215 protein-coding genes, 1 tRNA gene, 3 other RNA genes, 12 pseudogenes, 1 CRISPR repeat array, 2 riboswitches and 2 other annotated features (1 of these 236 cut by a window edge) are annotated in these 230,686 nt (G+C 42.4%); of the genes and pseudogenes, 187 read left to right on the forward strand and 44 right to left on the reverse strand.

What is annotated here, in order from left to right:
• Nucleotides 1-345, forward strand: a pseudogene (gene tnpA / locus CS898_RS05355) (IS200/IS605 family transposase); the annotation flags it as partial.
• A 274-nt stretch (nt 346-619) separates the two neighbouring features.
• Here the strand turns inward: tnpA (CS898_RS05355) and CS898_RS05360 are convergent.
• The gene (locus CS898_RS05360; protein ID WP_099208387.1) at nt 620-1,234 is read right to left on the reverse strand and encodes an endolytic transglycosylase MltG; all 615 of its coding nucleotides are present in this window, start codon (nt 1,232-1,234) and stop codon (nt 620-622) included.
• A gap of 82 nt (nt 1,235-1,316) precedes the next feature.
• Between CS898_RS05360 and CS898_RS05365 the strand changes: the two genes are divergently transcribed.
• From CS898_RS05365 to yihA, 10 genes are all read left to right on the forward strand, one after another.
• Nucleotides 1,317-2,249 (forward strand): pseudouridine synthase, encoded by a 933-nt coding sequence (locus CS898_RS05365; protein ID WP_099208388.1) that lies wholly within the window; start codon nt 1,317-1,319, stop codon nt 2,247-2,249.
• Nucleotides 2,250-2,314: 65 nt separating this feature from the next.
• Nucleotides 2,315-4,822: a heavy metal translocating P-type ATPase gene (locus tag CS898_RS05370; protein ID WP_099208389.1), complete on the forward strand. Its 2,508-nt coding sequence runs from the start codon at nt 2,315-2,317 to the stop codon at nt 4,820-4,822.
• On the forward strand, nt 4,819-5,094 hold the full coding sequence (locus tag CS898_RS05375; RefSeq protein ID WP_099208390.1) for a metal-sensing transcriptional repressor: 276 nt from the start codon (nt 4,819-4,821) through the stop codon (nt 5,092-5,094). Before CS898_RS05370 ends, CS898_RS05375 begins: the two co-directional genes overlap by 4 nt.
• A gap of 99 nt (nt 5,095-5,193) precedes the next feature.
• Nucleotides 5,194-5,415, forward strand: coding sequence for a YdbC family protein (locus CS898_RS05380; RefSeq protein ID WP_099208391.1), 222 nt, complete (start codon nt 5,194-5,196; stop codon nt 5,413-5,415).
• 8 nt (nt 5,416-5,423) lie between these two features.
• Nucleotides 5,424-5,825, forward strand: a complete 402-nt coding sequence (locus tag CS898_RS05385) for a hypothetical protein (protein WP_099208392.1) — start codon at nt 5,424-5,426, stop codon at nt 5,823-5,825.
• A gap of 68 nt (nt 5,826-5,893) precedes the next feature.
• Nucleotides 5,894-7,231 (forward strand): trigger factor, encoded by a 1,338-nt coding sequence (gene tig, locus CS898_RS05390; protein WP_099208393.1) that lies wholly within the window; start codon nt 5,894-5,896, stop codon nt 7,229-7,231.
• A 44-nt stretch (nt 7,232-7,275) separates the two neighbouring features.
• Entirely contained in the window at nt 7,276-7,860 is a 585-nt protein-coding gene (gene clpP / locus CS898_RS05395; RefSeq protein WP_009431515.1) for an ATP-dependent Clp endopeptidase proteolytic subunit ClpP, read from the forward strand.
• Between the two features lie 9 nt (nt 7,861-7,869).
• A complete protein-coding gene (gene clpX / locus CS898_RS05400; protein WP_099208394.1) occupies nt 7,870-9,129 on the forward strand; it encodes an ATP-dependent Clp protease ATP-binding subunit ClpX in 1,260 nt (419 codons plus the stop codon).
• A 15-nt stretch (nt 9,130-9,144) separates the two neighbouring features.
• Nucleotides 9,145-11,493 carry an endopeptidase La gene (gene lon, locus CS898_RS05405; RefSeq protein ID WP_099208395.1) on the forward strand — a complete coding sequence of 783 codons (2,349 nt, stop codon included), beginning with the start codon at nt 9,145-9,147 and terminating at the stop codon, nt 11,491-11,493.
• Complete coding sequence (gene yihA, locus CS898_RS05410) at nt 11,480-12,079, forward strand: ribosome biogenesis GTP-binding protein YihA/YsxC (protein ID WP_009430725.1); 600 nt, start codon at nt 11,480-11,482, stop codon at nt 12,077-12,079. Before lon ends, yihA begins: the two co-directional genes overlap by 14 nt.
• Before the next feature lie 71 nt (nt 12,080-12,150).
• On the opposite strand, the gene rd is transcribed toward yihA, so the two are convergent.
• Nucleotides 12,151-12,312: a rubredoxin gene (gene rd / locus CS898_RS05415; RefSeq protein WP_009430350.1), complete on the reverse strand. Its 162-nt coding sequence runs from the start codon at nt 12,310-12,312 to the stop codon at nt 12,151-12,153.
• Nucleotides 12,313-12,519: 207 nt separating this feature from the next.
• Here rd and CS898_RS05420 point away from each other — a divergent pair, with 207 nt between their 5' ends.
• Nucleotides 12,520-12,900: an ATP-binding protein gene (locus tag CS898_RS05420; RefSeq protein ID WP_039880833.1), complete on the forward strand. Its 381-nt coding sequence runs from the start codon at nt 12,520-12,522 to the stop codon at nt 12,898-12,900.
• 63 nt (nt 12,901-12,963) lie between these two features.
• Here the strand turns inward: CS898_RS05420 and CS898_RS05425 are convergent, their stop codons facing one another.
• Together CS898_RS05425 and CS898_RS05430 are read right to left on the reverse strand one after the other, a co-directional pair.
• Complete coding sequence (locus tag CS898_RS05425; protein ID WP_009431594.1) at nt 12,964-14,013, reverse strand: DUF2871 family protein; 1,050 nt, start codon at nt 14,011-14,013, stop codon at nt 12,964-12,966.
• The gene (locus CS898_RS05430; protein ID WP_099208396.1) at nt 14,000-14,557 is read right to left on the reverse strand and encodes a TetR/AcrR family transcriptional regulator; all 558 of its coding nucleotides are present in this window, start codon (nt 14,555-14,557) and stop codon (nt 14,000-14,002) included. Before CS898_RS05430 ends, CS898_RS05425 begins: the two co-directional genes overlap by 14 nt.
• 192 nt (nt 14,558-14,749) lie before the next feature.
• Here CS898_RS05430 and typA point away from each other — a divergent pair, with 192 nt between their 5' ends.
• The 13 genes from typA to CS898_RS05495 all read left to right on the forward strand — a co-directional run bounded on the left by typA (nt 14,750) and on the right by CS898_RS05495 (nt 33,043).
• Nucleotides 14,750-16,567, forward strand: coding sequence for a translational GTPase TypA (gene typA / locus CS898_RS05435; protein ID WP_009430355.1), 1,818 nt, complete (start codon nt 14,750-14,752; stop codon nt 16,565-16,567).
• Nucleotides 16,568-16,590: 23 nt separating this feature from the next.
• On the forward strand, nt 16,591-18,069 hold the full coding sequence (gene cls, locus CS898_RS05440) for a cardiolipin synthase (protein ID WP_009431350.1): 1,479 nt from the start codon (nt 16,591-16,593) through the stop codon (nt 18,067-18,069).
• Between the two features lie 161 nt (nt 18,070-18,230).
• Nucleotides 18,231-20,984, forward strand: a complete 2,754-nt coding sequence (locus CS898_RS05445) for a CRISPR-associated helicase/endonuclease Cas3 (RefSeq protein WP_099208397.1) — start codon at nt 18,231-18,233, stop codon at nt 20,982-20,984.
• Nucleotides 20,977-22,665 carry a type I-E CRISPR-associated protein Cse1/CasA gene (locus CS898_RS05450; RefSeq protein WP_099208398.1) on the forward strand — a complete coding sequence of 563 codons (1,689 nt, stop codon included), beginning with the start codon at nt 20,977-20,979 and terminating at the stop codon, nt 22,663-22,665. Before CS898_RS05445 ends, CS898_RS05450 begins: the two co-directional genes overlap by 8 nt.
• A 13-nt stretch (nt 22,666-22,678) precedes the next feature.
• Nucleotides 22,679-23,287, forward strand: a complete 609-nt coding sequence (gene casB, locus CS898_RS05455; RefSeq protein ID WP_099208399.1) for a type I-E CRISPR-associated protein Cse2/CasB — start codon at nt 22,679-22,681, stop codon at nt 23,285-23,287.
• Complete coding sequence (cas7e, locus tag CS898_RS05460) at nt 23,277-24,344, forward strand: type I-E CRISPR-associated protein Cas7/Cse4/CasC (protein ID WP_099208400.1); 1,068 nt, start codon at nt 23,277-23,279, stop codon at nt 24,342-24,344. Before casB ends, cas7e begins: the two co-directional genes overlap by 11 nt.
• Nucleotides 24,345-24,352: 8 nt before the next feature.
• Entirely contained in the window at nt 24,353-25,051 is a 699-nt protein-coding gene (gene cas5e / locus CS898_RS05465; RefSeq protein WP_099208401.1) for a type I-E CRISPR-associated protein Cas5/CasD, read from the forward strand.
• A gap of 10 nt (nt 25,052-25,061) precedes the next feature.
• Complete coding sequence (gene cas6e, locus CS898_RS05470; protein ID WP_099208402.1) at nt 25,062-25,715, forward strand: type I-E CRISPR-associated protein Cas6/Cse3/CasE; 654 nt, start codon at nt 25,062-25,064, stop codon at nt 25,713-25,715.
• A complete protein-coding gene (gene cas1e, locus CS898_RS05475; protein WP_099208403.1) occupies nt 25,708-26,646 on the forward strand; it encodes a type I-E CRISPR-associated endonuclease Cas1e in 939 nt (312 codons plus the stop codon). The genes cas6e and cas1e overlap by 8 nt, the downstream gene beginning before the upstream one ends.
• A 1-nt stretch (nt 26,647) precedes the next feature.
• Nucleotides 26,648-27,529 (forward strand): type I-E CRISPR-associated endoribonuclease Cas2e, encoded by an 882-nt coding sequence (gene cas2e, locus CS898_RS05480; RefSeq protein ID WP_099208404.1) that lies wholly within the window; start codon nt 26,648-26,650, stop codon nt 27,527-27,529.
• A gap of 29 nt (nt 27,530-27,558) precedes the next feature.
• Nucleotides 27,559-30,210: a CRISPR direct-repeat array (repeat unit 29 nt; unit sequence GTACTACCCGCACACGCGGGGATGATCCC).
• A gap of 667 nt (nt 30,211-30,877) precedes the next feature.
• A complete protein-coding gene (gene pgeF / locus CS898_RS05485; protein ID WP_099208405.1) occupies nt 30,878-31,606 on the forward strand; it encodes a peptidoglycan editing factor PgeF in 729 nt (242 codons plus the stop codon).
• 9 nt (nt 31,607-31,615) lie between these two features.
• Nucleotides 31,616-32,155 carry an isochorismatase family protein gene (locus CS898_RS05490; protein WP_099208406.1) on the forward strand — a complete coding sequence of 180 codons (540 nt, stop codon included), beginning with the start codon at nt 31,616-31,618 and terminating at the stop codon, nt 32,153-32,155.
• A gap of 72 nt (nt 32,156-32,227) precedes the next feature.
• Nucleotides 32,228-33,043: a C39 family peptidase gene (locus CS898_RS05495; RefSeq protein WP_009431511.1), complete on the forward strand. Its 816-nt coding sequence runs from the start codon at nt 32,228-32,230 to the stop codon at nt 33,041-33,043.
• A gap of 32 nt (nt 33,044-33,075) precedes the next feature.
• On the opposite strand, the gene CS898_RS05500 is transcribed toward CS898_RS05495, so the two are convergent.
• Complete coding sequence (locus CS898_RS05500) at nt 33,076-33,978, reverse strand: ROK family protein (RefSeq protein WP_099208407.1); 903 nt, start codon at nt 33,976-33,978, stop codon at nt 33,076-33,078.
• A gap of 173 nt (nt 33,979-34,151) precedes the next feature.
• Here CS898_RS05500 and CS898_RS05505 point away from each other — a divergent pair, with 173 nt between their 5' ends.
• The 12 genes from CS898_RS05505 to CS898_RS05560 all read left to right on the forward strand — a co-directional run bounded on the left by CS898_RS05505 (nt 34,152) and on the right by CS898_RS05560 (nt 45,890).
• Entirely contained in the window at nt 34,152-34,916 is a 765-nt protein-coding gene (locus CS898_RS05505; protein ID WP_009431487.1) for a TMEM164-related integral membrane acyltransferase, read from the forward strand.
• Between the two features lie 92 nt (nt 34,917-35,008).
• Nucleotides 35,009-35,593, forward strand: a complete 585-nt coding sequence (locus CS898_RS10025) for a helix-turn-helix domain-containing protein (RefSeq protein ID WP_234975998.1) — start codon at nt 35,009-35,011, stop codon at nt 35,591-35,593.
• Nucleotides 35,506-36,435 carry an IS3 family transposase gene (locus CS898_RS05510; protein ID WP_234976017.1) on the forward strand — a complete coding sequence of 310 codons (930 nt, stop codon included), beginning with the start codon at nt 35,506-35,508 and terminating at the stop codon, nt 36,433-36,435. The genes CS898_RS10025 and CS898_RS05510 overlap by 88 nt, the downstream gene beginning before the upstream one ends.
• Before the next feature lie 277 nt (nt 36,436-36,712).
• Nucleotides 36,713-37,171, forward strand: a complete 459-nt coding sequence (gene tnpA, locus CS898_RS05515; protein ID WP_099208408.1) for an IS200/IS605 family transposase — start codon at nt 36,713-36,715, stop codon at nt 37,169-37,171.
• Between the two features lie 286 nt (nt 37,172-37,457).
• Nucleotides 37,458-38,450, forward strand: coding sequence for a PLP-dependent cysteine synthase family protein (locus CS898_RS05525; protein WP_099208409.1), 993 nt, complete (start codon nt 37,458-37,460; stop codon nt 38,448-38,450).
• A 93-nt stretch (nt 38,451-38,543) separates the two neighbouring features.
• Nucleotides 38,544-39,476, forward strand: coding sequence for a thioredoxin-disulfide reductase (gene trxB, locus CS898_RS05530; protein WP_009430052.1), 933 nt, complete (start codon nt 38,544-38,546; stop codon nt 39,474-39,476).
• A 231-nt stretch (nt 39,477-39,707) separates the two neighbouring features.
• On the forward strand, nt 39,708-41,210 hold the full coding sequence (gene scpC, locus CS898_RS05535; RefSeq protein ID WP_234976032.1) for a succinyl-CoA:acetate CoA-transferase ScpC: 1,503 nt from the start codon (nt 39,708-39,710) through the stop codon (nt 41,208-41,210).
• A 62-nt stretch (nt 41,211-41,272) separates the two neighbouring features.
• Nucleotides 41,273-41,677, forward strand: a complete 405-nt coding sequence (locus tag CS898_RS05540) for a cobalamin B12-binding domain-containing protein (protein ID WP_099208411.1) — start codon at nt 41,273-41,275, stop codon at nt 41,675-41,677.
• Nucleotides 41,678-41,680: 3 nt separating this feature from the next.
• Complete coding sequence (locus CS898_RS05545; RefSeq protein WP_099208412.1) at nt 41,681-42,595, forward strand: P-loop NTPase family protein; 915 nt, start codon at nt 41,681-41,683, stop codon at nt 42,593-42,595.
• 58 nt (nt 42,596-42,653) lie between these two features.
• Nucleotides 42,654-42,985: RNase P RNA component class A (gene rnpB / locus CS898_RS05550), an RNA gene on the forward strand.
• 188 nt (nt 42,986-43,173) lie between these two features.
• A complete protein-coding gene (locus tag CS898_RS10030) occupies nt 43,174-44,253 on the forward strand; it encodes a C40 family peptidase (protein ID WP_234976033.1) in 1,080 nt (359 codons plus the stop codon).
• Nucleotides 44,254-44,426: 173 nt separating this feature from the next.
• Nucleotides 44,427-45,890: a carbon starvation CstA family protein gene (locus CS898_RS05560; RefSeq protein ID WP_009431261.1), complete on the forward strand. Its 1,464-nt coding sequence runs from the start codon at nt 44,427-44,429 to the stop codon at nt 45,888-45,890.
• Between the two features lie 108 nt (nt 45,891-45,998).
• Here the strand turns inward: CS898_RS05560 and CS898_RS09880 are convergent.
• Nucleotides 45,999-46,709, reverse strand: a pseudogene (locus CS898_RS09880) (FtsX-like permease family protein); the annotation flags it as partial.
• Entirely contained in the window at nt 46,700-46,978 is a 279-nt protein-coding gene (locus tag CS898_RS05575) for a hypothetical protein (RefSeq protein WP_234976034.1), read from the reverse strand. The gene CS898_RS05575 and the pseudogene CS898_RS09880, both read right to left, overlap by 10 nt.
• 357 nt (nt 46,979-47,335) lie before the next feature.
• On the opposite strand from CS898_RS05575, the gene CS898_RS10225 reads away from it, so the two are divergent.
• The gene (locus tag CS898_RS10225) at nt 47,336-47,704 is read left to right on the forward strand and encodes a helix-turn-helix domain-containing protein (protein WP_306345821.1); all 369 of its coding nucleotides are present in this window, start codon (nt 47,336-47,338) and stop codon (nt 47,702-47,704) included.
• On the forward strand, nt 47,668-48,522 hold the full coding sequence (locus CS898_RS05585) for an IS3 family transposase (RefSeq protein WP_141558234.1): 855 nt from the start codon (nt 47,668-47,670) through the stop codon (nt 48,520-48,522). The genes CS898_RS10225 and CS898_RS05585 overlap by 37 nt, the downstream gene beginning before the upstream one ends.
• 31 nt (nt 48,523-48,553) lie before the next feature.
• Here CS898_RS05585 and CS898_RS05590 read toward each other — a convergent pair.
• Nucleotides 48,554-48,793 (reverse strand): annotated as a pseudogene (locus tag CS898_RS05590) (hypothetical protein); the annotation flags it as partial.
• Nucleotides 48,794-48,921: 128 nt separating this feature from the next.
• On the opposite strand from CS898_RS05590, the gene CS898_RS05595 reads away from it, so the two are divergent.
• The 4 genes from CS898_RS05595 to CS898_RS05615 all read left to right on the forward strand — a co-directional run bounded on the left by CS898_RS05595 (nt 48,922) and on the right by CS898_RS05615 (nt 53,676).
• On the forward strand, nt 48,922-50,169 hold the full coding sequence (locus CS898_RS05595) for a hypothetical protein (protein ID WP_099208413.1): 1,248 nt from the start codon (nt 48,922-48,924) through the stop codon (nt 50,167-50,169).
• Between the two features lie 411 nt (nt 50,170-50,580).
• Nucleotides 50,581-51,237, forward strand: a complete 657-nt coding sequence (locus CS898_RS05600) for a DUF6198 family protein (RefSeq protein ID WP_099208414.1) — start codon at nt 50,581-50,583, stop codon at nt 51,235-51,237.
• Between the two features lie 243 nt (nt 51,238-51,480).
• Nucleotides 51,481-52,668, forward strand: coding sequence for a copper amine oxidase N-terminal domain-containing protein (locus CS898_RS05605; RefSeq protein ID WP_099208415.1), 1,188 nt, complete (start codon nt 51,481-51,483; stop codon nt 52,666-52,668).
• 189 nt (nt 52,669-52,857) lie between these two features.
• Entirely contained in the window at nt 52,858-53,676 is an 819-nt protein-coding gene (locus CS898_RS05615) for a bifunctional 5,10-methylenetetrahydrofolate dehydrogenase/5,10-methenyltetrahydrofolate cyclohydrolase (protein WP_099208417.1), read from the forward strand.
• Between the two features lie 37 nt (nt 53,677-53,713).
• On the opposite strand, the gene CS898_RS09825 is transcribed toward CS898_RS05615, so the two are convergent.
• Both CS898_RS09825 and CS898_RS05620 read right to left on the reverse strand, forming a co-directional pair.
• Nucleotides 53,714-53,866, reverse strand: coding sequence for a hypothetical protein (locus CS898_RS09825; RefSeq protein ID WP_159459132.1), 153 nt, complete (start codon nt 53,864-53,866; stop codon nt 53,714-53,716).
• Entirely contained in the window at nt 53,823-56,696 is a 2,874-nt protein-coding gene (locus CS898_RS05620; RefSeq protein WP_099208418.1) for a transglycosylase domain-containing protein, read from the reverse strand. The genes CS898_RS09825 and CS898_RS05620 overlap by 44 nt, the downstream gene beginning before the upstream one ends.
• Before the next feature lie 166 nt (nt 56,697-56,862).
• On the opposite strand from CS898_RS05620, the gene CS898_RS05625 reads away from it, so the two are divergent.
• The 70 genes from CS898_RS05625 to CS898_RS05975 all read left to right on the forward strand — a co-directional run bounded on the left by CS898_RS05625 (nt 56,863) and on the right by CS898_RS05975 (nt 126,230).
• Nucleotides 56,863-57,618, forward strand: a complete 756-nt coding sequence (locus CS898_RS05625) for a YfjL-like protein (protein ID WP_099208419.1) — start codon at nt 56,863-56,865, stop codon at nt 57,616-57,618.
• A 116-nt stretch (nt 57,619-57,734) separates the two neighbouring features.
• Complete coding sequence (gene hflX, locus CS898_RS05630) at nt 57,735-58,961, forward strand: GTPase HflX (RefSeq protein WP_099208420.1); 1,227 nt, start codon at nt 57,735-57,737, stop codon at nt 58,959-58,961.
• Complete coding sequence (locus CS898_RS05635; RefSeq protein ID WP_159459133.1) at nt 58,958-59,608, forward strand: YigZ family protein; 651 nt, start codon at nt 58,958-58,960, stop codon at nt 59,606-59,608. The genes hflX and CS898_RS05635 overlap by 4 nt, the downstream gene beginning before the upstream one ends.
• Complete coding sequence (gene nadE, locus CS898_RS05640; RefSeq protein WP_009430917.1) at nt 59,609-60,325, forward strand: NAD(+) synthase; 717 nt, start codon at nt 59,609-59,611, stop codon at nt 60,323-60,325.
• Between the two features lie 45 nt (nt 60,326-60,370).
• Nucleotides 60,371-60,486: riboswitch (FMN riboswitch) on the forward strand.
• 61 nt (nt 60,487-60,547) lie between these two features.
• On the forward strand, nt 60,548-61,633 hold the full coding sequence (gene ribD / locus CS898_RS05645; RefSeq protein WP_009430919.1) for a bifunctional diaminohydroxyphosphoribosylaminopyrimidine deaminase/5-amino-6-(5-phosphoribosylamino)uracil reductase RibD: 1,086 nt from the start codon (nt 60,548-60,550) through the stop codon (nt 61,631-61,633).
• A complete protein-coding gene (locus tag CS898_RS05650; RefSeq protein WP_099208422.1) occupies nt 61,615-62,244 on the forward strand; it encodes a riboflavin synthase in 630 nt (209 codons plus the stop codon). The genes ribD and CS898_RS05650 overlap by 19 nt, the downstream gene beginning before the upstream one ends.
• 9 nt (nt 62,245-62,253) lie before the next feature.
• Nucleotides 62,254-63,465: a bifunctional 3,4-dihydroxy-2-butanone-4-phosphate synthase/GTP cyclohydrolase II gene (locus CS898_RS05655; protein WP_099208423.1), complete on the forward strand. Its 1,212-nt coding sequence runs from the start codon at nt 62,254-62,256 to the stop codon at nt 63,463-63,465.
• Nucleotides 63,462-63,926 carry a 6,7-dimethyl-8-ribityllumazine synthase gene (ribH, locus tag CS898_RS05660; protein ID WP_099208424.1) on the forward strand — a complete coding sequence of 155 codons (465 nt, stop codon included), beginning with the start codon at nt 63,462-63,464 and terminating at the stop codon, nt 63,924-63,926. The genes CS898_RS05655 and ribH overlap by 4 nt, the downstream gene beginning before the upstream one ends.
• Nucleotides 63,927-63,977: 51 nt before the next feature.
• Nucleotides 63,978-64,289, forward strand: a complete 312-nt coding sequence (locus CS898_RS05665; protein ID WP_099208425.1) for a hypothetical protein — start codon at nt 63,978-63,980, stop codon at nt 64,287-64,289.
• Nucleotides 64,290-64,362: 73 nt separating this feature from the next.
• Nucleotides 64,363-65,100 (forward strand): YebC/PmpR family DNA-binding transcriptional regulator, encoded by a 738-nt coding sequence (locus tag CS898_RS05670; RefSeq protein WP_009430788.1) that lies wholly within the window; start codon nt 64,363-64,365, stop codon nt 65,098-65,100.
• The gene (locus CS898_RS05675; protein ID WP_159459134.1) at nt 65,090-65,713 is read left to right on the forward strand and encodes a TIGR01906 family membrane protein; all 624 of its coding nucleotides are present in this window, start codon (nt 65,090-65,092) and stop codon (nt 65,711-65,713) included. Before CS898_RS05670 ends, CS898_RS05675 begins: the two co-directional genes overlap by 11 nt.
• A complete protein-coding gene (locus tag CS898_RS05680; protein WP_099208427.1) occupies nt 65,689-66,270 on the forward strand; it encodes a flavodoxin family protein in 582 nt (193 codons plus the stop codon). The genes CS898_RS05675 and CS898_RS05680 overlap by 25 nt, the downstream gene beginning before the upstream one ends.
• Nucleotides 66,252-66,920, forward strand: coding sequence for a deoxyribose-phosphate aldolase (gene deoC, locus CS898_RS05685; protein WP_009431428.1), 669 nt, complete (start codon nt 66,252-66,254; stop codon nt 66,918-66,920). Before CS898_RS05680 ends, deoC begins: the two co-directional genes overlap by 19 nt.
• Complete coding sequence (gene lgt / locus CS898_RS05690; RefSeq protein WP_009430935.1) at nt 66,898-67,638, forward strand: prolipoprotein diacylglyceryl transferase; 741 nt, start codon at nt 66,898-66,900, stop codon at nt 67,636-67,638. Before deoC ends, lgt begins: the two co-directional genes overlap by 23 nt.
• A 308-nt stretch (nt 67,639-67,946) precedes the next feature.
• Nucleotides 67,947-68,378: a division/cell wall cluster transcriptional repressor MraZ gene (gene mraZ, locus CS898_RS05695; RefSeq protein ID WP_039880825.1), complete on the forward strand. Its 432-nt coding sequence runs from the start codon at nt 67,947-67,949 to the stop codon at nt 68,376-68,378.
• Nucleotides 68,379-68,395: 17 nt separating this feature from the next.
• Nucleotides 68,396-69,325 carry a 16S rRNA (cytosine(1402)-N(4))-methyltransferase RsmH gene (rsmH, locus tag CS898_RS05700; RefSeq protein ID WP_009430313.1) on the forward strand — a complete coding sequence of 310 codons (930 nt, stop codon included), beginning with the start codon at nt 68,396-68,398 and terminating at the stop codon, nt 69,323-69,325.
• A gap of 16 nt (nt 69,326-69,341) precedes the next feature.
• Complete coding sequence (locus CS898_RS05705; protein ID WP_099208428.1) at nt 69,342-69,758, forward strand: FtsB family cell division protein; 417 nt, start codon at nt 69,342-69,344, stop codon at nt 69,756-69,758.
• Nucleotides 69,755-72,109 carry a penicillin-binding transpeptidase domain-containing protein gene (locus CS898_RS05710; RefSeq protein WP_099208429.1) on the forward strand — a complete coding sequence of 785 codons (2,355 nt, stop codon included), beginning with the start codon at nt 69,755-69,757 and terminating at the stop codon, nt 72,107-72,109. Before CS898_RS05705 ends, CS898_RS05710 begins: the two co-directional genes overlap by 4 nt.
• Nucleotides 72,106-73,089: a phospho-N-acetylmuramoyl-pentapeptide-transferase gene (gene mraY / locus CS898_RS05715; RefSeq protein ID WP_009430267.1), complete on the forward strand. Its 984-nt coding sequence runs from the start codon at nt 72,106-72,108 to the stop codon at nt 73,087-73,089. The genes CS898_RS05710 and mraY overlap by 4 nt, the downstream gene beginning before the upstream one ends.
• Complete coding sequence (gene murD / locus CS898_RS05720; RefSeq protein WP_009430594.1) at nt 73,086-74,369, forward strand: UDP-N-acetylmuramoyl-L-alanine--D-glutamate ligase; 1,284 nt, start codon at nt 73,086-73,088, stop codon at nt 74,367-74,369. The genes mraY and murD overlap by 4 nt, the downstream gene beginning before the upstream one ends.
• A gap of 1 nt (nt 74,370) precedes the next feature.
• A complete protein-coding gene (locus CS898_RS05725; protein ID WP_009431485.1) occupies nt 74,371-75,456 on the forward strand; it encodes an FtsW/RodA/SpoVE family cell cycle protein in 1,086 nt (361 codons plus the stop codon).
• 8 nt (nt 75,457-75,464) lie between these two features.
• On the forward strand, nt 75,465-76,568 hold the full coding sequence (murG, locus tag CS898_RS05730; RefSeq protein WP_099208430.1) for an undecaprenyldiphospho-muramoylpentapeptide beta-N-acetylglucosaminyltransferase: 1,104 nt from the start codon (nt 75,465-75,467) through the stop codon (nt 76,566-76,568).
• Nucleotides 76,531-77,370, forward strand: coding sequence for a cell division protein FtsQ/DivIB (locus CS898_RS05735; RefSeq protein ID WP_009430297.1), 840 nt, complete (start codon nt 76,531-76,533; stop codon nt 77,368-77,370). The genes murG and CS898_RS05735 overlap by 38 nt, the downstream gene beginning before the upstream one ends.
• 94 nt (nt 77,371-77,464) lie before the next feature.
• Nucleotides 77,465-78,547 (forward strand): cell division protein FtsZ, encoded by a 1,083-nt coding sequence (ftsZ, locus tag CS898_RS05740; protein WP_009430892.1) that lies wholly within the window; start codon nt 77,465-77,467, stop codon nt 78,545-78,547.
• A 62-nt stretch (nt 78,548-78,609) separates the two neighbouring features.
• Nucleotides 78,610-79,074, forward strand: coding sequence for a transcriptional regulator NrdR (gene nrdR, locus CS898_RS05745; RefSeq protein WP_009431582.1), 465 nt, complete (start codon nt 78,610-78,612; stop codon nt 79,072-79,074).
• Entirely contained in the window at nt 79,071-80,135 is a 1,065-nt protein-coding gene (locus CS898_RS05750; RefSeq protein ID WP_099208431.1) for an alanine/ornithine racemase family PLP-dependent enzyme, read from the forward strand. The genes nrdR and CS898_RS05750 overlap by 4 nt, the downstream gene beginning before the upstream one ends.
• Before the next feature lie 74 nt (nt 80,136-80,209).
• On the forward strand, nt 80,210-80,428 hold the full coding sequence (locus CS898_RS05755; RefSeq protein WP_099208432.1) for a hypothetical protein: 219 nt from the start codon (nt 80,210-80,212) through the stop codon (nt 80,426-80,428).
• A 46-nt stretch (nt 80,429-80,474) separates the two neighbouring features.
• Nucleotides 80,475-81,803: a replication-associated recombination protein A gene (locus tag CS898_RS05760; protein WP_099208433.1), complete on the forward strand. Its 1,329-nt coding sequence runs from the start codon at nt 80,475-80,477 to the stop codon at nt 81,801-81,803.
• A gap of 67 nt (nt 81,804-81,870) precedes the next feature.
• Nucleotides 81,871-82,052, forward strand: a binding site (T-box leader).
• Nucleotides 82,053-82,082: 30 nt separating this feature from the next.
• On the forward strand, nt 82,083-83,462 hold the full coding sequence (gene asnS / locus CS898_RS05765) for an asparagine--tRNA ligase (RefSeq protein WP_099208434.1): 1,380 nt from the start codon (nt 82,083-82,085) through the stop codon (nt 83,460-83,462).
• Nucleotides 83,463-83,471: 9 nt separating this feature from the next.
• On the forward strand, nt 83,472-85,880 hold the full coding sequence (gene leuS / locus CS898_RS05770) for a leucine--tRNA ligase (protein ID WP_099208435.1): 2,409 nt from the start codon (nt 83,472-83,474) through the stop codon (nt 85,878-85,880).
• A 1,143-nt stretch (nt 85,881-87,023) separates the two neighbouring features.
• Nucleotides 87,024-87,746 carry a response regulator transcription factor gene (locus CS898_RS05775; RefSeq protein WP_099208436.1) on the forward strand — a complete coding sequence of 241 codons (723 nt, stop codon included), beginning with the start codon at nt 87,024-87,026 and terminating at the stop codon, nt 87,744-87,746.
• Nucleotides 87,730-89,937 carry a sensor histidine kinase gene (locus CS898_RS05780; RefSeq protein WP_099208437.1) on the forward strand — a complete coding sequence of 736 codons (2,208 nt, stop codon included), beginning with the start codon at nt 87,730-87,732 and terminating at the stop codon, nt 89,935-89,937. The genes CS898_RS05775 and CS898_RS05780 overlap by 17 nt, the downstream gene beginning before the upstream one ends.
• A gap of 61 nt (nt 89,938-89,998) precedes the next feature.
• The gene (locus CS898_RS05785; RefSeq protein WP_099208438.1) at nt 89,999-90,484 is read left to right on the forward strand and encodes a hypothetical protein; all 486 of its coding nucleotides are present in this window, start codon (nt 89,999-90,001) and stop codon (nt 90,482-90,484) included.
• A 175-nt stretch (nt 90,485-90,659) separates the two neighbouring features.
• The gene (locus CS898_RS05790) at nt 90,660-91,883 is read left to right on the forward strand and encodes an AI-2E family transporter (RefSeq protein ID WP_099208439.1); all 1,224 of its coding nucleotides are present in this window, start codon (nt 90,660-90,662) and stop codon (nt 91,881-91,883) included.
• A gap of 81 nt (nt 91,884-91,964) precedes the next feature.
• The gene (gene alaS, locus CS898_RS05795; protein ID WP_099208440.1) at nt 91,965-94,586 is read left to right on the forward strand and encodes an alanine--tRNA ligase; all 2,622 of its coding nucleotides are present in this window, start codon (nt 91,965-91,967) and stop codon (nt 94,584-94,586) included.
• Between the two features lie 136 nt (nt 94,587-94,722).
• Nucleotides 94,723-94,797: transfer RNA gene (locus CS898_RS05800), tRNA-Trp, on the forward strand.
• A 121-nt stretch (nt 94,798-94,918) separates the two neighbouring features.
• The gene (locus tag CS898_RS05805) at nt 94,919-95,308 is read left to right on the forward strand and encodes an Asp23/Gls24 family envelope stress response protein (RefSeq protein WP_099208441.1); all 390 of its coding nucleotides are present in this window, start codon (nt 94,919-94,921) and stop codon (nt 95,306-95,308) included.
• 2 nt (nt 95,309-95,310) lie between these two features.
• On the forward strand, nt 95,311-95,736 hold the full coding sequence (gene nusB / locus CS898_RS05810) for a transcription antitermination factor NusB (RefSeq protein WP_099208442.1): 426 nt from the start codon (nt 95,311-95,313) through the stop codon (nt 95,734-95,736).
• A 39-nt stretch (nt 95,737-95,775) separates the two neighbouring features.
• Complete coding sequence (xseA, locus tag CS898_RS05815) at nt 95,776-97,101, forward strand: exodeoxyribonuclease VII large subunit (RefSeq protein WP_099208443.1); 1,326 nt, start codon at nt 95,776-95,778, stop codon at nt 97,099-97,101.
• Complete coding sequence (gene xseB / locus CS898_RS05820; RefSeq protein ID WP_009431096.1) at nt 97,094-97,321, forward strand: exodeoxyribonuclease VII small subunit; 228 nt, start codon at nt 97,094-97,096, stop codon at nt 97,319-97,321. Before xseA ends, xseB begins: the two co-directional genes overlap by 8 nt.
• Nucleotides 97,318-98,082, forward strand: coding sequence for a polyprenyl synthetase family protein (locus tag CS898_RS05825; protein ID WP_099208444.1), 765 nt, complete (start codon nt 97,318-97,320; stop codon nt 98,080-98,082). The genes xseB and CS898_RS05825 overlap by 4 nt, the downstream gene beginning before the upstream one ends.
• Nucleotides 98,075-98,884, forward strand: a complete 810-nt coding sequence (locus CS898_RS05830) for a TlyA family RNA methyltransferase (RefSeq protein ID WP_099208445.1) — start codon at nt 98,075-98,077, stop codon at nt 98,882-98,884. Before CS898_RS05825 ends, CS898_RS05830 begins: the two co-directional genes overlap by 8 nt.
• Entirely contained in the window at nt 98,874-100,550 is a 1,677-nt protein-coding gene (recN, locus tag CS898_RS05835) for a DNA repair protein RecN (RefSeq protein WP_159459135.1), read from the forward strand. The genes CS898_RS05830 and recN overlap by 11 nt, the downstream gene beginning before the upstream one ends.
• Nucleotides 100,547-101,089 carry an NUDIX hydrolase gene (locus CS898_RS05840; RefSeq protein WP_099208447.1) on the forward strand — a complete coding sequence of 181 codons (543 nt, stop codon included), beginning with the start codon at nt 100,547-100,549 and terminating at the stop codon, nt 101,087-101,089. The genes recN and CS898_RS05840 overlap by 4 nt, the downstream gene beginning before the upstream one ends.
• On the forward strand, nt 101,086-101,883 hold the full coding sequence (locus CS898_RS05845) for a purine-nucleoside phosphorylase (protein ID WP_099208448.1): 798 nt from the start codon (nt 101,086-101,088) through the stop codon (nt 101,881-101,883). The genes CS898_RS05840 and CS898_RS05845 overlap by 4 nt, the downstream gene beginning before the upstream one ends.
• On the forward strand, nt 101,883-103,184 hold the full coding sequence (locus CS898_RS05850; RefSeq protein WP_099208449.1) for a thymidine phosphorylase: 1,302 nt from the start codon (nt 101,883-101,885) through the stop codon (nt 103,182-103,184). Before CS898_RS05845 ends, CS898_RS05850 begins: the two co-directional genes overlap by 1 nt.
• Nucleotides 103,184-103,810 (forward strand): site-2 protease family protein, encoded by a 627-nt coding sequence (locus tag CS898_RS05855; RefSeq protein WP_009431824.1) that lies wholly within the window; start codon nt 103,184-103,186, stop codon nt 103,808-103,810. Before CS898_RS05850 ends, CS898_RS05855 begins: the two co-directional genes overlap by 1 nt.
• Nucleotides 103,803-104,519, forward strand: a complete 717-nt coding sequence (locus CS898_RS05860; RefSeq protein WP_099208450.1) for a segregation and condensation protein A — start codon at nt 103,803-103,805, stop codon at nt 104,517-104,519. Before CS898_RS05855 ends, CS898_RS05860 begins: the two co-directional genes overlap by 8 nt.
• A 1-nt stretch (nt 104,520) precedes the next feature.
• A complete protein-coding gene (gene scpB, locus CS898_RS05865) occupies nt 104,521-105,060 on the forward strand; it encodes an SMC-Scp complex subunit ScpB (RefSeq protein ID WP_099208451.1) in 540 nt (179 codons plus the stop codon).
• The gene (locus CS898_RS05870; RefSeq protein WP_234976035.1) at nt 105,060-105,767 is read left to right on the forward strand and encodes a pseudouridine synthase; all 708 of its coding nucleotides are present in this window, start codon (nt 105,060-105,062) and stop codon (nt 105,765-105,767) included. The genes scpB and CS898_RS05870 overlap by 1 nt, the downstream gene beginning before the upstream one ends.
• Complete coding sequence (mnmM, locus tag CS898_RS05875) at nt 105,760-106,317, forward strand: tRNA 5-(aminomethyl)-2-thiouridylate-methyltransferase MnmM (protein ID WP_099208453.1); 558 nt, start codon at nt 105,760-105,762, stop codon at nt 106,315-106,317. Before CS898_RS05870 ends, mnmM begins: the two co-directional genes overlap by 8 nt.
• Nucleotides 106,314-107,522, forward strand: a complete 1,209-nt coding sequence (locus CS898_RS05880) for a BaiN/RdsA family NAD(P)/FAD-dependent oxidoreductase (RefSeq protein ID WP_099208454.1) — start codon at nt 106,314-106,316, stop codon at nt 107,520-107,522. The genes mnmM and CS898_RS05880 overlap by 4 nt, the downstream gene beginning before the upstream one ends.
• A gap of 92 nt (nt 107,523-107,614) precedes the next feature.
• Nucleotides 107,615-108,259 (forward strand): (d)CMP kinase, encoded by a 645-nt coding sequence (cmk, locus tag CS898_RS05885; protein WP_200807615.1) that lies wholly within the window; start codon nt 107,615-107,617, stop codon nt 108,257-108,259.
• Nucleotides 108,246-108,821, forward strand: coding sequence for a lysophospholipid acyltransferase family protein (locus CS898_RS05890; protein WP_099208455.1), 576 nt, complete (start codon nt 108,246-108,248; stop codon nt 108,819-108,821). Before cmk ends, CS898_RS05890 begins: the two co-directional genes overlap by 14 nt.
• A gap of 21 nt (nt 108,822-108,842) precedes the next feature.
• Nucleotides 108,843-110,990: a bifunctional 4-hydroxy-3-methylbut-2-enyl diphosphate reductase/30S ribosomal protein S1 gene (locus tag CS898_RS05895; RefSeq protein WP_306345825.1), complete on the forward strand. Its 2,148-nt coding sequence runs from the start codon at nt 108,843-108,845 to the stop codon at nt 110,988-110,990.
• Nucleotides 110,991-111,057: 67 nt separating this feature from the next.
• Nucleotides 111,058-111,597 carry a DUF5317 domain-containing protein gene (locus CS898_RS05900; RefSeq protein WP_099208457.1) on the forward strand — a complete coding sequence of 180 codons (540 nt, stop codon included), beginning with the start codon at nt 111,058-111,060 and terminating at the stop codon, nt 111,595-111,597.
• A complete protein-coding gene (cdaA, locus tag CS898_RS05905) occupies nt 111,590-112,426 on the forward strand; it encodes a diadenylate cyclase CdaA (protein ID WP_099208458.1) in 837 nt (278 codons plus the stop codon). Before CS898_RS05900 ends, cdaA begins: the two co-directional genes overlap by 8 nt.
• Nucleotides 112,410-113,639 (forward strand): CdaR family protein, encoded by a 1,230-nt coding sequence (locus tag CS898_RS05910; RefSeq protein WP_099208459.1) that lies wholly within the window; start codon nt 112,410-112,412, stop codon nt 113,637-113,639. Before cdaA ends, CS898_RS05910 begins: the two co-directional genes overlap by 17 nt.
• Before the next feature lie 8 nt (nt 113,640-113,647).
• On the forward strand, nt 113,648-115,108 hold the full coding sequence (gene guaB, locus CS898_RS05915; RefSeq protein WP_099208460.1) for an IMP dehydrogenase: 1,461 nt from the start codon (nt 113,648-113,650) through the stop codon (nt 115,106-115,108).
• A 102-nt stretch (nt 115,109-115,210) separates the two neighbouring features.
• The gene (locus tag CS898_RS10035; RefSeq protein WP_009430289.1) at nt 115,211-115,795 is read left to right on the forward strand and encodes a helix-turn-helix domain-containing protein; all 585 of its coding nucleotides are present in this window, start codon (nt 115,211-115,213) and stop codon (nt 115,793-115,795) included.
• On the forward strand, nt 115,708-116,637 hold the full coding sequence (locus tag CS898_RS05920) for an IS3 family transposase (RefSeq protein WP_234976017.1): 930 nt from the start codon (nt 115,708-115,710) through the stop codon (nt 116,635-116,637). The genes CS898_RS10035 and CS898_RS05920 overlap by 88 nt, the downstream gene beginning before the upstream one ends.
• Nucleotides 116,638-116,914: 277 nt before the next feature.
• Nucleotides 116,915-117,373 (forward strand): IS200/IS605 family transposase, encoded by a 459-nt coding sequence (gene tnpA / locus CS898_RS05925; RefSeq protein WP_099208461.1) that lies wholly within the window; start codon nt 116,915-116,917, stop codon nt 117,371-117,373.
• A 424-nt stretch (nt 117,374-117,797) separates the two neighbouring features.
• On the forward strand, nt 117,798-118,790 hold the full coding sequence (locus CS898_RS05940) for a PLP-dependent cysteine synthase family protein (RefSeq protein ID WP_099208462.1): 993 nt from the start codon (nt 117,798-117,800) through the stop codon (nt 118,788-118,790).
• Between the two features lie 93 nt (nt 118,791-118,883).
• Complete coding sequence (gene trxB, locus CS898_RS05945; protein ID WP_009430052.1) at nt 118,884-119,816, forward strand: thioredoxin-disulfide reductase; 933 nt, start codon at nt 118,884-118,886, stop codon at nt 119,814-119,816.
• A 231-nt stretch (nt 119,817-120,047) separates the two neighbouring features.
• Nucleotides 120,048-121,550 carry a succinyl-CoA:acetate CoA-transferase ScpC gene (scpC, locus tag CS898_RS05950; protein WP_234976032.1) on the forward strand — a complete coding sequence of 501 codons (1,503 nt, stop codon included), beginning with the start codon at nt 120,048-120,050 and terminating at the stop codon, nt 121,548-121,550.
• Between the two features lie 62 nt (nt 121,551-121,612).
• Nucleotides 121,613-122,017 carry a cobalamin B12-binding domain-containing protein gene (locus CS898_RS05955; protein WP_099208411.1) on the forward strand — a complete coding sequence of 135 codons (405 nt, stop codon included), beginning with the start codon at nt 121,613-121,615 and terminating at the stop codon, nt 122,015-122,017.
• Nucleotides 122,018-122,020: 3 nt separating this feature from the next.
• On the forward strand, nt 122,021-122,935 hold the full coding sequence (locus CS898_RS05960) for a P-loop NTPase family protein (RefSeq protein ID WP_099208412.1): 915 nt from the start codon (nt 122,021-122,023) through the stop codon (nt 122,933-122,935).
• 58 nt (nt 122,936-122,993) lie between these two features.
• Nucleotides 122,994-123,325, forward strand: an RNA gene (gene rnpB / locus CS898_RS05965) — RNase P RNA component class A.
• A 188-nt stretch (nt 123,326-123,513) separates the two neighbouring features.
• A complete protein-coding gene (locus CS898_RS10040; RefSeq protein WP_234976033.1) occupies nt 123,514-124,593 on the forward strand; it encodes a C40 family peptidase in 1,080 nt (359 codons plus the stop codon).
• A gap of 173 nt (nt 124,594-124,766) precedes the next feature.
• Nucleotides 124,767-126,230 carry a carbon starvation CstA family protein gene (locus CS898_RS05975; protein ID WP_009431261.1) on the forward strand — a complete coding sequence of 488 codons (1,464 nt, stop codon included), beginning with the start codon at nt 124,767-124,769 and terminating at the stop codon, nt 126,228-126,230.
• Between the two features lie 108 nt (nt 126,231-126,338).
• Here the strand turns inward: CS898_RS05975 and CS898_RS09885 are convergent.
• Both CS898_RS09885 and CS898_RS05990 read right to left on the reverse strand, forming a co-directional pair.
• Nucleotides 126,339-127,049 (reverse strand): annotated as a pseudogene (locus tag CS898_RS09885) (FtsX-like permease family protein); the annotation flags it as partial.
• The gene (locus CS898_RS05990) at nt 127,040-127,318 is read right to left on the reverse strand and encodes a hypothetical protein (RefSeq protein WP_234976034.1); all 279 of its coding nucleotides are present in this window, start codon (nt 127,316-127,318) and stop codon (nt 127,040-127,042) included. The gene CS898_RS05990 and the pseudogene CS898_RS09885, both read right to left, overlap by 10 nt.
• A 21-nt stretch (nt 127,319-127,339) precedes the next feature.
• Here CS898_RS05990 and CS898_RS05995 point away from each other — a divergent pair, with 21 nt between their 5' ends.
• Nucleotides 127,340-127,906, forward strand: coding sequence for a helix-turn-helix domain-containing protein (locus tag CS898_RS05995; protein WP_009430694.1), 567 nt, complete (start codon nt 127,340-127,342; stop codon nt 127,904-127,906).
• A complete protein-coding gene (locus CS898_RS06000; RefSeq protein WP_143614588.1) occupies nt 127,870-128,724 on the forward strand; it encodes an IS3 family transposase in 855 nt (284 codons plus the stop codon). Before CS898_RS05995 ends, CS898_RS06000 begins: the two co-directional genes overlap by 37 nt.
• A 59-nt stretch (nt 128,725-128,783) precedes the next feature.
• Here the strand turns inward: CS898_RS06000 and CS898_RS09890 are convergent, their stop codons facing one another.
• The 16 genes from CS898_RS09890 to tnpA (CS898_RS06085) form a co-directional block, all read right to left on the reverse strand.
• Nucleotides 128,784-128,954, reverse strand: a complete 171-nt coding sequence (locus tag CS898_RS09890; RefSeq protein ID WP_200807616.1) for a hypothetical protein — start codon at nt 128,952-128,954, stop codon at nt 128,784-128,786.
• Nucleotides 128,955-129,399: 445 nt separating this feature from the next.
• Nucleotides 129,400-129,996 carry a response regulator transcription factor gene (locus CS898_RS06010; RefSeq protein ID WP_099208465.1) on the reverse strand — a complete coding sequence of 199 codons (597 nt, stop codon included), beginning with the start codon at nt 129,994-129,996 and terminating at the stop codon, nt 129,400-129,402.
• A complete protein-coding gene (locus CS898_RS10045; RefSeq protein ID WP_234976036.1) occupies nt 129,974-130,723 on the reverse strand; it encodes a sensor histidine kinase in 750 nt (249 codons plus the stop codon). The genes CS898_RS06010 and CS898_RS10045 overlap by 23 nt, the downstream gene beginning before the upstream one ends.
• 413 nt (nt 130,724-131,136) lie before the next feature.
• A complete protein-coding gene (locus tag CS898_RS06020) occupies nt 131,137-131,775 on the reverse strand; it encodes a hypothetical protein (protein WP_099208467.1) in 639 nt (212 codons plus the stop codon).
• On the reverse strand, nt 131,772-132,485 hold the full coding sequence (locus tag CS898_RS06025; RefSeq protein ID WP_099208468.1) for a beta-carotene 15,15'-monooxygenase: 714 nt from the start codon (nt 132,483-132,485) through the stop codon (nt 131,772-131,774). The genes CS898_RS06020 and CS898_RS06025 overlap by 4 nt, the downstream gene beginning before the upstream one ends.
• Nucleotides 132,482-133,144, reverse strand: coding sequence for an ABC transporter ATP-binding protein (locus tag CS898_RS06030; RefSeq protein ID WP_099208469.1), 663 nt, complete (start codon nt 133,142-133,144; stop codon nt 132,482-132,484). Before CS898_RS06030 ends, CS898_RS06025 begins: the two co-directional genes overlap by 4 nt.
• 264 nt (nt 133,145-133,408) lie before the next feature.
• Nucleotides 133,409-133,831 carry an arsenate reductase ArsC gene (locus CS898_RS06035; RefSeq protein WP_099208470.1) on the reverse strand — a complete coding sequence of 141 codons (423 nt, stop codon included), beginning with the start codon at nt 133,829-133,831 and terminating at the stop codon, nt 133,409-133,411.
• Nucleotide 133,832: 1 nt separating this feature from the next.
• The gene (locus CS898_RS06040) at nt 133,833-134,306 is read right to left on the reverse strand and encodes a thioredoxin family protein (protein WP_234976038.1); all 474 of its coding nucleotides are present in this window, start codon (nt 134,304-134,306) and stop codon (nt 133,833-133,835) included.
• Nucleotides 134,307-134,320: 14 nt separating this feature from the next.
• Nucleotides 134,321-135,316, reverse strand: coding sequence for a permease (locus CS898_RS06045; RefSeq protein ID WP_099208471.1), 996 nt, complete (start codon nt 135,314-135,316; stop codon nt 134,321-134,323).
• 2 nt (nt 135,317-135,318) lie between these two features.
• Nucleotides 135,319-136,392 carry an ACR3 family arsenite efflux transporter gene (gene arsB / locus CS898_RS06050; RefSeq protein WP_099208472.1) on the reverse strand — a complete coding sequence of 358 codons (1,074 nt, stop codon included), beginning with the start codon at nt 136,390-136,392 and terminating at the stop codon, nt 135,319-135,321.
• A 62-nt stretch (nt 136,393-136,454) separates the two neighbouring features.
• Nucleotides 136,455-136,766 (reverse strand): ArsR/SmtB family transcription factor, encoded by a 312-nt coding sequence (locus CS898_RS06055; RefSeq protein WP_072469096.1) that lies wholly within the window; start codon nt 136,764-136,766, stop codon nt 136,455-136,457.
• Between the two features lie 572 nt (nt 136,767-137,338).
• Nucleotides 137,339-137,710 carry an SdpI family protein gene (locus tag CS898_RS06060; protein WP_099208473.1) on the reverse strand — a complete coding sequence of 124 codons (372 nt, stop codon included), beginning with the start codon at nt 137,708-137,710 and terminating at the stop codon, nt 137,339-137,341.
• Nucleotides 137,711-138,125: 415 nt separating this feature from the next.
• Nucleotides 138,126-138,569: a DUF5301 domain-containing protein gene (locus tag CS898_RS06070; RefSeq protein ID WP_099208474.1), complete on the reverse strand. Its 444-nt coding sequence runs from the start codon at nt 138,567-138,569 to the stop codon at nt 138,126-138,128.
• A gap of 317 nt (nt 138,570-138,886) precedes the next feature.
• Nucleotides 138,887-141,385 carry an FtsX-like permease family protein gene (locus CS898_RS06075; protein WP_099208475.1) on the reverse strand — a complete coding sequence of 833 codons (2,499 nt, stop codon included), beginning with the start codon at nt 141,383-141,385 and terminating at the stop codon, nt 138,887-138,889.
• A complete protein-coding gene (locus CS898_RS06080) occupies nt 141,372-142,061 on the reverse strand; it encodes an ABC transporter ATP-binding protein (RefSeq protein ID WP_099208476.1) in 690 nt (229 codons plus the stop codon). Before CS898_RS06080 ends, CS898_RS06075 begins: the two co-directional genes overlap by 14 nt.
• A 171-nt stretch (nt 142,062-142,232) precedes the next feature.
• The gene (gene tnpA / locus CS898_RS06085) at nt 142,233-142,688 is read right to left on the reverse strand and encodes an IS200/IS605 family transposase (protein WP_099208477.1); all 456 of its coding nucleotides are present in this window, start codon (nt 142,686-142,688) and stop codon (nt 142,233-142,235) included.
• A gap of 154 nt (nt 142,689-142,842) precedes the next feature.
• Between tnpA (CS898_RS06085) and CS898_RS10055 the strand changes: the two genes are divergently transcribed.
• The 3 genes from CS898_RS10055 to tnpA (CS898_RS06095) all read left to right on the forward strand — a co-directional run bounded on the left by CS898_RS10055 (nt 142,843) and on the right by tnpA (CS898_RS06095) (nt 145,005).
• Nucleotides 142,843-143,427, forward strand: a complete 585-nt coding sequence (locus tag CS898_RS10055) for a helix-turn-helix domain-containing protein (protein ID WP_009431028.1) — start codon at nt 142,843-142,845, stop codon at nt 143,425-143,427.
• Nucleotides 143,340-144,269: an IS3 family transposase gene (locus tag CS898_RS06090; RefSeq protein WP_234976042.1), complete on the forward strand. Its 930-nt coding sequence runs from the start codon at nt 143,340-143,342 to the stop codon at nt 144,267-144,269. Before CS898_RS10055 ends, CS898_RS06090 begins: the two co-directional genes overlap by 88 nt.
• Before the next feature lie 277 nt (nt 144,270-144,546).
• Nucleotides 144,547-145,005 (forward strand): IS200/IS605 family transposase, encoded by a 459-nt coding sequence (gene tnpA, locus CS898_RS06095; protein WP_009430075.1) that lies wholly within the window; start codon nt 144,547-144,549, stop codon nt 145,003-145,005.
• A 231-nt stretch (nt 145,006-145,236) separates the two neighbouring features.
• Here the strand turns inward: tnpA (CS898_RS06095) and CS898_RS06105 are convergent, their stop codons facing one another.
• Entirely contained in the window at nt 145,237-145,977 is a 741-nt protein-coding gene (locus tag CS898_RS06105) for a GTP pyrophosphokinase (RefSeq protein WP_099208478.1), read from the reverse strand.
• A gap of 289 nt (nt 145,978-146,266) precedes the next feature.
• Between CS898_RS06105 and CS898_RS06110 the strand changes: the two genes are divergently transcribed.
• The 10 genes from CS898_RS06110 (at nt 146,267) to CS898_RS06155 (ending at nt 156,089) form a co-directional block, all read left to right on the forward strand.
• Nucleotides 146,267-146,773, forward strand: a complete 507-nt coding sequence (locus tag CS898_RS06110; protein ID WP_099208479.1) for a hypothetical protein — start codon at nt 146,267-146,269, stop codon at nt 146,771-146,773.
• A gap of 29 nt (nt 146,774-146,802) precedes the next feature.
• Nucleotides 146,803-147,030 carry a hypothetical protein gene (locus tag CS898_RS09830; protein WP_099208480.1) on the forward strand — a complete coding sequence of 76 codons (228 nt, stop codon included), beginning with the start codon at nt 146,803-146,805 and terminating at the stop codon, nt 147,028-147,030.
• A gap of 69 nt (nt 147,031-147,099) precedes the next feature.
• On the forward strand, nt 147,100-147,321 hold the full coding sequence (locus tag CS898_RS06120; protein WP_099208481.1) for a helix-turn-helix domain-containing protein: 222 nt from the start codon (nt 147,100-147,102) through the stop codon (nt 147,319-147,321).
• Nucleotides 147,311-149,818: a DNA cytosine methyltransferase gene (locus tag CS898_RS06125; protein WP_099208482.1), complete on the forward strand. Its 2,508-nt coding sequence runs from the start codon at nt 147,311-147,313 to the stop codon at nt 149,816-149,818. Before CS898_RS06120 ends, CS898_RS06125 begins: the two co-directional genes overlap by 11 nt.
• A gap of 18 nt (nt 149,819-149,836) precedes the next feature.
• Nucleotides 149,837-150,139: a hypothetical protein gene (locus CS898_RS06130; RefSeq protein ID WP_099208483.1), complete on the forward strand. Its 303-nt coding sequence runs from the start codon at nt 149,837-149,839 to the stop codon at nt 150,137-150,139.
• A gap of 12 nt (nt 150,140-150,151) precedes the next feature.
• Nucleotides 150,152-151,477: a restriction endonuclease gene (locus CS898_RS06135; RefSeq protein WP_099208484.1), complete on the forward strand. Its 1,326-nt coding sequence runs from the start codon at nt 150,152-150,154 to the stop codon at nt 151,475-151,477.
• 38 nt (nt 151,478-151,515) lie between these two features.
• Entirely contained in the window at nt 151,516-153,327 is a 1,812-nt protein-coding gene (locus tag CS898_RS06140; RefSeq protein WP_099208485.1) for a KAP family P-loop NTPase fold protein, read from the forward strand.
• Nucleotides 153,328-153,342: 15 nt separating this feature from the next.
• On the forward strand, nt 153,343-154,086 hold the full coding sequence (locus tag CS898_RS06145; protein ID WP_099208486.1) for a Qat anti-phage system associated protein QatB: 744 nt from the start codon (nt 153,343-153,345) through the stop codon (nt 154,084-154,086).
• Between the two features lies 1 nt (nt 154,087).
• Nucleotides 154,088-155,383 carry a Qat anti-phage system QueC-like protein QatC gene (gene qatC / locus CS898_RS06150; RefSeq protein WP_099208487.1) on the forward strand — a complete coding sequence of 432 codons (1,296 nt, stop codon included), beginning with the start codon at nt 154,088-154,090 and terminating at the stop codon, nt 155,381-155,383.
• A complete protein-coding gene (locus CS898_RS06155) occupies nt 155,370-156,089 on the forward strand; it encodes a TatD family hydrolase (RefSeq protein WP_099208488.1) in 720 nt (239 codons plus the stop codon). The genes qatC and CS898_RS06155 overlap by 14 nt, the downstream gene beginning before the upstream one ends.
• On the opposite strand, the pseudogene CS898_RS06160 reads toward CS898_RS06155, so the two are convergent.
• Both CS898_RS06160 and CS898_RS06165 read right to left on the reverse strand, forming a co-directional pair.
• Nucleotides 156,064-156,322, reverse strand: a pseudogene (locus CS898_RS06160) (hypothetical protein); the annotation flags it as partial. The gene CS898_RS06155 and the pseudogene CS898_RS06160 sit on opposite strands and share 26 nt — an antisense overlap.
• Nucleotides 156,323-156,529: 207 nt before the next feature.
• The gene (locus CS898_RS06165) at nt 156,530-157,570 is read right to left on the reverse strand and encodes a virulence RhuM family protein (protein ID WP_099208489.1); all 1,041 of its coding nucleotides are present in this window, start codon (nt 157,568-157,570) and stop codon (nt 156,530-156,532) included.
• A gap of 470 nt (nt 157,571-158,040) precedes the next feature.
• On the opposite strand from CS898_RS06165, the gene CS898_RS06170 reads away from it, so the two are divergent.
• The 14 genes and pseudogenes from CS898_RS06170 to CS898_RS09835 all read left to right on the forward strand — a co-directional run bounded on the left by CS898_RS06170 (nt 158,041) and on the right by CS898_RS09835 (nt 175,640).
• Nucleotides 158,041-159,822 carry a hypothetical protein gene (locus CS898_RS06170; RefSeq protein ID WP_099208490.1) on the forward strand — a complete coding sequence of 594 codons (1,782 nt, stop codon included), beginning with the start codon at nt 158,041-158,043 and terminating at the stop codon, nt 159,820-159,822.
• Nucleotides 159,812-160,912 carry a hypothetical protein gene (locus tag CS898_RS06175; RefSeq protein ID WP_099208491.1) on the forward strand — a complete coding sequence of 367 codons (1,101 nt, stop codon included), beginning with the start codon at nt 159,812-159,814 and terminating at the stop codon, nt 160,910-160,912. Before CS898_RS06170 ends, CS898_RS06175 begins: the two co-directional genes overlap by 11 nt.
• The gene (locus CS898_RS06180) at nt 160,903-162,783 is read left to right on the forward strand and encodes a vWA domain-containing protein (RefSeq protein WP_099208492.1); all 1,881 of its coding nucleotides are present in this window, start codon (nt 160,903-160,905) and stop codon (nt 162,781-162,783) included. Before CS898_RS06175 ends, CS898_RS06180 begins: the two co-directional genes overlap by 10 nt.
• A 59-nt stretch (nt 162,784-162,842) precedes the next feature.
• On the forward strand, nt 162,843-164,099 hold the full coding sequence (locus CS898_RS06185) for an adenylosuccinate synthase (RefSeq protein ID WP_099208493.1): 1,257 nt from the start codon (nt 162,843-162,845) through the stop codon (nt 164,097-164,099).
• Nucleotides 164,100-164,116: 17 nt separating this feature from the next.
• Complete coding sequence (locus CS898_RS06190) at nt 164,117-165,904, forward strand: TRAP transporter permease (protein WP_099208494.1); 1,788 nt, start codon at nt 164,117-164,119, stop codon at nt 165,902-165,904.
• Nucleotides 165,891-166,859, forward strand: a complete 969-nt coding sequence (locus tag CS898_RS06195) for a TAXI family TRAP transporter solute-binding subunit (protein ID WP_099208495.1) — start codon at nt 165,891-165,893, stop codon at nt 166,857-166,859. The genes CS898_RS06190 and CS898_RS06195 overlap by 14 nt, the downstream gene beginning before the upstream one ends.
• A gap of 1 nt (nt 166,860) precedes the next feature.
• Complete coding sequence (locus CS898_RS06200) at nt 166,861-167,994, forward strand: GNAT family N-acetyltransferase (protein WP_099208496.1); 1,134 nt, start codon at nt 166,861-166,863, stop codon at nt 167,992-167,994.
• A 299-nt stretch (nt 167,995-168,293) separates the two neighbouring features.
• On the forward strand, nt 168,294-170,234 hold the full coding sequence (locus tag CS898_RS06205; RefSeq protein WP_099208497.1) for an acyl-CoA dehydrogenase family protein: 1,941 nt from the start codon (nt 168,294-168,296) through the stop codon (nt 170,232-170,234).
• Nucleotides 170,235-170,248: 14 nt separating this feature from the next.
• Nucleotides 170,249-171,487 carry an FprA family A-type flavoprotein gene (locus CS898_RS06210; RefSeq protein ID WP_099208498.1) on the forward strand — a complete coding sequence of 413 codons (1,239 nt, stop codon included), beginning with the start codon at nt 170,249-170,251 and terminating at the stop codon, nt 171,485-171,487.
• Between the two features lie 219 nt (nt 171,488-171,706).
• Nucleotides 171,707-172,732 carry a type 2 isopentenyl-diphosphate Delta-isomerase gene (gene fni, locus CS898_RS06215; RefSeq protein WP_099208499.1) on the forward strand — a complete coding sequence of 342 codons (1,026 nt, stop codon included), beginning with the start codon at nt 171,707-171,709 and terminating at the stop codon, nt 172,730-172,732.
• 245 nt (nt 172,733-172,977) lie between these two features.
• Nucleotides 172,978-173,148 carry a hypothetical protein gene (locus CS898_RS09895; protein WP_176605805.1) on the forward strand — a complete coding sequence of 57 codons (171 nt, stop codon included), beginning with the start codon at nt 172,978-172,980 and terminating at the stop codon, nt 173,146-173,148.
• Nucleotides 173,149-173,335: 187 nt separating this feature from the next.
• Nucleotides 173,336-173,785 (forward strand): annotated as a pseudogene (gene tnpA, locus CS898_RS06220) (IS200/IS605 family transposase); the annotation flags it as partial.
• A 6-nt stretch (nt 173,786-173,791) separates the two neighbouring features.
• A pseudogene (locus tag CS898_RS10230) lies at nt 173,792-173,932 on the forward strand (IS200/IS605 family transposase); the annotation flags it as partial.
• 280 nt (nt 173,933-174,212) lie between these two features.
• Nucleotides 174,213-175,640 (forward strand): S-layer homology domain-containing protein, encoded by a 1,428-nt coding sequence (locus tag CS898_RS09835; protein ID WP_159459136.1) that lies wholly within the window; start codon nt 174,213-174,215, stop codon nt 175,638-175,640.
• Between the two features lie 85 nt (nt 175,641-175,725).
• Here the strand turns inward: CS898_RS09835 and CS898_RS06235 are convergent, their stop codons facing one another.
• Nucleotides 175,726-178,098, reverse strand: coding sequence for a transglycosylase domain-containing protein (locus CS898_RS06235; protein WP_099208500.1), 2,373 nt, complete (start codon nt 178,096-178,098; stop codon nt 175,726-175,728).
• A 241-nt stretch (nt 178,099-178,339) separates the two neighbouring features.
• On the opposite strand from CS898_RS06235, the gene CS898_RS06240 reads away from it, so the two are divergent.
• The 8 genes from CS898_RS06240 (at nt 178,340) to CS898_RS06275 (ending at nt 185,737) form a co-directional block, all read left to right on the forward strand.
• Nucleotides 178,340-179,290: a P1 family peptidase gene (locus CS898_RS06240; protein WP_200807617.1), complete on the forward strand. Its 951-nt coding sequence runs from the start codon at nt 178,340-178,342 to the stop codon at nt 179,288-179,290.
• Nucleotides 179,291-179,326: 36 nt separating this feature from the next.
• Nucleotides 179,327-180,103, forward strand: a complete 777-nt coding sequence (locus tag CS898_RS06245) for an ECF transporter S component (RefSeq protein ID WP_009430334.1) — start codon at nt 179,327-179,329, stop codon at nt 180,101-180,103.
• The gene (locus CS898_RS06250) at nt 180,104-180,877 is read left to right on the forward strand and encodes a type III pantothenate kinase (protein ID WP_099208502.1); all 774 of its coding nucleotides are present in this window, start codon (nt 180,104-180,106) and stop codon (nt 180,875-180,877) included.
• A gap of 43 nt (nt 180,878-180,920) precedes the next feature.
• Nucleotides 180,921-181,832, forward strand: a complete 912-nt coding sequence (locus CS898_RS06255) for a tRNA dihydrouridine synthase (RefSeq protein ID WP_099208503.1) — start codon at nt 180,921-180,923, stop codon at nt 181,830-181,832.
• A gap of 77 nt (nt 181,833-181,909) precedes the next feature.
• Complete coding sequence (gene greA, locus CS898_RS06260) at nt 181,910-182,383, forward strand: transcription elongation factor GreA (RefSeq protein ID WP_009430161.1); 474 nt, start codon at nt 181,910-181,912, stop codon at nt 182,381-182,383.
• 35 nt (nt 182,384-182,418) lie between these two features.
• Complete coding sequence (lysS, locus tag CS898_RS06265; RefSeq protein WP_200807619.1) at nt 182,419-184,302, forward strand: lysine--tRNA ligase; 1,884 nt, start codon at nt 182,419-182,421, stop codon at nt 184,300-184,302.
• A 292-nt stretch (nt 184,303-184,594) separates the two neighbouring features.
• Complete coding sequence (locus CS898_RS06270) at nt 184,595-184,762, forward strand: helix-turn-helix domain-containing protein (RefSeq protein WP_099208505.1); 168 nt, start codon at nt 184,595-184,597, stop codon at nt 184,760-184,762.
• A gap of 480 nt (nt 184,763-185,242) precedes the next feature.
• Nucleotides 185,243-185,737 carry a hypothetical protein gene (locus CS898_RS06275; RefSeq protein WP_099208506.1) on the forward strand — a complete coding sequence of 165 codons (495 nt, stop codon included), beginning with the start codon at nt 185,243-185,245 and terminating at the stop codon, nt 185,735-185,737.
• A gap of 259 nt (nt 185,738-185,996) precedes the next feature.
• On the opposite strand, the pseudogene CS898_RS06280 reads toward CS898_RS06275, so the two are convergent.
• Nucleotides 185,997-186,749: pseudogene (locus CS898_RS06280) on the reverse strand (helix-turn-helix domain-containing protein); the annotation flags it as partial.
• A gap of 470 nt (nt 186,750-187,219) precedes the next feature.
• Here CS898_RS06280 and CS898_RS10235 point away from each other — a divergent pair.
• The 6 genes and pseudogenes from CS898_RS10235 to CS898_RS06310 form a co-directional block, all read left to right on the forward strand.
• Nucleotides 187,220-187,354, forward strand: a pseudogene (locus CS898_RS10235) (DUF3847 domain-containing protein); the annotation flags it as partial.
• A gap of 421 nt (nt 187,355-187,775) precedes the next feature.
• Nucleotides 187,776-187,917, forward strand: a pseudogene (locus tag CS898_RS06290) (toprim domain-containing protein); the annotation flags it as partial.
• Between the two features lie 165 nt (nt 187,918-188,082).
• Nucleotides 188,083-188,433, forward strand: coding sequence for a DUF3784 domain-containing protein (locus tag CS898_RS06295; RefSeq protein ID WP_099208558.1), 351 nt, complete (start codon nt 188,083-188,085; stop codon nt 188,431-188,433).
• 190 nt (nt 188,434-188,623) lie between these two features.
• Nucleotides 188,624-188,827 (forward strand): helix-turn-helix transcriptional regulator, encoded by a 204-nt coding sequence (locus tag CS898_RS06300; protein ID WP_034440423.1) that lies wholly within the window; start codon nt 188,624-188,626, stop codon nt 188,825-188,827.
• A 9-nt stretch (nt 188,828-188,836) separates the two neighbouring features.
• Entirely contained in the window at nt 188,837-189,256 is a 420-nt protein-coding gene (locus tag CS898_RS06305) for a histidine kinase (RefSeq protein WP_099208507.1), read from the forward strand.
• A 98-nt stretch (nt 189,257-189,354) separates the two neighbouring features.
• Nucleotides 189,355-190,101, forward strand: coding sequence for a DNA/RNA non-specific endonuclease (locus tag CS898_RS06310; RefSeq protein WP_099208559.1), 747 nt, complete (start codon nt 189,355-189,357; stop codon nt 190,099-190,101).
• A gap of 54 nt (nt 190,102-190,155) precedes the next feature.
• Here the strand turns inward: CS898_RS06310 and CS898_RS06315 are convergent, their stop codons facing one another.
• Nucleotides 190,156-191,505 (reverse strand): sodium-dependent transporter, encoded by a 1,350-nt coding sequence (locus CS898_RS06315; protein WP_099208508.1) that lies wholly within the window; start codon nt 191,503-191,505, stop codon nt 190,156-190,158.
• Nucleotides 191,506-191,742: 237 nt separating this feature from the next.
• Nucleotides 191,743-191,834, forward strand: a riboswitch (SAM riboswitch).
• A 54-nt stretch (nt 191,835-191,888) separates the two neighbouring features.
• Between CS898_RS06315 and metK the strand changes: the two genes are divergently transcribed.
• The 3 genes from metK (at nt 191,889) to CS898_RS06330 (ending at nt 195,959) form a co-directional block, all read left to right on the forward strand.
• Complete coding sequence (gene metK, locus CS898_RS06320) at nt 191,889-193,055, forward strand: methionine adenosyltransferase (protein WP_009431388.1); 1,167 nt, start codon at nt 191,889-191,891, stop codon at nt 193,053-193,055.
• An 82-nt stretch (nt 193,056-193,137) separates the two neighbouring features.
• Nucleotides 193,138-195,348 (forward strand): SF1B family DNA helicase RecD2, encoded by a 2,211-nt coding sequence (gene recD2 / locus CS898_RS06325; protein ID WP_159459138.1) that lies wholly within the window; start codon nt 193,138-193,140, stop codon nt 195,346-195,348.
• Nucleotides 195,345-195,959, forward strand: coding sequence for a ComF family protein (locus tag CS898_RS06330; protein ID WP_099208510.1), 615 nt, complete (start codon nt 195,345-195,347; stop codon nt 195,957-195,959). Before recD2 ends, CS898_RS06330 begins: the two co-directional genes overlap by 4 nt.
• On the opposite strand, the gene CS898_RS06335 is transcribed toward CS898_RS06330, so the two are convergent.
• Nucleotides 195,943-196,878 (reverse strand): YihY/virulence factor BrkB family protein, encoded by a 936-nt coding sequence (locus CS898_RS06335; RefSeq protein WP_159459139.1) that lies wholly within the window; start codon nt 196,876-196,878, stop codon nt 195,943-195,945. The two genes, CS898_RS06330 and CS898_RS06335, sit on opposite strands and share 17 nt — an antisense overlap.
• Nucleotides 196,879-197,008: 130 nt before the next feature.
• On the opposite strand from CS898_RS06335, the gene CS898_RS06340 reads away from it, so the two are divergent.
• Together CS898_RS06340 and CS898_RS06345 are read left to right on the forward strand one after the other, a co-directional pair.
• Entirely contained in the window at nt 197,009-197,698 is a 690-nt protein-coding gene (locus tag CS898_RS06340) for a response regulator transcription factor (protein WP_099208512.1), read from the forward strand.
• A gap of 2 nt (nt 197,699-197,700) precedes the next feature.
• Nucleotides 197,701-198,921: a sensor histidine kinase gene (locus CS898_RS06345; RefSeq protein ID WP_099208513.1), complete on the forward strand. Its 1,221-nt coding sequence runs from the start codon at nt 197,701-197,703 to the stop codon at nt 198,919-198,921.
• Nucleotides 198,922-199,090: 169 nt separating this feature from the next.
• Here CS898_RS06345 and CS898_RS06350 read toward each other — a convergent pair whose 3' ends face one another.
• A complete protein-coding gene (locus CS898_RS06350; protein WP_099208514.1) occupies nt 199,091-200,002 on the reverse strand; it encodes an FUSC family protein in 912 nt (303 codons plus the stop codon).
• A 128-nt stretch (nt 200,003-200,130) separates the two neighbouring features.
• On the opposite strand from CS898_RS06350, the gene hpf reads away from it, so the two are divergent.
• The 3 genes and pseudogenes from hpf (at nt 200,131) to CS898_RS06365 (ending at nt 201,976) form a co-directional block, all read left to right on the forward strand.
• Nucleotides 200,131-200,673, forward strand: a complete 543-nt coding sequence (hpf, locus tag CS898_RS06355; RefSeq protein ID WP_099208515.1) for a ribosome hibernation-promoting factor, HPF/YfiA family — start codon at nt 200,131-200,133, stop codon at nt 200,671-200,673.
• Between the two features lie 191 nt (nt 200,674-200,864).
• Nucleotides 200,865-201,164 (forward strand): annotated as a pseudogene (gene tnpA, locus CS898_RS06360) (IS200/IS605 family transposase); the annotation flags it as partial.
• A 119-nt stretch (nt 201,165-201,283) separates the two neighbouring features.
• Complete coding sequence (locus CS898_RS06365) at nt 201,284-201,976, forward strand: FtsX-like permease family protein (protein ID WP_234976039.1); 693 nt, start codon at nt 201,284-201,286, stop codon at nt 201,974-201,976.
• A 163-nt stretch (nt 201,977-202,139) separates the two neighbouring features.
• Here CS898_RS06365 and CS898_RS06370 read toward each other — a convergent pair whose 3' ends face one another.
• Both CS898_RS06370 and CS898_RS06375 read right to left on the reverse strand, forming a co-directional pair.
• Nucleotides 202,140-202,649, reverse strand: coding sequence for a phosphatase PAP2 family protein (locus tag CS898_RS06370; RefSeq protein WP_099208516.1), 510 nt, complete (start codon nt 202,647-202,649; stop codon nt 202,140-202,142).
• Nucleotides 202,650-202,784: 135 nt separating this feature from the next.
• Nucleotides 202,785-203,147 (reverse strand): NlpC/P60 family protein, encoded by a 363-nt coding sequence (locus CS898_RS06375; RefSeq protein WP_234976040.1) that lies wholly within the window; start codon nt 203,145-203,147, stop codon nt 202,785-202,787.
• A gap of 109 nt (nt 203,148-203,256) precedes the next feature.
• Nucleotides 203,257-203,491, forward strand: a binding site (T-box leader).
• A gap of 68 nt (nt 203,492-203,559) precedes the next feature.
• On the opposite strand from CS898_RS06375, the gene brnQ reads away from it, so the two are divergent.
• From brnQ to CS898_RS06420, 9 genes are all read left to right on the forward strand, one after another.
• Entirely contained in the window at nt 203,560-204,903 is a 1,344-nt protein-coding gene (brnQ, locus tag CS898_RS06380; protein ID WP_099208517.1) for a branched-chain amino acid transport system II carrier protein, read from the forward strand.
• Nucleotides 204,904-205,157: 254 nt separating this feature from the next.
• Entirely contained in the window at nt 205,158-206,423 is a 1,266-nt protein-coding gene (gene obgE / locus CS898_RS06385; protein ID WP_099208518.1) for a GTPase ObgE, read from the forward strand.
• An 8-nt stretch (nt 206,424-206,431) separates the two neighbouring features.
• The gene (locus CS898_RS06390) at nt 206,432-206,719 is read left to right on the forward strand and encodes a YhbY family RNA-binding protein (protein ID WP_009430172.1); all 288 of its coding nucleotides are present in this window, start codon (nt 206,432-206,434) and stop codon (nt 206,717-206,719) included.
• A complete protein-coding gene (gene nadD, locus CS898_RS06395) occupies nt 206,716-207,330 on the forward strand; it encodes a nicotinate-nucleotide adenylyltransferase (protein ID WP_099208519.1) in 615 nt (204 codons plus the stop codon). The genes CS898_RS06390 and nadD overlap by 4 nt, the downstream gene beginning before the upstream one ends.
• On the forward strand, nt 207,311-207,892 hold the full coding sequence (yqeK, locus tag CS898_RS06400) for a bis(5'-nucleosyl)-tetraphosphatase (symmetrical) YqeK (RefSeq protein ID WP_099208520.1): 582 nt from the start codon (nt 207,311-207,313) through the stop codon (nt 207,890-207,892). The genes nadD and yqeK overlap by 20 nt, the downstream gene beginning before the upstream one ends.
• The gene (locus tag CS898_RS06405; RefSeq protein ID WP_099208521.1) at nt 207,876-208,769 is read left to right on the forward strand and encodes an LCP family protein; all 894 of its coding nucleotides are present in this window, start codon (nt 207,876-207,878) and stop codon (nt 208,767-208,769) included. The genes yqeK and CS898_RS06405 overlap by 17 nt, the downstream gene beginning before the upstream one ends.
• A 71-nt stretch (nt 208,770-208,840) precedes the next feature.
• A complete protein-coding gene (rsfS, locus tag CS898_RS06410) occupies nt 208,841-209,191 on the forward strand; it encodes a ribosome silencing factor (RefSeq protein ID WP_009432079.1) in 351 nt (116 codons plus the stop codon).
• On the forward strand, nt 209,178-209,549 hold the full coding sequence (locus CS898_RS06415; RefSeq protein ID WP_099208522.1) for a RidA family protein: 372 nt from the start codon (nt 209,178-209,180) through the stop codon (nt 209,547-209,549). Before rsfS ends, CS898_RS06415 begins: the two co-directional genes overlap by 14 nt.
• Before the next feature lie 2 nt (nt 209,550-209,551).
• Nucleotides 209,552-210,151, forward strand: a complete 600-nt coding sequence (locus tag CS898_RS06420) for a ComEA family DNA-binding protein (RefSeq protein WP_099208523.1) — start codon at nt 209,552-209,554, stop codon at nt 210,149-210,151.
• A 77-nt stretch (nt 210,152-210,228) separates the two neighbouring features.
• Here the strand turns inward: CS898_RS06420 and ssrS are convergent.
• A non-coding RNA gene (gene ssrS, locus CS898_RS06425) (6S RNA) lies at nt 210,229-210,409 on the reverse strand.
• A 172-nt stretch (nt 210,410-210,581) separates the two neighbouring features.
• On the opposite strand from ssrS, the gene pyrB reads away from it, so the two are divergent.
• Genes pyrB through CS898_RS06460 form a run of 7 tightly spaced genes read left to right on the forward strand, consistent with a single transcriptional unit; the run spans nt 210,582 to nt 218,804 of the window.
• A complete protein-coding gene (gene pyrB / locus CS898_RS06430) occupies nt 210,582-211,505 on the forward strand; it encodes an aspartate carbamoyltransferase (protein WP_099208524.1) in 924 nt (307 codons plus the stop codon).
• Nucleotides 211,498-211,926 carry an aspartate carbamoyltransferase regulatory subunit gene (locus tag CS898_RS06435; protein ID WP_009430279.1) on the forward strand — a complete coding sequence of 143 codons (429 nt, stop codon included), beginning with the start codon at nt 211,498-211,500 and terminating at the stop codon, nt 211,924-211,926. Before pyrB ends, CS898_RS06435 begins: the two co-directional genes overlap by 8 nt.
• Entirely contained in the window at nt 211,919-212,611 is a 693-nt protein-coding gene (locus CS898_RS06440) for an iron-sulfur cluster-binding protein (RefSeq protein WP_099208525.1), read from the forward strand. Before CS898_RS06435 ends, CS898_RS06440 begins: the two co-directional genes overlap by 8 nt.
• A complete protein-coding gene (locus tag CS898_RS06445) occupies nt 212,604-213,503 on the forward strand; it encodes a dihydroorotate dehydrogenase (RefSeq protein WP_099208526.1) in 900 nt (299 codons plus the stop codon). The genes CS898_RS06440 and CS898_RS06445 overlap by 8 nt, the downstream gene beginning before the upstream one ends.
• A gap of 8 nt (nt 213,504-213,511) precedes the next feature.
• Nucleotides 213,512-214,549: a carbamoyl phosphate synthase small subunit gene (locus CS898_RS06450; RefSeq protein WP_099208527.1), complete on the forward strand. Its 1,038-nt coding sequence runs from the start codon at nt 213,512-213,514 to the stop codon at nt 214,547-214,549.
• Between the two features lie 4 nt (nt 214,550-214,553).
• Nucleotides 214,554-217,784, forward strand: a complete 3,231-nt coding sequence (gene carB / locus CS898_RS06455) for a carbamoyl-phosphate synthase large subunit (protein ID WP_099208528.1) — start codon at nt 214,554-214,556, stop codon at nt 217,782-217,784.
• A gap of 9 nt (nt 217,785-217,793) precedes the next feature.
• Nucleotides 217,794-218,804: a M42 family metallopeptidase gene (locus CS898_RS06460; protein ID WP_099208529.1), complete on the forward strand. Its 1,011-nt coding sequence runs from the start codon at nt 217,794-217,796 to the stop codon at nt 218,802-218,804.
• A gap of 308 nt (nt 218,805-219,112) precedes the next feature.
• On the opposite strand, the gene CS898_RS06470 is transcribed toward CS898_RS06460, so the two are convergent.
• Nucleotides 219,113-219,964: a CPBP family intramembrane glutamic endopeptidase gene (locus tag CS898_RS06470; RefSeq protein WP_099208531.1), complete on the reverse strand. Its 852-nt coding sequence runs from the start codon at nt 219,962-219,964 to the stop codon at nt 219,113-219,115.
• A gap of 55 nt (nt 219,965-220,019) precedes the next feature.
• Nucleotides 220,020-220,225: pseudogene (locus tag CS898_RS10170) on the reverse strand (helix-turn-helix domain-containing protein).
• Between the two features lie 314 nt (nt 220,226-220,539).
• Between CS898_RS10170 and CS898_RS06480 the strand changes: the two are divergent.
• On the forward strand, nt 220,540-221,355 hold the full coding sequence (locus CS898_RS06480; protein ID WP_159459140.1) for a metallophosphoesterase: 816 nt from the start codon (nt 220,540-220,542) through the stop codon (nt 221,353-221,355).
• A 15-nt stretch (nt 221,356-221,370) separates the two neighbouring features.
• Here CS898_RS06480 and CS898_RS06485 read toward each other — a convergent pair whose 3' ends face one another.
• The 3 genes from CS898_RS06485 to CS898_RS06495 are packed head-to-tail and all read right to left on the reverse strand — an operon-like array spanning nt 221,371 to nt 223,908.
• Nucleotides 221,371-222,186, reverse strand: a complete 816-nt coding sequence (locus CS898_RS06485; protein ID WP_306345824.1) for a metal ABC transporter permease — start codon at nt 222,184-222,186, stop codon at nt 221,371-221,373.
• Nucleotides 222,179-222,841: a metal ABC transporter ATP-binding protein gene (locus CS898_RS06490; protein ID WP_099208533.1), complete on the reverse strand. Its 663-nt coding sequence runs from the start codon at nt 222,839-222,841 to the stop codon at nt 222,179-222,181. The genes CS898_RS06485 and CS898_RS06490 overlap by 8 nt, the downstream gene beginning before the upstream one ends.
• Nucleotides 222,838-223,908, reverse strand: a complete 1,071-nt coding sequence (locus CS898_RS06495; protein WP_099208534.1) for a metal ABC transporter substrate-binding protein — start codon at nt 223,906-223,908, stop codon at nt 222,838-222,840. Before CS898_RS06495 ends, CS898_RS06490 begins: the two co-directional genes overlap by 4 nt.
• A 269-nt stretch (nt 223,909-224,177) precedes the next feature.
• Here CS898_RS06495 and CS898_RS06500 point away from each other — a divergent pair, with 269 nt between their 5' ends.
• The 6 genes from CS898_RS06500 to CS898_RS06525 all read left to right on the forward strand — a co-directional run.
• Complete coding sequence (locus CS898_RS06500) at nt 224,178-224,972, forward strand: sugar phosphate isomerase/epimerase family protein (RefSeq protein WP_099208535.1); 795 nt, start codon at nt 224,178-224,180, stop codon at nt 224,970-224,972.
• Nucleotides 224,962-225,654, forward strand: a complete 693-nt coding sequence (gene sfsA / locus CS898_RS06505) for a DNA/RNA nuclease SfsA (RefSeq protein WP_099208536.1) — start codon at nt 224,962-224,964, stop codon at nt 225,652-225,654. The genes CS898_RS06500 and sfsA overlap by 11 nt, the downstream gene beginning before the upstream one ends.
• A complete protein-coding gene (locus tag CS898_RS06510; protein WP_099208537.1) occupies nt 225,647-226,141 on the forward strand; it encodes a GNAT family N-acetyltransferase in 495 nt (164 codons plus the stop codon). Before sfsA ends, CS898_RS06510 begins: the two co-directional genes overlap by 8 nt.
• A 2-nt stretch (nt 226,142-226,143) precedes the next feature.
• Complete coding sequence (locus CS898_RS06515) at nt 226,144-227,487, forward strand: cobyrinic acid a,c-diamide synthase CobB (RefSeq protein ID WP_099208538.1); 1,344 nt, start codon at nt 226,144-226,146, stop codon at nt 227,485-227,487.
• On the forward strand, nt 227,484-228,965 hold the full coding sequence (locus tag CS898_RS06520; protein WP_099208539.1) for a cobyric acid synthase: 1,482 nt from the start codon (nt 227,484-227,486) through the stop codon (nt 228,963-228,965). Before CS898_RS06515 ends, CS898_RS06520 begins: the two co-directional genes overlap by 4 nt.
• A gap of 143 nt (nt 228,966-229,108) precedes the next feature.
• Nucleotides 229,109-230,686 carry the 5' portion of a peptide ABC transporter substrate-binding protein gene (locus tag CS898_RS06525; RefSeq protein WP_099208540.1) on the forward strand. Its footprint extends 90 nt past the window's final position, so the window shows 1,578 of its 1,668 coding nt (coding positions 1-1,578); the start codon lies at nt 229,109-229,111; the stop codon falls past the right edge of the window.

Consider the following 230,686-nt stretch of genomic DNA (forward strand, 5'->3'; position numbering starts at 1 on the left):
GAGATAGGAGCAATCTTAAGAGAATTGTGTAGTTGGAAAGAAGTAAATATAATAGAAGCCGAAGTCTGCCCAGACCATGTGCATATGCTCTTAGAGATACCACCCAAATTAAGCGTCTCAAGCTTTAAGGGATTTTTAAAAGGAAAAAGTAGCATCATGATTTACGAACGATGGGGAAGCTTAAAATATAAATATAGAGGGCGACAATTTTGGTGTTGAGGATATTATGTAGATACAGCCGGTAAAAACACAAAAGCAATCCAAGAATATATAAAAAGTCAACTTAAAGAAGATGAATTAAGTGGACAAGTAACAATGGACAACTTAGACCCCTTTAAGGGGTAGCAAGTAAAAATTGCGTGTGGTAAACCACAGGCGCCCTTGAGACGTAGCTAGTAAAAAAGGCCCTTTGGGCCGCAAGAGAAAAACCACCGACTACGCCGGTGGATTCTTATTGCAAGGGGGGAACATGTTGATATGGGGGAATCATGGTTATTGTTTTTGTTCTATATATTATATCTTCTGATTATCAATAAGGGCCGGACAAGCCGGCCCCTACAATTGTTTTTATTCATCCAAACCATACAAAAAACCAGTCGGTTTTCCCGACTGGCTATTTTTATTGTTCCACTTCTTGGCAGAGGGTTTTAATTAAATCATCGACTTTAATGGGGCAGGAAACTTTATGGGTGCCAGGCTTGAATTGGCCTTGGACTCCCAGGGCCTTGACTCTTTGGACGAAGGCGGGTTTACTGGCAATGAGGTCTTGGGCCAAAAGGATGTCGGCCACTTGTTCATTGGTGACATTACTGGGTAGGGTTACGCTGATATCTTGTAGGCTAGCCAGCTTGTCCTTGGTTAAGATATGGATCATTTCCTTGACGGTGGCATCTTGGGGGATGGTAAAATCTCCAGGGACGAAGTAGTTATAGACGCCCATTTCTGTAGCGACTTGGATGAAACTGGCCTTGTCTTTAATGATGCCTTGAGCCAAGAGGGTGTCGGCAACGGTTTTTACATTGACATCGCCTTCCAGGCTAATTTCTTTCCCCTTGGGGGCTTCAATTTCTTCTTCTACTATGTCAGGAGTGGCGGCCTTGGATAGGTGGGCCCGGCTGGTGAGGTTTCCGATTCCCAGGTAGACAATGCCTAAGAAGATGGATAGGATCAGGAGGGTAATCAGGATCCGGCCTATGTGGACCAGGGCCTGGGACATCCATTGACTAAATTTCATAATATTCCTCTTTTCTATATTTTGTCTGTTATAATAATTAATTATAGGTCTATTATAACAAAAAATTCACTAAGGGGAAACAATGAAGGAATTTAGGATTGATCGAAATGATGCCGACCAAAGGTTGGACCGCTACCTGGCTAAACTTTTGCCGGGAGCAGGCAAGGGGCTTTTACAAAAGTCCCTACGAAAAAAGAATATTACAGTGAATGGGAAAAAGGCCTCTCCCCAGGATATGGTCCAAGAAGGGGACTTGGTTAAGGTTTTTTTCTCTGATGAAACTTTGGATAAGTTTATGAGGGATAGAAAAAAATTTGTAGGCCAAGGGGTCAAGGTCTTGTATGAAGATGACAATTTGATCTTGCTGGACAAGCCCCTAGGCCGGTTGACCCATTCTTCCAAGGATTGCCGGGAGGGTAATATGGTGGATGACCTGGTGGCTTATTTGATCCAAAAGGGGGACTACAACCCCAGGCTGGAAAGGACCTTTACTCCGGCTTTTTGTAACCGGCTGGACCGGAATACTTCGGGGATTTTAATTGGGGCCAAAAATGCCCAGGCCTTGAGACTTTTGAACCAGGCCATGCAGGACAGGGAGATTGAAAAACACTACTATGCCCTGGTTCGGGGGACCTTTAAGGACCAAACCCGGGTGACCAAGTCTGGAAGGAAGATCCAGGAAAAAAATAAGATGGTGGCTGGGGATGACTTGGCCATGGAGACGATTTTTAGTCCGGTGATTTCCGGGGACTATTCCTTGGTGGATGCCAACCTCTTGACGGGCAAGACCCATCAAATCCGCTACCACCTCCAAAGTTTGGGCTTCCCCATCTTGGGGGACAAGAAGTACGGGGACGGGGGCCAGGGTCAATGGCTCCATAACTACCAGGTCATCTTCCACACCAAGGGAGATCTGGCTTATTTAAAGGACCGGGTTTTTACCAGCCCTATTCCAGAAAAATTGGACCGGATTGCCCGGGACTATCTGGGTCAAGACTACAAGGAAAAATTATAAGATTAGAAAAAGTTTGCAAAAGTGGACTTTTTCCCTTATAATAATACCCAGAGGGGGTGTAGGTATTGAAAGAAAAATTTATTGTAACAGGCATGACCTGCTCAGCCTGTCAAAATGCAGTGGAAAAAAGTGTCCAGGCCCTGGAGGGGGTTGAATCGGTTTCGGTCAACCTTCTGACAGGGGACATGCTGGTGGAGAGCCAAGGGGATCTAAGACAAGAGGTGGTCCGGGCTGTCCAATCAGCAGGCTATGGGGTAAGGGACCAAGAAGGGGAAGGAGCTAGTCCGACGAAAGAAGACCCAGCAGCAGACTTAAAGAGGTCTTTTCTCTCTTCTTTGATTTTTTTAATTCCCTTATTCTATATAGCCATGGGACCCATGATGGGGCTGCCGACTTTTCCTTTTTTCCAAGGAATGAAAAACAGTTTGATTTTGGCCCTGAGTCAATGTCTTTTGACTTTGCCGATTTTAATCCTCAACCGGAGGTATTTTATTTCAGGCTTTAAGGCTTTGGCCCACAGACGACCCACTATGGATTCTCTAGTGGCTGTGGGATCTGGGGCGGCCTTTTTATATGGACTTTTTGTCATCTACCAATTGGCCTATGGTTTTTCCTACCAGGATATGGACAGGATCGCCCGCTACCACCACGACCTTTATTTCGAATCGGCGGGGATGATTTTAACCTTGATAACCATGGGTAAGTGGTTGGAAGCCCGGGCCAAGTCCAAGACTACCGGGGCCATTGACCAGCTCATGGACTTAACGCCAGACCTGGCTACGGTTCGACGGGATGGCGTGGAAGAAACCATTCCCCTGGACCAGGTCAGGTTGGGGGACTTGGTTTTAATCAAGCCTGGCCAATCTATCCCTGTAGACGGGGTGATTGTTAAGGGTCAGACCACGGTGGACCAATCTTCCCTAACGGGAGAAAGTCTCCCAGTGGACAAGGGGGTCAAAGACCAAGTTTTGGCCGCTACCATCAACCTGGAGAGCTATATTGAAGTCCAGGTGGACCGGGTAGGGGAAGAAACCACCATCAATAAGATTATTGCCCTGGTAAAGGATGCCAATGCTAGTAAGGCTCCTATTGCCAAGTTGGCGGACCAGATTTCTTCGATTTTTGTGCCGGCTGTTATGGCCATTAGCCTGCTGACTTTTCTAGTTTGGATGCTTTTGGGCTATGGCTTGGAATTTGCCCTGGGCAAGATGATTGCCGTTTTGGTCATCTCCTGTCCCTGTGCCTTGGGCCTGGCTACGCCTGTGGCCATTATGGTGGGAACAGGTATGGGGGCCAAGAAGGGAATCTTGTTTAAAAACGCTGAGGCCCTGGAGGAACTCCACAAGGTCAAGGAAGTTTTTTTAGACAAGACCGGAACCATTACCCAGGGTCAACCCCAGGTAGTGGATTGGATTGACTATGGGGGCTTGGACCAGGAGAAGGAAAGGATTGCTCTTTTAGAGGGCCAGTCGGAACACCCCCTGGCCAAGGCCCTGGTGGACTATTTGCCTGAAGTCCAGGGAGAAAAAGAAGATTTTGACTTTCAAAACATCCTGGGCCAAGGTCTGGTGGGGGATTTTGCCTCTGGCCAGCTCCTTTTAGGAAATAAAAAGCTAATGGATGCTTTTTCCATAGAAATTCAGGACCTGGATGACCTGGAAGGTCGATCTAAAGAGGGGAAAACTCTCTTGTATGTGGCCAAGGAAGGGAAGTTTCTTGGAGCAGTGGCCCTAGCTGACCAGATCAAGGAAGGGTCCAAGGAGGCCATTGACCAATTAAGGGCCCGAGGCTTGAAAACTGTCATGTTAACGGGAGACCATGCCCTGACAGCCCAAGCCATTGCCAAGGACCTGGCCCTGGATGAAATTGTAGCCGGGATCTTCCCGGACCAAAAGGAAGGCCAGGTTCGCCAAGGACAAAAATCTGGCAAGGTGGCCATGGTGGGAGATGGAATCAATGATGCTCCGGCCTTGGCTCGGGCAGAAGTTGGAGTGGCCATTGGGGCTGGAACAGATATTGCCATTGACTCGGCCGATGTGGTTTTAATGCATTCTGACCTGGGAGACTTTGTCTATGCCTGGGACCTGAGTGCCGCTACGGTGAAAAATATCAAGGAAAATTTATTCTGGGCCTTTTTCTACAATGTCATTGGGATTCCCATTGCTGCGGGAGTCTTTTACCCCAGCTTTTCCCTGAGTTTAAGCCCCATGATTGCGGCCTTTGCCATGAGTATGTCCAGTCTTTTTGTGGTGACCAATGCCCTGAGACTCAATGCCTTTAAGGCCAAGACCCTGCCAGTGGACCAAGAGTCCAAGAAAGAAAGTATTGTTCGAGAAAGTTTTGATGAAAAAATAGAAAGGAAGGATTCTATGAATCAAATTGTATTAAAGGTTGAAGGAATGACTTGTGGCCATTGCAAAAAGAGAGTAGAAGAGGCTTTGGAAGCTCTTGAAGGAGTCAAGGGGGAAGTGTCCTTGGAAGAAAAACAAGTAACTATTTCCTATCCAGATGAAGTTTCCATCAAGGACCTAAAGGATGCCATCCAAGCAGCTGGCTATGAAGTGGTTTCATGAAAAGTGATCCCATCCAGGCCAGTCGCCTGATTAAAACTGCTCGGGGCCAGCTAGACGGTCTTTTAAAGATGATTGAAGAGGACCGCTACTGTATTGACATTGCCCACCAAATTTCAGCAACCCAAAGTATTTTGAACCGGGTCAAGGTGGACCTATTAACGGCCCACATTGACCATTGTGTCAAGGAGTCCATCCAGGTCCAGGACCAAGAGGACCTGGATGTCAAGTTGAAGGAAATCAAGACCATTATTAAACAATTGGCCAAGAATTAGTCTTTGGTCAAGTATTTCTTGACCTGGAGACAAATAAAGAGTAAAGTTAAGATAAGAAGAAAGAGCCTACGGGCTCTTTTGGTTTAGATGGAGGGAAAAATGGCTTTTAAATACGAATTGTTAGAATCCTTAGGTGTCCTATCGGAGTCAGCCAGTGGCTGGACCAAGGAGTTAAATATTGTTTCTTACAATGACCAAGAAGGCAAGTATGACTTAAGACAATGGGCCCCAGACCATGAAAAAATGGCCAAGGGGATTACCCTATCCAAGGAGGAAGTTCGCGCCTTGAGAGACTTGCTCAACTCCTTAGACCTTGATTAGGAGGACCCATGGATCGATTTAAAAAATTTATCAGAAGTCGCTATGGCATGGACTCTTTAAACAAATTTCTTATCTTGGCTTCTCTAGTCATATCCATCTTACAGGGATTGGCAGCAAGTTACGACAAGGTCAAGCTGGCTGGATTTTTATCTACCTTTGCCATTGCTTTTTTTGTCTTTTTTGTCTACAGGGCCCTGTCAGGGAATGTGGCCTTGAGAAGGCTGGAAAATGAAAAGTTTCGTAAGATGTCCTTGCCTCTTAGAAAAAATTTAAGGAAAAAACAAAAGGATAAGAATTATGCCTATTTTACCTGTCCAAATTGCCATAAATCCTTGCGTGCACCTAAGAATTTAGGTAAGATAAGAGTAACGTGTAAGTCTTGTCATGAGGAGTTTGAGGTTCGAACCTAGGTCTTTCTTGTTGTTAAAATGGGCTTATGGTATAATTAGTTAGTTAATATGCAAAATGGAGGATGAAAATGGATAAAAGTTACGAAAAGGAAAATAATACGGTACGGTTTAGCTTGTACCTACCAGCAGAAGAAGTAAAAAAAGCAGAAGATGCAGTTTACAAAAAGAATAAACAATATTTTAATATTCCAGGTTTTCGGAAGGGAAAGGCTCCCAAAAAATTAATCGAAAACATGTATGGCAAGGACTTCTTTGTAGAAGATGCCATTAATGAAGTGCTTCCAAAGGTCTATGAAGAAAAGATTGAAGAATTAGAGCTTGATGTTATTGACCAACCAAAAGTTACGATTGATGAATACAATGCTGGTCAAGACGTGGAAGTAAAAATTGAAGTTGAAGTAAGCCCTGATGTAGAAATTGGCGACTATAAAAAGTTAGAAATTGAAAAGGTCTCTGAAGAAGTAACTGAAGACCAAATCAATACTCGTTTAGAACAAGAACGTCAAAAGAATGCAAGACGGGTCAACATTGATGACCGGAAGGCAGAAGACGGAGATATTGTATCTATCGACTATATCGGTCGTGTAGACGGGGAAGAATTTGAAGGCGGATCTGCCCAAGACCAAGAATTAGAATTAGGATCTGGTACCTTTATTCCAGGATTTGAAGAACAAATTATGGGAAAAGAAATTGGCGAAACTTTTGATGTCAATGTAACCTTCCCTGAAAAATACCAAGCCAAGGAACTAGAAGGCAAGGATGCTGTGTTTGAAGTAACCCTAAAGGCTATTTCCAAGGAAGAACTTCCTGAAATCAACGATGACTTCATCATGGACATCAGTGAATTTGACACAGTAGATGAATATAAAAACCACATTAAGGAACACCTGGCAGAATCCAACAAGTCCTATGCTCGTCAAAAACGAGAAGAAGAATTGATGGAAGAATTGGTAAAAATTACCAAGGTTGACCTACCCCAAGTTATGGTGGAAAGAGTCATTGATGACCGGGTAGCCAGCTATTCACAAAACTTCCAACAACAAGGTATCTCCATGGACCAATACCTGGCCATGCTCAACACCAATATGGAAGACTTTAGAGATTCTTTAAAAGAAGATGCAGAAAAAGTAGTCATTACCCGTCTAGCCATGGATGAAATTGTCCGCCAAGAAGGCTTTGAAGTGACTGAAGAAGAAATCAAACAAGAAGCTCAAGAAATTGCAGACAAGTATTTCGGCGAAGACGAAAAACAAAAAGAAGAAATGGTTAAATTTATGCTCAACAGCAATGATGACCGGATGAAGCAAGACTTAACCTACCGTAAGGCAGTAGACTTCTTGCTTGAACATGCAAAAGAAGTAGAAAAGAAAGAAGACGACAAAGAAGAAGCAGATGACCAAGAATAAGGTGGTTTGCGGATTCTTTGCAGATCATAGATGAGGTGATAAATTTGGCATTAGTACCAATGGTTGTAGAACAAACAAATCGTGGAGAAAGGTCTTATGACATTTATTCAAGACTTTTGAAGGAAAGAATTATCTTCTTAAGTGGAGAAGTCAATGATGTCATGGCCGATTTAATCGTGGCACAACTGTTATTTTTAGAATCAGAAGATCCCGACAAGGACATTCAAATTTATATCAACAGTCCTGGAGGATCTGTCAGTGCAGGTTTTGCTATTTATGACACCATGCAATATATCAAGCCCGATGTCTCCACAATTTGTATCGGAATGGCAGCTTCCATGGGGGCCTTTTTATTGGCAGCAGGGACCATCGGCAAGAGATATGCCCTGCCAAATGCGGACATTATGATTCACCAACCTCTTGGAGGAGCCCAAGGTCAAGCCTCGGATATTAAAATCCATGCGGAAAAAATCTTAAAGACCAGGGAACGACTAAATAGGATCCTGTCAGACCGGACAGGAAAGTCCTATGAACAAATTGACTTGGATACAGACCGTGACTTCTATATGACTGCCGATGAAGCTGTAGATTATGGCCTAATCGACAAGGTCGTTAGTTCACGGGTTTGAGGTGTCTAGATGTCAGATGAAAATATGAAGGACCAGGAAAGAACAAAAGAAGCTTTTTGTTCTTTTTGTGGTAAAAGCAATAAAGAAGTTGACCAATTATTTGCCGGAGACGGGGTCAATATTTGTAATGAATGTGTAGAAGTTTGCCAAGAACTCATGGACAACCACCTGGAGGACTTGGACCAAGAAGAGGGAGTGACTTCTTTTTCTGAAGTCCAAGACCTTCCAACCCCCAAGGCCATTAAGAAGATCTTAGACGAATATGTCATCCAACAAGAAAGGGCTAAAAAATCTCTAGCTGTAGCCGTTTACAATCATTTTAAACGGATGACAGCAGAGGTAGGGGATGTGGAATTGCAAAAGAGTAACATCCTCATGATTGGGCCCACAGGATCTGGTAAGACCTTACTGGCCCAAACTCTGGCCAAGATTTTAGATGTTCCCTTTGCTATTGCTGATGCAACCAGTTTGACAGAAGCCGGCTATGTAGGGGAAGATGTTGAAAATATTGTCCTAAAGCTAATCCAAGCGGCAGACTATGATATTGAAAAGGCTGAACATGGGATTATCTATATTGATGAAATTGATAAGATTGCCCGGAAGTCTGAAAATGTGTCCATTACCCGAGATGTCAGTGGGGAAGGGGTCCAACAGGCCCTCTTAAAGATTATAGAGGGAACTGTGGCCAATGTACCGCCTCAAGGTGGTCGTAAGCACCCCAACCAAGAATTTATTGAGGTGGACACCACCAATATCTTGTTTATCCTGGGAGGGTCTTTTGACTCTCTTGAAAAGATCATTGAGTCCAGGATGGGTAAAAGTGGCATTGGTTTTGGATCGGATATTAAAAAGTCTGACAAGAACCTGGGCGAACTTTTAGCCAAGGTTCAAACAGAAGACCTGGTTAAATATGGCTTAATTCCTGAATTTATAGGCCGGCTTCCTGTGGTAGTGACCCTGGAAGAATTAGACGAAAAGGCCCTAATGGACATCTTGGTAAAACCCAAGAATGCCCTGGTTAAGCAATATCAAAAGCTCATTGAAATGGACGATGTGGACTTGGAATTTTCCCAAGACGCCCTAGAGGAAATTGCCCGTTTGGCCATTCAAAAGAAATCAGGAGCCCGGGGACTTCGGGGAATTATTGAAGAATCCATGATGGACTTGATGTACGAGCTTCCCTCGGAAGAAGACGTGGAAAAAGTCATTATCACCAAGGAAAGTATCTTAGGACAAGACAAGCCTAAAAAAATATATAAAGAAAAATAAGATTTAGGAGAGTGTATGGAAAAAGAAAAGTTAGGGGCAGACCTGGACCAGGAAATGGAAAGGCTGCCAATCATCGCCCTAAGAGGGCAGGTTATTTTTCCAAAAACAATATCTAATTTTGATGCAGGGCGACCCATGAGCATCAAGGCAGTGGAAGAAGCCCAAAAGAAAGATGGTAAAGTTTTTCTCCTAGCCCAAAGACAAATTGATATAGAGCACCCCAACCAGGAAGACCTATATGAAATAGGGACCCTTGCCCGAATTAAGCAGGTAATCAAGCTGCCGGGAGGGCTTTTAAGGGTCCTGGTAGAGGGTGAGGAAAGAGGCCAATTAATGGAATTAGAAGAATCGAATCCCTTAAGTGGCCTTATTAAAACTTTACCGGTAAAGGGGATTTCAGACCCCTTGAAAAAAGAAGCCTATCAAAGGTTAATTGAAGAAGACCTAAACCAATATATAACTTTAAGTCCAAGACTCCTTGCAGGGATTTTGGACCCCTCTCTGATTTTGGGGAACCTGGATGATTTCGTCGAGATGGCAGCCAGCTACCTGGACTTGTCCACAGAGGACAATATGACCCTCTTGGTGGAACAGGACCTGGAAAAGAAGTTACAGGCCTTTCATAAAATTCTGGTTAAGGAAATTCAATTGGCCAAGATCCAACAATCCATTGACTACCAAGTCAAGGAAAATATGGACAAGGTCCAAAGAGAATACTTTTTAAACGAGCAAATTAAGGTTATCCGGAAGGAACTCAATGGGGACGAAGATGGAGGAGACCTGGTTGATGAATATAGGACCAGGCTCAAGGAAAAGGACCTGCCCCAAGAAGTAAGGGACAAGGGCCTTAAGGAATTGAAAAAGCTCCAACAAATTAACCCAGCTTCTCCGGAATATACAGTACTTTTAAATTACCTGGATTGGATTTTAGACCTGCCCTGGCAGGAAACAAGCCAAGACAATACAGACTTGACCCTGGCCCGGGAAATTTTAAACCAGGACCACTATGGCCTAAAGGACGTCAAGGAAAGAATTTTAGAATTTATCGCCTTGCAACTGGCTAATCCTTCAGCCAAGGGGCCCATCCTATGTCTGGTGGGACCACCTGGAGTGGGTAAGACCAGTATTGCATCAAGTATTGCCAGGGCCCTAAATAAAGAATACGTTCGGATGAGCCTAGGAGGCGTTCGGGATGAAGCCGCCATTCGGGGCCATCGCAGAACCTATGTAGGGGCCCTGCCGGGGCAAATCATCAGCTTGCTTAAAAAGGCTGGGACGGATAATCCTGTATTCTTATTGGATGAAATTGACAAGCTTTCTTCCAGCTACCAAGGAGACCCGGCTAGTGCCTTGCTGGAAGTTTTGGATCCGGAGCAAAACAATAGTTTTAGTGACCACTATCTAGAACTTCCCTTTGACCTATCCAAGGTATTTTTCATTACGACAGCCAATAGTGTGTCAACCATTCCGGGTCCCCTGAAAGACCGGATGGAGATCTTACACTTATCGGGTTATACTCCCTATGAGAAAAAAGAAATTGCCAAGAGATACCTGGTTCCCAAGCTCTTAAAGAATGCAGGCTTGGAGGAAAAATCCTTTAAGATAACCGACGCAGTGATTGACTCCTTAATTGAATTTTATACCAGGGAGGCAGGAGTCCGGGCCTTGGAAAAGGAACTGGCAAAGATTATTCGCCGGGGTCTTTTAAAGATGAATGAAGAGGGGCTGGAAAAAATTTCTGTAAGCCAGAGGAACTTAAGTGACTTTGCTGGACAAAAGAAGTTTCTTAAGAACCCACTCTCTCAAAAGAATGAAGTGGGCTTGGTTACAGGTCTTGCTTGGACCCCAGTAGGGGGAGTGACCCTGGATGTGGAAGTAACCATTAGTCAGGGCAAGGGCAAGGTTCTCTTAACCGGAAAGCTGGGGGATGTCATGAAGGAATCAGCCATGACGGCCTTGACCTATCTCATGACCAGCTTGGACCAAGACCTTAAGGACTTCCGCTACAGCCATGATTTTCACATCCACGTACCAGAAGGGGCCGTTCCCAAGGATGGACCTTCTGCAGGAGTGACTATTACTACGGCTCTATACTCGGCGATTTTAAACAAGCCCGTCTACCGGGATATTGCCATGACAGGAGAAGTGACCCTAAGAGGGCAAGTCCTGGCCATTGGTGGCTTAAAGGAAAAACTTCTGGCCGCCCAAAGGGCAGGCATTAAGAGGGTCTTTATCCCCAAGGAAAATGAAAAAGACCTCTTAGAATTTGATGAAGAAGTCACCAAGCCTCTAGAAATTATTGGGGTTAAGAATGTTCGAGAAATTTTGGACCTAGCTGTGGAGGACGCCCATGAAAATAAATGATGCAAGCCTAGAGCAAATGGCTGTAGGTCCTAAACAGTATCCCAAAACCGACCTGAAAGAAATTGCCTTTGCAGGTCGGAGCAATGTTGGTAAGTCCAGTTTTATCAATGCCTTGACCCAGAGGAAGAAGCTGGCCTATACTTCTTCAAAACCCGGCAAGACCAGGACCATTAACTTTTATCGGATTGACAATTGTTTCCGCCTGGTAGACCTGCCGGGCTATGGATATGCCAAGGTATCCAAGGCCATGCGAGATGATTGGGCCCAGATGATTGAAGGCTACCTGGCCAACCGGTCCAATATCATTGAAATTATTCTTTTGGTGGATTCTAGGATTGAACCTACCAGCCAAGACCGGGAGATGTACCAATGGATCGTAGATAATGGTTTTTCTGGCATTGTCATTGCCACCAAGGCCGACAAGTTGTCCAAAAACCAATTAAACCGACAATTGAAAAAAATCCACACCAGCTTAGGATGTCCGGAAGAACAGGAAATCTTGCCCTTTAGTACAGAGGACCAGGACCTGATCCAAGAAACAGGGGAGATTTTAGAAGACCTTTTGGCCTTTTATGGTGTCATCTAGACCCAGCTTGTGGAAAAATAGAACCAATAAAAAAAGCAGCCAGACTTATAAGCCTGACTGCTTTAATTTTTTTATTCAACTGGTTCGAATTCGTCTTTGGAAGCTCCACATAGTGGGCATTCCCAATCTTCTGGAAGATTTTCGAATGCAGTACCTGGTTTAACACCGTTGTCTTCGTCACCTACTTGTGGGTCATAAATATAACCGCATGCTTGACATTCATATTTTTGCATGTTCATTTCTCCTTTCATCTGATGAAATACTTTCTATTGATATATTTATCATACCTAAAAGACAGGACTTTGTAAATAGCTTATTAAAAAATAGCAGATAATTTATTGAAATTAAGAGGAAAAGTTTAATTCTTGCTTTATTGGGTAGAATATAAAGGAAATTAGTTCTATATGTTCTAATAATACGATTGAATAGGGGTGAGGGGGATGAACTATATTTTCGCAGGTTCAGTCCCAAGTGACATCCATTGTGCCAAAGAGTTTGTAAACTTAGCAACTCGGTCACTTCATAGTTTAATTTATGATGAAGAGGTGTCTTTCGATATTAAATTAATCATACAAGAGCTGTTGATGAATGGTGTTGTTCACGGAAATGGACTCAACAGAGATAAGTATGTCTCCTTGGGGATTGATTATTCCAGTCATTGCCTTAGGATCCAGGTTCAAGATGAGGGACCTGGCATTGATGTGGAAGAAGACTGTGGGACAAATATGAAGTGTAATGGACGGGGCCTACAAATTGTCCGGGCCTTAAGTGATGGTGTCCAATTAAATGGAAATGAAATTATTGTTATAAAAACAATTTAAAAAATGTGGGCCAAATCTTTTTAACTTATCTAGGGGAGGTTTGGCTTTTTCTTGTAAAAGGCCTTAAGCAGGTCTTTCTCTTTCTTCCAAGGCCCTCAAGGCCTTTAAGGAAAGGAGGACAGCTCCCAAAGTCAAGAGGATGTGCCCCAGTCCACTGGTTACGGCTAGACAGGTCTTTACAAGAGGGGCTGGATCATAGGGGTCTACAAGCCCATGGAGGAAGAAGGAGGAAAAACTCAGGTAAATGCCAAAATTAAAAATTCTTACAAGCTTTCCCAAAGAGCCCTTGTCTAGACCCTTATCTCTAAGTAAGAGGTAAAAAATTGACAGGACTAAAAAGCCCAAAACAATCAGGTGGGTATGGAGTCGGGCAAAATAGAGACTAAGAGGATAAATCTTTCCCAACTCCCGATAGAGGGCTCCGGCGAAAATTCCCAAGAATAAATAGGCAACAGCAAAGTCCACCATGTCCTTTTCCACAAAGTCTTTTTTGATGTTTCTATAGAGCTTAATGACCACTAGGACATACATAATGGTTTTTGGCATCATGAGCATGCCAATAAGGGGGTAGGTATTTTTAAAAAGAACAACGGGAATGTAGAATAAGAAGCTAAAGAAAACATAAATGGCCAGGTGGCTAAAGGAAGACCGGTCCCTTTCTTTCCAAAGTAGGATAAAGTCTACCAGGCCCATAAGGACAAAGGGAATGTTTGAAATAAGGTCCATGGTCTGGGATTGTTTAAAAGATAAGAAGACGGTTACCACCCGGACTAAAAAGCATCCGTAAACCAGGATATTTAGAGACCGCCAATCTTTTTTTGTATGGTCCCCCTCTTTACGAATATAGATGTAGAGGAGGAGGTAAAAAACAGACATAGTCAGGGCTGAAATCCGGGTTCCAAAGAAAAGGGCTCCTTGGTTTAGGTCAAAGCCGTCTAGCATAGCATGGGAAATAATTCTTGGAATTAAGTGAAAGGAGTCTCCCAGGCCTAAAAGTAGGGTCATAGACCCCAAAAGTGGGCTGGACTTGTCCTTGATTAAGAGCATCCGGATGCCTATAAAGAGGACAAAACTAAGATAAAGGCTATCAAAAAACAATTCAAATGCTTGCATGAGAAAGACCTCCTAGTAACCATAAAATATATAAGTTGCAAGTGCTGGTAAATCGATTTTTATCATAATTTTCTGTAATACTTTCTTTGATCAGTTGATGGAAAACGGCCATGAGAAAGAGCATCCTCTGGTAGTCTTCTTCTTTTAAAGATTTTTTTAAAGAAGCCTTGCCATGGGAGATAAAGCTGCCTTCGAAAAGAAAAAACTTGGCCCGGTAGAGATTTTTTAAATTTTGCTCATAAAGTTGGTCCACCAGGTAGTCCCTGTAGGCATAGAGGGTTTCCTCCAAGTTCTGGTTATTTTTTTGAAGAAGCTGGATAAATTCATGGTGGATTTGGCCACTTGCTTTTTGTAAAACAGTAAAATAACAGTCTGCCAAGTCTTCAAAATATTGGTAAAAAGACCCTCGGGCAATACCGAGTTTTTTGACGATGGCAGAAACGTTGATATCTTCTAAGTCTGATTCTTCAAAAAACTCCTTTAAAAGGACATAAATTTGCCCTTGTTTTTCCTGGTCTAGGTGGTGAAAAGTAGATTTTGCCATAAAAGCCTCCTAAAAGTGACACTGTGTCATTACCCTTTAAGAGTAATACTTTTTAGGTCTTTTGTCAATTGAGAAAAAATTAAAAAAAATGGATAAAAGGCAAGAAAAGCCCTTATCCATGGGCCCCACACCTTTTTCTTTTGGGCAAGTTCTGCTATAATGGGTGAAGATATAAAAGAAAAGAGGAGTTCGATGACGAAAAATATACGAAATATAGCAATCGTAGCCCATGTTGACCATGGGAAAACAACCTTGGTAGATCAACTACTAAAACAATCAGGAGTCTTTCACCAACACCAACAAGTGCGTGAAAGAGTCATGGATAGCGGGGATATTGAACAAGAAAGAGGGATTACCATTCTTTCTAAAAATACAGCTGTCCACTACAAGGATACGAAGATTAATATTATAGATACACCTGGCCATGCCGATTTCGGTGGAGAAGTGGAACGGGTTTTAAAAATGGTGAGTGGGGTTGTTCTCTTGGTGGATGCCTATGAAGGCCCCATGCCCCAAACAAAGTTTGTCTTAAAGCAGGCTTTTGATTTAAAACTACCTGTTTTGGTCTGCATGAACAAGATTGACCGCCCCGAGGCTAGACCCAGTGAAGTAGAAGCGGAAATTTTGGACCTATTTATTGAACTAGGGGCAGATGACCATGCCTTGGATTTCCCCTTCATCTATGCATCGGCTAAAAATGGCTATGCAAGTTTGGATCCCCAAGACCGGGAAGGAAGTATGGAGCCCTTGTTTGAGGCCATCTTAAAATATATTCCTGGACCGGAAGACAAGGATGACGAGCCCTTAGCCCTTTTGATTTCCACCATTGACTACAATGACTATGTGGGACGAATTGGGATTGGTTGCATCAGCCAAGGGACCATCCATGCAAATGACCAGGCCTTGATTGTCAACCACCAAGATCCGGACAAAAAGGAAAAGGTGAAGATTGCAGGGATTTTTGAATTTGAAGGTTTGGAAAGAGTCCCGGCGGAAGTAGGGACAAGTGGAAACATTGTGGCTATTGCGGGAATTGAAGACATCTCCATAGGGGATACCATTACAGATCTTGAAAACCCCCAAGCCATTGCCTTTAATAAAATTTCTGAACCAACCATCAGCATGACCTTCCGGGTCAACGATTCTCCTTTTGCTGGCCAAGAAGGAAAGTTTGTCACATCTAGACAACTTCGGTCCAGGCTCTTTAAGGAACTGCAAACCGATGTCAGCTTGCGGGTAGAAGATGGAGATAGCACAGACTCCTTTAAGGTTTCTGGCCGGGGAGAACTCCACCTGTCTGTCCTAATTGAAAACATGCGCAGGGAGGGCTATGAATTTTCCGTATCCAAGCCCCAGGTCCTCTTTAAGGAAGTTGATGGAACTCGTTTTGAACCCATTGAGCTTGTAACCATTGATGTGGGACAAGAGTTTGTAGGAAGTGTCATTGAAAAGCTTGGCCGCCGAAAGGGAGAAATGATTTCCATGTCAGAACCCTCCGGAGGATATGCTCGTTTGACCTTTGAAATACCTGCCCGGGGTCTTATTGGTTACCGGCAAGAATTTATGACCGATACCAAGGGCAGTGGGATTTTAAACTCTGTCTTTAAGGACTATGAAAAATATAAGGGAGACATTCCAACCCGGAAAACTGGGTCCATTATTTCTTACGATACCGGGGTTTCCAGTGCCTATGGCTTAAACAATGCCCAAGAACGGGGTAGCTTATTCATCGGACCTGGTAAGGAAGTCTACGAAGGAATGGTTGTGGGGGAAAGTCCCAAGGGAATTGACCTGGAAGTCAGTGTTACCAAAACCAAAAAGCAAACTAATGTCCGGGCTTCTGGTAGTGATGATGCCTTGAAGCTATCTCCACCAGTCCTTATGTCCTTGGAACAAGCCATTGAATTTATTGAAGATGATGAAATGATTGAAGTGACACCTACGGACTTTAGAATCCGAAAAATGATTTTAGATACAGGTAGACGCTACAAGGCATCAAAAAGAAAATAAAATTAAGATAGGTAGGTGGCAATATGCTTTCCAGTTTTTTAACGGGGCCCTATGCGATAATTAAAGGCTATGCCTTAGCTTTTTCTAATTTATTTATTTTAAACTTGCTCCTAAGTGCAGCGATTATCTTCCTGGAAAGGAAGAAGCCTACATCCACCTTACTTTGGGTTATGACAGTGAACTTCCTACCGGTTTTTGGCTTTATCCTTTACCTACTTTTGGGACAAGACATGAGCCGGAGAAAGATTTTTACAGAAAAGCAATCTGTGGATGCCAATTTAAGAAGGCAGGCAAAAAGGCAACTCAGAAAGATTAAATGGGGGACCATGACCTACCACAATGAACGTATTGCCGACTATGAGGGCATGCTTCAAATGTTCATCCGGGGTGAAAGAGAAATGCTGACCCAGGATAATGATATAGATATTTTTACAGATGGGCCCGATAAGTTTAACCAACTGCTCAAGGACATCCGGGAGGCCAAAGAATGTATTTGCTTCCAATACTATATCTTTAAGTCCGACGAATTGGGAAGGCAAATCCAGGATCTTTTGATCCAAAAGGCCCAAGAAGGCGTGAAAATCTTTATGCTCATTGATGGCATGGGAGGACGAAACTTCCCCTTAAAAGACCGCCGTCGCTTGAGAGAGTATGGGATTAAGATTGCTATTTTCTTTCCGGGAATCTTACCCAGGCTCAACACCCATATGAACTATCGCAACCACCGAAAGATTGTGGTTATTGACTATGAGATTGGCTATGTAGGGGGCTTTAATGTTGGTGATGAGTACATCAACAAGGATCCCTCCTTTGGCTATTGGCGAGACACCCATTTTCGTATCATTGGACCGGCCGTGAGAGACCTCCAATGGCGGTTTTTCTTGGACTATCGCTTTGCTGGAGATGAAGATGATTTTGTTGGTTTTACCAAGCTCTCCTATCCAGTTAAGGGGGACAAAGAACTAGTTATTGTCTCTTCGGGACCAGATAGCCATGCCGATTCCATCCGAAACGGCTATGACCGGATGATTACTCGGGCCAAGCAGGACATCTACATCCAAACACCCTACTTTATTCCCGATGAAGGACTTTTTAACTCCTTGAAGATAGCCCTTATGGCAGGAAAGAACGTCCATATCATGATTCCGGAAAAAAGAGACCACCCCTTTGTTCATTGGGCCAGCCGGTCCTTTATTGGAGACCTTCTCCCCCTAGGAGCCGATGTCTACCTCTACCAGGATGGCTTTATCCATTCCAAGGTGGTCTTGATGGATGACTTTATTTCCTCTGTGGGAACAGCAAATTTTGATATTCGGTCCTTTATTCTCAACTTTGAAGTCAATGCCTTTGTCTTTGATGAAAACATCAATGGAGAACTTGTAAAAAAATTCTGGATGGACGTCTACCATTCCAAGCAATTGACCTTGGGAGACTATCAAAAACGATCCAATTGGACCAAGATTCGGGAAGACCTATCCCGACTTCTATCGCCTATATTATAAAAACAGCTCCTTATGGGGCTGTTTTTTTGTAATATAAAGAAGAGCACGAATGAACATAGAAAAGGTTCAGTAAATAATATATAGGGTGAAAATAGCGTTAAAATGTATTATACTAGATTACAGTGATAAATGATTTTTGTAGAAAATTTTAAGGAGAGACTATGGAGCAAGTAAATCAATGGCTCTGGGCCAAGAAATCTGATAAAAATGGAGAATTGCAATGGTTGCCCTTAAAAAATCATCTAGAAGATACACGGTGTGTCATGGCTTTACTTTGGGAGCATTGGCTTTCAGATGGAGTAAAAGAGTATTTGTCAAGGTCTATTGAGGGAAGTAATGATGATTCGCTGGAAGAGGCAAAAAAACTTTGTATGTTTTTGGGAGCAGCTCATGATCTTGGCAAGGCGACACCAATTTTTCAGGTGAAAAAATCTTTTCGTCCTCAAGATGACCTGGACTATTTCATGATTAGCCAACTGGAAAAAGCTGGATTTACAGGAATTGAAAAATTTGCTGCAAGCAAGAAGGAAAATATTTGGCATAATGAAAGTGGCCAATATTTACTGGGAAAGTATGGGGTGAATTTTTGTCTGGCAAATATTGTTGGGTCCCACCATGGGCGACCAATTTCTAGACACACAGCTGACCATAACAGCTCCTATACATCTAGCTACTACCAAGAAGAGGATCCAAGCAAGGAAATACATAAATATTGGGAGAAGACTCAGGAAGATATCATTCAGTGGGCCTTAAAAGAATCTGGATACCCAAGTCCTCAAGACCTTCCCTTGGTGTCCCAACCTGGACAGGCTCTTTTGGCAGGGCTACTGATTATGGCCGATTGGATAACTAGTAATGAAGCTTACTTCCCCCTGATTAATATCTACCAGGGAAGGGTGAGTCAAACGCGCCTACAAGATGGATTTACAAAATGGCAGTACAATAAAAGACAGGCTTGGCAACCCAGAGATTACTTTCAAGGAATCTACCATGAACGCTTTGATTTTATAGACTATCCCAAAGAAGAGCAAGAAAAAATTTCAAGAGCAATTGACTTAATTGAAAAACCGGGAATTGTTATTTTGGAAGCCCCTATGGGCATGGGGAAAACAGAAACGGCCTTGGTTGCCGTAGAACAATTAGCCAAAAAGACTGGTAGAACGGGGATGTTTTTTGCCCTTCCAACCCAAGCAACCTCTAATGGAATTTTTAGCCGAGTTAAAAAATGGCTTAGTCAAGCAGAAGATTCAAAATCAGTAAGGCTAATGCATGGTAAGGCAGCCTTAAACGAAGAATTTGCTAACCTGCCCAAGAGCAGTAATATTCATGAAGATGATGAAATCAGTGTGAATGAATGGTTTACTGGAAGAAAATTAAGAATTCTAGATGATTTTATTGTGGGGACAGTGGACCAAGTTTTATTGGCTGCCTTAAAACAAAAGCATTTAATGCTGAGACACCTGGGTCTAGCCAATAAGGTCTTGGTTATTGATGAAGTCCATGCATATGATGCGTATATGAATACCTATCTCTACCAAGCCTTAAAGTGGATGGGGGCTTATGGGGTTCCAGTAGTTATTTTGTCTGCAACCTTGCCAATACAAAAACGAAATGAGCTTTTAAAATCCTATATGGTAGGGGCTGGATATAAGTTCCGACACTTGGAAAAACCAAAAAATTTTCAATCCAATGAAGCCTACCCTCTTTTAACCTACCATGATGGGAAGCAAATCAAACAACTGGATGACTTCAATCAAGTAGCAGGAAAAAATTTCGAAATTATTAAGAAGAGTAAAGAGGAAAGTCAGGATTTAGTGGGATTGATTCAAGATTTAGGTTCAGATGGAGGAATTATTGGAGTTGTCGTAAATACTGTCAAGAAGGCTCAAAAATTTGCTAAAGATTGTATGGAAGCTTTTGGAGAAGAAAATGTAGACCTCTTACACTCTTCTTTTATAGCAACAGACCGATATGCCAAGGAAAAAAACTTATTGGACACAATCGGTAAAGAGGGGGATCGGCCAAAGTTTAAGGTGGTTATTGGAACCCAGGTTATTGAACAATCTCTTGATATTGATTTTGACCTGCTGGTTTCAGACCTAGCCCCCATGGACCTTATCTTGCAGCGGATGGGTCGTCTTCACAGGCATCTTCGCCAAGACCGTCCGGAAAAGCTAAAAGAGCCAAAAGTATATATTTTAAATTGTGGGGGCTTTGACTTTGATATGCCCAGCACCTATGTCTATGACCCCTATCTTCTTTTCAGAACAGAATATTTTTTAAAGGATCAAATTAACTTACCCAATGATATTTCTCATCTGGTTCAAGAGGTTTACGGGGACAAGGACTTGGAAATTCAAGGAGAAGACTATACTCGTTATTTAAATTATCAAGAAAAGAGTCTGACCAATAGAAAGAAAAAAGAACTTAAGGCAAAAGCCTATCGCATTGACAGTCCTAAAACCAATAAAATTTCTGAAGACAAAAACCTGTCAGAATGGATAGAAAATTCAAATAAGGAATCGGAAAAATCAGAGATAAAAGCTTATGCTCAGGTTCGGGACAGCCAAGATACAGTAGAAGTTATTGCTCTTAAAAAGGGAGAAAATGGGTATGAATTCTTTGACAAGAAGATGAAGTTGGATCCCAGGGACAACAAGATGGCTATGGAGATGGCAAAAAGAACCATCAGACTTCCAGCTGCCAGCTATTATGGCCATGGAGTGGACCAGTTAATCCAATTTCTAGAAGATTATTATCAAGAAAATTTGAGGGACTGGGACCAACAAGACTGGTTGAAGGGGTCTTTAGGCCTGGTTTTTGATGAAAACAATGAGTTCAAACTTTTTGATAAGATCTTAAAGTATGACAGAAAGTATGGGCTAACAATAGAAAAGGAGGAGGAAGATGAGTGACTTTAACCTAATTGATGAAGGCTGGATTTCAGTGGTTACAGACTACAAAGGGACAACAAGGCTTGTAGGATTAAAAGAATTTTTTGAAAACGCCCACAATTATATTGGCCTAGCTGGGGATATGCCTACGCAAGATTTTGCCCTTATGCGGTTTTTATTGGCCATTCTTCATACGGTATTTTCAAGGTATGATGCAAAAGGTGAGCCTTATGAGATGGTTGAACTTGACCAAAGGATGAGGCAGGTTGAAGAAGTCGACGATGAAGATGCAGAAGAATATGAAGATGCCTTGTTGGAAACCTGGCAAGACTTATGGAAGGCGGGAAAATTTCCTCAAATTGTTTGCGACTACCTAGAGGCTTGGCGAGACCGTTTTTATCTTTTTGATGACCAATATCCTTTTTATCAGTTAACAAAAGAACAGGTGACTCCTGATAAAATTAGCAAAACACAACCTAGTGAAATATTGGGGAAAAATATGAACCGGACGATTTCAGAAAGTGGAAATAAAGTAGCGATTTTTTCTCCAAGGTATGCATCTAGAGGAAATAAGGATCAATTGACTCTGCAAGAGGCTGTAAGATGGCTAATCACCTACCAATCATATACAGGATTATCTGATAAGGTTATTTTTGGAAAGGAAAAATATAAGTCATCAAAGGGTTGGCTTTTTGATCTGGGGGGTGTTTACTTATCTAGTAGTAATTTATACAAAACTTTGCTATTAAATCTCCAACTTATAAATTATTCCAATCCAGAATTTAATCAAACCATAGAAAAACCTTGTTGGGAATACAGTCCCTCAGAGCTTTTAGAAAAGTATCTGGCCTCAGAAACCTTGGATAATATTGCTGAGCTATATACAGCTTGGAGTCGAGGAATTTGTATTGATAAGGTGAATCCAGAGGAAGCTTTTTCTATGGACATTGTTAAAATACCAGAAATCAGGCATACAGATCAATTTTTGGAAGCAATGACTATTTGGAGATTTAATGATAGCGGGGAAAATAAGGGTAAATTTACTCCTAGAAAACATCAATTAAATAAAGCGATGTGGCGTTCTTTTGGATTGATTACAAAAAATGAAAGTATGGATGAGAGTAAGGACAAGATTCCCAAAAGAAAACCTGGAATTATTGACTGGTTAAACCATATAGAAGATTTCATTCAAGGGGAAAGGGTACAAGTCAATGCCATAAGCATGGAAGATGATGGAAATGCAACTTCTTGGGTTCCAACCAATGAGATTACTGATGAAATTCGTATGGAAGAGTCTGTTCTTAATGACACAAAAGACCTAGGCTGGGTTAACCGTATCAATGATGTTGTAGAGGAGACAAAAGAAGTTGTCGATAAAATTTATAGGGGGTTTATCAATGACATTAAAAAAATAAGAAACATTGAATCTAAAGACTTTACATCGAAGTATATTGAAGAAATGTATTACCAGTTAGATAAACCTTTTAGAGATTGGCTTGAAAATATTAACTACCAAGACAATAAAGATGAAAAGATACAGGAATGGTTAAAAACTTTAAAGAAGCTTGTAGTTTATGAGGCGGAAAAAATGCTTAAAAATTCTGGGACAAGAGACTATATTGGGATTACAGAAAAGGAATCTGTTAAAAACATCGCCACTGCCTTTAATCATTTTATGTTTAGGCTGAATAAAAAATTATAAGAGGAGGGAAAGCATGCATGATTCAGAAATGACCGTGTACAAGGTCACAGCCAAGATACTAAGAAAGCTTGACAATACTAGAGACACCCCTGGGACCAGGGCAATCTTAGCAAATATCCGCAACTCTATTGGTAAGGACTATTCTAAAAGTATAGATTCTTTATCCTATGTTTTTTCCAACCTGCCAGAAGAATACATAGGCCATGGCAGGGTATTGAATGCCTATGAAAAATCCATTTTAACAGCCATACAAATGTATGCCTTGCACCAACAGGCAAAGGCGGAATCGGTTTTAAAACTGGATTATCAAGAAAAAGAACGAAGACAGAATGTTGGAGAAGCATTAAGTTCTTTACGAAGTGAAGAAAGCAAGTCCATGGATAGGCGGTTTAATGCCATGGTTACTTCATCAACTTTTTCAGAACTGCAAAATCATCTAAGACAGCTAGTAAAGCTATTAAAGGCAAAATCCAATGCAAGAGTAGACTATGCAAAACTTGCAGAAGACCTCTATTGGTTCTTAATAGGTCAAAAAAATGAAGTTAGTTTACAATGGGCAAGAGCCTATTATCAATTTAGAAAAAAAGAAAATTTGGAAGGAGACCATCAAAATGACAAGTAAACTATTTTTAGACATTCATGCAATTCAAACCCTGCCACCGGCAAATATCAATCGGGACGATACAGGAAGTCCTAAAACTGCCCAATATGGTGGAGTTACTCGGGCTAGAGTCAGCTCACAAAGCTGGAAAAGAGCCATGAGGACCTATTTTAATGAAAATGGAGACATTAAAAATGTAGGCATTCGGTCTCTAGAAATTGTAAGCTATGTTGCCAAAAAGATTGTAGAAAAAGATTCTTCTTTATCTATGGAAGAAGCTATGAAGATGGCAGAAGAAACCTTAAATAAGGCAAAAATTTCCACTAAAGATCAAAAAGCCAAGGCCTTATTCTTCCTAAGTGATAGGCAAGCCGAAAAACTAGCCCAAGCCAGTATCGAGAAAAATACTGATAAAAATTACTTACAAGGGCTCTTAAAAGAAGACCAAGCTATTGACATCGCCCTATTTGGAAGGATGGTAGCTGATGATCCTTCCTTAAATGTCGATGCTGCTTCCCAAGTAGCCCATGCTATTTCAACCCATGCCATTGAAAGTGAATTTGACTTCTTTACAGCAGTGGATGACCTAGCTCCGGAAGATAATGCAGGAGCTGGAATGCTAGGAACCATCGAGTACAACTCCTCTACCTTATATCGTTATGCAAATATTGCCCTTCATGAATTTTCTAAACAATTAAAAAATCCTCAAGCTACTGTCAATGCAACAAAACTTTTTGTTGAAGCCTTTATAAAATCTATGCCAACAGGTAAAATCAACACTTTTGCCAACCAAACACTTCCCCAAGCTGTAGTAATGTCTCTTAGATCAGACCGTCCCTTAAATATGGTAAGTGCCTTTGAAAAACCCATAAAGTCTTCTGAAGGATATGTAGGAAAATCAGTGGAAAAACTCTTTGACGAGTATGAAAAATACGACAAAATTTTAGAAAAGCCTGAGTTTACTGCTTATCTATTATTGAATGACTTCAACAAAAAAGAAATTGGTAAGGAAGAAGCTAATTTAAATGACATATTAAAGGATTTAGAAGTAGAATTAAAAAAATTAATTGAAGACTAGGTGATCTTGTGAAAACAGTATTGTTAAAATTAACAGGCCCCATGCAGTCCTGGGGAACATCCTCACACTTTGAAACGAGAACAACAGACTACTATCCTTCAAAATCAGCCGTTTTAGGTATAGTCGCTGCAAGCCTAGGATATAGACGAGACAATGATGAAGCCATTAGAAAATTAAATGATTTAGACTTTGCTGTACGCGTCGATCAAGAAGGGATCCTATCAAGAGACTTTCACATAGCCAGAAAATTAAAAGCCAATGGAAGTCTAGATAGAAATTATGTAACCAATCGTTACTATTTAGAGGATGCTGTTTTTGTTGTAGCCCTGGGCCATGAAGATGATGCATGGATGGATGAAATTATTAAGGCTTTAGAAAATCCATACTTTCAACCCTTTATGGGTAGAAGATCTTGCCCTCTTCCGGGAGACTTTATCCTTGAGGTAAAAGACCTAGGAGCTATTGATGCTTTAGAACAATTACCCTGGCAGGCTGCAGACTGGTATCGGAATAAACATAAGAACTATCGTGGAGAAATTTATGCAGATAAGGACTTATTCGATGCAAAGACATGGATTATGAGAAAGGACCAAGTCATTTCTTTTTCCCAAAAAGAGAGAAAGTTTGGGCCTCGCTTTGAGTCGCGGAAGAGTCAAATTTTATCCCAAGAAGAAACAGAAGACCTGGATTTTTTTGAAGAAATATAGGAGCAAATACATGTATATTTCAAGAGTAAAATTAGACCTGGACAACAGAAAAAACCTTCGTGACCTAAGTCACTTGGGCTGTTACCATGGCTGGATTGAGGATTCATTTCCGGATGAAAGAGGCAAGGGAAATAGAAGCCGAAAACTTTGGCGGATTGATTCAATTCATAATGAATATTACTTGTTAGTTTTGAGTGAGGAAAAACCCGAAGAATCCATCCTGGAAAAGTATGCTGTAAAGGGGAGTTTAGAAATTAAAGACTATGATCCTTTTATAGAAAAACTAAGAGAGGGCATGCAGGCAAAGTTTCGGATTAAATTAAATACAGTCAAGTCCCTAGCAGATCGGTCTCAAGGGCGTAGGCGTGGTCGATTAGTCCCCGTCCCCCTAGATGAACTCATTCCTTATTTCCTTAGTCGAGCCGAAAAAAATGGCTTTCATGTCGATGAAGGTGACTTAAAAATCGTTGCAAGATCTAAGGAATTGTTTGAAAAACAAGACCAAGAAGATACAAGAATAAAACTTGACCTAGTAAGTACAAGCTATGAAGGACTTTTGACCATAACAGACTTGGAAAAGTTTAAAAAAGCCCTAACCCAGGGGATTGGTAAGAAAAAAGCCTATGGCTTTGGTCTACTGACCATTATTCCCTACCATGGATAAAAAAAGTGGAGCAAAAAAGACAGACCTAAAAGAACTGCCTAAAATTTCAGATCGTGTCAGTTTTATCTATGTAGAGCGAGCAAAAATAAACCGACAAGAGAGTGCTATTACCGTAAGTGATTATCGAGGAATCGTCCATATTCCAATAGCCATGCTTGGTCTTTTAATGTTAGGTCCTGGAACAGACATTAGCCACAGAGCTGTAGAGCTGATAGGAGATACGGGAACATCCTTAGTCTGGGTAGGAGAAAGAGGAGTTCGTTATTATGCGCATGGACGAAGTCTTGCTCATTCAACTCGCTTTCTAGAAAAGCAGGCAAAACTTGTGTCTAATAATCGGTCTAGACTGGGAGTTGCCCGGAAAATGTACCAAATGAGATTTGTCAATGAAGACGTCAGCCATTTAACAATGCAACAACTCAGAGGTAGAGAAGGAGCCCGCATTCGAAAAGTTTATCGGGAAGAATCTAAAAAACACCATGTAGAATGGACCAAAAGAGAATACGATATAGACGATTTTCAAGCTGGAAGTCCAGTTAACCAAGCCCTGTCGGCAGCCAATGTGGCCCTTTATGGCTTGTGCCACAGCATCATTGTAGCCTTGGGCATGAGTCCGGGTCTAGGTTTCGTTCATACAGGTCATGACAAATCTTTCGTCTATGATATTGCAGACCTTTATAAGGCAGAAATTACTATTCCCTTAGCCTTTACACTTGCAGAGACAATAGAAGAAGGAGAGGACATCGAAAGACTGGCCAGGTTGGGTTTAAGAGATAAAATAGTAGAGACGAAATTATCCCAAAGAATTGTCCGAGACTTGCAATACTTAATGGAAATTCCAGAGGATGATCAAATCTATCTGGATCATATTGAATTATGGGATGATAAAACATCTAATGTTCAATATGGAATTAGCTATACAGAGGTTTAAAATGCCTTTTACTGTCATAACATTAAAAAGTTCCCCACCCTCATTAAGAGGAGACCTGACAAAATGGATGCAGGAAATAGCAACAGGTGTTTATGTAGGGAACTTTAATAAAAAAGTAAGGGAAGAATTGTGGGAGCGAGTGGTTGAAAGCTTGGGTCCAGGAGAGGCCACCATGACCTATGCCTTTAGAAATGAAATTGGCTATAAATTTGAGACCCATAACTCAGGTAAGCTAACAATAGATTCCGATGGAATTCCCCTGGTTCTAATCCCAAATAAAATTGAAAAAACCCAAGAGCAAGATAAACATGGGTTTAGTAAGGAAGCTAAATTTAGAAAAGCCAAAAAATATACCAGGGTCAGAGAAAAGAAGAAAGAAGAATATATTGTATTAGATCTTGAGACAACAGGGCTAAACCCGCTGGAAGATTCCATTTTAGAAATCGGAGCCATAAAAAAAGCAAAAAATATTGAAGAATTTCACACTATGATACAATATAAGGGAGAGTTGAAAAGAGAAATCCAGGAACTCACAGGAATTAGGGCGGAAGAGCTAGAAAAAGGAGAAGAAGAAAAAATTGCCATAGAGGAACTATTAGACTTTATTGAAGATAGACCAATCCTGGGCTATAACATTGATTTTGATATAAAATTTATCAATGAAGCCTTAAAAAAACAAGGTTTAGATAAAATACGCAATAAAACATATGATATTATGAAATATGTGAAGCGAGAAAAACTTTTTCTAAAAAACTACCAGCTTCAGACCGTGATAAAAGAATATGGAATGGAAGAAAAAGTGCCTCATCGGGCCCTAGAAGATGCAAAAATAATACAAGCCCTAGCAGAAAAAGTAAAGGGATTGATGGAAAAGTTAAAATGAAAATGGCTTAGAATAGGGGATCTTTTACTGTACTACCCGCACACGCGGGGATGATCCTAGGCTTTGCGATTCACTGTTTTTGGATATTGCGTACTACCCGCACACGCGGGGATGATCCTCGCAGGATTGGACATGGCCGAAGCACAAAAAAGTACTACCCGCACACGCGGGGATGATCCCAACTTTATCCCAAAGTCGTCAGAAAAAAAAGAGTACTACCCGCACACGCGGGGATGATCCCGTAAATCTTTTTCCAACGTGAATTTGAAGGTTGTACTACCCGCACACGCGGGGATGATCCCATGTGATTTTAAGGTACTTTTTAAGTGGTGTAGTACTACCCGCACACGCGGGGATGATCCCCATACACGAGAAGCAGGGAAGTAGGTAACACCGTACTACCCGCACACGCGGGGATGATCCCGCGAAAGCATTGCAAGATATTTTTTTTCGCGTGTACTACCCGCACACGCGGGGATGATCCTAAACTCTTAAGGGTTTCCCCTCTTAAGGGTTCGTACTACCCGCACACGCGGGGATGATCCCTTTTACGAGCGGTTAATGGACTACCTGCCATGGTACTACCCGCACACGCGGGGATGATCCTAACCGTGTCTTGGTACCATTGAGACAAGCAGTGTACTACCCGCACACGCGGGGATGATCCTCACATGTTTAGTTTTCCTTGGGACCAGCCTTTGTACTACCCGCACACGCGGGGATGATCCTCAACTAAAAACAACATAATCTATATTTCGTAAGTACTACCCGCACACGCGGGGATGATCCTGAAAAAGTATTTTTTAGAAAAATTAGAAGCTAGTACTACCCGCACACGCGGGGATGATCCTCTCTTCTGCCGTCTTAATGGATTGACCCTCAAGTACTACCCGCACACGCGGGGATGATCCCGGCTGTCCCCATGTCAATAAAGGCATTTTTTAGTACTACCCGCACACGCGGGGATGATCCCTGTATTGGCTGCGTAAAGGGTGGCAAGGGTTAGTACTACCCGCACACGCGGGGATGATCCCCAAGGTTGTCATTGGGGAGAAAAACAAGAATGGTACTACCCGCACACGCGGGGATGATCCCGTTGAAAGAAAAGGGCAAGACCCTTTTGATTTGTACTACCCGCACACGCGGGGATGATCCCATTGTTAACTGTGTTCTTAATTTCTGTTAAATGTACTACCCGCACACGCGGGGATGATCCTTTGAGTACAAGTGGGAAAATGAAAATCTACTTGTACTACCCGCACACGCGGGGATGATCCTCGTCAAACCTCAACTTTGCAAGTATGCAGACCGTACTACCCGCACACGCGGGGGTGATCCCATTTATAAACTACCTAGAAGTTTTGATTTTAGGTACTACCCGCACACGCGGGGGTGATCCTATCAATACCTTAAGCCTAGAGCTTTGTATCAAGTACTACCCGCACACGCGGGGGTGATCCTCTCGAGCAAACCCCCCCTTTTTGAGACTTTCAGTACTACCCGCACACGCGGGGGTGATCCTACGGGTTCATCTACTTCGCACCATGTGATGAAGTACTACCCGCACACGCGGGGGTGATCCTCCCGGAGCCGGGGCTGGAGCTATGGCCCACTAGTACTACCCGCACACGCGGGGGTGATCCCACATCCTCACTTAGGTTGTCATAGTTGGCCACGTACTACCCGCACACGCGGGGGTAATCCTAAAGCCCTTGATACCGCCAACTACGTGGTTAAGTACTACCCGCACACGCGGGGGTGATCCCACGACTTGGCCCGACTGACCAAGGCCCTGGACGTACTACCCGCACACGCGGGGGTGATCCTGACAACGGAGTCTGGTGGTGGCGACTGGACCTGTACTACCCGCACACGCGGGGGTGATCCCAAGGTCTGGGAGGGGGCTCCCGAAGTGGTCAAGTACTACCCGCACATGCGGGGGTGATCCCCTACCTCCTTATGCTGCTTGAGTAGTTTCGGGGTACTACCCGCACATGCGGGGGTGATCCTGCCGTGACGGCCAAGGTGGTGGAAAACAACACGTACTACCCGCACATGCGGGGGTGATCCTACAGATGACTAGACTGGACCTGGCCTTGGATAGTACTACCCGCACATGCGGGGGTGATCCCAGATGGACAGATAAAAGCCTTTAGAATTGCTGGTATTACCCGCACACGCGGGGGTGATCCTGACTATAGTATAAAACCAGGAGAGACCTTAAAGTATTACCCGCACACGCGGGGGTGATTCCGTCGCCGGATATTAACCAATTTAAAAAGGCTAGTATTACCCGCACACGCGGGGGTGATTCTATCTGTTTTTAATTCAAGATCGTTTGTGTTTAGTATTACCCGCACACGCGGGGGTGATTCTTACTGGACCCGGGGCATGGTGGAGGTCCTGGGGTATTACCCGCACACGCGGGGGTGATTCCCTAAACAGCTTGAACGACGCTAGAATAGAAATGTATTACCCGCACACGCGGGGGTGATCCTGGAACCAAGAAGCCCAACAGGCCCTAGTTACCGTATTACCCGCACACGCGGGGGTGATCCTGGTCTTGCCTTTACGCTTGCTTATCTTCTCATGTACTACCCGCACATGCGGGGGTGATCCCAGGACAAGCGATATTGTCTTTAACATCGTTTTGTACTACCCGCACACGCGGGGGTGATCCCAATTAGAAACAATTAAAAAATCAATTATTAACGTACTATCCGCACACGCGAGGACGATTTATATTTCAAGTTATTAAAAAGCCTTGGTGAAAGATGACTGGACTAGAGTCTTAAAAAAGAGAAAAGACATGATTTAAATATTAATTTTTAAACTTTTAACTAGCTGTTCAACGAATAAGGAGTTAATTGAGGTTTGGAGCTTTTTCATTCAAAAAAAGAAAGCAATGAAAACATGGGAACTGAAAGATGTTTTGATAGGGTCCCTTAAAGAGAAAGAAGAATTAAGGGCTATTATAATGAGAGAGTTCATACGTATGGGGATTTTACATCCTAGTCTAAAAATCAAACTATCGATTTAAAAGAGCATTGGAGATGGGGAGCTGCTTTGCTAGGATAAAGTAAAGAGACGAGGAGACAAGTCTCATAGCTACTTTGGCTCTTATCATCGATATCTGCTGCGTCCTGGGTTGGATTCTATTTTTTATTCCAATAGGTCTACTGAGTATTTTTACTAGAAAAAAGTAAAAAATAGATTTTTTAATGGGACAGGCCCAGGTTTAGGGGTCTGTCTCTTTATTTTATTAAACAAGAAGCTTTTAAGCTCCTGTTATAGGTTGGCTTTTTCGGGTATCATTATAGGGAATGAGGAAAGAAAGGATCGAAAGCAATGCGTTCAAAACTTTTGGAAAGCCAGGGGCTTTTAACTTATATTAGTGGGAAAAAATTTTCTATGTCTTATAAAAAGGAGGGGAATAAGGTCAAACACTATGTTTTGGATATGTGTAATGACCTAGGTTCTGTTCCTAAGATGATTTATACAGGCTACCAAGAGCATTCTCTCAATATCCAATATTGTGATGGGGAGAATGGTGAGGACTTTGTCTATGGGAAAATTTTTTACAATACAGATGGTTTAATTACAGATAAGAAGCAAGTTGCCTTATTGGTGAAGTTTGCAGACTGTTCACCGGTGGTTCTCTATGATCCCAAGAAGGGGGTTCTGGCCCTGGTCCATTCTGGATGGAGGGGAACAGCAGGGAAAATTGCTGCTCTGGCCCTGGACCGGATGATGGTCAAGGACTTTTCCTCTTCACCGGAAGATGTCTATGCCTATATCGGCCCTAGCATTGACCAGGAAAGTTATGAGGTTGGTCCTGAAGTCTACCAGGCTTTTGAGGGTTTTGCCAAGCGGGATGACTTTTTTTACACGAAGGGGGACAAGTACCACTTGGACCTTTTGGAAGCCAATGAGGCCATTCTTTTAGAAGGAGGACTCAAAAAGGAGAAAATTGAAATTTGCCCGGTGTCGACCTACCGGTCTAAAGACTTCCATTCAGCCCGTCGAGATGGGGCGGACTATGGATTAAATTCCATGATTGTTATGATGAAAGACTAGGAGGATGTTATGAATTTAGTAATTATAGATTGTCAAAATGACTTTGTGCATGGTGCCTTGGCAGCAGTCAATGGGGAAGAAACTGTGGATGCCATTGTGGATTTTTTAAAAGACCATGATGATTTAAAGGTTTTTTATAGCCTGGATTTCCACCCCACAGACCACTGTAGTTTTAAAGACCAAGGAGGGTCCTGGCCAGCTCACTGCGTGGCTGACACTGATGGGGCCAAGGTTCATGAAAAGTTTAGTCAAACAAAATATCCGGCGGATATCAACCGCTCCTACTACAAGGGCAGGGACAAGGACCGGGAAGAGTATTCTGCCTTTGATGCGGAAAATGACCTGGGCCATCTCTTACGGGATGACCTGGAAGGGCCCATTTACCTGGCGGGGATTGCCAGTGAATATTGCGTTAGAGAAACAGCCTTGGATTTTAAAAAGGCCGGCCGGGAGGTTATCGTCTTAAAAGACCTCTTGGGCTATATTGACCAAGAAGACCATGAAAGAAATTTAAAAGACTTGGCAGACCAAGGAATCCAGGTCCAATAATTTAAGGAGTCCTTTAGAGGTCTGTAAGCTTTTCTTAAGAATTCTTTGCTATAGTTTTCTTAGGTGATGAATATGAAAAAACTTTTAAAGGGAATCTTCCTAGTGGTCTTTTTCTTATTCTGTGGTCGAGTCTTACTGGCTAGCTACCAGGAATATAGGCCGGGGAAGAAAGATTTAACTCTCTCATCTAGTCCTAGTTTGGGAGATTTAGACCAGAGGGAGACCTATGTAAATCTTTTGCAAGAAGAGGCATCCCAAGACCCAGATGCAGAAAAAATTTACCAGCAAAAGGAAGTCTTACCGGACAAGCTCTTAAAGCTTGCAGCTTGTGAAAAGGAAGCTAGGCCCTTTGTTTTGGGCTTTTTAGAGGACAATCCTTCTCTAGCCCTGAAGTCCCAGGATTTTTCTGTGGAGTCTCCCTTGCCCTATTATGCCCAATGGGATCGGAGATGGGGCTACCGGGCCTTTAGTGGGGGGATTATGGCTACTCATGGTTGTGGCCCCAGCTCTATAGCCATGGTTTTGGAGGGCCTTGGCATCCAGGTGGATCCTGGGGATATGGCCAGCTATATCGAGAAAAATGGCTACTTACAAGATGGCTATACGTCTTGGAAGGTCTTTGATGGTTTGGTTCAAGACTATTCCGTCCAAGTGACTTCTATTCCTGTAGACCAAATCCCAGACCAGCTAAACCAGGAGGCCTATGTTGTAGCCAGCCTGCGGAGGGGAAATTTTACCTCTACTTCCCACATGGTGGCCATAGCAGGTTTAGATGACCAGGGACGGTTGATTATCAACGACCCAAATAGTGTTCGAAATTCTAAGCTCCATTGGCAATTACCCAGGATTCAAAGTCAGATAAAAAATGCCTGGGCCATAAGAAAATAAAAAGCAGCTTACCAGAACCGGCCTAGAGAGGATTAATTTCCTCTCTCCAGGTTGGCATCCAGGATAAGCTGCTTTTTTGTTTTTTCATCCAAGACTAAAAGGAGGGCACCGGAAATGCCTGACCGATCTTTTAACTTGGGGGTTTTGATGTAATCATCCAGGGGAGGAAGAGGCAGGTAGTCATGAAAGTAGGCTTGAAAGTTTTCCTTGACCTTGTCCAAAAGTCCGGGGCTGTGCATGACTCCACCACCTAAAGTAATCTGATCTGGCCGTAAAATCACGGTATAGGATACCAGGGCCTGAGCCAAATAATGGGCCAGGAAGGTCCAAACTTCGTGGTGGGGACCTAAATTTTGTCCCAGTTCCTGGTAGCGGGCATAGATGCTGGGGCCAGCAGCCATTCCTTCCAGGCAATAGTCATGATAGGGACAGGTGCCTGAAAAAGAGTCTTTGGGATGGGGCCTTAGAAGGATGTGACCCATTTCAGGGTGGGACAATCCTTGGAGGGGGTGGCCCTTGTAGATATAGCTTCCTCCAATACCTGTTCCCACAGTTAAGTATAGGAGAGATTTTTTGCCAAGACCATTGCCCAGGTAATATTCTCCAAGACCAGCTACATTGACATCTGTCTCTAGGACCAAATTGGTCTGGGGAAGAGCCTGGTTTAATTCTTGATAAAAAGGATAATTTCTCCAGCCCTCCTTGGGGGTATTTAAGAGATGACCAAAATTTTTATTTTTTGGGTCTAGCTCCACAGGGCCGAAAAGCCCCAAGCCCAAGGCTTTGACTGGATGATCTTGATAAAAAGAAATGATTTGGGCCAAGACTTCTTGAGGACTTTTCGTAGGAAGGGTCTTTTCCTTGATAATTTTGCCCTGGTCATTGGCCAGGGCCAGGTTAAATTTTGTTCCACCAGCTTCAATTGCTCCGTACATGCTAACCTCCTTGCTTTTCTTTTATCCTAGCATAGATGGTGAAAAAAGAAAAAAATTTTAAAGAAATAATAGAGAAAGTTTAGATAAATTTTTAAAATTCAGCGAAAAAGAAGCTAGATTTTAAGCCTTATTCTGTGTAAAATATGAATGAAAGAAAATCGAAAGGAGTTTTTATGCAGCTACTTGAAGAATTATTTCGTGTCCAGGAGGATGGATTTCATTTTCAAGCCTTCAGCCGACTACATATTGTCCTAATCTTGGTCATGTTTTTAGGAGCTTATTGGATCTACCGCAAAAGAGAAGACATTCGAAAGAATCAGGACCTGGATACCTGGGTTCGGGGAGTTTTAATTACAATGATTGTCTTCCACCAAGTGACCTTTCTTTATTTTTCCTTTTTCATTCGGACCGACGGTTTAGCTTCAGGCCTCCCTCTTTACACCTGTCGCATGGCTCTTTGGACGGCCTTGTTGGCCCTTATCAGTAAGAAGGAAGCTTTTAAGGGGATTACGATTTACTGGGGCTTGATAGGGGGGATTCTTCCCATGATTCTTCCTGACCTTATGGCCTATTCCTGGCCCCATATAACTAATTTCAATTATTTTTTAACCCATTATTCGATTTTTTGGGCATCTATTTATTTTTTAGGGGTGGACCAATACCAGTTTAGCCAACATGATTTAAATTTTAGCCTGGCCTTTGTGAATTTATTTTTAGTTCTTTGCCTTTTTGCTAATAAATTTTTCTACACAAACTATGCCTATTTGTCTGCCAGTCCCGTCCTAACCACTAGCTTGGAAAGCATGCCCCGGATTTTTTATTATGCCGTGGTCTTTTTGGCCTACAACCTATTTATTGTCTTGGTCCATTGGATTTTCATCAACAAGGAAGAACTTGTTGTCAAATTCTCTCAGTGGAAGGAGAAAAAAGCTGCCTAGGCGGCTTTTTTTTATTGTAATTAGAAAACCCCCGGTTAGTGCACTGACCCCCAAAAGTTGGACCAAGAAATCCAACCTTTGGGGGTCTTTTAATGGCAAAATACAGTTACGAATTGAAGAAGAAAATCGTCGAGGAGTACTTGTGTGGTAAAACAAGTTATCAAGCCTTAGTAATGAAATACCAAATCGAGAAGTCCGTTCTCAGGCTATGGATTAGCAATTACAAAAATTATGGCGATGAAGGCTTAATGCGCTCTAGAAATAATCGTGCGTATAGTGTAGAGTTTAAGTTAGAAGCTATTACACGCTATGAAACGAGCGAATGCAGCTACCGACAACTTGCCCTCGAACTCGGTTTGACGAATCCGTCCATGATTGTCAATTGGCGAAGACAGTACCGAGAGAAGGGCATCGAGGGGCTGCTCCCGCATAAGCGAGGGAGACCTGTGACAAAGAAAAATAACCACAACCAACCACCAAAAACTGTAAAGAAAAGCGAATCCATCGACGCCTCCACACGCGAAGCATTGGAAAATCGTATCAAAGAATTAGAGGCAGAAAATCGGAAACTTACCATTCAAAAGATGTTCTGGGAACAGCTCAGGAGTTTGGAGAAAGAAGAAGCAATGAACAAAAGGCGAAGATTGTCTCCAAACTCCGAGAACAATTCCAACTAATAGAGATTCTTGCCGCCATCCATTTCCCAAAGTCCACCTTTATGTATTGGCAGAAAAAATGGTCCGAAGAAGACAAGGATCAATCCTTAAAAGACGAAATCCTTGTCATTCGGAGCCAACACAAAGACTATGGTTATCGCCGCATTCATCTGGAATTAAAGAACCGGGGCCAGGTGGTGAACAAAAAGAAAGTGCAACGATTGGTCCAAGACATGGGTCTTCAAGTCCACTCCTATGGTAAGAAATACAAGAAGTACAATTCCTACAAAGGCGTCGTGGGGAAAATCAAGAAAAACCGAATCAACCGCCGGTTCAATACCAGCATCCCCTTGCAAAAAATTACCACAGACACCACAGAATTTAAATACTATGAAGAAGATAAGACCGGGAAACTTCAAACAAAGAAACTCTATCTCGACCCCTACATGGACATGTACAACCTGGAAATCATCAGTTACGTCCTATCCGATCAGCCCAATGGAGTCACCATGCTGCAAGGTTTAGAAGTAGCCATTGAGCGAACAAAGGCCTGTCCTTATCGACGGACCTTTCACTCCGATCGTGGTTGGGGTTATCAAATGACCGCATACCAAGCCATGTTAGAAAAACATCATATTTTCCAAAGTATGTCAAGAAAAGGCAACTGCTATGACAATGCACCTATGGAAAACTTCTTTAGCCTATTGAAAAGAGAAATCTACTATGGCCACAATTACCGTAGTCGTGAAGAACTGGTGCAGGCAATTGAGCAATATATCCGTTACTACAACGAAGATCGAATCAAAGAAAAGTTAGGAGGTCTAAGTCCAAAGCAATACCGTGAACGCATGCAATCCGCATAGAACGAATGTTATGTAAAAACAAAATCGAGTAAGCGAAATGCTTACTCGATTAGGTCCAACTTTATGGGGTCACTCTAATATGCTGAGGGTTTAAACACAAAAAAGTCGGACTCTCGTCCGACTTTTCTTTATTGATGACTTTAGTCAGTTGAGCACGCAACGCGTGCGAAACAAAAAACTACCCGCTATGCGGGTAGGCAATAAAGGTTATACCAAAAAATCACCTCAGTATTATAATAGAGTTGTTCAGACCTAAAATAATGAAGAGGTGATTTAAATGGTTCAAAAGGCAAATTCATTATCACACACAAAATGGATGTGTAAATATCATATTGTCTTTACACCAAAGTATAGACGAAAAATTGTTTTTAATCAATACCGAGACAGTTTGGGAGAAATATTTAGAACATTATGCAAATATAAAGGAGTCGAAATAATAGAAGGACATTTAATGCCAGACCATGTGCATATGCTAGTTAGTATTCCCCCAAAAATATCAGTGTCAAGTTTCATGGGATACTTGAAAGGAAAAAGTGCACTAATGATGTTTGACAAGCATGCAAACCTAAAATACAAATTTGGAAACAGACATTTTTGGGCAGAGGGATATTATGTAAGTACGGTAGGATTGAATGAACAAACAATAGCAAAGTATATAAGAGATCAAGAGCAACACGACATAGCAATGGATAAATTAAGTGTAAAAGAATACGAAGATCCATTCAAGAGAAGATGAAGTAAAGCCCTTTAAGGGCAGGCTAAAGAGGCAAAAACAATAAGGTTTGAACAAAGTGAAAACCAGCGCCTTGAGACGCTGGTTGGTAATACTTGGGCTTATAGCCCGTGATCAAACCACCCGTTTTACGGGTGGTTATGATTGGAAAAGTTGAAGATAGGATTTTTCATTTTGGGGAATTTCCACAAGACTTGGCTTCGATTTGACAAAAGACTTTAGAGGGGCTTCTTTAGTCTTTCAATTGGTCCAAGATATTGTATAATAGGACTAAAGGAGATGGATTGGAATGAAAAATTTAGAAAAAATAGATAGATTAATAGGCAAAACCCCCCTAGTAAAGATTGACTACTCTTATCAAGGACGGAAGGGGGCCCTCTATGCCAAGGTGGAATACTACAATCTTTCAGGGTCTGTAAAGGATCGGATGGCCTGGTATATCTTGAAAAAATCCTATGAACAAGGCCTGATCAAGGAAGGGGACGCAATTGTTGAGGCAACTTCTGGTAATACAGGGATTGCTTTTTGTGCCCTGGGGGCCTATACGGGGAATCCTGTGATTATCTTTATGCCAGACTGGATGAGTCAAGAAAGAAAGAAGTTGGTTTCTTCCTTTGGGGCAAAGATTATTGATGTTTCCAAGGAAGAAGGGGGCTTTTTAGGCTCCATTGACCTGGCTGATAACTATCAAAAAGACCACGACCATGTCTTTTTACCCCATCAATTTTCCAATGACCTCAATACCCAAGGTCAATATGAGTCCTTGGGTAGGGAGCTAGTGGCAGACCTTGAAAGAAATGGCCTGGTATGTGATGGTTTTGTGGCCGGAGTTGGCACCGGTGGTGTCATTACAGGGGTGGCCAAGGCCATCAAGGAAGTCAACAAGGAGGCCAAGGGCTTTCCCTTGGAACCCAAGGAATCGCCTACTCTCTCCACCGGCTACAAGGTGGGGTCCCATAAGATTGCCGGAATTAGTGATGAATTTATCCCGGACCTGGTAAAGGAAAAAGACCTGGATGACATCGTCTCTGTCTATTCTGATGATGCCATTATCATGGCTCAAAAGCTGGCTAGAAAGGGCTTGGGAGTTGGAATTTCATCTGGAGCCAACTTTTTAGGGGCTATTTTGGCTTCAGAAATCCTGGGCCAGGACAAGGTCGTAGCCACAGTCTTTTCTGATGACAATAAAAAATATCTTTCCACGGATTTGATGAAGGAAATTCCCCAGCAAGAGGACTTTCTTTCAAAAGATATAGAAATTTTGGATATCCAGGCCATTTAACTTGGGCCCTTCCAGGAATTCTAGGAAGAGAATAGATAAAAGTGGAAAAGTAGGGTATAGATACTATATAGTAATTTTTTATGAGGTGAAAATATGTATGATTTAATTATAATCGGGGGAGGTCCTGCAGGACTCAGTGCGGGCCTTTATGGTGCCCGAGCTCGGATAAAGACCTTAATTATAGAAAAGGAAATGGCCGGAGGGCAAATGAACAAGACCCTGGATGTGGAAAACTATCCTGGAATCCCCAACGGCCATACAGGAATGCAACTGGCCATGCGGATGGAAGAACAGGCCAAGTCTTTTGGGGCGGAAGTGAAGCATGAAACAGTGGAGTCTGTGGATTTAAGGTCCAATCCCAAAAAGATTAAAACGGACCAAGGGGAATACCAGGCAGCCAGCATCATCATTACCACTGGAGCCAATCCCAGAAAGCTAAATGTTCCCGGAGAGGAAGAATTTGCCAGCCGGGGAGTTAGCTATTGCGCCACTTGTGACGGGGCCTTTTATGAAGGGGCCGATGTCTTTGTCATTGGCGGTGGGGATGCGGCAGTGGAAGAAGCCCACTTCCTAACCAAGTTTGCCAACAAGGTCTACCTGGTCCACCGCAGAGACCAATTAAGGGCTGCCAAGTCCTTGCAAGAAAAGATCCTCAACAATGAAAAGGTTGAAATCCTATGGGACAGTGTTCTCAAGGAAATCAAGGGAGAGGGTACGGCCCAAGAAGTCTTGATTGAAAATGTCAAGACCAAGGAAGTCAAAAGCTTCCGGTCCTCTACAGACTACAAGGGAGTCGGGATCTTTATCTATGTGGGCTACACTCCTTTAACGGACTTTTTAAAGGGCCAATTGGACCTGGTAGATGGCTATATCCCAACAGATGAAAAGATGCAAACGGAAATTCCCGGAGTCTACGCAGCTGGAGATATCCGCTATGAAGGCTTTAAGCAAGTGGTGACAGCAGTAGGGGAAGGAGCCACAGCAGCCATGGTGGCAGAAAAATATTTAGATGACTTGGAGCCTTGATTTTAGGGGGCTTGGGGCTATTGAAAATATTTTTTATTTGTGATAGTATCTAATTAGGAAAGACGAGACTAGCGCGTCTTAGGCATTGCCCGATTATTTACGGTAGTGACTGAACCTTTTATAGGGGAGGTTCCAGGTCATTACCGTATTTTTGGGTTAAAATAAGACTGCACCAGACTCTAAATTCATAGAGCTGGTTTATTAGCTTGTACATATAGGGGGTAGATAATGATGGAAAACAGATTACGCTGTGAAAAATTAAAAAGTAAATTAATGACTGCCAAAGAAGCAGCTGAATTCATTCAAAAGGATATGACCATTGCTACAAGTGGTTTTACACCAGCTGGTTATCCCAAGGCTATTCCCTTGGAATTGGCCCGGAGGGGAGAAGCTGGAGAGAAATTAAATTTAACCGTCATTACAGGAGCTTCTGTTGGACCCGAAATTGACGAAAAAATGACAAACGCTGGAGTGGTTGCCTATCGTTTCCCCTATCAAACAGACCGGACCCTCCGCAAGGCCATTAATGATGGCAAGGTCAAATACCAAGATATGCACCTATCCCATGTGCCCCAACAATTAAAGGCGGGCTTTTTAGGCCATATTGATGTAGCCATTGTGGAAGTGGTGGCCATTACAGAAGAGGGCCACTTGATTCCCTCCACCTCTGTGGGTCAAACCAACATCTGTGTGGAAATGGCAGACAAGGTCTTGGTTGAAATCAACACCAGCCAACCCATGGAATTGGAAGGCATGCATGATATTGCTGAATTACCCCTTCCACCCTACCGTAAGCCCATTAACTTAACCCGGCCAGAAGAGAGAATTGGCAAGCCCTATATCGAGTGTGATCCAGACAAGATTGTAGGGATTGTAGGATGTGATATTCCCGACTCTACGGCTCCCATTGTGGAACCCGACCAAGTCAGTATTGATATCTCCAAAAACATCATTCGCTTTTTAAAGGAAGAAGTTAAGGCAGGAAGGTTACCTAAAAACCTCCTTCCCCTCCAATCTGGAGTGGGCAATGTAGCCAATGCCGTCTTAAAGGGAATTACCGATTCAGACTTTGAGCACTTGACGGTTTATTCTGAAGTTTTACAAGATGGAATTATTGACCTCTTAATTGCCGGCAAGGTGGACTATGCTTCTGGAACTAGCTTTACCTTGAGTCCTGAAATGAATGCAAGACTGGGAGAAGAACTGCCCAAAATCAAGGACAAGGTGGTTTTAAGACCTGTTGAGATATCCAACAATCCTGGCTTAATCCGCCGCTTGGGAGTAATCGCCATCAATACTGCCCTGGAATTTGATATCTATGGCAATGTCAACTCCTCCCATGTTTCTGGGACCAATATGATGAATGGTTTGGGAGGGTCCGGGGACTTTACCCGGGGTGGCTACCTGTCCATCTTTACAACCCAATCCACAGCCAAAAAGGGCCTGATTTCTGCAATAGTTCCCTTTGTCCCCCATGTAGACCATACAGAACATGATGTCATGGTGGTGGTCACGGAACAAGGCTATGCAGACCTACGAGGCCTAGACCCAGTGGAAAGGGCTAGAAAAATTATTGAAAATTGTGCCCATCCGGACTACAAGGCCCAATTGGAAGACTATCTAAACCGAGCCATCAAGGAAAGTCCAGGACAACACACACCTCATATTTTATCGGAAGCTTTTTCCTGGTATGACCGGTTAAAAGAAACCGGCACCATGAAGATAGACCAATAGGAAAAGGTCCAGGCCCTAGGGCCTGGCTAAAAGGAGAATCTGTTAAGAATTAAGGAGAGATTATGGTTCCCATTCGTATACTCGTAGCGAAGCCGGGCATGGATGAACATGACCGAGGTGCACGAATCCTGTCCTATCGTTTTAGGGAGGCAGGAATGGAAGTAATTTATACCGGCCTTAAGCAAAGTCCCCAGCAGATTGTATCGGCCGTCCTCCAAGAGGATGTGGATGCCCTAGGGATTAGTATCCTATCCGGAGACTATAAAAAGCTTTTAAGCGAAACCCTATCCTTATTAAAGGAAAAGGACTTGTTTGAAGACCTACTGGTCTTTGCTGGTGGAATCATCGATGCAGCAGACATTCCAGACCTGAAAAACCAGGGCTTGGCTCAGGCTTTTCCTCCAGGGACAGACCTAAAAGATGTCATTTGTTTTGTAAACCAGCATATAAAAATAGACAAGGAGTAGGCTATGGATCTTGTAGAAAAATTAATAGCAGGCAATGAAAAAGCCTGTGCAAGATGTATATCCCTTGTAGAAAATCAAAGAGAGGGCTATGTAGACCTCTTGAAGTCTATCTACCCCCATGACAAGGGGGCCTACCGGGTGGGCTTTACCGGTCAAGAGGACCTGGCCAAGTCCAAGCTACTGGTAGACTTGATAGAAGGATATTTAGAAGAGGGGAAAAAAGTCGGCCTTTTACTTATGGGCCCCTCCAGCCCCCAAACCGGTGGAGCCTTCTTAGGAGGTCGGGAAAGATTCGCTCAACTTTCAGGCAAGGAGGGAGTTTTTATCCGGTCAGTGGCTTCTCGGGGCCACCAGGGAGGGATTTCCTATGCGGTCCCTGGCATGATGAGGATTTTGGATGCCTATGGATGTGACTTGATTTTGCTGGAAAGTTTTGGAGGCCCTCTGGATACAGACCTTAGTCAGGTGGTGGACTGCCTGGTTAATGTCATTTCTCCAGACCTAAGCCAAGACATGGAATTGCTTAATGCAGGGAGCCTGGAATTGACCCAGATCTTTTTTGTCAACCAAGGAAGGGGGCGGCAGGAGGAAAAGACCAAGCTGGACATTGAAATGATGTTGGACCTCCAAGAGGACCGGGAGGAAAGACCCCTGGTTTTAAGCTTCCAAGACCAAGGAGTTTCGGGTTTGAAGGAAGTCATTGACGACTTTAAAGACTATCTCTTGGATATGGGACACTGGAAACAAGACCGTCTAAAACAAGAAGTCATGGAAGTTGAAAGCAGGATGAGAGGCTTTTTAAAAGATGACCTAGAGGCGGTGATTCGTTTTGAAGAAGAGGCCATTAAAAGAGCTCTAGAGGAAGGAAGTAATCCCTATCTCCTTGCAGAAGAACTTTTGGATCGCTATTTTAAATAGACCTATAGGGCAGAAGTTTTTCTAGCTTCTTAAAAAAAGATATGATATAATTTTTACTTGAGTAAGTCATTCAATCGCATGTGCAAACATGAGGAAAGTCCGTGCTCCATAGAGCGAGGATGCCGGATAACGTCCGGTGGAGGCGACTCCAAGGCTAGTGCAACAGAAAGATACCGCCACATTGTGGTAAGGGTGGAAAGGTAAGGTAAGAGCTTACCAGCAATTTGGAGACAAATTGGCTCTGTAAACCCCATCCGGAGCAAGACCAAAAAGGATCAAAAGGTGGCTGCTCGTCACCGCCAAGAGGTAGGTCGCTGGAGGTATTTGGCAACAAATATCCTAGATAGATGATTGATAAAACAGAACACGGCTTATAGACTTGCTCTTACATACAAGTCCATATTTTGTAAGAAAATCGGAGTTTCTTTGATATTTCTTAGGAAAAACAAAAAAGTTAGAAAAGTCGTTACTTTTTTGTAACTTTTTGTTGTAATTTTGAAACCTTTTTGTTATACTTTTATATGAAAGTTGACCAAAAGGTTTTAAGTTTTTTATAGAGATATTAAAGGAGTTTAATTGTGAAAAAACCTCAGTTGAAAAAGACCCTAGGGCTAGCGGCTCTATGTGCTGTAGCACTAGTAGGCCTAAAGGATACTGGTATCTTACTTAGCGACCACACTACAACTTTGAATAGTGGTAAGACTTTAAGCTTTGCAGCAGAAGAAGAAGTCAATATCATTGGAGAAAAAGAAGGCATCTTTACCGTGAAAAAAGGAGATGCACAAGTTTCCATTCCAAAAAATAAACTGATAAAAACAGAGGTAAGTGAAAAAATTTTCATTACCAAAAAAAATACACCTATTAAATCCAATGGCAAGGTTCTGAGAAACCTCTTCTTAGGAGAACAGGTTACTTTAACCCAAGACCGCAACGACGGTTATGTGGTAAAGACAAAAGACGGCCTAAACGGATTGGTTTCCAAGGATGCTTTAGAAGCAGCCGGAATGAATAGTTACATAACCAAGGGGACTTCCAAGGTAAACAAGACCTTAAAGAACAACAACAAGACCCTAGTGGTGAAGAAGAACCAAGAAATTTCCATTGTTTCTTTTGAAAAAGGAAACTTTGTTCTAATTAATGAAAGTGGGGATGCTTTTTATCTTCCCATGGCAGACGTTCAATTGGATGGAAAAGACATTGCGCCAGCAAGTCCTGCACCAGCCAAGCCAGTAGCCAAAGCAGTTTTACCAGAAGCTAAGGAAGAAGTTGCTCCTGCAGATGGATCAAAATCCTCTAGAGTTCTTGCTTCTCTTACAAACAAGTTAGGTTCAACCTATGTTTATGGAGATACAGGTAACGCCGGATATGATTGTTCTGGTCTAGTTTATGCCATTTACAAAAATGAGCTAAACATCAACGTTCCAAGAACTTCCAGTGCCCAATCCCAATTTGGTAAACAAGTTTCTAAAGACCAACTCCAAAGAGGGGACCTAGTTTTCTTTGCCACTACTGGCACAGGAAATGTCAGCCACGTAGGTGTCTATATTGGAAATGATGAATTCATCCATGCAGCCAGTGGCCAAGGTAAGGTTGTTAAAAACAAATTAACTGAAAAATACTATACACAAAACTTTGTCAATGCAACCAGAGTTTTATAAGTAGATTCTTTTATTCCCGATCTAGTTTACAAGGTCGGGAATTTTTTGTGTTCAAAAAGAGGGTAAATTTGGGAAAAGAAAGTCCTAGATTTTTGGAAACCTGATTGATTTTGTGTAAAATAACCTGCTATACTAGACTTAGGAATTATAATAATTATTAAGGAGGAATATCCATGGTCTTATTTTTAATTGGACTTGCTATTTTGCTGGTTGGAGGCCTTGCTTACGGGAAGTACTGTGAACGGGTTTTTGGACCAGATGACCGGGAAACGCCTGCTGTAAAATTGGCAGACGGCCTGGACTATGTTGGTATGAAAAAATGGAAAAACCAACTTATTGAACTTTTGAACATAGCTGGGACAGGCCCCATCTTAGGCCCCATCCAAGGGATTTTATTTGGTCCCATTGCTTTTTTAACTATCCCCATTGGCTGTGTCTTGGCAGGATCACTGCATGACTACTTTGTCGGGATGATTTCCATGCGTAATGACGGGGCCCAAGTGCCCAAGCTGGTAACTCGCTATTTGGGAAATGGCACCAACAAGGTCTACAATATCATTATTTGGATCCTAATGCTTCTAACAGGGGTTGTCTTTATCTATACGCCAGGAGACTTGATTGTCAATGACGTCTTGGGAATGGATATACAAAGTAATGTTATTTGGATTGTCTATGCCTGTATTTTGGGCTACTACATCCTGGCCACCCTTTTTCCCATTGACGCCATCATTGGTCGGGTTTACCCAATTTTTGGAGGATTTTTAATTCTTTCTGCCCTGGGAGTTTTAGTTGGGGTTTTAATGGATGGAGGAGCTAGCCTTCACCCCATTACAGAAGGAAGCTTGCTTTCAGTCCATCCCACGGGCCAATCCTTTATCCCGGTCTTTTTCATTACGGTAGCTTGTGGGATTATGTCTGGTTTCCACGGGTCCCAAGCAACCTTGATCTCAAGAACAGTCATGGACGAAAGAGAAGGGCGACAAACCTTCTACAACATGATGTTAGCCGAAGGTTTTATTGCTATGGTCTGGGCAGCTGGCGCCATGGTTCTCTTTAACCGGTCTGCAGCAGTGGATACTTCTGCAACCTTGATGGTAGGTCTGATATCCAAGGAATTTATGGGTAAAATTGGGGGCTTGATTGCCATTATCGGGGTTATTGTTCTCCCCATTACCAGTGGAGATACAGCTTTTCGGTCTCTACGCCTCATGATTGCAGAACAGTTCAACATTGACCAAGGGAAAAAGATCAAACGGGTTCTCTTATCCATCCTTATCTTTATTCCTGCTGTGGCCATTCTCTACTATGCCAAGACCAATAGCGAAGGCTTTGCCACTCTTTGGCGGTATTTTGGCTTTGCCAACCAATTGGTTGCAGTTTTTGCCCTCTTGATGGTATCCACCTATCTCAAGGGCAATGGAAAGAACTATTTCATCTCCCTCCTACCAGGGATGTTTTACACCTTTATCGTTTCCAGCTATATCTTCCATGATCCTAAATTGGGCTTGAACTTTGATGGCCGTCTGGGCCTAGAAGGCTATACCGGGTCTTACTTGGTAGGGTTAGTCTTTGCCATTCTTTTTGCCTGGTTTGTGGCTTATTCGAGTAAAAAGAGAAAAGATATTATTTTAGACTAAGAAAAGGGCCCTAAGACTCATTGAATTAGGGATTTTAGAAAAACTGATTTAAAGAGTCTTTAGGTGGCAAGAGAAAAGGCTATGAGTTTAATGCTCATAGCCTTTTTCTTATATACTCTTGAAAGTATTATCTGAGTTCTCATTTTTTGTTTTAAGACCACTTTTTATTGCAAGTAAGACACCTGCAATTATAAATACAAATACTATTAATATAGGAGTATAATTAATATTTATTATCAGCTCTTTTATTCCAAAGCCTAATTCATAGTTGCTCCTATAGGCTCTTAACACAATGCCTATAGAAAACATAAAGATATATGCTAAGAAAATATTTTTAAATAATATTTTTACTTCAGAAAATACCATCTTTTCAACCTGTTTTTTTGTCATTCCAGTAGTTTATAGAAGTTTAAAATCATTTGCTCTCGCTTTAAGGTTGCCTTTAAAACTATTATAGGCATTAGAAAAAGCGATGGTTATAAGAATAATTTGTATGCCAAGATTTAAAAGTTTTTCATTTCTTGTCTGTTCTTTATTCATAGCAGCTCTTATAATTTCTGTAGAAGTACCATGATCTGATTTTGGAAAATAGGTTGAAATCACTTTTTCGGCATCTTCAAATACTTTCTCTTTATTTTTATCGGCTTTGATTTTTACAAAATAATAATATACAGGATTAGCTTCATCAATTCCGTACTCATCTATAAAATTTCTTAGACTACTTTCACTTGTGTAAATAGCTATTTCATTTGACTTATATGCCTCTAATTCATAAGGCATCTCTTCTATAGATTCGTCAATTCTTATTTTCATAGCCTTTGCCTTTTCATTTCGTAAACACCAACGATAGTATATGTCTTTTTATTTTCAATAATCTTAGAACCTAAATCGTACTCCTTATTTTTTATTAAAAATCTCTCTGGTACTAAAAGTTCATTTGAATTTTCCAGTTTTCTGCCATTTTTGATTTCGTAGCCGAGAAGACTTTCAGAATCTCCATGTTCATATATAACTGCATTGAAGTCTGTATTAATAATTTTATTAAAAGAAACTTTTTCTATATGATATGTACCCTCTTTACTGGACAAACCAGTAAGGAGGGTATTTTTGTGAAATATAGCTATGAATTCAAAAAAGAGTGCATACAGTTGTATAGGCAAGGGAAATGGCCTGATACACCTGATGGGACCAAAGAAGAAAACCTTCATGCTTCCATTAGAAAATGGTTTAGATTAGAAGAACTTCATGGCCCAGAAATTTTAANATTCAAAAAAGAGTGCATACAGTTGTATAGGCAAGGGAAATGGCCTGATACACCTGATGGGACCAAAGAAGAAAACCTTCATGCTTCCATTAGAAAATGGTTTAGATTAGAAGAACTTCATGGCCCAGAAATTTTAAACCATGGAAATAATATCCACTGGACACCAGATGAAAAATTAGAAATGGTGTCGAAAGTGCTGGCTGGAAATTCAATAAAGGCAACTGCAATCGAAAATGGAATAAATGAAGGACAACTTTATTCATGGCTTAACAAGTATAAAAAGGATGGATATAATGGTCTTGTGAATAAAAAGAAAGGCCGTAAATCTAAAAATACAACCATGAAAAAGAAAAATATCCATAAACCAAAAGAACTGAATGAATCCGAAAGAGAAGAACTCATAAGACTTAGAGCAGAAAATGAATATATGAAGGCTGAGAATGAAATAATAAAAAAAGAGATCGCCTTGAGAGAAGAACGTTACGCTGCGCAACTCAAGGCGAAAAAGCAGCGATTGTCAAAGAACTCAAAGAAAAAGGATACAGACTAAAGGATCTTTTAAGAGCCATTGATTTGCCGAGGTCAACATACTACTTTGAACTAAATAAAGTGGATAAAATAAAAGTTAAGAATCGTCCGATTGCAGATAAAATAGCCCAAATCTTTCACCTACACAAAGGAAGATATGGAGTGCGAAGAGTCTATATGGAGTTAATAAATCAAGGCTATGTCATAAACCATAAAAAAGTACAAAGGATTATGCACGAACGAAAACTTTTTGGAAAGGGCTCTAAAGAAAAATACCACTCCTATCAGGGGAAAATAGGTAAAGTAGCAGATAATCTAATCAATAGAGACTTCAAAGCAGATAGACCTTTACAAAAATGGACCACGGATGTCTCTGAATTTAAATTTTCTTGGGGTAAATGCTACATCTCTCCAATACTTGATATGTATACCAATGAGATTATCTCCTACGACTTATCCTTAAGTCCTAATTTAAAACAAATATCTACTATGTTAAGAAGAGCATTTAGAAAATTTCCAAAACTAAAGAACTTAATACTACATTCAGATCAAGGTTGGCAATACCAACATAAATATTATGTCAATGAGCTTAAAAAACATGGGATAAAGCAATCCATGTCAAGAAAAGGGAATTGCTATGATAACTCCATTATGGAGACATTCTTTGGAAGGCTAAAAAATGAAATGTATTATGGTTATGAAAAGAGCTATCGCTCTTTTGACGAATTTTCGAGAGCAATAGAGGAGTATATAGATTATTACAATAACGAAAGAATTCAATCAAAAACAAAATGGATGCCACCTACAAAGTATAGGTTAGCATCCACTACAACGAATTAATTAAATATTGTGTCCAGTTTTATGGGTACACATCAATATCTGTATCATTTTTTAATTTATCATAAAAACTTTCGTCAATTTCAGCTATATCTACATGATAATCTTCAATAGTTTTCTTTACATATTCATACTGTTCAATGTTCATTGAGTCGAAAATAAAAATAACAGTTCCTAGTAAAATTACTACTAAAAGTATGGAAATTTTAATGGCTAGTGCGTCTTTTTTATTATTTTTAACATCTCCACTGGCAAGATCATTAATAATTTTCATATTTAAAATATATATTTTTAAAACTAGATAAATATTACGTTTAGATTAAATAAAAACACCTTTAAACACTGTTGCCGGGTGATGTGATAAAATTAAGGAAAGAATAAGTTGAAGGGGAGGTTTTAGATATGAAAAAGATGCAAAAGATTTTATTATTTATATTTGCGTTTTTAATCGTTTTGGGAGCGGGCAGTGACTCTTACGCATTTTCTGCAAAGCTAGAAAAAAAGGTAAAGCTTAACAAAAGTTCATTTCTTTCAGATATGGCAGTACATAAAGGCAAGCTATACTATACAGATGTGAAGATAACCAACCAGGAAAAAGATAGTAACGGTAACCTTTATGGAGGAAACTGCTATGTCAAAGTATATGAAAAGGATTTAAAAACGGGCAAAACTACTTTGATAAACTCCTATGACTCTTATAATTTATCAGCAAAAGACATTTCATTTAAAGTATTAAGTGATGGGAACCTATACATGATCTACCATCTAGGTGGAGGTTTTATGGGAAGTGATTTTGTCTACGGTCTAACTGGACCTAGTAGGGGCAAAAATATTTTGACCTACAACTATGGAAACTTTCAATTCGATAAGGATAATAAATCTATAATTATAACTCCTACAGGGGCATATAGTGGAGATATTGTTAGAGAGATGAATGGAAAAAAATATTCTCAAACTAAGGTGGAATCCTACAGTGGCGTATATTTCCTTGAATCTTTAAAGGGAAAAGGCCAAGCATTTAGCTATGCTGATAAATATTCTGCCCTTAGAGGAGACACTCTCTATCTAAAAAAAGATTTAGACACAAAAGATAATTTTAATGCATATGATTTGATAACTTTTGATCTTGAAACAGAAGCTGAAGCTTGTCTAGCTGAGGGTATCCATTCTATGTTTATGGGAAAAGATGAGATCTACTTCTTAAAGGATATACCTACTACCAAAGATATGGCTGAGCCTCAAAAGATGCTTTATAAATATGATTTAGCTTCAAAGAAAACGACTCTTTTAAGCAAGGGGAATAATCCTTACTATGATATTCTACCAATCGATGGAAATGTATTCTTTGTAGATTCTGGAGGATATTTTACGGATGGTAAAAATCCAAATCTATTTATGGCTAAGGGTGATGGAAGTGGAACGAAGAAATTATACTCAAATGTAAATGAGGTTGTATCTGATGGCGAAAAATTAGCTGTGGTCATCAGCAATAAAAAGGGAACAAATATAGATTTTATAGATGGTCATGGAAAGAAAATTGGTAAAGTCAGTGTCCCACAAACTCACGTCAGTGTGCATTTGTCAGGAGATGAATGTATAGTATGGTCTTGGCAAAACCGCTGTGTAAATTATTATAAATTAAATAAATAATTGATTTATTCTAAAAGATTATATTTTAGCTTATAAATAATAATCTTTAGAGTTTTATTTAGAGTATAGAATATCAAAAAAATGGCGGCATATGTCGCCATTTTTATGGGCTAGGGAAATCTTGCAAAAAATAGGAAAATATGCTATAATAGCCCAGTAAGAACTGTTATTTAACGGTGGTTACCGATTTTATTGGTAGTTTTTATCTGATGCAGGAAGTGTGATTGTGCCCTAGAAGTGCCTGATGTGGGATTTTTTGTGGCCTTAAAATGCTTCTGTTGGCTCAGAGTTTTTACAAGAAAAAATCATCTAAACAAAAAAGCATCAACACCATCCGAAGATTGCGCGATTAGGAAAGCCTAAGACAGCAGTCTTTTTTGCTTTTCTAGTCGTAAGATTAGGAGTGAAATTATGCTCAGTGGGATACTGAGACGCTTAGAAATTACGAAAGATGATTTGTTGAAAATTTCGATTGGATGTGCCATTATGGCTTTTGGAGTCATAAACATCCACGAGCCTTCCCAGATTACAGAGGGCGGAGTCCTGGGCCTGGGCCTCTTTTTAAAGAAGGTCTTTGGCCTTAACCTGGCCTATACCTCTATTATCTTGGATGGTCTATGCTATGCCCTGGGATTTTCCATCTTAGGCAGGCCCTTCTTAAAGAGGTCGGCTGTGGCAACACTGATGTTCTCGATTTTTTATGGGATCTTTAACCAAGTGGGGCCGGTCTTACCGGACCTGTCCCAGCTGCCACTTTTGGCCGCCATTGCCGGTGGAATTTTTATCGGCTGTGGTTGTGGGATTGCCATTACTGCTGGGGGTTGTGCTGGAGGCGATGATGCCTTGGCCATGGTGATTTCTAAAAAAGCCAAGTGGCCCATTGCTCGGGCCTATTTATTGACGGACTTTGTGGTTTTGGCCCTGTCCCTGACCTATATCAGTCCAGGTCGCCTGGTTTTTTCCTTTCTAACCACCCTGGTTTCTTCTTATTTAATAGGCCAATTTGAAATTAAAATGAAGGTACCAGCCTGGCAGGTTAGCCAAGGAGGCCTAGAAAAAAGTGCATAGGATAAAATCCACCCCTAGGGGTGGATTTTTCTCTTTTTGAGATGAAATCTATGTCCGGGGTGGAAATTAGGAAACTTATCAAGGACTTAAAGTATTTAGTTAAAAGCTTTGCCATCATTAGAAATGACCTAGATTAAATTTAGAAGATGGCCAATCGGATATCTAGGCTAAAGGGAAAAGCTGCATAAAGAGGCTAAAAAGGGGGTATAAACAATAAATAAAGAAGGTGGAAGGAGGAAAAATATGAAAAAATTTTTAAGCTACCTTCAAGGATTTAGCCTCGTGAGTCTCAGTCTTATCCTGGTGGGAAGTCCCATCTATGGCCAAGATGACCCCATTAACTTAATTGTCAAGGGCAAGCAGACGCCTACAGATGTGGAGCCCTTTGTAGAAAATTCCAGGACCCTGGTGCCTGTTCGAGCCCTGTCTGAAGCCCTGGGTTTTCAAGTAGACTGGAAGGCGGACAAAAACCAAGTCAACCTGACCAAGGGGGATAAAAAATTGATTTTCACCCTGGGGGATAAAAGGTTGAAGGTCCAAGAAGGAAAGACGACGAAAGAAATCACCATGGATGTACCTGCAAAGGCTGTAAAAAATCGAACCTTTATTCCTGCCCGGACCGTGGCAGAAGCCTATGGGGAAAAGGTGGACTGGAATGGCCCTATGAGAACTGTTTTTATTGGAGAAAAGAGTTTTCCAACTCTAGACAAGGAAAAGCTGGCCAAGATGACCAAGAGAGACTATCCGGAAATTGGCTTAAGCTTGTACTTACCGGAAGGCTTTGATGAGGCCATCTCTACTCGCTTTAATATTGAAAACAATGCCTATGAATTTTTCACCAAGGATCGAAATGAATTGATTGCATCCATTGGAAGAACCCACAATTATAGTTTTTCTACCATTGTCCTGACAGAGGTCCTCAAGTATGACCAGGGATATTTCACAGAAGTCAACTATGCTTCAGACTTGCCCTATGGTCCAGAGTCGGAAAAAGCCTACAAGGAAAAGGAAAAGCTCTTTCAAGAAGCCCTGGCCACCGTCCAATTTGTGGATAATCTAAAGGAAGAGGAAAAATACGTAGCCTATATCAACTCCCTGGACAAGGAAGCGGGGAAAATTAACCTGAATCCCGGGGAATTTATCTCTATTAATAATGTGAAAAGACGGACCGACCTCATGCTAGGGCCTCCAGCCTTGGGTCCCAATGTCTATGATGATAAGGAAGAAGAAGTTTCCTTTGACTTAGCCAAGGACTGCAAGTTTTACCTCCGGGAAGAAAAGGGCATGGTTACAGCTGCCCATGAAGTTTCTTATGAGGCCTTTGAAAAGGAAATGGCTGGCCGGAAGTTAAAACCACCATTTTGGGTTCAATTTGATGGAGAAAAAGTTGTGGAATTAGTAGAAATTTACATCAATCCCAATGCAAAATAAGAGAAGACAAGGAGGGGGGAAACCCCCTCTTTTCTTTTGGAAAAAGCCTGAAAGAGACCTCTCGCTTCTTATAAATAGCGAGGTTTTTTATGGGCACTATAGTGGAGGACGGTTTTCGTTGGCTTTTCCCAAGGTCTTGTGTATAATACTTAGTAAACAAAAAACTTATTTTAGACAAGGGAGGCTTGCATGGAATTAAGAAGTGACCAAATAAAAAAGGACCTACTGGACCAAATTAAAAAACAAATAGAAGATGGGATCTTGGATGGAACCAAAGAATGCTGTATCTTCCGTTTTGGAGAGGATTCAGGAGCCAAGTCCTATGAGAGGGGATTGGTTAAGACGGCCCAAAGTCTGGGTATTAAGCTTCGGACCTACCATTATGACCAGATGACCGACAAGATCTTGGAAGACTTTGCCAGGGAAAACAAAGACCACCGGGTAGGGGGGATTCTTTTGTTGGAACCTATTTTTAAGGAAGTGGAAGACCAGCTCAAGAGGGAACTAGACCCCAAAAAGGACCTGGACGGGGTGACCCTCTACAACCGGGGGGCCCTTTACAGTGGCCTGACTCCCTACCATATTCCAGCCACCCCCAGGGCGGCCCTTATGCTCTGTAAGTCCCACTGCCAGGACTTAACCGGCAAGGAAGTGGTGGTCATTAACCGGACGACTGTGGTGGGAAAACCCCTCCTCCACCTCCTCTTAAAAGAAAATGCCACTGTCACTCTTTGCCATTCCAAGACGAAAAATTTAAAAGACCACCTAAAAAGGGCTGACCTTGTCTTTACGGCCACAGGTAGGGCCCATAGTATCCAGTCAGAAGATGTAGGAGACCATGCCCTGGTTATCGACATTGGCTTGGATATGAAGGATGGCAAACTCGTAGGAGATGTGGACTACCAAGGCTTTAAGGACAGTCAAGTAGTGACTCCAGTGCCAGGAGGTGTTGGGGCCTTAACCAATACCCTTTTATTGGAGTCTTGCCTGAAAAAACATAGGGATTAAAAAAAGAATTGACGACTTTTGGTCGTCAATTCTTTTTTTATCTTTGGTATTTAGGTTTTAGGAAGTCATCCAAGCCAGCCTTTAAAAGCTTGGTGCCCTTATAGGCTGTGTGGAGTCTTAAGCCCTTGTGGCAAATTTTGGCCAGGCTAATTCCTCTTTTTACGCGTTTGATTTTTTTTCTTACTTTCATGGGAGCCTCCTTGTTTCTTTTTCTGGTCTTTTCTTTGGTCTTGTTTTTCTTCTTCCTCTAGCTGGTCCTCAAACCATTCCCGGGTATGGATGTCGCAATAGTCTTGGTCGATGTTTTCCATATCCATGGGTAACTTGTCAGGTCTCTTTTTCCCCTGGTAGGGGTCTGACCTTTGGTAAAAGCTCTTTAAGATAATTGTATCATAGGGACAGAATTTTGTAATTCTCTTTCCTGAAAGACGACAGACCTTGTAGGTTCTGTGCTTGGTGTCGTAGTCGGTGGGCTCTTGACCCTCTTCGAAAAATTCATCGTAGTTTGCCCGAGCCCTCTCAGTTTGGGCCGAGGCCAAAAGGCCACTTTTTTCACTGATGTTGACATAGTGGATTTGGTCGGGGATGGGGAATTTTTCAATGGACTCCAGGGGCTTATGGGCCATGTAGGCAACTTGGTTCCAAAGGTCTATCATAAAGTCCTTGTTGGAATTCAAGGAGACCTTGGGCTGGTCACAGCCCATCCAAGTTCCGATGGTATAGTAGGGGGTGTAGCCAAAGAGCCATTGGTCACTGGCAAATTTATTTGTCCCATAGATGGCAGCCAGGGCATTGCTCTTCACACTGACTCCGGCGGCTTGGCCCTGGATAGCGTTGGTCCGCAAGAAGTCTGTCAGGATGGCAGCATTTTTTCTGGAGCAAAGTTCCCTGTATTTTCGGTCCTTACTTTGGTAGATTAGGCTGCCGGAAGGATCCTTGATGGACTTGATAATGGTGGGTTCCTTGTAGCTACCTCCAGCTGCCAGGCCGTAGTAGCCCGTGGCCAGGTCGTAGCAGGTGGTTCCCTTGCGCATATTGCCCAGACCTAGGGAGTCCAGGGTCAAGTCGTTGTAGGGGTCTTCTTCCGGGTGGACGAAAAAGTCTTCTTGGGGCCTGTGGGGCTTATAAATCCCCAGCTTGGAAAGGGTGGTCAGAACCTTTTTAAAGCCTAGGTCCTTGACAATTTTTACAGGGACTGTATAGGAGTCGTGTTCTAAGTTCTTTCGCATGGTTTCTAGGCCATAGTACTTGCCCGAGGGGTTTTCCGGCCAAAAGACTCCTTCGTTTTCTTCCAGGGCATCGTCGTAAACCGTAGCAGGTTTTTTTCCATTTTCCAAGGCTGTCAGATAGGCATTAAAGGGCAGGATGGCCGTTCCAGGAACCCGGGGGCTCATGGTGGCCCGGTTCAGGAGTTTGGACCCCCTGGATTGGATGTCCAATCCACCGATAATGGCCCGGACATAGCCGGTTTGGTTGTCGATCAGGATGGTGGAAAGCTGAGGCTGGATGGTTTCTTGGCCCAGACTATAGTAGTTGGGGTTAAAGAAATAGCCCTGGGGGGTGGTTTCCACAAAGTCCGGGGACTTGTCCAAGAAGTCTCTGGAAATCAGGACCCGGTCTCCCTGGTGCTTGGCCCCATCATCCAATCTCCATTGGCCCAGGTCATAGGTCTTTAAGACATGGCTGGCGTCAATGGAATAGAGGGGCTTAAAGTAGATGTGTCGGGCTTGGAAGGAAAAATAGGAAGCCGGTAAAGAGAGCTGGCCTTGATCGTAAAAAACCTGGTCGCTAGGAATAAAAAACCGGAGGCTGGGGTCCAGGACCTGGTCTCTAGCCAGGTAGAGGATTTGACCATTGGCATCCACTATATGGCCCTGGTCATTACTTTGGAAGCTCAAGGCCCGGGCTCCTTCTCGATAGGAGGATTGGACCAGGTAGTTTTCCAAAAAGTTCTTGTAAAAATTTTCAATCTTGCCCTGGAGGTCCAGGTTGAGGCTGGTTTCAATATGGTAGCCTCCGGTAAAGAGCTTGTGTTCCGCTTCGTCCAGAGAGATATGGTAGGTTTTGGCCAATTCTTGGGAGGCCTGGGCCTTGATGAGGTCCATGGCATAGGAGCTCATGCTGTGGTGTTTCTTTTGCAGGGGGACAATAGAGGCCAAGACATCTTCTTTCTTAGCGGCTTCATAGTCCTCTTTAGAAATTTTTCCTTGGCGGTAGAGTTCAGCCAGGACAATTTTTTGCCGGTCCAGGCTCTTGGGATTTAAGTAAAGGTTGTAGTCCACACCGGAAATTTCTTGCTGGCCAATGGCCGGCCGGTCGACTTTTTCCGTCACAGGCACCCTTAAGAGGGGGGAGTAGTCCCGGGGACTTTTGACAATGCCAGCCAAGAGGGCCGATTGGGCCAGGGTCAAGTCCTGGGCATTTTTTGAAAAATAGGTTTGGCTGGCCCCTTGGACCCCATAGGCCCCTTGGCCCAGGTTGATCCGGTTTAAGTAGGCTTCTAGGATTTGATCCTTGGACAATTGGGATTCCAGTCTCAGGGAAAGATAGGCCTCCTTGATTTTTCGGTCCAGGGATTTTTCCTGGCTCAAGAAGACATTCCGGGCCAATTGCTGGGTAATGGTAGACCCTCCCCGGACCATGGATCCAGCCCGTAAATTATCTAGGAGACTGGAGGCGATTCCTCTGGGGTCCAGACCCCGGTGCTGGTAAAATCTTTTGTCCTCAATGGCAATAAAGGACTTTTGTAAATTTTCCGGCATATCCTTCAGGGGGATGATGGTACGGAATTCTTCGGATTCAATATTCTCCAAGAGGTTGCCTGACTCATCATAGATGCTGGATGTTTGATAGTAGCTGGTGGACAAGTTTTTCAAGTCCGTATCGGGAATGGAAAACAAGATCCCCACAAAGAGGCTGGAAAAAAGCCCTACAAGGGCAACTAAGATAAAGGCCAGGCCCAGGAGAATAAGAAGTAGGCGGTTTTTATTTAAATGAAAGCGAGGGATTCTTTTTTTCATGATTTACTCCTTTCGTTCATTATAACACAAGAAAAGCCAGACTCTATAGAAAAATAAATAAGACCACGGAAGGAAAAAGAAAAGCCTTGAAAAAAGAAGGGCTTTAAGAGAAAATAGAAGAGAAAAGACGGAGATAAAGGGGCCCCAAGGGGCAGGGAGGAAAAAGATGAAAAAGAAAAGTATAGTCAAGGGGATTGTATTGGCCCTCTTGGTCCTTTTGGCCATCCTGGCCCTTTGGGTCCTGCTAGGATTTTATGGAAACCCCTTATCAAAATATTTGGCCAACCGGGCTGCGGACAGTTATCTTGAGACCCACTACCAAGACCTGGACTTGGACAGGTCCGAGACCTACTATAATTTTAAAGATGGGGCCTACATGGTCTGGCTCCAGGATAAAAATAGTATCGACTCCAAGTTTAGCCTTGCCTTTGACTGGCGGGGGCGGCTAAAGTATGACTCTTATCCCAACAGGATTTTTAACACCTATATCCGCTTTACAGACCAGCTCCGCCAGTATGGGAAAAAATTGGGAAAAGACCATGGCTTTCCCTATGAGATTAACCTAAGACCCCTGGACCAAGACAAGCTGGAAGACCAGCTGACCCTGGACCAGGAAGTGGACTTTAACCACTTCCCCAGCCGGGTCCAAGCCCAGGCCTATGGCTATTCTAAAGAACCCCAAATCCAGGAGGCCTTAAAAATTCTCCAAGACCTGCAAAAAATCATGGACACCAGCCCCTTGAGGGTGGAGACCTATTCCATTATCTTGGTCCCGGAAAAAGACCGGGGACCAGATGGAGAGGCCGAAAGCTGGGACCATGCCTTGACGATTTTTGACATTCCCCAAGACCTGGTTCGCCAAGGGGACCTGGCAGGCCTTGAAAGGATCCTTAAAGAGGGAGAAACCCAAACAAAGGACTAGGATTATTAAAGAGAAAAGTGGCCCCAGGGTCACTTTTTTCTTTTTTGGAAGTCAAGAAGGACAAGTGGATTGTCCGAGAAAAGTTTCTTTAGTATAATGAAAGAAAGGAGGGTGTCATGGACCAAAAAGAGGGTGTCATTTTACTTACAACAAATTTAAGTCCCAGTAGTCCGGAGGAAACCCGGGCCCTGATCCAGGCAGATAATGGTCGTGTCTTGGCAGAACTATCGCAAAATCTAAAGGAGCCGGGACCCTATTATATTGGCAAGGGGAAACTAGAGGAATTAAAGGCCCTAATCCAGTCTCTAGACCCGGACCTGGTTTTGGTCAATGATGACCTCAAGGGCTTCCAGCTCAGGAACCTGGAAAGAGAGCTGGACATTCAAGTCATGGACAGGACCCACCTAATCCTGGACATCTTTGCCAGCCGGGCCAGGACCAAGCAGGCCAAGCTCCAGGTTCTCTTGGCCCAGCTGACCTATGGCAAGAGTCGCCTAATTGGGTCCTACTCCCTGTCCAAGGCCGGGGGCGGCATTGGTACCCGGGGGCCGGGAGAGCAAAAATTGGAGCTGGACCGGCGAAAGATTGACCGGCAAATCCACCAAATCCAAAGCCGGCTGGATGAAATCAAGAACCAAAGACAGGAACAATTAAAGCAGAGGAAAAAAAGCCAGGTCCCCCTGGTGAGTTTTGTAGGTTATACCAATGCCGGCAAGTCCACCATGATGAATGCCCTTTTAGGGCAGGAGTCGGACAAGCAAGTCTTTGTCAAAGACATGGTTTTTGCCACCTTGGACACCAGCCTAAGGTCGGTGAAGCTTCTGGACAAGCGGCCGGTGATCCTGGCAGATACGGTGGGCTTTATCAGCGACCTACCAGAAACTTTAATGGAAGCCTTCCAATCTACCCTGGATGAGTTGAAAAATTCTTCAACCCTGGTCCATGTCCTGGATGGCCAATCTGAAAGCCTGCAAAAAGACTACATGGAGACCCTGAAGATTTTAAAGGACCTGGACCTGATGGACATTCCCAGGTTGACAGTTTTTAACAAGATTGACCGACCCGACATGAGGCCCCAGGTCATCCAGCCCAGGCCAGACAAGCTCTTGTTTTACTCGGCCCTAAATGACCCGGTGGAAAAGTTGGAAGAGGCCCTGGTGGACCTCTTGGGAGACCAATGGGTCCAAGGGGAAATCTTCTTTAGCTTTCAAGACCAAGGACTTTTGAACCAGGCCCTTAAGGACTATCCCCAGGCCCAGGTTTCCTACAATGAAAAGGGGAGCCTTTTAAGGGGAGAATTTTTAAAGGAAGATATGGAAAGATGGACAGGAGGGAAGCAGTGAAATCTCTTGCCTATGAAGGGATTGCAGAACACACCATGAAAAAGTCACGCTTTATTGGCTATGCAATCCATATAAAAAATGAAGAAGAGGCCCTGGCCTATATTGACAAGATCAAAAAGCTCCACCCCCAGGCCCGCCACCATGTGTCGGCCTACCGGATCAGCCAAGAAATTCTGGAGCGCTATGACGATGACAATGAGCCCAAGTCTACAGCAGGTCTGCCAATTTTAACCAGCATCCAGCAGGGGGGAGTTGACTGTGTCTGTATTGTGGTGGTCCGATATTTTGGAGGTATCCTCTTGGGAAAGGGGGGCCTGGTTAAGGCTTATACCCTGGCCGCCCAGTTGGCCTTGAACCAAGGGAAGTTGGTGGATTGGGAGTCTGTGGACCTCTTGGAGGTGGAATTTGACTATAGCCAGCAAGGGACCCTGGACTTTCAACTGGACCAGGCCAAGTTCCAAGTGGAGGAAAGGACCTACCTGGAAAAAGTCGCCTACAAGGTCCTGGTGGAGGAAAAAAGAAGACCGGCCCTGGAAGATTTACTCCAAAACTTCACCAGTGGCCAGGTGGATATAAGGACCATAAGCCAGGGCAGGGCCCCAATTTTAGGAGAAAAAATTTTATTGGACAAGATGGAGGAAAGATAAATGGACGCAAAAAAAGAAATTCAGGGAATTGTAGCCTGGATGCAAGAAAGAGTTGCCTCAGCCAAGGCCAAGGGCCTGGTAGTGGGCCTAAGTGGCGGCGTGGATTCAGCCGTTGTAGCTGCCCTGATGAAGAGGGCCTTTGGGGACAATGCTCTGGGGATTATGATTCCCATAGACAGCCAAGCTCAGGATGAAGAGGATGCCAAACTTTTAGCCCAAGCCATTGACTTGGAAGTGGAAAGGGTGGACTTGACTTCTTGCTATGATACTTTTATCCAGGCCAGTTTCCATAGTGATAATCAAATGGCCCGGTCTAATATCAAGCCAAGACTTCGGATGATGACCCTCTATTATTATGGTCAAGACCGGGGCTACCTGGTTTGTGGTTGTTCTAATGCAAGTGAATTTTATACAGGCTACTATACAAAATATGGGGATTCTGGAGCCGATCTTTTACCCTTGGCCTCCTATTTAAAGGATGAGGTCTATGAACTGGCCAAGGAATTGGGCGTGCCGGAAGAAATTATCCAAAAGAAACCCACAGCCGGCCTCTTCCAAGGCCAAACCGATGAATCAGAAATGGGCTTTTCCTATGAAGAGTTAAATGCCTATATCCGGACAGGCCAGCCTTCAGCCAATAGCGAAAAAATTAGGCGGATGCACGAAAATAGCCAACACAAGAGAGAATTTCCGCCCATCTACCAAAGGAAGGCTTGACAAAATTTAAATAAGCAGTTATCATGAAGTTAATCAAATAAAAAATTTGTTTTTCAGGGCGAGGTGCAATTCCTCACCGGTGGTGATAGTCCACAAGTCGCAAGATTGAATTGGTGAAATTCCAATACCGACGGTTAAAGTCCGGATGGAAGAAAAACATGTACTTTCGATTGTACAGAGCCCTGGGTAAGGGCTCTTTTTTTATGGGCCCAAGGAGGCAAGATGGATCAACACAAGATGGATCAAGAATTTATGAAAGAAGCCATCCAGGAGGCCCTAAAGGGCCAGGGGCAGACCCTGACCAACCCCCTGGTAGGGGCAGTCCTGGTAAGGGATGGAAAAATCATCAGTCGGGGCTACCATGAAAAATTTGGCTCCAGCCATGCAGAGGTCAACTGTCTAAGGGACATGGACGCCCAAGGGGCCACCCTCTATGTGACCTTGGAACCCTGTTCCCACTATGGCAAGACACCCCCCTGTGTAGACCTGGTTATTGAGAAGAAGGTCAAGAGGGTTGTAGTAGGAGAGTTGGACTCCAACCCCCAAGTTAGGGGACGAGGAATTCAAAAGTTAAAAGAGGCGGGGATCCAAGTGACCTGTGGTGTCTTAGAAGAGGAATGCCATGCTATGAATAGGCTCTTCCACTTCACCATCCGTCAGCAAAGGCCCTATGTCATCTTGAAGATGGCCCAAAGCCTGGATGGAAAAATCGCCACCAAGACAGGAGACAGCCAGTGGATTACCGGGGAAGAAGCCAGAAGAGATGGCCATAGGCTCCGGGGGATCTGCGATGCTATCCTGGTGGGACGGGGAACTGCCCTCCAAGACAACCCCCAATTGACCTGTCGGACAGGAGGGAAAACCCCCCTAAGGGTGGTTTTGGACCGGACCTTAAAAACTCCCAGAACCTACCAACTCTTCCAGGGAGAAAAAACTATTTTTTATGTAGGACCCGACCAGGAAACAAGGGCCTTGACTCCTACAGCCCAGGCCATTTCCATTGGTCAAGGCCAAGATGGCCTGGTCCTGGAAGAATGTCTTGAGGACCTCTACAAGAACCAGCAGGTTTCCAGCCTCCTAGTAGAAGGGGGAAGCCAGGTTCTTAGCAGCTTTATCAAGCAAGGCCTAGTGGACCAGTGGGTCATCTACCAAGCCCCCTTATTCATTGGCGGCGATGGGAAATCTACCATTGCCAGCCTGGGAGTTGAAAAGTTAAGCCAGGCCCTAGAAAGCCAAATTTATAAAGTGGACCGACTGGGCAAGGACCTTCGGATTCAAGGAGGGAAAGATTGTTTACTGGAATTATAGAAGAAATAGGACAAGTCACCAGCCTCCAAACTACAAGTAATGGGAAAAGATTTACAGTGACCTGCCAAAGGGTCCTGGAGGGGACCCAGCTGGGGGACTCCATTGCAGTAAATGGTGTCTGCATTACAGTGGTGGCCCTAACTCCCACAAGCTTCCAAGGAGATGTCATGGAGGTCACCCTGAGAAAGTCTAATTTAAAAAATTTACAAGTGGGGACCAAGGTCCACCTGGAAAGGGCCTTGAACCTACAAACCCGTTTAGGGGGTCATATGGTTTCTGGCCATATCGATACAGTAATCCAGGTCAGCCGGATTCAAGAGCGCCAGGGGCAATTTTTCATGACCCTTTTGATTCCCCTGGGTTACCGCAAGTACATGATTCCCCAAGGGAGTATTTGCTTGGATGGAGTCAGCTTGACCATAGCAGACTTGACAGAAAGTCATGTGACGGTGAGCTTGATTCCAGAAAGTAAGAAGAGGACAAATTTTACCCACTTAAGGGTTGGAGACTTTATCAACCTGGAGTGCGATTTAATAGGCAAGTATGTGGAAAATATGGTCAAGGGCCAGGAGGACAGTTCTCTGGCAGACTATATCAAGTATGGATTTTAGGAGGTAGACATGAGCCAAGTAGAAAAGGCATTAGATGCCCTAAGAAGAGGAGAAATGATTGTCGTTACAGATGATCCCCAAAGGGAAAATGAAGGGGACTTGATTCTAGCGGCTGAATTTGCAGACATTGATAATATAAATTTTATGGCTTCCAAGGCCAAGGGCTTAATCTGTATGCCCATGAGTCAAAAAGAAGCGGACCGTCTCCAATTAGACCCCATGGTCTTTCACAATACAGACAACCATGAAACCGCCTTTACCGTCTCCATTGACCATGTGGAAACCACAACGGGAATTTCTGCAGAAGAAAGGGCCCTGACTGCTCGGAAGGCAGCAGACCCCAATTCCAAACCTCTAGACTTTAGACGGCCAGGTCACATGTTTCCCTTAATTGCCAAGGCCCCGGGGGTTTTGGAAAGAGAGGGTCACACTGAGGCTACAGTGGACCTACTCCGCTTGGCCGGTTTGACAGAAGTGGGAATTTGCTGTGAAATCATGGCAGATAACGGACAAATGCTCCGGGGCCAAGAGGTCATTGACTTTGCCCAAGAAAATGACCTGGTCTACCTGACCATCGAGGACTTAAAGACCTACCGTAAGATCAACGACAAATTAGTTGAGGCCATAGACCCGGTGGATATGCCAACGAAATATGGTCACTTTACAGCTATAGGTTATGAGGAAAAGTTTACAGGCCAAGAGCATGTGGCCCTGGTTAAGGGAGACATTGGGGATGGAAAAGACCTCCTGGTCCGGGTCCATTCAGAGTGTCTAACAGGAGATGGCTTTGGGTCTTTGCGGTGTGATTGTGGTGACCAATTGGCCCAATCCATGCGGCAGGTAGAAAAAGAAGGCCGGGGCATTGTCCTCTATATGCGCCAGGAAGGTCGGGGCATTGGGCTCATTAACAAACTCAAGGCCTACAACCTCCAAGACCATGGCTACGACACTGTAGAAGCCAATGTCATGTTGGGGCTACCGGAAGATGCCCGGGACTACTATATAGGAGCCCAAATTTTAAAGGACCTGGGAGTGAAGGAAATTCGTCTCTTAACCAATAACCCCCATAAGATTTACAACCTAAGCCAGTACGATATGAAGATCGTCTCTCGGGAACCCATTGAGATTCAAGCCCAAGAGCATGACCAAAGATACTTGCATACCAAGGCGGAAAAAATGAACCATATCTTAGAACAATTTAACCTGGAGGAAGAAAAATGAAAAAATTTGAAGGAAAGCTCATTGCTAAGGATAAGAAATTTGCCATTGTGGCCTCAAGATTTAACGAATTTATCGTGACAAAATTAATTGAAGGGGCCCAAGATGCCCTTTTAAGACACGGGGTCAAGGATGAAGACATTGATCTGATTTGGGTTCCGGGAGCCTTTGAAATTCCCATGTTTGCCAAATTAGCCTCTCAAAGTGAAAAATATGATGGGGTTATTTGCCTGGGCGCCGTGATTCGTGGCGAAACCAGCCACTATGAATTGGTGACAGCAGAAGTGGCCAAGGGGGTTGCCCAAGTATCCATGCACACAGAAAGACCCATTATTTTTGGCATCGTAACCACCGACACCATCGACCAAGCAGTCCAAAGAGCAGGAACCAAGGCTGGCAACAAGGGCTTTGATGCCGCTGTTTCCGCCATTGAATGTGTAAATTTAAAAGATCAACTATCTTAAAAAAGAGCCGTCTTAGTGGAAACATTAAGGCGGCTTTTCCCTGGAGGATTTATGCTGAAAAAAATACTAATTTTAATCAATAGTCTTTATTTAATTTGCCTAACAGGTCCCATGGTCCTAAACTACCTACCCCATTACGACCAATTGGCCAGGGTCTATGCCTATAAAAGGAGCCTGGAAGGCCTGCTGGCCGGGAACTATGCCCTGGTCTTTAGCCTGGGCTACCTGGTTTGTCTTATCTCTTTGGGCCTTTCCCTGGGAAAAAAGACCAAGAGGAGCGTGACCTTGACTAGCCTGGCCTTGGTCAACCTGGCCCTCTGTCTTCCCCTTCTTTATGAAGCTGCCCAGGTCTTGATTTTTTAGGCCTTGTAAGTAAAACTACCATACAAGTCCATCTTATGGTAAAATAAACAGGTGAAATAAAGGAGGAATAAGAATGTCAGGACATTCAAAATGGAATAATATAAAAAATAAAAAAGGAAAAGAAGACGCAAAAAAGGGCCGTGTATTTACGAAAATGGCCCGTTATATCATGGTAGCTGCCCGAGAAGGTGGCGGAGACCCGGACTATAACCCCTCTTTAAAGATGGCCATTGACAAGGCAAAATCTTACAATATGCCCAATGACAATATTGAACGGGCCATTAAAAAGGGAACCGGGGAAGATGACGATACCCACTACGAAGAAGTGACCTATGAAGGGTACGGCCCTTCCGGAATTGCTGTTATGGTTAAGACCTTGACAGATAACCGGAACAGGACAGCACCAGAAATGCGCCATGCCTTTGACCGTAACGGGGGCAACCTGGGAACATCTGGTTGCGTATCCTTTATGTTTGACAAGTTGGGAGTCCTCTATCTGGAAAAAGAAGAGGGAGTGGACCTGGACGAAGTCATGATGGTGGCCATAGACAGTGGAGCCGGAGATGTGGATGCAGATGAAGATGGTTTAGAAATTACCACCAACCCAGAAGACTTTGCTGCTGTCCGGGATGCCTTGGAAGAAGCAGGCTACCAACCCAAGATGGCTGAAATCACCTATATTCCACAAAATGAAGTGGAATTGACCTCAGAAGAAGATGTGGAAAAGATGGAAAAACTCATTGATGCCCTAGAGGACAATGATGATGTTCAAGACATCTACCACAACTGGAAGGAGCCGGATGAAGACTAAGCTTCTGGGCCTTTTGGCTGGAGTGGCCTATCTTCTTTTGGTTCTGGGTCTAGGAATTAGTCTGGTGAGCCAGTGGCAGGGTTTTTATGACTTCCAGTTTAAGAAAAATGCCACTGTCCAAGAAACAGGCCTATCCATAAAAGACCTCCACAAGCGGGGCCAGGCCCTGAGGATTTATTTGGAAAAGGGGGATGATGATTTAATTTCTCCCTACTTTAACCAAAGGGAGGTTAGCCACATGGAGGATGTCCATGGGCTTTTTGTCTTAAAAAATCGGATTATGGTTCTGGCGGGTCTGGCTTTTTTGGCCCTCTTTATCTATGGCCATAAAAAGAATTTTTTAAGAGACTATTTTACAGGGAACTGGATTTTACTCCTAGCCCTAATCGGATTTTTTACCTATATTGGAATGAATTTTGACCAAAGCTTTATCCGTTTTCATGAGCTTTTTTTCGACAATGACCTCTGGCTTTTAGATCCTAAAACAGATGTTATGATTCAAATGCTACCCCAGGTCTTTTTTGAACAAATGGCTGGATTAATTGGCCTTTTTGTCCTGGGAATGGAAGGAGTTTATTTCTTTAGCCTATGGAAAATCAAGACAAGGTCCTAGCCCTTATTGGCTACACAAGAAAAAATGGGAATACTCAAGCCCTCTTGGAGGATTACTTGAAAGAATTCGCCCAAGACAAAGAAGTAGACCTGGTGGACTTAAATGCTTTGGATTTTAAGGGCTGCATTCATTGTGATGGATGCCTAAAAGAGCCTTTTTGTCGCCTAAGGGATGACTTTAGTCCCATCTATCAAAAGATAGAAGAGGCCAACCACTTGGTTTTTGCAAGTCCGGTCTACTTTAATGGAGTGACTTGGCTTTTGAAAAAGTCCATAGACCGGATGCAGGTTTACTTTTCCAACCCCAGGGACTGGCAGGGGAAAAAGTCGGCTTGTCTTTTGCTGACAGCCGGAGCCAAACCCTACCCAGACCAGTTTACTACCAGCTACCTAGAGGGGCAAATCACCCTTAAGACCCTGGGCTATAGCACTTTTACCTGCATACAAGTGGGGGATACAGATCGAAGACCCTATGAGGCTGGATTTTTAAGAAAAGAAGCGATTAAAATAGATGGAATAAATAGAAGAAAGGGAAATCAATGGGAATTAATCGAATGATAGACCATACCTTATTAAAGGCTGAGTCTAGTCAAGATCAAATCAAACAACTTTGCCAGGAAGCCAAGGCCCACGACTTTTTTTCAGTCTGTGTCCAACCTACTTGGATTAGCCTGTGCAAGGAAGAATTGGCCGGATCAGGGGTAAAAATTGCCACGGTTATTGGCTTTCCTCTGGGGGCCAACACCACGGAGACCAAGGTCTTTGAAGCCAAGGACGCTATAGAAAAGGGAGCCGATGAAATTGACATGGTCATCAATATTGGTGCCTTAAAAAGTGGCCAAGACCAATTGGTAGAAGATGAAATCCGGGCCATCAAAGAGGCCATTGGAGACCATATTTTAAAGGTCATTATTGAAACCTGCCTCTTGACAGAGGATGAAAAAATAAGGGCCTGTCAATTGACTCTTAAGGCCGAAGGAGACTATGTCAAGACCTCCACTGGTTTCTCCACAGGAGGGGCCAAGCTGGAAGATGTAAAATTGATGAAGGACCAAGTCAAAGACCAGGCCAAGGTCAAGGCTTCTGGTGGAATTCGAGATTTTGCTACAGCCCAAAAGATGGTAGAAGCCGGAGCGGACCGCCTGGGGGTTAGTGCAGGAATTGCCATTGTAGAAGGAGAAAAAAATGCCGAATCCAGTGGCCTTTAACTTATTTGGTCTAGAGGTTCGTTGGTATGGAATCCTTATAGGAATTGGGGTCATCCTGGCCTATGAAATTGCCAAATACCTGGCAAAAAGAATGGGCACCTTGCCGGAAGTTGCCCTGGATGACTTTTTGATTTTAGCTGTTCCCCTAGGAGTCCTGGGAGCCAGGGTCTGGTATGTCCTTTTTGAGTGGGACTACTATTCCCAGCACATGTCTGAAATTATCAATATTCGCCAGGGAGGTTTGGCCATCCATGGTGGAATCATGGCAGGGATTTTAGTGGGTCTGGTATACTGTAAGAGAAAGGGCCACCACTTTTTTGACCTGGCTGACTGTATTGCCCCGGGTTTGGTTTTGGCCCAAGGCATTGGTCGCTGGGGAAACTACATGAATGGTGAAGCCCATGGAGGGCCAACAGACCTACCCTGGGCCATCCTAGTGGATGGAGTTCGGGTCCACCCCACCTTCCTCTACGAATCTATTTTAGACCTTTGTATTTTTGCCCTTTTATTCTTCTATGTCTTTAAGCGAAGAAAGTTTCGGGGCCAGGTCTTTGCCCTCTATGGGATCCTCTATAGCATTGGCCGCTATTTCATAGAAGGCTTAAGAACCGATAGTTTGATGATAGGTCCCTTTAGGACGGCTCAACTTACCAGTATTGCCTTGATTATTGCTTGTCTTGTGATTTATGTGGTCTGTGGGAAAAAGGAAAAATTATAGAAGATCCTCACTAGAGGATGGAAAAATTGGTAGCCAGGAGGCTGCCAATTTTTTATGGAGATTTTCAAAAGAATTTACTCCTAGATAAAATTAGATAAAATAAAGAAAGGGTTTGGGAAGTCAAATAAAGTTTAATAAGAAGAAAAGAGAAAGTGGGAGAAAAAATCTCCAAAAAGAGAGGGACAAGATGCCCTTTCTTTTTTTATTGGCTAAAAAAGAGGAAAAGGTGTGGCCTTATTCCATAATTTCATGTAAAATATAGGTGAAGTGGTGAGAAGTGGGTTTAAGTGGTAAAAGATGGTGTAAAAATGTTTATTGGGGAATATCATCATACGATGGACACAAAGGGACGCTTGATTGTCCCGACAAAATTTAGAGAGGAACTGGGGCAGTCCTTTGTCATAACCAAGGGCCTTGACCACAGTCTTTTCGTGTACCCAAATGACGAATGGAAACGCATCGAAGAAAAACTCAAACTCCTCCCACTAACAAATCGTGATGCCAGAGCCTTTGTTCGTTTTTTCTTTGCAGGAGCGGCGGAGACGTCCTTGGACAACCAGGGTCGAATCCTAATTCCGGCAAACCTAAGAGACCACGCCAAACTTGAAAAAGAGTCAGTGGTCATTGGGGTATCCACCCGGGTGGAAATTTGGAACAAGGATCTTTGGGAAAGATATACAGATGATGATGCCTTGGGCATTGACTTAATTGCAGAAAAGATGAGTGAATTAGGCATATAGATGAATGGAGAAAAACAATGGAATTTCACCATGTTCCAGTTCTTTATAAAGAAGTAATAGATGGACTAAAAATTAAAGAAGACGGGACCTACCTGGATGGGACAGTAGGGGGTGGCAACCACTCCTTGGGCATCCTGGAGCATTTAAAAACAGGTCGTCTGATTTGCCTAGACCAAGACACCAATGCCTTGGAAGCCAGCAGGGACAAGTTAAAGGGTTTTTCCAATGTATCTTTCTACCATTTAAACTATAAAGACTTTACTAGGGCCCTAGAGGAAGAAGGTGTCCAAGGTCTGGATGGAATTCTCCTAGACCTGGGGGTTAGTAGCCACCAGTTCGACCAAAAAGACCGGGGCTTTTCCTACCGCTTTAATGCGGCATTAGATATGCGGATGGACCAAAGTAAAAGCTTTTCCGCCAAGGACATTGTTAATACTTATTCCTTGGAAGACCTCAACCGGATTTTTCAAGATTACGGGGAAGAAAGGTGGTCCAAGCGGATTGCTGAATTTATTGTAGAAGCAAGAAAAAAGGCCCCTATTGGAACCACCTTCGACTTGGTGGAAATTATCAAAGCGGCCATTCCAAAAGAAGTGCGTAGAAAGGGTGGACACCCGGCCAAGCGAATCTTCCAAGCTCTGAGAATTGAAGTGAATGACGAACTGAATGTTTTAAAAGACACCCTCTACCAGATGATTCAAAGTCTTAATCCTGGGGGCCGCTTGGTGGTAATTTCCTTTCATTCTCTGGAAGACAGGATTGTGAAAGAAATCTTTAAGTACGCCTTTTTAGACTGCATTTGTCCTCCCCAGCAGCCTGTATGTACTTGCGATAAGAGAAGAGAAATCAAGATTATTACAAGAAAACCTATCACGGCCAGCCCTGAGGAATTAGAAGTAAATCCCAGATCCAGCTCAGCAAAGTGTCGGATCGCCGAAAAGCTTTAGGCTAAAGGAGCGAATTATGAATAAGAAGCCTAGAAATAAAAAAATAAATCGACCTGCCAAGACGAATTTATTCTCTTTGAGTCTCTATATCATTTGGGGTCTTTGTGCTTTAATGTTGCTCTTACTTATGGTAAACTATCTAGAGTTGGAAAAACTGAAAAACAACATTGAGCGTCAAAATGTAGAAATAAGTGAATTAAAAAAGACCAAGGACTCTATTAGTGGGCAATTAGCTGGGATTAAAAGTTCTGATGAAGTGGCAAATGTCGCAAGATACAAACTGGGTATGGTCTATCCCGACGATGAACAAGTTGTCTATATCCAAGTAGACGAAAAGGTTGCCGAAACAGATGTAAAAGAAAATGTCTTTTTAAGCCCGGTTATCTCTATTTTAAAAATATTTGGCGCAAATAAAGGGGAGGGATCTCTTTGAAATCACGCCATAGATATCAACACGTTGCAAAAAAGGGTGGAAGAAAATCAAATGGCGCAAAACGGCGCGGGAAAATTTTCTTTTTACTTTTTCTAGCAACGTGTTTATTTTGTGCTTTAATTATCCGTCTATACCAATTACAAATCCTAGACTCCAATGATATTGCTAAAAAAGCCCTGACCCAGATGTCTAGAAATGAGGTCCTGCAACCAGACCGGGGCTATATTTTAGACCGGAATGGTAAGAAGCTAGCAGTAAATGTTTCTGCCTCTACAGTGACCTTGAATAAAAATGCCTTTATGAAAAATGGGAGCCTGGACCAAGAGGCCTTGGACCAGGTTTTAAATAAACTAGCCAACCTCCTCTACCTACCCAAGGAAGAAGTCTATGAAAAATATAAGGAAGGGAAAAAGGCTGAAGTTGTCTTGGCCAAGGATATTGACCGGGCGACTTCTTTGACTATCCAAAATGCAGACTTAAGAGGGGTCTATATCCAGGACCAACAAAAGCGGTTTTACCCAGCCAACAACCTGGCCTCCCACCTAATTGGTTTTATGGACCAAGATGGCTATGGAATTTATGGGGTGGAAAAATATTATAATGACCAACTGGCTGGAATGCTGGGGAAAAGAGTGGGCTTAAGAGATGCCAAAAACCAAGCCTTGACCATGGAAGAGGACCAAAGCAACCTGCCCACCCAGGGCTTAAATGTCCGCCTGACCCTAGATGAATCTATCCAGGGGATTGTGGAAAATATTGCCAAAAAGGCTAAAGAAGAGGTCCAAGCCAAGGCGGTCAATGTCATCGTTCAAGAGGTGGACACTGGGGCCATTGTGGCCATGACCAACCAGGATGACTACAACTTAAACTTCCCCAAAAAGCCTCAAAACAATAAGCAACAAAAGGATTGGGAAGATTTGACAGGAGAAGAAAAAGCCAAGGTTTGGTTTGACAATTGGCGAAATTTTTGCATCAACGACATGTATGAGCCAGGGTCAACCTTTAAAACCATTACTGCAGCAGCAGCCCTAGAAGAACACACAACGACCAAAGACAAGCACTACTATTGCTCGGGCTATGTTCGGGATGTTCCGGGAGGGCCCATTCGTTGTGCCTCCTTGCCTAACCCCCATGGAGACCTTACCATGGAAGAGGGCTATGCCAAGAGCTGTAATGTGACCTTTGTCCGGATCGGCCGAGAATTGGGCTTAGACCGGATGAATCGCTATATCCACGCCTTTGGCTTCGGTCAAAAAACGGGCATCGACCTGCCAGGAGAGGTGGAAGGTCTCGTGCCAGACGACCTTCATAATGTATCCAAACTCCAACAAGATACTGTGAGCTTTGGTCATGGGATTGCCACCACTCCCATCCAATTAATCAATGCAGTAAGTGCTGTTGTCAATGGGGGAAACCTCATGGTGCCCCATGTCCTAAAAGACATTGAGACCATAGACAATAAACCGGTACAAACCTATAAACCCCGGGTTAAAAGACAGGTTATCTCCAAGCAAACCTCCAAGACCATGGTGGAACTCATGGAAAAAGTGGTTAGCCAGGGGGGAGGAAGTCGGGCTGCTGTTCCAGGCTACCGGATTGGTGGTAAGACAGGAACGGCCAACAAGGTTTCCAAAGATGGTGGCTATGAAGAAAACAAGTACATCTCCTCTTGTGTAGGAGTGGCGCCCATTGAAAAACCCAAGTATACCCTCTTACTCATTGTCCAAGAGCCGAAAAATGGCTATTATGGTGGAGCTGTTGCAGCCCCCTATGCTGGACAAATGCTGGGAGAAATCCTCTCCTATGAGGGCTATGAAAAAAGTGACCGAGTCAATGACTCCCAAAAGAAAATTGATGTGGAAGTACCAGATGTAAGGAATATGTTAATTGAAGATGCTGGCCGAATCCTGTCGGAAAAGGGCTTGAAATTCAATACTGAATATACTGGAATGAATGACTTTACCATGGTGACCGACCAATCTCCAGCACCGGGAACCACCGTAAATACAGGAACTATTGTGGATTTATATTTGAATCCCAACAATAGCAATGCCTTAACCATGCCTATTTTGATGGGTAAGAGTTTGGAAGAAGTCAAGGAAATCTTAGAACCCTTGGAAGTAGAATACACTGTCCATGGCAGTGGGCAGCTAGTGAAGCAGGTTCCCCAACCGGGAGCTGTAATCTCTTGGAAAAAGCCCATGGAACTTTATTTTGAACCGGCCTTAAACAAGGACCAAACAAAAGAAGAAAATGAAAATAGGTCTAAGTCGGAAGAAAAGAAGAAAAGTAAGACCAAGAAGGGTCAAAAGAAAGCAAAAGAAAACAATAGAAATGAGGAAGGACAATGATAGAGATTTTTAATCTAAAAAATATCATGATTCTTTTAGGGGCCTTTATTTGCTCCACCCTGGTTGGACGGTTTGTTCTACCACAACTAAAAAGATTAAATGCAGGACAGAGCATCCGGGATGATGGCCCCAGTTCCCATCTGGTTAAGGAGGGGACTCCCACCATGGGAGGAATCATCTTCCTCCTGACTCTTTGCCTGGGGATTCTAGTCTTTCGTCTCTTTGACATTGAAGGCCTTCTCCTGATTTTTTCTACCCTGGCCTTTGGTTTGGTAGGTTTTTTTGACGACTACATCAAGGTAGTGAAAAAGAGAAACCTGGGTTTTACGGCCCTGCAAAAGCTTCTTTGTCAGATCCTTATTGCCTTTATCTTGGTCTTTGTTCAATCCAAGAACCAAGGTCTATCAACAGAAATTATCATCCCCTTTGTCCAATCTCCTTGGGACATGGGAGCCTTTTACATTCCCTTTATTATTTTTGTAGTGGTGGGAACAGTGAATTCAGTTAACCTGACAGATGGCCTAGATGGCCTGTCCAGTTCCATTACCATAACTGTGTCTATCTTTTTTGCCCTGGCGGCCAATGCCTTGAACCATCCCACCATTGAAAGTTTTGCTCTTTTATTGGTTGGATCCTTGGCAGGCTTTTTGGTCTACAACAAGTATCCGGCAAAAGTTTTTATGGGAGACACAGGGTCCTTGGCCCTGGGAGGAGCCGTGGCAGCCATGGCTGTTTTATTGCAACTGCCTATTTTACTACCCCTGGCAGGAGGGATTTATTTTGTGGAGACCCTGTCTGTTATCCTCCAAGTGATTTCCTTTAAATTGACGGGAAAGAGGATTTTTCTTATGAGTCCCCTCCACCACCACTATGAACAAAAGGGATGGCATGAAAAGAAAGTCGTCAAGGTCTTTGTTCTAAGCTCAATCCTTCTCTGCCTTTTGGCCTACCTATTATTGCTATATGGGGTGGTTCGATGAAAAGAAGGATTGCCATTCTTGGCTTCGGAACCACGGGAAAGGCCTGCTACCAGGCCTTAAAAGACCGCTACCAAGTCTATATTTATGATGAAAATGCAGAAATTTCAGAGAACCTAAGATTGACCCAGGACCGGTATGGGGAAGTGGACTATTGTATCAAGAGTCCTGGAATCCATCCTGACCAGGAAATCATCCGCCAATTAGAGGACCGGAAGATTCCAATCTATTCAGACCTAGAGGTCTTTCAAAAACTTCTGGATAAAAAGATTTATACCATTGCAGTGACAGGGACCAATGGCAAGACCACAACTAGCCTGGCCATCCACCACATCTTAAAGGAAGCTGGCAAGAGGGTTTTTTTAGCTGGCAATATCGGCCGAGGGGTCTTTGACCTTATGGGCCTTCTACAGGATGGGGACTATTTGGTCTTGGAATGCAGTTCCTTTCAATTAAAATACATCCAAGACTTTCATCCCAACATCGCCATTATAACCAATATCAGCCAGGACCACCTGGACTGGCACCACACAGTGGAGGACTACCAGGCCAGTAAGAAGAAAATTACAAAGAACCAAAATCCAGAGGACCTTTGTCTGGTTAACAGGGATGACCCTGTATCCTATCAAACCCCTAGCCTGGCCAGGAGAGAAAGTGTCTCTAGCTGCCAGGAGGCAGATGCCTATCTAAAGGATGGTCAAATGATTATCCATGGCCAGGTCCTGGGACCCACCAGCAACTTTCAATTGGTGGGAGACCACAACATGACCAACTTGGCCTTTGCTCTTTTGGCGGCGGAGGAAGTGGGTCTTCCCATTCAAGATGCCTTTCGATATGGGGCCAGCTTTAAGGCTGTTGACCACCGGCTACAATTTGTGGCCAAGATTGACGGGGTGGCCTATTACAACGACTCCAAGGGAACCAATCCCGATTCAACAGATGTAGCCCTAGCAAGTTTTCCGGGTCATATTACCCTAATTGCAGGGGGATATGACAAGGGGAGCAGCTTTTTACCCCTTCTGGAAAAGCACAAGGGAAAAATTTCCCAGCTTATTGTCATGGGGCAAACAAAAGACCGTTGGATCCAGGAAGCCCAGGAGGTGGGCCTAGAATCCATCCATCCTGTGTCCTCCATGGAAGAGGCTGTGAAGAAGGCCAAAGACCTGACCAAAGAAGGGGTTGTCCTTCTGTCTCCAGCCTGTGCTTCTTGGGGAGCCTATAGGAATTATGAGGAAAGAGGCAGGGATTTTATGGACCAAGTGAAGAAGTTGGAGGAGGAGTAAGATGAAAAAAAGGCCTTTCCACCTGGGACTTTTACTTTCCATTGTCCTACTTTTAATTGTCGGTGTTTTATTTGTAGCCAGTGCTTCTTCCTATGAGGGTCTGGCCAAAATGGGAAATAACCTTCATTTCATCAAAAGGCACCTGGTCTTTTTACTAACGGGCTTATGCTTTTTTGTTTTGGCCTCCAGGATGTCTATTGACTTTATCCGGCGGATGAGCCTGCCCTTTTTCGTCCTGAGTGTCTTTCTCTGTGCCCTACTCTACACCCCCCTGGGAGTCAGCCACTATAATAGTGTTCGCTGGTTAAAGATTCCCCTGGTGGGCTTTGAATTTATGCCCTCAGACCTCTTAAAGTATGCGTCTATTTTTTACTTAAGTGATTATTTGGTTAAAAACCGAGGGACTACTAGAAAATTTAAGACATTTGCAGTGATTATTGGTATAATTGGACTATCGACAGGTTTAGTTATTTTAAGAGACTTTTCCACAGGCATGGTTATCGGCCTAAGCCTCCTTTCCCTCTTTTTTGTCTTGGGAATGGAGCCCTACCAATATGCACTATCGGGGCTGGGTGGGGGAGCCTTGGCCTTTCTTATGATTCGGATGATGCCCTACCGGATGGAAAGAATGATGAGTTTTATAGACCCCTTTGACGACATCCAGGATACGGATTGGCAGTTGGCCAACTCCCTATTTGCCCATGGAATTGGGGGTTTTTGGGGCGTAGGTTATTTAAATAGCCGGCTAAAACAAGGCTATTTGCCCATGAGCTACAATGACTTTATCTTTCCAATTATTGGGGAAGAATGGGGATTTTTAGGAACGACCTTTGTGGTCCTTCTCTACTTTATCTTTACTCTTTCGGGCTTACAGGTGGCCAGTCGGTGTAAAAATCTTTATGAGCAATTAATCGCAACGGGAATTACCGTATGTATTTCCATTCAGGCGTTTTTTAATATGGGAGTTACCATTGGAATCCTGCCAGTTACAGGCTTGACCCTCCCCTTTATATCCTATGGGGGAACTTCTTTGTGGGTTTGTCTAGTGGCTGCTGGAATCCTATTAGGACGGTCGAAAAACCACTAGGAGGTTTTATGCGGATTATTTTATCAGGTGGTGGTACTGGGGGGCATATCATGCCGGCCCTGGCCATTGCAGAGGAATTAAAAAAAACAGAGGGTGTTGAGGTATTTTATGTAGGCAAGGAGGGTTCCTTGGAAGAGGAACTGGTTCAAAGGGAGGGGATTAAGTTTTACCCCATCCCCGTAGAGGGCCTACCTAGAAAAAAAGTGTCCACCAAGACTATCCACACCATGTGGTCCTTGTTTCAAGGCATGCAGGCCTGTGGAAAGATCCTCAAGGATATTAAGCCAGATGTTGTCATTGGAACCGGGGGTTATGTTTGTGCTCCTGTGGTCTTAAAGGCCCAACAGTTTGGCATTCCTACAGTTTTGCAGGAACAAAATGCTTTTCCTGGCAAGGCCAACCGCTTTTTGGCCAAAAAGGCCTCCTTTGTGGCCTTGAACTTTAAGGAAGCCAAGGTCTATTTCAAGAGGAAGGACAATTTAATTTACACAGGCAACCCTGTCCGTCAAGCTTTTTTGGACCAGGTTTCAGAGGATAAGTCCCGGGAAGAAAAAGTGGTCCTATCCTTTGGTGGGTCAGGGGGACAAGAGTCAACCAATGAGGCCATTAAGGAAATTTTGGCCCAACATGACCAGCTACCCTTCCACCTTATCCATATTACAGGTCGGGACTACTATGATGAATTTATGGAGGGCTTGGAGGAAAGGGAGGATACGGAAATCCTATCTTTTTCCATGGAAATTCCCAAGTTGATGCAGGGGGCAGACCTGGTTATTGCCAGTTCTTCAGCCATGACCCTGGCAGAAATCAGCGCCCTATCCAAGGCCAGTATCTTAATTCCCAAGGCCTATACAGCTGGAAACCACCAAGTCTTTAATGGCAAGAGCTACGAGTCCCAAGGAGCCTCCATCCTACTTTATGAAGAGGACCTGACAGGGGAAAAACTCTATGCCAGCATTGAAAAACTATTGGAAAATGACCAAATGCGACAAGACATGGGCCGGAGTGCAAACCGCATGTGTAACGAAGATGCAGTAAAGGAAATTGCAAATCGAGTATTGGAGTTGGGAAGAGATGGCAAAAAAAAGAAGAAGAAAAAGGCTAACAGCTAAACAAAGAAACCGTCGTCGGGCTCTCTTTAGTATTCTCTTTATAGGCATCATAACCCTAGGAGTCCACTTGATAAAAAGCAACCTGGTGACCATTAAAGATATAAGGGTCCAGGGAAATAAGAAGGTTTCCCGGGAGGAAATCTTAAAAACCAGCAAGCTAGACCTAGGGGGAAAACTCTACAAGCAAGACAACCAGGCTATTGAAGCAAAAATTGAAAGAATCCCCTATATTAAGGATGCCCAGGTTAAAAAGAGTATCCGAGGAATCTTATCCATCCAGGTTGAAGAAAGAAGTCCTGTGGCCCAGCTTAACTTCCGGGACCACTATGTCAATGTAGACCAGGACCTGCGGATTTTGGAAAAGACCATGCAGTTTCAACCAGACTATATCAAGATCAACGGACTTACCATTAAAAACCTGCAAATGGGGTCCTATCTCTTTTTAAATGACAAGCAAAAGGACCTTCGAAAGATGGTTACGGGAATCCTACAAAGTGACCTCAAGGACAAGATCCAGGCCATTGATATCAAGGCCCAGGGCTTGGACCTCCTAACCAAGGACGACATCCAAGTGGTCTTTGACTCCACCAAGGATAGCGAATATAAGTGCAAGCAACTCTTGGTGGTCTTGGAAAAAATCCAGTCCATGGATAAAAACATTAGCATGATTTTAATGGACAAGGGCAAGGACCCTGTGGCCGTTACAGAAAGTAACAAGGCCCAGGCCAGGGAGGACTCCAATAATATGACTTCTTCAAAGGGGTCCCAAGGAAAAGAAAAAGAGAAAGATTCCCAGGAATAAAGGGATAATAGTTGACTATTTTGTCATTTATTACTAGAATAGAAGTATATAACTCTACTTAAAGAATCACTGTCAAAAATATAGGAGGATTAAGATGTTGGATTTTGATATGGATCATGAAGACTTTGCCAGAATTAAAGTAGCTGGTGTTGGTGGCGGTGGAAACAACGCTGTAAACCGGATGATTAATAATGGAGTAAAGGGTGTTGGTTTTATTGCCTTTAATACAGACCGTCAAGCCCTGAAAAATTCCTTTGCTGAAACTAAGATTCAAATTGGTGAAAAGACTACCAAGGGTCTTGGTGCTGGAGCAAGCCCATCTGTAGGGGAACAATCTGCAGAAGAAAGTCTTGACGAAATTCGTGAAGCCTTAGAAGGAGCAGACATGGTGTTCATCACAGCAGGTATGGGTGGTGGAACTGGTACTGGTGCTGCACCTGTTATTGCTGAAGTAGCCAAGGAAATGGGCGCCTTAACTGTTGGTGTTGTTACCCGTCCCTTTACCTTTGAAGGAATCAAGAGAAAGAAACAAGCTGAAGCAGGAATCAAGGCCTTAAAAGACAAGGTAGATACCCTGGTAATCATTCCAAATGACCGTCTACTTCAAATCAGTGACAAGAAAACAAGCTTTGCAGAAGCTTTTGAAATGGCTGATGAGGTCCTGAAACAAGGGATCCAAGGCATTAGTGATCTAATCAGTGTTCCCAGCATGATTAACCTTGACTTTGCCGATGTTAAAACTGTTATGTACGACAAGGGAATTGCCCACATGGGTATTGGCTTTGCATCTGGAGATGAAAGAGCCAAGGAAGCAGCTAAGATGGCGATCCAATCACCCCTTTTAGAAACTTCTATTGAAGGAGCACGGTCTGTTCTCTTAAACATTACCGGTGGTGGAGACCTAGGTATTTTTGAAGTAACTGAAGCAGCAGACTTGATTCGGGATGCAGTAGACGAAGATGCAAACATCATCTTTGGTGCAGGAATTGACGAAAGCCTAAAAGACCAAGTAAAGGTTACTGTTATTGCAACAGATTTTGACATTTACAATGAAGACAAGGCTTCATCTACTAATCCATTGGATGCAGCTAGAAATAAGATGAAGGAAGACTTAGAAAATAAAGAAGATAAAAAGAATACAGGAGAACTACAAATTCCTGACTTTTTACGTAGATAACAAGGATACGTATCCTCAGGGATACGTATTTTTTTGTTTATTTTTATCTATTTGGAGGATCTATGAAGTGTCCATATTGCAATTACCCAGATTCTAAAGTTATAGACTCCAGACCTTCGGATGAAGCCATTCGAAGAAGACGGGAGTGCGTAAAGTGTGGAGGTCGCTTTACCACCTATGAGCGGATTGAAAAAACCCCCTTGATGGTGGTAAAAAAAGATAAGACTGTGGAATCTTTTGACCCAGACAAGCTCTTAAATGGCATGATCCGCTCTTGCGAAAAAAGGCCTGTGAAAATGGCGACTTTAGAGGCAATTGTAGGAGATATTGAAAAAAGCATACGGAATGAATTTAAAAAGGAAGTCAGCTCAGCAGAGTTGGGACGGCGAGTCATGGAAGCCCTGAAAGAGGTCGATGAGGTGGCCTATGTCCGCTTTGCTTCTGTCTATCGACAATTTAAGGATGTATCTTCGTTTATGGATGAGTTGAGCCAGTTTATTGACGACAGAAAGGGAGAGAAAAAATGACCTATCCGAAACTATTGGTGAAAAGAGACATTGTACTGAAAAATGTGAAAGCCTTGAAAAAACTAACTTCTGAAAATGAAGTGGGAATCTTGTATGGCGTCACCAAGGTTTTTTGTGCAGACCCAGAACTTGCTAAAATTTACATTGAAGGTGGCGTAGATGGCCTGGCAGATTCCAGGATTCAAAATTTGAAAAAATTGCAAAATTTTGATATTGATAAAATCCTCTTAAGACTACCCCAACATTCAGAAGTGGACGAGGTGGTCCGCTATGCAGACATCAGCCTAAACTCCGAAATCTCTACCCTAAGAAAGTTAAATGAAGCTGCTGCTAAGGCAGGCTGCCGCCACAAGGCCATCTTGATGGTGGACCTCGGAGACCTAAGAGAAGGTTTCTTCCAGGAAGAAGACTTCTACCAAGCTGTAGAAGAAGTCCTCAAGATGGACCACTTGATCTTGGAAGGAATCGGAACCAACCTAACCTGCTATGGAGCTGTTATTCCAAAGCCCCATATCCTAAAGCGTCTGGATGACTATAAACAAGGAGTAAAGGATCGCTTTGACTATGATCTCAAGGTTGTCAGTGGGGGGAACTCATCCTCTGTCTATCTTTTGGGCAAGGAAAAACTTCCCAGTATCAACAACCTCCGCCTAGGAGAAACCCTTATCCGGGGAACCGAGTCCTCCTATGGGAAACAACTGCCAGGGACCAATTCCAAGGGCTGGGTCCTTCAAGCCCAAATTATTGAAATCAAGGAAAAACCCTCTGTCCCTGTGGAAGAAACTGGTCTGGATGCCTTTGGTCATGAACCGGTTTTCGTAGACCGGGGAGTTCGCAAGAGGGCCCTTATTGCTATAGGCAAGCAAGACATTGTCAATGAGTCTCTCTATCCCGTGGACAAGGACATGATTGTCCTGGGTGGGTCCAGTGACCATACCATTTTGGATATTTCAGATTGCCAAAAAGACTATCAAGTTGGGGATATTGTAGAGTTTAACCTGGACTATGTAGGCGTTTTGATGACTTGTACATCTGAATATGTGGATGTTGAGATTATCTAAAAAATTTTTCAACTAGAAAATTAGGGGACCTATTCAGAAAACTGAACTAGGTCCCTTGTTAAAGGAGAAGGAGAATGAAGAAGACAGGACTTTGCCCAAAGTGTGGCTCAAAGGATCTTTTATTGGTGCCTGGAAAGGCAGGTGCCTATGGAAGCGGAAATAATATTATGATAGGGCATAGTATTTTTTCGGCAGTTTTAGTCAACCGCTATGTTTGTTGTACTTGTGGCTTTACAGAAGAATGGGTGGACCTAGAGGACATTCCCAAGTTAAAGGGAAAATACGACCAATAGAAAGAAGCCTTGGAAAAGGTCTTTAAGAATGGGATAAGGAGAAGGAATGGATTTATTTACCCTGCAAATGGAAAACAAGTTAAAAACCACGGCTCCCTTGCCGGAGAGGATGCGACCCAAGAGTCTTGAAGACTTTGTAGGCCAAGAGCACTTCATTGGAGAAAATCAATTTGTCAACCGGATGGTAAAAAGTGGCCGGCTAAGGTCCATGCTCTTTTATGGGCCTCCGGGAGTGGGAAAAACCACCCTGGCCTATATCATAGCCCAGGCCATGGACCACAACTTCATAGAATTATCGGCTGTAACTAGTGGGGTCAAAGAGCTGAGAGAGGCCTTGAAAAAGGCGGAAGAAGACCTGAAAATTAGAGGCAGACAAACCATCCTCTTTATCGATGAAATCCACCGTTTTAACAAGGCCCAACAAGATGCTCTCTTGCCCTATGTTGAACAGGGAAAGATTCTTTTTATTGGCGCTACAACGGAAAACCCCTATTTCGAAGTCAACAAGGCCCTGGTGAGTCGCTGTCAAATTTTAAACTTCCATGAGCTGGATGAGGAGGACTTGAAAAAATTGGCCCTTAGGGCCCTGGAAAAAGACCAGGTCTTAAAAGACTTCCAAGCCAGCCTGGACCCCCAGGCCCTGGATTTTTTAGTCAGCCATTCCAACAAGGATGCCCGGGTCATGTTGGCGGCCTTGGAAATGGCCGTTTTAACTACGACCAAAAAAGGAGACCAGCTGGTCTTGACCAAGGAAGACATTGGTCAAAGTATGATGGAAAAACCCATCCTCTATGACAAGGGGAGCACCGACCACTATGATACGATTTCGGCCTTTATCAAAAGCCTTCGGGGGTCTGACCCCGATGCTGCCCTTTATTGGATGGCCAAGATGTTGGTGGCGGGAGAAGACCCCAAGTTCATTGCCCGGCGGATGGTGATTTTTGCATCAGAGGACATAGGCAATGCCGACCCCATGGCCCTGGTCTTGGCTACATCCACCTTTAAGGCTGTGGAAGTCATTGGCCTGCCAGAATGCCGGATCAATTTGGGCCAATGTGCCAGCTATTTAGCCTGTGCTGAAAAATCCAACCGGGCCTACCAGGGCATCAATGCGGCCATGGACTTTGTCAAAAGCCATCCCACAGCCGGTATTCCCATGTATTTAAGAGATCCACATAACCCCAGGGTCCAAGGGGAAAAGGAAGAGGCCTACAAGTACCCCCACCAATACCAAGACGCTTTTGTCCAACAGGACTACCTGCCAGAGGGCTTTCAAGACTTGGTCTTTTACAAGCCATCCAACCGGGGCTATGAAAAGAGAATCCAAGAAAGACAGGCCAAACGCTGGGACGGTAAGAAGGATTGGAGGGAATAGGGAGAAAAGTCTTGTCATTCAGGGCTTTATCGTCTATAATTGTTACATTAGTAGCTAAAAATAAAAATTTCTTGCTATGAAGAGAAGAGTATAGTAAATCAGCCTACAGAGAGCCCTTGCTTGCTGGAAAAGGGTGGTGGGATTTACTAGAAAAACAACTCGGAGCATCGAAAGACGTAATCTTGGCGATAACAAGAATAAAAGTGGCTTGAGCAAGATAGGTGGCACCGCGATGTATTCGTCCTATGCAGAAGGCTGCTTTTTTTATAAGGAGGTTCTATGAAACTAAGAGAAATTTATCAAGACAAAGAAAAGTATTTAAACCAGGATATTAGCCTGGAAGGCTGGATTAAGACAGCCAGAACAGGAAAGAATATCAGCTTTATCAGCCTAACAGACGGGTCAAGCTTTAAACCCCTTCAAGTGGTTTTGGACCAAGACACAAAAATGGACGACCAAGTCAAGCTAAATATTTCCTCTTCTCTTAAGGTTCAAGGAAGACTTGTGGAAAGTCAAGGAAAGGGACAAGATGTTGAATTAAAGGCAGAGTCCCTTGAAATCTTGGGAGAATCCGACCCTTCCTACCCCCTACAAAAGAAACGCCACTCGGCAGAATACCTAAGGACTATTGCCCACTTAAGACCTCGAGCAAACTTATTCCAAGCTGTTTTCCGGGTCCGGTCCCTTTTGGCCTTTGCCGTCCATAAATTCTTCCAAGAAAGAGGTTTCGTCTATGCCCAAACCCCTTTAATTACCGGGTCTGACGCAGAAGGTGCAGGAGAAATGTTTCGGGTAACCACCCTGGACTTGAAGGATGTTCCCAAAAACGAAGATGGGTCCATTGACTATTCCAAGGACTTTTTCAACAAGGAAACCCACCTAACCGTTTCTGGGCAGTTACAGGCAGAAGTTTTTGCCCTGGCCTTTCGGGATGTCTATACCTTTGGTCCTACCTTCCGGGCAGAAAACTCCAACACCCAAAGACATGCAGCGGAATTTTGGATGATTGAACCAGAAATGGCCTTTGCAGACTTGGATGTCAACATGGACGTGGCCGAAGCCATGGTTAAGTACATTATTTCCTATGTCCTGGACCATGCTCCAGATGAAATGGCCTTCTTTAATGAGTTTGTGGACAAGGGCCTTTTGGACCGCCTCCACAATGTGGTTGACAATGACTTTGAACGCATTAGCTATACAGAAGCTGTAGACCTCTTGAAGAAGTCCGGACAAAAGTTCGACTATCCTGTGGAATGGGGGATTGACCTTCAAACCGAACACGAACGTTATTTAACAGAAAAAATCTTCAAACGCCCGGTATTTGTTACAGACTACCCCAAGGAAATCAAGGCCTTCTATATGCGGGAAAATGACGATAAAAAAACTGTTGCAGCCATGGACCTCTTGGTTCCTGGCGTAGGGGAAATCATTGGCGGATCCCAAAGGGAAGAACGCTATGACATTCTAAAGAAAAAGATTGAGGACAACGGACTCAACATGAAGGACTATGAATGGTATTTAGACCTGAGAAAATATGGAACAGCCGTCCATTCAGGTTATGGTCTTGGCTTTGAACGGGCTGTCATGTATGTGACAGGAGTTTCCAACATCCGGGATGTAACAGCCTTTCCAAGAACCGTTGGACATGCAGAATTTTAAGGAGGACCCATGAAAGAATATAATCCAAAAGAGATTGAAGGAAAATGGCAAAAGCATTGGGAAGAAAAAGAAGTCTACCATTGCAAGATGGACCCCAACAAGGAAAAATTTTATGCCCTGGTAGAATTTCCCTATCCCTCAGGCCAAGGCCTCCACGTAGGTCATCCAAGACCCTATACTGCCTTGGATATTGTGGCTAGAAAGAGACGCTACCAAGGCCAGGAAGTTTTATTTCCCATGGGCTTTGATGCCTTTGGCCTGCCAACAGAAAACTATGCCATCAAAAACCACATCCATCCGGCCCTAGTTACCAAAAATAATGTAGACCACTTTAAGGACCAACTCAAGGCCCTGGGCTTTTCTTTTGACTGGTCTCGGGAAGTCAATACCACCGATCCCGACTACTACAAGTGGACCCAATGGATCTTCCTCCAAATGTTTAAAAAGGGCCTGGCCTATAAGTCAGAAATTCCCATTAACTGGTGTACTTCCTGTAAGGTTGGCTTGTCCAATGAAGAAGTGGTAAATGGGTCTTGTGAACGCTGTGGAAGCCCTGTAGTCCACAAGGTCAAGAGCCAATGGATGTTAAAGATTACAGCCTATGCCGACCGCTTGATTGATGATTTGGAAGATGTAGACTACCTGGACCGGATCAAGGCCCAACAAATCAACTGGATTGGTCGGTCTTACGGGGCCCAAGTGGACTTTAGGGTTGAAGACAGTGACAAGAAGCTGAAAATCTTTACCACCCGTCCCGACACCCTCTTTGGTGTAAGCTACATGGTTTTGGCTCCGGAACATCCCTATATCGAAGAATTTAAGGACCGGATTGAAAACTTGGAAGAAATCCAAAAATACCGGGAAGAAGTTTCGAAGAAAAGTGAATTTGAACGGACAGAACTTTCCAAGGAAAAGACAGGAGTTGCCATTAAGGGCCTCTATGCCATTAATCCCGTCAACCAAAAGAAGATCCCCATCTGGGTCAGTGACTATGTCCTCATGAGTTACGGAACCGGGGCCATTATGGCCGTACCGGGCCACGACAGCCGGGACTATGAATTTGCCAAGAAATTTGACCTCCCCATCCTTTCTGTTATCAAGGGAGGGGACCTGTCCAAGGAAGCCTATACAGACATTGAAGATGGAATCTTGGAAAATTCCGACTTCTTAAACGGCCTGTCTGTAAAAGAAGCCAAGGAAAAAATGTATGAATGGTTGGAAAAAGAAGGTATCGGAGAAAGGCACACCAACTATAAGTTAAGAGACTGGGTTTTCTCCAGACAAAGATATTGGGGAGAACCAATACCTCTTATCTATTGCGACGACTGTGGTTGGGTTCCTGTGGATGAAAAAGACCTTCCCTTGACCCTGCCAGAAGTAGAAAATTATGAACCAACAGACAATGGAGAATCTCCTCTGGCTAAAATTGACTCCTTTGTCCATACCACCTGTCCAAAATGTGGTAAGCCAGCCAGACGGGAAACAGACACCATGCCCCAATGGGCTGGATCTTCTTGGTACTATCTAAGATACACAGATCCCCACAATTCAGAAGCCTTGGCCAGCAAGGAAGCCTTGGATTATTTCACCCCAGTGGATTGGTATAATGGAGGTATGGAACACACCACCCTCCACTTGCTCTATTCAAGATTTTGGCACAAGTTCCTCTATGATATTGGAATAGTTCCCACTAAGGAACCCTATATGAAACGGACCTCCCATGGCATGATCTTGGGAGATAATGGGGAAAAGATGTCCAAGTCCAGGGGCAATGTCATCAACCCCGACGACATCGTCAATGAATACGGGGCAGACACCCTGAGAACCTATGAAATGTTTATTGGGGACTTTGAAAAATCCGCTCCCTGGTCCGACAATGGCGTCAAGGGTTGCCGTCGTTTCTTGGAAAGAGTCTGGAAATTACAAGATTCCATTGTAGATGGGGGACTCCGACCAGAAATGGAAGTCCTGACCCACCAAACCATTAAAAAGGTCAGCTTTGACTATGAACACTTGAAGTTCAATACAGCCATTGCCCAATTAATGACCTATTTAAATGAAATCAACTCCCTGGGGTCCATTAGTCGGGAAGAATTAAAAATCTTCTTGACCCTTTTGAACCCTGTGGCTCCCCATATTACAGAAGAATTGTGGACCCTGGCTGGATTTGAAGGCTACCTCCACGACACCAGCTGGCCTGAATACGACGAAGCCAAAACTGTGGAAGACAGCATTGAAATCCCAGTCCAATTTAACGGCAAGGTTCGCTTCACCGTCAAGGTTCCCAGAGAAGCCAGCAAGGAAGAAGTGGAAAAAGTCGTCAAGGCAGAAGATGCCTTTGCAGACCAAGTTGGGGACAAGAATGTGGTAAAAGAAATCTACGTTCCTGGCCGAATTTACAATATTGTTTTGAAATAAGAGAAAATAAGACCAAAAGCGATGGGTTAGCCCGTCGCTTTTTTGTGTGTATGTGTTAGGGCTTCAAGGAGAGCCCCTACAAGGTGGCGGATGGTTTTGTAGGGGCTGGCCTGTCCAGCCCGTCTGCAATTGCGAAAATGTTTATTTTGGGATTGTGGGCATTGATGTTGTTCCCTGTATAGAAATACTCTGTCTATCAATGCGGGCGACACGGGGTCGCCCCTACAGGGTGGCGGATGGTTTTGTAGGGGCTGGCCTGTCCAGCCCGTCTGCAATTCCGGGAATGTTTATTTTGGGATTGTGGGCATTGATGTTGTTCCCTGTATAAAAATATTCTGTTTATCAATACGGGCGACACAGGGTCGCCCCTACAATTGTGTTGTAGGGTGAATTATGAACAGAGTCAGCCCCTACAGATCATTCAATATTTTCCCGAAAATGTACCAATCCGACCATTCCAATAAAAAGAAAAAATCGATGAGCCGTGGTCGCTTATTGACAATTCAAAGATTTGAAACATCGCGACATCTGACCTGCCAACGAAATCAAAGATTTCGGGCTAGGTCATGAAAAAAATTCAATGTTTGAGCGAAGCGAGTTTTGAATTTTTAGGCTTGTCGATTTGTATCACCTTTGACAAATCAAAGATTTGAAACAAGGTGATATCTGACCTACCTACGATTCGAGCTTCGCTCTCGTCGGGTTAGGTCATTTTTCTTACATCCAGTGAGGTAGGGTGGAGGGGGAGGTTTAGGAGGGGCAAGGGGCATCGATAGCCCCTAGGCCCCTCCTAGAGAATAAGGAAAAGAGTGGGTATAGGAGATGCTGAGAATAGAGAGATGTTTCCTATATTTATATATTCTGGTTAGCAATGCGGGCGATATAAAATCGCCCCTACAGGAGAGGAATGGTTTTGTAGGGGCGGCCCTGTGCCGCCCAATGTGTAGAACAGGGTTTGTATATTATGGGGGTGGTCTATCAATGATATTCCCTATATTTATATCTTCTGATTAGCAATGTGGGCCGGACAGGCCGGCCCCTACATGGGCTAGACCTGTTCCTCCCTCTATCTTAAGAAATTTGTAAGATTTTGTTAAAAGATTTGTTCCATGTCTTTGTTATAATATCCTTGAGGTGATAAGAATGCGTGACTACGAAATATTAATTGCCGAAGATGATGAAAGTATTTTACATTCTATAGAAATTTATTTAGGGAACAATGACCGCTACAAGACCACAGGGGTTTCAAATGGCCTAGATGCCCTAGAGGAAACGAAAAAGAAGGACTATGACCTGGTGATTATGGACCTCATGATGCCGGGCATGACTGGGGAAGATGCCATCCGGGAAATCCGCAGGTATTCTGTAGTCCCTATCTTGATCCTATCGGCCAAGTCTGAGGACCTGGACAAGATTATGGGCCTGACCCTGGGGGCGGATGACTACTTAACCAAGCCCTTTAACCCCATGGAACTCTTGGCCCGGGTGGATGCCATTATCCGACGCAACCACGCCTACAACAGCGGCGAAAAGGATTCGGAAATTTTAATCGGAGATGTCAAGCTTCTCTTGGACCAGAGAAGGGTGGAGGTTTTGGGCCAATCCATTTCCCTCACCCCCATTGAGTTTCAAATCCTGGCCCTCTTGATGAAGCATCCAGGACGGGTTTTTTCCATTGAAGAAATTTACGAAAAGATTTGGAAGGAACCGGCCCTGGACCCCAAAACGGTTACAGTCCATATTCGGAGGATTCGGGAAAAAATTGAAGTCAACCCCAAGCATCCCAGGTACATCCAAGTGGCCTGGGGGCTAGGCTATCGTTTTGTCAATGAAAAAAGGAGCTTAGAAAATGGAAAAAACAAATAAAAACAATCCTCGGGTCTTTTTGATAACCCTGGTTTTGGCCCTCCTAGTGAGCTTGGGCCCCATGGCCTACTTTTATTCCAGCGAACCCAAGGCGGACCTATCCTGGATTACAACAGAAACTTATTTTAGAAACATTTTTACAAATTTTATAAATAATGACCGAATGTTTTACGGGGAATCCGAGGGAAATGATGGCCGAAACTTGAGTCTGGCCACAAAGTCCTACTATACCAGCCACTTAACCAAGAGGACGGGGAACTATCTTTTAACAAATAACCCCCAATATGACAATGTCCAAGACCTAGAAAAAGACCTTTTTAAAAGCTTGAACTATGACCACCTGACCTACCTAGTGGATAACCGGTCGGAAGACTGGGCTCGTTACAAGGACCAAGATCCCAAGGATATTAAGCCCAGCAGTGAGGATGTTCTCTTTTTGAAGTATAGCTACAATGGCCAAAAGTGGCAGCTAGACCAAACCCAAATCAAAGAGGATAAGAATATAAGACAGATTCAAAATATCATCAATGAACTTGTCCTTAATACCATTTCCAACTATGAATACACCAATACCTTTAATGAAAAAGAAGAAAATATAGACCTAAACATCCCTGACCAGGATGTGGAGTTTGGCATCGACACCAAGATTGCCTCGGCCCAAGTAACCATGGCCATGACCCAAAAGCAACTGGACAACTTTTTGGGAGAAACCCTCTTCCAACGCCAGTCCATTGACTTGGTTGTCGGCCTGATTCCGGTTTATATCCTGGGCTTTTTTGCCCTCCTGGCCTATGGCCTCTGGGCCTTTAACAAGACCAAAGAAAGAACAGGCTTTGTCCGGTTTTTGGACTTTTCCCCCTGGGAAGTGACCACGGTCCTAGTTGCCGTGTGGATAGGACTTTTCGGCCTGATCTGCAATGAGCCTTCCAGTATCATCTATCCCTTACAAGACTGGACCTCCATCAACCGCTACCTCTTGGTCTTTGCCGGTATCTTCTTTGCGGGTTTTAGCCTGCTTTTGGCAGCTTCCTACCTGGCTTTAAGGATTATCCAAATCAAGGATAGGGGCCTGGCCTATGGTTTCTGGCAAAAGACCCTGGTCTACAAGATCATCCAGGTCTTGAAAAAAATCTTCGGGTCGGGGGTTTCCTACTTGGAAGCCAGCGTCAGCCAAGAAGGCTCATCTCCATCCAGGGCTCCCCTTCTTTACCTGGGCCTGGGTCTCCTCATAATCTTCCTCTTTTTCTTTATTGGAGCCCCGGGGGGAGGAAGGGGGAAATCCTTTGTTCTATTCCTCCTCCTGGTCTTTTTGCTCCTGGTCTTTGCCCTCTTTATCAAGGACTTTTCCGCAGAGATGAAGCGGCTAATCCAGGGATCCAATGAAATTGTCAAGGGGAACTACGACTACCAAATCCCTGTGGAAAGAAGTTATTTCAAGGGCATCGCCAATAACTTTAACCGGATTGCCTCCAACCTGGACAAGGCTGTTTCTGAAGCCGTGTCTTCAGCCAAGGTCCAAAGCGACTTAATTACCAATGTCAGCCACGACCTCAAGACGCCCCTGACTTCAATCATCAACTATTCGGACCTAATGGACAAGGAGGAAGACCCCCAAACTTTGAAAAAATATGCAGGAGTCATCCATGAAAAGTCCATCCACTTAAAAGACCTCATTGAAAACTTGTTTGAAGTCAGTCAAACCTCCAAGGAATTAAGGGAAAGTGACTTACAAGACCTGGACCTAAAAGACCTAACTAGCCAAGTTTTAGGCGAGTGGGAGGACGACTTTAAGACCAAGGGTCTTGATTTAATCTACAAGGACCAAGGACCCCTGCCAGTCCGCATCAACGGAAACCGGGGTCAAAGGATCCTGGACAACCTCTGCTCTAATATCTACAAGTACTCCCTGGAAAATACCAGGGTCTATGTGGACCTCTACCGGGAAGATGGCCATGCCTGCATCTGCCTTAGAAATATTTCAGCCATGGCCCTGGACCCCAGCCTGGACTTAACCAGTCGCTTTACCCGGGGAGACCAAGCCCGGACAGGAACAGGCCACGGTTTGGGTCTGGCCATTGCCAAGAGTTTGCTCTTACAAGTCAAGGGAGACATGGAAGTTAAGGTAGACGGAGACCTCTTTAAGGTCATCTGCCGGGTCCCCTTGAGAGAAGAAAAAACTTTTCAAGAATGATTGAAGCTTTAGATCCAAAACTTCATGATAGAAGAAGTGCATTAAATTTAAGGAGAAAAAAATGAAAAGAACCATGAAAAGAAAATTAGGAACCATCCTACTGGTAGGCTGCCTGGCCCTAGGTGCAGCAGCTTGTGACAAGGCAAGTGCAGCTGGTTATTCAAATAGCCTTGTTTCCCATGAAGAAATCCAAGATGAATTTGTCAAAACCTGTAAAAGTTTGAATTGGCCAGAAGGCTATGCGGTGCCAAAAGAAATTGACTATAAAAAAGACGGCTCATCTTATGAAAAAGGCTTTGGCACCACAAGGGCAAGTCTTTATTGGGAAGCCGCCTGGGAAAGAGAATGGTTAAATAGCTACAAAACAGACCCTGAAAGAGCTGGAAAGGCCCTGGCAGAACTGGAAAAAGCAACAAAGATGACCTACATGTCCCAAGCCAAATGTGACGATGCCACAAGGGAAGCCTTTGCCAAATACCTGGACCAAGCTAGACATGGAGACCCATCAGGCTTTGAAGAAAACATCAAGCTCAATGCCCCTGAATAAGCGGGATGGCTGGGAATTTTCCTAGCTAGAGATCCCTTAAGGTCATCTGACAGCCCCTTGAGGGAAGAAAAAATTCTAAGAATGATTTTTAATTCTCAAAAAAATTGAAAAAAGTGCTATAATAAAGGATAACGAATAAATTAGGCAGCAATGCCTCACTGAAAAGGAGTTGCTTATGAATACTCAGCTTCTTCCACATGAAGTGACACCGGAACTGATTGTCTTACTCAGGTCTGCTTTATTGGTTATCCTTTTAGTTTTGGCCATTTATTATTTGATCAATATAGGCAATACTTGGATTGAACGCAGCCGACGAATTGAAATTGACTTGAAACTCGTGGCGCGGATTTGCGGTGTCCTCTTTGGAATTTATGTTTTACGAGCGATTTTTAACCACTTTCCCATTATAGGTAATACCATAGGGTCCTTGTTTATCGCCATTATCCTGGCCTATGTCATGAACCCCCTGGTGACCTATTTGGAAGGGAAGAATATCAAGAGAAGGTATGGCGTTTTAATTGTCTATGCCAGCTTGGCCCTAATCTTAGTCCTAGTTTTTGTGGTAGTCCTACCCAAAACTGTCAACGAATTCCGGGCCTTTTTCATGGAGATTCCCAGCTATCTGGACACCTGGAACAAGGGGTCTCAAGAATGGCTCCAGAAGTTTGAATCTGTATCCAACTTGAATTTAGAACAGATTGAAAATGAATTTAACAGTGGAATTAACAAGCTCTTAACTAATGCCCAAACTGGGATTAGTGACAAGATTAAGGATATCCCTGTAGGGATTAATGCTCTTTTTTCTCGATTGATTTCCATCATGCTGGTCTTGATTTTTTCCTTTTATTTCTGCGTGGACAAGGACCACTTCAAGGACATTGTTTACAGGCTCCTTCCCAGGAAACACAAGACAGACATCCTCTATCTAGGGGGAAAAATCAACAATGCCCTTTTGGAATTTGTCAAGGGACGCTTGCTTATGGCTCTTTTTGTGGGCCTGATGACCATGATTGTCTTGCTTATTTTAAGGGTTGATTTTGCCATTATCATTGGTCTGGTAACCTGTGTCGCCGATATCATCCCCTATGTAGGTCCCTTCCTGGCGCTTCTACCGGCAGTCTTATTTGCTGCCCTGGATTCCACCAGCAAGGCCCTTTGGGTGGCCATCATCTTCGTCCTGATCCAATGGGCGGAAAATAACCTCTTGGGTCCCAAGATTTTGGGCTCCAAAACTGGTCTCCATCCTTTAGTGGTTCTTTTAGCCATTGTTATAGGTGGGGGAATGTTTGGTTTTATTGGAATGATTTTATCTGTTCCCTTTGTCAGTGTATGTTTAATTTTAAAAGATTTTGCCCTTATGAAAATTCGCCAAAGGCAAGCAGACAAAGACCTACATTGACAAAGCTTCCAAGCTATTTTATAATCAAGTATAGCGACCTCCCAAAGGGCTTTGGGAGGTTTTATATTAAGGAGAGTTGCTATGAAACGTTTAGGTTTACATGAAATTCGTCGTGAATTTCTAGAATATTTTAGAGAAAATGGACATATTGTTGCTCCAAGTTTTTCCTTGGTGCCCAAGGATGACCCATCCCTCTTATTAATTGGTGCCGGAATGGCCCCTTTAAAGAAGTTTTTCACCGGGGAAAAAACACCTCCGGGCAAGAGAATGACCACCTGTCAAAAGTGCTTGAGAACAGGAGATATTGACAATGTGGGTCAAACGGACCGCCATGCCACCTTTTTTGAAATGCTGGGGAATTTTTCCTTTGGCGACTATTTCAAAAGAGAGGCCATTAACTGGGCCTGGACCTTTTTAAGAGAAAATCTGGAAATCCCGGAAGAAGACCTTTGGGTAACGGTTTTTGAAGATGACCATGAAGCGGCAAAGATTTGGGAAGAAGAGATCGGCCTGGCCAAGGAAAAAATTGTTCCATTGGGAAAAGAAGACAACTTCTGGGAATTAGAAGTGGGTCCTTCAGGGCCCTGCTCTGAAATCTATGTAGACCGGGGGGAAGAATTTGGTTGTGGAGATCCAGACTGTAAGCCGGGCTGCGAATGCGACCGCTTTATTGAAGTTTGGAACTTGGTTTTCACCCAATTTGACAAGGACAAGGAGGGCAACTACCACCCCCTATCCCATCCCAATATTGATACAGGCATGGGGCTGGAACGGATTGCTACAGTCCTACAAGGAACCGACAATATCTTTGAAATCGACGCCCTACAAGAAGTTCTCCACAAGGTGGAAGATTTAAGTAACTATAAGTACAAGACAGATAAAAAATTAGACGCTTCAGTCCGGGTTATTACAGACCACATCCGGGCCATTACCTTCCTAATTGGAGATGGGGTTATTCCCAGCAACGAAGGCCGGGGTTATGTTTTAAGACGTCTCCTTCGTCGGGCAGCTTCCCATGGACGTAAGCTGGGCCTGGACCAACCCTTCCTGGCAGAAATTGCCAAGGTGGTTATGGACTCTTGGTCCGTTAACTACGAGGAATTAACTAGCCACAGGACCATGATTTTGGAAGTAATTTCCAAGGAAGAAGAAAAGTTCCACGAAACCCTGGAAACAGGTATGGTATTATTGGAAGACCAAGTGGCAGACCTAAAGGCCAAAAATGAAAAGGTCCTGTCTGGGGAAAGAGCCTTTAAGCTCTATGATACCTATGGATTCCCAGTGGACCTAACCAATGAAATCTTAAAAGACTATGGGATGACAGTAGACTTTGATGGTTTCCAAAGTCAAATGCAAGCTCAAAAAGAAAGGGCCCGATCTGCCAGAGATGACAGCAACATGGGCTGGGAAGCCAGTGAAGAAGAATTACAATTGGATTTCCAAACAGAATTTTCCGGCTATGAAAAGATGGAAGATTCATCCAAGCTTTTAGCCCTAGTCTATCAAGGCCATGAAGTCCAAAGTTTAGAAGAAGGCCAAGAGGGCTATGTAATTGTGGAAAGGACCCCCTTCTACCCAGAAGGTGGGGGACAAATTGCCGATACAGGAAAGATCTCCTGGCCTGAAGGAAGGGCAGAAGTTCTGGACACCCAAAAGACTAAGAATGGAACAATTTATAGCCGGGTTAAGGTCAGCCAAGGCAGCCTGGAAGTGGGAAGTCAGCTTGACCTAGAAGTGGACAAAGACCGCCGCAAGGCCATTATGCGAAACCACTCTGTAACCCACCTCCTTCATGGGGCCCTAAGAGAAGTTTTAGGTCAACACGTCCAACAAAGCGGAAGTGAAGTTCGAGATGATTGGATGCGGTTTGACTTTAGCCACTACAAGCCCATGACAGCAGAAGAGGTCAAGGCTGTGGAAGACCGGGTCAATGAAATGATCCTGGCCAATATTCCAGTTAGCAAGGAGCTTCTAGCCTATAATGATGCCAAAAAACAAGGAGCCATCGGTCTTTTTGAAGGCAAATACGGAGAAAAGGTCCGGGTAGTTACCATGGGAGATTTTTCCAAGGAACTTTGTGGAGGAACCCATGTTGAAGCCACAGGAGATATCGGAAGCTTTAAGATCCTATCGGAAGCTGGTATTGCCGCCGGTGTCCGCCGGATTGAATCCACAACAGGTTTAAATGTTCTAAAACTCTTACGGGACTATGAAGCCAGCCACAAGGCCTTGGCTGCCAAGTTAAAGACCAATGAACAAAACCTACTTGACCGGGTGGACCAAGTCCTCCAACAACAAAAAGAATTGAGAAAAGAAGTAGAGGACTTCAAAAAACAACTGGCTTCCAGTGACCTGGATTCCAGCCTAAGCCAAGTGAAAGAAGTCAATGGAATCTCCTACATTACAGCGATTTTAGAAAATGTAGATGGAGAAAACCTGAGGAACCTGGCAGAAGAAACCAGAGATCGCCATGCGCCTGTAGTTGTTGTATTGGCCTCTGTCATGGAGGACAAGGTCCTCTTTGCCTCTGCAGTGACCAAGGAACTCACCAAGCAAGTTCAAGCAGGCAAACTCATTGGAAAAGTTGCTAAAATCGCCGGAGGCGGTGGAGGTGGACGTCCAGACTTTGCCCAAGCAGGAGGAAAGGACCCATCTAAGGTCCAAGAAGCTATAGATGCAGTAGAACAATTCTTGGCTGAGTAAGAAGTTTATAATTAGGGGGGCTCTGGCCTCCCTTTCTTATGAAAACTTTCCCTAAAGAATCTCTAAGGGAATTTCTAAGTTTTTCTTGTAATCTCTAGGGCAGTATGGTAAACTTGATAAGTACAAGTTAAGACCTAGGGGTATAGTTCAGTGGCAGAACGTTGGTCTCCAAAACCAAATGTCGAGGGTTCAAATCCTTCTACCCCTGCCAAATTGCCGTCGATGATTCGACGGTTTTTTCTTTTTAGAAAGTAAAGTCCTTAAAAAAGCCAATGATTGTACTTAATATCAACTTTTGGTATAATAAGGTATAAGTTTATGGAGGTGTTTTCGTGGAAAAATATGTCAACGAACAAACCACTGATGGAAATGTAAAAATAGCAGATGATGTCATTGCAAAAATAGCCATTGTTGCCGCGTCCCATGTGGAAGGAGTCTACTATCCCAGCAAGGATTTAATGAGTGGAGTTGCAGATGTTGCAGGCAAACTCGGTGTAAAGACTCCCGCTAGAGGGGTCAAGGTAGCTGTAGGAGAAGGCGAGGGAATTATTGACCTGTCTCTTTCCATAGAATACGGCAAGAATATTCTTGATATTTGCAATGAAGTCCAAGAAAAGGTCAAGGAATCGGTAGAAAATATGACGGGCTTATCCATTGTAGAAGTCAATGTTCATGTTGTTGGGATTTCAACTCCTACAAGTGAACTCTTGGCAAAGGCATAAGAATGGCCATTAGTCAAAGAAAAAAACGGATCCTTTTTATGCAGGCAATTTTTCAATTGCCCTTTCATAGCCAGGAAGAAGGGGCCGATTTAGACTCTATTTATCATTGGCTAGAAGACCAACCGGCTCCAGTAAGTGAAGACTTTGCTTCCTTTTTGGACCATCGGGAGGAAATTGACCAAGTCATTGATTCAACCCTAGTTGGCTGGGACATCCACCGTCTGGCCAAGGTAGATTTAGCCATTATCCGCCTTGCTAGCTATGAAATTTTCTATTGTCCAGAGATTCCTACCAAGGTAAGCATCAATGAAGCTGTTGAATTGGCCAAGAAGTTTTCAACAGATGATTCTTCCCGTTTTATCAATGGGATTTTAGGATCTGTAATAAAAAAATACGAAGATAGGATCGAAAATAAGGGTTGCCAATAGATTTAATCTGTGGAAACCCTCTTTTTTACAGGAGTTTTTATGAAAGCAATACAGGTTCATGAATTAACCAGCTATATTAAAAGAACCATTGACATGGACTACTTCCTCACCAACATCCTGGTGGAGGGGGAGCTTAGCAATGTCAAAACCTACCAATCCGGCCATACCTACTTTAATTTAAAGGATGACCGGGCCAGCCTGCCCTGTATTTTTTTTCGCTGGGAAAAAGAAGATGGAATGTTTTCTTTTAAAGAGGGGGACCGGGTTTTGGTTCGCGGGGGTCTGTCCATCTATGAAAAAGAAACCCGGCTAAACCTCTATGTAAAAAGTATGACCAGCAAGGGTCTGGGACCCCTCTATCAAAAATTTCTGGAAACCAAGGAAAAATTAGAAAAAGAGGGTCTTTTTGACCAAAAGTACAAGCAAAAGATCCCCTCTTTTGTCAAGACTCTTGGTGTGGTGACATCCAGAGATGGGGCCGTCCTAAGGGACATTATCCATGTTTTGAAAAGAAGAAACCCTGGCGTGTCCTTGGTTTTATATCCCTCTCAAGTCCAGGGAAACCAGGCTCCTGCCAGCCTAAGAAAGAGCCTGGGACAGGCCCTGGAGGACCCCCGCTTGGATGTCATTATTATTGGCCGGGGTGGAGGGTCCTTTGAAGACCTTATGGCCTTCCAAGACGAAGACCTGGCCCGGGATATTTTCTGTGCCAAGACCCCGATTATTTCTGCTGTGGGTCATGAAACGGACTATTCCATTAGCGACTTTGTTGCCGACTACCGGGCTCCAACTCCTTCAGCTGCAGCAGAAGTGGCCGTTGCCCAAAAATCAGACCTGGTCCAGGGTCTGGACCTTTTAAAAAGACAGGTAGACCAGGAATTTCGCCATGGCCTAAACGAGAAAAAGATGGCCCTGGCTCAAGAAAAACTAAAGCTTAGCCACTATTCTCCCGGACAAATTTTGGCAAGAGAGTATGGTCGCCTGGACTTAAACCGCTTGAAGCTGAAGACAGGGATGGAAAAATTTTGCCAAAAGCAAAAAAACAAGCTAGCTGAAGTCAAGCTCCAGGTGGATTTTTACCATCCCCAAAAGAGATACCAGAAGGAAAGAGACCGGATGGGCTTTTTCAGAGACCAGGTTGACCAAGCCATGAAAGATTCGATCCAAAAAAGAAGGGGGCACATCTTGGACCTGGGCCAAGATTTGGAAAAGATTCAAAAGAACTACCCTCTGGCCTTGATTAAAAAGCAAGGACAGCTGGTTCAATCGGTAAAAGACTTAAGAGACCAAGACTATGTGGAACTGATTCTAGCCGATGGCTCTAGAGGAGCCCGGATTGAAAGTAAAGGAGACCGCCATGCATGATGAAATTTCTTATGAAGAAAATTTAAAGGCCCTGGAAGACTGCCTGGAAAAGCTTCAAAGGGAAGATATTTCTTTGGAAGAGAGCTTTAAGAGCTACCAAGAAGCCCTGGGCTACTACAAAAAGTGTATGAAAACCCTAAATGACTTGGAAGGCAGACTGGAAGAATACAAGGAAGAAAGCCAAACTTTTGAGAAACTGGAAATAGGTGAAGAGTCTTGAAAGATGTAGAAGTTGTTATACTGGAATCTTTAAATTACTTTAAGGATAGTTATATCTACCATCCTATTGAATATGCCCTAATGGCTGGAGGGAAAAGACTTAGACCCAGGATCCTATCCCTAGTGGGAGACATCTACCAGGCCCCAGAAGAGGACCTGGAAGTTCTCATGATAGCCCTTGAGTGGATCCACAACTATTCCCTAATCCACGATGACTTGCCCGGGATGGATGATGACCACTTCCGCCGGGGCCAACTCACCCTCCATAAAAAATTTGACGAAGCCACAGCCATTTTGGCAGGAGATGCCCTCTTAAATGGGGCCAGTGAATTGATCTTACGCCATAGCCTTAGCCTGGAAGGAAAAAGGCTGAAAAACTTTTTACAAGCCGGCTACCTACTTTTAAAGGCAGCAGGGAGTCATGGCATGATCCAGGGCCAAATGGTGGACCTCCATCCCAGCCTGGACCAGGAAGATTATATGAAAAAAACCAATGAGCTCTTCTATGCCGCCTTTATGGCCCCCTTGGTCTTGGTGGAAGCAGATAGCCAGGAAAGGGGAGATATGGAATTATGTGGCCGGAGCTTTGGCAACCTCTTCCAACACAAGGACGACCTGGATGACCAAGAATTGGACCACTATAATAAAAAAGACCAGGACATCTTGACAGAAGTCATGGACAAGGCCCTGGAAAGACTGGAAAGTAAACGGCCTGAAGTCAAGCAGCTGAGAAAATTTATCCAGGAGGCCCTCTATGGCTAAAGACCGTATTCGGGCAGACCTCTTGGTCTATGAACAGGGTCTAGCCTCCAGTAGGGAAAAAGCCAAACGGCTCATTATGGCAGGACTTGTAGTTCATGGAAGCGAAAGAATTGACAAGCCCGGTCAGCTTTTAAACCGGGAGGACCAGCTCCGCCTCAAGGGCCAGATGAAGTATGTCAGCCGGGGAGGCTACAAGCTGGAAAAAATATTGGAAAATGAAAAAATTGACCTCAAGGGGAAGGTCTGCATTGATATTGGAGCCTCTACTGGAGGTTTTACCGACTGCATGCTCCAACATGGGGCTAAAAAAGTCTATTGCATTGATGTGGGCTACAACCAATTGGACTACAGCCTCCGTCAAAACCCCCAAGTGGTCAATATGGAAAAAGTCAATATCCGCCACTTGGACCCTGAGACCTTTGCAGAAAAGGCAGACTTTATCAGCATTGACGTCTCCTTTATCTCCTTGGAATTGGTCCTGGATGTAGCTAGAGACCTCTTAAAGGACCAGGGACAAATTTGTGCCCTGGTAAAACCCCAATTCGAAGCAGGCAAGGACAAGGTTGGCAAGGGGGGCATTGTCCGGGACCCCAAGGTTCACCTGGAAGTACTTAATAAGATGGCCGGACTTTTTAAAGACCTGGACCTGGATGTAGAAAAGCTAACCCCTTCTCCCATTCATGGGACCAAGGGAAATATAGAATTTTTAGCCCTCCTGAAAAAGGGCTACCAAGAAAAAGAACTTGGGCTTGCCCAAATTGTAAAAGATGCTCATGCAAGTGGAGGACAAGATGCTGGTTGAGTTAAATATAAAAAATTTTGCCATCATTGATGACTTAAGTGTGGAGTTTTCCAAGGGCTTGAATGTGTTAACAGGAGAGACCGGGTCGGGAAAGTCCATCTTAATCGATGCCCTGGACATGATCTTAGGAGGGCGGGCCAACAAAAGTTACATCCGGACAGGATGTTCTTCGGCCTTTGTCCAAGGGGTTTTCTTTAACCAGGAGGCTGGCCTGCAAAAGAGCCTGGAAAGAAACGGCCTGGCCCAAGAGGACTACTTAACCATTAGCCGGGAAATCTTCCTGGACCGACCCAGCCTTTTAAGAGTCAATGGCCAGGTGATTTCCCTCAACCAGCTCAAGGAAATTACCGGCCAACTGGTGGACATCTTTGCCCAACATGAGGGCCCGGCCCTTTTGGACAGCCACAAGCAAAAGTTTATCCTAGACTCCTTTGGTGACAAGGCCCACAGCCACCACCTGGAAGACCTGGCCCGGACCTACGAGACCTACCAGGCCTTGAAAAAGGACCTGGACAAGTTGACCATGGATGACCAAAGTCGGATGCGGGAAATTGACCTTTTGGACTTTCAATGCCAAGAAATCCAAGAGGCCCAATTGACCCAGGAGGATGAAGAAGACCTGGTTCAAGACTATAAAAAGCTGGAAAACCAAGAATCCATCCGGGAGGGCTTGGAACAAAGCCTGCAAAGGCTTCAAAGTTCCTATGAGTCTGTGTCTGCCTTGGACCAAATGGATACAGCCCTAGCCAATCTCTATAAGATCAGCGACTATGATGAGGAAATCAAGACTTGGGCAGACCAATTGCAAAGTCTTCGTCATGAAGTCCATGAGGTGGGCCAGGGTTTAAACCGTCTTTTAGAAAATAGTGACCAAGACCCTGAAGCCCTTCGTCTAGTGGAGGACCGCCTTAACCTGGTCAACAACTTAAAGAGAAAGTACGGAGACAGCGTCCAGGAGATCTTGGCCTACTATGAAGAAAGTCAGGCCCGATTAGAGCTTTTAAAAAACTATGAAGAAGAGGTTAATAAAAAGCACAAGGACCTGGAAGAGGCCCATAAAAAACTCCAGGACTTGGCCCAGGTGGTCCACAAGGACCGGGAAACCCTGGCCCAGGCCCTGGAAAAAAGAGTGGAAGATGAAATCAGCCAATTAAATTTAAAAGATGCTCGCTTCAAGGTCCACTTGGAAGAAAAAGACCTGGGGCCCGATGGCATGGACCAGGTGGTCTTCTACCTGTCTACCAATTTAGGCGAAGACCTAAAGCCCTTGTCCCAAGTGGCATCAGGAGGGGAAATGAGCCGGATGATGCTGGGCTTTAAGAGCATCATTGCAGACCGGGACCACATTATGACCCTGGTTTTTGATGAAATTGATGCCGGAATCAGTGGGCAGACAGCCCACATAGTAGGGAAAAAATTAAAGGCCCTGGCCCAGGGACGGCAAGTTTTGGTGATTTCCCACTTGCCCCAAATGGTTGCCCTGGCCCAAACCCACTACCGGATTGAAAAGACATTAAAGGATGGCAAGATGGTTTCAAATATCCGAAAATCCAGTCCCCAAGACCAGGCTTATGAATTAGCCCGCCTGATTAGTTCAGGTGAAATCAATGAAAGCACCCTAGAAACAGCTCGAAGCATGATTAAGAAAAGCAGGGAGGATCTATGAATTACGAAGAAAGAACCATGAAGTCCAACAAGATCTATGAGGGTCATATCTTAGCCCTCCGGGTGGACACAGTGGAATTACCCAATCAAAAATACTCCAAAAGAGAAATTGTAGAGCACGTTGGAGCTGTAGGGGTTGTGGCCATTACAGAGGATGGTCAAGTACTTTTTGTTAGGCAATACCGCAAGGCGGTGGAAAAAAGCCTATTGGAAATCCCTGCCGGTCTGGTAAATTCTAATGAAGAACCAGGCCTTGCGGCCAAAAGAGAATTGGAAGAAGAAACAGGCTACACCTGTGACAAGGTGGAATTTATGACTGAATTTTACCCCTCTCCAGGATTTTCTACAGAAAAAATCCACCTCTTTTTGGCTAGAAACCTAGTCAAGGGCCAAGCTAATCCAGATGACGATGAATTTTTAGAATTGGAATCCATGCCCTTTGAAGAGGCCTTGCGGAAGGTCTACCTTGGAGAATTTAGCGATGCCAAAACCATGTTGGCTCTTTTACTGGCAAAAGATTTTATGGAGGAAGTAGAATGAATGCACTAGACTATATCAAGGGAAAAATCAATATTGAACCGGAGTTGGGAATTATCTTGGGTTCCGGCCTAGGAGATTTTGCAAAAAACATTGAAGACCCTATCCACATTCCCTTTTCAGAAGTTCCGGATTTTGCTGCGTCCACTGTCCAAGGGCATGCCGGGGAATTTATCTTTGGCCAGCTCTATGGCAAGAAGGTCGTGGCCATGAATGGTCGAGTCCACTATTATGAAGGCCATCCCATTAGCCAAGTGGTCCTACCTGTCAAGGTTATGACAGACCTGGGAATTAAAAATTTAATTGTCACCAATGCAGCTGGAGGAGTCAACAAGGACTTTAACCCTGGAGACCTGATGATTATTACAGACCATATTAACTTTACCGGAGTCAACCCCTTAATTGGTCCTAATGAAGATGACAAGGGACCTAGGTTCTTGGATATGAGCGAGACCTATAGCCTGGACTCCATTGCCCTGGCAAAAAAAGTTGCCCGGGAAGAAAATCTGGACCTAAAAGAGGGGGTCTACATGTGGTTTACAGGTCCCTGCTATGAAACGGCAGCAGAAGTCCGTCTAGCCAGGACCCTGGGAGCTGATGCAGTAGGCATGAGCACAGTACCAGAAGTCATTATTGCCCACCATAGGGGGGTCAAGGTTCTGGGTATATCCCTTATTACCAACCATGCTACAGGGGTTAGCGATGAACCCTTAAGCCATGAGGACGTTGTTCTGGCTTCCAAAAAGGCAGAGGGACGGTTTAAATTATTAGTAGAAAAGATAGTTCAGGTGATCTAATGCATATTAATGAATTAATCGAAAAGAAAAAACACGGACAAGACCTAAGTTCAGAAGAAATCCACTATTGGATCCAAGGCTACTTAAAGGGAGAAATCAAGGACTACCAGGTTTCTGCCCTTTTAATGGCCATTTACTTTCAAGGCTTAAATGAGAAGGAAACCTACGACTTAACCAATGAACTTCTCCATTCAGGAGACACTGTCGACTTAAGCTCCATCCAGGGCATCAAGGTGGACAAACACTCCACTGGTGGAGTAGGGGATACTACCAGCCTGGTCCTAGGACCCCTAGTAGCTGCAGCCGGCTGTCCTTTTGCCAAGATGAGTGGACGGGGCCTAGGCCACACTGGCGGAACCCTGGATAAACTAGAGGCCATCCAAGGCCTATCGGTGGACCTGACTGTCCAAGACTTTATCAAGCAAGTCAATGAGATCGGCCTGGCCATTGCAGGCCAAACAGCCAATATCACTCCGGGAGACAAGAAACTCTATAGTCTAAGGGATGCCACCCAAACCGTAGATAATATTTCCCTTATTGCTGCCAGTATCTTGAGCAAGAAAATTGCCATTGGATCCGATGCCTTGATTTTGGATGTCAAGGTGGGGGACGGGGCCTTTATGAAGACCAAGGAAGAGGCGGAAAAACTTTCTTCAGCCCTGGTAAAATTAGGCAAGGCCTTTAACCGCAATGTCATGGCCCTGATTACTTCCATGGAAGAACCCTTGGGACAGGCTGTTGGAAACTTAATTGAAGTCCAAGAGGCCATCCGGGTCCTAATGGGCCAAGGCCCTCAAGACCTGGAAGACCTCTGTCTGAACCTGGGAGCCAAGGTCCTGGTTCTGGCCAAAAAGTTTGACCAAGAAGACCAAGCCCTGGAGGCCTTAAAGGAAACCATAGAAAATGGCCAAGCCTTGAACAAGTTCAATGAAATGATCAAGGCCCAAGGAGCCCAAATAGATGCCCAAGGCCTTTTAGACCAAGACCTTAGCCCCTTGTTGGGTCAAGTTACAGCTCAAGAAGATGGCTACCTGGCCTCTCTTCATGCTCTAACCATTGGGGAAGCTGCTCGGAGATTAGGGGCTGGCCGCCTGACCATGGAAGATGTCATCGATCCTGGAGCAGGAATCTACCTGGTAAAGAAAATCGGTCAAAAGGTGACAAAAGGGGAAACCATCCTGGAACTTTACGGCAAGGATTCTTCTGAAATCCAAGAGATTATTAAAGACATCCAGGCAGCTATTAGCTATAGCAAGGACCCAGTCCAAGCTCCGACCTTAATCTTGCATGAGGTCCGCTAATGAATGCCACCATAGAAATTTACGCTTCTAGAATCTTGGCCCTTTTGGTGGCCATTATCGGTCATGAAATTGCCCACGGCTATGTGGCCTATTTAAACGGAGATACCACGGCCAAACGGGATGGACGTTTGAGCATCAACCCCATCAACCACATCGACCCCCTGGGTCTGGTCTTTATGATTGTCTTTCGTTTTGGCTGGGCCAAGGCAGTGCCCATTAACCCCTATGCCTTTAAAAAACGGAAATTGGGCATGATAACCGTATCCCTGGCAGGGGTGGTCTATAACCTAGTTATGGCCTTTATCTTTGCCGGGGTCTTCAGCTACCTCTATTTTCATCCCAGTGGAAGCCATTTTATCCAACTCTTGGTAGAAAACCTCCTTTGGTACAATATTATGCTGGGGCTCTTTAACCTAGTTCCCCTGCCACCCCTGGATGGGTCCAAGCTCTTGGCTAGCTTCCTACCCAGGTCTTGGGAGGATAAATTTTACCAGTATGAAAAATATGCCTACCTGGTCTTGGTGGTTGCAATTTTTTCCGGAGCCATTGACAAGGTCTTGGGTCCAATTTTTAATTGGGTCATTAGTCTCTTTCTAAATTTTTGGGGAAATATTTTCTATGTATGATGTAGAACTTGATGTCTACCAGGGCCCCATGGACCTGCTCCTGGACCTGATAAAGAAAAATGAATTGGATATCTATGACATCCCCATAGCCTTTTTAACCACGGAATTTATTCGAGAAATGAACAGTCGGGACCTGGATATGAATACCCTGTCCTCCTTCCTCCTGATGGCCTCCACTCTTTTGCAAATCAAGTCCAAGCTTCTTTTGCCTAAGAAGGAAGCCCAGTCTGAGGAAGAAGAGGAAGAAGATCCTCGGGACGCCCTGGTTCGGAGACTTTTGGAATACCAAATCTACAAGGAAGTGGCCCAGGACTTTAAAGGTCGGGAGGAGGAGGGGCGAAAACTCTTGACCCGCCTACCCCAAGAAATTATTTCCAAGGAGGAGGCCTACCTCCTTCAAGACTTGGAAACCCAGGACCTGGTGACTTGTTTTGCCCAAATCCTAGTCAAGTACCAGGACCGGACCAATGAGGAATTAAGACCTATCTATGCAGAAAGGTTCAAGGTCAGCGACTGCATTGAAAAAATTCGCTTTTGCCTGGTGGACCAAAAGAAGGTATCTTTTGATAGTCTCTTAAGTGACCAGCCCTGTCGGGAAGAGATTATTACAAATTTTTTGGCCATCTTGGAGTTGGCCAAGGCAGGAGGCTGCCACTTATCCTACCGCCCCCAAGCCAGGGAATTATTTATTGAAAGAAGGGAGGAATAACTTGGAAAAACTTACAGCAGTTTTAGAGGGCATCCTATTTGCCTGGGCAGAGCCCCTGGCCCTGACAGAAATCAGTCGGGTCTTGGATATCCCCCTGCCCCGCCTCTATGAAGCGGCAGAAGCATTGGAAAAAAAATATGCCCAAGAAGATTCAGGTCTCAAGTTAATCCAGGTGAAAAACACCCTTCAATTGTCCACCAAAGAGGACTGCTTTGAAGAAATTGAAAAATTCTTCGAGGACAAGAAAAAGAAAAACCTCTCCAATGCAGGTCTGGAAAGCCTGGCTATTATTGCCTACAAGCAACCAGTTACCAAGGTTGAGGTGGAGGACATCCGGGGAGTTCAATGTGACAGCATCATCAGGACCTTAATGAAGATTGGCTATGTAGAGCAAAGAGGGACCCTGGACCGGCCTGGCAAGCCCAGCCTTTATGGGACGACAGACCTTTTTTTAAAGAAATTTGGCCTGAAAAGCATCAAAGATCTGCCGGATATTGACCTTTTTAAGGCAGAGCTTAACTTGGAAGATGAGGAAGAATGATGCGACTACAAAAATACCTGGCCCATGCTGGCTTGGCCTCTCGAAGAAAAAGTGAAGATTACATTCTACAGGGCAGGGTGGCTGTCAATGGTCAAACCATTACCAGCCTAGGGACCAAGGTGGAACCTGGGGACCAGGTGTCCTTTGACGGCAAGCCGGTAAAGTTACAAGAAGAAAAGGTCTACTATCTCTTGAATAAACCCGCCGGTTATGTCACTACCAGCTCGGATGAAAAGGGGCGTAAGACCGTCCTGGACCTGGTTCCTAAAGGAATGAGGGTCTACCCTGTTGGTCGCTTGGATTTTAATACAACAGGCCTTTTGATCCTAACCAATGATGGGGACTTTACCTATACCATGACCCATCCCTCCCATGAGGTGGAAAAATGCTACCGGGTCACTGTCCAGGGGAGACTGGACGAAAAAGACCTGGCTCCCCTAAAAAAGGGCATCCGCTTCCATGGAGAATCCTATGCCCCGGCTAAGTTTGCCAGAGTCCTTCCCGGCAAGAGTCAAAGTCAATTTGACCTCACCATCCATGAGGGAAAAAACCACCAGGTGAAAAAAATGTGCCAAGCCCTGGGTTTTAGTGTCAAAAAACTCCACCGCCTATCCCTAGCCAGCCTAGACCTCAAGGGATTGGAAATAGGCCAATACAGGAAACTCACCCCGGAAGAAGTAAAGGAGTTAAAGGAAGACCATGCTTGAAGAAAATGCCATTGTCCTTATGCGAAATTTTATTCAAAGACATAAAAAGGAAGTCGATTTAGCCCTGGACCTGACCCTGGGTAGGGGGAAGGACAGCAATTTTATCCTGGAGACCTATCCTGGGAGTCGGGTCTTGGCCTTTGACATCCAAGAAGAAGCCCTGGACTGGGTCAAGGAAAACTTGAAAAACCAAGACAGGCTCCAAGTCGTCTTAGATGGCCACCAAAACCTGGATAGCTACCTGGATCAAGAAGTGGACCTGGCCATGATGAACCTGGGCTATCTTCCCGGGGGAGACAAGACCATCATTACCAAGGCCGCCACTACTGTCATGGCCATTGAAAAGGCCCTGGAGGCCTTAAAAGTTGGAGGACTTTTTACCCTCTTAGTCTACCGGTCCCACCCAGGAGCAGGAGAGGAAGTAGCAGCAGTGGAAGACCTGGTTAGAGTTTTGGACCAAAGAGACTACCGGGTCCAAAGGATTGAATTTTATAATCAAAAAAACCAACCCCCGGTCTTTTTTGGAATTGAAAAAAGGATGAAGAAATGAAAATTGCCATAATTGGAGGAGGACCTGCCGGTATGATGGCTGGAATTATAGCCAGTCGCCACGGTCAAGTCAGCCTCTTTGAAAAAAATGAAAAATTGGGAAAGAAACTTTACATAACGGGCAAGGGCCGGTGCAACATCACCAACAACAAGGACATTTCTGAATTTTTTCCAGCTCTTGTTCGCAACCCTGAATTTTTATATTCTGCCTTCTATCAATTTACCAACCAGGACCTCCAAGATCTGATCCCTCTGACCTTTAAGGTGGAAAGGGGAGACCGGGTCTTTCCAAAATCGGACAAGTCTTCGGATGTCATTTCAGCCCTGGAAAAAATGCTCCGGGAGGCCGGGGTCCAAGTCTATAAAAACACCCCGGTCCTGGACCTGGAGAAAAAAGGCCACTTCCTCTTAAAGACCAAGGAGGGGACCCAAGCCTTTGACCGGGTCATCCTGGCTACAGGAGGCAAGTCCTATCCAGTTACAGGGTCTACAGGAGATGGCTATGGCTTTGCTCAAAAATTTGGCCACAGCCTGGTTCCCCTTAGGGGAGGTCTGGTGGGCATCCTTCTGAAAGATTCCTTTGTCAAGGACTTAGAAGGCCTCAGCCTGAGAAATGTCAGCCTCAAGGCCCAAGGAGACGGCAAGCTTTCCCTTTTTGGAGAAGCCCTTTTTACCGGCCAAGGCCTGTCTGGTCCCATAGCCCTTACCATGAGCTCCTACATTAACCGTTGGGAAAAAGTGGACCTGGTCTTGGACCTAAAGCCCGGCCTGACCCTGGAAAAATTGGACCAAGCCATCCTAAGAGACTTCCAAGAAGGACAAAACAAGGAAATCCAAACCATCCTGGCAGGCCGCCTACCCCATAGGCTGGTGGATGTCTTTTTAAGTGTCCTGGACCTAGACCCCCATCAAAAGGTCAACGAAACCACCAAGGCAGAGAGACGACGCCTGGTAGAAGGGATGAAAAATTTTCCCCTCCATTATGGTGGATTGGACAAGCTAGACCATGCCATCATTACCAGTGGGGGAGTGGATGTAAAAGAAATAGACCCCTCCAGCATGGAATCAAAAAAAGTTCCTGGTCTCTATTTTTGTGGCGAAGTCTTGGACCTAGATGCCCTAACTGGGGGATATAATTTACAAATTGCCTTTTCCACAGGCCACCTTGCCGGGGAAAGTGTAGGGAAAGGATTTGAAAAATCCTAACAAGTTGAGTATAATAGAAGAACAGTTGAATAAGCTGAAGAGATAAAATCGCTAACCCAGGTTAGTGATTTTTTACCATGGGAGGAATTAAGATGTCCATAGCCATTGACGGGCCCAGTGGAGCCGGCAAAAGTACTATTGCCAAGGCCCTGGCCAAGAAATTAAACATAGCCTATGTGGATACAGGAGCCATGTACCGGGCCCTGGCCTATGCCTTTATCGACATGGGCGACCCCAAGGACTACCACCAGGCCCTGGAAAAAATGCAATTAAAAATATCCCCAGAGGGGATCTACTACAAGGATAAACTATTAAGCGATGAGTTACGGACCAGCCAGGTCTCCAAAAGAGCTTCCGAGCTCTCTAAGGAACCGGCCATTCGGGCCTACCTACTGGACTACCAAAGAAAATTGGCCAGTGACCAAGACGTGGTTATGGAAGGAAGAGATATTGGCACAGTGGTTTTAAAAGATGCCAAGGTAAAATTCTTTCTAACCGCTTCAGACCAAATCCGGGCTAGGCGCCGCTACCAACAAAACCTGGAAAAGGGCATCCAGATCCCCTTGGACCAGGTGGAAAAAGATTTGAAAGAAAGAGATGACCGAGACCGGACTAGGAGTCTGGCCCCTCTAAAACAAGCAGAGGATGCCATTGTCATTGACAACAGTGACTTGACCCTGGAAGAAACCGTGGAGAAAATGGCAGCCATAGTGGAGGTCAAAAATGGGACTCTATAAGTTTTTTGTCATCTTAGCCAAAATTATCCTAAACATCTTCTACCGGATTGAAGTCCAAGGCCGAGAAAATGCTCCGGAATCCGGAGCCCTGGTTTGTAGCAACCACATCAGCGCCTGGGACCCCATCTTTATTTCAACCTTTTACCCCCATCCCATTAAGTGGATGGCCAAACATGAGCTCTTTGAAAGTAAATTTCTAGCCAAATTGCTCAACCACCTGGGAGCCTTTCCGGTTCAAAGAGACAAAAATGACCTAACCGCCTTGAAAAGGGCTATTCGCCTAGCCAAAAAAGGCGACAATGTAGGCATTTTCCCGGAAGGGACCCGGGTAAAGGAAAGAGATAAGAACTTGGTAAAACCTGGCATCGGCCTCTTGGCCCTTAAGACCCAGGGCCAGGTATCTCCTGTAACCATCCTGGGAAACTATAAAATTTTTTCCAAGATGAAAATCATCATCCATCCAGCCATAGATGCCCAAGACTTGGTCCAAGCCAAGGACAAGGGCCAAGACCTCTACCAAGAGGTTGCCTGGGCCATTATGGATGAAATCTATAGAGTGTAAAGAATAGGTGATGGTATTAAGATTTATTTAGCCAAACACGCAGGCTTTTGCTTTGGGGTCCAAAGGGCCGTAGCCCTGGCTGAAAAAACAGCCCGGGAGGAAGAAAATGTCTACCTGGATGGTCAATTGGTCCACAACGACCGGGTCAACCAGGACCTAAAAGACCTGGGGGTCCAAGATTTGGAGTCAGACCAAATCCAAGGAGCCACCATTATTACCCGGAGTCATGGCTTGGACCTTCAAAGGTTGAAAAACTTTCAAAAAAATAATAAGGTCATTGAAACAGTATGTCCTTATGTAAAAAAGATTTATGACTATGTCCAAGAGGCCAACCAAAAGGCCTATGGAGTCCTAATTCTGGGGATGAAAAACCACCCAGAGGTTGAAGGCATCCTATCTAGAGCCCAGGAGGGCTATGTGGTTTCTTGTCCCAAGGACCTGGAAAAAATTCCAAAAAATAAGAATTATATGGTTCTTTCTCAGACAACAAACCAAAAAGATTTTTTTAATTCTTTAGTAAATGAGATTTTAGGTGTTTTCACGGGACATATTTTAGTATATAATACTATTTGTAATGCTACATCTATTCGTCAAGAAGAAACAGAAGAATTGGCGAAAAAAGTAGATTGTATGCTTGTCCTAGGTGGGAAAAATAGTTCTAACACGAAAAAACTTGTACAAGTCGCAGAAAAGCATTGCAACAAAGTGATTTTTATTCAATCCATTGGAGACTTAGACCTCGATGGCTTGAAAAAAATAAAAAAAATAGGTATTACCGCCGGTGCTTCCACACCGGATTGTGTAATCAAGGAGGCAGTTAACTGTATGGAAAATTTAAACAATGAAGAAATGAACAATGAGATGATGGAGGCAATTGATAACTCCTTTACTCGTGTTCGCAGGGGAGAAATCGTGGATGGCGAAGTTTTATTTGTCACTGAGAATGAAGTCATGGTCAACATTGGCTATCGGGCTGATGGGATAATTTCTCGTGAAGAACTATCAAGCGATCCAGAAGCATTGCCAAAGGACTTATATAAACCTGGAGACGAAATCCAAGTTTATGTAATGAAAATGGACGATGGAGATGGCAATGTTGTTCTTTCCGCAAAACGTGTAGCAAACATGAAGATTTGGGACGACATGGAAGAAAAATATAACAATAAAGAACGTGTCAACGCCAGCATCAAATCTGTTGTTAAGGGTGGCTTAACTTGTGATGTAGAAGGATTAAACGGATTCATTCCTGCATCTCACGTATCTACTCGTTTCCAAAGAGACCTACAAAAATACGTAGGAACAGACATGGTTTGCGAAATCATTGACTTTGATAAAAATAAACGTAAATTTGTTCTATCTCGCAAAAATGTTGAAACAGAAGAATTAGAAGAAGTTCGCGACAAGATTTACAATGAAATCCACGAAGGGGATGTCATTAAGGGAACCGTTCAACGTCTAACCAACTTTGGTGCTTTCGTTGATATCGGAGGAGTCGATGGACTTATCCATATTTCCGAACTTTCCTGGAACCGGGTAAAACACCCATCTGAAGTCGTTGAACCAGGCCAAGAAGTTGAAGTTCAAGTTCTAAAAATGGACCGTGAACGCAACCGTATTGCCTTGGGCTTAAAACAAACAACTGAAAAACCATGGGATGTCTTCACAGAAGAAGTAAAAGTTGGAGATGTTGTTAAGGGTAAAGTTGTCAACCTACTTGACTTTGGTGCCTTTGTTCGTCTTGAATCTGGCGTAGATGGACTTCTTCATGTTTCTCAAATTTCTAGAGAACACGTTGAAAAACCAGCTGACAAGTTGGCCATCGGAGATGAAATTGAAGTTAAGGTTACAGACATCAATGAAGAAGACAAGAAAATTAGCTTGTCCATCAAGGCCTTAACTGAACCAAAACAAGAAGAAAAACCTAAGGATAAACCGAAAAAAAGAGAACGTAAATTTGAAAAACCCGTTCAAAAACAAGAAGAAAATAACGACTTTACTCTATCCATCGGTGAAATTCTTCAAGGGCAAAAAGAAGACTTCCCTGAAGCTCCAGAGTCTTTAGTTGAAGAAAATACAGAAGAAGCTCCAGCTGAAGAAACTGCAAGCCCAGAAGTAGTTGAAGAAACAGTTGAAGTAACTGAAGAAGTCACTGAATCTGAAGAAGAATAAGTTGAATGACTAGGGTAATGCGCTTTCATTATGAGAGCGCATTTTTTCCTATCATAATGGAGGAAATATGCTGATTGAAGTCATTGTAATAGGGCTTTTGGTCCAAGCCTTCTTTTGGAAAAAAGCAAGTCTCAACCTAGACTACCTAAAGACCATCTTGGGGATTTTGGCCCTCTTACTTGTGCTTCGTTTTCTAATCCGCCTAAACCCTCAAGGACCACAAGTCCTATACCAACTTCAGGGCTTTTTAATCATAGGCCTTAGCCTACTTTTACTTAGGCAAAAACCTAGACTTGGATTTATACTTTTTAGTATAGGTCTCTTTTTAAATGGACTCATGCTTGCCCTCTATGGCCGGATGCCGGTAGACCCTTCCGCCTTGGTCCAAGCAGGCCAAGAGTCCGTCTTAAAACTTTTAATCCAAAACCAATCCACCAGCCACTGCCTTATGGGCAGGGGCCTCCAAGAATATTTAGGGGACTGGATCCCCCTACCCAAGGCCTACCCCTTGGCCCGGGTCATTAGCCCGGGAGATATTCTTATGAGCCTAGGCTTGGCCTACCTACTTATCATTCAACCAATAGTAAAGGAGATGTCAAATGACTGAATTTATCGCATCTCGACTCAGCAGCATCCGGATCCGCGACCTGGTGGATATCCTGATTGTTGCGGTTCTTGTCTACAATTTAATCAAGATCCTAAGAGGGACCCGGGCAGAGCAATTGAGCAAGGGGATTATCTTCATCCTAGTCCTGACTCAAATCAGCGAGAGCTTGGAACTCTACACCATTAACTGGATCCTAAGCCACCTTATTACCCTGGGTATGGTAGCCATTCTTATTGTCTTCCAACCTGAGTTAAGACGGGGGCTAGAATTCATCGGACGGAGTTCCTCCATCCGCAAGGGGATGGGCCTGGGAACCAAGCGAACCAATGCCATGGCTGCAGAGATTGCTTCAGCTGTAGGCTCTCTGTCTCGGCAAAAGATTGGGGCCCTCATTGTCATTGAAAGACAAACCGGCCTAAGTGAAATCGCCGATACAGGCACCTCTCTGGATGCCTTTATCTCTTCCGGTCTTTTGATTAATATCTTTATTCCCAACACCCCCCTCCATGACGGAGCCGTCATTATCCGGGGGGACCGGATTGTAGCTGCAGCCTGCTTTTTACCCTTGACAGACAACCGAAACCTGGCCAAGGACCTGGGCACCCGTCACAGGGCAGCCATAGGCATGAGCGAACGGTCAGACAGCTTGTCCATCATTGTCAGTGAAGAAACCGGGGCCATTTCCACCGCTGAAAACGGAAAGATTTCCAGACATATCGACTTAACCACCCTGGAAGATATCCTAGACCAGGTCTATGAGCCCAAGGTTCAGCGCTTTGAAAACCTAATGGATAAGATAGGAGGCACAGACCATGAAGGAAAAGATTAAAAAACTGAAACAATCCGACCTCATGCCGAAAATTTTATCCCTGGTTATAGCCATCCTCTTGTGGTTTTACGTCATGAACGTGGTGGACCCCCTAACCAAACGCTCCTTTAAAAATGTCCCTGTCCGGATTGAGGGTCTCCAAGACCTCCGGCGACGGGGCCTAACCCTCATGAATACAGAAGACATCTACGTCAACCTGGAACTCCAGGGTAACCGGTCCTACATGGACCGGGTCAACTCCTCCAACATCCAGGCCTATATTAACTTGGAAGGCGTGAAAAAAGGAGAACAAAGCATCCCCATCCACGTCACCAACTACAATGACAATGTCAAGGTAGTAGGCAAGGACCCCTTGAGCGTGGTCCTAAGCATTGAAGAAAAAACCAGTATCCGGGAAGATATAGAAATCAAAACCATAGGAACCCTTCCTGAGGGCTATATTATGGGAGACATGAACAAGTCCCAGGAAAAAGTGACAATTTCAGGTCCCAAGTCCCTAACCGACTCCGTCCATTCCGTAGTGGCCTATGTCAACATTAAGGACCGGACCGAAACCACCGTCTTAAACTGTAAGCTTGTTCCCTTGGACGCAGACCTGGAAAAAATCCAAGGCCTCAGCCTGGAACCCTCCAATTTGGAAGTGGAAGTTCCTATCTATAAGACCAAGACCGTTCCTGTGACCTTGAATTTTTCCAAGGCCCCACCAGACGAAATGTCCAAAGACCTTATTGACATTCAACCAAAAACCGCTACAATAAAAGGAAATACAGCTCTTCTAAATGAGATCGAAGAAATTAAAACCAAGCCCATATCCTGGGATAAATTGCAAGAAGGCATCCTCACCAGCATCGAATTGGAAAAGCCTGAAGGAGTCAACCTGGTCAATGATAAACAAATCTACCAAATTGGCCTAAGAACCACCCAAATAGAAGCCCGGACCGTGACCATTTCAGATCCTGGAATCCGCTTTGTCAATGTGGAAGAGGGCCTCCAAGGACAAATCCTGTCCCCCCTACATGAAATCCAAGTCCGCCTAAGTGGCGACCAAGAAAAACTGAAAGGCGTCAACAAAGACACCCTTAAATTTTATGTAGACTGCAAGGACCTGGGCCTGGGAGACCACCAAGTAACCATAAAAGTGACACCCCTAGAAGGTGTTCATATATCAAGCATAGAACCCAGTAAAGTCAACATTACGCTAAACAAAGAATAGGAGGAAGTATGAAGTATATTGGAGACGGACTAACATTTGATGACATTCTCTTACTACCAGGAAAATCAAGTGTACTACCCAACGAAACAGACCTAAGAACAAATCTAACCGAAAAAATTCAGCTGAACATCCCCTTAATGAGTGCAGGCATGGACACCGTCACAGAATCTCAAATGGCCATAGCCATGGCTAGAGAAGGTGGCATCGGCATCATCCACAAAAACATGTCCATCGAACAACAAAGAGAAGAAGTCGACCGGGTTAAACGGTCCGAACACGGCGTCATCACAGACCCCTTCTCCTTGAAAAAAGGCCACCTCATTGAAGACGCCACAAGACTTATGCAACACTACCGGATTAGTGGCGTTCCCATCATCGATACCGAAGGCCGCCTGGAAGGAATCATCACCAACCGGGATATCCGCTTCGAAACCGACCTGAAAATCCCCATCGACGATGTCATGACCAAGGAAAACCTCATTACAGGCAAACAAGGCATCACCATGGACCAAGCCTTGGAAGTCATGAAAAAATACAAGATTGAAAAACTTCCCCTAGTAGATGACCAAAACCATCTGACAGGCCTTATTACCATCAAAGACATCAAGAAAAGCGTCCAATATCCAAACTCAGCTAGAGACTCCAGCGGCCGCCTCTTAGCAGGAGCTGCCATTGGTGTTACCAGCGACGTCATGGAAAGGGTTGAAGCCCTAAGAAGCGCAGCTGTAGACGTCTTTGTTATAGACACCGCCCATGGTCAAAGCGCAGGCGTCTTAAAGACCATCAAAGAAATCAAAAAAACCTATCCCGACATCCAACTCATTGCAGGAAATGTCGCCACCTACCAAGGAACCATCGACCTTATCGAAGCGGGCGCCGACTGCGTAAAAGTTGGGATTGGACCTGGGTCCATCTGTACCACTCGGGTAGTTACAGGGATTGGAGTTCCACAAATTTCAGCCGTCATGGCCTGTGCCCAAGCCGGAAAAGAAAAGAACATCCCCATTATTGCTGATGGTGGTGTTAAATACTCCGGGGACATTACCAAGGCCATCGCAGCAGGAGGCGACGTGGTTATGTTGGGATCCATGTTTGCCGGAACCGAAGAATCCCCAGGAGAAGAAATCTATGTGGAAGGCCGCCACTACAAGTCCTACCGGGGCATGGGGTCCTTGGGAGCCATGGACTCCGGATCCTCCGACCGCTACTTCCAAAACGAAACCAAAAAATACGTCCCCGAAGGCGTAGAAGGCCGGGTCCCCTACAAGGGCAAGGTAGGAGATGTAGTCTACCAATTGGTAGGAGGCCTCCGGTCCGGTATGGGCTATATTGGAGCAGCCAATATCCAAGAATTGAAGGAAAAATCCAGCTATATGAAGATCACCCCAGCCACCCTTCAAGAAAACCATCCCCACAACATCACCATTACCAGAGAATCTCCAAACTATATTTCAAAATCAGACCGTTAAAAAGTGCCGGGAAGCCCCCGGCCTTTTTTATTAGAAAACCCCCGGTTAGTGCACTGACCCCCAAAAGTTGGACCAAGAAATCCAACCTTTGGGGGTCTTTTAATGGCAAAATACAGTTACGAACTGAAGAAGAAAATCGTCGAGGAGTACTTGTGTGGTAAAACAAGTTATCAAGCCTTAGTAATGAAATACCAAATCGAGAAGTCCGTTCTCAGGCTATGGATTAGCAATTACAAAAATTATGGCGATGAAGGCTTAATGCGCTCTAGAAATAATCGTGCGTATAGTGTAGAGTTTAAGTTAGAAGCTATTACACGCTATGAAACGAGCGAATGCAGCTACCGACAACTTGCCCTCGAACTCGGTTTGACGAATCCGTCCATGATTGTCAATTGGCGAAGACAGTACCGAGAGAAGGGCATCGAGGGGCTGCTCCCGCATAAGCGAGGGAGACCTGTGACAAAGAAAAATGACCACAACCAACCACCAAAAACTGTAAAGAAAAGCGAATCCATCGACGCCTCCACACGCGAAGCATTGGAAAATCGTATCAAAGAATTAGAGGCAGAAAATCGGAAACTTACCATTCAAAAGATGTTCTGGGAACAGCTCAGGAGTTTGGAGAAAGAAGAAGCAATGAACAAAAGGCGAAGATTGTCTCCAAACTCCGAGAACAATTCCAACTAATAGAGATTCTTGCCGCCATCCATTTCCCAAAGTCCACCTTTATGTATTGGCAGAAAAAATGGTCCGAAGAAGACAAGGATCAATCCTTAAAAGACGAAATCCTTGTCATTCGGAGCCAACACAAAGACTATGGTTATCGCCGCATTCATCTGGAATTAAAGAACCGGGGCCAGGTGGTGAACAAAAAGAAAGTGCAACGATTGGTCCAAGACATGGGTCTTCAAGTCCACTCCTATGGTAAGAAATACAAGAAGTACAATTCCTACAAAGGCGTCGTGGGGAAAATCAAGAAAAACCGAATCAACCGCCGGTTCAATACCAGCATCCCCTTGCAAAAAATTACCACAGACACCACAGAATTTAAATACTATGAAGAAGATAAGACCGGGAAACTTCAAACAAAGAAACTCTATCTCGACCCCTACATGGACATGTACAACCTGGAAATCATCAGTTACGTCCTATCCGATCAGCCCAATGGAGTCACCATGCTGCAAGGTTTAGAAGTAGCCATTGAGCGAACAAAGGCCTGTCCTTATCGACGGACCTTTCACTCCGATCGTGGTTGGGGTTATCAAATGACCGCATACCAAGCCATGTTAGAAAAACATCATATTTTCCAAAGTATGTCAAGAAAAGGCAACTGCTATGACAATGCACCTATGGAAAACTTCTTTAGCCTATTGAAAAGAGAAATCTACTATGGCCACAATTACCGTAGTCGTGAAGAACTGGTGCAGGCAATTGAGCAATATATCCGTTACTACAACGAAGATCGAATCAAAGAAAAGTTAGGAGGTCTAAGTCCAAAGCAATACCGTGAACGCATGCAATCCGCATAGAACGAATGTTATGTAAAAACAAAATCGAGTAAGCGAAATGCTTACTCGATTAGGTCCAACTTTATGGGGTCACTCTATTATGCTGAGGGTTTAAACACAAAAAAGTCGGACTCTCGTCCGACTTTTCTTTATTGATGACTTTAGTCAGTTGAGCACGCAACGCGTGCGAAACAAAAAACTACCCGCTATGCGGGTAGGCAATAAAGGTTATACCAAAAAATCACCTCAGTATTATAATAGAGTTGTTCAGACCTAAAAGAATGAAGAGGTGATTTAAATGGTTCAAAAGGCAAATTCATTATCACACACAAGATGGATGTGTAGATATCATATTGTCTTTACACCAAAGTATAGACGAAAAATTGTTTTTAATCAATACCGAGACAGTTTGGGAGAAATATTTAGAACATTATGCAAATATAAAGGAGTCGAAATAATAGAAGGACATTTAATGCCAGACCATGTGCATATGCTAGTTAGTATTCCCCCAAAAATATCAGTGTCAAGTTTCATGGGATACTTGAAAGGAAAAAGTGCACTAATGATGTTTGACAAGCATGCAAACCTAAAATACAAATTTGGAAACAGACATTTTTGGGCAGAGGGATATTATGTAAGTACGGTAGGATTGAATGAACAAACAATAGCAAAGTATATAAGAGATCAAGAGCAACACGACATAGCAATGGATAAATTAAGTGTAAAAGAATACGAAGATCCATTCAAGAGAAGATGAAGTAAAGCCCTTTAAGGGCAGGCTAAAGAGGCAAAAACAATAAGGTTTGAACAAAGTGAAAACCAGCGCCTTGAGACGCTGGTTGGTAATCCTTGGGCTTATAGCCCGTGATCAAACCACCCGTTTTACGGGTGGTTATGATTTTTACATAACNGGCAGGCTAAAGAGGCAAAAACAATAAGGTTTGAACAAAGTGAAAACCAGCGCCTTGAGACGCTGGTTGGTAATACTTGGGCTTATAGCCCGTGATCAAACCACCCGTTTTACGGGTGGTTATGATTGGAAAAGTTGAAGATAGGATTTTTCATTTTGGGGAATTTCCACAAGACTTGGCTTCGATTTGACAAAAGACTTTAGAGGGGCTTCTTTAGTCTTTCAATTGGTCCAAGATATTGTATAATAGGACTAAAGGAGATGGATTGGAATGAAAAATTTAGAAAAAATAGATAGATTAATAGGCAAAACCCCCCTAGTAAAGATTGACTACTCTTATCAAGGACGGAAGGGGGCCCTCTATGCCAAGGTGGAATACTACAATCTTTCAGGGTCTGTAAAGGATCGGATGGCCTGGTATATCTTGAAAAAATCCTATGAACAAGGCCTGATCAAGGAAGGGGACACAATTGTTGAGGCAACTTCTGGTAATACAGGGATTGCTTTTTGTGCCCTGGGGGCCTATACGGGGAATCCTGTGATTATCTTTATGCCAGACTGGATGAGTCAAGAAAGAAAGAAGTTGGTTTCTTCCTTTGGGGCAAAGATTATTGATGTTTCCAAGGAAGAAGGGGGCTTTTTAGGCTCCATTGACCTGGCTGATAACTATCAAAAAGACCACGACCATGTCTTTTTACCCCATCAATTTTCCAATGACCTCAATACCCAAGGTCAATATGAGTCCTTGGGTAGGGAGCTAGTGGCAGACCTTGAAAGAAATGGCCTGGTATGTGATGGTTTTGTGGCCGGAGTTGGCACCGGTGGTGTCATTACAGGGGTGGCCAAGGCCATCAAGGAAGTCAACAAGGAGGCCAAGGGCTTTCCCTTGGAACCCAAGGAATCGCCTACTCTCCCCACCGGCTACAAGGTGGGGTCCCATAAGATTGCCGGAATTAGTGATGAATTTATCCCGGACCTGGTAAAGGAAAAAGACCTGGATGACATCGTCTCTGTCTATTCTGATGATGCCATTATCATGGCTCAAAAGCTGGCTAGAAAGGGCTTGGGAGTTGGAATTTCATCTGGAGCCAACTTTTTAGGGGCTATTTTGGCTTCAGAAATCCTGGGCCAGGACAAGGTCGTAGCCACAGTCTTTTCTGATGACAATAAAAAATATCTTTCCACGGATTTGATGAAGGAAATTCCCCAGCAAGAGGACTTTCTTTCAAAAGATATAGAAATTTTGGATATCCAGGCCATTTAACTTGGGCCCTTCCAGGAATTCTAGGAAGAGAATAGATAAAAGTGGAAAAGTAGGGTATAGATACTATATAGTAATTTTTTATGAGGTGAAAATATGTATGATTTAATTATAATCGGGGGAGGTCCTGCAGGACTCAGTGCGGGCCTTTATGGTGCCCGAGCTCGGATAAAGACCTTAATTATAGAAAAGGAAATGGCCGGAGGGCAAATGAACAAGACCCTGGATGTGGAAAACTATCCTGGAATCCCCAACGGCCATACAGGAATGCAACTGGCCATGCGGATGGAAGAACAGGCCAAGTCTTTTGGGGCGGAAGTGAAGCATGAAACAGTGGAGTCTGTGGATTTAAGGTCCAATCCCAAAAAGATTAAAACGGACCAAGGGGAATACCAGGCAGCCAGCATCATCATTACCACTGGAGCCAATCCCAGAAAGCTAAATGTTCCCGGAGAGGAAGAATTTGCCAGCCGGGGAGTTAGCTATTGCGCCACTTGTGACGGGGCCTTTTATGAAGGGGCCGATGTCTTTGTCATTGGCGGTGGGGATGCGGCAGTGGAAGAAGCCCACTTCCTAACCAAGTTTGCCAACAAGGTCTACCTGGTCCACCGCAGAGACCAATTAAGGGCTGCCAAGTCCTTGCAAGAAAAGATCCTCAACAATGAAAAGGTTGAAATCCTATGGGACAGTGTTCTCAAGGAAATCAAGGGAGAGGGTACGGCCCAAGAAGTCTTGATTGAAAATGTCAAGACCAAGGAAGTCAAAAGCTTCCGGTCCTCTACAGACTACAAGGGAGTCGGGATCTTTATCTATGTGGGCTACACTCCTTTAACGGACTTTTTAAAGGGCCAATTGGACCTGGTAGATGGCTATATCCCAACAGATGAAAAGATGCAAACGGAAATTCCCGGAGTCTACGCAGCTGGAGATATCCGCTATGAAGGCTTTAAGCAAGTGGTGACAGCAGTAGGGGAAGGAGCCACAGCAGCCATGGTGGCAGAAAAATATTTAGATGACTTGGAGCCTTGATTTTAGGGGGCTTGGGGCTATTGAAAATATTTTTTATTTGTGATAGTATCTAATTAGGAAAGACGAGACTAGCGCGTCTTAGGCATTGCCCGATTATTTACGGTAGTGACTGAACCTTTTATAGGGGAGGTTCCAGGTCATTACCGTATTTTTGGGTTAAAATAAGACTGCACCAGACTCTAAATTCATAGAGCTGGTTTATTAGCTTGTACATATAGGGGGTAGATAATGATGGAAAACAGATTACGCTGTGAAAAATTAAAAAGTAAATTAATGACTGCCAAAGAAGCAGCTGAATTCATTCAAAAGGATATGACCATTGCTACAAGTGGTTTTACACCAGCTGGTTATCCCAAGGCTATTCCCTTGGAATTGGCCCGGAGGGGAGAAGCTGGAGAGAAATTAAATTTAACCGTCATTACAGGAGCTTCTGTTGGACCCGAAATTGACGAAAAAATGACAAACGCTGGAGTGGTTGCCTATCGTTTCCCCTATCAAACAGACCGGACCCTCCGCAAGGCCATTAATGATGGCAAGGTCAAATACCAAGATATGCACCTATCCCATGTGCCCCAACAATTAAAGGCGGGCTTTTTAGGCCATATTGATGTAGCCATTGTGGAAGTGGTGGCCATTACAGAAGAGGGCCACTTGATTCCCTCCACCTCTGTGGGTCAAACCAACATCTGTGTGGAAATGGCAGACAAGGTCTTGGTTGAAATCAACACCAGCCAACCCATGGAATTGGAAGGCATGCATGATATTGCTGAATTACCCCTTCCACCCTACCGTAAGCCCATTAACTTAACCCGGCCAGAAGAGAGAATTGGCAAGCCCTATATCGAGTGTGATCCAGACAAGATTGTAGGGATTGTAGGATGTGATATTCCCGACTCTACGGCTCCCATTGTGGAACCCGACCAAGTCAGTATTGATATCTCCAAAAACATCATTCGCTTTTTAAAGGAAGAAGTTAAGGCAGGAAGGTTACCTAAAAACCTCCTTCCCCTCCAATCTGGAGTGGGCAATGTAGCCAATGCCGTCTTAAAGGGAATTACCGATTCAGACTTTGAGCACTTGACGGTTTATTCTGAAGTTTTACAAGATGGAATTATTGACCTCTTAATTGCCGGCAAGGTGGACTATGCTTCTGGAACTAGCTTTACCTTGAGTCCTGAAATGAATGCAAGACTGGGAGAAGAACTGCCCAAAATCAAGGACAAGGTGGTTTTAAGACCTGTTGAGATATCCAACAATCCTGGCTTAATCCGCCGCTTGGGAGTAATCGCCATCAATACTGCCCTGGAATTTGATATCTATGGCAATGTCAACTCCTCCCATGTTTCTGGGACCAATATGATGAATGGTTTGGGAGGGTCCGGGGACTTTACCCGGGGTGGCTACCTGTCCATCTTTACAACCCAATCCACAGCCAAAAAGGGCCTGATTTCTGCAATAGTTCCCTTTGTCCCCCATGTAGACCATACAGAACATGATGTCATGGTGGTGGTCACGGAACAAGGCTATGCAGACCTACGAGGCCTAGACCCAGTGGAAAGGGCTAGAAAAATTATTGAAAATTGTGCCCATCCGGACTACAAGGCCCAATTGGAAGACTATCTAAACCGAGCCATCAAGGAAAGTCCAGGACAACACACACCTCATATTTTATCGGAAGCTTTTTCCTGGTATGACCGGTTAAAAGAAACCGGCACCATGAAGATAGACCAATAGGAAAAGGTCCAGGCCCTAGGGCCTGGCTAAAAGGAGAATCTGTTAAGAATTAAGGAGAGATTATGGTTCCCATTCGTATACTCGTAGCGAAGCCGGGCATGGATGAACATGACCGAGGTGCACGAATCCTGTCCTATCGTTTTAGGGAGGCAGGAATGGAAGTAATTTATACCGGCCTTAAGCAAAGTCCCCAGCAGATTGTATCGGCCGTCCTCCAAGAGGATGTGGATGCCCTAGGGATTAGTATCCTATCCGGAGACTATAAAAAGCTTTTAAGCGAAACCCTATCCTTATTAAAGGAAAAGGACTTGTTTGAAGACCTACTGGTCTTTGCTGGTGGAATCATCGATGCAGCAGACATTCCAGACCTGAAAAACCAGGGCTTGGCTCAGGCTTTTCCTCCAGGGACAGACCTAAAAGATGTCATTTGTTTTGTAAACCAGCATATAAAAATAGACAAGGAGTAGGCTATGGATCTTGTAGAAAAATTAATAGCAGGCAATGAAAAAGCCTGTGCAAGATGTATATCCCTTGTAGAAAATCAAAGAGAGGGCTATGTAGACCTCTTGAAGTCTATCTACCCCCATGACAAGGGGGCCTACCGGGTGGGCTTTACCGGTCAAGAGGACCTGGCCAAGTCCAAGCTACTGGTAGACTTGATAGAAGGATATTTAGAAGAGGGGAAAAAAGTCGGCCTTTTACTTATGGGCCCCTCCAGCCCCCAAACCGGTGGAGCCTTCTTAGGAGGTCGGGAAAGATTCGCTCAACTTTCAGGCAAGGAGGGAGTTTTTATCCGGTCAGTGGCTTCTCGGGGCCACCAGGGAGGGATTTCCTATGCGGTCCCTGGCATGATGAGGATTTTGGATGCCTATGGATGTGACTTGATTTTGCTGGAAAGTTTTGGAGGCCCTCTGGATACAGACCTTAGTCAGGTGGTGGACTGCCTGGTTAATGTCATTTCTCCAGACCTAAGCCAAGACATGGAATTGCTTAATGCAGGGAGCCTGGAATTGACCCAGATCTTTTTTGTCAACCAAGGAAGGGGGCGGCAGGAGGAAAAGACCAAGCTGGACATTGAAATGATGTTGGACCTCCAAGAGGACCGGGAGGAAAGACCCCTGGTTTTAAGCTTCCAAGACCAAGGAGTTTCGGGTTTGAAGGAAGTCATTGACGACTTTAAAGACTATCTCTTGGATATGGGACACTGGAAACAAGACCGTCTAAAACAAGAAGTCATGGAAGTTGAAAGCAGGATGAGAGGCTTTTTAAAAGATGACCTAGAGGCGGTGATTCGTTTTGAAGAAGAGGCCATTAAAAGAGCTCTAGAGGAAGGAAGTAATCCCTATCTCCTTGCAGAAGAACTTTTGGATCGCTATTTTAAATAGACCTATAGGGCAGAAGTTTTTCTAGCTTCTTAAAAAAAGATATGATATAATTTTTACTTGAGTAAGTCATTCAATCGCATGTGCAAACATGAGGAAAGTCCGTGCTCCATAGAGCGAGGATGCCGGATAACGTCCGGTGGAGGCGACTCCAAGGCTAGTGCAACAGAAAGATACCGCCACATTGTGGTAAGGGTGGAAAGGTAAGGTAAGAGCTTACCAGCAATTTGGAGACAAATTGGCTCTGTAAACCCCATCCGGAGCAAGACCAAAAAGGATCAAAAGGTGGCTGCTCGTCACCGCCAAGAGGTAGGTCGCTGGAGGTATTTGGCAACAAATATCCTAGATAGATGATTGATAAAACAGAACACGGCTTATAGACTTGCTCTTACATACAAGTCCATATTTTGTAAGAAAATCGGAGTTTCTTTGATATTTCTTAGGAAAAACAAAAAAGTTAGAAAAGTCGTTACTTTTTTGTAACTTTTTGTTGTAATTTTGAAACCTTTTTGTTATACTTTTATATGAAAGTTGACCAAAAGGTTTTAAGTTTTTTATAGAGATATTAAAGGAGTTTAATTGTGAAAAAACCTCAGTTGAAAAAGACCCTAGGGCTAGCGGCTCTATGTGCTGTAGCACTAGTAGGCCTAAAGGATACTGGTATCTTACTTAGCGACCACACTACAACTTTGAATAGTGGTAAGACTTTAAGCTTTGCAGCAGAAGAAGAAGTCAATATCATTGGAGAAAAAGAAGGCATCTTTACCGTGAAAAAAGGAGATGCACAAGTTTCCATTCCAAAAAATAAACTGATAAAAACAGAGGTAAGTGAAAAAATTTTCATTACCAAAAAAAATACACCTATTAAATCCAATGGCAAGGTTCTGAGAAACCTCTTCTTAGGAGAACAGGTTACTTTAACCCAAGACCGCAACGACGGTTATGTGGTAAAGACAAAAGACGGCCTAAACGGATTGGTTTCCAAGGATGCTTTAGAAGCAGCCGGAATGAATAGTTACATAACCAAGGGGACTTCCAAGGTAAACAAGACCTTAAAGAACAACAACAAGACCCTAGTGGTGAAGAAGAACCAAGAAATTTCCATTGTTTCTTTTGAAAAAGGAAACTTTGTTCTAATTAATGAAAGTGGGGATGCTTTTTATCTTCCCATGGCAGACGTTCAATTGGATGGAAAAGACATTGCGCCAGCAAGTCCTGCACCAGCCAAGCCAGTAGCCAAAGCAGTTTTACCAGAAGCTAAGGAAGAAGTTGCTCCTGCAGATGGATCAAAATCCTCTAGAGTTCTTGCTTCTCTTACAAACAAGTTAGGTTCAACCTATGTTTATGGAGATACAGGTAACGCCGGATATGATTGTTCTGGTCTAGTTTATGCCATTTACAAAAATGAGCTAAACATCAACGTTCCAAGAACTTCCAGTGCCCAATCCCAATTTGGTAAACAAGTTTCTAAAGACCAACTCCAAAGAGGGGACCTAGTTTTCTTTGCCACTACTGGCACAGGAAATGTCAGCCACGTAGGTGTCTATATTGGAAATGATGAATTCATCCATGCAGCCAGTGGCCAAGGTAAGGTTGTTAAAAACAAATTAACTGAAAAATACTATACACAAAACTTTGTCAATGCAACCAGAGTTTTATAAGTAGATTCTTTTATTCCCGATCTAGTTTACAAGGTCGGGAATTTTTTGTGTTCAAAAAGAGGGTAAATTTGGGAAAAGAAAGTCCTAGATTTTTGGAAACCTGATTGATTTTGTGTAAAATAACCTGCTATACTAGACTTAGGAATTATAATAATTATTAAGGAGGAATATCCATGGTCTTATTTTTAATTGGACTTGCTATTTTGCTGGTTGGAGGCCTTGCTTACGGGAAGTACTGTGAACGGGTTTTTGGACCAGATGACCGGGAAACGCCTGCTGTAAAATTGGCAGACGGCCTGGACTATGTTGGTATGAAAAAATGGAAAAACCAACTTATTGAACTTTTGAACATAGCTGGGACAGGCCCCATCTTAGGCCCCATCCAAGGGATTTTATTTGGTCCCATTGCTTTTTTAACTATCCCCATTGGCTGTGTCTTGGCAGGATCACTGCATGACTACTTTGTCGGGATGATTTCCATGCGTAATGACGGGGCCCAAGTGCCCAAGCTGGTAACTCGCTATTTGGGAAATGGCACCAACAAGGTCTACAATATCATTATTTGGATCCTAATGCTTCTAACAGGGGTTGTCTTTATCTATACGCCAGGAGACTTGATTGTCAATGACGTCTTGGGAATGGATATACAAAGTAATGTTATTTGGATTGTCTATGCCTGTATTTTGGGCTACTACATCCTGGCCACCCTTTTTCCCATTGACGCCATCATTGGTCGGGTTTACCCAATTTTTGGAGGATTTTTAATTCTTTCTGCCCTGGGAGTTTTAGTTGGGGTTTTAATGGATGGAGGAGCTAGCCTTCACCCCATTACAGAAGGAAGCTTGCTTTCAGTCCATCCCACGGGCCAATCCTTTATCCCGGTCTTTTTCATTACGGTAGCTTGTGGGATTATGTCTGGTTTCCACGGGTCCCAAGCAACCTTGATCTCAAGAACAGTCATGGACGAAAGAGAAGGGCGACAAACCTTCTACAACATGATGTTAGCCGAAGGTTTTATTGCTATGGTCTGGGCAGCTGGCGCCATGGTTCTCTTTAACCGGTCTGCAGCAGTGGATACTTCTGCAACCTTGATGGTAGGTCTGATATCCAAGGAATTTATGGGTAAAATTGGGGGCTTGATTGCCATTATCGGGGTTATTGTTCTCCCCATTACCAGTGGAGATACAGCTTTTCGGTCTCTACGCCTCATGATTGCAGAACAGTTCAACATTGACCAAGGGAAAAAGATCAAACGGGTTCTCTTATCCATCCTTATCTTTATTCCTGCTGTGGCCATTCTCTACTATGCCAAGACCAATAGCGAAGGCTTTGCCACTCTTTGGCGGTATTTTGGCTTTGCCAACCAATTGGTTGCAGTTTTTGCCCTCTTGATGGTATCCACCTATCTCAAGGGCAATGGAAAGAACTATTTCATCTCCCTCCTACCAGGGATGTTTTACACCTTTATCGTTTCCAGCTATATCTTCCATGATCCTAAATTGGGCTTGAACTTTGATGGCCGTCTGGGCCTAGAAGGCTATACCGGGTCTTACTTGGTAGGGTTAGTCTTTGCCATTCTTTTTGCCTGGTTTGTGGCTTATTCGAGTAAAAAGAGAAAAGATATTATTTTAGACTAAGAAAAGGGCCCTAAGACTCATTGAATTAGGGATTTTAGAAAAACTGATTTAAAGAGTCTTTAGGTGGCAAGAGAAAAGGCTATGAGTTTAATGCTCATAGCCTTTTTCTTATATACTCTTGAAAGTATTATCTGAGTTCTCATTTTTTGTTTTAAGACCACTTTTTATTGCAAGTAAGACACCTGCAATTATAAATACAAATACTATTAATATAGGAGTATAATTAATATTTATTATCAGCTCTTTTATTCCAAAGCCTAATTCATAGTTGCTCCTATAGGCTCTTAACACAATGCCTATAGAAAACATAAAGATATATGCTAAGAAAATATTTTTAAATAATATTTTTACTTCAGAAAATACCATCTTTTCAACCTGTTTTTTTGTCATTCCAGTAGTTTATAGAAGTTTAAAATCATTTGCTCTCGCTTTAAGGTTGCCTTTAAAACTATTATAGGCATTAGAAAAAGCGATGGTTATAAGAATAATTTGTATGCCAAGATTTAAAAGTTTTTCATTTCTTGTCTGTTCTTTATTCATAGCAGCTCTTATAATTTCTGTAGAAGTACCATGATCTGATTTTGGAAAATAGGTTGAAATCACTTTTTCGGCATCTTCAAATACTTTCTCTTTATTTTTATCGGCTTTGATTTTTACAAAATAATAATATACAGGATTAGCTTCATCAATTCCGTACTCATCTATAAAATTTCTTAGACTACTTTCACTTGTGTAAATAGCTATTTCATTTGACTTATATGCCTCTAATTCATAAGGCATCTCTTCTATAGATTCGTCAATTCTTATTTTCATAGCCTTTGCCTTTTCATTTCGTAAACACCAACGATAGTATATGTCTTTTTATTTTCAATAATCTTAGAACCTAAATCGTACTCCTTATTTTTTATTAAAAATCTCTCTGGTACTAAAAGTTCATTTGAATTTTCCAGTTTTCTGCCATTTTTGATTTCGTAGCCGAGAAGACTTTCAGAATCTCCATGTTCATATATAACTGCATTGAAGTCTGTATTAATAATTTTATTAAAAGAAACTTTTTCTATATGATATGTACCCTCTTTACTGGACAAACCAGTAAGGAGGGTATTTTTGTGAAATATAGCTATGAGTTCAAAAAAGAGTGCATACAGTTGTATAGGCAAGGGAAATGGCCTGATACACCTGATGGGACCAAAGAAGAAAACCTTCATGCTTCCATTAGAAAATGGTTTAGATTAGAAGAACTTCATGGCCCAGAAATTTTAAACCATGGAAATAATATCCACTGGACACCAGATGAAAAATTAGAAATGGTGTCGAAAGTGCTGGCTGGAAATTCAATAAAGGCAACTGCAATCGAAAATGGAATCAATGAAGGACAACTTTATTCATGGCTTAACAAGTATAAAAAGGATGGATATAATGGTCTTGTGAATAAAAAGAAAGGCCGTAAATCTAAAAATACAACCATGAAAAAGAAAAATATCCATAAACCAAAAGAACTGAATGAATCCGAAAGAGAAGAACTCATAAGACTTAGAGCAGAAAATGAATATATGAAGGCTGAGAATGAAATCATAAAAAAAGAGATCGCCTTGAGAGAAGAACGTTACGCTGCGCAACTCAAGGCGAAAAAGCAGCGATTGTCAAAGAACTCAAAGAAAAAGGATACAGACTAAAGGATCTTTTAAGAGCCATTGATTTGCCGAGGTCAACATACTACTTTGAACTAAATAAAGTGGATAAAATAAAAGTTAAGAATCGTTCAATTGCAGATAAAATAGCCCAAATCTTTCACCTACACAAAGGAAGATATGGAGTGAGAAGAGTCTATATGGAGTTAATAAATCAAGGCTATGTCATAAACCATAAAAAAGTACAAAGGATTATGCACGAACGAAAACTTTTTGGAAAGGGCTCTAAAGAAAAATACCACTCCTATCAGGGGAAAATAGGTAAAGTAGCAGATAATCTAATCAATAGAGACTTCAAAGCAGATAGACCTTTACAAAAATGGACCACGGATGTCTCTGAATTTAAATTTTCTTGGGGTAAATGCTACATCTCTCCAATACTTGATATGTATACCAATGAGATTATCTCCTACGACTTATCCTTAAGTCCTAATTTAAAACAAATATCTACTATGTTAAGAAGAGCATTTAGAAAATTTCCAAAACTAAAGAACTTAATCCTACATTCAGATCAAGGATGGCAATACCAACATAAATATTATGTAAATGAACTTAAAAAACATGGGATAAAGCAATCCATGTCAAGAAAAGGGAATTGCTATGATAACTCCATTATGGAAACATTCTTTGGAAGGCTAAAAAATGAAATGTATTATGGTTACGAAAAGAGCTATCGCTCTTTTGACGAATTTTCGAGAGCAATAGAGGAGTATATAGATTATTACAATAACGAAAGAATTCAATCAAAAACAAAATGGATGCCACCTACAAAGTATAGGTTAGCATCCACTACAACGAATTAATTAAATATTGTGTCCAGTTTTATGGGTACACATCAGTCTAGGGCTGGTTTTCTTGCTCTTTATTGGTCTTTCAACTTCTTATACTTATCTCCACTTCCTATGCCAAAAAGCATTGAACCAATGATCCATGCATATTCCGTTTTTCCCGTTTTATAGGACATATATATTGAGGTTATAAGTATCATAAATCCTAAAATCATTAATATTAGCCACAGGTTCTTTTTGTCCATTTTTATTCCCCTTTCCTGTTAATAAGTTCTATCCAATCCTCCTATTCAAAATCTTTCTATCGATTTCATAGGACATATCCCAAAAGATAAACCTATAGATTAGAAAATTCACTATAATCATTGGAATCATGTATTTATAAGAAAAACTGCTATATTCCATTATGGAATAATATAAGCAAATGATCAAAAGTGAGCTTCCTGAAATAAAAGAATGAATAAAACCTATGTTTGTATACATTTTTGCGGGATTACTTATGATAAAGAGGTCTTTTAAACTCTCTGAAATGAAACTTTTTACTATTGTAAATCCACAGACATAGGAAAAATATACTAAGAATGCATTTATTTTTAAGACATATGAAATTAAGCAAAAGACCAAAGTGAATATTAGCAACATGGAAGTCTCCTTTCTATAAACCGATATCTTATTTTCATCTTATAAATTTTACATCACTGGGTCTATATAGCCTAGCTCCATGGCCTTATTGTAGGCTTCAACAATATTATTAACACTTAGTTTTCCATATATATTGGCAATGTGGTTATAGAGGGTTCTCTCACTGATAAAAAGCTTCCTTGCAATGTCCTTTTTATTTTGACCCTTGATTAGCTCTTTTAGGACTTCTATCTCTCGTTGGGTCAGGGGATCAGCAATGTACTTGTCTATTTTCTTATGGTTTCCCCTATATACATTTTTTATTCTCTCTAAGAGTTCCTCAATTTCTACAGACTTATTTATAAAATCCCTGACTCCTAACTTAAAAGCCATATCCTTGTAATAATCTAAATCATAAGATGTTAAAACGATTATCTTTTGCTTGGGATGATCATCAATCAAGTCTTTAATTAAATCAAGGCCTGTCTTCTGGTCTTTTAAATTTATATCCATTAAGAAAATATCATAGGCATCTTTTTGTATCCTATTTAAAAAGTCGCAAGTGTTTGACACATAGTCACATAAGATTTCATCTTCTTGCTCTTCTAAAAGCATCTTAAGAGACTCCCCAAATATTTTATGGTCATCCAACAAAATAATTTTCATCCTGGTCCACCTCCAAGCAAACTCTGGTTGAAAGGATATCCTTATTTAATCCATAAGAAATATTTCCTGCATTTGAATCGATTAAAAGATTCAGGAGCAAGACCCCTCTTTTTGAGTCCTTAATTTTATTATAGTCATCTGGGCCTGTACCATCGCTTTCCATCTCTATATAGACGAAATTTCCTTTTTTATAGAGCTTATAAGATAAATAGTTGGCATCGGAGTGCTTGTAAACATTATTTATCAGTTCCTTTGATATGATTGAAATTAATCGAATGAGTCTTTTATCTTCTGTTAGGTCACTCGCTATACCTTTCGTAATTTCGATATTTTTATGAGGATATAGGGAGCTTACATTATCAAATATGGCTAAGAGGGACCCTTCTAAGTCTGCTTTTTCAAACAAAGAAGATTGGTAGAATTTCATTAGATTTCTTGTTTTTCTTTCTAATTCTCTTAGGATATTTTTTGAATAATTTATATCCGGATTTTTTGAAGATAGGTAATTTTTACTTGCATAGATGTCCTGCAAAATATCGTCATGGATGATCCTTGCAAATTCATCTCTTTCCCTGGCCATATAGTCTGATAGGTAGTAGAGTTTGAAGGTTTTCTCAAAGGCGAGTTCTTTTTCCTTTAAAAATAGGATAAAGAAAAATTCTATAATAAGAAAAACTATCTGGATAAATATATTGATCATTAGCAGGTCTATATCAAATAGGTACATCACTCCACAAATAAAAAATATAAGACCTAGGGTAAAGAGTTGGCTCGATTTTCTTGAAATTGGTAAGATGTTTATATATTTTACATTCTCTAAAACCAGATATTTTTTCATAAATAGGCTTGTTGAGCCTATACTTATAAGGGCGAATACGACCTTATGGGGCAAGGTATTTATTAAAGTCAAGCTCAGCGGCAAAAGGGATGTAAACACAGTCAAAATAGAAATTCTTCCCGGTATTTTTTTATTTGAAATCTCTGTATAGATCAGTCCATATAAGGTATAAAGTAAAATAAGTGAAACCGCATTTAAAACTGGGCCCTCCTCTACTAAGGTCTTGTTTTTAAAAAGAAGACCCCAAAATAAAATGACCATTAAATGGCTGATTACAATTTTTTCTAATTTCTTATACATATCTAATAGTAGCTAACTACAATCCTTTCTTTTTTCGTATTTATACCCAAAAATATACTAATCGAGCCTAGGATAAAAAACTTAGTCATCAAATAGAAGACCAAGGAATTTGTAAAATTGTAGACTAGGACGGAAAATATCATGACGGCTAAGGATAGCCCCATTAAGGACATTTGGAGAGAATTTACTTTATTCATGTTTCGAGTGCAAAGAATGATCAAGACGATTATTAAAGTGTAAAGCAAACTTGATAAGATCAAGTTTAAAGCAAGAATCAGGCTTAGATCAAGTTTTACTAGATTTAATATCAGGCTTGGAAGGACTATTATCAAGGTTGCAAAATAGATGCTAAAGAAATATTTGCCTAGGATTTTCTTCATAGAAAGTCCATTTGCAAGTAAAAATTCAAGCCTTTTGCTAATCTTATCTGATACCAAGGTGTTTTTAGCGAGTTCTACTCCAAACATTACAAAAAGTATTAAAATTCCATCAATTTTAACTATATTCATGACCTTATTTATTTCTTGACTTCCTCTATCGCCAAAAAACAAAGCCATAAAGGAGCAGATGACTGCCATAAGTGACATTAATAGGGCATTTTTATCTAAAAGCTTTCTTAAATCCTTCATGACTATCTTCATGACCAGGACCCTTCTTTCTTAATTACAGCTTCATTGTTCATCTTAGACAAATCTTTTATAGAAAAAACTGCAAAGATGAAGGCTAAGCCTATATTTATTCCTAAGATGATATAGATAATGTTTAGATCATATTTTTCTATCAATGATAGAATCTTCTCTGAAAATGTGCCTGCCAGGTAAATTAAAATTGTCGTTCCAAAGAAAACTATATTTTTGAAAAACTTAAAGTTTTTTTGGGATAGACTTATTAGGTTAAAAAATAGGATTTCAAAATAGGTCATCCCTATCATTGTCACAAATATACCCACAATCCACTTAAATTCGATTTTATAGTCATATAAAACATATGATAGAAAAAATAATATAAAGGGAACAATGGAAGATAGGCGCCACATTTCTATTGCATAGGCTTTCATCACATCTTTTATATTTATTCCTGATGCTAGGATAAATTCTATTCGTTTATTTACTTTATCCTTGACTGTTAAATTGACAAGCATAGAATTAGACATAAGAATTGAAATTCCAAGCATTAGTACATATAGCATTAATACAATATAATCATTTCCTCTAGAATCAAAGGTCCCCTTAGATAGTAGAAAAATAAAGCCAAGAGAAATCAAAGTAAATAATAATAAATTTAAAATAAAATCCTTGTCTTTACTTAAATAGTAGCGACAAGCCCTATTAATATTCATCTTATCCTTCATTTTGAACCTTCCTCTATAAATAAATCTTCCAAGCTTTCTCCTTGAATTTCATCTATATTCTTTGTAAAAAGTAGCTCTCCTGATTTTATCATAGACACTTTGTCAGCCACCTTTTCAATTTCAGAAAGATCATGACTTGTAAGAACGATGGTCTTCCCTTCATCCTTTAATAATTTTATGAGTTTTCTTATCTCAACTCTTGATATTGGATCAACTCCACTTGTTACTTCATCTAAAAATATGATCTCCCTATCCATCATTACAATAATTAGTAAGGATAATTTCCTCTTCATGCCTTTAGAATAGGTTGAAACATTTCTATCCAGATCATTTGTAAGTTCTAACAAATCAGCATATTTTTGGTAAGAATCTAGATTATATCCGAAATACAAACCATATAATTTAATGTTTTCTAGCCCAGTCTTATCTTCATACAAATAGTCATTTTCAAGTAACATTGCATGACTTCCCTTAACATTTACCTCGCCCTTATTTTCATCATAAAGACCTGTTAGTATTCTAAGTAGAGAAGTCTTACCAGATCCATTCGGTCCAACAAGAGCATGAACCGTATTTTCTTCAATCTCCAAAGAAAAATCGTTGAAAAGCTTCTTGTTTTTAAAGTTTTTACTCATATTTTTCACTTCAATTACATTCATTGATAAACCTCCTATCCCTGATGCTGTAGATATTTATACTTGCTCATTCATATCGCAATCCTCTTTTTTATTGTATTTTATCTTAAAGCATCCAGGGATAATTCACATGAGTAAATACTGCAAACTTTAACAAAAAAGACTGGAAATGAATCCAGTCTTTCTTTATTTTATGAGCTATATATATGAGTAAACTATTTATAAGTCTCTAGCAGATATGAATTATAGCTATAAAAAATAATTATTGCTCTATTCAAAAATCAACTTCTATTTTTCATTCAAACTAATTTCATTTTTCTCAATTCTAAGGCTTAAATCCTTAATATTTTTTTCTATTTTAGATATAATTTCCCTAAAAAACTCATCATCCTGACCTGTGGGATCTTCTAAATTCCAGTCCTCTGTGTATTGATTTTCTACAATCGGACAAACCACATCACATCCCATAGTAATGGATATATCAATATCTGGCAGGTCAGAAATCAGCTTTGAATATTGAGTCTTCTCCATATCAATATTGTATATATCTTTCATTAATCTGACAGCATCTTGATTTATCTGGTTTTTTATTTGGGTTCCAGCTGAATAGGAGTCAAACACATCTGAAGCATATTTTTTCCCTAGGGCTTCTGCAATTTGGCTCCTACAGCTATTGTGGACACATATAAATGCAACTTTTGCTTTTCTCATTTTAATTTACACCATTTTGTTCTAGTAAATCTTTCACTTCATCCTTGTTTAAAACTTTGCCATAGGATACAACTTTGCCGTTTATTACTAATGCCGGAGTAGACATAACTCCATAACTTGCGATTTGAGAAAAGTCTGTAATGTGGTCTATATCTTCTTCAACATTAAGTTCAGCCAAGGCTTCTCTGGCTGATTTTTCTAAAGCAGCACATTTCGAGCAACCAGAACCTAGTATTTTTATCCCCTTCTCTTTTTTCTTTTCTTCTGCTTTTTCTATATTCTCTGATGAGTAATTTACATCACAACAACTTGTTTCTTTGACTTCCTTGTTATTAACAGGTTGGCAATTGCCTCCGCAAGTACAATCTTTCTCTCTTTTTTCTTTCTTACCAAATAATCTCATTTTTTCCTCCTTAATCCACACGATTGTTTTCACAAGAGCATCTGTTTTTTGCTTTCTTCTGAATACTTTCATTTTACTCTTCCCCATTAAATTAAAATAGGGCTAAAAATGTTAAATAAATATCCTACAACCATGATCCCAAAAATACAAATTCCTATGAATAGAAATAAAAGCTTTGGTTTAACTGCTTTTTTTAACATAATCAATGATGGTAGGCTTAGTGTTGTTACTGCCATCATAAAAGATAGAATAGTTCCTAGTTGAGCACCTTTTGCCAATAAAGCTTCTGCTATTGGTATACTTCCAAAAATATCAGCATACATTGGTACTCCGACAAGAGTTGCCAAAACCACTCCAAATGGATTCTTGCTGCCTAAGATATTTTCTACCCAAGTTTGAGGAATCCAATTGTGGATCAATGACCCTATGCCCACACCTACTAAAATATAAGGAAAAACTTTTTTGAACGTGTCACTAACTTGCGTTTTAGAAAAATCAACCCTGTTTTTTAATGTTAAACTTGGCGAGCTAATATCAACCTGACTTGCATTTTTTATAAAATCTTCTACATACCTTTCCATATGCATTTTTTCGATGAGGCTACCACCAATTACAGCAATAATTAGCCCTAAAACTACATATGCTAGAGCTATTTTACCTCCAAATATACTCATAAGTAAAACAAGGCTACCCAAATCAACCATTGGAGAAGATATTAAAAATGAAAAACTCACTCCAATAGGCAATCCAGCACTTGTAAAGCCCATGAATATAGGAATTGAAGAGCATGAACAAAAAGGTGTTACGGTGCCTAGTAAAGCAGATATGATATTTGCCCCTAATCCATCAAAACGTCCCAGAATTTTTTTACTTCGTTCAGGTGGGAAATAGCTTTGTATATAAGAAATGATAAAAATCAACACACAAAGTAATATTGTAATTTTTATAACATCATAGATGAAAAATTGTAAGCTTCCTCCAAGTTTTGAAGTCATATCAAGGCCAAAATTTCTTAATACTTCTCCTATCAATTCATTGAGCCATTTCATACCTAGAATTTGATCTTGAATAAAACTCCACATATCTAACCTCCGTAAACTTTAGATTCTTTATTTTCTAAAAACCAGTGTTTTGTATTATTGGTAATATTTACTAAGAATAACATAAGAGGTACTTCAGTCAGAACACCTACAGTGCAAGCTAATGCAACTGGTGAATCTATCCCAAATATTGCTATTGCAACAGCTACAGCTAACTCAAAGAAATTTGAAGCTCCAATCATGCCTGCTGGTGCAGCTATTTCAAAAGGTAGACTTACTTTTTTGCTTAAGGCATAGGCTATGGTAAAAATTAAGAATGTTTGAAGGGTAAGTGGAATAGCTATCAATAAAATATGAAATGGGTTTTCTAAAATTATATTTGCTTGTGAAGAAAATATAATGATTAGGGTCAATAGTAGTCCAATAGTTGTCATTCCATCAAATTTACTTAGAAATTCTTTTTCAAAATAATCCTTTCCTCTTTTATCAACTACTATTTTCCTTGTGATGACACCTCCTAATAATGGAATAGCAACAAATAAAAATACACTAGTAAATAAGGTGCTATAGGGTACTACAACATTAGATACACCTAATAAAAACTTCACTATAGGTACAAAAGCAAATAAAATGATTAAATCATTTGTGGCTACTTGAACCACAGTGTAAGCAGGATCACCCTTTGTAAGAGTCGACCAGACAAAAACCATAGCAGTACATGGCGCAGCTCCCAGCAAAACAGCCCCCGCTAAATAATCATTGGCCAAATCATTAGGAATGATATGTTTAAATATAATAAAGAAAAACAAATACGTTATTCCAAACATTGTAAATGGTTTTATGAGCCAGTTAACAGCCCATGTTACAAATAGGCCCTTTGGATTTTCTCTAACTCTTTTAATACTTTGAAAATCTACTTTCATCATCATAGGATAAATCATAACCCAAATTAAGATTGCTATCGGTACAGATATACCTGCAATTTGCATTTTACCTAAAGCAGATGGGATTATAGGTATATATTTTCCTATAAGTACCCCCACAATCATGCAAAACAATACCCATAAAGTTAGGTATTTTTGAAATACATTAATTCCTTTATCCTTATTTTTTTCCATAGTTCTTCTACCTCCTTTAGTATAGATATATTCAAATGTTTCTATGTATAGCCCAAAAAAATTTACTTATTCCTAGTGTGACAAATACATTCCTCTCCGCCATCAAATATTTCCTTTAAGTCGGATTTCATCTCCTTCAGAATTTTCTTATTGGCAATGTAATATATATTTTTTCCTTCTCTTCGACTAATAACTAGATTGGCATCCTCTAATCTTTTCATATCATTCGATAGTGTTGGTTGTGTTATATCGAATTGCTCTAATATCTCACAAGCACAAAGTTCATCACAAGATAACATATCTATAATTTCTAATCGCTTTGGATCACTCAAAACTTTTAATTTTTTTGATATCTCTAGATATTTATTTTTCATGGAAACCTCCTTCATCTTTTCATATAAAATTATACAAAACATATAGAAGGTTGTCAATGTGTTTCCCTTTATCTCTTAAAATTGTTTCCTTTTCACCATCTCAACTCATTTATACCTATAAACTTGCCTTATCGCTGTCCATTATCCCTGGCTTTATTATTGAGCTATATTCTCTACTCTTTCTAAGATTATCCTCATAAAGATTTCTCCTAGCTGATTTTTGTTTATGATTTTCATAATATACTGATCATTAGCCTGATACTATCTTCCTGTTCACTCCACCTAAAGTATTCGCAGGGAATACAGACTCTGCAATAATTTACAAATGGACTATTTCCTCCAAGTAGCATTTAAAGCAAAAAAATTAGGCTTTTAAGATTTCTTCTAGAGATCCTAAAGGTCGCCTGTTTCAACAGTCTTATAAGCTATTTACTCATTTTTTTGACATCAAGACTATCCTGATGATAACCCTATATCAAGAAATAGGTCTTAACGCTCGTTGCAGAGCGAAAAATAGCAAAGGGAATGTTGTTTGCTGATAAAGCCTAAGGCACTACAAGCTGGGTTTTGTATTACAATTTGTTTCCACTTTCATCAAAAAGCTTCTTTAAAGCTTTCTCAGTAGAAATCACAATTACAATAAAACTCATCATTTGAATCATGGTAATACCAAGTCCTATCCAGCCTATCCTATCAATTGGTTTACTACTCACTGTAGGCATAATGGCAATGGCTAATATCAAGGAAGGGAAAAACATATACAAGGAAATTTTTGAGGAATATTTTTGAGCGAAATCCCATGTATCTTGATTTTTCATAGACCGTTTTGATCTATATCCACTTACATTATTAATTGTTTTAAGTTTTGGGCATAGATACCACATTAATAATAGTGCTGCAGGTATCAACAAGGTAGCTATAAACATAAACATCCAAAATCCCATATTTTACAATTCTCCTCCAACTTCAAATTTTGTTATTTGATAATAGTAATACAGATTCCAAATAAAGTTAGGTTAATTCCAATGATAAATTCTACCAATCCCACTTTCTTGGCATATTGTTTTGTTTTCCTTCCTGCTTTATAACTTCTTCAAAACCGTTGATTAGGTTGTACTTCTTTTGAAAATAAATCTTATATCCAAATGTAGTAAATGCAACACTGAGCGTCACTAGCATAATTTTTAAAAGAGCCCTTAAGTATACCTCCTCCCTAAGTCATTTTTTGTTGCACTTGACAATTCAAGATAGAGAAAAAGCTTTTTACCTACTCTGCTGTGTTCGTACAAGTCTTATAGGTTTTATCTAATAGAAACTTATAACTTGCCAAGCTTGATAAACTTAGATGGTTGAACATCATTATTTAATCAAATGACTACTGATTCTATCAAATGTTTCTTCTCTTAATTTCCAAATACCTGCATAGGGCTGCTCAACATAACTACTATTTTTGTCTTTATATAAATATACAAGGCTTGGACTTTCTTCTGCATTTTTATGATGAAATTTAAGGATAATATAATCATTTATATTTGTGGGTTGATCATTAACACTTTCTCTACCAGTATCATTAGTACTTTCCTTAATCTCTTCAATTATGCTAGATATTTCATCTTGATTCTCAATTTTCAAACTTTCTTCTGAAGTGGTTTTCATAATTTCAATTTCTTTTATTTCTTCGGCTTTTGGTAGGTTTATTTTTTTATTACTAGCATTTTTATTACTAGCATTTTTATTACTAGCACATGCAGTTAATGACAAAATAGTGATTAAAACGAATGCTATTCCAATATATTTTTTCATGGTTTTCATCTCCATTTTCGATTTCTTGTAATGCTATCTCAGCACAATTATTTTCTTTTTTAAGTCTGATTTACCCAATTTCTTTTGAAAGAATAGCTATTGCTTCCACGTGGCTTGGGTGTTAGTGTGGATAAGGTTTAATATTTCTCAAAAACCTCATATGTGGGAATATGTTAATCAATAAGCATCTTATAATTATTATATCATTTTAGAACTAAAAAAACAGCCATACATAATGCTCATTGAAAGAAAAACTGGTTTAGAATTCTTTAAATTACATGGTAAAGGCTATGAGTTTAATGCTCACAGCCTTTTACTTATATACTCTTGAAAGTATTATCTGAGTTTTCGTTTATTGTTTTAAGACCACTTTTTATTGATACTAAAACTCCTGCAATCATAAATACAAATACTACTATTAGAGGGATATAATTTATATTTGCTATAAGACCTTTTATCGCAAATTCTAGTTCATAGTTGCTCCTGTAGGCTCTAAGTGCAATTCCAATAATAAACATAAAGATATATGCCAAGAAAATATTTTTAAATAATATTTTCCCCTCTCCGAAGATCATCTTTTCCATTTGTTTTTCTGTCATACCTGCTGTTGATAGAAGTTTAAAGTCATTGGATCTTGCCCTAAGGTTGCCTTTAAAACTATTATAGGCATTGGAAAGAGCGATTGTTATTAGAATGATTTGAATAGCTAGGTTTAAAAGTCTTTCATTCCTTGTTTGCTCTTTGCTTGCTGCTTCTCTTAAAATTTCTGTAGCTGTTCCATGGTCAGACTTTGGTACATAATTTGAAATTACTTTTTCGGCATCTTCAAATACTTTTTCCTTGTTTTTTTCAGCCTTTATTTTTACAAAATAATAGTAAACAGGATCTGATTTATCTATTCCATACTCATCAATAAATTTCTTCATATTACTTGTGCTTGTGTAGATGGGTATTTCATTATTATCATAAGCTTCTAAGTCATAAGGCATTTCATCAATACTTGCGTCAATTTTTATATTTATTGGTTTGCCCTGTGCATTATATTTTAAAGTAATATCTCCAAATCCCTTATCAGAAATTTTTATATACTCACTAAAAGCATACGGAGTTTTATTATCTTTTCTTATCTTATTAAGCAATAAATAAGATGCATGAGAGATGTTATTTTCTTTTAAAAGCTCTTCAAAATCTTCATCTGTTAAAGCATATATACTAGCATATAGTCTATCATTTTCTATTTTGCCACTAGCTAAAGAATCTTTTAAATCTTTAGAAATTAAATCTTTATTATCGTCAAGGTAAAACTTAGTGTCATTTCTTTGATATAGGTGAAGCTCTTTTATTCCGTCAACTTTTTCTAAATCAGCTAATAAGTTTTTATCTAAATTCTTATCAGTGTAAATACTTGAATTAAAATTGTAAGGACTTTTATAAGAGTTATATTTTTCGTTCAAAGTTCTATAGGACTGGCTAACTAAAACTGTAGTCAGTACAAAGGCAGAAAGAGCCATTGAGATTACAATAATTCGATAGGTTGAACGATAGGACCTGTAATAATCTTTTGCTAAAGTCTTTTCTATAGGTCCATTTATTTTTGATTTTCCTAATTTTATATTTTTTTCTGTAATCCCATTTAAACCTTCTATTATCTTTAATTTTGCACTTTTCCTAGCAGGGATTGTCGCAGATAAATATACTGTCAAAAGCGATAATAAAATAATTATTAAAATAGAAGTAGGATCTAAATAAACTAGGTGAAAATCTGGTGCCTTAAAACTTTCTCCAATTATCTCAGACATATTCTTATAGGATACTGAGTTATTAAGCCACATTAAATACATTAATAAGTTTGCGAAAACCCAGGATAGAAGTGTACCTAAGGCTACTGGCAATGCAGATAGCTTAAAGGCTTTCTTTTTTATCATTTTTTTAACTTGTTTTGCAGTCATACCTGTGCTTTTTAATAGGGCAATTTCTTTTAAATCCCTATTGTTCCATACGTTAAATGCACCATAGATAATAAAAGCAAATAGAAGAACTAGAAAAAAATACGCACTATACTCTTCTACAGCAGATTTTATCACTGACTTAGGCGGAAATATTCCTTGAGGATAAATCAACTTATACTCTAAAATATCTGTATTATAAGATAGTCTTCCTATGTCTATTGAAGACTTCTCGTCTATATTCATAGTAGATAAAATTTCCCTAGTCTTTGTATAAGTATCTCTTGGATGCTTATACCATATTAAGGCTTCTAAACCTCCATTATTTTTTAATAAGTCCATCTTTTTATCACTATCAGCCATAGTAAGTAACATAGACTTTTCAAAAGAATATCCATAATCATCATAGGCTCCAACTATGGTATAAGTTTTATCACTTGCAGTAATTTTAGAGCCTATATCATAAGTTTTATTCTTTGTTAAAAATCTTTCTGGTACTATTAGTTCATTTGAATTATTAGGTTCTCTTCCTTTTTTTATTTCGTAGCCAGTTAATAGGTTGCTATATTTTCCATTTTCATAAATATTTGCATTTAAATCTGTCTCTATGATTTTATTAAAGGAAATTTTTTCTATATCCGTATCATTTATTAATTTATCATATAGTTTTTCATCAACTTCAGTAATTGCTACATGGTAGTCTCCAATAGTTTTTCTTACGTAGTTATACTTGTCATTTTTTAAGGATCCTACAATAAATACAACTGTACCTAGCAATATAACTGCTAAAAGTATGGAAATTTTAATAGCAAAACTGTCTTTCTTATTATTTTTTACAGCTCCATCAGCTAGGTCATTAATAATTTTCATAAGTTTCATCTCCTAAGAAATTTAACCTACCATCTACCATTCTATAGACCTTATCACAAGAATTTGCTACTTTTTCATCATGAGTTATTATCATAATTGTAGAATTTAATCTCTTATTTACAAGTCTGAAAAGTCCTGTGATTTCTTCAGAATTTTTTCTATCGAGATTTCCTGTAGGCTCATCTGCTAAGATTATTGCAGGTCTTGTAATCAAACTTCTGGCAATAGCGACTCTTTGTTGCTCTCCACCGGATAATTGTTTTGGATACCTATCAAGCTTTCCTTCTATTCCTAGTATCGATAAAATTTCCTTTAAATATTCGTCATCTGCCTTTTTATTGTCTAACAAAAGAGGAAGTAAAATATTTTTTCGAACGTTGATGTTTGGAATCAAATTAAAAAATTGATATACAACGCCTATATTTCTTCTGCGAAAGATTGTCATCTCATCTTTGTTAAACTTAGTAATATTTTTATCTTGAATAAAAATATCCCCACTTGTTGGTTTATCAACTCCTGCAAGTAAATGAAGTAGTGTAGATTTGCCAGATCCACTGTCTCCAATGATGGCAACTAGGTCTCCTTTTTCTAGTTCAAAGTTTACATTTGAAAGGGCATTCACTTCTACTCCGCCCTTATATGTTTTTGTTAAATCAACTGTTTTTACTATATTCATATTGTATCCTCCTTAACTTGTCTATATAATATTAGACTTAAGTGACTGGAAAGTGACTAGAATAAAAATCCACCGGCGTAGCCGGTGGTTTTTCTCTTGCGGCCCAAAGGGCCTTTTTTACTTGCTGCGCCTCAAGGGCGCCTGTGGTTTACCACACGCAATTTTTACTCGCTACCCCTTAAAGGGGTCTAAGTTGTCCATTGTTACTTGTCCACTTAATTCATCTTCTTTAAGTTGATTTTTTATATATTCTTGGATTGCTCTTGTGTTTTTCCCGGCTGTATCTACATAATATCCCCGACACCAAAATTGTCGTCCTCTGTATTTATATTTTAAGCTTCCCCATCGTTCGTAAATCATGATGCTACTTTTTCCTTTTAAAAATCCCATAAAGCTTGAGACGCTTAATTTGGGTGGTATCTCTAAGAGCATATGCACATGGTCTGGGCAGACTTCGGCTTCTATTATATTTACTTCTTTCCAACTACACAATTCTCTTAAGATTGCTCCTATCTCTAATCTTTTACTCCCATAAAATACTTTCCTTCGATATTTTGGAGCAAAAACTACATGATACTTACAATTCCATTTTGTATGTGATAAACTATGGGTATGATTCAAATTCATAAAAACCTCCTGTTTTTTTGTGTTTTGGTAAACCACAAATTTATTCTAACATGGAGGTTTTTATTTTTTATCGCTAAAGCTAAACGGAACCCCCGGTCTAATGCACTGACCCCCAAAAGTTGGACCAAGAAATCCAACCTTTGGGGGTCTTTTAATGGCAAAATACAGTTACGAATTGAAGAAGAAAATCGTCGAGGAGTACTTGTGTGGTAAAACAAGTTATCAAGCCTTAGCAATGAAATACCAAATCGAGAAGTCCGTTCTCAGGCTATGGATTAGCAATTACAAAAATTATGGCGATGAAGGCTTAATGCGCTCTAGAAATAATCGTGCGTATAGTGTAGAGTTTAAGTTAGAAGCTATTACACGCTATGAAACGAGCGAATGCAGCTACCGACAACTTGCCCTCGAACTCGGTTTGACGAATCCGTCCATGATTGTCAATTGGCGAAGACAGTACCGAGAGAAGGGCATCGAGGGGCTGCTCCCGCACAAGCGAGGGAGACCTGTGACAAAGAAAAATGACCACAACCAACCACCAAAAACTGTAAAGAAAAGCGAATCCATCGACGCCTCCACACGCGAAGCATTGGAAAATCGCATCAAAGAATTAGAGGCAGAAAATCGGAAACTTACCATTCAAAAGATGTTCTGGGAACAGCTCAGGAGTTTAGAGAAAGAAGAAGCAATGAACAAAAGGCGAAGATTGTCTCCAAACTCCGAGAACAATTCCAACTAATAGAGATTCTTGCCGCCATCCATTTCCCAAAGTCCACCTTTATGTATTGGCAGAAAAAATGGTCCGAAGAAGACAAGGATCAATCCTTAAAAGACGAAATCCTTGTCATTCGGAGCCAACACAAAGACTATGGTTATCGCCGCATTCATCTGGAATTAAAGAACCGGGGCCAGGTGGTGAACAAAAAGAAAGTGCAACGATTGGTCCAAGACATGGGTCTTCAAGTCCACTCCTATGGTAAGAAATACAAGAAGTACAATTCCTACAAAGGCGTCGTGGGGAAAATCAAGAAAAACCGAATCAACCGCCGGTTCAATACCAGCATTCCCTTGCAAAAAATTACCACAGACACCACAGAATTTAAATACTATGAAGAAGATAAGACCGGGAAACTTCAAACAAAGAAACTCTATCTCGACCCCTACATGGACATGTACAACCTGGAAATCATCAGTTACGTCCTATCCGATCAGCCCAATGGAGTCACCATGCTGCAAGGTTTAGAAGTAGCCATTGAGCGAACAAAGGCCTGTCCTTATCGACGGACCTTTCACTCCGATCGTGGTTGGGGTTATCAAATGACCGCATACCAAGCCATGTTAGAAAAACATCATATTTTCCAAAGTATGTCAAGAAAGGGCAACTGCTATGACAATGCACCTATGGAAAACTTCTTTAGCCTATTGAAAAGAGAAATCTACTATGGCCACAATTACCGTAGTCGTGAAGAACTGGTGCAGGCAATTGAGCAATATATCCGTTACTACAACGAAGATCGAATCAAAGAAAAGTTAGGAGGTCTAAGTCCAAAGCAATACCGTGAACGCATGCAATCCGCATAGAACGAATGTTATGTAATAACAAAATCGAGTAAGCGAAATGCTTACTCGATTAGGTCCAACTTTATGGGGTCACTCTAATATGCTGAGGGTTTAAACACAAAAAAGTCGGACTCTCGTCCGACTTTTTTTTGTTGATGACTTTAGTCAGTTGAGCACGCAACGCGTGCGAAACAAAAAACTACCCGCTATGCGGGTAGGAAAAAAAGGTTATACCAAAAAATCACCTCAGTATTATAATAGAGTTGTTCAGACCTAAAATAATGAAGAGGTGATTTAAATGGTTCAAAAGGCAAATTCATTATCACACACAAAATGGATGTGTAAATATCATATTGTCTTTACACCAAAGTATAGACGAAAAATTGTTTTTAATCAATACCGAGACAGTTTGGGAGAAATATTTAGAACATTATGCAAATATAAAGGAGTCGAAATAATAGAAGGACATTTAATGCCAGACCATGTGCATATGCTAGTTAGTATTCCCCCAAAAATATCAGTGTCAAGTTTCATGGGATACTTGAAAGGAAAAAGTGCACTAATGATGTTTGACAAGCATGCAAACCTAAAATACAAATTTGGAAACAGACATTTTTGGGCAGAGGGATATTATGTAAGTACGGTAGGATTGAATGAACAAACAATAGCAAAGTATATAAGAGAGCAAGAGCAACACGACATAGCAATGGATAAATTAAGTGTAAAAGAATACGAAGATCCATTCAAGAGAAGATGAAGTAAAGCCCTTTAAGGGCAGGCTAAAGAGGCAAAAACAATAAGGTTTGAACAAAGTGAAAACCAGCGCCTTGAGACGCTGGTTGGTAATACTTGGGCTTATAGCCCGTGATCAAACCACCCGTTTTACGGGTGGTTATGATTGCCTAAAAATGATAATAGACAGAAAAAAAGCAGAAGGGAAGAGGGCCTTCTGCTTTTTATAAAGACCATGACACTAGGCCAAGATCAACTAAGACAGGGGCAGGGAAAAATTTTCCAAGTTCACCGTGGCCCGGTGGATGCCCTGCATAGTTTCTTCAATTTCTGCCAAGCTTTGGGCACAGGCCTTGAGTTCCTTGTGGTGGATTTCCTTGTCCTTGCTGGTATTCTTGTATTGGAGGTCGTGTTCTAGGCTGGCCCAGTAGTCCATAGGAATGGTCCTGAGCTGGATTTCCACCGGGACAGACTCCTTACGCTTGGACAAAAAGACCGGCACCTTCACCAGGAGGTGGAGACTGCGGTAGCCCGACTCCTTGGGCTCTTGGATATAGTCCCTCCGCCGGATAAAGGTCACATCATCTTGGGCCAAGAGCATTTTTTCGATAATGTAGACATCGTGGAGATAGCGGCAAATAACCCGGATCCCCGAAATATCCGTAATGTGTTCCCGCATAGAAGGGATGGTCTTTTGGATATGGAGCCGGTTCATCTTTTCAATAATACTATGCATGGACTTCAAGCGACATTCCATGTGGTGGATTGGATTATAGGTGTAGTTCATTTGAAATTCTTCGTCTAGAATTTCCAACTTGGTGCTGATTTCCTTGAGAGCACCATTGTAGAGTTGCTGGGTTTCAAACCAGCCCGTCACATTGCTTAAAAGCTCCTTGGTATCTAAGGCTTGGCTGGAATCAGGGTCAAAAAGAGCCTGGTTTTCCAAACGGTCCTTTAATTCGTCAATGGACAAGTTGGTGTTGCGGTATAAGATCAATTCTATCCTCTCCTTTTCCTAACATTGATACCCAAAGAGCAAAGGATTTAGTCAGGAAATAAACCCTTTCGACTTGGATTTTAAATATCAAATCAATCGCCAAGAGCCTAGAAGCCTTTGTTTAAGGCAAAATCAATGCTATAATGATTATTAAGAAAGTGAAACTAGACAAGTAAGGCCCAGCTAGTTTAAGTGGGCCTAGAAAATGGACTTAGCAAATAGTAGAAGGACAAGAAAAGAGGAAAGCCCATATTGTAACTTGTAACAAGTAAAACAAGGGAGGAATCTTATGAAAAGAATAGCTATCTTTACCTTACTAGGTCTGGCCCTGACCCTGGTGGCCTGTGGCCCCAAAAAGACCCAAGACCCAGCCCAAGCCCTGGCCCAAGACTTTGCCCAGGTCTACCTGGCCCAGCTGGACTTTAAGGAAGAGGACTGGCAGCAGATGGAAAAAGACCTTAGCCAGGCAGGCCAGGTCCTTAGCCTGGATGGAGACCTAAGCCAAGAAGCCGACCAAGACCTGCCCGCCCTCTATGACCCCTTTAAGGAAGTCATGACCCAAGAGGCCCTGGAGAGGATGGTGGCCAATGGGGACTACCCCTACTTCCCCCTAAGAGAGAAGAGCCTGGATCAGGTGGACCTGGTTTCTGTTAAAAGAGTGGACCCAGATGATGACAGCTACGACCTGATCTTTGTTACTAAGAAGGGGGACCAGGAGACTCAGCATGTCCTCAGAGCCAGGATTGACCAAAAGATTACCTATATAGAAAAGCCCAGCCAGGTCTTTGACCTCTAAGGGCAAGTAAAAGGCTGCTAGCAAATGGCATGGTCATTCTGCTAGCAGCCTTTTTTTGGTTTGGTATAGAAAATTTAGATTGGGTCCATGTCGGTGAGGGTGAGCGATTTATTGTAGTGGAAGCAAAGTATCAGAGCAAAGGATTTAGTCAGGAAATAAAAGGCCTTGAATTAAAAGCTAGAAAGTATTTGTCCCAAATTGATGAGGGAACAGTAGAAAAGATAGTAAAAGAGATACGGGAGATTGAAAGAAAATGATTATTTATGCTATAATTAGGTAGTAAATCTATATATTTAGAAAGGTAAAATATAGAATTGGAGAATGATATGGGATTTTCATATAATAAATTATGGAAGTTATTAATAGATAAAAATATGAACAAAACAGACTTACAATGTGCAATCGCAACTACACCCAAGACAATAGCAAAAATGGGAAAAGACGAAAATGTAAGTTTGGAAACATTAGGAAAGATTTGTGAGTATTTCCAATGTGATATTGGAGATATTATTGAATATAAAAATGGAGTTAAAATAAATGATAAATAATACTCTTACCTATATTTCTTTATTTTCATCAGCAGGAGTTGGTTGCTATGGATTTAAACAAGAGGGTTTTGAATGTGTAGCAACGAATGAAATTATTGATAGGCGTTTGGAAATTCAAAAAATAAACAAAAAATGTAAATTTGATAGTGGATATATAAGCGGAGACATCCAGAAGCAGGAAACTAAAGATAAAATTTCAAATGAAATAAAAAAATGGGAAAAATTTGGTAATGATAACATTGATGTTGTTATTGCAACTCCTCCTTGTCAGGGAATGAGTGTAGCTAATCACAAGAAAAATAAGAGCGATTTACAAAGAAATAGTTTAATAGTTGAAAGCGTTGAGATTGTTAAAGATATTAATCCTAGATTTTTTATTTTTGAAAATGTTGCTGCATTTTGGAAAACAGGCTGCACTTTAAAAGATGAAACCATTCTTCCAATAGGTGAAATGATTGAAAGAAAACTTTCAAATAATTATTTAATTTCTAAGAGAGTAATTAATTTTAAAAATTATGGCTCAAATTCATCAAGGACTAGGACATTAGTTATCGGTGTTAGAAAGGATTTGTCCGATATTGTAGTACCTATAGAACTATATCCAGATTATCGACCAGAAAAGACTTTGTTTGAAGTTATAGGCGATATGAAAAGTTTAAATTGGGGAGAATATGATGACAATGACTTTTTTCATAGCTTTAGAGAGTATCCTAAAAGGATGAGAAAATGGATATCAGATCTTAAACCTGGAGAGGGAGCGTTTGCAAACAACGATCCTGAGAAGATACCTCATAGAGTTATAGATGGAGAAATTGTATTTAATAAAGCTAAAAACGCTGATAAATATACAAGGCAAGAATTTAATAAGGTAGCTCCTTGTATACACACAAGAAATGATCAATTGGCTAGTCAAAATACTGTTCATCCTATTGATGATAGAGTATTTTCAATTAGAGAACTTATGAAGATGATGACAATACCAAGTGATTTTAAATGGACAGAGGAATCTTTAGATGCATTAAATTCATTAAGTATTGAAGATAAGAAAAAAATGTCTAAGAAGACTGAAATGAATATTAGACAAAGTATAGGAGAGGCTGTTCCTACAAGTATTTTTAGGCAAATAGCTAAAAAGGTAAAGGAAAATATTTTTAGAAAAAGCTTGAAGGATAGGGAGATTCTGGATGTTATAGATGACAAAAAATTAGAAGATATTAGCAATCTAACTAATTTTTTAAAATATAATATAGGCACATATACAGAATCAACAAATTTAAGAATAATAGAAATAGCAAATACTAAAAGGCAAACACATTCAGCTTTTTATACGAATAGATTTATAGTAGAGCATATAATTGAGGATTTGCCAGAATTTGAAAAAGATGAAATAACTATAGTAGAACCATCAGTTGGTGCTGGAAACTTCTTGAAACTTCTTTATAAAAAGTATGAAGATAAAAAGCGAGTAAATCTTATATTAATTGATATAGATGGGGACATATTAAGAATTTTAGAATCATTAAATAATGTTCCAGACAACTTTAATGTTAGCTATATCTGTGATGATTTTTTGAATTATGATTTTAATAATCTAAATATAGATTTAGTGATTGGAAATCCTCCATTTGCTAAAGTTAGTGGCAAAATATTAAAGAAATATTTAGAAAATAATTATAATAAGGATACTAAGAATTTGGCTGAAATGTTTTTAGAAAAGGCAATGAGAATTTCTGATTATGTTTCATTGATATTACCTAAAAACATCTTAAATACGCCTGAGTTTATAGAAACAAGGAATTTGTTAAAAGAGAATTCTATAGACTATATATATGACTTTGGGGAGTTAGGTTTTAAGGGTGTTCTTGTTGAAACTATAAACTTGATGGTAGATACAAGGCTAAAAAGACAAAATACAATAGTAAAATCAATTACTGATAGTACTATTTTCAAACAGAAGTTATCTTATATTTCAGACGAAAAACTTCCTTATTGGGTAATTTATAGGAACGAGTTTTTTGATAATATATTTGAAAATATGGAATTTAATATATTTGACGTATTTAGAGATAGGCAAATTACAACTAAGAATTCTACATTGGAAAATATGCAAGATTCTAATGAATATGTAAGAGTATTAAAATCTAGAAATATTAGCGATGACGGAAGTGAAATTATAAATATTGATTCTTATGATTCTTATATAAATGTGGAAGACTTAGAAAATTTAACAGTAAAGAAATTTATGGATAGAGATGATATATATATGACACCTAATATGACTTATAAGCCAAGAGTAATGAAAAAAGAAAAGGGATATGTTGTAAATGGATCCATCGCATTATTAATACCAAAAAATAATGAACATCTTAATGATGAGCAAATGAGATATTTCTCAACAGATGAGTATAGGGAATTTTATAAATTAGCAAGAAATAAGCAAACACGTTCATTAAACATTGATAAAACAAGTGTGTTTTGGTTTGGGAGAAAATTATAAATATTTATGGAGGTAAATATGGAAAAATTAATTTATGGCAAGCTTGGTCAAGTGAAATTTAAAAATTTAAAAGAAAAGGAAGAGGCAATTGAGTATCTTTTGACATCTGAAAATGTTGATTTTAACATACATGAAGACAATCAGTTTCAAGGAGCGTGGGGCCCAGAAGATAGAATTCATTTTAAAACATTAGTTGGCGTGCCTGAATGTTTAAAAAGAAATATGACTGCTGGCAATTTGGGTGCTGAGGGTAGAATTAATTGCAAAGAATTGTGTGAGGAATTACGAGAGGAGCATAAGAAAAGAACTGATAAAGAATAGAGGTATTATAATATGTATGAAAACTTTTTAGATAAATATGACTACGATGTTAGAAAAACTGGTGATGCTAGATGGATTGATCAGAAATGCACTTATGATGTAGCTTCAATAATTGCAGACTGCATAATAGAGTATGTGGATGAAAATGATGTTAAAGAATTTACTGTTTCTGATATATGGCATAGTGAATATGCTAGAGAAAATGTAATTTCTATCTTTTCAAAGCCTGATCCAGAATTAAAAGCTGGAAATGAATATGACAAGTATTTTGGACAACCTATAAAACTATTAGGTTATAGCAAGATTCTCGATGTCAGAAAAGAGAAGAACAGATATTACTATTCTATAAATAATAGGGAGTTATTAGAGAAAATTGCTTTAAGGCCGACAAATGCTTTGAATTTTTTGTATGAATATATAGTTAAGGTTTTAAAAGACAGTGGAATTTGGGATTCTTTTGAAGAGTTCTTTAAGATACAGACTAAAGAATCCTATAAAGATGTTAGGGACACTTTTATAAGATTTACAATAAACAATACAAAAATAAATGGAGAAACTGAATGTGGCAGGATTTTTACAAAAGTCATAAATCCTCTTGCTTTTAAATTAAAAAAACAAGGCACTGAAAGAGGTAGGATTTCTAAAAATACCATTACACTAAGTGACTTGCAATATAATCGTGCCAACTGGAGAGATGAACTAAGTGGTAAAGATAAGTCAATTACTAGAGCTGAACATGAGCCAACAGTTGCACAATTGCAAGCGAGAGCTATGGCTAGCTATACAGTAAATAAAGCTAAAAAAGCAATGCGTAAATTTAATGATAGTATGTATAATGGAAAATCTGAAATATATCAATCAACTGAGATGGTAAATGCAACTCAAGCACACCATATTTTTACTCAATCAGACTATCCAACTATTGCAGATTATGTTGAAAACTTGATAATGCTAACGCCAAACCAACATTATTCAATGGCTCATCCTAATAATAATACACAATATGTAGATAAAGATTTTCAATATATATGTCTTATTGCAAAATCAACCAAAATATATCTAGATTTAACCTCTGAGAAAGAGGATAAGTTCTATGATTTTGAAGATTATAAATTTGTATTAAATACTGGTCTTGAGACAGAAGACTTCAGTTCTATAAGTTATTTAGACTTTGCAAGCATAATAGACAAGATCGATTATTATTACATAGATAATATTAGTAATAATAAATATTATAAATTAATAAATGACAACAAGTTAGATAGAAATCAACAGTATTTGGAAAATTCTATTGATTTTAAAATGGTAGCAGAAGAACAAACTGATTATAGAATTTAAATAACCGTTACCAAAAAGGTTTGGAGGTGAAAAATATAATGTGGAAAGATAGTGAATCAAAAATTGACTATATAGATTTTGAATATATAGCAGACTTAGTAAATTATATAATTTTAGAAGACAGTTTACTACCAGCAAGTATTGGGGTGTATGGCGATTGGGGTAGTGGAAAATCAAGCATTATGTCAATAAGCCAAAAAAGGTTGCAAGATCAAGATGATAAGGCTTTGATTGTTAATTTCAACGCATGGTTGTTTGAGGGTTACGATGATATTAAAACAACAATTATTAACTATCTTTTAGACTCAATAGAAGAAAAGAAAAAATTGGGGGATAAAGCAAAAGAAATCTTGCAAGGATTGAGGAAAAGTTTGTTAAATATAAACTTAATACCAGTCATATCAAAAGGTTTTTTTGCTGCACTATCTACATTTAGTACAAATCCATCTGCAAGTAAATCAGAATTAATCCTTGGACAGTCTGAGAATATAAAAGATTTTATTAACACGGTTAAAGATAATTATATTGAGGCAACATCTGATGAGAAAATTAGAAATGAAATCTCAATGTTCAGAGAAAAGTTTGGAGAATTAATTGATACAACAGACATTACACGTGTAGCAATTTATATAGATGAAATTGATAGATGTTCCACTGATACGATTTTAGAACTTTTTGAGGCGATGAGACTATTTATGTTTTCTGGTAAAGTAGCTTTTATCTATGGAGCAGATGAAAGACAAATTGCTTATGCAATAAAGCAAAAATACTCGGAAGATATATCGGATAGCGGTTCAAAAATAGATATTGGTAAAGAATATTTAGAAAAAATCATTCAATATCCAGTGCGTATTCCAAGAATGAATGTTGCTGAAACAGAGATTTATATAACATTATTATTAAGCGAGAATACAGTAGATAAAGACGAATTTTCATCATTAAAAATTGATTTGATCAAACAATATAGAGAAAAATTATCAAGAGTATCTTTACCAAAAAAAAGCAAAGACAATGCACTTATAGTTAAAAATTTTACATTAGCAAAAAGGATAGCAGAACTTTTAAATTCAGGATTAAATGGTAATCCTAGACAGTTTAAAAGATTTTTAAATGAATTTGAATTAAGAAAAAGAACTGCTGAATTAAAAAACATTGAGATTGATGATCAGGTTTTAGTTAAGGTAATGGTCTTACAATATGTCAAACCATCAATATTTACAGATTTTATTCAGCTACAACAAGAGAACAAATTAGATGAGATTTTGAGTTATTACCAAGAGATTGAGAATGAAAAAAAATCTTATGAAGATCAAAATATTAAATCTAAAGCAAACAATCTAAAAAAAGAGGAAAAGATAGATAAAAAATGGAAAGATGAATGGTTTGAGCAATGGGTTAGAATAGAGCCCAATCTTATAGATCATGATCTCAAACCTTATTTCTACTTATCACGTAATAAAGGGTTGGACTCAATTACATTCGGAAAAGCATTATCTAACGATGCTGTTCAAGTTATTAGAGCTTATTTATCAGGGAATGACATTGCTAAATTAAATGCTGAGGAAAATATTAATAATCTTTCTTCTGTCGAACTTAACTTAATAGTTGAGCAACTTTCTGAAGAGTTTATTAAACAGCCTGAAGATAAGAGGTTAGGCGTATTTAAAGGTTTAATCGATTTAAGCACTAAAAGAAATGAGTGTGCAGATTTTGTAGTAAGAAAAATATCTGAGTTGCCTATAAACTATATGACTAAACCAATGAAGATGTACGCTAATAATCTAATAGATTTAGAAATACCAGCAAGTAGCGAAATGAGCAAAGTTGCTAATAGTTGGAATGATAAATAAAGATGGAGGTATGTATTGGGTACATCAAGTTCTTTTAAGGGAAAAAAAGGGAATACATTATTACCAAATGACTTTTTACAAGAAGATGAAAATAACGATGACAAAGACAATAAAAAAGATTTAGATAAGCCGAATTGGACATCAGCCAAAACATCCATGAGTAAATATATTTCTTCTGGTGGGAACATTGGAAGTTCGAAGAAAGTTGTCAGTAATTATATTGGGGCAAATGGTGGAGCTAAAGCTTTCTCATCAAGGCAAGGGATAAGTTCCGCAGGGAGTAATTTTTCTAATTTATTGAGTAGTATAACAAAAAATGGATTTACTACTACGATTGCTTCATTAGGGAATCAATTTAAAAATAAATCCACCGAAGAGTCTATATCGCTTTTGGTAAACTATGTTTTAGAAAATTCTATATCAAAAGATGATATAGCTATAAGGAGTGCTACAGTAAACACTTTGGAAGAAATGAGTTTATTGTTGGGTGATAAAAATTCTTTAACTGAAATTGAATCAAAATACTTACTTCAGTATTTTACTAGGGAATTAATTTGGCAATTAATGTTAGTTGATTACGGATACTCATTTGAAAAAAAGGGTAGCAATATTCAAGAAGCTATTAGGATTGAAAGAGATGTTAAGGAATATATTCAAGCTTGCGTTGAGGTGGGATTTAACTCATATAAAGATGACTATTTTACCGAAGATTCATTTAATAAGATTTTAACTTCTTGCTTAGAGATTATGGAGGAATAAAATGAGAATATATTGTACAAATGAATCAATTGATAATATTCCTGAAGGATTTGATGAAAAACTAGATATAACAAATAAAAAAGATATTGGTTTTAATTTTTGGGATAATTACATTAAGTTAGAGAAAGAATTTTCAAAATTAGCCATTGATTTATTATATTTATCTATTTTTGTTTTTGTAGCCGATCGAATAGTAAAAAGAGATACTCAAAATGATGGTTGGACTAGGACTATTAAACTAAATGTTCCTGTATCTGACAATGATTTTTGGAACTCTCAAAAAGTATTAGTAACTGATATGTTGAATTTTTTAAGTGGTGACAATTGGACTTTTGAATTTAGACCTAAAACTGTGTATCAAGAGCAAATATACTATTCATCTAAAAAGTATAAAGAGCTGGATAAGAGGAACTATGACAAAATTTGTATGTTTTCAGGTGGCTTAGACTCTTTTATAGGAGCAATAGACTTGCTCGAAGATTCAACCTCTTCAATATTATTAGTTAGTCATTACGGTGGAGGAAAAGGGACTAAAAGCTATCAAGATGATATTTTTAAAGCTGTAAAGAATAAATATAAGTTAGATGATAGAGATCAGGTTCAATCATATGTTGTTGCTAGGAATGGTAAAAAAGAAGATACAACTAGAACAAGATCTTTTATGTTTTTTTCGCATGCAATTGTTTATGGCTCAGCTTTTGGTAGAAAAACTCAGCTATATATCCCTGAAAATGGTTACATCTCCTTAAATGTTCCCTTATCTGGATCAAGGTTTGGGAGCAGCAGTACAAGAACTACACACCCATACTACATGAAAAAAATACAAACTTTAATAAATAATATGAATTTAGATATTAAAATCATTAATCCATATCAATTCAAGACTAAAGGAGAGATGATGAAAGAGTGTAAAAATAGTAGCTTCCTAAAAGAGCAGTATGTTAATACTATGTCTTGCTCACACCCAGATAATGGTAGATTTAAAAAAGAAAAGACATCAAAACACTGTGGAGATTGTATACCTTGCATAGTTAGAAAAGCAGCTATAATATCAGCTTATGGGAAAGATGAAACGGAGTATAGACATAAAAACTTAGAAAAATCTCAAGCTGGGATCTTAAACAGAAATGCTTTTTTACAAATGCTTGAAAAGCATAATCCTAAAAGAGCGGTATTTGAGATACAGAAATCTGGTCCATTAACAGATAACTTATTTGAGTTTGCAGGCGTTTATAATAGGAGTATAGAAGAATTAAATAAAGTATTTAATGAGGTAGATTTGAATGAAGTTGATTGATTTTCATTGCCATCCAGATTTATATAATGACAATTTTAAAATGTTAAACAATGGTAATAAAATAGTGTTTATGACAAATTTACCAGTTTTGTTTGAAAGATACTATCAAAAATATAAAGATTCTAAAAATAATTTTTTAGCTTTAGGCTATCATCCAGAATTGATTGAAGAGTACCCCAATTATTTTGAAAAATTTAAACGAAATTTGTATAAGACAAGGTTCGTAGGGGAAATAGGTCTAGATAATTCTGAAAGAAATAAAGAATCTTTTGAAAAACAACTAAGAATATTTCGAAAAATAATGGAGGAGTGTAATAAAAGTGATGGTAAGATTATATCAATTCACTCAAGAAAAGCTGAAGGTTTTATATTTGAAGAACTAATTAACAACAATAATATATATATTCTACATTGGTACACAGGAACTCTTAAAAGACTACTAGATGGTATGATGAAAAATCAAAACATATATATATCTGTCAATTTAGATATGACAACAACAAAAAAAGGTGCTGATTTAATTCACAGTGTACCTATAGATAGAATTGTTTTAGAAACAGATGCTCCTTTTACAAAAGAAAGTAAAAAAAGATATGATTATAAAATCTTAGAAGACACTATTACTCAAATAGCAAAAATAAAAAAAAGTAACTTAGAGGATGTTACCATTCAAATTCAAGCTAATTCAAAGAAGATATTAGGATAGGAAGTAGTTGCCTCTCTACCCCCTTTCCATAGTAATTTTCATAGTTTTCCTATACTGAACAAGATCGGAAAATTGCTCTTTATTCAAAGAATACTCTTGCATAAGGGCGTTCTTTTTTTCTTGCAATTTATCGAGGTTTGATAGTATTTCTTTTGTGTTTGGTAGTTTTTATAGTTTTCTAAGATTTCTTTAGCAGCTATTTTGTAGACGGAAAGTTCACTATAATATTCTTTTCCATAAATTACAGTCCCGGGATGGTTTTGCAGGGAGTTTTCCCTGGCAAAAGTTTTATCCCGGGTTTTTTTAGGGGATACTTACTGGGATAATCTTGGTCCTAAAGCTTATTTTTGCTATAAAAAAGGAGCATTCTCTTGTGGAATGCTCCTTTTTCATCTCTTTAAACTTAAGATTAAACTGATAGGTCATAAGGGCCTATGAACTTATTCCTTTAACTTTTTGCTATCTTCTTCAAGTTCTAAGAACTTATCAAAATCACTTTTGTAGAGTTGGTCTTGTATAATTCTATATTTTTCAAACTCACTTTCTGCGTGTTTTTTAGCAAGAACTGCAGAGACTTTTCCTGCATCGTTTAAGATTTCTTTATCCCATAATTGTAAAAAGCCATTAAGTCTTTTTTCCCAATCTTCCATAGTCATTGGAATATGTCTTTCGGCTTGTAGTTCTGCCATATCTAGATAAGCAGAGACGATTCTTTGCATTTGATTTAATTCTTCTTCATTTAAATAATTTTTTGCAAGGCCTACATCATATTTATGAATTTTTGAATCTGGGGAGCCTTCCCAAGTTGTCAGTCCCATATTTTTAGTTTTATGATTGGCTCTATCGACAATTAATTCGGCTGCAGTTTTCCCATGAATGGCATAGTGCAATTTATTTTGAATAGCGGAAAAAAACCTTTTTGTTGCCTTTGCAGATGGATCATAGTCTAAAGATGTGGCATAAATATCTGTGATTTTTTGATAGAATCTTCTCTCAGATAATCTAATTTCACGAATTTGTACAAGTAATTTTTCGAAATAATCCTTGGTAAGCCTTGTGCCAGAATTTTTGAGTCTTTCATCATCCATTGCCCAACCTTTAATTGTAAAATCTTTTACAATTTGGTTTGCCCACTTTCTAAATTGGACGGCACGTTCGTTATTTACTTTAAAGCCTACTGCAATAATTGCTTGTAGGTTGTAGTGTTTTGTATTATATGATTTTCCGTCGTTTGCAGTTATTAAGTATTTCTTAATAACTGAATTTTCGTCTAGTTCGTTATCGTCAAATATTTTTTTTAGATGCTGATTTATTGCCGATACACTTACATCATAAAGAGCTGCCATCATCTTTTGACTTAGCCAGATATTTTCATCTTCATATCTAATCTCAATAGCTTCCTGGTCATCGCCACTAGCAGCAATAAAGGTTAAATATTCAGCTGCAGATGATCTTATTTCCTTGTGTTTTTCTGTAGGCATAGTTTCCTCCAAGTATTCATTCCATTTTACACAATAGGCTCTAGTTGGTTGATTGACTAGCTTAATTATTTTATGTAAATTCCTAGATTTCTACTGGACTTATAAGCCTATTATAGTATAAAGATTTCTGGACGTAAATAAACTGCATGGCGGAAGAAGGTCTCAAGAGGAGCCATATCTTAACCTGGTTGGAGAAGGGGAAGGGAAAAGGACTTGGTCAAGTAAAGACCCATAGGAGTCAGGAAAAGCTAGGATGGAACTAGGTTTTTCCATGTCCTTACCAGGATGTCATGAAAGTTATTGGAAAAATTTTCTTCCCAATATTATTTAGGTCAGCCTCTTTTAAAGTGTGTATTTCACTAGATTTTCCCTGAAAAGTGTGTTCATTTGGCCCGGAATGTATTATACTTATACATAATGGAAGATTGTGTGTTTTTTTATATAGATTGTAAGATTTTGAAGGAGGAAACGTGACGAAGCAAATAGAAAGTTGGTTGGAACCGGTGAAAAAGGACCCAGAGGCTTTTTCCTGGTTTCGCAAGCAAGTAGAGGATAAGAAGGGGGTCTTGGAGGACTTGTTGGAAGACTTGGCCTACACCAAGACCATCCACCGTTACTATGCCAAGAGAAAGTCCAAGGAGCGGTTTGTCTCCAATGAGAAAACCAGAAAGTATGCCTTGGATGAAATCTTGCTCCGGGACCAAATCAAGGAATTTAAGGATATAGACCCCATCCATTTTTTGGCCTATGGGGAGGTTTTTTTCGAAAAGAACCAAGAGGCTAGGCATTCCAACTTGGTCTTGACTGCCTATGTCCGGGAGGCCATTGGCCGGATTACCGATGTCCTACACCGGGGAGATGCGGTCTTTTTAAGGGGTCACTTGGGAACGGGAAAAACGGAATTGGCCTACGAGGCCATGGAGGTTTTCTCTTTTGAGGTCCACTTGGACCAAGTCCTTTGGCCACTTTTGGACAAGGCCCAGGAAGAGGACTACCGGGAAATTTACCAAAAGGCCTATGACCAGGTTCAAAAGGAAAGCCTGGCTTCTCCCTACTTTATTTCTGGGAACAAGGACATCCGGGCTTCAGACTTATTTATTGAAAAGTCTCTGAAGTTAAAGGGGGCCTTGGAAGGCAAGAGCATCCAAAAGGCCTACAAGGAATTGGAGGCTTTAAGGGAAGAATTGGCCGACTCTCAAGAGGAGAAGGAAGTGGTCAACCAACTTTACAGCATGAAGTATGGGAACTTTGGTACGGAAGTTATTGACCTGTCTAAGGAGGTCTACCTGGCTATTAAGGAAGGCCGACCCTTGATTATTGACGAGCTCAATGCCATTCCCATGGAGCACCTTATTGCCCTGAATGACCTTTTACAAAAGAAACCGGGAGAATCAGTTTACATTACGGGAATTGGCCAAGTCCTCATTAAACGGGGCTTCGGTTTGATTGCAACGGGGAATATTTCTACAGAGTCTATTTTTTACGAGGGGACGGAGGACTTGAACCCGGCTTTTTCCAGTCGGTTTATTTCCTTGGAATATGACTATTTGCCCCAAAATATTGACGACCGCTTTGCCAAGATGGAGGACCCGGGGAAAAACCAACTCTACCAAGTTTTGATTTCTCTTTTAACCAACCAAGATGGCAAACTCTACCTGCCGGGAGGCTTGAAGTCCATGGAAGAGCTCTACCGGCTGGCCCAATTGGCCAAGACCACCCAGTTGATTTTCTCCAACCGTTGGTATGACAATGGGGATATGGATGTAGAATTACGGGAAGGGGTCATCAGTTTGCGCCACCTGGTCCGGATTTTAGAAGAATGGGCCTTTGGGGAAAAGATTGACCTATCTATGGCCCTCTACCAAGGCTTTATTTCTTCCAACCACAATGACGATGATGTCAACCTCTTGTTGGAATTGGCAGCCAATTACGGATTTTTCAAGTCTTCTGACGGCTGGACTGTCAAGAGACGGGGGGTAGGGGAACCGGCTCCCTTGAAGGAGGAATTGCGGTCTCGTCCCTACCACTACCTGCCCTTGGACTTGGAGGAAGTGGCCCGGGAGGACTTTTTGGCTATCTTGTTTGGCCCCCTGCCCAAGTGGGAGGAGATCCCAGAAGAATTGGCTTCTGTCTACCAGGGTCAAGGAGTGGACCCGGTGGAATTTTTGGACTTTAAAAACCGCCTCCAGGACCTAGAGGAAAATATTTCTCTAGTGGAAAGGATGGGAGACCAGGACAAGGATGAAGTTTAATAATTTTGTCAACCGGCAAAAGGAAGACCTCTTGAAGCTCCGCCTTATGGAAACGGATATCCATGCCAGTGGGCAAGTGTCCCAGGATTTTGTGGACACTCTAAAGGCTCTGGAAGACCGGCAAAAGGGGGAAGAGGAAGAAGTTATTGACTTTTTAAGCCGCCACCAGGCCATGGACATGGACTACCGGTTGACCTATGAAAAAATTAAGATGCCCTTTAAGGATGACCTGGCCTATATGGATAGCTGGTCTGGGGCTGACTTTTTTGTCGGAGCTCATGGTAAGATCCTGGTCCGGCCCAAGGATGAAGAAGAAGAGGCCCAAGAACTGGAAGGTTTTGATGGCCACGTCCTGGCTGTGGAAAAGATGGGGCCTGGGTCCTATCTTTTGGCCGGCGGGGATGGAATCCTAAAGAGGGTTTTTCGGAAAAAAGCTGAATATCACTTGGAAGATCTAAGTCAGGACTTGGGACACGATATCCACTATATGAAGAAGGTCCAAGGGGGGCTTTTGGTCTTAGGATCAGGAGGCCTTCGGGGCCTAGCCCGGGTGGAGACTTCTCAAAACTTGGTCCTTGTAGAGGACTGGACCTGGTCTGAGGAAACTTGGATCTTCGGCCAAGCAACGGACCGGGGGATTTTCTCTGTCAGCAGTGGGGGCGTCCTGGCCTTGGGAAATAGGCAAGTAGGAGACTTTGGACAAAAGGTCCATGGAGTTCTGGCTTGGCAGGGGGACTTTTTAGTCTATGGGGACCAGGGAAAGATTGCCCGTTTTTCCTTGGACCAAGAGAATTTTGTCCAAGACTATGAGGGAATTCAAGGTCCCATCTACCAGGCTCTTGCCTTGGATCCTGATACGGTTTTACTTTACCAATCCAATGGCAGGGCCTACCTCCTCCACCCGGCCCAAGGACAGGTCAACCAGGACCTGGATGGTTTTGGTTCTTACATTTCCTCGGCCCGGCAAATGGAGGATGGGAGCCTGCTTTTGGGAGGCTGGAATGGCTTCGCCATGAGGGCTCGGGCTTCTAAACCGGAAAGCTTCCAGGACTATATGGATAGATACAAGGAGTCGATTGGATGGGCTTAGAAACACTTTATGAATTTATAGCAGCGGAAAAAAGGGGGATGGTCCTCTATTCTAGGGACCCTCATTTTCTTGTGCTAGGGTCTACGGAAAACCCCAAGTTCCGGATTGACATTCAGGAAAAACAACTCTTTGTCCCAGTCCAATGGTTTGACGAAGGGGGCTTGACCACCAAGGAAATGGAGTGGAAGATCTACCATGAATTGACCTCCTATCTCTTTTTAAAAGAGGACTACAAGTACCTGGCCCACCGCAAGGACCGGATTATGGAAAAGGCCCGGGACTTTAATTCTTGGATGGCCCGGGACCTCTTTCCCGGCAAGGACCTCAATAACGCCAACGTTTTTGACTATGTCTTGACGGAGGTCCGACGCTTTTACCACCACCTGGACCGGATTGCCCAGGGGGTCCACCTGGCCCAAAGGCTTCCCATTTACCGGGAGGCGGAATCGGCTGAGGCCATCTACCAGGTCTTGGTCCATGAGGGGGTTACGGACAAGCTGGACAAGCGGTCCCCCCATATTCAATACCTCTACAATATGGAAATTGAGGCCTTAACGGGCCATCCTCCCAAGGACTTTGGCAACTATGAGTTGATCCACCGGAAGATCCTGGGCAAGGACACCATTGACTTTCTAAAGGATGTCTGCCTCTACCCCCAAGGAGTCCGAGACGACCTCTTTGACGGTTATTTTTATCCCGTCTACCTGGAGCTTTGGATTGAAGAATTGGAAGCTCGTTACAAGGAGGCGGAAAAGAAGTTCCAGGATGTCAAGGAAGAGCAAAGGCTCATGAAGGTCATGGAGGACATGGACGAAGAGGAAGAAACCATCGATGCCATTGACCTCCAAGACCAGGACCAGCTGGCCAATGAAGAATTGGACTCTCCTGACAATGACGACCAAACGGCCCAGGAGAGAAAGGACAACCGGATCGAGCATGAAATCCAGGAAATGGACAAGCACTGGTCCATAGAGGGTCGAACTCGGGCTGAGTACGAGCAAATTAAAAAGGAAATCAACCCCTTGCGAAACCAAATGCAGACCTTTTGGAAGCAAATGCTGAGAAATAGTCTGCAATTTAAAAAGGTCTTTAAGCGGCCCTTGAAAAAGGGGAGCCTGATTATTGATGAATTTGTCCGGGGCTATCCGGACTACCAAGAGTCCATGAGGAAGGGGTCTTTGAATGACCTGGAAATTTACGGTCAATACCAAACCCGGGTCAAGAGCATGATTGGGGTAGACGGGATTGAAGTCACCTTGATGATTGACAACTCTGGGTCCATGGACGATATCAAACGCCACTATGCCAAAAGGGCCATGTCGGCCATGCTGTTTTCCCTCCAAGACCTAAATGCCTACCTGGTACGCTATCGAAAGCTTTTAGGTAAGAGGACGGACATAAAGACCCAGGTTTACTATTTTGGGTCGGACTTTGAAGAAATCCGCCCCTTGAGTCGGCCCCAGTCCTTCCAAAAAGAAGAAAAGCAGTGGCTGGACCTCATTGCTTACCTCAACGGACTTTCGGGCCACACCCATGATGAAAAGCCTCTCAGGGATGTCTATGAAAATCTAAACAAGGAACAAAAAGACCTCTTGGCTAAAAACAAGCTTTTAAAGATTATCTTTGTCATTACCGATGGAGCCAGCAACGACAAGGAAAAGGTCAAGGAAGTCTTGGCCAAGTTGAGAAAAGAAAAAATTGTGGTTTTGGGCGTGCAAATCGGCCAATTGACAGAGGAAGAATTAAAGCAATTTAAGTATATCTGGCAAGAACCGGGCACCTCCCAAGGAATCATCTTGGGCCAAAACCTTTCCAAGCTTCCCCAGCTCCTTTTGGGCCAACTTGGAGACTTGCTAAACCTGATTAAATAATGTTTGGCAAGCCTTAGGAATTGTGTTAAACTATTTTCCGTATTAAAAGGAGTGGTGAAATGAAAATAACATCTGTTGTTGGTGTAAACTTTGGCGATGAAGGAAAGGGCCGGATGGTAGACTACTTTGCCGGCCAATATGACTATGTTGTCCGCTACCAAGGTGGGGACAATGCCGGCCATACGGTTAAAAATGAATTTGGAGAGTTTGCCCTCCACTTGATTCCCTCGGGGATCTTCCACGAAAAGACGGTAAACATCCTAGGCCCCGGCATGGTGGTGAACCTGGAAAGTCTGAAAAGGGAAATCGACCAGTTGAAGGAGGGGGGCATCCATGTGGGACCGGATAATTTAAAGGTCTCCCACAGGGCCAGCCTGCTTTTGCCCTACCATGTCCAACAGGACCAAGAAGAGGAAAAACGTCTCAAGGACAAGAAGTATGGGTCCACCAAGAGGGGGATTGCCCCGGCCTATGGAGACAAGTACATGAAAAAAACCATCCAATTGGGGGAACTCTATGACATGGACCTGTGTAAAGACCACTTTGACCAGCTGGTGGAATATAAGAAGGAAGTCTTTAACTACCAATACGACTTCACAGGTATCTGGGACCGGCTGGTGGAATTAAGAGAAGAGCTTTTGCCCTATATTGTAGATGTCTATGATATCTTGGACCAAGCTGTCAAGGACAAGTCCATCTTGTTGGAAGCCCAACTGGGGGCCATGCGGGATGTGGACTATGGAATCTACCCCTATACATCTTCCAGCAGCCCCTTGGCCTGCTATGCTCCCTTGGGCTGTGGTTATCCCAAACTCAAGATTGATTCTGTGGTGGGGATTGTCAAGGCCTATGGGACCTGCGTAGGTGAAGGCCCCTTTGTAGGGGAATTAACTGGAGACCAAGGAGACCGGCTGAGGGAGATGGGCCATGAATATGGGGCTGCCACAGGTAGACCCCGTCGGATCAGCTACTTTGACTGTGTATCCAGTCGCTATGGAGTTAACCTCCAAGGGGCGACGGAATTGGCTTTAACCAAGTTGGACGTTCTCAGTAGCTATGATGAAATCCCCGTGATTGTGGCCTATAAAAAGGGAGATATAACTACAAAGGAATTTCCCTTTACTCCTATGTTGGATGGCTTTGAACCAGTCTATAAGACCTTTAAGGGTTGGAAACAAGACCTTACAGGAATTAAGACCTACCAAGACCTACCCCAAGAAGCCAAGGATTATATTGAAGCCATTGAAGAAGAATTGGCTACCCCAATCAAATACATCTCTATTGGGCCTGCCCGGGATGAATTGATTGTAAGATAAGTCGAAAGAGGAAAAGAATGAAACGGCGTCTATTGATTGCATGGATTTTTTTACAACTTTATATGTCCACCCTATCCAAGATGGACGCCATGACCCTAAGAGGGATCCACCTTCTTTTTGTCCTGTCTTTAAGTGGCCTGTTTTTTATAGACCATAAAAAGTTGTCCTATCTCTTTGCTGGCCTGAGCGTCTCGGCCCTGGGGGCCTTTATCTATCTCTACCCCCAACTTTCCCTAACTGGGGGGCGGTTGGACCCTGTCCACCTCTACCTGGGCCTGGCCATTATTCTTTTACTTTTACTTATGGCCTTTAAGGTCAGCCGGGAATTGGCCTATATTTGCCTTTTCTTCCTGTCCTACCTCTGGTGGGGCCAGTGGGTTCCAGGAATCCTAGGTCATGGGGGCTTTTCCCTCTACCGGCTTTGCGACCATATGGTTTGGGGGAGCCAGGGAATCTTTGGCTTGGGGGCCGGGGTTTCCATGAGTTATATTTTCTTGTTTGTCATCTATGGGGCCCTTTTAAAAGAGTCGGGCTTTATCCAAATGATCTATCAATTATCCCATAAGTTTTTAGATCGGAGCCAGGGGGCCTGTGCCAAGATGGCCATCTTGGCCTCGGGGCTCTTGGGGATGATGAACGGGTCTGCTGTGGCCAATGTGGCCACCACGGGAACCTTGACCATTCCCTTGATGAAAAAAAGTGGCTATTCAAGTGAATATGCAGCGGCTGTAGAGTCTGCAGCTTCGACGGGAGGGCAATTTTGTCCTCCCATTATGGGGGCTGTGGGCTTTGTCATGGCAGAGTACTTAAGTATTCCCTATAGCCAGGTCATGGTGGCTGGCGCTCTACCAGCGGCCCTTTACTATGCCAGTCTCTTTATCCAGGTCCACTATGAGGCCAAAAAGACCGGGATCCGAGGGGACATTGCCAGGAAAGACTTTGACCCCTGGGACCTTTTACCCCTCTTGTCCATCCTCTGTCTTATTGTCCTAATGGTCAAGGGCTATACCCCTATTTATAGTGTTCTTTGGGCCATCTTGGTCCTGGTGGTTACTATGCAAGTCCACCCTAGAAGAAACTTCCGGGGGAAGGAGTTATTTGACGGCCTGGAAGAGGGGGGCAGGATGGCCTTGAAAATCAGCCTGTCCTGTATCTTAATCGGCCTCTTAATCGGGTCTGTAACCCTGTCAGGCTTTGGGGTCAACTTTGGCCACCTGGTCCTATCCAAGCTGGCAAGAAATTCCCTAATCCTAGGGGGGATTTTTGTCATGGTCCTCAGTGTGATTTTAGGCATGGGGGTTCCAGGAGTGGCGGCCTATATTATTGTGGCTTCTGTGGCAGTGCCTGTTCTTTTGGAACTAGGAGCTCCAGCCCTGGCGGCTCACATGTTTTGTCTCTACTATGCTGTCTTGTCCAACATCACTCCACCAGTGGCCATCTCTTGCTATATGGCCAGCTCTTTGGCAGGGTCTAACCCTTGGAAGACAGGACTTTTGGCCATTAAAATAGGACTCGTTGGATTTATTCTACCTTTTTTATTTTTATTAAATCCTATTTTACTGGGTCTGGGGTCTTGGGGAGAAGTCTTTCTTCCAGCTGCCTCAGGGGTCTTGGGGACCTTTGCCCTATCTGTATCCCTGAGTGGTTTTTTCAAGACCAACTTGTCCAAGCTGGAGCGGGGCTGCCTATTTATAGCCGGCCTAGGCCTTATGGTGCCTGGCCAAGGATCGGACCTCTTGGGCCTGGGCCTGGGAGCCTTGATCTATGTCAAGCAAATGAGGAGGTGGAAAGTTGAAAAAGCTTAAGATTCTTTGTCTGCTTCTTTTGGCCCTTTTAACTACATCCTGTGGCCAGAAAGAAGAGGTCATCAACATCCCTACAGCAGCTACATCGGGTAACCTCTACCCCTTGGGAGCAGCCCTGGCCAACCTCTACAATGACAAGATTCCAGGAATCAAGGCCTGCAACCAAGCCTCCAATGGGGGACTGGACAACCTCCATTTAATGGAGAGGAAGGAAGTCCAACTGACTTTTGGTGTCAGCAATATTGTCTATGATGCCTATATGGGTCAGGGGCTTTTTCAAGGCCATGCCAACAAGGACCTCCGGGTCATTGCAGGTCTCTACTATAATCCCAACCAAATTGTCGTCCGGGCAGACCGGGGGATTGAAAGTTTGGAAGACTTAAAGGGCCATTCTTTTGCCCCGGGGTCCCATGGGTCTACAACGGAGACTGAATGTCGCAACCACCTGGGACTTTTGGGTCTTGACCCGGACCGAGACCTGAAGGCCCAATACCTGGGTTTTTCAGAAGCTGGGGAAGAAATCCGCAACGGGTCCTTGGACGGGACCTGGATTATGGCCGGGACTCCTACGGCGGCGGTAACAGAGCTTATGACCACTAGCCCTGTTAAGATCCTGTCCTTGGACCCAGACTACCTGGCCCGGATCCAGAAGGACTATCCCTGGTATGCAGACTATACCATTCCAAAGGGGACCTATCCCAAGCAAGACCAAGATGTCCATACAACAGCTATAAAGATGTTAATGTATACAGATAAAGACCTAGATGACCAAGTGGTTTATCAAATGTGCCGGGTTTTTTGGGAAAATATCCAAGACCTTCAAAAGACCATTCCCTCCTTAAAAGAGGTGAAGGTAGACCAGGCCCTGGAAAATATCTCCAATTTGCCTGTCCACCCCGGAGCCATGAACTACTACCAGGAAATCAGCCAAAAAGCCATTGACTCGGAGGAATAGAATGATAAGAATAAAAGAAGTAAGAAGTCAAAAAGACTACCAGGCCTTTGCAGACCTGGCCAAGGACCTCTACCAGGACAACCCCTACTGGGTCCAGCCCATTCGGTCGGACTATTTGAAATACCTACAGGGGCAAAATAATGATTTAAACCTAACTCCCCATAAGCTCTTTTTGGCCTATGAGGACCAAAGGGTCCTGGGACGGGTTTTGGCCTATATTGACCAAGACCTGAACAAGTACCAGGGCGTTCAAGTGGGTTATTTTAGCGAATATGAGGCTGTGGACCGGCAAGATGTAGCCAATGCTCTCTTAGATGCTTGTGTGGATTTTTTTGCTGACCACGATATTGAAATCATACGGGGCCCCAATACCCTGCCTGGTGGGGATGACCACCGGGGCTTTATTATTGATAATTTTCAAGAAGTCCCCTCTATTATGAATACCTATAACCTTCCCTATTATGCCGGACAAATGGAAAGCTACGGTATGGAAAAACACCATGATGTCTTTGCCTATACGGCTGAGAAAAGTGACCTCCAAGCCAAGGTGGACCGTTTAGAAAGGACTATTCCCTTGGTGGAAAAGCGCTATAATTTCCATGTGGACACTGTGGATATTAAGGGTCATCTCAAAAAGGAAAAAGAAGATATTCACCAAATTTTACAAGAAAGCCTCCCTAAGGAATGGGAAGATTTTAAGCCCATTACTAGGGAAGAGATTGACAATATTTTCAACCAGTTGAAGTTTTTTGCCGTGGAAGACCTCATTGCCATTGCCCGGACTGAGGAAGGCCGGCCTATTGGTTTTGCCCTATCCCTACCGGACTACAATGAGCTTTTAATTCGCTTTAAGGGTAAGTTGGGCCCTATCCAACTCTTGGAATTTTTCTTTAAGCGCAAGAAGATAAAAAGGGTCCGGATGTTCGTGCTCTTTGTGGTTCCAGACTACCACCACAAGGGGGTTTCTGCCGCCATCTACTATAAGGTCTTTAAAAATGCGGTAAAATTGGGCTATGAAAAATTAGAAGGGTCCACAATTTGGGACTACAACCAACCTATGATCAATGACATAGAAAAATTTGGAGCAAGGAAGAACATCGTCTACCGGATCTATAAAAAGAAAATAAAAAATTAGGAGAAAAGTCACAGAAAGCTGTGACTTTTTTGTTTGTTTTTAAGGAATAAGGGTACATAAATTACAACGGGTCAATTATAAAGCTCCCGTAATATTTTGTAAGTAGAAAGATTTGAATCAACAAACAACAAGGAGAGGTTTTGCAGGGGAAAAGCTCCTGGAAGTGGGACTGAAATTTATCATAAATTCCAAGGACTATTCTGCAAGAAAACCTTTGACTTAAAAATACTATTATGATAGTATAGTCTCATAGTATAGTATATATTTGTTAGGGTATGATTCAAGAAAAGGAGGCAAACATGTTATTTAAAACTACTGAAAAGCATGAAGAGTTTAGAAAAAAAGTGCGTGAATTCGCAGAAGCTGAAGTAAAACCCATTGCTTTTCAACTCGACCAAAATAACGAATTCCCAGAAGAAATTGTAAAGAAAATGGGATCCGAACTCAACATTATGGGGATTCCATATCCCAAGGAATATGGTGGACTAGGAGAAGATGTTATTTCTTACGCCATTGCCGTAGAAGAATTATCTAGAGTTGACGGTGGTGTAGGGGTTATCTTATCTGCTCACGTTTCCTTAGGTTCCTATCCAATTGAAGCCTTTGGTACTGAAGAACAAAAGAAAAAATATCTAGTACCTCTAGCCAAAGGGGAAAAAATCGGTGCTTTCGGTTTAACAGAACCTGAAGCTGGTAGTGACGCTGGTGGAACTCAAACCACAGCTGTCTTAGAAGGCGACCATTACATCTTAAATGGTGGAAAAATCTTTATCACCAATGCTCCCTATGCAGACACCTATGTTGTCTTTGCTGTAACTCACCCAGGAATTGGTACTCATGGTATTTCTGCCTTTATCGTTGAAAAGGGATGGGAAGGATTTACCTTTGGAGACCACTATGACAAGCTTGGTATCCGTTCATCCTCTACAGCAGAATTGATCTTTAACAATGTGAAGGTTCCAAAGGAAAACTTACTTGGTAAAGAAGGTCAAGGATTCCGGATCGCTATGCAAACTCTTGATGGTGGTCGGATTGGGATTGCCTCTCAAGCATTGGGTATTGCCCAAGGTGCTTATGAAGCTGCCTTAAAATATGCTAAAGAAAGAGTTCAATTTGGTAAGCCAATTGCTGCCCAACAAATCAACTCCTTTAAACTTGCTGAAATGGCTACAAAATTACGGGCTGCTCGCTTCTTAATTTACAGTGCTGCTGAAATGAAACAAAACCATGAAAACTTCAGCATGGAAGCTGCAATGGCCAAGAAATATGCCTCCGACAAGGCTCTTGAAATTGTCAACGATGCTCTACAAATCCATGGTGGTAATGGATACTTGAAGGGTATGGAAGTTGAACGCTTCTACAGAGATGCTAAGATTACAACAATCTATGAAGGAACCAACGAAATCATGGACGTTGTTATTGCATCCAACATTGTTGGTCGCCTAGGAAAATCCTCTCATGCAGGTGGAGCCAAGGCTGCTGCCAAAAAAGATGGTCCTATTACCGGAGAACGTAAAAGAGAAATCATCAAGGCAGACACCCCTCAAGAAGCTGTAGATACCCTAGTTGCTAACCTGAAAAAAGACGGTTATGACTTTACTGTAGGTATTCCAATAGACACTCCAGTTTACGATGCAGAAAGAGTTGTTTCTGTAGGTAAGGGAATTGGTGGAAAAGAAAATCTTCACTATGGAGAAGAATTAGCCAAGGCTGCAGGAGCTGCCCTAGGTGGATCTAGACCTGTTGCAGAAACCTTGAAATTAATGCCCCTAGACCGCTATGTTGGAATGAGTGGTCAAAAGTTCAACGGGAACTTATATATTGCTTGTGGAATCAGTGGAGCAAGCCAACACTTAAAGGGAATTAAAAATGCTTCCACTATTGTTGCCATCAACAAAAACGCTAATGCTCCAATCTTTAAAAACTGTGACTACGGAATTGTTGGAGACATGTTTGAAATCATGCCTTTACTTGCAGAAGCTCTAGGTACTGAAGAAAAAAAGCCAGCACCTCCAATGAAAAAGGTCCGTCGGTCTAAACCAAGAAAATTAGCCCCAAACCATAAAGTCATGGTATGCCCAGGCTGTGGTTACGAATACAAACCTGAAGAAGGGGACTCAGAAGCTGAAATCGATCCAGGAACAAGTTTTGAAAAATTACCTGAAGAATGGACTTGTCCAAACTGTCAAGAAGAAAAACAAAACTTCATTGAAGAAGAATTCCCAGCTGATCGTAAGTAAAAAGGAGGAAGAGTATGTATTGCGTACGCAAGGTACAAGATGACCTATATTATGTTGGTGGAAATGACCACCGTCTAGCGCTTTTTGAAAATATCTTTCCAATTCCAAGAGGGGTTAGCTACAACTCCTACCTTTTGCTAGATGAAAAAACTGTTTTATTCGACTCTGTAGACTGGTCTATTGCCAAAGAATACCTTCGCAATGTTGAAGAAGTTCTAGATGGTCGTGAATTAGACTACATGGTTATCCACCATATGGAACCAGACCATGCAGGAGCCATTGACGAAATTGTTTTACGTTACCCCAATGTAAAAATTGTTTCCAGTGAACAAGGCTTCCAAATCATGCGCCAAATTGGCTACCATGTAAAGGATGAACAAAGCATTATCGTAAAAGAAGGGGACACCATCTCCTTTGGTAAACACGAATTCTTGTTCCTAGAAGCACCCATGGTTCACTGGCCAGAAGTTATCTTAAGCTATGACACCACTACAGGAACTCTCTTCTCTGCAGATGCCTTTGGTAGTTTCGGAGCCCTAGATGGAAAACTCTTTAACGACGAAGTCAACTTTGAAAGAGACTGGTTGGATGATGCTCGTAGATACTACACCAACATTGTTGGTAAGTATGGTCCCTTTGTTGAAGATGTTCTTAAAAAAGCATCTACTGTGGACATTAAGATGATTTGTCCACTTCACGGACCTGTTTGGAGAACGGATATTGCTTGGTTCATCGACAAGTATATCCACTGGGCAACCTACGAACCTGAAGAAGAAGGGGTTATGATTGCCTATGCCTCCATGTATGGAAACACTGAATATGCAGCCCAAGCTCTTGCTTCCGCTCTTTGCGAACGTGGTATGACCAATGTTGTTGTCTATGATGTATCCAATACAGATGTTTCTCAATTAATTTCTGAAACCTTTAGACTTTCTCACCTAGTCTTGGCTTCTGTAACCTACAACTTGGGAATCTATCCAAAGATGAAGAACTTCCTAGTTGACCTTGAAGCCCTAAATGTTCAAAATAGAACTGTTGCCCTTATCGAAAATGGATCTTGGGCATGTACAGTAGGTGACAAGATGGAAGACTATATGGATGAAAACCTTAGAATGTTTGACGTTTTAAATGAACGTGTAACCCTAAACACTTCCTTAAACGAAGCAAACGAAAATGACATGAATGCCCTAGCAGATTCCATTATTGAATCTATGAAAAAAATCAGAGAAATTAAGGAAAAATCTGCTGAATAAAAAAGCAAGATAGCCCACCTCAGGTGGGCTATTTTTATGCCCAAAAGAAGTTTGCTAGGAGAAAGGATTAATTTTTTATAGGGCCTTTTCATCTAACGGCTTATCCTATAAAATAAGATAGGTTAAAATAAACTTGATTTATCAGAAAAGGTCAAGCCTTCTTGTTGGAAAGTTTTTCTTGTGCTATGATAAGTTTAAGTAAAAAGAAAGGGAAACTAAATGCGTAAGTATCGGAAACAAGAACATATAGAAAATTATCTAAGGGCAACATACCAGGGGAATCCTTTATTTAAAGATGTTTTTATAGAACACGATTCCATGCCTGACTTTGCCTATGATGACATTGATACAAAGATGAACTTTATGGGGAAAGAAATAGATTTTCCCTTGATGATCAATGCCATTACTGGGGGCACAGACTTTGCTGAAACCATCAACAAGAACCTGGCTCAACTGGCCAAGGATTTTAATATTCCCATGGCTGTTGGCTCTCAAACCATTGCTCTTGAAGATGACGATGCCATTGAAAGCTTTGCTGTGGTTCGGGAAATTATTGGGCCCCAAGGCTTGATTTTTGCTAACATCAACGGTCTTTTGGGCTTGGAAGAAGCTAAAAGAGCTGCAGACATGATCCAGGCAGATGCCCTACAAATCCACCTAAATCCTGGTCAAGAGTTGATTATGGAAGAAGGGGACCGGGACTTTAAATCCATACGAAAAAACATCAAGGAAATCGTCCAAGGCTTGGATATTCCCGTTATTGTCAAGGAAGTGGGCTTTGGAATGAACTCTAGGGTCATCCAAGACCTCTATGACTTGGGGGTCCGGACCATAGACCTGGCAGGTTTTGGAGGCACGAACTTTTTCGAAGTGGAGAATTTAAGGTACCCTGAAGAGGACTTTTCAGAACTCTTTAACTGGGGCAACCCTACGGCCCTTTGCTTACTTTGGGCTAGAGACATGAAAAAGGATGACCTGACCCTGGTGGGATCAGGGGGAATTCGAGGAGCTGAAGACTGCCTCAAGGCCATGGCCATGGGGGCAGATATCTGTGCCATGTCTGGAGAGCTTTTGAACTACTTGATCCATGGGGGCTATGACTACGCCCATGAATTTTTGGACCAATTGATCCATAAGATGAAGATTCTTATGATGCTGACCAATTGTAGACAAGTCCAAGACATCCACAAACTGTCCTATAGGATAAAGGGAGACCTTAAGGACCTCTATGAGGGCCAGCAATAAATTGGATAAGATAAGAAAAGGATAAAGGTGGCCCAGGTCATCTTTATTTTTTATTTTCAAAATTTTTGTTTGCTTTTTCAAGACAAGAGAGAAAGATTGAAAAATAGACATTTTAAAAAGAAAAATAAATAAAAAAATTTTCAAAAAACCCTTGACACCACATAGGGGGGGTGGGTATAATAGTAGATGAAAGATGAGCAATAACTCATATGAATGTTAACTAATTTATCTAAGGAGGATGTACAATGTTATCTTGTGGAAGTATGAAAAAAGGCGAAATTTACAAATGCCAAGACTGTAGTTTTGAAATCCAAGTAATCAGCGAATGTGATTGCGACCATGACGAACCATGTCAAGACAACCAAGAACAATGCTGTGACTTCACTTGCTGCGGCAAACCAATGGTTCGCAAATAAGATTGCTTGAAAGGGGCCTCTTGAGAGGCCTCTTTTTTTATTGATGACTTTAGTCAGTTGAGCACGCAACGCGTGCGAAACAAAAAACTACCCGCTATGCGGGTAGGAAACAAAAGGTTATACCAAAAAATCACCTCAGCATTATAATAGAGTTGTTCAGACCTAAAATAATGAAGAGGTGACTTAAATGGCTCAAAAGGCAAATTCATTATCACACACAAAGTGGATGTGTAAATATCATATTGTCTTTACACCAAAGTATAGACGAAAAATAGTATTTAATCAATACCGAGACAGTTTGGGAGAAATATTTAGGACATTATGCAAATACAAAGGAGTAGAAATAATAGAAGGACATTTAATGCCAGATCATGTGCATATGTTAGTTAGTATTCCCCCAAAAATATCAGTGTCAAGTTTCATGGGATACTTGAAAGGAAAAAGTGCACTAATGATGTTTGACAAGCATGCAAACCTAAAATACAAATTTGGAAACAGACATTTTTGGGCAGAGGGATATTATGTAAGTACGGTAGGATTGAATGAACAAACAATAGCAAAGTATATAAGAGATCAAGAGCAACACGACATAGCAATGGATAAATTAAGTGTAAAAGAATACGAAGATCCATTCAAAAGAAGATNGGCAGAGGGATATTATGTAAGTACGGTAGGATTGAATGAACAAACAATAGCAAAGTATATAAGAGAGCAAGAGCAACACGACATAGCAATGGATAAATTAAGTGTAAAAGAATACGAAGATCCATTCAAAAGAAGATGAAGTAAAGCCCTTTCAGGGCTAGCTAAAGAGGCAAAAACAATAAGGTTTGAACAAAGTGAAAACCAGCGCCTTGAGACGCTGGTTGGTATTACTCGGGCTTATAGCCCGTGATCAAACCACCCGTTTGACGGGTGGTTATGATTGGAGAAATTTTTCAAAAAATATAGAGTAATTCAAGATATTGAGAGCCTATGTCAAAATGTTATAATATAAATGATTTAAGCTGGGACCCAGATTTGGACCGGGTCCAAGTATATTTAATCCAAGGAGGAGAGTAGAAGTGAAAAAAGATGCTCAAATGCCCAAGTATGGGATGCGGAAATTATCCATCGGTTTTGTTTCTTGTCTTTTAGGGTTGACCCTGGTGGCAGGTCTTGTTCCGAGCCAGGCCTATGCAAGTTCCAAGACGGAGTTAGCAAAGATGACAGAGGTCAAGGAAGACAAGGAGTCCTTTGACCACCGGGTCAAGGAGGCCAAGGAGGCCTTGAAAAAATACATGGATACCCTGGACCCTGCCGTTTTGGACAACCCGGCCATCCACTATGAAAATGACCAGGTCAAGGGCCAAGTCAAAGCAGCAATCCAAAGGGCCAAGGACCTCTTGGCTGATGATAAGATAGACCAGGCCAAGTTGGAAGAAATGGAAAAAATTCCCTTTAAGAATGTCGACGGGAAAAAATCCGGTCTTTTCAGGGACTTTACCCACAAGGCCCTGGTGGACTTTGAAGTTTTAGGAGACAGGGACCAAGAAAACCCCCATAATAAAAAGAAGTATACCGCCTTAAAGGACAATAAGATCTGGATCAAAACCAACTTGAAAGAGGCCAAGAAGATGGGAGAAAGCGACAAGGTCTTCTTGAAGCTCAACTATGTCAAGGACCAAGACTACAAGGATCAAAAGATAGACGCCCTATCTTCCTCTACACCCAAGTACAAGAAGCAAGAGCTTCCTCTTGGGGACTATAGTGTCAAGGCTGTGGACCAAGGCTATGAAATTACCATCCACAAGCTTCCAGAAGCCTGCAAGTTTATCAAGCCCATTGTCATGGTAAAATTGGCCGACAAGACCTATTTTGAAAATGGGGACCTGGTCTTTGCCAGTCTGGAAAAATCTGACCAAAAGGCGGAAAAGGCCAAGTATGAAAAATACATCTATGGCTATGAGGACCAAAGTTTCCGTCCGGAAGGAAAAATTAGCCGGGCTGAAGCGGCATCCATGATTGCCCACCTGGCCGGTTTGGACCTGACAGACCAATCCAAGGCCAACTTTAAGGACACCCCCAGCGCCTGGTACAATGCAGCCATCCATGCCATGGTGAAAAAAGACCTGATGCTGGCAGACAAGGATGGCAATTTCCGTCCCAACGACCCCATTACCCGGGGAGAATTTGCCCGGGCTCTGGCAGGAATTGACAAGAAGTCAGACAAAAAGGCCCCCTTTGCCGACATCAAGGGTCATGAATTTGAAGAAGCCATCAACCAAGCCTATGGCAATGGCCACATTGTAGGCTATCCCGATGGCAGCTTTAAACCCAATGGTCAAATCCAAAGGGCAGAAGCTGTAACCATCCTCAACCACTATGATGGTCGGATTAAGGACCAAAAAGACCTCCTAAAAGAGGCCAAGGACCTGAAGACCTTTAAGGATGTCAAGGAAGGCTACTGGGCCTATGTGCAAGTCGTCTTGGCAGCCAACAGCTTCAAATAAATAAAAATAAATTCATAAAAGAAAGCCCGGACCTTCCGGGCTTTTCTCATAAAAAAGGCAAGACTTGCGTCTTGCCTTTTGTCTTTTAATTGTTGTTATTGTCTCTTTGAGACCTGGACTTTTTCGAGGATTTTCTGGAGTTCTTGTCGTTGTTGTTATTGTTATCAGATCGTTTTTTCCGGTCTTCTTTTTTATCCTTGTCTTCATCCTCATCTTTTGGTTTTGGACGATAGAGTTTGTTGGTATTTTTGGGAGATGTTCCTTCCACAAAAATTTCTGTATAGCCGGCACCGGAAATATACTTGCGGTAGAGGCCATCGGGTTTTTCAAATTCCTTGTCCTCCAGACCTTGGTGGACATCAGTCATAATGGCCCTCCATAGTCGGGCAGCCATTCTAGAATAGTCCCGAAGAGGGGTGTTGTCGTCGTTTCCAATCCAAACACTGCAGGTATAGTAGGGGGTGTAGCCCACAAACCAGGAGTCCCGTTTTCGGTTGGTGGTACCCGTTTTTCCAGCTTCATGGAAACCAGGCAGGTTGGCATAGGTACCTGTACCTCGACGGACGACATCTTCCAAGATATTGGTCAAGATATAGGCATTTTGCTTACTCATGACCTCCTTGGGAGTCCGGTCGGCTTCGTAGAGTTTTTCACCAATACTGCTAGTGATGGAATCTACAAAGGTAGGTTTGATATATTGACCCTGGTTGGCAATGGCAGAAAAACCGCCGGCCATTTCAAGGGGGCTAATCCCATATTTCATTCCACCCAGACAGAGGGCAGAGGGGTTAAAGTCGTTGTATTTTGGATCCTTGTCTGAAAGGACCAGGCTAGTAATTCCAATATTTTGTAAATTATCTACAATCTTTTGCCAGGAGTCATCGTCATTTTGACCGATGCTGCGTCCTACCAGGTAGGAACCTACGTTGGAAGAGTTCACAACAAGCTTTCGAACGGTGGTCCAACCTTGGTAACCGGTGGAGTTTTTAGGAGCATAGGGGGTCCTCCGACTCTTAGAAATGGGAGAGTCGTTATAGGCGTCCCCTGCGGTAATTCCGTTGTTTAAAGCTGTCATATAGACAGAAATAGGCTTGATGGAAGATCCCGGTTGCCGGGGGTTTTTGGCCCGGTTTAGGATATTGTTTCCGGCAATGCCCCGGCCACCAATAAGGGCCCGGACTTGACCGGTGGATTGGTCCAAGATAACCGACCCAACTTGGGGTTGGGGGAGACCATGCTTGTCGGTGTGGTTACCAGCAAAGTAACGGTCCTTACTAACCACGTTTTGGAGTTTATTTTGCATGTCTAGGTCCAGGGATGTGGCAATGTGGAGTCCTCCGTTGTAGAGGAGGTCATTTGCTTCTTCATTGCTATGGCCTTGGGCCTTTAAGATTTCTAAAACTTCGTCCTTGACAGCATCTACATAGTAGGAAGAAAGTCCCTTGGTCTTACGGGTTCCCAGAGCAATTTCAATGGGTTGGCCCATGGCTTGGTCGTACTCTTGGGGAGAGATGTAGCCCAATTGCTTCATCTTGTAAAGGACAACTTCCTGTCTTTCCTTGGACTTGGGGTTAAAAACGGCCTTGCCCATGGTGTATTTGCCAGAGAGGATTTGTGAGTAATCGTAGACGTCAATCTTTTCATTTTCATAAAAATACTTGGCCCATCTTGCTTCGTCTTCTGTAACATCGTGGGGTTCTTTTTGGGGGGTCAAGCTCAATTCAATAGTGGACAAGTCATCTTCTGGACTAATGGCTTCCACAGTAAAGGGAGTGTACTTGGTAGGATACTGGGTAACACCAGCAATCAGGGCCGATTCAGCCAGGCTCAATTCAGAAACATCCTTGTTAAAAAAGGTCTTGGCGGCAGCTTGGACCCCTACAGTTCCCTTAGAATAAGAGGCTGAATTTAAGTATCCCTCTAAAATTTCAGGCTTAGAAAGCTCGTTTTCCAAGCGGTAGGCATTGTAAATATCCTTTAACTTCCGACCAAAGGTCTTGTCGTGGCTGGTATAGAGGTTTTTTGCCAACTGCATGGAAATGGTTGAAGCCCCTTGGTCCAAGGACCGGGTCTTTATATCGTGAATAAGAGCTGAAACAACCCGGCGGAAGTCCACACCGGAGTGCTTATAAAAACGTTCGTCTTCAATGGCCACAGCAGCCTTTTGCATGGACTCGGGAATTTGGGACAGGGGAACGAATTCTAAGTATTCATTTTGGACAAGTCTCTCCACAAGCTGGTCGTCCTTATCGTAAACTCCACTGGTTTCGGAGAGGACTTTTCGATAATTCTTGGGATCGATGTCCGGGGAATCTTTAAGGGTTGAAATGGTATAGGTTGCCAGGATCCCACCTAGACTAACCAGGAGGATACAGACTAATAAAATTAATACCTTTAAAACGCCTAGGAATCCAAATCCTTTGTGGGATTTAGACCTTGAGCGAGATCTTTGACTCATAGAAACCTTCCTTTCATGGTGTGTTTATCTAGAATATTACTTCTATTATAGCATGGATTCCTTGATTTGGTGAGATTTTATGAAAATTAGAAAAGTCTTAAAAATTTTTTCTCCCTGTTTAGGAATGAATCTCCTGGATATAGATAAAATAAGCTGGATATTTTGTTAAAATTTAGATTTAAATCTTGTAATGAAAAAGAAGTATGCTATAATAGCAAAAGATAGAAAAGGAGTCAAAGACATGTTTAAAGGATCAATCACAGATGTTCCAGGAATCAAGGTAGGTCACAGTGAAATCAAAGAAGGCCTAACAGGGGTTACAGTCATCCTTCCCCCGGAAGGAACAGTAGCCGGTGTTGATGTCAGAGGGGCTGCCCCGGGAACCCGGGAAACGGACCTTTTAAAACCGGAAAATACGGTACAAGGAGTCAACGCCATCTTCCTATCTGGTGGATCAGCCTATGGTCTTGCCGTGGGAGATGGAATTATGAAGGCCCTGGAAGAAAAGGGGATTGGTCTGGATGTTGTCGTAGCCCAAGTGCCCATTGTGGCTGGGGCTGTAATTTTTGACTTGACAACTGGCGACCCAAAGATTCGTCCGGGCGCCAAGGAAGGCTACCAAGCCGTGGTCAATGCCAAGGAAGAAACAGCCCAAGGCCTGGTTGGTGCCGGTCTAGGTGCCAGCGTGGGAAAATACAAGGGCCTGGACTATGCCATGAAAAGCGGTTTGGGAACAGCTTCCATGAAGGTAGGAGACCTGGTTGTGGGAGCCCTTGTCATAACCAATGCCTTTGGGGACATCTACGATGCCAGAAACAATGAAAAAATTGCCGGAGCCTATGACCGGGAAAAGAAGTCTTTTATTGACACCCGTCAGGCCCTTTTTAACCAAGAGGGGCAAAATTTCATCGGCGGCAACACCACCATTGCCTGCTTGGCCACCAATGGCAAGTTTAGCAAGGCCCAATGTCAAAAAATCGCTGGCATGGCCCACAATGGCTATGCAAGAAGTATTTTTCCAACCCATACTACAAATGATGGGGATACCATTTTCTGTCTAGCTACAGGTCAAGTGGAGGCAGACGTCTCCTTGGTGGGAGCCATGGCAACAGATGTCATCTCCCAAGCCATTTACAACAGTGTAGCTGTCCATAATTGCGGTGGACTACCCGGAAGGGAGTCCCTAGAATGACCGGCATCTAGAAATAGAGCTGGATCGGAGGTAAAAATGAATCAAGAAAAAAAATCACCAGCCAATCAAAAAAGCGCGACTCGGCGCCTTGTGATTGTAGCCATGTTAGGGGCCATCACCTTTGTTTTAGGCCTAACCCCCCTGGGATTTGTCCCTATTGGACCCTTAAATGCAACAACCATGCACATCCCAGTTATTATTGGAGCCGTGCTAGAAGGACCCCTGGTAGGAGCCCTAGTTGGTCTAATCTTTGGTCTATCTAGTTTGTTTAATGCCATTACTAGACCAACAGCCATTAGCTTTTGCTTTTACAATCCCTTAATTTCCATTGTACCCAGGATACTTCTTGGACTTATTGCTGGTTATTTATTTAAATTTTTAAAAGATAAAGACTCTCACACCACCAAAACAGTGGTTCAAGTGGGATGGGTTGCAATTATTGCCTTTTTACTCTACGGCCTTTACCGGTCTTTAGTACCAGAAGTAAAAGTTTATTCAGCCATCTTTAATGGAATCCTATCCATTGTGAGTCTTGTTTTATTCTTCTATCTAAAGAAATACGATGAAAAGAACTTTGCTGTAATGGTCAGTGCCTTTGTCGCCACCATTATGCATACCATCATGGTTATGGGAGGAATCTACATCTTCTTTGCAGAAAGATTCCTAGCAGCCCTTAAGCCAGATGCATCCCTAGATATGGCCCGGAAGGTTATTTTTTCCTTTATCTTTACCAGTGGGGTGCCAGAAGCAATTATCGCAGTCATCATTACAGCTGCCGTGGCCAATGCTGTAAGAGAAAGGATTAAAAACTAAATGTTATTAGTGATTGATGTAGGAAATACCAATATCGTTTTTGGTGTCTACAAGGAAGAGGAACTGATCCACGACTGGCGGATCTCCAGTGACAAAAATAAAAGTAGTGACGAATATGGCCTACTTTTCCAACAAATTTTAGCCAACCGGGAAATTACACCGGAAATGATTGACGATGTCATTATTTCCTCTGTTGTCCCCAACCTCATGCACACCCTGCCCAATATGATTGTAAAGTACTTCCATAAGGATCCTATCGTTGTGGAGGCCGGGATTAAAACAGGTTTAAACATCTGTTATGACAACCCTAAGGAGGTAGGGGCAGACCGGATTGTCAATGCAGTGGGAGCCCTAGAAAAATACGGCGGCCCTTTGATTGTCATTGACATTGGAACCGCCATTACTTTTTGCGTCATCAATGAAAAACGCCAATACCTGGGGGGTCTAATCCTGCCGGGAATCGGCATCAGTGCCGACGCCCTCTTTATGCGGACATCCAAGCTGCCAAAGATTGAAATTGTAGAACCCTCCAAGGTTATTGCCAGGACTACGGTGACCAGTATGCAGTCAGGTCTCTATTTTGGATTTTCAAGTATGATAGATGGAATCATTGAAGCCATCCTAGAAGAATCTCAAAAAAAGGCCCAAGACGTAAATATTGTTGCAACAGGAGGCTTTGCCACCATGTTGGTAAGTCATAGTAAGTATGACATCCTTATTGATCGCTATCTAACCCTGGATGGTTTACGCATTGTCTATGACATGAACCATTAACAAGAGCCTCCCGCTAAGCGGGAGGTTTTTTAGAAAGGATACCATGAACTTATACTTAGCACCCCTGGCTGGCTATACAGACCCCTGCTACCGGTCCATTGTAGACCGCTTCCAGCCCAAGGGGATGGTGACGGAAATGGTCAGTATGCGGGCCCTCTACTACAAGGACAAAAAAACCCTAAAGATGCTGACCCCTCCTCAGGAAAAAAATACAATTTTACAAATTTTTGGAGATGACCCCCAGATCATGGAGACCTGCGTCAGGGAATATTTAAACCACCTGCCGGGTTTTGTGGCCTTTGAAATCAACATGGGCTGTCCGGCTCCTAAGATTGTCAAGTCCCGGTCTGGATCTGGCCTCTTGCTGGACCAAGACCGGGCCCAGGAAATCATCCAAAGGGTCAAGGAAGCCGCCAACCGTCCGGTGGGGGTCAAGACCCGTAAGGGCTTTCATGACGACGAATTGGGCATGGACCTGGCCCTGAGGGCCCAGGAAGCCGGGGCGGACTACCTGGTTATCCACGGCCGAACTCGGGACATGTACTATGAGGGAAAAAGTGACTGGGACTTCATCCATAGGCTGGCCAAGAATGTAAAGATTCCCGTCTATGGAAATGGGGATATTTTTACCATCCAAGAGGCCCAGGACCGGCTGGCCTCCAAGGACCTGGCTGGAGTCTATATTGGCCGAGGAGCCATTGGCAACCCCTGGATCTTCCAGGGCATCCAACCCAGCCTAGAGGAAAGAATCCAGGTCATGATGGACCACCTGGACAAGGCTTTGGCCTATTATGGACAAAGGCAGGGGATTTTGGAAATGCGCAAGCACCTTTTGGCCTATATGAAGGGCTTGGAGTCTTGCAAGGAGGTCAAGCTGGCCCTGGTCCAGGCCAAGACAAGGGAGGAAGTAAAAGAAATCCTAGTAAAATACCAGGAAGACAGGATGCAATCTTGACATTTTCCCCTTTATTAGCTATAATAATTCACATTATTAAAGCAAGAGAAGAGTCTTGCTTAGGTTAGGAGAGAAGAATGGATAAGGACATATTTTTTACCCCAGAAGGGTTAGATAAGATTGAAAAAGAAATTGAATATTTAAAAACAGTTCGCCGTAAAGAAGTGGCAGAAAGAATTCGTGTTGCCTTGGGTTACGGAGACCTATCAGAAAACTCAGAATACGATGAGGCTAAAAATGAACAAGCCCATGTAGAAGAAAGAATTGCCAAGTTGGAAAACATGGTTAGAAATGCCCGGGTTGTTGAAGAAGATGAAATCGACAAGGACACTGTTGGCGTTGGAACCCATGTCAAGGTCAAGGATAAAAAATCCGGCGAAGAAGATATCTTTGATATTGTAGGTTCAGCCGAAGCCGACCCCTTGGAAGGAAAAATTTCCAATGAAAGCCCTGTAGGGGCAGCCTTAATTGGCTGCAAAATTGGCGATGTAGCAGAAGTTGAAGTACCAGATGGAGTGATTCACTACGAAGTGGTTGAAATTTCACTCTAAGGCCAGGAGGTAGAAAAGTGGAAAATTTAAATGAAATGCGACTCATGCGGCGTCAAAAGTTACAAGAACTTCAAGACGCAGGAAAGAACCCCTTTGTTCATGAAAAATACGATGTAAAAGAGTATTCCACAGACATCAAAGACAATTACTCAGACTATGAAGGCAAGAAAGTCTCTGTGGCAGGACGGGTCATGAGTAAACGGGGACATGGAAAGATTATGTTCTTAGACCTTCAAGACATGAAGGGCAAAATCCAACTTTTCGCCCGAAAAGACGTCCTGGGAGAGGACTATGAAGATGTAAAGACCTGGGACATTGGAGATATTGTCGGTATCAAGGGGGAAGTCTTTACCACCAAGGCCGGAGAAGTTTCCATCCGGGTGACTCAAGCCGTCCTCTTAAGTAAGAGTCTACAAATTTTACCTGAAAAGTTCCACGGCCTCAAGGATACAGACCTCCGCTACCGTCAACGCTATGTGGACCTCATTGTAAATCCTGAAAACAAGGAAATTTTCATTAAACGGTCCAAGATTATCAAGGCCATCCGCCGCTTTTTAGATGACCTGGGCTATTTGGAAGTGGACACCCCCATCCTGGGAACCGTGGCTGGTGGAGCCAATGCCCGTCCCTTCTTAACCCACCACAATGCCTTGGATATTGACATGCAAATGCGGATTGCCAACGAACTTTTCTTAAAACGCCTCATTGTCGGTGGTTTTGACAAGGTCTATGAAATGGGTAAGATGTTCCGAAACGAAGGTATCGACACCCGTCACAATCCAGAGTTTACTAATATTGAACTCTACCAAGCCTATACTGATTATGAAGAAATGATGCGGATTACAGAAAACATGTTTGCCTATGTAGCCCAAGAAGTATTGGGAACAGCCAAGATCAACTACCAAGGTGTGGACATTGACTTGACCCCTCCTTGGAGACGGATCACCATGCATGATGCCGTAAAAGAATACGCCGGTATTGACTTTGACCAAGTAAAGACAGACCAAGAAGCCTTGGAATTGGCCAAGGAAAAGGGATTAAAACCCGAAGCCTTCTGGACCAAGGGCCACGTTTTAAGTGAACTCTTTGAAGAATACTGTGAAGAAAAACTGGTTCAACCAACCTTTGTCATTGGTCATCCAGTGGAAATTTCTCCTCTTTCCAAGAGAAATCCCGACCATCCAGAAATTACCCAACGCTTTGAAGCCTTTATCAATACTTGGGAATTTGCCAATGCCTTCTCAGAATTAAACGACCCCATTGACCAAAAGGGACGTTTTGAAAAGCAATTGGAAGACAAGGAAGAAGGAGACGACGAAGCCCATCCCATGGACTACGACTTCATCAATGCCCTAGAAGTAGGACTTCCTCCCACAGGCGGCCTGGGAATTGGCGTAGACCGGATGATTATGCTCTTAACAGACCAAGCCAGCATCCGAGATATTATCCTCTTCCCAACCATGAAGCCCCTAGAAGGAGAAACAGAAGTCAAGGCCACAAGTCCCAAGGAAGATAAGGAAGAAGCCGCTCCTGTCAAGGACCTGGACCTTTCTAAGATTCAAATCGAACCCCTCTTCCAAGAAGAAGTGGACTTTGACACCTTCTCAAAATCAGACTTTAGGGTTGTCAAGGTAAAAGAATGTGTAGAAGTACCCAAGTCCAAGAAACTCTTGAAGTTCACCCTGGACGATGGTAGCGGCCAAGACAGGATTATCCTGTCCGGCATTAAAAACTTCTATACAGCCGAAGAATTGGTAGGTAAAAACCTCTTGGCTATTACAAACCTACCAGCTCGCAAGATGATGGGAGAAGAATCCTGTGGTATGCTCCTATCAGCCATTTGCGAGTACGACGGAGAAGAAAAACTTAACTTAATAATGTTGGATGATAATATTCCAGCAGGATCAAAATTATATTAAAGAACACGCTAATTATTAAACTGGGATTTGTAATGAATCCCAGTTTAATTTTTATAATTGGATTAATAGAATTATTAAGCTATATAATAAAATCAATTTAAAGAAAAATAAATATTAGATAATACCAGGCGATAGCAATTAAAAACTCTATCGTCTTTTTTTATACTAAAAATAAGGACGGAATAACACAACAAATTCTCTAAAACAAAACACTAAACCAATGCAAGATTAAATGAAATCAATATCTATGATATAATTAAATAAATCTAATAAAGAGAAAAAGAGGGATATTATGGCACTTAACTATAAACCATTATGGATACAGTTAGCAAAAAAAGGACTAAAGAAAACAGATGTAATAGCCATGGCAGGACTTACAACAAATGTTATGGCACAAATGGGCAAGGATAAACCAATTACATTTAAGAATTTAGAAAGAATATGTAAGGCTTTATCTTGAACTCCTAATGATATTATTAGTTTTGAAGATGAATTTGAAAAAGAGATTTAAATTCTTATAGTTCTTTACACTTGATTTACAAGGGATCAAAGAAAATCTTAATAAGGGTTTCTAAAATTTTATTGAAATAATGTATAATTTGTGATAGCTTACTTACAATTTTAGAATTGTAATCTTTATATAGGGTGTTTTTATATCTTGTCAATGATTTTGTAAATATCTTTTAGATTGGAATCCAAAGTTTTGTGAGTAATTTATTTGAGAATTTACAAAGCTTCTTAATACATGACCTGTATGTGTATAATGACATTGACAAGAAGACATCTGTGATTATAGATTTTAAGTAACTATATAAATTGTAAAAAAGTATAGCACTAATACTAGCAAGAAAATTTATACGAATTTAGTTGACACAACTAAGAAAAATTGCTCCCATTTACGAAATGGTTTATACTTCAAGAGAGGAGGTAAACTAAATTGATGAAAACACTTGGTATGTTAACAATCATCTGCTTAACAGCATCAATTATGATGATGAATTTTATACTTATTATACCAAAATTTGGCTCGAAGCATTTCGGCGCACCTGATGATATCAAAGTTATGATGAGTAAGTTGCCAGATAAACCGATTTGGGTCAATATAATCGGCGGACTTATCATGATACTTGGATTGCTAGCCATTGCAGCCGTTCTAGGCTGGGCAATTGTTGATACAGTAAAATTTAGTTTAACTTTTCAGAAAGCCTTTGTTAGATTTTTAATACTATTTGAAGGATATAAGCTTTTTGATATTATCTTTTTTGATTATCTCATGCTTACCAAGTTAAAATTGCCGACTAAAGTTTACCCAGAGACGGTTGGTGCTAAGGGTTATGATAATTTTGGTTTTAATGGGAAAAGTCAGATTGCAAAAATTATAATCTTCTTTTTCGTGAGCCTAATTTTGGCATATTTACTGACCGTTTTGGTTTAACTAGAAATTCATCACTTATAATGTTCAATTCGACTTCTTGGCTATTTGTTTTAAGGGGCTGTAGCTTAAAAAAACCAATTATCAGAAATAGATATAAGCCATGAACAATTATATGAAGATGGGTTAGGGTGAAATATAATCGAAAGAAACTTCAATCTAATGAATGTGAGCATATCTTAAAAACAAGACAAGAACCATTCCTATACAAATATCTATACATGCAAATTCATATAAGATAAAGGCGTATAAAAAAATTAGTTTAATCACAGCAATCACAATTTAAATTGTGATGTTCGCAAGCTAAACTACGGACTTCACTAGGAAGTTTCCCTTTGTATCTTTTGTAATAAATAGAAAATTTGCTATGGGATGCGTATCCAACAGATTGAGCTATTTCCTTTATAGGAAGTTTGGTATTTAAGAGAAGAGTCTCAGCCACGTTCATTCTTTTTCTTTGAGTATATTCTGTAATGCTTTGACCATATTTTTCTTTGAATAGATTTTTTAATTTAGTCCCGCTCATTGTAGATATTTTTTCAAGAGTTTCCTGGTTTACATTCATGGCGAAATGATCATCTAAAAATCTGGCTACATCTTCAAGTGCTTTATTATCATCAGATTCAATTTTATATTTTTTCCTATTTAAGTAGGTATCTATTACTATACTTACCCATTCATTTGCTTTGGCTTTAAAGAAAAAATCAGCGGCTGGAGCATCCATCTTACAATTTAATATTTCCATTGCCACTTTTTCTAAAGACTTTGTAAGTATTATTTGATTAGTTTGAAGTAAAGCCCTATAAAATGATTCCGGATCAATATTAATGGCTGATAGGTGGTTTTCCAAAAGCTCTTTTTTAAAGCCTATAGAAACAGAAAGATAATTTGAATTCTCGTGTAATAAAAACAGAAAGTCATCTTTTATATTATCAAAATCAAAAGTACATAAGGAGTTTGCAGTAAGTGTTTGATAAGGATTAAATTTTTCACCGTTTGCACTTACTATGTACTTGTATTGGACGATGGGGAAATTGTTCAAAGAGGAAAACACAGAGATTTAATAGAAGAAGAGGGACTATATAGAAGTTTTATGAGAATCAGGGGTAAGGTAGAAAATTGGAAAATATAATAAGGAGATAAAATAAATGCTAAAATTGAGTCACATATCATGTAGGGTTGATAATTTACAAGAGGCTTGAAAAAATCACTGAAATGGGCTTTAAAATTGAGTGGGGCTCTAATAATATAAATAAAAATGGCAGAAGAATTTATCTACTAATAGCCTACATCTTTTATCTTTGTGGGAAAATATGATAAAAAAGATAAACAAAAAGTTATAACATTCCAGATTGGGATTACATGGAAAGATATATAGAAAACGTAAAACTAAAATGTAATATAGAAATGTATAACATTTAGAAAAAAGACGATTAGAAAAATAAAAATCTAGTCGTCTTTTTTATTTTAGGAAAGGATATAAGTATGAAAAAATTAGAACAAATAAGACAAGAGTTAAAAGAAATAAAAGATAAAATAGACGATACAGAAGAAAGATTAAGGCAACTAAAAAATCAAGAACAAAAGATATTAAAACAAGATATAGTAAAAAGAAGAAAGTTTAAGTCAACAGAATCTTCATTTACTACAATTTTAAAGAATTTAAATTATGACACCCAAAATGTCACTCAAAATGTCACTCAAAGTGAGGGACAAAATGAGGGTAAAAATGACGGTCAAAAGTTAAAACCAAAAGATAGACGAAATAAGATAGTGAAACTTATGAAAGAAAATTCAAACATAACAACAATTGAATTGTCTCATATATTATTGGTATCTGTAAGCACGATTGAAATAGATTTAAAAGTTCTCACAGATGAAAAAACAATTGAGTATATAGGCAGTGCTGAAGACGGATATTGGAAAGTAAACAAATAAAGTGAATAAGAAAATCCAATTCTCCCGAAAATAATATAATATTCGGGAGAAATACTTTGAGCGGGAGAGAAATCTTTCGTTTTTTTAACTTACAGAGTCATGAATGAAATTAGTAATAGTAGAGAAACCAAGTGTAGCAGTTACAATTGTAAGAAAAAATAGATATTATGAAGGGGAATGAATACATTGTTTTCTGGTGTCTAGGTCATTTAATTCAAATGCCAAGTCCAGATAGGATAGATGAAAATAGAATAGGGGGCAATGGAACAAGTTTTGAATATTGACTTTTTGTCCAAGAAATATTTTAATATAAATAAAAGAATTAACGATATGGGGATATCAAAAATGGAAAAGACTAATATTAGATAGTATGGAAATAAAATTTGACTTTGAAAGAGAGTGGTGCACAGATGAATTTAGCAGATCCTCAAGATATTATTGTTAAAATAGTTGTTTTATTGATTCCAATTATTTTATGCTTATTTTCTTTATATATGATAGATAAGACCAATGGAAATATTATAGCAGGATTTAATACTATGGAAGAAGAAAAAAAGAAAGAGCTCATAAGGAAAGGATACCTGTCCAAAGTCAAAAAAATGCTTTTAATAATGATTCTACCCTTACTTATTGCCTTTTTGTCTAGTTTTTTTATTAAGGATATTGAGCTATATAATGATATTCTCATGGGAGCATGGGGTTTATTTGGAATCATTACGATTTTAGGAATTGTAGTTGTTAATTATTCTATGCGAAAATAAAGTGGATAAGAAAATCAATTGTCACGAATAGAATACAATATTGGTGACAAAGTTTTGAGCGGGAGAGAAATCTTTCGCTCTTTTTATATCCTTATAAAAAATAAAAAAGTTGACAGGTCCGGAGAAAAAATGTACTATAAATGTAACCAAAAATGTACTATAAATGTAACCATCGAAAAAAGGAGATGCAATGGATGTAGAAATTGACAACAGAATTGCAGAATTTCGTAAGGAGCTTGGCCTGTCTCAACATCGGCTGGCCCAGGCAGTGGGGCTTAAGAGACGGTCAATTATGGCCTATGAAAACAAGACCATTAGCCCAACCCTGGAAACGGCCTATAAGATTTCCAAGGTTTTAGGCAAGGACCTGACAGAAGTGTTTATTTTTAAATAGGAGGAAGACATGGGACTTTTATTCAACAGTAATCAAGAAATCAACGAAAAAATTAAAAGTGAATTTGGAGACTTAGACAACCATCTCCTGGCCTTTAAGCATAATGATGTAAAAACAGACTTGTTCAAGTGGCTAGTCCCAGGGGGCTTGTATTATACAGTGGATTCCACCAGGACCTTTATCTTGTATTTTTCCAGCAAGGGTATCCATGAGGAGGAAATAAGCAATTCTGTAAAAAGGGATTTTTTACTTATGCCTTGGCATGAAATCAGCTCTTTTGAGCTAAAGGTTAAAAACAATAAGGCCATCCTGGAATTGGTCCACATAGGGAAAAAAATAGGTTATGAAATTCCTTTCAAGGGAGTAATCTTTAGGGACAACAAGGAGAATTTGCAAAAGCTAGAAAGTAAGGACTGGAATCGGATCTAGCCCTCCAAGGTCCGGGCAATTCTTGTAATCCCAGGTAGACTTTCCTATAATAGAAGAGATTGAGAATTTTGCAAAACTTGGAAGTAAAGGATGGACAGATGAAGAAAAGGACAAAGAAGTGGGGGAGCCTCCTCCTAGTGGCCCTGGTGGTTCTAGCCAGTTTATTCCTAGGGAACGAATCCCTTTTAAATGGCTTGACAGGCCTGGGGATGAGTCAGAAGAGTGTTCGAAAGCTCCAGGCCCTGGTTGGCTTGGGTCAAGGTAAGTATGAACCGGCTAAAAACAGTGACTACTATATCTTGGATGACCAGGGACCTCTTTTTTCCCAGGAGGACCTAAAACCTGGTAAGGACTGGCAGACCTTTAGCCCCCTGGATTCCCTAAACCGGGTAGGACCGGCCAATGCCCTGATTGGTCCAGATTCTAGACCCCGGGAAAAGAGGGGAGATATTTCCAAGGTCTACCCCACAGGGTGGAAGCAAAAGAAGTATGACTTTGTAGATGGCCAGGCCCTCTACAACCGCTGCCACCTCATTGCCCACCAGCTCACCGGAGAAAATGACAACTGGCTCAACCTCATGACTGGGACTCGGTCCTTTAACAAGTATGGAATGCTGCCCTTGGAAAATATTGTGGCTGCCTATATCCGGGATACCGGGAGCCAGGTTCGCTACCGGGTGACGCCGGTTTTTAAGGACCAGGAAGTCTTGGCCCGGGGCGTCATTATGGAGGCTGCTAGCGTGGATGATGGAGGCAAGGCGGTATCCTTCCGGGCCTTTGTCCCCAACCAGGAGCCGGGAGTGGCCCTGGACTACAAGACTGGCCGTAACCATAGAGCCCAATAGATTTTGATGACAAAAAAGACCCCGCATCCTAGGATGCAGGGTCTCTTTTATTGCTTATGCAGATTGTAAAATCCCTAAAGAAGATAGGATAATCAAAACCATAGCCAGGGGAACAATGTACTTCAAGGTAAAGTAGTAGGCCTTAAAGGCTTTTTGTTCAAGGGTATGGTGGTTGGTTAATTCATCAAAAATGGCTTCCTTGTCATAGAACCAGCCCAAGAAAATAATCTCAATAAAGGCGGCAGATGTCAGCATGTAGTTGGAGGTCAACTTGTCCAAAAAGTCAAAGAAAGTAAGACCAGCAATTTGCAGGGAAGAATTTTCTCCATTGGACAAACTGCTTAAGATGGACAAGAGGAAGATTCCGATAGCGGCAAGAACCGAAGCCTTTTTCCGAGAAAGCTTCAAGGAATCCACCCCAAAGGCCACAGAGGATTCCAAGAGGGAGATAGTAGAGGTCAGGGCAGCCAGGGCCAGTAGGACAAAAAAGGCCACGCCAAATAAGTAACCTCCTGGCATTCTTGGAAAGACATTGGGCAGGGTGACAAAGGCCAGACCGGCTCCCTGGGTGGGGTCCAGGTTAAAGGTAAAGACCGAGGTAAAAATAGCAATCCCGGCCAAGATGGCAATCAAGGTGTCAAAAAATGCAATGGAAAAAGCAGACTTGACGATGTTGTTGTCATCACTGACATAGGACCCGTAGGTGGTCATAATGGCCATACCCAGGGACAGGGTAAAGAAAGAATGCCCCAGGGCCGCCAAAAAGCCCGCCATGGTGAATTTAGAAAAGTCTGGATAGAATAAGAAACGGAGACCATCTCGTCCTCCCTCCAGGGTAAGGCCCCGGATTCCCAGACAAATAACAATAAAAAGCAAGATAGGGATGGCGATCTTAGAGACCTTTTCAATTCCCTTATCAATTCCCGACCGAACAATCAGCATGGTCATAAGCATAAAGACGAAGGTCCATGCAATGGGCTTGATGGGGGAAGAGATAAAGCCGGTAAAGAGATTGGAAATTTCTTCTGGACTTTTTCCCGCGAATTCATTGGTTATACTCTTGAAGATATACTCCAAGGACCAGCCAGCCACAACAGAATAAAAACTTAGGATTAAGAATGAGGCAATGACGGCGATGATCCCTGAGATATACCATTTTTTGCCCGGGGCCAACTTTTTAAATGAATCCACACTATCACTTTTCGCCCGGCGGCCAATTAAAATTTCACTCATGAGGATTGGAACGCCGATAACAAGACAGATGACGATATAGACAAGCAGAAAAGCTCCCCCTCCGTTTGTTCCTACAATATATGGAAACCTCCATATATTTCCCAGGCCTACAGCTGAACCAACAGCAGCCATGATCATTCCGAAATTACTGTTAAAGCCTTTTCGTTCCATAAGTCCTCCTTTCAAAGAATAAGACACAATAGCCTCCGAATAGACGCTATTAAAATAAATTTTTAGAATTATATCATATATCAAAGAAAAAGTAAAGGAAAATCTAAAAGGCCTCCAAGACAAGGCCTAAGCTAGGATATAGGAGAAGTTCCACTAGATTGGAAAGGAAAATTCATAAAAAATCTTCCAAAGCTTGCCAAGCTTGTAGAAGCGTGCTATACTATAAATAAATAAGAAACCTTATTAAGAGTGGTGGAGTGACTAGGCACTGTGAAACCCGGCAACCTGAATTGGTGCTAAATCCTACAGAGTAATCTGAAAGATGAGGTGTAATTGGACCTATTCTTTTAGAATAGGTTTTTTTAATTTCAAAGGAGGAAAAATTGAAACGCTGGTTATTTACATCAGAATCCGTAACAGAAGGCCATCCAGACAAGGTCTGTGACCAAATTAGTGATGCGATTTTAGATGAGATTTTAAAACAAGATAAAGATGCTCGGGTGGCCTGTGAAACTGTGGCCAATACTGGACTCATTTTAATTACAGGAGAAATTACTACATCAGGTTATGTAGAATTCGACAAGGTTGTCCGTCAAACCCTAAAGGAAATTGGCTACGACCACCAAAGTGGCGGAGGATTTTCCTATGAAAACTGCGCCGTGCTCTCGGCTATTGAAGAACAATCCCATGACATTGCCCAAGGGGTGGACCGGTTCAAGGAAAGCAATATCGATGCCATGGACGCCTTTGGTGCTGGAGACCAAGGTATGATGTTTGGCTATGCCTGCAATGAAACCGAAGAATACATGCCCATGCCCATTTCCCTGGCCCACAAGTTGTCCAAGAGACTGGCCGATGTGCGTAAGGACAAGACCCTGGACTACCTAAGACCTGATGGTAAGACCCAGGTAACCCTGGTATATGAAGATGGCAAGCCCGTAGCAGTGAAAAATATTGTCGTGGCAGCCCAACATGCTCCAGAAGCCGACTTGGAAGAAATTCGCCGGGACATTAAAAAACACGTTATCGAACCCATTATCCCTGCAGACTTTATTACAGAAGATACCCAATACTACATCAACGCCACAGGCCGCTTTGTTCTAGGAGGCCCCCTGGCTGATGCTGGTTTAACAGGCCGGAAGATTATTGTAGACACCTATGGTGGTTATGCCCGCCATGGTGGTGGAGCCTTTTCAGGAAAAGACCCGACCAAGGTGGACCGGTCTGCAGCCTATGCCGCTCGTTATGTGGCTAAAAACATTGTAGCTGCTGGCCTGGCAGACAAGTGTGAAGTGGGACTTTCCTATGTAATCGGGGTGGCAAAACCCTTGAGCATCTATGTGGAAACTTTCGGTACAGGAAAAATTTCCGATACAGAAATTGAAGACCTAGTCCATAAAAACTTTGACCTAAGACCTGCAGCCATCATCAAGGAACTAGACCTCTTAAGACCCATCTACAGACAAATAGCCAGCTATGGTCACTTTGGTCGCAATGACTTGGACCTACCCTGGGAAAGACTGGACAAGGTGGACTTGTTAAGAAAATAAAGAAAAGACAAGCTAGAAAAGAGACCTCCGGGTCTCTTTTTTCTTTGGCCTGGATTTGGTACAATGGATGAAAGGAGGAGCTATGGAAATTCAAGGAAGAATCGAATCAATTGTCTACCATAATGACGGAAACGGCTACAGTGTTTTAAGGGTGGAAGCCGAAGATGATCTCATTACCTGTGTAGGCTACGGCTATCAATTTGAAAAAAATTTAGACTACATATTTCAAGGAGACTGGATTTTCCACCCCAAGTACCAAGAGCAGTTTTCCTTTCAAGAAGCCAAGGCCCTTGAGCCCTCTAGCCAAGAATCCATAGTCCGCTACCTTTCCTCGGGTTGCCTGCCCTTTATCGGACCCAAGACCGCCCAGGCCATTGTGGACTTGTTTGGCCAAGACAGCCTCCGGGTCATGAAGGAAGAACCGGGGTCCTTGCGACAAATTCCTGGCCTAGGCAAGAAAAAAATTGCCAAGATCAGCCAGGCCTTAAAAGAACAAGAGGGGATGGACATCATGGTGAACTGGTGCCTGGACCGGGGCTTGTCCATCCAAGAGGCCATGAAGCTCTACCGGGTCTATGGGGAAAACACCCAAACCACCCTGGAAAAGAAACCCTACTGGGTCCTCCAGGACCTCAAGGGGCTTTCCTTTAAAACCATTGACAAGATAGCCTTAAAATTGGGCTTTGCCAAGGATGACCCCATGCGGATTGGGGCCTATTTTGTGGAAATTTTAAAAGACGCCCTCTTCCAAGGCAATTGCTATGTCTACTATAGCCAATTAAAGAGCCAATTTAGCAAGGACCTGGGCTTGGACCCAGAAAAGGCCCCAGACCCCTTGCAAATGGCCATGAACCCCAGCCTCTACCTGGAAAAAGCCCAGGAAGCCGGCTGGGAGGGAGACTACAGGGTCTACCTGAGTTATGTCTACCAGTGTGAAAAAAATATAGCCCAAAACCTCCTGGCCCGGCTGGGGCAAAAAAACATGCAAATCAAAACCGCCGGACAATCCATCCTCCAAGACCATAAAAAGGATTGGATCAATCGGCTAAGCCCCGAGCAAATCCAGGCTGTGGAAAAATCCCTGGACTCCTCTGTCATGGTCCTAACTGGGGGACCGGGAACGGGGAAAACCACCACCCTCAAGGCCCTCATTGAACTCTACGAATCCATGGACCTCAAGGTCTGCCTGGCAGCCCCAACTGGTCGGGCGGCCAAAAAAATGAGTGAGGCCACATCCAGGCCCGCTTCCACCATCCACCGACTCTTGGACCTAACCCCCCATGAAGACTGGGTGGACTTCCAAGATACAGAAAATGAAATTGATGCCGATGTCTTAATCCTAGACGAGGTATCCATGGTGGACATCTTTTTAATGGTCCAAATCCTCCTGGCCCTGGAGGAAAAAACCAAGCTGATCCTGGTGGGAGACCACAACCAGCTTCCCAGTGTGGGACCAGGAAATGTCCTGGGAGACATCATAGCTTCAGGTCGGGTGCCTACAGTAGAATTAACCAAGATCTTCCGCCAGGCAGAACAGTCCAATATCGTCCAAAATGCCCACAACATCTTAAAGGACCGTCCCCTTTTGATGAACCAAAAAAACGGCGACTTTTTCTTTATCCAGGCTCCGAGACAGGACATTGCCCAAACCATAGTGGACCTAATTTCCAAGAGGTTGCCGGACTACTACGACCTGGACCCCATGGAGGATATCCAGGTCCTAAGTCCCATGCACAAGGGACCTGTTGGGGTGAGTATCCTCAACCAAAGACTCCAAGAGGCCCTAAACCCTCCCGGAGAGGATAAAAAAGAAATCACCTATAAAAAGATGATTTTCCGGACAGGGGACCGGGTCATGCATATCAAAAATAACTACCAGTTAAAGTGGTCCATCCAGTCCGAGGTCTATTCCAAGGAGGGAGAAGGAGTCTTTAACGGCGACCTGGGCCGGATTCTTTCTGTGGATCCCGAGGCCAAGAGCCTCAAGGTAGTCTATGATGAAATGAAAATAGTGGACTACCAGGAATACGACTTGGACGAACTGACCCTGGCCTATGCCTCCACCATCCACAAGGCCCAGGGAAGTGAATACCCCATTACCATTATGACCTGTTCCTGGGCCCCAGCCATCCTCCAAAGCAAAAACATCCTCTACACCGCCATTACCCGGGGCAAGAGGGGGGTCATCCTGGTAGGGAGCCTGGACTCCTTACAAGAAATGCTCAAAAACAAGGACCAGCTAGAGAGAAGAACCGGCCTGGTTCGCCGCCTGGAAACCGAGGGGGTCCTATGAATTTTTTAGATTTTTTCCAAGACCACACCTGCTATCTCTGCCACGAGGAAGAAGGGACCATCCCCTACCTCTGTCCCCAATGCCGGGACCGGCTGGACTTTCAACCTGGCTACAGGCAAAAAAATGGCCAGGCCATCTACAATGGCTTTTTCTATACCGGAAGCCTGCGAAAGATTCTTACAGACTACAAGTTTGAATCCAAGACCTACCTGTCCAAGACCCTGGCCCACCTTTTTATCCAGGTCCTGGGCCAATTTGACCCGGGGCAAGACCTGGATGGTTTTGTGGTGGTTCCGTCGGCCAAAGAGACCCTAAAAAAAAGAGGCTTTGACCCCATGGACCTCATAGGTCTGGAAATCCACCGCCTGTCAGGCTTAAACTACTACCAGGGCAGGCTGGAGAAAATAAAAAATACCCCCCTACAACTTGGCCTGTCTGGCAAGGAGAGGGAGGAAAACTTGGTCCAAGCCTTCCGGGCTAGGGACCTGGAAGGCAAGAATATTTTATTGTTAGATGACATTCTGACTACAGGATCCACCCTCTACCAGGCCAGTCTGGCCCTGGAAGAAGCTGGAGTCCACCAAGTCTACCCCATCAGTCTGTCAGCTTAGTTTCCTGGGGCAGGAGGTCTTTTAGGAGGGAATCCTCCCGGGGCCAATCCAAGCCCCCTTGTTTTTTCAAATAGGCCAGGGCGTTGATTTGGCAGCCGATTTGCAGGACGACATTGACCAGGTAGATCCACAAGAGCATGAGGATAATCCCAGTGAAATAACCATAGGTTATGGCGTAGCGGCCAAAATTCGTTACATAGTAGGTGAAAAGCACCGTCCCCAATAAAATTCCCACCAAGGCAAAAAGACTGCCAGGAATTAGGGTTTTTAGGCCCAGTTTTTTCATGGGAAGGTTGGGACTAATCCCATAGAGACAAACCAGGAAAATCAAGGCATAAAGAGGTCCAATGATGTTTAGGGACTTGTGTAAAAATCCAATGAGCTCTTGGTTTAAGGGGATGTAGTTATTGATTTGCTGGATGAGCTCAGACCCGATAATCCGGGAGAAGAGAAGGAGCAAGATCATAACAATCAAACCCAAGGTAAAAGCTAGACCCAAAAAAGCCATTTCGAAAAAACTTCGATTTTCTTGGAGCTGGTAGGCCTTGTTAATGATCTTAATCAATTGCCGAACACCGCTGGAGGCCGACCAAAGACCCAATAACAAGGAAACACTCAATAAAGAAGCCGAAGAAGTCAGGGCAATCTGGTCCACAAAGGACAGGATAATAGAGGCCGTGGACTCTGGCAAATAGGACACCAGATTTCGGATAAAGGAAGGGTCCAAAAGAGGAGTGTAGTTCAAGATATTTAAAAGAGCAATAATAAAGGGGAATAAGGACAGGGTCGTGAAATATGACAATTGTCCCGCTCTTGGAAAAATTTCAAAATCAATAATTCGCTTGGCCAGGGCATCCAGAAAACTTAAAACAGAATTGTCCCGGTGCCGGTAAAGCCAGTTTTTTAATGGTTTTAACATAAGGGCTCCTTTCCTAATGAATATAGATACCCAAGATATCGTATTTTTCACTAAGATTTTCTTGCGAAAGAGAAAAGAAGGGCAAGAAAGATAAAAGATGTTGTATAATAAAGACAAAGAGGTGGAAAAAATGCAATACAATATATTAGTCTGCGACGATGAAAAAGACATTGTTTCAGCCATAGAAATTTACTTAAAAGCCCAAGGCTACCAGGTCTTTCCAGCCTACAACGGCAAGGAAGCCTTGGAGATTATGGAAAAAGAAACCATCCATCTAATCTTGATGGACTTGATGATGCCCGAGATGGACGGGATGACAGCCATCCTAAAGATTCGGGAAAAGAACAACATCCCCATTATCATCCTATCGGCCAAGTCGGAAATTACCGACAAGATCCTGGGCTTAAATGTAGGGGCCGACGACTATATCACCAAGCCCTTTAATGCCATCGAGCTTATTGCCCGGGTCAATTCATCCTTGAGACGCTATATGAACCTGGGGTCGGCAGATATCGACCAAGACGAGATGCAAATTGGCCGGATCGTCCTAAACGATGCCAGTAAAACCGTCACTGTAGATGGGGAAGCAGTCAACCTGACCCCCTACGAATACAAGATCCTCTTCCTTTTGATGAAAAACCAAGGTCGGGTGTTTTCCAGTGATGAAATCTACGAGCATGTCTGGGAAGAAGAAGCCCACGATGTGAAAAAAGTCATCAGTGTCCACATCTCCCACTTGAGAGACAAGGTGGAAATCAACCCCAGAAAGCCGGACCTGATTAAGTCAGTCTATGGCATGGGCTACAAGATAGAAGGATAGGTATGGTAAAAAAAATTAGGAGATTTTTTTCTAAAATCTATGACTATATTTTTTACCGGGCCTATATCGAAGAACTCTTTATAGAATTCTTCCTCTTGATTTATGTCTTGAGCCGGATTTTTTATTGGCCCGATGGACTCTTTTTCAACCTGGTCATGTTAGATGTGGGAATTTGCTTGGTTAAGCTCTTGCCCATTCCGGGCGTCCGGCGGTTTTTTACCGTGGCCCTGATGCGGGAAAGTTCCAAGTCCAACTCCTTTATCTACTATGCCGTGGCCAATATTATCCTGCTCTTTGTCCTCTTATTGTCTCCTCTAATTTTCGGAGAGACCTTTAGCCTGGTCCTGGCCCTGGTCTTTTTGATCCTCTTGTTTTTCGAAAAAGAGAGGGTTCAATTTGTCCTGGTCATTGAGGGAATCGAAGAGACAGCCAGCCTGGGGATGCCCCAAATGGAAACCCACCTGGCTGAAAAAGAAAGCATCAAGGCCCTGGTCCAATTGGGCAACATCCGGGAGGGCCTGTCCGACGCCGTAGAAGAGAGGATGCAGTCGGAAAAAATGAAGACCGACCTCATCACCAATATCTCCCACGACCTCAAGACCCCCCTGACCTCCATTATCAACTACACAGATATCCTAAGTAGCAAGGAGACCATGGACGAAGAGGCCAAAAACTACATCCGGATCCTGGGCCGGAATTCCGAACGCCTAAAGAGCCTGGTTATCAACCTCATTGATGCTTCAAAAACTGGGTCTGGCAATGTCCAGGTGGAAAAAGTCGTCATCGACTTCAATGAACTTTTGAGTCAAATCTATGGGGACTTTGAATCCGACCTTTCAGCCAAGGGGCTGGAATTTATCTACAATTCCGACAGCGAGGATGCCAAAATCTACACCGACCCCGAAGTCCTGGGCCGGGTCCTATCCAACACCCTGTCCAATGCCTGCAAGTACGCCCTGGAAAATACCAGGATCTATGCCAAGCTCATCCAGGACCAATCCAAGTACTACTTTTCCATCAAAAATGTCAGCAAGAACCGGCTGGGGATTTCTGCCGATGAATTGATGCAACAATTCGTCCGGGGAGAAAAGTCTCGGACCACAGAAGGATCCGGCCTGGGCCTGCATATTGCCAAAAACCTGGTGGAAGCCCTGGGGGGAGAATTCCGCATCGTCATTGATGGAGACTACTTCCAAGTCTTTATAGAATTAAATAAAGAATAAAGAAAAAGACAGGTTCCAAACCTGTCTTTTTTAAGCTCCGGCCTGGCCCTCAGGGGCCATTTTCAGCCATAGAGCTTAAAATCAACAGTAGATATTATACCAAGAAGACCAGGGCCTTTCAAGCCCAGAAAATAGAAAAAGACCAGGTTCCCTAGGGCCTGGCCTTTTTTCAAGCTTCCATCTCTGCTTTATGACTTTCCACAAAGTTTTTCAAGCGGGAGACATCCTTTAAAATCACTTCAATATGGTAGTTGTAGACAACCGCTTCCTGCCTTTTCAAGTCCCCCTGGTAGAGGATGGTATAGGAAAAAAGTCGCTCAATGGTTTCCACATTCTTGCCAAAAATGGTCGGCGTAAAGGGCTTGAGTTCCTCTAGAAGCTGAAAACGCAGGTAGATTTCGTTAATCACCTCAATAATAGAATGGGGAATCTGAAAGTCCTTGCCCGAATAAAAGGGAGAGTGCATTTCTTCATCCAACATATTGTAGTAGTTGTTGACCTTGTTAATGGTCGCCTCTAGCTGGGTCAAGTCCGAGGGATAGGGCAAGAGCAGGCAGGACCGGGTCAGGTCGAAAATTTCCTGGTAGGCCTCTTGGACACTTTGGAAAAAATCCTCGTGGACCTTGGGAGCCCGGATCAAGACATTGATCAAAACACTAATGGCAACCCCTAAAAAGGTTCCGATTAAACGGTTGATCCCATAGGTCATGTGGTTGGTCCGGGTGGCAAAAGAAGCCACAAAGACGATACAGGCCAGGGTCGTCATATTCTTCTGTCCCGTCAGCTGGTGGAGGACAATGGTAAAAATCACACCGATACCAGCTAAGATGGGAGTCAGAAAAGGATTGTTCGTTATTTGGGCCAAAAGATAGCCAAAAACCACACCAAAGACACAGGTGAAAAGCCGGCGCTTGACCTGCTCCGAAGTATCCGTAAAGGAAGGCTGCATGGTTGTAATCGAGGCAATGGCTGTAAAAATAGGGGCCTGTAAATTTAAGAGGTGGGAGAGGTAGAGACCAATCACCACCGAAAGGGCTGTTTTAAACGTCCGCATACCAATACGGACCCGCCAAATTTTCATAAGATTAATCACCAAGATAAGTATAGCAAACCTAAGCGGGTCTGACAATTCTTCTAAAAACAAAGTAAAAATTCAGTTAAAAAAAATAAGTTTGGGTATATATGCATTACAAGAGAGGAGTGCTTTATATGAAACTTGAATATTTAGGTAAGAATTTAGAATTAACCGACGCTTTGAAGGAACAGGCTGAAAAAAAATTATCTAAATTAGACCGTTACTTCCAAGAAGAAATTCGGGCCAAGGTGACATTTTCTACCAAAAAAGGACGCCACAAGGTAGAAATTACCGTCTTTTTACCTGGCCACATTCTCCGGGCAGAAGAAAGCACTGATGATATGTACGCATCCATAGATATTGCCGTCCAAGCCTTGGAAAGACAAGTCCGCAAGTATAAGACAAAATTAAAGAAAAGATACCAAAACAATGACAGCATCCGTTTTGAAAACTTTGAACAAGAAAAACCCAAAGCTGATGAAGAAAGTCCCGACGGCCAATTGATCCGGAACAAGGACTTCGACCTAAGACCCATGGCCATTGATGAAGCCATCCTGCAAATGGACCTTTTAAACCACAACTTTTTCGTCTACCTAGATGCAGACCAAGACGAAGTTTGCGTGGTTTATCGGAGAAAAGATGGCAACTACGGCCGGATTATCAGCCATAGACCATAAAAAGATAAAATAGAAAAAGAACCCCGCTCGGGGTTCTTTTTTTGTTGATGACTTTAGTCAGTTGAGCACGCAACGCGTGCGAAACAAAAAACTACCCGCTATGCGGGTAGGAAACAAAAGGTTATACCAAAAAATCACCTCAGTATTATAATAGAGTTGTTCAGACCTAAAATAATGAAGAGGTGATTTAAATGGTTCAAAAGGCAAATTCATTATCACACACAAAATGGATGTGTAAATATCATATTGTCTTTACACCAAAGTATAGACGAAAAATTGTTTTTAATCAATACCGAGACAGTTTGGGAGAAATATTTAGAACATTATGCAAATATAAAGGAGTCGAAATAATAGAAGGACATTTAATGCCAGACCATGTGCATATGCTAGTTAGTATTCCCCCAAAAATATCAGTGTCAAGTTTCATGGGATACTTGAAAGGAAAAAGTGCACTAATGATGTTTGACAAGCATGCAAACCNTTTGATAAAGAAAAATGGCAAACTGGAAATTATGTTATTATAGGCGAAAAAATAAAAAATAATTCTGACTATAAAGCTGGCGATAAAATAAAGATTAATGTCAAAAATAAAGTCAAAGAAGTCCAAGTGATGGGGAAGGTTGAATATAATTTTTCAAATGGTCTTAGATATTTCCCTGTAATTAAGGAAGATATAAACGACGAATCTAGTCCTACTTTAGGCTTGGAATACATTTATATGAATCCGAATGAGTATAAAGAGCTCACAGGAGATAAGAGTATAATGTCCTATGGATTTGATGTAGAAGATAGCGAAAAGGAAAATTTTGATAAGTTATTAAAAACTTTTGAAAATGAGCCAGACTTTTCCTATGATTCAAGGGATCTTCAGATCAAATCTACAATGGAATTCAAAAACCTAATAGAATTTGCTGGTTACAGTCTATCTATAGTATTATTCTTAATTTCTGTACTGAATTTTATTAACGTCATTGCTACTGAAATTTTGAGAAATATGGTTAACTTATCAATTCTTGAAGCAATTGGAATGACAAAGAAAAATATTAAAAAATATTTGGTGAAAAAGAATTTGATCTATTCTTTATGTGGCTTAGTATTTTCTTTCATCATTATGCTTCTTGTAGATAAATATATCTTGATAGGTTTTATGGAACAAACTCAGTGGACTTCCTATAAATTTGTAATCACGCCACTTATACTTGTAAACTTAGTAAATATAATTATTGGGATAATATTTACAGGTAGATTCTATGAAAAGCACAGTCAAAATAGTCTTGTAGATAGAATAAGAAGTTTAGAATAACATTTTTTATGTTAACCACAAATATAAAAGGCTGTGAGTATTGAAACTCATAGCCTTTTATCTTGCCACCTAAAGACTCTCTAAATCAGTTTTTCTAAAATCCCTAATTCAACGAGCCTTTGAGCGGTCCTTTTTTAATGGAAATTTATATTAAAGAATTTTATCAAATTAGGAAAAGAAGGTAGTTGTTAAAGATAAACCGGCTGAGATGGGCCATGGCAATCCCCAAGAGGGAGCCAATGACCACATCGGAGGGATAATGGACAAAGTGGTAGAGGCGGGAAAAGGCAATGAGTCCTGCCAGGACCAGGCAAAAGGTCCCCAGGCCTTGGTTTTGAAAGAAGATGGTGGTGGCAGCTGCAAAGGAGGAGCTGGCGTGGCCGGAGGGGAAGGAAAAGTCTGTGGGATTTTTAATTAAGAGGTCAATCTTGTCAATCCAAGAGGGTCGGCTTCTTTTCAAGAGGGGCTTCAGGGTGAGGTTACAGATTAATCCGTTGACCACCAGGGCCAAAAGGACCCGGTAGCTTAGGCTTTTTTGCCCCTGGATAAAAAAGACTAGGCTAAAGAGGAGCCAGACGATGCCTCCGGTTCCCAGGTGGGTGATAAAGATCATAATCTGGTTCATGGGCTTGCTCCTAAGGCCGGTAAGCCAGTGTAAAAATTTTCGGTCCATGGGATCCTCCAATCTGTTTTTTATTTCTTCTTACTTACTTAAATCATAGTGGAAGGAGGGGATTTTTTCAATAGGGAAGTGGGGCCTAGCCAATAAAAAAACAGGAAGAAGCTAAGGCTTCTTCCTGCTTTTTAATTATCGGGTGGGGACATCGGGGATTTGACCGGTGCCCTTGTTTTGCCGAGTGTTGTAACGGATAAATTCCTTGTTAAAGCGTCGTCCGATGTTCCAGTTCATTTCTCTGGTGTCGCTGATCATGAGGCCGTCTTTCAAGGTGGCGTGGACATAGATGGGGCGGTTGTTGTTCATGCCCATGTAGATGCCTACGTGGTTGTAGCCCAGGTAGAAGTTGGGGCTGTAGTTAAAGATCAGGTCTCCGGGCCAGGCCTTGGAGAAGTCTGCTGGGTAGCGGATACCACCGAATTTTTCTGCGGCTTGGTATTGGACCCGGGTGAGTTCGTAGCCCTTGTGGAGGCGGAGGTTGGCATCCTTCCACAAGGGTCCGGGAAAAGGGCGGGAAAAAAAGAAAAGAAAAATTTTAAAATCCTCTTGACAGGACTGGGAGGAGAGGGTAAGATATTGTTCAATATCACAGTTAAATTTTATAGTAAAAATTTGGAAAAAAAGACTAGCCTTATGGATATTTACAGAGAGTAAGCGGTTGGTGGAAGCTTATAGTGGAAGTCAGGTGAAAATCATTTTTCTTATTGCAGGTCTGAACCAGAGTAAGACTTGTCGCCTTGGTAGGCGTTATCAATACCCGGCATTGATGGATGCTTGAGAGTCTATCGTTTTATCGATAGGAATAAAGGTGGTAACGCGGAATATTTTTCGTCCTTGGTCTAATTTTAGACTGAGGACGTTTTTTTATTACATAAAATTTAATTGCTTGAAGAAAATAGGAGGATTTATGAAAAAGTTAAACAGAAGTGAATTTACCCAAGTCAGTGTGATGTTGTTCGGATTATTTTTTGGGGCAGGAAATTTAATTTTTCCACCTCTTTTGGGTAACCAGGCGGGAGACCAAACCTGGGTGGCCTTGGCAAGTTTTGCCATAACAGCTGTTTTATTCCCGGTTTTAGGAGCTATCTTAGTAGGCAAGACCGATGGCTTGTCCAACCTGTCCAACCGGGTGGGGGCTCTTTTCTCCATCCTCTTTACCACGGCCATCTACCTGTCCATAGGACCTGGCCTTGGGATTCCTCGGGCTGGCAGCGTGCCCTTTGAATTGGCCATTGCCCCCTTGCTTCCTGAAACTACCAGTTTGGGCTTGGCCCGCCTGGTCTATACTCTTTGCTTTTTCGGCCTGGCCCTGTGGATTTGTCTGAAACCCACTAAGCTGGTTAAGAGGGTGGGTAAGTATTTGACCCCAACCCTCTTGGTCATGATTTTAGTCCTTTTTGTCCGCTTTATCTTCCTAAGTCCCCAAACGGCTCCGGCCCTGGGGGACTATCAAACATCTCCCTTGACCAAGGGCTTCTTGTCAGGTTATGAAACTATGGATGCCGTGGCTGCCTTGAACTTCGGCTTTGTTGTCACCCTGGCCATCAAGGGCTTTGGCGTTACAGACAAGGAAGAAAGAACTCGTTATACCGTCAAGGCCGGTCTGGTTGCTGGAAGTCTTTTATTGGTCGTTTATGCCATGTTGAGTTATATCGGCATGGTGACTTCTGGTCTCTTTCCAGGAGCGGAAAATGGTGCTCAAGTTTTAAGCCAGGCTGTCCAATTGGTCTTTGGCCAAGGAGGCCTCTATCTTTTAGCTGCCATCTTTACCCTGGCCTGCCTCACCACTTGTGTGGGTCTAATCACCAGTGGGGGAGAATACTTCCATGTTCTCTTTAAGAAAAAACTCTCCTACCGGAGCTGGGTCTTGATCTGGACTTTCTTTTCCTTTGTCATGGCCAATTTTGGCTTAAATACCCTCTTGGCCTTTTCCGTTCCCCTCTTGACCATAATCTATCCTGTGGCCTTGGTTTTAATCGTCATGGGGATGACCCAAAGATTTTTCGGCTACAGCAAGCTAGCTTACGGTTTTGGAGCCTTCTTCTCCCTGGCCCTTCCCTTGGTGGAAGTGCTGAATAAGACATTTAAGCTGTCTCTACCATTTTTAACCGACCTGGTAAAGTCTCTTCCCCTTTATGAAGAAGGACTTTCTTGGGTTCTTCCCAGTCTTTTAGCTGTGACCCTGGTTAGTCTTTTGGGAAAGGTCTATGAAAAGTACCAAGAAAGAGGCCAAGTGGGCCAAGAAATTTAAGACTCGAAAGGACCGGATCTTACCGGTCCTTTTCTCTTATATTAGAAGAAAAAGCTTGAAATTTTAGGGAACTTTTTATAAAATGGGTGTATACAATTATTCCTTGTTTGATGTGAGCCAGAGGGTGGACAAGAGAGTCTGCCTAAACCTGGCCTTTTTTCTTGCAGAATTCTTAGACAAAACTTAGACGCAAGATAAGCATTCTTTAAGGGACCTATGTTATAATTGAGAAAATAGAAAGAGAGGTGGAAATCTTGTTTATCGATGTTGCACATATTAAGGTCATTGCCGGCAAGGGCGGCGACGGAGCCGTGGCTTGGCGCAGAGAAAAATATGAACCGGCAGGAGGACCTGCTGGTGGCGACGGAGGAAACGGGGGAAGTGTCATTTTACAAACCGATACAGGCTTACACACCCTTATGGACTTTCGCTATCAAAAAGAATACCGGGCCCAAAATGGTGAAAATGGCCGGAATAAAAAGCAGTTTGGAAAAGATGGAGAAGACATCATTTTAAAGGTTCCCGTGGGAACCCTGATTAAGGATGAAAAAACCGGCCATGTCATTGCTGATTTAAATGAGGCTGGTAAGACCTATATTATTGCCCAAGGAGGCCGGGGAGGCCGGGGCAATGCCAAGTTTACCACATCTACCAGACAGGCGCCTTCCTTTGCCCAAGCTGGATCTATGGGGGAAGAAAGGGAAATTTGCCTGGAGCTGAAAGTTCTAGCCGATGTGGGCTTGATTGGTTTTCCCAATGTGGGTAAGTCTACCCTCCTATCTGTGGTTTCTGCAGCAAGACCCAAGATTGCCAACTACCACTTTACCACCCTCCAACCCAACCTGGGTGTGGTTTCCATGGGCCAAGGCCAGTCTTTTGTGGTGGCAGATATTCCTGGTTTAATTGAGGGAGCCAGCCAGGGCGTGGGCCTGGGCCATGACTTTTTACGTCACATTGAACGGACCAGGATTTTGGTCCATGTCTTGGACATGAGTGGCCAAGAGGGCCGGGACCCTCTGGATGACTATGTAAAAATCAATGAAGAGCTGGTGGACTACCATGAAAAGTTGGCCCAAAAGCCCCAATTGGTTTTTGCCAACAAGATGGACCTACCTGGAAGCCAGGAAAACCTGGACCGTTTTAAGGCCAAGTACCCGGACCTGAAAGTCTTTGCCGGGTCGGCAGCCACTACTAAGGATTTGACTCAACTTCTCTATGGGATCCAAGAGGCCCTAAAGGACCTGCCCTATGAAAGCCTGACCTTTGACCAAGAATATGTGGAAGAAGAAAAAGAAAGGGCTCCGGGAATTGAAGTCAAGAAGGAAAATGGACGTTTTGTAGTCCAAGGACCCTATATCGACAAGCTCTTACGGTCCACCTACTTTGACGACCGGGAATCCTTGAGGTACTTCCAAGAAAACCTTCGGAAAAACGGAGTGGTAGACAAGCTGAGAGACCTGGGAATCCAAGAGGGAGAATCCGTCTTTATCAACGACTACGAATTTGAATTTTTTGAATAGGAGGATCCATGAAAGGAAAACAGAGATCGTATTTAAAGGGCCTGGCCAATGGCTTAAAAGCCAAGATGCAAGTGGGCAAGGGGGGCTTGAGTCCAGAGTTTTACAGCCAACTGGAAGTGCTCTTGGAAAATGAAGAATTGGTAAAAATCAATGTCTTGAAGAATGCTCCAGTCCAAGCCCGGGAAATCCAAGAGGAAATTTTAGCCCAAACTGGGGCGGAATTTGTCAGCCAACTGGGTAACAAGTTGGTTATCTACCGGCCCTCTTCTGAAAACCCCACCATTATCTTGCCATGACCAAGCGCTATGGAATTATGGGTGGGTCCTTTGACCCCATCCACATGGGCCACCTCATGATGAGTGAGTATGTCCGAGTGGAACTGGATTTGGATGAAATCATCTTTATCCCTACGGGAAACCCACCCCACAAGCAAAAGGGACTTTTAGATGCCAAAGACCGCCTGGAGATGGTGGAGATGGCCATTAAGGACAACCCCCACTTTTCTGTGTCGGATATAGAAATCAAACGAAAGGGCATCAGCTATTCTGTGGATACCATTTTGGCCTTAAAGGAAGCCTACCCCCAGGATGACTTTTACTTCCTAATTGGTTTGGATATTTTACCCGACCTAAGGGGCTGGCGGCGTTTTGATGAACTGGCCAAGGAGGTAGAATTTGCCCTGGCCATTCGTCCAGGTTTTGACAGCATGAACAAGGAAAAAATGGTTTGGGAAATCAATACCTTGAAAGAGCAATTTCAAGCGGAAATTATTGTGGTAGAAACGCCCCTATACGAGATTTCTTCTACGGACATCCGCAGGAGGGTCCGGGAGGGCAAGTCTATCCGCTACCTGGTCAAGGAAGAAATTAGACAGAGGATTCAAGAAAATGGATATTACAAGGGATAAAGAAGAAATCCAGGACCGGATTGGCAAAAAACGTATGGCCCATGTTCTTAGGGTGGCAGACTATGCCAAGGACCTGGCAGTCCAATACGGTCAGGACCCGGAAAAAGCCTACATTGCTGGCTTTTACCACGATTGTATGAAGATCAAGGACCTGGACCTTTTAAAGAAAGCGGCCCGGGACCTAGGCCTGGAATGGACGGAAGAATTTAACCAGGCCCCCCAGCTGGTCCATGGATTTTTAGGGGCCCTGGCAGCGGAAAAAATTTATGGAATCCGGGACCGGGATATCTTAAATGCCATTGCCTACCATACGACAGGAAGGGCCGGCATGACTGATTTGGAAAAGATAATCTACCTGGCCGACTATGCCGAACCCATGAGGAACTTCGACGGTGTAGACCAGGCTCGAAAAGAAATAAAGGAAGATTTAGACCAAGCTATGTACCAAGCGTTAAACCGAACAATCCAATACTTAATTAAAGAAAACAGCTATATTACTCTTAAGAGCCTAGAAGCGAGAAATGATTTTTTAAAGAAGGTGACCCATGGGAAAATTTATTAAAGCCTTTCTCCTAACTCTGGTGGTTTTGGTCCTGGCCTCCCTGGTTGGGGTCTTTTATGTCGGGGCCTCGGTCCACCACCAAGACCCCCTGGACTTGGTGACAGATTTAACCACTAACCGTAGAGACAGCCTAGACTTTTTACTGATTGGGGTGGATTCCAAGGATAGGAGTCAGGGCAATCCCCGGTCAGATGTTATGATGTTGGTCCACCTAAACAAGACCAACAAGTCCATCTCCCTGATCTCCATCCCCCGGGATACCCGGACCAAGATTGAAGGCAGAAAGCACAAGGAAAAAATCAACCATGCCTTTGCCTATGGGGGACCGGACCTATCCCTCAAGACGGTCAACCAACTTTTGGGAACCCAAATCCCCTACTATATGGTGATTGACTATGAATTTGTCAAGGACATGGTAGATACCATGGGGGGAGTCCAAGTGGATATTCCCATGGAAATGAACTATGAGGATACCACAGTGGGCAATTCTTTGATTATCCACTTTAAACCCGGCCTCCAAACCCTAAACGGGGAGGACGCAGTGAAGTTTTTACGCTTCCGGAAGGGCTACAAGAATGCCGACCTGGGTCGGGTCCAAGCCCAACAACAATTTATTGGCGCCTTTTTAAGGGAATTGAAAAAGCCAGAACAATGGGTCAAGGCCCCAGTTTTCTTGGCAAAATACCAAGACAATGCCGATTCCACCATTCCCTTATCGGCCCTGATTCAAATGAGCCCCATCCTGGCCCAAATGGGAGAGGACGGCCTACAATCGGCTACCCTGCCTGGTAGTCCCCGGATGATAGACCACCTATCCTACTTTATCCTGGATGAAGACCAGGCCAGAAATCTTTTGGCCGCACAAGGAATCTTATAGGCACCCTGAAAAGGGTGTCTTTTCCTTTATAAAAAAGAAAAACTTTAGTATAATAAATGAAGGAGGTAACTATGGCAAACTTACAAGAACAAATTCAAGCAATCACCCAGGCTTGCCAAGATAAAAAGGCAAGCGATATCGATGTTTTACCTGTTGGAAAGATGACGTCCTTGACAGAATACTTTGTCTTGGCCAGTGGGAATTCCACAGCCCAAGTGGATGCCATTGCCGATGCCGTTATTGAAAAGATGGAAGACTTAGGGATTGAACCCAGCCACCGTCAAGGGCAAAGAGAAGCCCGTTGGATTGTCCTGGACTTTGGCGATGTCATTGTCCATATCTTCCACCGGGAAGAAAGAGACTACTATGGTCTGGAAAGACTCTGGAAAAAAGACCAGGAGGACGACCATGAAGAAGATTGAAACTACAAAAGCCCCGGGAGCCATTGGGCCCTATAGCCAAGCCATCCTTGGGGGAAATTTGATTTTTGTTTCCGGTCAACTTCCCCTAGATCCTGAGACGGGAGACTTGAAGCTAGATATCCAGGAAGCCACCAAGCAGAGCCTGGAAAACATCAAGGCCATCCTAGAAGAAGCAGGGTCCGGCCTGGACAAGGTGGTAAAGACCACCATCTTCATAACGAATATGAAGGACTTTCCCTTGGTCAATGAAGTTTATGGGTCCTATTTTACAGACCACAAACCGGCCCGGTCCTGTGTGGAAGTCATGAGCCTGCCCAAGGGAGCCAATGTGGAAATTGAAGCCATTGCCCTGGGATAGATATGTGGAACAAGCCCTTTAGCCCAAGAGAAAAGAAACTAGCGGTCTTTTTGGCCCTGGTTCTCTTTCTTTTGGGTTTTTATGCAAAAAATTCCCGTCAGGCCCCCAAGCCCCAGGAGGACTTTGACCCAGCCCAGGCCTTGGAAGTGGACACCAGCCAGGACCAGCCTATAGAAAAAACAGCCAATGGGACCTATGTCCATATTACAGGAGCTGTAAAAAAGCCGGGGCTCTATGAATTTTCAGAACCCGTCCGGGTAGTGGATGTGGTTAATACAGCCGGGGGCTTTACCGACCAGGCCGACCCCGACCAGCTCAACCTGGCTGCCAGGGTCCAAGACGAGGCTAGGATCCATGTTCCCAGCAAGGGTGAAGTTAGCGACCAAGCCCAGGGCCAATCCCTAGACCAGGGAAAGATAAACATCAACACTGCCAGCCTGGAAGACCTGCAAAAAATTCCAGGTGTGGGAGAAAAAACTGCCCAAAGGATCCTGGACCAAAGGCAAGAATCCCCCTATCAAAAGATTGAAGACTTGAAAAACCTACCGGGGATTGGAGAAAAAAAGTTTGAAGAAATGAAGGACTATGTGTCTGTATTTTAAAAAAGACAGAAAAAAACCAGGAGGCCCATTGATCCTCCTGGTTTTTCTTAGGACAAGGTCCTAAGCTTTTGTCTTATGTAAACTCCACAATGCCGTTTCTTCATTTAATTCAGACCCGCCCTGTTGCTAAGGTGGGTATCTTACTAACTATCTTTAACGTCCCCTCAAGGGGGCTTGCTATCAACAGTTAAACACAGATTCCCGTGTCTGATTTGTCGGTTGAATTAACATGAAGTCCATCGAACATCGTAGAGCTTTCTTTACAGATATTATACAATGATTTGTTGAAAATAGCAAGGAAGCAGGAGAAGACTTGGGCCACTAAAGAGTAAAAATAAGTCAATGAAAAATCTCAATCATGTCTTGACTTTAGGGGCTGGATAGATTAAAATAGTTTAGAAAAAGTTGAGGAATAAAACAGGAGGACAAAATGACTCGTCAATCCAATTTTATTAGACCGTCGGACTGGTCTACAACTGAATATAAAGAAGCATTTCGACTAGCAGATCTTATTTTACAAAAGCCGGAGGAGTTTTCCCATTCTTGTGAAGGTAAGGTCTTAGCTAGTCTTTTTTTTGAGCCATCTACTCGGACCCGCCTATCCTTTGAGGCCGCCTTTAATCGTTTAGGGGGTCGAGTTATTGGTTTTTCTGACCAAGGCAATACATCAACAGCAAAGGGAGAAAGTCTTGCGGATACCTTACGTATTATTGAAGGTTATGCGGATTTAATTGTTATGCGGCACTTTTTGGAAGGAGCCGCTTTTTTAGGGAGCCAGGTCCTGACTCGGGTCCCCATTATCAATGCAGGAGATGGGTCCCACCAACACCCTACCCAAACTCTGACAGACCTCTATACCCTCCACCGCTATGGAAAATTAAATAAAAAGTTGACCATTGGCCTTTGTGGGGACTTGAAGTTTGGCCGGACGGTCCACTCCTTAATTGAGGCCTTGGAGCTTTTCGGAGGCTGTGACTATGTCTGTATCGCCCCAGAAGACCTGGCCCTACCGGACTATGTCAAGGAAAAAATCCAAAAGGGTCATGTGACCTATGTGGAAGACCTGTCCCAGGTTATGGGGGACCTGGATGTCCTCTATATGACCCGGGTCCAAAAGGAACGTTTTGTCTCTGAAAGAGAGTATGAGCGGCTCAAGGACTTCTATATCCTGGACCAAGAAAAAATGTCCCTGGCCAAGGAGGACATGATTGTCATGCACCCCCTCCCCAGGGTCATGGAAATTGAAAAGTCCCTGGATCCGGACCCAAGAATGGTCTACTTTAACCAGGCCCACCTGGGTATGTATGTAAGAATGGCGCTGATGATGATCTTGTTGGGGGTTGCCAATGATTAATGTATCTAAGATTCGCAGGGGAATCGTCATTGACCACATCAAGGCCGGGGAAGGAATTAAACTCTACCATGGCCTGGAATTGGAAAATGTTCAAGGAGTGGTGGTTCTAATGACGGGAATTCCCAGTAGTAAGATGGGGAAAAAAGACCTGATTAAGATTGAAACGGACTTTGACTTAAACATGGACCTGGTGGGTCTTATGGCTCCCTCGGGCACTGTCAACATCATTGAAAATGGCCAGGTGGCCAACAAGGAAAAAATCTGCCTGCCTAAACATATTCGGGGGGTTTTAACCTGCAAAAACCCGGCCTGTGTCAGCAACCACCAAGATGTGGAAGAAATGTTCGACCTGGAAGGGGAGGACCCGGTAAGATATCGTTGTTGCTATTGTGATCAAGTAATGGAGTTGCATCATGGCTAAAATAATTCGTCAAGATCAAATTAATGAATCCACCTATGTCCTTTGGTTGGAGGAAAAATCTGTCCCCAAGCCCGGGCAATTTTACATGGTCTATCCCAAGGATGGGGCCAAGCTTTTGGGCCGGCCCATTAGCGTTTTCGACTACCATGAAGGTCAGCTGGGTCTCCTCTATGAAGTTGTGGGGGGAGGAACGGAAGAATTTTCCAAGCTGGAGGCTGGAGAGGACCTGAGGATCCTGGGGCCCTATGGCCGGGGCTTTACCCCCTATCCAGACAAGAAGGTGGCCTGTATTGCAGGTGGAGTGGGGCTGGCTCCCTTTATCTACCTGAGTCGCTTTCTCAAGGGGAACACTAGGGTCTACTTTGGAACCAGGAATGGTCAGGGCTTTGCTGACTACTTAAAGGACTATCCCCTGGATTTGAAAATCCAAGAGGGAGGCTATATTACAGATGCTGTGGACTTCCAAGCCTATGACCAGTTTTACACCTGTGGCCCCCGGGTCATGATGAATGTGGTCTTGGACCGCTGCCGCCAGGAGGGCAAGGACTTGGAGTTGTCCCTGGAAGAGAGGATGGGTTGCGGCTTTGGAGCCTGCCTGGCCTGTACTTGCCAGGGAAAAGAAGGCCGGAAGAAGGTCTGTCTGGATGGACCGGTATTTGCAAAAGAGGAGTTGGACCATGCTTGAGACAAGGATTGGTAAGCTAAAATTAAAAAATCCCCTGATTATGGCTTCAGGGACCTATGGCTACGGAGAAGAGTACCGGAGGTTTTATGACCCATCTATAGTAGGGGCCATTTCTTCCAAGGGCTTGACCTATGCCGGCAAGGATGGAAACTCCGGCATCCGGATTTGGGAAACGCCTTCGGGAATTTTAAACTCCATTGGCCTGGAAAACCCCGGCATTGAGCATTTTTGCCAGGAAGAGTACCAAGAGATGCGGAGCCTGGATACAGGCCTGATTGTCAACCTGGGTGGGAACAGCCGGGATGACTATTTAAGAGGGGCAGAAAGGTTAAACGACCTGGATATTGACCTTATTGAATTAAATATCTCCTGTCCCAATGTCAAGGAAGGGGGCCTGCTCTTTGGTCTCAAGTGCGACTCGGCAGCCTCCATTACCAGGGAGGTGGTGGACCTGTCTCGCCACCCTGTCATGGTGAAGTTGTCTCCCAATGGGGACCCGGTGGCAGACCTGGCCCAAAGTGTCCAAGAGGCTGGGGCAGATGCCGTAAGTCTTATTAACACGGTCCAGGGCATGGCTGTGGACATTGCCCATCGCAAGCCTGTCTTTGACAATGTCTATGCTGGTCTGTCAGGCCCCTGTATTTTTCCTCTGGCCTTGAGGATGGTCCATCAGGTGGCCAAGGCGGTGGACATTCCTGTAGTGGGCCTGGGGGGCATTGCCTCGGCAGAAGATGTCCTGGCCATGCTCATGGTGGGAGCATCTGCTGTTCAAATTGGGACCATGAACTTCCATGATCCCTTCCTGGTGCCTAAAATTCTTCAAGACCTGGAGGCCTATTGTCACGAAAACCACCTAGAAAATATATCGGAAATAATAGCTTGTATAAAGTGAGGGGAAAGATGAAAACATATTTACAATTAGAAGATGGAAGTCTTTTTGAGGGAACGGCCTTTGGCTATAAGGGCAAGGATGTTGTAGGAGAACTCACCTACAATACTGCCATGGTGGGACACCAAGAGTTGATTACAGACCCGGCCTATTATGGCCAACTCCTGGTCTTTACCTATCCCTTAATTGGGACCTATGGTTTTAACCTAACAGACGAACAAAGCCCGGACATCCAACTCAAGGGGGTCATTTGCCGGGAAAAAATTGACCACCCCAACAACTTCCGCTATGAAATTAACATCGACAACTACTTAAACTACCACAAAATTCCAGGAATTTGTGGCATTGATACCCGGGCTCTTTCCCGTTACCTCCTGGACCACCATTCCTTCCGGGGGATTATCACCCGCAAGCCCAAGACGGAAAGTGAGTTAAAAACCCTTCTGGATGATATGGACTTAAGCCATGGAGTCTTTGATGTAACCTGCGAAGAAAAAATTTCCTATCCCGGTAAGGGCAAGGACGTGGCTGTTTGGGACTTCGGTTTAAGAAAGAGCTTGATTGACTATCTCAAGGTTAGGGATTGTTCCATTACCCAGTATCCCGCCCAAACAAGCTTTGAAAAAATCCTAGATGCCAAACACGACCTCTTGATCCTGTCTTCTGGTCCAGGAAACCCCACCATGGTCCAAGATATTATCTCAGACATTGAGCAAATTCTTGGAAAGATTGACATTGTGGGTATTGGCCTGGGAGCACAAATGCTGGCAAGAGCATTGGGCTGCGGAATCAAGTTTCTTCCCGGCCACAAGGGGTCCCAACCCATCATGGACTTAAAGACCAAAAAGATCTACCACAGCCACCAAAACTACCAGTATGGTCTAATTGATGAAAAGCCTATTGAACCTAGCTTTATCAACCTGCTGGACCAAACAACGGCAGCTTTTAAGGCCAAGGACTACCGGGCCTGGGGATTCCTCTTCCAAGCGGAAGAAGACCCCTACCATGGCGAATGTAACTTTGTTTTAGATGAAAGAATTGGAGAGTGAGAAGATGGGCAAATTTGAAGGCGTAAAAAAAGTATTGGTTTTGGGGTCAGGCCCCATTGTCATTGGCCAAGGAGCTGAATTTGACTATTCAGGAAACCAAGCCTGTCAAACTCTAAAGGATAATGGGGTGGAAGTTGTCTTAATCAACTCAAACCCCGCCACCATTATGACCGACCGGGGTATGGCCGACAAGATCTACATTGAACCCATGACCTTGGAAGTGGTGGAAAAAATTATTGAAAAAGAAAAACCCGACCACCTGATTCCAGGGATGGGGGGACAAACTGGCTTGAACCTGGCCATGGACCTTCATGAAAAGGGGATCTTGGACAAGTACGATGTAAAAGTTTTAGGAACTCCTATTTCTGGTATCAAGAAGGGGGAAGACCGGGAACTCTTCCGGGAGCTAATGGAAGAAATTGACGAACCTCTTATCCCATCCAAGACGGTAACAGGCCTGGATGAAGCCTTGGACTATGCCGACTACCTGGGCTACCCCGTAGTGGTCCGGCCAGCCTTTACCCTGGGAGGAACAGGGGGCGGAATTGCCAAGACCAAGGAAGAATTGGTTGAAATCGCTACAGGAGGCCTCCACCGGTCCCGGGTCCACCAAGTCTTGATTGAAAAGTGCATTACTGGTTGGAAGGAAATTGAATTTGAAGTGATCAGGGACCACGACGGCAACAAGATTGTGGTGTGCTCTATGGAAAATATCGACCCTGTTGGGGTCCATACTGGGGATTCTATTGTGGTAGCTCCTACCCAAACCCTGAGTCCTCTAGAATACGGCATCCTACAAAGGTCTGCCTTTAAGATTATCGATGCAGTAGGGATTGAAGGAGGCTGTAATGTCCAATTTGCCCTCCACCCAACTTCCACCAAGTATGCTGTAATCGAAATCAACCCCCGGGTCAGCCGGTCCTCGGCCCTGGCTTCCAAGGCCACAGGCTATCCCATTGCCCGGGTGGCTACCAACATTGCCCTGGGCTACCGCCTAGACGAAATTGAAAACCGGATTACCAAAAAGACCTCAGCAGCCTTTGAACCAGTTATTGACTATGTAGTTGTTAAGATTCCAAAATGGCCCTTTGACAAGTTCTACAATGCCAAACGGCAATTGGGAACCAAGATGATGGCTACAGGAGAAGTTATGGCCATTGGGTCTTCCTTCCAAAGTGCTCTTCTCAAGGGGCTTAGGTCCTTGGAAATTGGGAAATTTAGCCTAGAGCACCCTGGCCTAGCTGAAAAATCCCTCCAAGAATTGAAAAAAGAAGTCCTATCTCCTTCCGATGAAAGACTCTTTGTCCTGGCTGAACTCTTAAGACGGGGCTATTCCATTAAACGTCTAGGCCTGGAAACGGGAATTGACGAATTCTTCCTCTATGAAATTGCTGACATTGTCCAAAGGGAAAGCAAGCTCAAGGAAATGACCAAGGATGACCTAACAGAAAATACCCTGAGAGACTTGAAAAACCGTGGTTTTTCAGATGTGGCCATTGGAAACTTTATTGGGGAATCTCCCAAGTTCATCTATGAATTAAGAAAACTCTACAATATTACAGCCTCCTTTAAGGGGGTAGACACCTGTGCGGGGTCCTTAAAGGTGGACTCTCCCTATCTCTACTCTAGCTATGACCTGGAATCCGAAGAAAAGACCCTGGAAAAAACAGGCAAAAAGGTCCTGGTTATTGGGTCTGGTCCCATCCGGATTGGCCAAGGGATTGAATTTGACTACTGTTGTGTCCACTGTGTTCAAACCTTAAACAAGCTGGGTTATGAAACCATCTTGATGAACAACAACCCAGAAACAGTATCTACGGACTTTGACCTGGCAGACAAGCTCTACTTTGAACCCCTGACTATTGAAGATACCCTAAATGTTATAGACCGGGAAAAACCTGATGGGGTCATCCTACAATTTGGTGGCCAAACAGCCATTAAGTTGGCAGACTTCTTTAAGGATTCTGAAATTCCCATTTGGGGCACAGACCCCGATGCCATTGACCGGGCAGAAGACCGGGAACGCTTTGATGAATTGCTGGAAGAATTGGGCATCCAACGTCCCAAGGGCCATGGGGTTTGGACCACAGAAGAAGCTGTGGATATAGCCAAGAACCTGGGCTATCCTGTTTTGGTTAGGCCCTCCTATGTCCTAGGAGGCCAAGGAATGGAAATCTGCTATGGGGAAACCCAACTTCGCTACTATTGCGACCGGGGCTTCCAAAAAGATCCCAAGAACCCCATCCTCATTGACCAATACATTGACGGCATGGAAATTGAAGTAGATGCTCTCTGTGATGGGGAAGACATTTTAGTTCCAGGAATTATGGAGCACTTGGAAAGAGCCGGAATCCACTCCGGAGACTCCATCTCCATCTACCCCACAGACAACATCCCCCAAGACAAGAAAGAAGAAATTGTCCAAGTAACCAAAAAAATTGCCCTGAGCCTAGGGGTTATTGGTCTGGTCAATATCCAATACATCCTAAAGGACCACCAACTCTATATCATCGAAGTCAACCCAAGATCTTCTCGGACCGTTCCCTACCTGTCCAAGGTAACTACTATCCCCATGGTGGATGTAGCTACAGAATTGATCCTGGGCAAGAAGCTCAAGGACATGGGCTACGGAACAGGCCTCTATCCAGAAGGCGACTTGGTTTGTGCTAAGATTCCCGTCTTTTCAACAGACAAGTTACAACAAGTAGAAGCAGGCCTTGGACCTGAAATGCGGTCTACCGGGGAAGACCTGGGAGTGGGCTTAAGCCGCAAGGAAGCCTTGGCCAAGGGCTTTATCGCATCGGGCATTGACCTGGCTAGCCACCCCAGACGGGTTTTAGTAACCCTGGGAGACAAGGACAAGGAAGAGTTGAGGGACTCTATCCTCATTATGAAGGACATGGGCTACAGCTTTGCAGCTACGGAAAATACCAAAAACTTCCTGGAAGACTTGGGCATCCAAGCTGAGCATGTTCGTAAGATTGGGGAAGACTACCCCACCATCTTGGACGAAGTCAAGGAAGGAAAATTTGACCTTGTTATCAACACCCCAACCAAGGGAGGAGATGCCAAAAGAGATGGCTTTATGATCCGAAGAGCAGCCATTGAATCTGATGTGGAACTCTTAAGTAATGTAGACAAGGCCAAGAGCCTGATTGAAATTCTCCATGAAGAAACCCTGAAAGATGGGATCAAGCTCTACGAATTAAACCAATTTGACCAATATAGAAGGTAAGGAGACAGGATGGAAAAAATTCTCGAAAAACTACAATGGCTTTGCCAGACCCCCAGCCCTACAGGCATGACCCAGGACCTCCTTCAAGGAATCCAGGACCGCTACCCCCAAGTAGCCTGGTCCAGAACCCGGAAGGGGACCCTCCTAGGCCAGCTGCCTGGGAAGGGGAAGAAGATTGCCCTGGCCTGCCACATTGACACCCTGGGCTTGATGGTGCAAAAAATCAAGGACAATGGCCGTTTGGAAGTTACCACTTTGGGAGGCTTTCCTCTCAACTATGTGGAGCAGGAAAATGTCCTGGTCCATACCCTGGAAGGTAAGACCTATGAGGGGACTGTCCGACTAAAGGATCCAGCTGTCCATGCCAGTAAGGATGCCGAATCAGCCAAAAGAGACACCCAGTCTATGGAAGTGGTCCTGGACTATCTTGTAGAGGACAAGAAGGATGTCCAAGACCTGGGGATTTGCAACGGAGACTATATTTCCCTGGACCCCAGGTTTCGCCTGGCCGGAGATGGCTACATTAAAAGTCGCCACCTGGACGACAAGGCCTCTGCCGCCATCCTATTGACCCTAATAGACCATTGGGAGGACTTTGACCATCCTCCTGTAACTATGGTTTTTTCCTGCTATGAGGAAGTGGGCCACGGAGCTTGTGGCCTAGACCTGGATGTGGAGGACTTTATCGCCGTAGACATGGGGGTCATTGGGGACAAGTTGGAGGCCAAGGAAACCGACGTCAGTATTTGTCGCAAGGATTCCAGCGGGCCCTATGACTATGACTTGACCAAGGACTTGATTGACCTGGCCAAGAAAGAGGGACTGGACTTTGCCACAGATGTCTTTCCCTTTTACGGGTCCGATGCATCGGCAGCCCGGTCTTCCGGTTTAGATGCCCGTTTTGCCCTCATCGGTCCTGGAGTTTCTGCCAGCCATGGCTATGAAAGAACCCACAAAAGGGGACTGGAAAACACCTACCGGCTCCTTGAAGCCTATTTAAAGGCCCAAGGAAGCTGCTAAAAAAGTGGAATAAATGTAGAGGGGTGTATAAAAATAGTTTGCTAAGTCTTTAGGTGGTAAGAGAAGAGGCCATGAGTTTGAATACTCATGGCCTCTTCTCTAATTTTTGTAATTTTCCGACTGCTCTAAAACCATATAAAATATTTATTCACTCTATTGAGGAGGGTATCCATTTTCGCAAAGTAGAATTAGCAAATCCATCTTTATTTGTACTCATCCTGAAGTTCAATAAAATTTTTAAGGAATCCGATATAATTTCCAATAGTTAGAGAACATGAAAGTTAAATATTTGAATAAACTATTTTTTATCATCTATTTTTTATTTTCTTTCTTCTTTCTAAATAAAATATAATAAAAATACTTATAATTTCAATAAATGTTACCACTATGCTGCCCTCTGGCCCATAAATTTCATCGTACAAGTTATAATTTAAAATTTTAAAGTTAAGTAAGCTATCAAATCCACTAAAGCCACTTACATTTAAGCCATAAATCATTGCCATGGAAAAGTTCCAACCTGCATGAACTCCAGAGGTCAACATAATATTATCTTTATAAAATAGTAATTTTGCAAAAAATATACCCACCAGGATTGTGTTAAGGGTGGATAAAATTGTAACTCCCTCATTACCCAGGTGCAAAAGTCCAAAAACAATCGAAGGAAGTAGGATTGCAACGTTTCTTCCAAATCGATCAGATAGAGCTCTCGTTAGGATTCCTCTAACCAAGATTTCTTCTGATGTTGATTGGATAAAAAATGCTATAAAGTAGGCAAGAAAAATCAAATTAAAATTGCCATAGCTACTTCCACTGTATTCAAGAGCTCCTCTTCCCATGTCTAATAAGACATAAATTGAAATTTGCAAGAAGCCAAGGAAGAGTCCAATGCCAATGTTCTTGGCCAGGCCTTCCGTCTTAAAAAATATGTAATCAATTTTCTTTTTCAAAATAATTTTTACAAAAAAGATGGCCGCCAATAATTGACCCGTAGTTCCCATTAGCATCACTAGGTTTGCATTTTTATAGTCTCTATTATAGGTCTGTCCATAAAAAATTATTGACAGGGCAAGCATAATCCCACCGGTGAAAATGACGATTGCCAGTAACAATACAAAAATCTTTAAGATAATTTTAAAAAAATTATTTATTTTATTTTCCATAATCTTCTCTCCTCTCTTCCTCTTAATAGTTTCCCATCTCTCATTTACCACTTAATTATCTAACTATTTCATATTCCAATACTTCCGACATATCACACTTAAAATACTTACAAATTCTACCAAATATCTCCATGCTCACATTCTCATCTCGTCGCATTTTACAATTGTGTGTGGACTTGTATCTATTGTGGTTTGTAAGTATAATTGATGATAGGAAAATTCCTTAATCCATCTCAATTCAATCTTCCACTTTATACAGATTATCTTTGATATTATACCTTATTCTATAACTCATGTATAGATATTTCTCAAGGTAAACTTGGTCTAGTTTTTACTAATTGAATTGAGCAAAATATTTTGAAAAATTGAGAAAATTATAATGTATTAAGACCATTCTCCTGTGATATAAAACCATATACAAACTAAGATATAGAGTATTTAAGAATTTTAGATGCTCATGAACATAAAAGCTCTGACTATATAATGTAAGATAGTAGGAAATAATTATAAATTTAATAATAAAATTCTGATAAAAATTACCGGACAAGGATCCGGTAAAAGTTTTGGAGGTCGTCTTGTATTTCATTCTTTTAGGCCTGGTTCTGGCAGGGCTTCTCATCTATCGGGAGAACCAGTCCCTGGCCCTAAGCCACTATCAAATAAAAAGTAAAAAAATTAGCCGGTCTCTTAAGATTTGCCAGATATCGGACTTCCACAACCATGACCACAGGGGCTTTCAAGAAAAAGTCTACCAGGCCATCCGCCAGGAAGACCCAGACTATATTTTTTTGACAGGAGACCTGGTGGATAGTCGGAAGACCAAGCCAGAAGTTACTCTGAATTTCTTAAAAAGACTGGTGGCCCATTATCCTTGCTATTATGTAACCGGCAACCATGAACACCGGGTCAAGAACCTGGAAAAAATCCACCAGGCCTACCGGGATTTGGGCATCCATATCCTGGACAATGAGTCCCTGGTCCTGGAAGAGGGGTTAGTCCTTCACGGTCTTCAAGACCCCCGAAGTCAGGGAAGGGGTTTGTCCAAGCAGGATATGGAAAACTATTACAGGAAGCTTTTGGACCAAGAATCTTTTGATCCTCAAGCCTACCAGGTCCTCCTGGTTCACAGGCCGGATTTTTTGAGCCTCTTTGCCTCCTACCCTCTGGACCTGGTCCTTGCGGGCCACCTCCATGGAGGGCAAATTCGCCTACCCATCCTGGGGCCCCTTTTTAGTCCCTATGGAGAATTTTTCCCCAAGGGGGCTCAAGGAATGCAAAAACTAAAGAAAACCAGGCAAATCACCAGCCGGGGCTTGGGAAATTCTTCCTTCCCCATCCGGATAAATAACCCTCCGGACCTGGTGGTGGTAAGCCTGGAAAGAGAAAAATGACAGTCAAGAGGACTGTCATTTTTTTTCAAGGAATTTTTTAATTTTTCTCAAAAGTCCCAGGACCAAGAAGGCCACCAGAGCTGTTAAGACCACACTTCCTCCCGGTTTAATCCCGTAAAAGTAGGAAGACAAGAGTCCCGTCAGCATGTAGATGGTGCCCAAGAGGACTGAGGTCAGGTAGACCTGCTTGTAGGACTTGGCAAACAAGAGGGCCGTAGCTGTGGGTAGGACGATAAGGGAAGAAATCATCAAGGCTCCTACCACCTTGCAGGAAATGGCAATGGTGGCCGCAGATAGGATGGTAAAGAGGGTGTCGATTTGTCCTTCCTTGACTCCGTTGATCCGGGCCAGGACGGGGTCAATGGCCAGGGCCAAAAGGGCCTGGTAGTAGTAGACCGAGGCAAAGGCCACCAGGACAAAGCAGATAGTAATTAGGAGGGTATCCAGGGAAGAAACCACAGTAATGGACCCAAAGAGGTAGGCATCAAAGGAGGCTCCACCCTTGGTAAAGTCCGAGAGAATAGAGGCCAGGGCCAGGCCGGTGGACATGACAATGGCTGTGGCCATGTCGCCAAATTGGGGGAATCTTTTCCGGATGACATTCATGGACAGGCCGGCAAAGATACAAAGGCAAAGGGCCCCAATAACCGGGTCAATGTTTAAAATCAAACCCAGGGCCACACCGGCCAGGGAGGAGTGGGACAGGGCATCTCCAATCATGGAGGTCTTCCGGTGGACCATAACCACCCCTAGGGAGGGGACCATAATAGATAGGAGGAGTCCCACGTAAAGGGCCTGGCGCATATAGGAAAATTGTAACATTTCAACCATGTCTTAAGCCCTCCTTGTCTAGAGAATAAATTTGAGCCCCAGGAAGACTTTTAAAGTCCGGGTCATGGGTTACCATGAGGATGGTCAGGTTCCGGTCTCGTCTCAGTTGGGCCAAAAGGTCTTTAAAGGAAGCCAGCTGGTGGACATCAATGCCTACAGTGGGCTCGTCCAGGATTAAAAGTTGGGGGTTTTTTACCAGGGCCTGGGCAATGAAGACCCTTTGTCTTTGGCCACCAGATAGGGTTTGAACTGGTTGTTTGGCCAGGGAAGTCAGACCAAGGTCTTCTAAAACGTCCAGGGCTTGGGCCTTGTTTTTCCTGCTGGGCTGCTTAAAAAGATTAAAGGATTGGTAGAGGCCCAAGAGGACATATTCCAAAACATTAATGGGGAAGGATAGGTTGATTTGGTCTCCCTGTTGGGGAACATAGGAGACAGAAGAAAGGTCCATATTTTTTTTGACTTCCTGGTCAAAAATTTTTATTTGTCCCTGGTAGGGCAAAAGACCCAGGATGCACTTTAAGAGGGTGGATTTTCCGGACCCATTTTCTCCCAAGAGCAGGGCCAGGTCTCCCTTTTGGACCTCCATAGACAGGTCCTTTAAAAGGTCCTGGTCCCCATAGGAAAAAGTTAAATTTTTTATGCTGAGGGCAGTCATTCATTTAGACTTTCTGCAATGTTTTTCAGGTTCATTTCCATTAAGTCTTTGTAGTGGAGGTCTTGACCATCTTTTCCTGGTACCTTCATTTCCATGGTAGCCAGGGGGGCAGCTTCAATATTGGCTTCTTTAGCTATGGTTTCAGCTCCCTTGGAGGGACCACCAAATTCATAAAAGACTTTTTTGATGCCAAGCTTCTTACAAGTTTCAATGGCTTCTTGGATGGTCTTTAAGTCCGGTTCGGAAACGGAGGTAAGGCCTTGGAGGGGGTATTGGTTGAGACCAAAGTCCCGGGCCAGGTAGCCAAAGGCTTGGTGGGGAACGATAAAGGTCTTATTTTTCTTTTGGGCAAAGACTTCCTTGTATTGGTTCAAGAGGTCTTCCAGGTCCTTGGACAGGGCTTGGGCTCTTTCGTTAACGGAATCTTTTTTGTCACTATTTAAATCGTCCAGGGCTTGGTTGATCTTAGCCACATATTGGATGGCATTGGCTGGGGATAAAAAGCTGTGGGGGTCGTTGGGACCATGATGGTGATGGTGGTGGCCTTCGTGGTCTTCTTCATGGTGGTGGGCTTCTTCGGCTTCGTCATGGTGGTGGGCTTCTTCGGCTTCGTCATGGTGATCGTGGTCTTCATCGGCCTCGTCGTGGTCATGATCATGATCTTCGTCAGCATCATCCTGGTGGTCTGCTTTAATTAAGTCAAGACCTTGGCTCAGGTCAAGAACCTTCAAGTCTGGAAGGGCTTCTTGGACCTGGGGAAGCCAGGCTTCCATTCCCGCCCCATTGACGATTAAAAGATCGGCTTGGGCCAGGTCCTTAATATCTTTGGCAGAAGGTTCCCAGTCGTGGGCTTCAGCTTCCAAGGGCATAAAGGACCGGACGTCGAAGTCTGGACCGGCCAGGCTTTGGGTTAAATCGTAAATGGGGAAAAAGGAAGTATAGACAACTTGCTTAACTTCCTTGCTAGTTGTATCCATTTCTCCTGGATCATTGGCCGGAGCCTTTTGGCAGGCAGCCAAGGCAAAGGCGGTTAAAATTAAAAGAAAACGAATAGATTTTTTCAACATAGAAACATCTCCTTTTTGCTAGATTTTTAGTCAATGAACCTATTGTACCATTAGGAGGAGAAAAGTCAAGGGTATAGATAGGAATCGGTTGCAATAAATAGATTTTTTATAAAAAATAATTTCAAATAAAAGCTAAATAATATGATAAAAGCAACATATAAGCAAACATTCATATTATTTAAGAAGAAAAATGAAATAGAAATGAATACTAACTACATTAATATTTTCAGGCCCCAAGGACTGTGATATAATGAGTTCATGGAGGATTTATGAAGCAATTAACCATTTTACAAGCCATCCAATCCAAGGAGACTTTTTCCCAGGATGTATGCAATAAAGAAAATATAGGTTTGGAAATTCAAGACTTTACAGAAGTCAACGTGTTCCAAGAAAACTTTGCGGATAGTTTAGATTATTATTTAGCCAGAAGAGAAAAAATCAGGGGGCCCTTTGCCATCCATGGGGCCTTTATTGACCTGAAGCCCTATTCCTACGACCGGGCCATTCAAGAGGCATCCATGTTTAAATACCGGATGAGCCTAAATATGGCGGTCTTGCTCAGGGCGGACTATTTAATTTTTCATTCACAAATCAACCCCTTTGTCCAAAACTCTCTTTTGATGGAGATAGACCGGAAGGAAAACAAGAGGGTCTTCCATGCCCTGATGGAGGAGTTTTCTTCCTTCAAGGGCTACTTGCTTTTAGAAAATGTCTATGAAGACGACCCCAGACGGCTCCGGGATTTGGTGGATGCCATTGACCATCCCAGGGTCCAGGTCAACCTGGACCTGGGCCATGCCCGACTGTCTAAAAAATTTTCCCTAGACCAGTGGTTTGAAATTTTAGGAGATCGGATCCGCTATAGTCATGTCCATTGGAATGATGGTTACAAGGACCAACATGGGGTGCCCAGCCTGGAAGATAGGGTTGAAATTTTGTCCCTCTTTCAAAGACATGGGCTCAATGTGCCCTTGAGCTTGGAGTATTTTCCCCAGGATATCTTAAAGGAAGTGGCCCTCTTCCAAGAGGCCATTGACCAGGGAGGCTTGGACTATGTTTTATGAGGGAAATGTCTTAGAAGCATCCTTTGTCCACCGGGATAACCGTTTTATTGCTCGTTGCCTTTTAGGAGGCAAGGAGGTCCTGGTCCATGTGCCCAACACTGGTCGCTGTCAGGAATTGCTCATTAAGGGGGAAAGATGCTATCTCTTGGAGAGCCAAAACCCCAAGAGAAAAACCAAGTACAGTCTGATTGCCATCAACAAGGCAGGGCGGCTGATTAACCTGGATTCAGGAGCCCCCAACAAGCTAGTTAGGGAGGCAGGTCTGGCGGGGAAAATTCCCTTTATGGACCCGGCCAGCCTAAAAAGCGAGGTGACTTTCGGCCATAGTCGCTTGGACTTTGCCGATAAGGACAGTTATTTTGAAGTCAAGGGGGTAACCCTGGAACGGAAGAACCTGGCTGCCTTTCCTGATGCCGTAACAGAAAGAGGGGCTCGCCATATTCAAGAATTGGTCCGGGCCATGGATATGGGCAAGAAGGCCCACCTAATCTTTGTCATTCAAATGGAAGGAGTGGACCTCTTTAGTCCCAACCAGGCCATGGATCCATTTTTTGCCCAGACCCTGGAGGAGGCCATGGACAAGGGTCTGGGAGTCCACGCCTATGACTGCAGGGTCAGCCCTGGAGAAATCCATTTAAATAGGCAAGTGCCTATCCAACTAGGAGTTGATTTTTATGCGTAAGGGAAGAATCCAAGACCTAGAAGCTGTAGAAAAAATTTACCAAGAGGCCAAGACCCGGATGGCAGCAGGAGGCTTGGACCAGTGGCAGGGAGCCTATCCTTCTGGGCTTGATTTTTTGAAAGACTTGGAAGAGGACCAGGCCTATGTCTGGGAGGATGGGGGCCAAGTTATTGCTGTAGCAGCCTGTGTTTTGGGCCAAGAAAAAAACTATGAAAAAATCCAAGGAGCCTGGACCCTTCAAGGGCCCTATGTCACCATCCACCGACTGGCTATAGGGGATGCAGGCCAGGGCCGGGGCCTTGCTAATGGCATCTTCCAGGATATTGAATCTTATTTTGCTCAAAAACTGCCCCTGGTTCGCATTGATACCCATAGGGACAATAAGGCCATGCAGAGAATATTGAAGAAAAGAAACTACCACTATGCCGGGGTCATCCAAGTAGCTGATGGAACGGACCGGGATGGATTTGAAAAAGAATTGAGGTAAAGATGAGTCGATTTATGTTGGCGGCTATGAATTCAAATAGTGGAAAGACCACCATGACCATGGCCCTTTTGGCAGCCTATAAAAAAATGCAGATAGATATCCGGAGTTTTAAAACTGGGCCGGACTATATTGACCCCATGTTCCATGAGAAAATCTTGCACTTGACCTCCAGCAACCTGGACCCCTATATGATGGAAGATGATCTTTTAATCCACCTCTTGACCAAAAATGCCGGAGACCTATCCATTATTGAAGGAGTCATGGGCTATTACGATGGAGTTTCCACTGGTATTTCCTCTTCATCCTACGATCTGGCCCGGAGGACCCAAACTCCCGTGGTCCTGGTTGTAAGACCCAAGGGTCTGGCAGCCACCTTGGCAGCCCTGGTTCAAGGAATCCAAAACTTTCGCAAGGATGCAAACATCCAGGGAATCCTACTCAATGGAGTGTCTCCCATGATGGCGGCCTATTATAAGAAGATTCTAGAAGACAATACAGGCATCCAGGTTTATGGCTACCTGCCCCTTTTTGAAGAGGGCTTGGAAAGTCGCCACCTGGGCCTGATTACAGCTGACGAAATTGAAAACCTCCAAGACCTAGTTGGGACTTACGGGGACCAGGCCTTGGAAAGTGTGGACCTGGAAGGCCTTATGGCCCTGGGGCAAGGAGCCGGAGACTTGATAGATAGCTATCCTGAAGTGAAAAAAATAGGGCAAGTTCGCTTGGCCCTGGCCCGAGACCGGGCTTTTTCCTTCTATTATAATGACGCATTAGACTACTTGAGAGACCTGGGAGTGGAGATTGTAGAATTTTCGCCCCTGGCCAACCAGGCTGTCCCCCAAGATGTCCAGGGAGTCTACCTAGGGGGAGGCTATCCCGAGCTCTATATGGAAGACTTGGAAAAAAATCAAGCCTTTTTGGAAAGTCTTCGAGACTGCCACAAGAAGGGGATGCCGATTTTTGCAGAGTGTGGTGGCTATATGACCCTCTTGGAGGGCTTTCAAGAGGGAGACCGAACCTACCAATTGGCGGGCTTAATTCCAGGAACCAGTCAAATGACTGGCAAGTTACAAAATTTTGGCTATATTGACCTGGTGGCCCAGGAGGACAACCTCCTGGCCCAAAAGGGAGACCACATCCGGGCCCATGAATTCCACTATTCCAAATCCACCAATCCCGGGGAAGTCTTCCAGGGCAAAAAGCCCCAAAGTCAAAGGGGCTGGTCTGCCATGGTCCAAGATGGGAACCTATGTGCAGGCTACCCCCATATCCACTTGATGGCCAATCCCAAGGCGGCCCACCGCTTGGTAGAGGCCATGGAAAAATATAAGGAGATGAAGCGATGACCAAGGCACTGATGATTTTAGGAACGACTTCCAATGCAGGAAAGAGCATTGTAACGGCTGGCCTGGCCAGGGTTTTTAAGAGAAGGGGCTACAGGGTGGCTCCCTTTAAGGCTCAAAATATGGCCTTGAATTCTTTTATAACCAAGGATGGATTTGAAATGGGCCGGGCCCAGGTGGTCCAGGCTGAAGCTGCGGGCATTGAGCCGGATGTCCGGATGAATCCCGTCCTGTTGAAACCCTCCAGCGACCGTAAGAGCCAGGTTATTGTTATGGGCAAGGTCTACAAGACCCTGGCCGCTCGGGACTATTATAAGGAAAAGGACAAGCTCTTTCCAAAAATTATAGAGGCCTTTGACTCTTTAAAAGAAGACTATGACCTCATTCTTTGCGAAGGGGCTGGGAGCCCATCGGAAATCAACTTAAAAGACCAGGATATGGTCAATACGGGCTTTGCCAAAAAAACCCAAACCCCCTTTGTCATTGTAGGAGACATTGACCGAGGAGGAGTCTTTGCCTCCCTGGCAGGGACCATGCTCTTGTTTGACCAGGAGGAAAGGAGTCTGACTCGGGGCTTTATCATCAATAAATTTCGGGGAGACCAGTCCATTTTAGACCCAGGTCTAAGGCAGTTGGAGGACATTACCAAGGTGCCGGTTTTAGGGGTCCTGCCCTATTTAGACATTGATATTGAAGATGAAGACTCCCTTTCAGACCACATGAACCGCTTCAAGAAAAGAGGCCGGGTCCAAATTGCCGTGGTTCGAATTCCTAGGATATCCAATGCCACAGACTTCCATGCCCTGTCCCTCCATCCGGATGTAGACTTGACCTATGTAACCAGCCCCCAAGAGCTGGAAGAAGCAGACATGATTATCATTCCGGGGTCCAAGTCCACCATGGATGACTTTAAGTGGATGAAGGAAAGAGGCTTGGACAGTAAAATCCTTCAAAGAAAGACCAAAGGAGTACCCATTCTCGGCATCTGTGGAGGTTACCAAATGTTGGGAGACTGGATGAAAGACCCCTATGGGGTGGAATCTGGGGGTAAACTAAGGGGCCTGGGTCTCTTGCCCATGACCACTGTTTTTTCCAAGGAAAAGACCACGGTCCAATGCCATGGAAGGATCAAGGACCTGGAGGGTTTCTACTCTTGCTGGTCGGGACTGGACTTTAAGGGCTATGAAATCCACATGGGTCAATCGGATTTAAGGGGAGGACAAAACCTCCATACCAACTCTTCAGAAAGCCAGGGAGCCTGCCAAGATGCAGTGGCTGGAACCTATGTCCATGGATTTTTAGACCAAGGGGAGATTATCCAAAATTTAGTGGAGGCCCTACTAAAGAGAAAGAACTTAGACCCTGGGGAAGAAAGTTTTGACTTTGCTGCCTACAAGGAGGACCAATTCGATAAATTGGCGGATGGATTAGAGAAAGCCCTGGATATTGATGCCCTAGAAAAGATGATTTTTCAAGCATGACAGCACTTTAACAAGATATCAGAAAAAAGTAGTCCACAAATCCTTGAAAAGCCTTTACTTAATTTTAGAATTTAGGTATAATAGTAAAAACACCTACTAAGAGATAGTTCTTTTAGTATGTTAAAGAAAAAAGGGGGAAAACTATGAAGAAACGTAATCTAAGAATTGTCACTATGTTACTTGCATTAGTGATGCTTGTAACGGCTTGCGGTGGCGGCGGAAACAAACCAGCCAACAACGCAGGTGGAGAAACTGCAGATGGTAAGGCTGCAGAAGGAAAGATTTTACGTACAAACAACAGTTCCGAACCAGGAACCTTAGACCCAGCCTTAGCAACTGGTACTCATGACTCATGGCCAATGCAACACATCTATGAAGGTCTTATGAAGTACAATGAAAAAGGCGAAATCGTTGAAGGTGTTGCCAAAGAAATGAAAGTTTCTGATGATGGTTTAACTTACACCTTTACCCTTCGTGATGATGCAAAATGGTCTAATGGAGACCCTGTAACAGCAGAAGACTTTGAATTTTCTTGGAAGAGAGTTTTAGACCCAGAAACAGCTAGTGAATACTCCTACCAACTTTACTATCTAAAGAATGGGGAAGCTTACAACAATGGAGAAGCTACTGCTGAAGATGTTGGAGTTAAGGCTCTTGATGACAAGACTCTTGAAGTAACTCTTGAATCACCAACTGAATACTTCCCAAGCCTAGTTGCTTTCTACACCTACTATCCAGTACAAAAGAAAACTGTTGAAGCAAATCCTGATTGGGCAAAAGATCCTAAGGCTGGAGACTTTGTTACCAACGGTGCCTTCAAATGTGTAGACTGGAAACACAATGAAGCTATTGAACTTGTTAAAAACGACCAATATTACGATGCAGACAAGATCAAGTTAGCTGGAATCCACTTCGATATTATTGAAGACCAAAACACAGCTTGGCAAAGATATGAAGGTGGAGAATATGACTTCTTATACAACCCACCAACAACAATTGTTCATAAGTTAAATCAAGAAAAGAATCCTGAATTAACAATTACAGATGAACTATCCACTTACTACTATGAAATAAATACAGAGAAAAAACCACTGAACAATGCAAAAGTGCGTGAAGCTCTATCTCTAGCTATTGACCGTAAGTCTTTAGTTGAAAACATCACTCAAGGTGGCCAAGTTCCAGCTGAAGGAATGGTTCCCTACGGATTAAAAGACGATGCTGACAAGGACTTCCGTGAAGCCAACGGAAACCTAATCAAGGAAGATGCAGCTGAAGCAGTAAAACTTCTTGAAGAAGGTCTAGCAGAAGAAAACATGACTCGTGAAGACCTAAACGGTATGGTTATTGTTTACAACACTGACGAAACTCACAAAAAATTAGCTCAAGCAATTCAAGAAATGTGGAACTCCAAACTTGGTATTTCCTTGAAACTTGAAAACATGGAATTCCAAACTTTAATTGACCGTCGTCGTCAAGGAGACTTCTCCATTGCTCGTGCAGGTTGGGTTGGAGACTATGCAGACCCAATGACTATGCTTGACTTATTCACAACTGGAAACCCACAAAACAACTCTAGATGGGGAGATTCAGAATTCGATAAGTTGATCAAGACTGCAAAGACAACAGTTGATTCTAAGGAACGTATGGATTCCATGAAGGAAGCTGAAAAAATCTTAATGAGAGATAAACCAGTTGTTCCAGTATACTTCTACACTGCAGCA

Origin of the sequence: Urinicoccus timonensis, assembly GCF_900232945.1 — a bacterium.
Classification (GTDB): domain Bacteria; phylum Bacillota; class Clostridia; order Tissierellales; family Peptoniphilaceae; genus Urinicoccus; species Urinicoccus timonensis.

What these genes read in the sequence shown, in the direction of transcription:
- CS898_RS06045 (WP_099208471.1), bottom strand. Translation starts at nt 135,316, where the DNA reads ATGTGGAGTTTTATTCAAGATCAAATTCTAGGTATGAAATGGCTCAAT.
- CS898_RS05425 (WP_009431594.1), bottom strand. Translation starts at nt 14,013, where the DNA reads ATGCAAGCATTTGAATTGTTTTTTGATAGCCTTTATCTTAGTTTTGTC.
- CS898_RS05600 (WP_099208414.1), top strand. Translation starts at nt 50,581, where the DNA reads ATGCTCAGTGGGATACTGAGACGCTTAGAAATTACGAAAGATGATTTG.
- CS898_RS06060 (WP_099208473.1), bottom strand. Translation starts at nt 137,710, where the DNA reads ATGGGATTTTGGATGTTTATGTTTATAGCTACCTTGTTGATACCTGCA.
- ftsZ (WP_009430892.1), top strand. Translation starts at nt 77,465, where the DNA reads ATGTTGGATTTTGATATGGATCATGAAGACTTTGCCAGAATTAAAGTA.
- CS898_RS05655 (WP_099208423.1), top strand. Translation starts at nt 62,254, where the DNA reads ATGAGCCAAGTAGAAAAGGCATTAGATGCCCTAAGAAGAGGAGAAATG.
- CS898_RS05675 (WP_159459134.1), top strand. Translation starts at nt 65,090, where the DNA reads ATGAAGACTAAGCTTCTGGGCCTTTTGGCTGGAGTGGCCTATCTTCTT.
- CS898_RS05380 (WP_099208391.1), top strand. Translation starts at nt 5,194, where the DNA reads ATGGCTTTTAAATACGAATTGTTAGAATCCTTAGGTGTCCTATCGGAG.
- CS898_RS05910 (WP_099208459.1), top strand. Translation starts at nt 112,410, where the DNA reads ATGAAGGAAAAGATTAAAAAACTGAAACAATCCGACCTCATGCCGAAA.
- CS898_RS06180 (WP_099208492.1), top strand. Translation starts at nt 160,903, where the DNA reads ATGGGCTTAGAAACACTTTATGAATTTATAGCAGCGGAAAAAAGGGGG.
- trxB (WP_009430052.1), top strand. Translation starts at nt 118,884, where the DNA reads ATGTATGATTTAATTATAATCGGGGGAGGTCCTGCAGGACTCAGTGCG.
- CS898_RS05855 (WP_009431824.1), top strand. Translation starts at nt 103,184, where the DNA reads ATGAATGCCACCATAGAAATTTACGCTTCTAGAATCTTGGCCCTTTTG.
- CS898_RS06210 (WP_099208498.1), top strand. Translation starts at nt 170,249, where the DNA reads ATGTATTGCGTACGCAAGGTACAAGATGACCTATATTATGTTGGTGGA.
- scpC (WP_234976032.1), top strand. Translation starts at nt 120,048, where the DNA reads ATGGAAAACAGATTACGCTGTGAAAAATTAAAAAGTAAATTAATGACT.
- CS898_RS06305 (WP_099208507.1), top strand. Translation starts at nt 188,837, where the DNA reads ATGGGACTTTTATTCAACAGTAATCAAGAAATCAACGAAAAAATTAAA.
- CS898_RS06010 (WP_099208465.1), bottom strand. Translation starts at nt 129,996, where the DNA reads ATGAAAATTATTTTGTTGGATGACCATAAAATATTTGGGGAGTCTCTT.
- brnQ (WP_099208517.1), top strand. Translation starts at nt 203,560, where the DNA reads ATGAAAAAGTTAAACAGAAGTGAATTTACCCAAGTCAGTGTGATGTTG.
- CS898_RS05450 (WP_099208398.1), top strand. Translation starts at nt 20,977, where the DNA reads ATGAGTGACTTTAACCTAATTGATGAAGGCTGGATTTCAGTGGTTACA.
- murG (WP_099208430.1), top strand. Translation starts at nt 75,465, where the DNA reads ATGCGGATTATTTTATCAGGTGGTGGTACTGGGGGGCATATCATGCCG.
- CS898_RS06255 (WP_099208503.1), top strand. Translation starts at nt 180,921, where the DNA reads ATGAACTTATACTTAGCACCCCTGGCTGGCTATACAGACCCCTGCTAC.
- CS898_RS06110 (WP_099208479.1), top strand. Translation starts at nt 146,267, where the DNA reads ATGAAAAGAATAGCTATCTTTACCTTACTAGGTCTGGCCCTGACCCTG.
- CS898_RS05365 (WP_099208388.1), top strand. Translation starts at nt 1,317, where the DNA reads ATGAAGGAATTTAGGATTGATCGAAATGATGCCGACCAAAGGTTGGAC.
- recD2 (WP_159459138.1), top strand. Translation starts at nt 193,138, where the DNA reads ATGGAAATTCAAGGAAGAATCGAATCAATTGTCTACCATAATGACGGA.
- fni (WP_099208499.1), top strand. Translation starts at nt 171,707, where the DNA reads ATGCGTAAGTATCGGAAACAAGAACATATAGAAAATTATCTAAGGGCA.
- CS898_RS06075 (WP_099208475.1), bottom strand. Translation starts at nt 141,385, where the DNA reads ATGAAAATTATTAATGACCTAGCTGATGGAGCTGTAAAAAATAATAAG.
- ribH (WP_099208424.1), top strand. Translation starts at nt 63,462, where the DNA reads ATGAAAAAATTTGAAGGAAAGCTCATTGCTAAGGATAAGAAATTTGCC.
- typA (WP_009430355.1), top strand. Translation starts at nt 14,750, where the DNA reads ATGACGAAAAATATACGAAATATAGCAATCGTAGCCCATGTTGACCAT.
- CS898_RS05975 (WP_009431261.1), top strand. Translation starts at nt 124,767, where the DNA reads ATGGTCTTATTTTTAATTGGACTTGCTATTTTGCTGGTTGGAGGCCTT.
- CS898_RS06515 (WP_099208538.1), top strand. Translation starts at nt 226,144, where the DNA reads ATGAGTCGATTTATGTTGGCGGCTATGAATTCAAATAGTGGAAAGACC.
- pgeF (WP_099208405.1), top strand. Translation starts at nt 30,878, where the DNA reads ATGCGTTCAAAACTTTTGGAAAGCCAGGGGCTTTTAACTTATATTAGT.
- yqeK (WP_099208520.1), top strand. Translation starts at nt 207,311, where the DNA reads ATGGATATTACAAGGGATAAAGAAGAAATCCAGGACCGGATTGGCAAA.
- arsB (WP_099208472.1), bottom strand. Translation starts at nt 136,392, where the DNA reads ATGGAAAAAAATAAGGATAAAGGAATTAATGTATTTCAAAAATACCTA.
- CS898_RS06390 (WP_009430172.1), top strand. Translation starts at nt 206,432, where the DNA reads ATGAAAGGAAAACAGAGATCGTATTTAAAGGGCCTGGCCAATGGCTTA.
- clpX (WP_099208394.1), top strand. Translation starts at nt 7,870, where the DNA reads ATGTCAGATGAAAATATGAAGGACCAGGAAAGAACAAAAGAAGCTTTT.
- CS898_RS06315 (WP_099208508.1), bottom strand. Translation starts at nt 191,505, where the DNA reads ATGGAACGAAAAGGCTTTAACAGTAATTTCGGAATGATCATGGCTGCT.
- CS898_RS06490 (WP_099208533.1), bottom strand. Translation starts at nt 222,841, where the DNA reads ATGACTGCCCTCAGCATAAAAAATTTAACTTTTTCCTATGGGGACCAG.
- yihA (WP_009430725.1), top strand. Translation starts at nt 11,480, where the DNA reads ATGAAAATAAATGATGCAAGCCTAGAGCAAATGGCTGTAGGTCCTAAA.
- CS898_RS05940 (WP_099208462.1), top strand. Translation starts at nt 117,798, where the DNA reads ATGAAAAATTTAGAAAAAATAGATAGATTAATAGGCAAAACCCCCCTA.
- nadE (WP_009430917.1), top strand. Translation starts at nt 59,609, where the DNA reads ATGGACGCAAAAAAAGAAATTCAGGGAATTGTAGCCTGGATGCAAGAA.
- CS898_RS06130 (WP_099208483.1), top strand. Translation starts at nt 149,837, where the DNA reads ATGGAAAAATTAATTTATGGCAAGCTTGGTCAAGTGAAATTTAAAAAT.
- CS898_RS06240 (WP_200807617.1), top strand. Translation starts at nt 178,340, where the DNA reads ATGTTTAAAGGATCAATCACAGATGTTCCAGGAATCAAGGTAGGTCAC.
- CS898_RS05955 (WP_099208411.1), top strand. Translation starts at nt 121,613, where the DNA reads ATGGTTCCCATTCGTATACTCGTAGCGAAGCCGGGCATGGATGAACAT.
- CS898_RS06445 (WP_099208526.1), top strand. Translation starts at nt 212,604, where the DNA reads ATGCTTGAGACAAGGATTGGTAAGCTAAAATTAAAAAATCCCCTGATT.
- CS898_RS09825 (WP_159459132.1), bottom strand. Translation starts at nt 53,866, where the DNA reads ATGAAAGTAAGAAAAAAAATCAAACGCGTAAAAAGAGGAATTAGCCTG.
- CS898_RS05840 (WP_099208447.1), top strand. Translation starts at nt 100,547, where the DNA reads ATGAATTACGAAGAAAGAACCATGAAGTCCAACAAGATCTATGAGGGT.
- mraY (WP_009430267.1), top strand. Translation starts at nt 72,106, where the DNA reads ATGATAGAGATTTTTAATCTAAAAAATATCATGATTCTTTTAGGGGCC.
- CS898_RS05775 (WP_099208436.1), top strand. Translation starts at nt 87,024, where the DNA reads ATGCGTGACTACGAAATATTAATTGCCGAAGATGATGAAAGTATTTTA.
- xseB (WP_009431096.1), top strand. Translation starts at nt 97,094, where the DNA reads ATGCATGATGAAATTTCTTATGAAGAAAATTTAAAGGCCCTGGAAGAC.
- CS898_RS06330 (WP_099208510.1), top strand. Translation starts at nt 195,345, where the DNA reads ATGAATTTTTTAGATTTTTTCCAAGACCACACCTGCTATCTCTGCCAC.
- CS898_RS05785 (WP_099208438.1), top strand. Translation starts at nt 89,999, where the DNA reads ATGAAAAGAACCATGAAAAGAAAATTAGGAACCATCCTACTGGTAGGC.
- CS898_RS06510 (WP_099208537.1), top strand. Translation starts at nt 225,647, where the DNA reads ATGCGTAAGGGAAGAATCCAAGACCTAGAAGCTGTAGAAAAAATTTAC.
- hflX (WP_099208420.1), top strand. Translation starts at nt 57,735, where the DNA reads ATGGACCAAAAAGAGGGTGTCATTTTACTTACAACAAATTTAAGTCCC.
- CS898_RS05615 (WP_099208417.1), top strand. Translation starts at nt 52,858, where the DNA reads ATGGAATTAAGAAGTGACCAAATAAAAAAGGACCTACTGGACCAAATT.
- CS898_RS06055 (WP_072469096.1), bottom strand. Translation starts at nt 136,766, where the DNA reads ATGAAAAATAAATATCTAGAGATATCAAAAAAATTAAAAGTTTTGAGT.
- casB (WP_099208399.1), top strand. Translation starts at nt 22,679, where the DNA reads ATGCATGATTCAGAAATGACCGTGTACAAGGTCACAGCCAAGATACTA.
- CS898_RS05540 (WP_099208411.1), top strand. Translation starts at nt 41,273, where the DNA reads ATGGTTCCCATTCGTATACTCGTAGCGAAGCCGGGCATGGATGAACAT.
- CS898_RS05755 (WP_099208432.1), top strand. Translation starts at nt 80,210, where the DNA reads ATGAAGAAGACAGGACTTTGCCCAAAGTGTGGCTCAAAGGATCTTTTA.
- pyrB (WP_099208524.1), top strand. Translation starts at nt 210,582, where the DNA reads ATGACTCGTCAATCCAATTTTATTAGACCGTCGGACTGGTCTACAACT.
- CS898_RS09890 (WP_200807616.1), bottom strand. Translation starts at nt 128,954, where the DNA reads ATGGACAAAAAGAACCTGTGGCTAATATTAATGATTTTAGGATTTATG.
- cas7e (WP_099208400.1), top strand. Translation starts at nt 23,277, where the DNA reads ATGACAAGTAAACTATTTTTAGACATTCATGCAATTCAAACCCTGCCA.
- CS898_RS05790 (WP_099208439.1), top strand. Translation starts at nt 90,660, where the DNA reads ATGAATACTCAGCTTCTTCCACATGAAGTGACACCGGAACTGATTGTC.
- CS898_RS05495 (WP_009431511.1), top strand. Translation starts at nt 32,228, where the DNA reads ATGAAAAAACTTTTAAAGGGAATCTTCCTAGTGGTCTTTTTCTTATTC.
- CS898_RS05880 (WP_099208454.1), top strand. Translation starts at nt 106,314, where the DNA reads ATGAAAATTGCCATAATTGGAGGAGGACCTGCCGGTATGATGGCTGGA.
- cas2e (WP_099208404.1), top strand. Translation starts at nt 26,648, where the DNA reads ATGCCTTTTACTGTCATAACATTAAAAAGTTCCCCACCCTCATTAAGA.
- CS898_RS05890 (WP_099208455.1), top strand. Translation starts at nt 108,246, where the DNA reads ATGGGACTCTATAAGTTTTTTGTCATCTTAGCCAAAATTATCCTAAAC.
- CS898_RS06485 (WP_306345824.1), bottom strand. Translation starts at nt 222,186, where the DNA reads ATGGTTGAAATGTTACAATTTTCCTATATGCGCCAGGCCCTTTACGTG.
- cas1e (WP_099208403.1), top strand. Translation starts at nt 25,708, where the DNA reads ATGGATAAAAAAAGTGGAGCAAAAAAGACAGACCTAAAAGAACTGCCT.
- sfsA (WP_099208536.1), top strand. Translation starts at nt 224,962, where the DNA reads ATGTTTTATGAGGGAAATGTCTTAGAAGCATCCTTTGTCCACCGGGAT.
- CS898_RS05595 (WP_099208413.1), top strand. Translation starts at nt 48,922, where the DNA reads ATGAAAAAGATGCAAAAGATTTTATTATTTATATTTGCGTTTTTAATC.
- CS898_RS06235 (WP_099208500.1), bottom strand. Translation starts at nt 178,098, where the DNA reads ATGAGTCAAAGATCTCGCTCAAGGTCTAAATCCCACAAAGGATTTGGA.
- CS898_RS06025 (WP_099208468.1), bottom strand. Translation starts at nt 132,485, where the DNA reads ATGAAGGATAAGATGAATATTAATAGGGCTTGTCGCTACTATTTAAGT.
- CS898_RS06270 (WP_099208505.1), top strand. Translation starts at nt 184,595, where the DNA reads ATGGCACTTAACTATAAACCATTATGGATACAGTTAGCAAAAAAAGGA.
- CS898_RS05850 (WP_099208449.1), top strand. Translation starts at nt 101,883, where the DNA reads ATGCATATTAATGAATTAATCGAAAAGAAAAAACACGGACAAGACCTA.
- trxB (WP_009430052.1), top strand. Translation starts at nt 38,544, where the DNA reads ATGTATGATTTAATTATAATCGGGGGAGGTCCTGCAGGACTCAGTGCG.
- CS898_RS06405 (WP_099208521.1), top strand. Translation starts at nt 207,876, where the DNA reads ATGGGAAAATTTATTAAAGCCTTTCTCCTAACTCTGGTGGTTTTGGTC.
- CS898_RS06120 (WP_099208481.1), top strand. Translation starts at nt 147,100, where the DNA reads ATGGGATTTTCATATAATAAATTATGGAAGTTATTAATAGATAAAAAT.
- CS898_RS05665 (WP_099208425.1), top strand. Translation starts at nt 63,978, where the DNA reads ATGCTGAAAAAAATACTAATTTTAATCAATAGTCTTTATTTAATTTGC.
- CS898_RS06460 (WP_099208529.1), top strand. Translation starts at nt 217,794, where the DNA reads ATGGAAAAAATTCTCGAAAAACTACAATGGCTTTGCCAGACCCCCAGC.
- CS898_RS10055 (WP_009431028.1), top strand. Translation starts at nt 142,843, where the DNA reads ATGGCAAAATACAGTTACGAATTGAAGAAGAAAATCGTCGAGGAGTAC.
- recN (WP_159459135.1), top strand. Translation starts at nt 98,874, where the DNA reads ATGCTGGTTGAGTTAAATATAAAAAATTTTGCCATCATTGATGACTTA.
- CS898_RS05680 (WP_099208427.1), top strand. Translation starts at nt 65,689, where the DNA reads ATGGAAAATCAAGACAAGGTCCTAGCCCTTATTGGCTACACAAGAAAA.
- CS898_RS06080 (WP_099208476.1), bottom strand. Translation starts at nt 142,061, where the DNA reads ATGAATATAGTAAAAACAGTTGATTTAACAAAAACATATAAGGGCGGA.
- CS898_RS05360 (WP_099208387.1), bottom strand. Translation starts at nt 1,234, where the DNA reads ATGAAATTTAGTCAATGGATGTCCCAGGCCCTGGTCCACATAGGCCGG.
- hpf (WP_099208515.1), top strand. Translation starts at nt 200,131, where the DNA reads ATGAAACTTGAATATTTAGGTAAGAATTTAGAATTAACCGACGCTTTG.
- CS898_RS10045 (WP_234976036.1), bottom strand. Translation starts at nt 130,723, where the DNA reads ATGTACCTATTTGATATAGACCTGCTAATGATCAATATATTTATCCAG.
- CS898_RS06345 (WP_099208513.1), top strand. Translation starts at nt 197,701, where the DNA reads ATGGTAAAAAAAATTAGGAGATTTTTTTCTAAAATCTATGACTATATT.
- CS898_RS06365 (WP_234976039.1), top strand. Translation starts at nt 201,284, where the DNA reads ATGGGGAAGGTTGAATATAATTTTTCAAATGGTCTTAGATATTTCCCT.
- CS898_RS06300 (WP_034440423.1), top strand. Translation starts at nt 188,624, where the DNA reads ATGGATGTAGAAATTGACAACAGAATTGCAGAATTTCGTAAGGAGCTT.
- CS898_RS06500 (WP_099208535.1), top strand. Translation starts at nt 224,178, where the DNA reads ATGAAGCAATTAACCATTTTACAAGCCATCCAATCCAAGGAGACTTTT.
- CS898_RS06020 (WP_099208467.1), bottom strand. Translation starts at nt 131,775, where the DNA reads ATGAAGATAGTCATGAAGGATTTAAGAAAGCTTTTAGATAAAAATGCC.
- cmk (WP_200807615.1), top strand. Translation starts at nt 107,615, where the DNA reads ATGTCCATAGCCATTGACGGGCCCAGTGGAGCCGGCAAAAGTACTATT.
- CS898_RS05545 (WP_099208412.1), top strand. Translation starts at nt 41,681, where the DNA reads ATGGATCTTGTAGAAAAATTAATAGCAGGCAATGAAAAAGCCTGTGCA.
- CS898_RS05625 (WP_099208419.1), top strand. Translation starts at nt 56,863, where the DNA reads ATGAAAAAGAAAAGTATAGTCAAGGGGATTGTATTGGCCCTCTTGGTC.
- CS898_RS06135 (WP_099208484.1), top strand. Translation starts at nt 150,152, where the DNA reads ATGTATGAAAACTTTTTAGATAAATATGACTACGATGTTAGAAAAACT.
- CS898_RS06350 (WP_099208514.1), bottom strand. Translation starts at nt 200,002, where the DNA reads ATGAAAATTTGGCGGGTCCGTATTGGTATGCGGACGTTTAAAACAGCC.
- CS898_RS06335 (WP_159459139.1), bottom strand. Translation starts at nt 196,878, where the DNA reads ATGTTAAAACCATTAAAAAACTGGCTTTACCGGCACCGGGACAATTCT.
- nrdR (WP_009431582.1), top strand. Translation starts at nt 78,610, where the DNA reads ATGAAGTGTCCATATTGCAATTACCCAGATTCTAAAGTTATAGACTCC.
- ribD (WP_009430919.1), top strand. Translation starts at nt 60,548, where the DNA reads ATGGATCAACACAAGATGGATCAAGAATTTATGAAAGAAGCCATCCAG.
- rd (WP_009430350.1), bottom strand. Translation starts at nt 12,312, where the DNA reads ATGCAAAAATATGAATGTCAAGCATGCGGTTATATTTATGACCCACAA.
- mnmM (WP_099208453.1), top strand. Translation starts at nt 105,760, where the DNA reads ATGCTTGAAGAAAATGCCATTGTCCTTATGCGAAATTTTATTCAAAGA.
- CS898_RS06295 (WP_099208558.1), top strand. Translation starts at nt 188,083, where the DNA reads ATGAATTTAGCAGATCCTCAAGATATTATTGTTAAAATAGTTGTTTTA.
- CS898_RS06040 (WP_234976038.1), bottom strand. Translation starts at nt 134,306, where the DNA reads ATGAAAGTATTCAGAAGAAAGCAAAAAACAGATGCTCTTGTGAAAACA.
- CS898_RS10025 (WP_234975998.1), top strand. Translation starts at nt 35,009, where the DNA reads ATGGCAAAATACAGTTACGAATTGAAGAAGAAAATCGTCGAGGAGTAC.
- tnpA (WP_099208408.1), top strand. Translation starts at nt 36,713, where the DNA reads ATGGTTCAAAAGGCAAATTCATTATCACACACAAAATGGATGTGTAAA.
- CS898_RS06035 (WP_099208470.1), bottom strand. Translation starts at nt 133,831, where the DNA reads ATGAGAAAAGCAAAAGTTGCATTTATATGTGTCCACAATAGCTGTAGG.
- CS898_RS05420 (WP_039880833.1), top strand. Translation starts at nt 12,520, where the DNA reads ATGAACTATATTTTCGCAGGTTCAGTCCCAAGTGACATCCATTGTGCC.
- CS898_RS06275 (WP_099208506.1), top strand. Translation starts at nt 185,243, where the DNA reads ATGAAAACACTTGGTATGTTAACAATCATCTGCTTAACAGCATCAATT.
- CS898_RS05960 (WP_099208412.1), top strand. Translation starts at nt 122,021, where the DNA reads ATGGATCTTGTAGAAAAATTAATAGCAGGCAATGAAAAAGCCTGTGCA.
- CS898_RS05735 (WP_009430297.1), top strand. Translation starts at nt 76,531, where the DNA reads ATGGCAAAAAAAAGAAGAAGAAAAAGGCTAACAGCTAAACAAAGAAAC.
- CS898_RS06070 (WP_099208474.1), bottom strand. Translation starts at nt 138,569, where the DNA reads ATGAAAAAATATATTGGAATAGCATTCGTTTTAATCACTATTTTGTCA.
- CS898_RS09895 (WP_176605805.1), top strand. Translation starts at nt 172,978, where the DNA reads ATGTTATCTTGTGGAAGTATGAAAAAAGGCGAAATTTACAAATGCCAA.
- CS898_RS05870 (WP_234976035.1), top strand. Translation starts at nt 105,060, where the DNA reads ATGCGACTACAAAAATACCTGGCCCATGCTGGCTTGGCCTCTCGAAGA.
- CS898_RS05605 (WP_099208415.1), top strand. Translation starts at nt 51,481, where the DNA reads ATGAAAAAATTTTTAAGCTACCTTCAAGGATTTAGCCTCGTGAGTCTC.
- CS898_RS05860 (WP_099208450.1), top strand. Translation starts at nt 103,803, where the DNA reads ATGTATGATGTAGAACTTGATGTCTACCAGGGCCCCATGGACCTGCTC.
- nusB (WP_099208442.1), top strand. Translation starts at nt 95,311, where the DNA reads ATGGCCATTAGTCAAAGAAAAAAACGGATCCTTTTTATGCAGGCAATT.
- CS898_RS06415 (WP_099208522.1), top strand. Translation starts at nt 209,178, where the DNA reads ATGAAGAAGATTGAAACTACAAAAGCCCCGGGAGCCATTGGGCCCTAT.
- CS898_RS06250 (WP_099208502.1), top strand. Translation starts at nt 180,104, where the DNA reads ATGTTATTAGTGATTGATGTAGGAAATACCAATATCGTTTTTGGTGTC.
- CS898_RS06440 (WP_099208525.1), top strand. Translation starts at nt 211,919, where the DNA reads ATGGCTAAAATAATTCGTCAAGATCAAATTAATGAATCCACCTATGTC.
- CS898_RS06370 (WP_099208516.1), bottom strand. Translation starts at nt 202,649, where the DNA reads ATGGACCGAAAATTTTTACACTGGCTTACCGGCCTTAGGAGCAAGCCC.
- CS898_RS06470 (WP_099208531.1), bottom strand. Translation starts at nt 219,964, where the DNA reads ATGGAAAATAAAATAAATAATTTTTTTAAAATTATCTTAAAGATTTTT.
- qatC (WP_099208487.1), top strand. Translation starts at nt 154,088, where the DNA reads ATGAGAATATATTGTACAAATGAATCAATTGATAATATTCCTGAAGGA.
- lysS (WP_200807619.1), top strand. Translation starts at nt 182,419, where the DNA reads ATGCGACTCATGCGGCGTCAAAAGTTACAAGAACTTCAAGACGCAGGA.
- CS898_RS05725 (WP_009431485.1), top strand. Translation starts at nt 74,371, where the DNA reads ATGAAAAAAAGGCCTTTCCACCTGGGACTTTTACTTTCCATTGTCCTA.
- CS898_RS05525 (WP_099208409.1), top strand. Translation starts at nt 37,458, where the DNA reads ATGAAAAATTTAGAAAAAATAGATAGATTAATAGGCAAAACCCCCCTA.
- CS898_RS05445 (WP_099208397.1), top strand. Translation starts at nt 18,231, where the DNA reads ATGGAGCAAGTAAATCAATGGCTCTGGGCCAAGAAATCTGATAAAAAT.
- CS898_RS06190 (WP_099208494.1), top strand. Translation starts at nt 164,117, where the DNA reads ATGAAACGGCGTCTATTGATTGCATGGATTTTTTTACAACTTTATATG.
- lon (WP_099208395.1), top strand. Translation starts at nt 9,145, where the DNA reads ATGGAAAAAGAAAAGTTAGGGGCAGACCTGGACCAGGAAATGGAAAGG.
- CS898_RS05670 (WP_009430788.1), top strand. Translation starts at nt 64,363, where the DNA reads ATGTCAGGACATTCAAAATGGAATAATATAAAAAATAAAAAAGGAAAA.
- CS898_RS05375 (WP_099208390.1), top strand. Translation starts at nt 4,819, where the DNA reads ATGAAAAGTGATCCCATCCAGGCCAGTCGCCTGATTAAAACTGCTCGG.
- CS898_RS05705 (WP_099208428.1), top strand. Translation starts at nt 69,342, where the DNA reads ATGAATAAGAAGCCTAGAAATAAAAAAATAAATCGACCTGCCAAGACG.
- asnS (WP_099208434.1), top strand. Translation starts at nt 82,083, where the DNA reads ATGAAACTAAGAGAAATTTATCAAGACAAAGAAAAGTATTTAAACCAG.
- tnpA (WP_099208461.1), top strand. Translation starts at nt 116,915, where the DNA reads ATGGTTCAAAAGGCAAATTCATTATCACACACAAGATGGATGTGTAGA.
- CS898_RS10035 (WP_009430289.1), top strand. Translation starts at nt 115,211, where the DNA reads ATGGCAAAATACAGTTACGAACTGAAGAAGAAAATCGTCGAGGAGTAC.
- carB (WP_099208528.1), top strand. Translation starts at nt 214,554, where the DNA reads ATGGGCAAATTTGAAGGCGTAAAAAAAGTATTGGTTTTGGGGTCAGGC.
- cdaA (WP_099208458.1), top strand. Translation starts at nt 111,590, where the DNA reads ATGACTGAATTTATCGCATCTCGACTCAGCAGCATCCGGATCCGCGAC.
- cls (WP_009431350.1), top strand. Translation starts at nt 16,591, where the DNA reads ATGCTTTCCAGTTTTTTAACGGGGCCCTATGCGATAATTAAAGGCTAT.
- CS898_RS06200 (WP_099208496.1), top strand. Translation starts at nt 166,861, where the DNA reads ATGATAAGAATAAAAGAAGTAAGAAGTCAAAAAGACTACCAGGCCTTT.
- CS898_RS05505 (WP_009431487.1), top strand. Translation starts at nt 34,152, where the DNA reads ATGCAGCTACTTGAAGAATTATTTCGTGTCCAGGAGGATGGATTTCAT.
- CS898_RS06310 (WP_099208559.1), top strand. Translation starts at nt 189,355, where the DNA reads ATGAAGAAAAGGACAAAGAAGTGGGGGAGCCTCCTCCTAGTGGCCCTG.
- tnpA (WP_009430075.1), top strand. Translation starts at nt 144,547, where the DNA reads ATGGTTCAAAAGGCAAATTCATTATCACACACAAAATGGATGTGTAAA.
- tig (WP_099208393.1), top strand. Translation starts at nt 5,894, where the DNA reads ATGGATAAAAGTTACGAAAAGGAAAATAATACGGTACGGTTTAGCTTG.
- lgt (WP_009430935.1), top strand. Translation starts at nt 66,898, where the DNA reads ATGCCGAATCCAGTGGCCTTTAACTTATTTGGTCTAGAGGTTCGTTGG.
- scpC (WP_234976032.1), top strand. Translation starts at nt 39,708, where the DNA reads ATGGAAAACAGATTACGCTGTGAAAAATTAAAAAGTAAATTAATGACT.
- mraZ (WP_039880825.1), top strand. Translation starts at nt 67,947, where the DNA reads ATGTTTATTGGGGAATATCATCATACGATGGACACAAAGGGACGCTTG.
- greA (WP_009430161.1), top strand. Translation starts at nt 181,910, where the DNA reads ATGGATAAGGACATATTTTTTACCCCAGAAGGGTTAGATAAGATTGAA.
- CS898_RS06450 (WP_099208527.1), top strand. Translation starts at nt 213,512, where the DNA reads ATGAAAACATATTTACAATTAGAAGATGGAAGTCTTTTTGAGGGAACG.
- CS898_RS05845 (WP_099208448.1), top strand. Translation starts at nt 101,086, where the DNA reads ATGAATGCACTAGACTATATCAAGGGAAAAATCAATATTGAACCGGAG.
- CS898_RS06140 (WP_099208485.1), top strand. Translation starts at nt 151,516, where the DNA reads ATGTGGAAAGATAGTGAATCAAAAATTGACTATATAGATTTTGAATAT.
- CS898_RS05500 (WP_099208407.1), bottom strand. Translation starts at nt 33,978, where the DNA reads ATGTACGGAGCAATTGAAGCTGGTGGAACAAAATTTAACCTGGCCCTG.
- CS898_RS06520 (WP_099208539.1), top strand. Translation starts at nt 227,484, where the DNA reads ATGACCAAGGCACTGATGATTTTAGGAACGACTTCCAATGCAGGAAAG.
- murD (WP_009430594.1), top strand. Translation starts at nt 73,086, where the DNA reads ATGAAAAGAAGGATTGCCATTCTTGGCTTCGGAACCACGGGAAAGGCC.
- cas6e (WP_099208402.1), top strand. Translation starts at nt 25,062, where the DNA reads ATGTATATTTCAAGAGTAAAATTAGACCTGGACAACAGAAAAAACCTT.
- CS898_RS06155 (WP_099208488.1), top strand. Translation starts at nt 155,370, where the DNA reads ATGAAGTTGATTGATTTTCATTGCCATCCAGATTTATATAATGACAAT.
- CS898_RS09830 (WP_099208480.1), top strand. Translation starts at nt 146,803, where the DNA reads ATGGTCATTCTGCTAGCAGCCTTTTTTTGGTTTGGTATAGAAAATTTA.
- CS898_RS06420 (WP_099208523.1), top strand. Translation starts at nt 209,552, where the DNA reads ATGTGGAACAAGCCCTTTAGCCCAAGAGAAAAGAAACTAGCGGTCTTT.
- CS898_RS05490 (WP_099208406.1), top strand. Translation starts at nt 31,616, where the DNA reads ATGAATTTAGTAATTATAGATTGTCAAAATGACTTTGTGCATGGTGCC.
- CS898_RS06030 (WP_099208469.1), bottom strand. Translation starts at nt 133,144, where the DNA reads ATGAATGTAATTGAAGTGAAAAATATGAGTAAAAACTTTAAAAACAAG.
- rsfS (WP_009432079.1), top strand. Translation starts at nt 208,841, where the DNA reads ATGGCAAACTTACAAGAACAAATTCAAGCAATCACCCAGGCTTGCCAA.
- CS898_RS06245 (WP_009430334.1), top strand. Translation starts at nt 179,327, where the DNA reads ATGAATCAAGAAAAAAAATCACCAGCCAATCAAAAAAGCGCGACTCGG.
- alaS (WP_099208440.1), top strand. Translation starts at nt 91,965, where the DNA reads ATGAAACGTTTAGGTTTACATGAAATTCGTCGTGAATTTCTAGAATAT.
- CS898_RS05830 (WP_099208445.1), top strand. Translation starts at nt 98,075, where the DNA reads ATGGCTAAAGACCGTATTCGGGCAGACCTCTTGGTCTATGAACAGGGT.
- nadD (WP_099208519.1), top strand. Translation starts at nt 206,716, where the DNA reads ATGACCAAGCGCTATGGAATTATGGGTGGGTCCTTTGACCCCATCCAC.
- CS898_RS05760 (WP_099208433.1), top strand. Translation starts at nt 80,475, where the DNA reads ATGGATTTATTTACCCTGCAAATGGAAAACAAGTTAAAAACCACGGCT.
- CS898_RS05385 (WP_099208392.1), top strand. Translation starts at nt 5,424, where the DNA reads ATGGATCGATTTAAAAAATTTATCAGAAGTCGCTATGGCATGGACTCT.
- CS898_RS06125 (WP_099208482.1), top strand. Translation starts at nt 147,311, where the DNA reads ATGATAAATAATACTCTTACCTATATTTCTTTATTTTCATCAGCAGGA.
- CS898_RS10225 (WP_306345821.1), top strand. Translation starts at nt 47,336, where the DNA reads ATGGTGTCGAAAGTGCTGGCTGGAAATTCAATAAAGGCAACTGCAATC.
- rsmH (WP_009430313.1), top strand. Translation starts at nt 68,396, where the DNA reads ATGGAATTTCACCATGTTCCAGTTCTTTATAAAGAAGTAATAGATGGA.
- CS898_RS06495 (WP_099208534.1), bottom strand. Translation starts at nt 223,908, where the DNA reads ATGTTGAAAAAATCTATTCGTTTTCTTTTAATTTTAACCGCCTTTGCC.
- CS898_RS05900 (WP_099208457.1), top strand. Translation starts at nt 111,058, where the DNA reads ATGCTGATTGAAGTCATTGTAATAGGGCTTTTGGTCCAAGCCTTCTTT.
- xseA (WP_099208443.1), top strand. Translation starts at nt 95,776, where the DNA reads ATGAAAGCAATACAGGTTCATGAATTAACCAGCTATATTAAAAGAACC.
- guaB (WP_099208460.1), top strand. Translation starts at nt 113,648, where the DNA reads ATGAAGTATATTGGAGACGGACTAACATTTGATGACATTCTCTTACTA.
- CS898_RS06165 (WP_099208489.1), bottom strand. Translation starts at nt 157,570, where the DNA reads ATGCCTACAGAAAAACACAAGGAAATAAGATCATCTGCAGCTGAATAT.
- leuS (WP_099208435.1), top strand. Translation starts at nt 83,472, where the DNA reads ATGAAAGAATATAATCCAAAAGAGATTGAAGGAAAATGGCAAAAGCAT.
- CS898_RS05430 (WP_099208396.1), bottom strand. Translation starts at nt 14,557, where the DNA reads ATGGCAAAATCTACTTTTCACCACCTAGACCAGGAAAAACAAGGGCAA.
- tnpA (WP_099208477.1), bottom strand. Translation starts at nt 142,688, where the DNA reads ATGAATTTGAATCATACCCATAGTTTATCACATACAAAATGGAATTGT.
- CS898_RS06435 (WP_009430279.1), top strand. Translation starts at nt 211,498, where the DNA reads ATGATTAATGTATCTAAGATTCGCAGGGGAATCGTCATTGACCACATC.
- CS898_RS05560 (WP_009431261.1), top strand. Translation starts at nt 44,427, where the DNA reads ATGGTCTTATTTTTAATTGGACTTGCTATTTTGCTGGTTGGAGGCCTT.
- CS898_RS05750 (WP_099208431.1), top strand. Translation starts at nt 79,071, where the DNA reads ATGACCTATCCGAAACTATTGGTGAAAAGAGACATTGTACTGAAAAAT.
- CS898_RS06185 (WP_099208493.1), top strand. Translation starts at nt 162,843, where the DNA reads ATGAAAATAACATCTGTTGTTGGTGTAAACTTTGGCGATGAAGGAAAG.
- CS898_RS06175 (WP_099208491.1), top strand. Translation starts at nt 159,812, where the DNA reads ATGAAGTTTAATAATTTTGTCAACCGGCAAAAGGAAGACCTCTTGAAG.
- deoC (WP_009431428.1), top strand. Translation starts at nt 66,252, where the DNA reads ATGGGAATTAATCGAATGATAGACCATACCTTATTAAAGGCTGAGTCT.
- CS898_RS05620 (WP_099208418.1), bottom strand. Translation starts at nt 56,696, where the DNA reads ATGAAAAAAAGAATCCCTCGCTTTCATTTAAATAAAAACCGCCTACTT.
- CS898_RS05780 (WP_099208437.1), top strand. Translation starts at nt 87,730, where the DNA reads ATGGAAAAAACAAATAAAAACAATCCTCGGGTCTTTTTGATAACCCTG.
- CS898_RS06205 (WP_099208497.1), top strand. Translation starts at nt 168,294, where the DNA reads ATGTTATTTAAAACTACTGAAAAGCATGAAGAGTTTAGAAAAAAAGTG.
- CS898_RS06340 (WP_099208512.1), top strand. Translation starts at nt 197,009, where the DNA reads ATGCAATACAATATATTAGTCTGCGACGATGAAAAAGACATTGTTTCA.